At 72.0% G+C, this 230,686-nt stretch carries 184 protein-coding genes, 3 tRNA genes, 1 other RNA gene, 2 pseudogenes and 1 riboswitch (2 of these 191 only partly in view); of the genes and pseudogenes, 120 read left to right on the plus strand and 70 right to left on the minus strand.

All coding sequences use genetic code 11. The features are described 5' to 3' along the window. Positions 1-40 carry the 5' end (the start) of a xanthine dehydrogenase molybdopterin binding subunit gene (gene xdhB / locus ACFVTH_RS12640; protein ID WP_387091277.1) on the minus strand. The gene continues 2,453 nt to the left of window position 1, outside the view, so only the first 40 of its 2,493 coding nucleotides appear in the window; the start codon lies at positions 38-40; its stop codon lies beyond the left edge, outside the window. Then, the gene (locus ACFVTH_RS12645) at positions 37-1,527 is read right to left on the minus strand and encodes a xanthine dehydrogenase small subunit (protein WP_387091280.1); all 1,491 of its coding nucleotides are present in this window, start codon (positions 1,525-1,527) and stop codon (positions 37-39) included. Before ACFVTH_RS12645 ends, xdhB begins: the two co-directional genes overlap by 4 nt. A 214-nt stretch (positions 1,528-1,741) precedes the next feature. On the opposite strand from ACFVTH_RS12645, the gene ACFVTH_RS12650 reads away from it, so the two are divergent. The 8 genes and pseudogenes from ACFVTH_RS12650 to menC all read left to right on the plus strand — a co-directional run bounded on the left by ACFVTH_RS12650 (position 1,742) and on the right by menC (position 9,164). Continuing rightward, positions 1,742-3,010, plus strand: a complete 1,269-nt coding sequence (locus ACFVTH_RS12650) for a DUF6986 family protein (protein WP_387091283.1) — start codon at positions 1,742-1,744, stop codon at positions 3,008-3,010. Positions 3,011-3,050: 40 nt separating this feature from the next. Beyond that, complete coding sequence (locus ACFVTH_RS12655; protein WP_387091286.1) at positions 3,051-3,869, plus strand: bifunctional allantoicase/(S)-ureidoglycine aminohydrolase; 819 nt, start codon at positions 3,051-3,053, stop codon at positions 3,867-3,869. Then, a pseudogene (gene allB / locus ACFVTH_RS12660) lies at positions 3,866-5,242 on the plus strand (allantoinase AllB); the annotation flags it as partial. The gene ACFVTH_RS12655 and the pseudogene allB, both read left to right, overlap by 4 nt. 42 nt (positions 5,243-5,284) lie before the next feature. After that, positions 5,285-5,791: a 2-oxo-4-hydroxy-4-carboxy-5-ureidoimidazoline decarboxylase gene (uraD, locus tag ACFVTH_RS12665; protein ID WP_387091867.1), complete on the plus strand. Its 507-nt coding sequence runs from the start codon at positions 5,285-5,287 to the stop codon at positions 5,789-5,791. Beyond that, positions 5,788-6,135, plus strand: coding sequence for a hydroxyisourate hydrolase (uraH, locus tag ACFVTH_RS12670; protein WP_387091289.1), 348 nt, complete (start codon positions 5,788-5,790; stop codon positions 6,133-6,135). The genes uraD and uraH overlap by 4 nt, the downstream gene beginning before the upstream one ends. Positions 6,136-6,142: 7 nt before the next feature. Next, on the plus strand, positions 6,143-7,093 hold the full coding sequence (pucL, locus tag ACFVTH_RS12675; RefSeq protein WP_387091292.1) for a factor-independent urate hydroxylase: 951 nt from the start codon (positions 6,143-6,145) through the stop codon (positions 7,091-7,093). Positions 7,094-7,143: 50 nt separating this feature from the next. After that, positions 7,144-7,980 (plus strand): GNAT family N-acetyltransferase, encoded by an 837-nt coding sequence (locus tag ACFVTH_RS12680; RefSeq protein ID WP_387091295.1) that lies wholly within the window; start codon positions 7,144-7,146, stop codon positions 7,978-7,980. Then, positions 7,977-9,164 carry an o-succinylbenzoate synthase gene (menC, locus tag ACFVTH_RS12685; RefSeq protein ID WP_387091298.1) on the plus strand — a complete coding sequence of 396 codons (1,188 nt, stop codon included), beginning with the start codon at positions 7,977-7,979 and terminating at the stop codon, positions 9,162-9,164. Before ACFVTH_RS12680 ends, menC begins: the two co-directional genes overlap by 4 nt. A 16-nt stretch (positions 9,165-9,180) precedes the next feature. Here menC and ACFVTH_RS12690 read toward each other — a convergent pair whose 3' ends face one another. Next, the gene (locus ACFVTH_RS12690; protein ID WP_387091301.1) at positions 9,181-10,098 is read right to left on the minus strand and encodes an aminoglycoside phosphotransferase family protein; all 918 of its coding nucleotides are present in this window, start codon (positions 10,096-10,098) and stop codon (positions 9,181-9,183) included. Continuing rightward, complete coding sequence (ligD, locus tag ACFVTH_RS12695) at positions 10,095-11,375, minus strand: non-homologous end-joining DNA ligase (protein WP_387091304.1); 1,281 nt, start codon at positions 11,373-11,375, stop codon at positions 10,095-10,097. The genes ACFVTH_RS12690 and ligD overlap by 4 nt, the downstream gene beginning before the upstream one ends. 289 nt (positions 11,376-11,664) lie before the next feature. Here ligD and ACFVTH_RS12700 point away from each other — a divergent pair, with 289 nt between their 5' ends. From ACFVTH_RS12700 to ACFVTH_RS12710, 3 genes are all read left to right on the plus strand, one after another. Continuing rightward, positions 11,665-12,120 carry a hypothetical protein gene (locus tag ACFVTH_RS12700; RefSeq protein WP_387091307.1) on the plus strand — a complete coding sequence of 152 codons (456 nt, stop codon included), beginning with the start codon at positions 11,665-11,667 and terminating at the stop codon, positions 12,118-12,120. Between the two features lie 37 nt (positions 12,121-12,157). Further along, positions 12,158-14,089, plus strand: a complete 1,932-nt coding sequence (locus ACFVTH_RS12705; RefSeq protein ID WP_387091310.1) for a helicase HerA-like domain-containing protein — start codon at positions 12,158-12,160, stop codon at positions 14,087-14,089. A 67-nt stretch (positions 14,090-14,156) separates the two neighbouring features. Further along, positions 14,157-14,777 carry a GNAT family N-acetyltransferase gene (locus ACFVTH_RS12710; protein WP_387091313.1) on the plus strand — a complete coding sequence of 207 codons (621 nt, stop codon included), beginning with the start codon at positions 14,157-14,159 and terminating at the stop codon, positions 14,775-14,777. A 70-nt stretch (positions 14,778-14,847) separates the two neighbouring features. On the opposite strand, the gene ACFVTH_RS12715 is transcribed toward ACFVTH_RS12710, so the two are convergent. After that, entirely contained in the window at positions 14,848-15,369 is a 522-nt protein-coding gene (locus ACFVTH_RS12715) for a hypothetical protein (protein ID WP_387091316.1), read from the minus strand. Positions 15,370-15,801: 432 nt separating this feature from the next. On the opposite strand from ACFVTH_RS12715, the gene ACFVTH_RS12720 reads away from it, so the two are divergent. Continuing rightward, entirely contained in the window at positions 15,802-16,506 is a 705-nt protein-coding gene (locus ACFVTH_RS12720) for a DUF4190 domain-containing protein (protein ID WP_387091319.1), read from the plus strand. Positions 16,507-16,675: 169 nt separating this feature from the next. On the opposite strand, the gene ACFVTH_RS12725 is transcribed toward ACFVTH_RS12720, so the two are convergent. Beyond that, positions 16,676-16,763 (minus strand) — tRNA-Ser (locus tag ACFVTH_RS12725). After that, positions 16,761-16,857, minus strand: an RNA gene (gene ffs / locus ACFVTH_RS12730) — signal recognition particle sRNA small type. The genes ACFVTH_RS12725 and ffs overlap by 3 nt, the downstream gene beginning before the upstream one ends. A gap of 71 nt (positions 16,858-16,928) precedes the next feature. Between ffs and ACFVTH_RS12735 the strand changes: the two genes are divergently transcribed. After that, positions 16,929-17,510 carry a uridine kinase gene (locus tag ACFVTH_RS12735; RefSeq protein ID WP_387091322.1) on the plus strand — a complete coding sequence of 194 codons (582 nt, stop codon included), beginning with the start codon at positions 16,929-16,931 and terminating at the stop codon, positions 17,508-17,510. A 259-nt stretch (positions 17,511-17,769) separates the two neighbouring features. Here the strand turns inward: ACFVTH_RS12735 and ACFVTH_RS12740 are convergent, their stop codons facing one another. The 3 genes from ACFVTH_RS12740 to ACFVTH_RS12750 are packed head-to-tail and all read right to left on the minus strand — an operon-like array spanning position 17,770 to position 21,106. Further along, positions 17,770-18,720 (minus strand): NAD-dependent epimerase/dehydratase family protein, encoded by a 951-nt coding sequence (locus ACFVTH_RS12740; protein WP_387091325.1) that lies wholly within the window; start codon positions 18,718-18,720, stop codon positions 17,770-17,772. Continuing rightward, the gene (locus ACFVTH_RS12745) at positions 18,717-19,730 is read right to left on the minus strand and encodes a bile acid:sodium symporter family protein (protein ID WP_387091328.1); all 1,014 of its coding nucleotides are present in this window, start codon (positions 19,728-19,730) and stop codon (positions 18,717-18,719) included. The genes ACFVTH_RS12740 and ACFVTH_RS12745 overlap by 4 nt, the downstream gene beginning before the upstream one ends. After that, positions 19,727-21,106 (minus strand): flavin-containing monooxygenase, encoded by a 1,380-nt coding sequence (locus tag ACFVTH_RS12750; RefSeq protein WP_387091331.1) that lies wholly within the window; start codon positions 21,104-21,106, stop codon positions 19,727-19,729. The genes ACFVTH_RS12745 and ACFVTH_RS12750 overlap by 4 nt, the downstream gene beginning before the upstream one ends. A 209-nt stretch (positions 21,107-21,315) precedes the next feature. Here ACFVTH_RS12750 and pta point away from each other — a divergent pair, with 209 nt between their 5' ends. From pta to ACFVTH_RS12780, 6 genes are all read left to right on the plus strand, one after another. Then, positions 21,316-23,481, plus strand: coding sequence for a phosphate acetyltransferase (pta, locus tag ACFVTH_RS12755; protein WP_387091334.1), 2,166 nt, complete (start codon positions 21,316-21,318; stop codon positions 23,479-23,481). Next, on the plus strand, positions 23,478-24,689 hold the full coding sequence (locus ACFVTH_RS12760; protein ID WP_387091337.1) for an acetate/propionate family kinase: 1,212 nt from the start codon (positions 23,478-23,480) through the stop codon (positions 24,687-24,689). The genes pta and ACFVTH_RS12760 overlap by 4 nt, the downstream gene beginning before the upstream one ends. Before the next feature lie 105 nt (positions 24,690-24,794). Then, positions 24,795-25,373 carry an ArsR/SmtB family transcription factor gene (locus ACFVTH_RS12765; RefSeq protein ID WP_387091340.1) on the plus strand — a complete coding sequence of 193 codons (579 nt, stop codon included), beginning with the start codon at positions 24,795-24,797 and terminating at the stop codon, positions 25,371-25,373. After that, positions 25,370-26,701, plus strand: coding sequence for an MFS transporter (locus tag ACFVTH_RS12770; RefSeq protein WP_387091343.1), 1,332 nt, complete (start codon positions 25,370-25,372; stop codon positions 26,699-26,701). The genes ACFVTH_RS12765 and ACFVTH_RS12770 overlap by 4 nt, the downstream gene beginning before the upstream one ends. A 188-nt stretch (positions 26,702-26,889) precedes the next feature. After that, positions 26,890-27,981: a fatty acid desaturase family protein gene (locus tag ACFVTH_RS12775; RefSeq protein WP_387091870.1), complete on the plus strand. Its 1,092-nt coding sequence runs from the start codon at positions 26,890-26,892 to the stop codon at positions 27,979-27,981. A 131-nt stretch (positions 27,982-28,112) separates the two neighbouring features. Then, a complete protein-coding gene (locus ACFVTH_RS12780; protein ID WP_387091346.1) occupies positions 28,113-34,235 on the plus strand; it encodes an IPT/TIG domain-containing protein in 6,123 nt (2,040 codons plus the stop codon). Positions 34,236-34,281: 46 nt separating this feature from the next. On the opposite strand, the gene ACFVTH_RS12785 is transcribed toward ACFVTH_RS12780, so the two are convergent. Continuing rightward, positions 34,282-34,656: a TraR/DksA family transcriptional regulator gene (locus tag ACFVTH_RS12785; RefSeq protein WP_386937877.1), complete on the minus strand. Its 375-nt coding sequence runs from the start codon at positions 34,654-34,656 to the stop codon at positions 34,282-34,284. A gap of 76 nt (positions 34,657-34,732) precedes the next feature. Between ACFVTH_RS12785 and ACFVTH_RS12790 the strand changes: the two genes are divergently transcribed. From ACFVTH_RS12790 to ACFVTH_RS12800, 3 genes are all read left to right on the plus strand, one after another. After that, complete coding sequence (locus ACFVTH_RS12790) at positions 34,733-37,204, plus strand: DNA polymerase III subunit gamma and tau (protein WP_387091349.1); 2,472 nt, start codon at positions 34,733-34,735, stop codon at positions 37,202-37,204. Positions 37,205-37,207: 3 nt separating this feature from the next. Further along, entirely contained in the window at positions 37,208-37,804 is a 597-nt protein-coding gene (gene recR / locus ACFVTH_RS12795) for a recombination mediator RecR (RefSeq protein ID WP_022890710.1), read from the plus strand. Positions 37,805-37,922: 118 nt separating this feature from the next. Further along, positions 37,923-38,294, plus strand: a complete 372-nt coding sequence (locus ACFVTH_RS12800) for a YybH family protein (RefSeq protein ID WP_387091352.1) — start codon at positions 37,923-37,925, stop codon at positions 38,292-38,294. Positions 38,295-38,304: 10 nt separating this feature from the next. Here ACFVTH_RS12800 and ACFVTH_RS12805 read toward each other — a convergent pair whose 3' ends face one another. After that, a complete protein-coding gene (locus ACFVTH_RS12805) occupies positions 38,305-38,808 on the minus strand; it encodes a hypothetical protein (protein ID WP_387091355.1) in 504 nt (167 codons plus the stop codon). Positions 38,809-38,942: 134 nt separating this feature from the next. Here ACFVTH_RS12805 and ACFVTH_RS12810 point away from each other — a divergent pair, with 134 nt between their 5' ends. The 6 genes from ACFVTH_RS12810 to ACFVTH_RS12835 all read left to right on the plus strand — a co-directional run bounded on the left by ACFVTH_RS12810 (position 38,943) and on the right by ACFVTH_RS12835 (position 46,592). Then, positions 38,943-40,217, plus strand: coding sequence for an aspartate kinase (locus ACFVTH_RS12810; protein WP_386937865.1), 1,275 nt, complete (start codon positions 38,943-38,945; stop codon positions 40,215-40,217). 125 nt (positions 40,218-40,342) lie between these two features. Next, a complete protein-coding gene (locus tag ACFVTH_RS12815) occupies positions 40,343-41,398 on the plus strand; it encodes an aspartate-semialdehyde dehydrogenase (RefSeq protein WP_387091358.1) in 1,056 nt (351 codons plus the stop codon). A gap of 269 nt (positions 41,399-41,667) precedes the next feature. Then, the gene (locus ACFVTH_RS12820; RefSeq protein WP_387091362.1) at positions 41,668-42,948 is read left to right on the plus strand and encodes an ABC transporter substrate-binding protein; all 1,281 of its coding nucleotides are present in this window, start codon (positions 41,668-41,670) and stop codon (positions 42,946-42,948) included. Between the two features lies 1 nt (position 42,949). Continuing rightward, positions 42,950-43,921, plus strand: a complete 972-nt coding sequence (locus ACFVTH_RS12825; RefSeq protein ID WP_387091365.1) for a carbohydrate ABC transporter permease — start codon at positions 42,950-42,952, stop codon at positions 43,919-43,921. Then, positions 43,918-44,865 (plus strand): carbohydrate ABC transporter permease, encoded by a 948-nt coding sequence (locus ACFVTH_RS12830; protein WP_387091368.1) that lies wholly within the window; start codon positions 43,918-43,920, stop codon positions 44,863-44,865. The genes ACFVTH_RS12825 and ACFVTH_RS12830 overlap by 4 nt, the downstream gene beginning before the upstream one ends. After that, a complete protein-coding gene (locus ACFVTH_RS12835; RefSeq protein ID WP_387091371.1) occupies positions 44,862-46,592 on the plus strand; it encodes an amylo-alpha-1,6-glucosidase in 1,731 nt (576 codons plus the stop codon). The genes ACFVTH_RS12830 and ACFVTH_RS12835 overlap by 4 nt, the downstream gene beginning before the upstream one ends. Positions 46,593-46,699: 107 nt before the next feature. Here the strand turns inward: ACFVTH_RS12835 and ACFVTH_RS12840 are convergent, their stop codons facing one another. Then, complete coding sequence (locus ACFVTH_RS12840) at positions 46,700-47,356, minus strand: GntR family transcriptional regulator (RefSeq protein WP_387091374.1); 657 nt, start codon at positions 47,354-47,356, stop codon at positions 46,700-46,702. 179 nt (positions 47,357-47,535) lie between these two features. Here ACFVTH_RS12840 and ACFVTH_RS12845 point away from each other — a divergent pair, with 179 nt between their 5' ends. From ACFVTH_RS12845 to ACFVTH_RS12865, 5 genes are read left to right on the plus strand one after another with little or no spacing between them, the layout of a single operon-like run. Then, positions 47,536-49,638, plus strand: a complete 2,103-nt coding sequence (locus tag ACFVTH_RS12845; protein ID WP_387091377.1) for a beta-galactosidase — start codon at positions 47,536-47,538, stop codon at positions 49,636-49,638. Beyond that, positions 49,635-51,047, plus strand: a complete 1,413-nt coding sequence (gcvPA, locus tag ACFVTH_RS12850; RefSeq protein WP_387091380.1) for an aminomethyl-transferring glycine dehydrogenase subunit GcvPA — start codon at positions 49,635-49,637, stop codon at positions 51,045-51,047. Before ACFVTH_RS12845 ends, gcvPA begins: the two co-directional genes overlap by 4 nt. Beyond that, a complete protein-coding gene (gcvPB, locus tag ACFVTH_RS12855) occupies positions 51,044-52,663 on the plus strand; it encodes an aminomethyl-transferring glycine dehydrogenase subunit GcvPB (protein WP_387091383.1) in 1,620 nt (539 codons plus the stop codon). The genes gcvPA and gcvPB overlap by 4 nt, the downstream gene beginning before the upstream one ends. A gap of 2 nt (positions 52,664-52,665) precedes the next feature. Then, entirely contained in the window at positions 52,666-54,012 is a 1,347-nt protein-coding gene (locus ACFVTH_RS12860; protein WP_387091386.1) for an ATP-NAD kinase family protein, read from the plus strand. Beyond that, positions 54,002-54,760: an SDR family NAD(P)-dependent oxidoreductase gene (locus tag ACFVTH_RS12865; RefSeq protein WP_387091389.1), complete on the plus strand. Its 759-nt coding sequence runs from the start codon at positions 54,002-54,004 to the stop codon at positions 54,758-54,760. Before ACFVTH_RS12860 ends, ACFVTH_RS12865 begins: the two co-directional genes overlap by 11 nt. A gap of 99 nt (positions 54,761-54,859) precedes the next feature. Here ACFVTH_RS12865 and ACFVTH_RS12870 read toward each other — a convergent pair whose 3' ends face one another. From ACFVTH_RS12870 to ACFVTH_RS12885, 4 genes are all read right to left on the minus strand, one after another. Continuing rightward, positions 54,860-55,243 (minus strand): RidA family protein, encoded by a 384-nt coding sequence (locus tag ACFVTH_RS12870; protein ID WP_376941234.1) that lies wholly within the window; start codon positions 55,241-55,243, stop codon positions 54,860-54,862. Between the two features lie 107 nt (positions 55,244-55,350). Then, positions 55,351-56,082, minus strand: a complete 732-nt coding sequence (locus ACFVTH_RS12875) for an IclR family transcriptional regulator (protein WP_387091393.1) — start codon at positions 56,080-56,082, stop codon at positions 55,351-55,353. A 1-nt stretch (position 56,083) separates the two neighbouring features. After that, a complete protein-coding gene (locus tag ACFVTH_RS12880; protein ID WP_387091396.1) occupies positions 56,084-57,769 on the minus strand; it encodes an amidohydrolase family protein in 1,686 nt (561 codons plus the stop codon). A gap of 5 nt (positions 57,770-57,774) precedes the next feature. After that, positions 57,775-59,097, minus strand: coding sequence for an alanine racemase (locus tag ACFVTH_RS12885; RefSeq protein WP_387091399.1), 1,323 nt, complete (start codon positions 59,095-59,097; stop codon positions 57,775-57,777). 76 nt (positions 59,098-59,173) lie between these two features. Here ACFVTH_RS12885 and ACFVTH_RS12890 point away from each other — a divergent pair, with 76 nt between their 5' ends. The 18 genes from ACFVTH_RS12890 (at position 59,174) to ACFVTH_RS12975 (ending at position 79,701) form a co-directional block, all read left to right on the plus strand. Beyond that, positions 59,174-60,109: a sugar kinase gene (locus ACFVTH_RS12890; protein WP_387091402.1), complete on the plus strand. Its 936-nt coding sequence runs from the start codon at positions 59,174-59,176 to the stop codon at positions 60,107-60,109. A gap of 78 nt (positions 60,110-60,187) precedes the next feature. Then, on the plus strand, positions 60,188-60,802 hold the full coding sequence (locus ACFVTH_RS12895) for a bifunctional 4-hydroxy-2-oxoglutarate aldolase/2-dehydro-3-deoxy-phosphogluconate aldolase (RefSeq protein ID WP_387091405.1): 615 nt from the start codon (positions 60,188-60,190) through the stop codon (positions 60,800-60,802). A 340-nt stretch (positions 60,803-61,142) separates the two neighbouring features. Then, positions 61,143-62,807 (plus strand): ABC transporter substrate-binding protein, encoded by a 1,665-nt coding sequence (locus ACFVTH_RS12900; protein WP_387091408.1) that lies wholly within the window; start codon positions 61,143-61,145, stop codon positions 62,805-62,807. A gap of 42 nt (positions 62,808-62,849) precedes the next feature. Continuing rightward, complete coding sequence (locus ACFVTH_RS12905) at positions 62,850-63,854, plus strand: ABC transporter permease (RefSeq protein ID WP_387091873.1); 1,005 nt, start codon at positions 62,850-62,852, stop codon at positions 63,852-63,854. Further along, on the plus strand, positions 63,847-64,941 hold the full coding sequence (locus tag ACFVTH_RS12910; protein WP_387091411.1) for an ABC transporter permease: 1,095 nt from the start codon (positions 63,847-63,849) through the stop codon (positions 64,939-64,941). The genes ACFVTH_RS12905 and ACFVTH_RS12910 overlap by 8 nt, the downstream gene beginning before the upstream one ends. Then, positions 64,938-65,846, plus strand: coding sequence for an ABC transporter ATP-binding protein (locus tag ACFVTH_RS12915; RefSeq protein WP_387091414.1), 909 nt, complete (start codon positions 64,938-64,940; stop codon positions 65,844-65,846). Before ACFVTH_RS12910 ends, ACFVTH_RS12915 begins: the two co-directional genes overlap by 4 nt. Further along, positions 65,843-66,691, plus strand: coding sequence for an ABC transporter ATP-binding protein (locus tag ACFVTH_RS12920; protein WP_387091417.1), 849 nt, complete (start codon positions 65,843-65,845; stop codon positions 66,689-66,691). The genes ACFVTH_RS12915 and ACFVTH_RS12920 overlap by 4 nt, the downstream gene beginning before the upstream one ends. A gap of 111 nt (positions 66,692-66,802) precedes the next feature. After that, entirely contained in the window at positions 66,803-67,960 is a 1,158-nt protein-coding gene (locus tag ACFVTH_RS12925) for an ROK family protein (protein WP_387091420.1), read from the plus strand. A gap of 117 nt (positions 67,961-68,077) precedes the next feature. Further along, positions 68,078-69,334: a 6-phospho-beta-glucosidase gene (locus ACFVTH_RS12930; protein ID WP_387091423.1), complete on the plus strand. Its 1,257-nt coding sequence runs from the start codon at positions 68,078-68,080 to the stop codon at positions 69,332-69,334. Continuing rightward, on the plus strand, positions 69,331-70,350 hold the full coding sequence (locus tag ACFVTH_RS12935; RefSeq protein ID WP_387091426.1) for an N-acetylglucosamine kinase: 1,020 nt from the start codon (positions 69,331-69,333) through the stop codon (positions 70,348-70,350). The genes ACFVTH_RS12930 and ACFVTH_RS12935 overlap by 4 nt, the downstream gene beginning before the upstream one ends. Before the next feature lie 69 nt (positions 70,351-70,419). Further along, the gene (locus ACFVTH_RS12940) at positions 70,420-70,860 is read left to right on the plus strand and encodes a VOC family protein (RefSeq protein ID WP_387091429.1); all 441 of its coding nucleotides are present in this window, start codon (positions 70,420-70,422) and stop codon (positions 70,858-70,860) included. Between the two features lie 77 nt (positions 70,861-70,937). Next, entirely contained in the window at positions 70,938-72,416 is a 1,479-nt protein-coding gene (locus tag ACFVTH_RS12945; RefSeq protein WP_387091432.1) for a malate:quinone oxidoreductase, read from the plus strand. Positions 72,417-72,795: 379 nt separating this feature from the next. Further along, a complete protein-coding gene (locus ACFVTH_RS12950) occupies positions 72,796-74,595 on the plus strand; it encodes an ATP-binding cassette domain-containing protein (protein ID WP_387091435.1) in 1,800 nt (599 codons plus the stop codon). A 98-nt stretch (positions 74,596-74,693) separates the two neighbouring features. Further along, a complete protein-coding gene (locus ACFVTH_RS12955; protein WP_387091438.1) occupies positions 74,694-75,836 on the plus strand; it encodes an Rv2578c family radical SAM protein in 1,143 nt (380 codons plus the stop codon). A gap of 127 nt (positions 75,837-75,963) precedes the next feature. Beyond that, on the plus strand, positions 75,964-77,283 hold the full coding sequence (locus ACFVTH_RS12960; RefSeq protein ID WP_387091441.1) for a sensor histidine kinase: 1,320 nt from the start codon (positions 75,964-75,966) through the stop codon (positions 77,281-77,283). Beyond that, entirely contained in the window at positions 77,280-78,413 is a 1,134-nt protein-coding gene (locus ACFVTH_RS12965; protein WP_387091444.1) for a hypothetical protein, read from the plus strand. Before ACFVTH_RS12960 ends, ACFVTH_RS12965 begins: the two co-directional genes overlap by 4 nt. Then, the gene (locus tag ACFVTH_RS12970; protein WP_387091447.1) at positions 78,400-79,086 is read left to right on the plus strand and encodes a response regulator; all 687 of its coding nucleotides are present in this window, start codon (positions 78,400-78,402) and stop codon (positions 79,084-79,086) included. Before ACFVTH_RS12965 ends, ACFVTH_RS12970 begins: the two co-directional genes overlap by 14 nt. After that, the gene (locus tag ACFVTH_RS12975; protein WP_386937805.1) at positions 79,087-79,701 is read left to right on the plus strand and encodes a thymidine kinase; all 615 of its coding nucleotides are present in this window, start codon (positions 79,087-79,089) and stop codon (positions 79,699-79,701) included. Here the strand turns inward: ACFVTH_RS12975 and ACFVTH_RS12980 are convergent. Beyond that, positions 79,685-80,146, minus strand: a complete 462-nt coding sequence (locus ACFVTH_RS12980; RefSeq protein ID WP_387091450.1) for a GtrA family protein — start codon at positions 80,144-80,146, stop codon at positions 79,685-79,687. The two genes, ACFVTH_RS12975 and ACFVTH_RS12980, sit on opposite strands and share 17 nt — an antisense overlap. Before the next feature lie 92 nt (positions 80,147-80,238). Here ACFVTH_RS12980 and ACFVTH_RS12985 point away from each other — a divergent pair, with 92 nt between their 5' ends. The 5 genes from ACFVTH_RS12985 to ACFVTH_RS13005 all read left to right on the plus strand — a co-directional run bounded on the left by ACFVTH_RS12985 (position 80,239) and on the right by ACFVTH_RS13005 (position 86,127). After that, a complete protein-coding gene (locus ACFVTH_RS12985) occupies positions 80,239-80,991 on the plus strand; it encodes a glycosyltransferase family 2 protein (protein WP_387091453.1) in 753 nt (250 codons plus the stop codon). Further along, complete coding sequence (locus tag ACFVTH_RS12990) at positions 80,988-82,589, plus strand: hypothetical protein (RefSeq protein WP_387091456.1); 1,602 nt, start codon at positions 80,988-80,990, stop codon at positions 82,587-82,589. Before ACFVTH_RS12985 ends, ACFVTH_RS12990 begins: the two co-directional genes overlap by 4 nt. A gap of 166 nt (positions 82,590-82,755) precedes the next feature. After that, positions 82,756-83,607 (plus strand): universal stress protein, encoded by an 852-nt coding sequence (locus ACFVTH_RS12995; protein ID WP_387091459.1) that lies wholly within the window; start codon positions 82,756-82,758, stop codon positions 83,605-83,607. A 26-nt stretch (positions 83,608-83,633) separates the two neighbouring features. Further along, a complete protein-coding gene (locus tag ACFVTH_RS13000; protein WP_387091462.1) occupies positions 83,634-84,716 on the plus strand; it encodes a heparan-alpha-glucosaminide N-acetyltransferase domain-containing protein in 1,083 nt (360 codons plus the stop codon). Between the two features lie 109 nt (positions 84,717-84,825). Further along, complete coding sequence (locus tag ACFVTH_RS13005) at positions 84,826-86,127, plus strand: UDP-glucose dehydrogenase family protein (protein WP_387091465.1); 1,302 nt, start codon at positions 84,826-84,828, stop codon at positions 86,125-86,127. A 52-nt stretch (positions 86,128-86,179) separates the two neighbouring features. On the opposite strand, the gene ACFVTH_RS13010 is transcribed toward ACFVTH_RS13005, so the two are convergent. The 3 genes from ACFVTH_RS13010 to ACFVTH_RS13020 form a co-directional block, all read right to left on the minus strand. Then, positions 86,180-86,253 (minus strand) — tRNA-Pro (locus ACFVTH_RS13010). A 113-nt stretch (positions 86,254-86,366) separates the two neighbouring features. Further along, positions 86,367-87,305 carry a metallophosphoesterase gene (locus ACFVTH_RS13015; RefSeq protein WP_387091467.1) on the minus strand — a complete coding sequence of 313 codons (939 nt, stop codon included), beginning with the start codon at positions 87,303-87,305 and terminating at the stop codon, positions 86,367-86,369. Positions 87,306-87,337: 32 nt separating this feature from the next. Further along, positions 87,338-89,938: a transglycosylase domain-containing protein gene (locus tag ACFVTH_RS13020; protein ID WP_387091470.1), complete on the minus strand. Its 2,601-nt coding sequence runs from the start codon at positions 89,936-89,938 to the stop codon at positions 87,338-87,340. A gap of 149 nt (positions 89,939-90,087) precedes the next feature. Between ACFVTH_RS13020 and ACFVTH_RS13025 the strand changes: the two genes are divergently transcribed. Continuing rightward, complete coding sequence (locus ACFVTH_RS13025; protein ID WP_386937790.1) at positions 90,088-90,315, plus strand: hypothetical protein; 228 nt, start codon at positions 90,088-90,090, stop codon at positions 90,313-90,315. Continuing rightward, the gene (locus ACFVTH_RS13030) at positions 90,315-90,785 is read left to right on the plus strand and encodes a RidA family protein (protein ID WP_387091473.1); all 471 of its coding nucleotides are present in this window, start codon (positions 90,315-90,317) and stop codon (positions 90,783-90,785) included. The genes ACFVTH_RS13025 and ACFVTH_RS13030 overlap by 1 nt, the downstream gene beginning before the upstream one ends. Positions 90,786-90,863: 78 nt before the next feature. Here ACFVTH_RS13030 and acs read toward each other — a convergent pair whose 3' ends face one another. Beyond that, on the minus strand, positions 90,864-92,816 hold the full coding sequence (gene acs, locus ACFVTH_RS13035) for an acetate--CoA ligase (protein WP_387091475.1): 1,953 nt from the start codon (positions 92,814-92,816) through the stop codon (positions 90,864-90,866). A 457-nt stretch (positions 92,817-93,273) separates the two neighbouring features. Between acs and ACFVTH_RS13040 the strand changes: the two genes are divergently transcribed. From ACFVTH_RS13040 to ACFVTH_RS13060, 5 genes are read left to right on the plus strand one after another with little or no spacing between them, the layout of a single operon-like run. Next, positions 93,274-94,404, plus strand: a complete 1,131-nt coding sequence (locus tag ACFVTH_RS13040; RefSeq protein WP_387091478.1) for a TadA family conjugal transfer-associated ATPase — start codon at positions 93,274-93,276, stop codon at positions 94,402-94,404. An 11-nt stretch (positions 94,405-94,415) separates the two neighbouring features. Continuing rightward, a complete protein-coding gene (locus ACFVTH_RS13045) occupies positions 94,416-95,462 on the plus strand; it encodes a type II secretion system F family protein (protein ID WP_387091480.1) in 1,047 nt (348 codons plus the stop codon). 58 nt (positions 95,463-95,520) lie between these two features. Then, complete coding sequence (locus ACFVTH_RS13050; protein ID WP_387091483.1) at positions 95,521-95,817, plus strand: DUF4244 domain-containing protein; 297 nt, start codon at positions 95,521-95,523, stop codon at positions 95,815-95,817. 16 nt (positions 95,818-95,833) lie between these two features. Continuing rightward, entirely contained in the window at positions 95,834-96,142 is a 309-nt protein-coding gene (locus tag ACFVTH_RS13055) for a TadE family type IV pilus minor pilin (protein WP_387091485.1), read from the plus strand. Beyond that, positions 96,139-96,579, plus strand: a complete 441-nt coding sequence (locus ACFVTH_RS13060; protein ID WP_387091487.1) for an Rv3654c family TadE-like protein — start codon at positions 96,139-96,141, stop codon at positions 96,577-96,579. Before ACFVTH_RS13055 ends, ACFVTH_RS13060 begins: the two co-directional genes overlap by 4 nt. 81 nt (positions 96,580-96,660) lie before the next feature. On the opposite strand, the gene ACFVTH_RS13065 is transcribed toward ACFVTH_RS13060, so the two are convergent. Then, a complete protein-coding gene (locus ACFVTH_RS13065; RefSeq protein ID WP_386937777.1) occupies positions 96,661-96,897 on the minus strand; it encodes a hypothetical protein in 237 nt (78 codons plus the stop codon). A gap of 208 nt (positions 96,898-97,105) precedes the next feature. Here ACFVTH_RS13065 and topA point away from each other — a divergent pair, with 208 nt between their 5' ends. The 6 genes from topA to ACFVTH_RS13095 all read left to right on the plus strand — a co-directional run bounded on the left by topA (position 97,106) and on the right by ACFVTH_RS13095 (position 103,973). Beyond that, entirely contained in the window at positions 97,106-99,883 is a 2,778-nt protein-coding gene (gene topA, locus ACFVTH_RS13070; protein ID WP_387091490.1) for a type I DNA topoisomerase, read from the plus strand. Beyond that, complete coding sequence (gene tmk / locus ACFVTH_RS13075) at positions 99,880-100,512, plus strand: dTMP kinase (protein ID WP_387091492.1); 633 nt, start codon at positions 99,880-99,882, stop codon at positions 100,510-100,512. The genes topA and tmk overlap by 4 nt, the downstream gene beginning before the upstream one ends. A gap of 34 nt (positions 100,513-100,546) precedes the next feature. After that, on the plus strand, positions 100,547-101,725 hold the full coding sequence (locus ACFVTH_RS13080; RefSeq protein WP_387091494.1) for a DNA polymerase III subunit delta': 1,179 nt from the start codon (positions 100,547-100,549) through the stop codon (positions 101,723-101,725). 8 nt (positions 101,726-101,733) lie between these two features. After that, positions 101,734-103,314 (plus strand): alpha/beta hydrolase, encoded by a 1,581-nt coding sequence (locus ACFVTH_RS13085; protein ID WP_387091497.1) that lies wholly within the window; start codon positions 101,734-101,736, stop codon positions 103,312-103,314. Between the two features lie 132 nt (positions 103,315-103,446). Next, positions 103,447-103,522 (plus strand) — tRNA-Thr (locus ACFVTH_RS13090). A gap of 64 nt (positions 103,523-103,586) precedes the next feature. Further along, entirely contained in the window at positions 103,587-103,973 is a 387-nt protein-coding gene (locus ACFVTH_RS13095; RefSeq protein ID WP_387091499.1) for a PPOX class F420-dependent oxidoreductase, read from the plus strand. A gap of 144 nt (positions 103,974-104,117) precedes the next feature. Here the strand turns inward: ACFVTH_RS13095 and ACFVTH_RS13100 are convergent, their stop codons facing one another. Together ACFVTH_RS13100 and ACFVTH_RS13105 are read right to left on the minus strand one after the other, a co-directional pair. Further along, positions 104,118-104,933: an SGNH/GDSL hydrolase family protein gene (locus ACFVTH_RS13100; protein WP_387091502.1), complete on the minus strand. Its 816-nt coding sequence runs from the start codon at positions 104,931-104,933 to the stop codon at positions 104,118-104,120. Further along, on the minus strand, positions 104,930-105,763 hold the full coding sequence (locus ACFVTH_RS13105; protein WP_387091504.1) for a GDSL-type esterase/lipase family protein: 834 nt from the start codon (positions 105,761-105,763) through the stop codon (positions 104,930-104,932). The genes ACFVTH_RS13100 and ACFVTH_RS13105 overlap by 4 nt, the downstream gene beginning before the upstream one ends. 90 nt (positions 105,764-105,853) lie before the next feature. Between ACFVTH_RS13105 and ACFVTH_RS13110 the strand changes: the two genes are divergently transcribed. The 14 genes from ACFVTH_RS13110 to ACFVTH_RS13175 all read left to right on the plus strand — a co-directional run bounded on the left by ACFVTH_RS13110 (position 105,854) and on the right by ACFVTH_RS13175 (position 120,591). Next, a complete protein-coding gene (locus ACFVTH_RS13110; protein ID WP_387091507.1) occupies positions 105,854-106,840 on the plus strand; it encodes a Gfo/Idh/MocA family protein in 987 nt (328 codons plus the stop codon). Positions 106,841-107,010: 170 nt separating this feature from the next. Then, entirely contained in the window at positions 107,011-107,988 is a 978-nt protein-coding gene (locus tag ACFVTH_RS13115; RefSeq protein ID WP_387091510.1) for a hypothetical protein, read from the plus strand. Then, positions 107,985-109,640, plus strand: a complete 1,656-nt coding sequence (locus ACFVTH_RS13120) for a hypothetical protein (RefSeq protein WP_387091513.1) — start codon at positions 107,985-107,987, stop codon at positions 109,638-109,640. Before ACFVTH_RS13115 ends, ACFVTH_RS13120 begins: the two co-directional genes overlap by 4 nt. Further along, complete coding sequence (locus ACFVTH_RS13125; RefSeq protein WP_387091515.1) at positions 109,637-110,314, plus strand: ABC transporter ATP-binding protein; 678 nt, start codon at positions 109,637-109,639, stop codon at positions 110,312-110,314. Before ACFVTH_RS13120 ends, ACFVTH_RS13125 begins: the two co-directional genes overlap by 4 nt. Positions 110,315-110,424: 110 nt before the next feature. After that, positions 110,425-111,660 (plus strand): ABC transporter permease, encoded by a 1,236-nt coding sequence (locus ACFVTH_RS13130; protein ID WP_387091875.1) that lies wholly within the window; start codon positions 110,425-110,427, stop codon positions 111,658-111,660. A 102-nt stretch (positions 111,661-111,762) separates the two neighbouring features. After that, entirely contained in the window at positions 111,763-113,223 is a 1,461-nt protein-coding gene (locus ACFVTH_RS13135) for a D-alanyl-D-alanine carboxypeptidase/D-alanyl-D-alanine-endopeptidase (RefSeq protein ID WP_387091518.1), read from the plus strand. 76 nt (positions 113,224-113,299) lie between these two features. Further along, positions 113,300-113,911 carry an isochorismatase family protein gene (locus ACFVTH_RS13140; protein ID WP_387091521.1) on the plus strand — a complete coding sequence of 204 codons (612 nt, stop codon included), beginning with the start codon at positions 113,300-113,302 and terminating at the stop codon, positions 113,909-113,911. Beyond that, positions 113,908-114,687, plus strand: a complete 780-nt coding sequence (locus ACFVTH_RS13145; protein ID WP_387091524.1) for an alpha/beta fold hydrolase — start codon at positions 113,908-113,910, stop codon at positions 114,685-114,687. The genes ACFVTH_RS13140 and ACFVTH_RS13145 overlap by 4 nt, the downstream gene beginning before the upstream one ends. Before the next feature lie 193 nt (positions 114,688-114,880). Continuing rightward, complete coding sequence (gene hisC, locus ACFVTH_RS13150; protein WP_387091527.1) at positions 114,881-115,960, plus strand: histidinol-phosphate transaminase; 1,080 nt, start codon at positions 114,881-114,883, stop codon at positions 115,958-115,960. A gap of 137 nt (positions 115,961-116,097) precedes the next feature. Continuing rightward, positions 116,098-117,093 carry an ABC transporter substrate-binding protein gene (locus tag ACFVTH_RS13155; RefSeq protein ID WP_387091530.1) on the plus strand — a complete coding sequence of 332 codons (996 nt, stop codon included), beginning with the start codon at positions 116,098-116,100 and terminating at the stop codon, positions 117,091-117,093. A 30-nt stretch (positions 117,094-117,123) separates the two neighbouring features. Continuing rightward, positions 117,124-118,017, plus strand: a complete 894-nt coding sequence (locus tag ACFVTH_RS13160; protein ID WP_387091533.1) for an ABC transporter permease — start codon at positions 117,124-117,126, stop codon at positions 118,015-118,017. Between the two features lie 14 nt (positions 118,018-118,031). Continuing rightward, entirely contained in the window at positions 118,032-118,823 is a 792-nt protein-coding gene (locus ACFVTH_RS13165; RefSeq protein WP_387091536.1) for an ABC transporter ATP-binding protein, read from the plus strand. Between the two features lie 155 nt (positions 118,824-118,978). Further along, positions 118,979-119,449, plus strand: coding sequence for an Lrp/AsnC family transcriptional regulator (locus tag ACFVTH_RS13170; RefSeq protein ID WP_387091538.1), 471 nt, complete (start codon positions 118,979-118,981; stop codon positions 119,447-119,449). A gap of 224 nt (positions 119,450-119,673) precedes the next feature. Next, positions 119,674-120,591, plus strand: coding sequence for a hypothetical protein (locus ACFVTH_RS13175; RefSeq protein ID WP_387091541.1), 918 nt, complete (start codon positions 119,674-119,676; stop codon positions 120,589-120,591). A 103-nt stretch (positions 120,592-120,694) separates the two neighbouring features. On the opposite strand, the gene hpaD is transcribed toward ACFVTH_RS13175, so the two are convergent. The 6 genes from hpaD to hpaH form a co-directional block, all read right to left on the minus strand. Continuing rightward, complete coding sequence (hpaD, locus tag ACFVTH_RS13180; RefSeq protein ID WP_387091544.1) at positions 120,695-121,837, minus strand: 3,4-dihydroxyphenylacetate 2,3-dioxygenase; 1,143 nt, start codon at positions 121,835-121,837, stop codon at positions 120,695-120,697. Positions 121,838-121,900: 63 nt separating this feature from the next. Further along, positions 121,901-123,394 carry a 5-carboxymethyl-2-hydroxymuconate semialdehyde dehydrogenase gene (gene hpaE / locus ACFVTH_RS13185; RefSeq protein WP_387091547.1) on the minus strand — a complete coding sequence of 498 codons (1,494 nt, stop codon included), beginning with the start codon at positions 123,392-123,394 and terminating at the stop codon, positions 121,901-121,903. 61 nt (positions 123,395-123,455) lie between these two features. After that, complete coding sequence (locus ACFVTH_RS13190; RefSeq protein WP_387091550.1) at positions 123,456-124,127, minus strand: GntR family transcriptional regulator; 672 nt, start codon at positions 124,125-124,127, stop codon at positions 123,456-123,458. Beyond that, a complete protein-coding gene (locus ACFVTH_RS13195) occupies positions 124,124-125,710 on the minus strand; it encodes a fumarylacetoacetate hydrolase family protein (protein ID WP_387091553.1) in 1,587 nt (528 codons plus the stop codon). Before ACFVTH_RS13195 ends, ACFVTH_RS13190 begins: the two co-directional genes overlap by 4 nt. Positions 125,711-125,902: 192 nt before the next feature. Next, entirely contained in the window at positions 125,903-126,781 is an 879-nt protein-coding gene (locus ACFVTH_RS13200) for an HpcH/HpaI aldolase/citrate lyase family protein (RefSeq protein WP_387091556.1), read from the minus strand. Beyond that, positions 126,766-127,551 carry a 2-oxo-hept-4-ene-1,7-dioate hydratase gene (hpaH, locus tag ACFVTH_RS13205; RefSeq protein ID WP_387091559.1) on the minus strand — a complete coding sequence of 262 codons (786 nt, stop codon included), beginning with the start codon at positions 127,549-127,551 and terminating at the stop codon, positions 126,766-126,768. The genes ACFVTH_RS13200 and hpaH overlap by 16 nt, the downstream gene beginning before the upstream one ends. Before the next feature lie 172 nt (positions 127,552-127,723). Here hpaH and ACFVTH_RS13210 point away from each other — a divergent pair, with 172 nt between their 5' ends. Next, the gene (locus tag ACFVTH_RS13210; RefSeq protein WP_387091562.1) at positions 127,724-129,109 is read left to right on the plus strand and encodes an MFS transporter; all 1,386 of its coding nucleotides are present in this window, start codon (positions 127,724-127,726) and stop codon (positions 129,107-129,109) included. 407 nt (positions 129,110-129,516) lie between these two features. Here the strand turns inward: ACFVTH_RS13210 and ACFVTH_RS13215 are convergent, their stop codons facing one another. Both ACFVTH_RS13215 and ACFVTH_RS13220 read right to left on the minus strand, forming a co-directional pair. Continuing rightward, positions 129,517-131,196: a thiamine pyrophosphate-binding protein gene (locus ACFVTH_RS13215; RefSeq protein WP_387091564.1), complete on the minus strand. Its 1,680-nt coding sequence runs from the start codon at positions 131,194-131,196 to the stop codon at positions 129,517-129,519. Positions 131,197-131,386: 190 nt separating this feature from the next. Continuing rightward, positions 131,387-132,592, minus strand: a complete 1,206-nt coding sequence (locus tag ACFVTH_RS13220; protein ID WP_387091567.1) for a metallophosphoesterase family protein — start codon at positions 132,590-132,592, stop codon at positions 131,387-131,389. 117 nt (positions 132,593-132,709) lie between these two features. On the opposite strand from ACFVTH_RS13220, the gene ACFVTH_RS13225 reads away from it, so the two are divergent. Further along, on the plus strand, positions 132,710-133,039 hold the full coding sequence (locus ACFVTH_RS13225; protein WP_387091569.1) for a hypothetical protein: 330 nt from the start codon (positions 132,710-132,712) through the stop codon (positions 133,037-133,039). Positions 133,040-133,059: 20 nt separating this feature from the next. Here the strand turns inward: ACFVTH_RS13225 and ACFVTH_RS13230 are convergent, their stop codons facing one another. Beyond that, positions 133,060-134,025, minus strand: a complete 966-nt coding sequence (locus ACFVTH_RS13230) for a helix-turn-helix domain-containing protein (RefSeq protein ID WP_387091572.1) — start codon at positions 134,023-134,025, stop codon at positions 133,060-133,062. A 211-nt stretch (positions 134,026-134,236) separates the two neighbouring features. Between ACFVTH_RS13230 and ACFVTH_RS13235 the strand changes: the two genes are divergently transcribed. Next, positions 134,237-135,775, plus strand: coding sequence for an APC family permease (locus ACFVTH_RS13235; RefSeq protein ID WP_387091575.1), 1,539 nt, complete (start codon positions 134,237-134,239; stop codon positions 135,773-135,775). A 33-nt stretch (positions 135,776-135,808) separates the two neighbouring features. Here the strand turns inward: ACFVTH_RS13235 and ACFVTH_RS13240 are convergent, their stop codons facing one another. Continuing rightward, positions 135,809-136,330 carry a hypothetical protein gene (locus tag ACFVTH_RS13240; RefSeq protein ID WP_387091577.1) on the minus strand — a complete coding sequence of 174 codons (522 nt, stop codon included), beginning with the start codon at positions 136,328-136,330 and terminating at the stop codon, positions 135,809-135,811. Positions 136,331-136,401: 71 nt separating this feature from the next. Between ACFVTH_RS13240 and ACFVTH_RS13245 the strand changes: the two genes are divergently transcribed. Beyond that, positions 136,402-138,471 (plus strand): primary-amine oxidase, encoded by a 2,070-nt coding sequence (locus tag ACFVTH_RS13245; protein ID WP_387091580.1) that lies wholly within the window; start codon positions 136,402-136,404, stop codon positions 138,469-138,471. A 75-nt stretch (positions 138,472-138,546) separates the two neighbouring features. Here ACFVTH_RS13245 and ACFVTH_RS13250 read toward each other — a convergent pair whose 3' ends face one another. The 3 genes from ACFVTH_RS13250 to ACFVTH_RS13260 form a co-directional block, all read right to left on the minus strand. Then, positions 138,547-139,134 carry a TetR/AcrR family transcriptional regulator gene (locus tag ACFVTH_RS13250; RefSeq protein ID WP_387091582.1) on the minus strand — a complete coding sequence of 196 codons (588 nt, stop codon included), beginning with the start codon at positions 139,132-139,134 and terminating at the stop codon, positions 138,547-138,549. Between the two features lie 116 nt (positions 139,135-139,250). Continuing rightward, the gene (locus ACFVTH_RS13255) at positions 139,251-140,690 is read right to left on the minus strand and encodes an aldehyde dehydrogenase family protein (protein ID WP_387091584.1); all 1,440 of its coding nucleotides are present in this window, start codon (positions 140,688-140,690) and stop codon (positions 139,251-139,253) included. 32 nt (positions 140,691-140,722) lie between these two features. Continuing rightward, positions 140,723-141,814: a VanZ family protein gene (locus ACFVTH_RS13260; protein WP_387091587.1), complete on the minus strand. Its 1,092-nt coding sequence runs from the start codon at positions 141,812-141,814 to the stop codon at positions 140,723-140,725. A gap of 281 nt (positions 141,815-142,095) precedes the next feature. Between ACFVTH_RS13260 and ACFVTH_RS13265 the strand changes: the two genes are divergently transcribed. The 3 genes from ACFVTH_RS13265 (at position 142,096) to ACFVTH_RS13275 (ending at position 145,657) form a co-directional block, all read left to right on the plus strand. Next, complete coding sequence (locus tag ACFVTH_RS13265; RefSeq protein ID WP_387091878.1) at positions 142,096-143,526, plus strand: glyceraldehyde-3-phosphate dehydrogenase; 1,431 nt, start codon at positions 142,096-142,098, stop codon at positions 143,524-143,526. 107 nt (positions 143,527-143,633) lie between these two features. Then, positions 143,634-144,809 carry a thiolase family protein gene (locus ACFVTH_RS13270; protein WP_387091589.1) on the plus strand — a complete coding sequence of 392 codons (1,176 nt, stop codon included), beginning with the start codon at positions 143,634-143,636 and terminating at the stop codon, positions 144,807-144,809. A gap of 59 nt (positions 144,810-144,868) precedes the next feature. Further along, the gene (locus ACFVTH_RS13275; RefSeq protein WP_387091592.1) at positions 144,869-145,657 is read left to right on the plus strand and encodes an SDR family NAD(P)-dependent oxidoreductase; all 789 of its coding nucleotides are present in this window, start codon (positions 144,869-144,871) and stop codon (positions 145,655-145,657) included. 88 nt (positions 145,658-145,745) lie between these two features. On the opposite strand, the gene ACFVTH_RS13280 is transcribed toward ACFVTH_RS13275, so the two are convergent. The 3 genes from ACFVTH_RS13280 to ACFVTH_RS13290 all read right to left on the minus strand — a co-directional run bounded on the left by ACFVTH_RS13280 (position 145,746) and on the right by ACFVTH_RS13290 (position 148,923). Then, a complete protein-coding gene (locus ACFVTH_RS13280) occupies positions 145,746-146,762 on the minus strand; it encodes a permease prefix domain 1-containing protein (protein ID WP_387091595.1) in 1,017 nt (338 codons plus the stop codon). Continuing rightward, the gene (locus ACFVTH_RS13285) at positions 146,762-147,100 is read right to left on the minus strand and encodes a PadR family transcriptional regulator (RefSeq protein ID WP_387091598.1); all 339 of its coding nucleotides are present in this window, start codon (positions 147,098-147,100) and stop codon (positions 146,762-146,764) included. Before ACFVTH_RS13285 ends, ACFVTH_RS13280 begins: the two co-directional genes overlap by 1 nt. 380 nt (positions 147,101-147,480) lie before the next feature. Further along, positions 147,481-148,923: a helix-turn-helix domain-containing protein gene (locus ACFVTH_RS13290; protein WP_386937586.1), complete on the minus strand. Its 1,443-nt coding sequence runs from the start codon at positions 148,921-148,923 to the stop codon at positions 147,481-147,483. Positions 148,924-149,051: 128 nt separating this feature from the next. Here ACFVTH_RS13290 and ACFVTH_RS13295 point away from each other — a divergent pair, with 128 nt between their 5' ends. From ACFVTH_RS13295 to ACFVTH_RS13305, 3 genes are all read left to right on the plus strand, one after another. Then, positions 149,052-150,929 carry a phosphoenolpyruvate carboxykinase (GTP) gene (locus tag ACFVTH_RS13295; RefSeq protein ID WP_387091600.1) on the plus strand — a complete coding sequence of 626 codons (1,878 nt, stop codon included), beginning with the start codon at positions 149,052-149,054 and terminating at the stop codon, positions 150,927-150,929. 166 nt (positions 150,930-151,095) lie between these two features. Further along, positions 151,096-151,497 carry a DUF1622 domain-containing protein gene (locus ACFVTH_RS13300; RefSeq protein WP_387091603.1) on the plus strand — a complete coding sequence of 134 codons (402 nt, stop codon included), beginning with the start codon at positions 151,096-151,098 and terminating at the stop codon, positions 151,495-151,497. Positions 151,498-151,523: 26 nt separating this feature from the next. Further along, a complete protein-coding gene (locus tag ACFVTH_RS13305; protein WP_387091606.1) occupies positions 151,524-152,039 on the plus strand; it encodes a 2'-5' RNA ligase family protein in 516 nt (171 codons plus the stop codon). A gap of 21 nt (positions 152,040-152,060) precedes the next feature. On the opposite strand, the gene ACFVTH_RS13310 is transcribed toward ACFVTH_RS13305, so the two are convergent. The 12 genes from ACFVTH_RS13310 to ACFVTH_RS13365 form a co-directional block, all read right to left on the minus strand. Further along, on the minus strand, positions 152,061-152,888 hold the full coding sequence (locus ACFVTH_RS13310) for a hypothetical protein (protein WP_387091608.1): 828 nt from the start codon (positions 152,886-152,888) through the stop codon (positions 152,061-152,063). Between the two features lie 178 nt (positions 152,889-153,066). Beyond that, the gene (locus ACFVTH_RS13315; RefSeq protein ID WP_387091610.1) at positions 153,067-155,016 is read right to left on the minus strand and encodes an ABC transporter ATP-binding protein; all 1,950 of its coding nucleotides are present in this window, start codon (positions 155,014-155,016) and stop codon (positions 153,067-153,069) included. 82 nt (positions 155,017-155,098) lie between these two features. Then, entirely contained in the window at positions 155,099-155,326 is a 228-nt protein-coding gene (locus ACFVTH_RS13320) for a hypothetical protein (protein ID WP_386937577.1), read from the minus strand. Positions 155,327-155,358: 32 nt separating this feature from the next. Next, positions 155,359-156,279, minus strand: coding sequence for a carbohydrate kinase family protein (locus ACFVTH_RS13325; protein ID WP_387091613.1), 921 nt, complete (start codon positions 156,277-156,279; stop codon positions 155,359-155,361). Then, positions 156,263-157,198 carry a pseudouridine-5'-phosphate glycosidase gene (locus ACFVTH_RS13330; protein WP_387091616.1) on the minus strand — a complete coding sequence of 312 codons (936 nt, stop codon included), beginning with the start codon at positions 157,196-157,198 and terminating at the stop codon, positions 156,263-156,265. The genes ACFVTH_RS13325 and ACFVTH_RS13330 overlap by 17 nt, the downstream gene beginning before the upstream one ends. 102 nt (positions 157,199-157,300) lie before the next feature. Further along, complete coding sequence (locus tag ACFVTH_RS13335) at positions 157,301-158,698, minus strand: MFS transporter (RefSeq protein WP_386937572.1); 1,398 nt, start codon at positions 158,696-158,698, stop codon at positions 157,301-157,303. A 258-nt stretch (positions 158,699-158,956) separates the two neighbouring features. After that, complete coding sequence (locus ACFVTH_RS13340; protein WP_387091619.1) at positions 158,957-159,310, minus strand: Fe-S protein; 354 nt, start codon at positions 159,308-159,310, stop codon at positions 158,957-158,959. Positions 159,311-159,389: 79 nt separating this feature from the next. Next, entirely contained in the window at positions 159,390-159,854 is a 465-nt protein-coding gene (ribH, locus tag ACFVTH_RS13345; RefSeq protein ID WP_387091621.1) for a 6,7-dimethyl-8-ribityllumazine synthase, read from the minus strand. After that, entirely contained in the window at positions 159,851-161,152 is a 1,302-nt protein-coding gene (ribA, locus tag ACFVTH_RS13350; RefSeq protein WP_387091624.1) for a GTP cyclohydrolase II, read from the minus strand. The genes ribH and ribA overlap by 4 nt, the downstream gene beginning before the upstream one ends. Next, on the minus strand, positions 161,149-161,802 hold the full coding sequence (locus tag ACFVTH_RS13355) for a riboflavin synthase (RefSeq protein WP_387091627.1): 654 nt from the start codon (positions 161,800-161,802) through the stop codon (positions 161,149-161,151). The genes ribA and ACFVTH_RS13355 overlap by 4 nt, the downstream gene beginning before the upstream one ends. A gap of 1 nt (position 161,803) precedes the next feature. After that, positions 161,804-162,868, minus strand: coding sequence for a bifunctional diaminohydroxyphosphoribosylaminopyrimidine deaminase/5-amino-6-(5-phosphoribosylamino)uracil reductase RibD (ribD, locus tag ACFVTH_RS13360; RefSeq protein WP_387091629.1), 1,065 nt, complete (start codon positions 162,866-162,868; stop codon positions 161,804-161,806). An 87-nt stretch (positions 162,869-162,955) separates the two neighbouring features. After that, positions 162,956-163,101, minus strand: a riboswitch (FMN riboswitch). Positions 163,102-163,252: 151 nt separating this feature from the next. Next, positions 163,253-164,254 carry a sugar-binding transcriptional regulator gene (locus ACFVTH_RS13365; protein ID WP_387091632.1) on the minus strand — a complete coding sequence of 334 codons (1,002 nt, stop codon included), beginning with the start codon at positions 164,252-164,254 and terminating at the stop codon, positions 163,253-163,255. Positions 164,255-164,371: 117 nt separating this feature from the next. Between ACFVTH_RS13365 and ACFVTH_RS13370 the strand changes: the two genes are divergently transcribed. The 3 genes from ACFVTH_RS13370 to glpK all read left to right on the plus strand — a co-directional run bounded on the left by ACFVTH_RS13370 (position 164,372) and on the right by glpK (position 168,604). Continuing rightward, positions 164,372-166,129 carry an FAD-dependent oxidoreductase gene (locus ACFVTH_RS13370; protein WP_387091635.1) on the plus strand — a complete coding sequence of 586 codons (1,758 nt, stop codon included), beginning with the start codon at positions 164,372-164,374 and terminating at the stop codon, positions 166,127-166,129. Between the two features lie 153 nt (positions 166,130-166,282). Next, a complete protein-coding gene (locus tag ACFVTH_RS13375) occupies positions 166,283-167,032 on the plus strand; it encodes an MIP/aquaporin family protein (protein WP_387091638.1) in 750 nt (249 codons plus the stop codon). Between the two features lie 57 nt (positions 167,033-167,089). After that, positions 167,090-168,604, plus strand: coding sequence for a glycerol kinase GlpK (glpK, locus tag ACFVTH_RS13380; protein WP_387091641.1), 1,515 nt, complete (start codon positions 167,090-167,092; stop codon positions 168,602-168,604). 163 nt (positions 168,605-168,767) lie between these two features. Here the strand turns inward: glpK and ACFVTH_RS13385 are convergent. The 6 genes and pseudogenes from ACFVTH_RS13385 to ACFVTH_RS13410 form a co-directional block, all read right to left on the minus strand. After that, positions 168,768-169,385: pseudogene (locus tag ACFVTH_RS13385) on the minus strand (HAD family hydrolase); the annotation flags it as partial. Positions 169,386-169,439: 54 nt separating this feature from the next. After that, positions 169,440-169,580: a hypothetical protein gene (locus tag ACFVTH_RS13390; protein ID WP_387091644.1), complete on the minus strand. Its 141-nt coding sequence runs from the start codon at positions 169,578-169,580 to the stop codon at positions 169,440-169,442. Next, positions 169,577-170,152 (minus strand): GNAT family N-acetyltransferase, encoded by a 576-nt coding sequence (locus ACFVTH_RS13395; protein ID WP_387091646.1) that lies wholly within the window; start codon positions 170,150-170,152, stop codon positions 169,577-169,579. Before ACFVTH_RS13395 ends, ACFVTH_RS13390 begins: the two co-directional genes overlap by 4 nt. A 2-nt stretch (positions 170,153-170,154) precedes the next feature. Further along, the gene (gene trpS / locus ACFVTH_RS13400; protein ID WP_387091649.1) at positions 170,155-171,168 is read right to left on the minus strand and encodes a tryptophan--tRNA ligase; all 1,014 of its coding nucleotides are present in this window, start codon (positions 171,166-171,168) and stop codon (positions 170,155-170,157) included. A 40-nt stretch (positions 171,169-171,208) separates the two neighbouring features. Then, positions 171,209-172,048 (minus strand): exodeoxyribonuclease III, encoded by an 840-nt coding sequence (locus ACFVTH_RS13405; RefSeq protein WP_387091652.1) that lies wholly within the window; start codon positions 172,046-172,048, stop codon positions 171,209-171,211. A 10-nt stretch (positions 172,049-172,058) separates the two neighbouring features. Beyond that, entirely contained in the window at positions 172,059-173,360 is a 1,302-nt protein-coding gene (locus ACFVTH_RS13410; protein ID WP_387091655.1) for a YihY/virulence factor BrkB family protein, read from the minus strand. 304 nt (positions 173,361-173,664) lie between these two features. Here ACFVTH_RS13410 and ACFVTH_RS13415 point away from each other — a divergent pair, with 304 nt between their 5' ends. The 4 genes from ACFVTH_RS13415 (at position 173,665) to ACFVTH_RS13430 (ending at position 197,455) form a co-directional block, all read left to right on the plus strand. Continuing rightward, positions 173,665-177,075 carry a VWA domain-containing protein gene (locus ACFVTH_RS13415; protein ID WP_387091657.1) on the plus strand — a complete coding sequence of 1,137 codons (3,411 nt, stop codon included), beginning with the start codon at positions 173,665-173,667 and terminating at the stop codon, positions 177,073-177,075. A gap of 230 nt (positions 177,076-177,305) precedes the next feature. After that, on the plus strand, positions 177,306-179,810 hold the full coding sequence (locus ACFVTH_RS13420; protein ID WP_387091659.1) for a hypothetical protein: 2,505 nt from the start codon (positions 177,306-177,308) through the stop codon (positions 179,808-179,810). A gap of 427 nt (positions 179,811-180,237) precedes the next feature. After that, positions 180,238-187,320: a DUF5979 domain-containing protein gene (locus tag ACFVTH_RS13425; RefSeq protein WP_387091661.1), complete on the plus strand. Its 7,083-nt coding sequence runs from the start codon at positions 180,238-180,240 to the stop codon at positions 187,318-187,320. Positions 187,321-187,603: 283 nt separating this feature from the next. Further along, a complete protein-coding gene (locus tag ACFVTH_RS13430; RefSeq protein ID WP_387091664.1) occupies positions 187,604-197,455 on the plus strand; it encodes a hypothetical protein in 9,852 nt (3,283 codons plus the stop codon). A gap of 150 nt (positions 197,456-197,605) precedes the next feature. Here ACFVTH_RS13430 and ACFVTH_RS13435 read toward each other — a convergent pair whose 3' ends face one another. The 4 genes from ACFVTH_RS13435 to sdhC are packed head-to-tail and all read right to left on the minus strand — an operon-like array spanning position 197,606 to position 201,057. Continuing rightward, entirely contained in the window at positions 197,606-198,367 is a 762-nt protein-coding gene (locus ACFVTH_RS13435) for a succinate dehydrogenase iron-sulfur subunit (protein ID WP_387091668.1), read from the minus strand. A gap of 2 nt (positions 198,368-198,369) precedes the next feature. Continuing rightward, the gene (sdhA, locus tag ACFVTH_RS13440; protein WP_387091671.1) at positions 198,370-200,181 is read right to left on the minus strand and encodes a succinate dehydrogenase flavoprotein subunit; all 1,812 of its coding nucleotides are present in this window, start codon (positions 200,179-200,181) and stop codon (positions 198,370-198,372) included. An 8-nt stretch (positions 200,182-200,189) separates the two neighbouring features. Continuing rightward, positions 200,190-200,621 carry a succinate dehydrogenase hydrophobic membrane anchor subunit gene (locus ACFVTH_RS13445; protein WP_157422406.1) on the minus strand — a complete coding sequence of 144 codons (432 nt, stop codon included), beginning with the start codon at positions 200,619-200,621 and terminating at the stop codon, positions 200,190-200,192. 13 nt (positions 200,622-200,634) lie between these two features. Beyond that, complete coding sequence (sdhC, locus tag ACFVTH_RS13450; protein WP_022888266.1) at positions 200,635-201,057, minus strand: succinate dehydrogenase, cytochrome b556 subunit; 423 nt, start codon at positions 201,055-201,057, stop codon at positions 200,635-200,637. 172 nt (positions 201,058-201,229) lie between these two features. Here sdhC and ACFVTH_RS13455 point away from each other — a divergent pair, with 172 nt between their 5' ends. The 11 genes from ACFVTH_RS13455 (at position 201,230) to ACFVTH_RS13505 (ending at position 212,869) form a co-directional block, all read left to right on the plus strand. After that, positions 201,230-202,348 carry a mannose-1-phosphate guanylyltransferase gene (locus ACFVTH_RS13455; RefSeq protein ID WP_387091673.1) on the plus strand — a complete coding sequence of 373 codons (1,119 nt, stop codon included), beginning with the start codon at positions 201,230-201,232 and terminating at the stop codon, positions 202,346-202,348. A 22-nt stretch (positions 202,349-202,370) separates the two neighbouring features. Then, positions 202,371-203,429: a BMP family protein gene (locus tag ACFVTH_RS13460; protein ID WP_387091676.1), complete on the plus strand. Its 1,059-nt coding sequence runs from the start codon at positions 202,371-202,373 to the stop codon at positions 203,427-203,429. A 177-nt stretch (positions 203,430-203,606) separates the two neighbouring features. Beyond that, on the plus strand, positions 203,607-204,707 hold the full coding sequence (locus ACFVTH_RS13465) for a BMP family protein (protein ID WP_387091679.1): 1,101 nt from the start codon (positions 203,607-203,609) through the stop codon (positions 204,705-204,707). Between the two features lie 159 nt (positions 204,708-204,866). Then, the gene (locus tag ACFVTH_RS13470) at positions 204,867-206,384 is read left to right on the plus strand and encodes an ABC transporter ATP-binding protein (protein WP_387091682.1); all 1,518 of its coding nucleotides are present in this window, start codon (positions 204,867-204,869) and stop codon (positions 206,382-206,384) included. After that, on the plus strand, positions 206,381-207,772 hold the full coding sequence (locus tag ACFVTH_RS13475) for an ABC transporter permease (RefSeq protein ID WP_387091685.1): 1,392 nt from the start codon (positions 206,381-206,383) through the stop codon (positions 207,770-207,772). Before ACFVTH_RS13470 ends, ACFVTH_RS13475 begins: the two co-directional genes overlap by 4 nt. Next, positions 207,769-209,067, plus strand: a complete 1,299-nt coding sequence (locus ACFVTH_RS13480) for an ABC transporter permease (protein ID WP_387091687.1) — start codon at positions 207,769-207,771, stop codon at positions 209,065-209,067. The genes ACFVTH_RS13475 and ACFVTH_RS13480 overlap by 4 nt, the downstream gene beginning before the upstream one ends. 59 nt (positions 209,068-209,126) lie before the next feature. Beyond that, positions 209,127-209,543 carry a cytidine deaminase gene (locus tag ACFVTH_RS13485; protein ID WP_386937523.1) on the plus strand — a complete coding sequence of 139 codons (417 nt, stop codon included), beginning with the start codon at positions 209,127-209,129 and terminating at the stop codon, positions 209,541-209,543. Then, a complete protein-coding gene (locus tag ACFVTH_RS13490; protein WP_387091690.1) occupies positions 209,540-210,844 on the plus strand; it encodes a thymidine phosphorylase in 1,305 nt (434 codons plus the stop codon). The genes ACFVTH_RS13485 and ACFVTH_RS13490 overlap by 4 nt, the downstream gene beginning before the upstream one ends. Positions 210,845-210,937: 93 nt before the next feature. Continuing rightward, on the plus strand, positions 210,938-212,059 hold the full coding sequence (locus ACFVTH_RS13495; protein ID WP_387091693.1) for an adenosine deaminase: 1,122 nt from the start codon (positions 210,938-210,940) through the stop codon (positions 212,057-212,059). Positions 212,060-212,126: 67 nt separating this feature from the next. After that, positions 212,127-212,588 carry a PTS sugar transporter subunit IIA gene (locus ACFVTH_RS13500; RefSeq protein ID WP_387091696.1) on the plus strand — a complete coding sequence of 154 codons (462 nt, stop codon included), beginning with the start codon at positions 212,127-212,129 and terminating at the stop codon, positions 212,586-212,588. Continuing rightward, positions 212,585-212,869 (plus strand): PTS sugar transporter subunit IIB, encoded by a 285-nt coding sequence (locus ACFVTH_RS13505; protein WP_386937516.1) that lies wholly within the window; start codon positions 212,585-212,587, stop codon positions 212,867-212,869. Before ACFVTH_RS13500 ends, ACFVTH_RS13505 begins: the two co-directional genes overlap by 4 nt. A gap of 27 nt (positions 212,870-212,896) precedes the next feature. Here ACFVTH_RS13505 and ACFVTH_RS13510 read toward each other — a convergent pair whose 3' ends face one another. Together ACFVTH_RS13510 and ACFVTH_RS13515 are read right to left on the minus strand one after the other, a co-directional pair. Continuing rightward, positions 212,897-214,618 carry a phospho-sugar mutase gene (locus ACFVTH_RS13510; protein WP_387091699.1) on the minus strand — a complete coding sequence of 574 codons (1,722 nt, stop codon included), beginning with the start codon at positions 214,616-214,618 and terminating at the stop codon, positions 212,897-212,899. Between the two features lie 26 nt (positions 214,619-214,644). Continuing rightward, positions 214,645-215,472, minus strand: a complete 828-nt coding sequence (locus tag ACFVTH_RS13515) for a purine-nucleoside phosphorylase (RefSeq protein WP_387091702.1) — start codon at positions 215,470-215,472, stop codon at positions 214,645-214,647. Between the two features lie 84 nt (positions 215,473-215,556). On the opposite strand from ACFVTH_RS13515, the gene ACFVTH_RS13520 reads away from it, so the two are divergent. Beyond that, a complete protein-coding gene (locus ACFVTH_RS13520; RefSeq protein WP_387091705.1) occupies positions 215,557-216,987 on the plus strand; it encodes an NAD(P)H-quinone dehydrogenase in 1,431 nt (476 codons plus the stop codon). A 45-nt stretch (positions 216,988-217,032) separates the two neighbouring features. Next, positions 217,033-218,541, plus strand: a complete 1,509-nt coding sequence (locus ACFVTH_RS13525; RefSeq protein WP_387091708.1) for an APC family permease — start codon at positions 217,033-217,035, stop codon at positions 218,539-218,541. A gap of 171 nt (positions 218,542-218,712) precedes the next feature. Here the strand turns inward: ACFVTH_RS13525 and ACFVTH_RS13530 are convergent, their stop codons facing one another. Together ACFVTH_RS13530 and ACFVTH_RS13535 are read right to left on the minus strand one after the other, a co-directional pair. Next, positions 218,713-220,485, minus strand: coding sequence for an acetyl/propionyl/methylcrotonyl-CoA carboxylase subunit alpha (locus ACFVTH_RS13530; protein ID WP_387091711.1), 1,773 nt, complete (start codon positions 220,483-220,485; stop codon positions 218,713-218,715). A gap of 92 nt (positions 220,486-220,577) precedes the next feature. Beyond that, positions 220,578-221,228 carry a Maf family protein gene (locus tag ACFVTH_RS13535; RefSeq protein WP_387091713.1) on the minus strand — a complete coding sequence of 217 codons (651 nt, stop codon included), beginning with the start codon at positions 221,226-221,228 and terminating at the stop codon, positions 220,578-220,580. 46 nt (positions 221,229-221,274) lie between these two features. Between ACFVTH_RS13535 and ACFVTH_RS13540 the strand changes: the two genes are divergently transcribed. From ACFVTH_RS13540 to ACFVTH_RS13555, 4 genes are read left to right on the plus strand one after another with little or no spacing between them, the layout of a single operon-like run. After that, on the plus strand, positions 221,275-222,633 hold the full coding sequence (locus ACFVTH_RS13540; protein WP_387091716.1) for a class I SAM-dependent RNA methyltransferase: 1,359 nt from the start codon (positions 221,275-221,277) through the stop codon (positions 222,631-222,633). Between the two features lie 47 nt (positions 222,634-222,680). Next, on the plus strand, positions 222,681-223,340 hold the full coding sequence (locus ACFVTH_RS13545) for a response regulator (protein ID WP_386939294.1): 660 nt from the start codon (positions 222,681-222,683) through the stop codon (positions 223,338-223,340). Further along, entirely contained in the window at positions 223,327-224,613 is a 1,287-nt protein-coding gene (locus ACFVTH_RS13550) for a sensor histidine kinase (RefSeq protein ID WP_387091719.1), read from the plus strand. Before ACFVTH_RS13545 ends, ACFVTH_RS13550 begins: the two co-directional genes overlap by 14 nt. Beyond that, a complete protein-coding gene (locus tag ACFVTH_RS13555; protein ID WP_387091722.1) occupies positions 224,610-225,635 on the plus strand; it encodes a hypothetical protein in 1,026 nt (341 codons plus the stop codon). Before ACFVTH_RS13550 ends, ACFVTH_RS13555 begins: the two co-directional genes overlap by 4 nt. A gap of 339 nt (positions 225,636-225,974) precedes the next feature. Here ACFVTH_RS13555 and ACFVTH_RS13560 read toward each other — a convergent pair whose 3' ends face one another. Together ACFVTH_RS13560 and ACFVTH_RS13565 are read right to left on the minus strand one after the other, a co-directional pair. Further along, positions 225,975-226,241: an acyl-CoA carboxylase epsilon subunit gene (locus tag ACFVTH_RS13560; RefSeq protein ID WP_387091725.1), complete on the minus strand. Its 267-nt coding sequence runs from the start codon at positions 226,239-226,241 to the stop codon at positions 225,975-225,977. Positions 226,242-226,251: 10 nt separating this feature from the next. Beyond that, positions 226,252-227,850, minus strand: coding sequence for an acyl-CoA carboxylase subunit beta (locus ACFVTH_RS13565; protein ID WP_386937495.1), 1,599 nt, complete (start codon positions 227,848-227,850; stop codon positions 226,252-226,254). Between the two features lie 111 nt (positions 227,851-227,961). On the opposite strand from ACFVTH_RS13565, the gene ACFVTH_RS13570 reads away from it, so the two are divergent. The 3 genes from ACFVTH_RS13570 to ACFVTH_RS13580 all read left to right on the plus strand — a co-directional run bounded on the left by ACFVTH_RS13570 (position 227,962) and on the right by ACFVTH_RS13580 (position 230,377). Then, on the plus strand, positions 227,962-228,837 hold the full coding sequence (locus tag ACFVTH_RS13570; protein ID WP_387091728.1) for a biotin--[acetyl-CoA-carboxylase] ligase: 876 nt from the start codon (positions 227,962-227,964) through the stop codon (positions 228,835-228,837). Positions 228,838-228,844: 7 nt separating this feature from the next. Further along, the gene (locus ACFVTH_RS13575; RefSeq protein ID WP_387091731.1) at positions 228,845-229,402 is read left to right on the plus strand and encodes a PH domain-containing protein; all 558 of its coding nucleotides are present in this window, start codon (positions 228,845-228,847) and stop codon (positions 229,400-229,402) included. A 195-nt stretch (positions 229,403-229,597) separates the two neighbouring features. Further along, entirely contained in the window at positions 229,598-230,377 is a 780-nt protein-coding gene (locus tag ACFVTH_RS13580) for a DarT ssDNA thymidine ADP-ribosyltransferase family protein (RefSeq protein ID WP_387091734.1), read from the plus strand. A gap of 203 nt (positions 230,378-230,580) precedes the next feature. Here the strand turns inward: ACFVTH_RS13580 and ACFVTH_RS13585 are convergent, their stop codons facing one another. Further along, positions 230,581-230,686: the final stretch of a GtrA family protein gene (locus ACFVTH_RS13585; RefSeq protein ID WP_387091737.1), read on the minus strand. The gene runs 527 nt beyond the window's last position; only the last 106 of its 633 coding nucleotides appear in the window; its start codon lies off the right edge, out of view — the gene reads right to left on this strand; its stop codon occupies positions 230,581-230,583.

The following is a 230,686-nucleotide window of genomic DNA, read 5'->3' on the forward strand; positions in this document are numbered from 1 at the left end:
AGCTCGCGCCGGCGATGTTCGGAGGGGTGGTGGGGATCATGCCGGCACCCCCGCCCGATCGGTCGCCGATTCGGCGTCGCGGTGGAAGAGCTTCACCAGCGCGTTGCCGAGCATGAGGGAGCGGTACTCGCTCGACGCACGGTGATCCGACATCGGCGTGCCCTCGCCCGCGAGCACCGCGGCGGCGCGGCGCACCGTCTCGAGATTCCAGGGCTCGCCGACGAGCGCCACCTCGGTCGCGTGCGCACGCAGGGGGGTGGCGGCGACGCCGCCGAGGCCGATGCAGGCCGCGTTCACGACGCCGCCGTCGACGTCGAGCGCGAATCCGAGGGCGACGCTCGAGATGTCGTCGAACCGACGCTTCGCGATCTTGTGGAAGGCCGTCAGCCTCGCGAGCGGCAGCGGGATGCGGACCGCGCGGATGAGCTCGCCCGGTGCGAGCACCGTCTCGCGGTAGCCGGTGAAGTAGTCGGCCACGTCGACCTCGCGCTCCCCGTCGCTCGAGGCGAGCACGAGCCGAGCGCCGAGGGCGATGAGCGCGGGGGGCGCGTCGCCGATCGGGGATCCGGTGCCGAGGTTGCCGCCGAGGGTCGCGCGGTTGCGGATCAGCCGTGAGGCGAACTGCGGGATGAGCTGGGCGAGCAGCGGCACGCGGCCGTCGAGGCGGCGCTCGATCTCGGACAGGGGCAGGGCCGCGCCGAGCTCGACGGAGTCGTCGTCGAGGCGGACGGTGCGCAGCCCCTCGAGGCGGTCGATCGCGACGAGCAGCGGATGGCGGCGACCGCGGAGGTTCACCTCGACGCCGAGGTCGGTCGATCCCGCGACGACCACGGCCGAGGGCTCGTCGTGCAGCAGCCGCAGCGCCGCGTCGAGCGTCGCGGGACGCACGAACCTGGCGCCCCCGGCACTGAGATCGGTCGCGATCGGCGCCGGGGCCGGGCGCGAGCGGCGCTCGGCCAGCGGGTCGCCCTCGTCGGGCCCGCCCAGTGCGTAGGCGGCGTCGCGGATGGGGCGGTACCCGGTGCAGCGGCAGAGGTTGCCCCCGAGCGCATGCAGGTCGAAGCCGTTCGGTCCGTGCTCGGCGTCGGCCACGTCGGCGCCGTCGGCGCCTCGGGGCGTGTCGGCCGCCGCCGCGCCGGGGGCCCGGTCGGCACGGTAGAACTCGGCCGCCATGCTGCAGACGAAGCCGGGCGTGCAGTAGCCGCACTGCGAACCGCCCGCCTCGGCCAGCCCGCGTTGCACCGGATGCAGCGATTCGGGGTCGCCGAGTCCCTCGGCGGTGACGATCTCCTGGCCGTCGAGCGCCGCGACCGGCACGAGGCACGAGTTCACCGCCGTCCACGCGGTGCCGCCGTCGTCATCTGGGGTCGCGACGAGCACGGCGCAGGCGCCGCACTCGCCCTCCGCGCAGCCCTCCTTCGCGCCCGTGAGCCCCGTCGAGCGCAGCCAGTCGAGCGCGGTCGTGTGCGCGGTGACGCCCGTCAGCGGGCGCCGTCGTGCGTTGACGGTGAGAACGGGTTCTTCCATGGGCCGGGCTCCTCCGGTGCGACGTTGCACCCCTCCTTCGGAGTCTACGCACCTGGGAGCCACCCGGCGCCGTGCGGGAGACGGGAGGTTCGGGCCCCCGCCCGGGCCCCGGGTGTAGCCTCCGAGATACGCCGTCGTCGGTGCCGACGCTCGGCGCGGACGGAGGTGTTCGCATGGCCATCGGGGTCGTCCGCAACGCCTCGCGGAGCTGAACGTGCCCGCCCGCCCGCGCACGGCGCTCACCGCGCCCGACCTGGCCCGTCTCGACGACCGGCTGGGCGACACCGATCGGCTGCTCGAGCGCGCCTACCCCGGCGACGACGGCGCTCGGCAGCCGGTGCACACCGTCTACGTGCCGGGCGATCGCTACACCCCCGAGCTGCCCGTCGAGTGGGGCCGCGCCGCACGCGAGGCCGCGGCCTCGGCCGGCGGCGCCGAGGCGCTCGGCCTCCGGGTCGGCATCGAGGCGGCGATCGCGAAGGCGGTCGCCCCGCTCGTCGAGCGCAAGCTCGCGACCGAGCCGATCGAGGACCTCCGGATCGACTTCGAGGACGGCTACGGCGTGCGCGACGACGCCGCCGAGGACGCCGACGCCGTGCGCGCCGCCAAACGCGTGGCCGCCGCGACGGGGGCGCACTTCGCGCCCCCGTTCATCGGGATCCGATGCAAGTCGTTCGAGGCGGCGACGCGCGCCAGGGGCGTGCGCACCCTCGACCTCTTCATCACGGCGCTCGCCGAGCACGGCGGGCTGCCCGACGGGCTCCTGCTCACGCTCCCGAAGGTGTCGAACGTCGCGCAGGTCGAGGCGATGGCCGAGGTGCTCGCGGCGCTCGAACGCGCCCACGGACTGCCCGACGGACGTCTGCGCTTCGAGGTGCAGGTCGAGACGCCCCAGCTCGTCCTCGGCGCCGACGGGACGGCACCCGTCGCACGGCTCGCGCTCGCCGCACGCGGCCGCATCGTCGGCCTCCACTTCGGCACCTACGACTACACGGCGGCGCTCGGCATCGCGGCGCCGTACCAGTCGCTCGAGCACCCGGCCGCCGACCACGCGAAGCACGTCATGCAGCTCGCCGTCGCGGGGACCGGCATCCGGCTCTCCGACGGCTCCTCGAACCTCCTGCCGGTCGGCGACCGCGCGCTGGAGGCGTGGCGGACGCATGCCCGCCTCGTGCGACGGGCGTTCGAGCGAGGATTCCCCCAGGGGTGGGATCTCCACCCGGCGCAGCTCCCGACCCGTTTCGTCGCGGCGTACGCCTACTACCGCGAGGGGTACCCCGAGGCATCCGCCCGCCTGCGTCACGTGCACGACGGCACCGCGGGCGCCGTGCTCGACGAGCCGGCGACGGTGCGCGCGCTCGCCGGGTTCGTGCGGCGCGGCGTGCAGTGCGGGGCGATCACCGCCGACGAGGCGGCCGCCGACACGGGCCTCGACGAGGTCGCGCTCGCCGGGCTCGCGAGCGCGAGGCGCACGGCGGGATGACCGGAGCCCGGTGCACCGAGGACCATCACGAGGAGGCTCGATGAGCGACTACTTCACCCCCGAGGGCGGACTGCCCGCGCAGCGGGAGCTGCTGAGCGACCGTGCCGTCGTGACGACGGCGTACACCGTCATCCCGAAGGGAGTGCTGCGCGACATCGTGACGAGTCGCCTGCCCGGCTTCACCGACGCCCGCGCCTGGATCCTCGCCCGCCCGATCGCCGGCTTCGCGACGACCTTCTCGCAGCTCGTCGTCGAGCTGGCGCCCGGAGGCGGGGCCGAGCGGCCCGAGGCGGAGCCGGGGGTCGAGGGCGTCGTGTTCGTCACGGCGGGCGCGCTCGCCCTGACTCTCGAGGGCCGGCGGCACCTCCTCGAACCGGGCGGCTACGCCTACCTCGCCGCGGGCGCGAACTGGTCGATCGCGAACGCGGGCGGGGAGCGCGTGAGCTTCCAGTGGATCAGGAAGGCGTACGAGCGGGTCGAGGGCGTCGCGGCGCCCGAGTCGTTCGTCACCCGCGACCAGGACGTCGCGCCGCAGCCGATGCCGGGCACCGACGGCGCGTGGGCGACGACCCGATTCGTCGATCCCGACGACCTCGCGCACGACATGCACGTCAACATCGTGACCTTTCGGCCCGGCGCCTCCATCCCGTTCGCCGAGACGCACGTGATGGAGCACGGGCTGTTCGTGCTCGAGGGCAAGGGCGTCTACCGGCTCAACGACGACTGGGTCGAGGTCGAGGCGGGCGACTTCATGTGGCTGCGCGCCTTCTGCCCGCAGGCCTGCTACGCGGGCGGACCCGGCCCGTTCCGCTACCTGCTCTACAAGGACGTCAACCGGCAGGTGAGGCTGACCGCGTGAGCGCCGATCGCAACGGGCGACCCGCCGGCGACGCGGGGGTCGAGGCATCCGGGCCGTTCGACCGGGTGCTGCGCGCCCGGCGCGCCCTCGTCGGCGGGGCGTTCGACGCCGTCGAGCTCGGCGTGCGCGACGGCGTCGTCGCGGCGATCGCGCCGCTCGGCGCCGGGCTCGAGAGCGCCGTCGTCGAGACGCTCGGCGACGACGAGGTGCTCCTGCCCGGGCTCGTCGACACGCACGTGCACGTCGACGAGCCGGGTCGCACCGAATGGGAGGGCTTCGCCTCGGCGACGCGGGCCGCCGCGGCCGGCGGGGTCACGACGATCGTCGACATGCCGCTCAACAGCATCCCGCCGACGGTGTCGGTCGAGGCGCTCGGGGTGAAGCGCGCGGCGGCCGCGGGGCAGCTCGTCGTCGACGTCGGATTCTGGGGCGGGGTCGTGCCGGGCAACCTCGACGAGATCGAGCCGCTCGTCGCCGCCGGCGTCTTCGGCTTCAAGTGCTTCCTGCTGCCGTCGGGCGTGCCCGAGTTCCCGCCGGTGATCGCCGAGGAGATGACGGCGGCGATGCGACGGATCGCCGAGCTCGACTCGCTGCTCATCGTGCACGCCGAGGATGCCCGGCTGATCGAGGGCGCCCCGCATCCCGGCGGGCCAGACTACGCCGACTTCCTCGCGTCGCGGCCGCGGGCCGCCGAGGACACGGCGATCGCGGAGGTGATCGCGGCCGCCGGGCGCACCGGCGCTCGCGCGCACGTGCTGCACCTGAGCTCCGCCGACTCGCTCGGGCGCATCGCCGACGCCCGGGCCGCCGGGGTCCGGCTGAGCGTCGAGACCTGTCCGCACTACCTCGCGCTCTGCGCCGAGGACGTGCCGGCCGGGGCGACCGCGTTCAAGTGCTGCCCGCCCATCCGCGAGCAGGCGAACCGCGACGCGCTCTGGCAGGGGCTCGTGGACGGCGCCATCGACCTCGTCGTCTCGGACCACTCGCCGGCGACGCCCGAGCTGAAGTTCGCGGGCGACGGCGACTTCGAGCTCGCCTGGGGCGGCATCGCCTCGCTGCAGCTCGGCCTGCCGCTCGTGTGGTCGGAGGCGCGGCGGCGCGGCATCGGGCTCGAGCAGGTCGTCCGGTGGATGTCGGAACGCCCGGCCGAGCTCGTCGGCCTGCGCACGAAGGGGCGCCTCGCGGTCGGCGCCGACGCCGACCTCGTCGTCTTCGCGCCCGACGCCGGGTTCACGGTCGACGCCGGCGCGCTCCTCCACCGGCATCCCGTCTCGCCGTACGACGGCCGCGAGCTCGTCGGCGTCGTGCGGCGGACCCTGCTCGCGGGCGAGCCCGTCGATCGCGAGCGGCCCCGCGGGCGGATGCTCCGTCGCGAGCCGGTTCCGCTCGAGGGCGGGCGCCTGCACAATGAGACGATGACGCAGGCGAGCCCGCTCGAGCGGTTCAACGGCGCCGATCGCGAGGACGCGATCGCGTCGCTCCGGCCGTGCCTCGACGTCGCACGCTGGTGCGAGGAGCTCGTGGACGCCCGGCCCTACGCCTCGGTCGACGCGCTCGTGCGCGCGGCCGTCGAGGCCGCCTCGCCGTTCACGGCGGCCGAGGTCGCGCGGGCCCTCGGCGACCACCCCCGCATCGGCGAGCGTGCGACCGGAACGGGCGAGGCGGCGGCGCTCTCGCGCGGCGAGCAGGCGGGCGTCGACCCCGCCGACGCCGAGCTGGCCCGCGCGCTCGCCGAGGGCAACGCGGCGTACGAGCGGCGCTTCGGGCGGGTGTTCCTCATCCGGGCCGCGGGGCGCTCCGCGCGCGACATCCTCGACGCCCTCACCGACCGCCTCGGCAACGACGACGCGGCGGAGGCGGCGGTCGTCGCCGAGCAGCTGCGCGAGATCGCCGTGCGGCGAGTGGAAGGACGTTTCTCATGAGTCGGTCGCAGATCACGACCCACGTGCTCGACGCCGCTCGCGGCACGCCCGCCGTCGGTTTGGCGGTCGAACTCCGCCGGCGCGACGGCGGTGGCGACGGGTGGACGATGCTCGCACGCGCCGAGACCGACGACGACGGACGGGTGAACTCCCTCGGCCCCGAGCGCGTCGCCCCGGGGGAGTACCGGTTGCGCTTCGACACGGGCGCCTACTTCGCCGCCCGCGGGACGCCGGGCTTCTACCCCGAGGTGCTCATCACCTTCACGGTCGACGAGGAGGGGCGGCATCACCACGTTCCGATCCTGCTCAGCCCGTTCGCGTACTCCACCTACCGAGGGAGCTAGGACGAGCATGAGCGACGAAGCGAACGGCGTGGGCGGCGGCACGGACACCGGCACCGGCAACGGCGGCGGCATCGTGCTCGGCCCGAACCGCTACGGCAAGGCCGAGGTGCGCCTCGTGCGGGTCACCCGCGACGCTGCGCGGCACGAGCTCGACGACCTCAACGTCACCTCGCAGCTGCACGGCGACTTCGCGGCGGCGCACCTCGAGGGCGACAACGCGCACGTCGTCGCCACCGACACCCAGAAGAACACGATCTTCGCCTTCGCGCGCGACGGCGTCGGTGCGCCCGAGGCGTTCCTGCTGCGGCTCGCCGAGCACTTCACGGGCGGGTTCGACTGGGTCACGGGCGGGCGCTGGCTCGCCGAGCGGTACTCGTGGGAGCGCATCACGACCGACGGCGAGCCGCACGACCACGCCTTCGTGCGCGCCGGCCAGGAGGTGCGCACCGCGGCGGTCGTCGTCGACGGCGAGGCGCGCCACGTGCTCGGCGGGCTGAAGGACCTCACCGTCATGAAGACGACGGGGTCGGGCTTCGAGGGATTCCCGCGGGACCGCTACACGACCCTCCAGGAGACGGCCGACCGGATCCTCGCGACGAGCGTCGCCGTGCGCTGGCGGTTCGCCGCCGACGCCCGGCCCGACTACGACGCGCTCTACGCGCGCGTGCGAGCGCGCCTGCTGGCGAGCTTCGCCGAGGGCTACTCGCCGGCGCTCCAGGCGACGCTCTACGAGATGGGCCGGGCGGTGCTCGAGCGCGAGGCCGAGCTCGACGAGATCCGGTTCTCGATGCCGAACCGGCACCACTTCGCGGTCGACCTGGCGCCCTTCGGCCTCGACAACCCGAACGAGGTGTTCTTCGCCGCCGACCGGCCCTACGGACTCATCGAGGCATCGGTCACGCGCGAGGGCGTCGAGCCGGCCCCTGCGGCGTGGGAGGGCGTCGGGGGCTTCTGCTGACCCGTACGGGCACGGGTGCCGCGCCCCGCGGTCGGCTAGCCTCTGGTGGCATGGACCGTGACGTCGTGAAGGCCGCCGAAGCGCTCGCCGAGGCGGCGGAGCTGCGCTCGGGGGTCGTCACCCGCGAGGCGGCCGAGCACGAGATCACGGCGGTGCTCGAGCGGTTCGAGGCGACGTGGGGCGAGGGGCGCGGGCCCGACCACTCGATGATCCGGGCGCTCCTGCACGCCGGCGCGACGGTGCTCGTCGCGGTCGCCGACGACGAGGGCGGGGTGGATGCCTCGGCGACGCCCCCGTTCGCGGAGCCCGGCGCGCTGCTCGGCGCGACGCTCGGGTTCCTCGGCTGGAGCGAGGGACTCCACCTGCACTCGCACATGAACGCCGTCGCGCCCGAGGCGCGAGGGCACGGCATCGGCCTCGCGCTGAAGCTCCGCCAGCGTGCGATCGCGCTCGCGCACGGCGTCGACGAGGTCCGCTGGACGTTCGACCCGCTCATCCGGCGCAACGCGCGCATGAACCTCGTGCGGCTCGGCGCCGAGGTGGCCGCCTACCTGCCCGAGTTCTACGGCGTGATCGGCGACGAGATCACCGGGGCGGACCGCAGCGACCGCTTCGAGGTGCGGTGGCGGCTCGACGCCCCGCGCGTGGAACGGGCGCTCGCCGGCGCCCCCGCGCCCGCATGGTCGGGCGACGAGCGGTTCGGGCTCGTCGCCGACTTCGAGTCGCTCCGCCGGGCGGACCCCGTCGAGGCCGCCCGCCTGCGCGAGGCGTCCGTCGCCGCGTTCACGCGGATGGCCAGGCAGGGGCTCCGCCCCGAGCTGGACGCGCACGGCGACTACGTCTTCACCGACGACCACCCCGACCGCCACGACGAGGAGACGAGATGAGCACGACGGCGAGCCGCATCGAGGCGATCGAGCTGCACCGGATCGAGGTGCCCCTCGTGCGGCCCTTCGAGACGAGCTTCGGGCGCGAGACGGTGCGCGAGGTGCTGCTGCTGCACGTGCGCACGGATGCCGGCGACGGCTGGGGCGAGTGCGTGGCCGGGCGCGACCCGTTCTACTCGGCGGAGTACGTCGACGGCGCGGCATCCGTGATCGAACGCTACCTCGCGCCCGCGCTGCTCGAGGCGCCTCGAGCAGCGCCGCCGGGCGGCGAGGAGGCGCCGGGCCGTCGCGGGGCCTCGCTGCCGCTCGCCCGATCGGTCGCCGGCACACTCGGCTTCGTGGCCGGGCACCGCATGGCGAAGGGCGCACTCGAGGCCGCCGTGCTCGACGCGGAGCTGCGAGCACAGGCCCGCTCGATGGGCGAGGCGTTCGGTGCCGTGCGCGACTGGGTCGACTGCGGCGTCTCGGTCGGCATCGCGCCCACCCTCGAGGAGCTGCTCGACGAGGTCACGGGCTACCTCGAGGCGGGGTACCGGCGCATCAAGCTGAAGATCAAGCCCGGCTGGGACGTCGTGCCGGTCGCGGCCGTGCGCGAGCTGATGGGCCGCGGCGGGCTGCTCCAGGTCGACGCGAACACCGCGTACACGGCCGACGACATCCCGCTGCTCGCCACGCTCGACGCGTTCGAGCTGCTGCTCATCGAGCAGCCGTTCGCCGAGGAGGACCTCGCCACCCATGCCCGGCTGGCCGCCGCGTGCGAGACGCCGGTCTGCCTCGACGAGTCCATCCTCGACGCCGCGACCGCGGTCGACGCGATCGAGCGCGGCGCGACCTCCGTGGTGAACATCAAGCCCGGGCGCATGGGCGGCTACCTCGAGGCACTGCGGGTGCACGACGCCTGCCGCGAGCTCGACGTGCCCGTGTGGTGCGGCGGCATGCTCGAGACCGGGCTCGCCAGGGCGGCGAACGTCGCGCTCGCGGCGCTGCCCGGGTTCCTCCTCCCCGGCGACACCTCCGCCTCCGACCGCTACTACGCCGACGACCTGACCGAGCCGTTCGTGCTCGGCGAGGGCGAGCACCGCGGGCAGCTCAGGGTGCCCGATGCCCCGGGCACGGGCGTGACCGTGCGTCCCGAGCTCGTGCGCGACTGGGCGACCGGTCGCCCGGTCGTGCTCACGAGCTGAGGCGGGCGGGCGGCGCTCAGCCGAGGAGGCCGAGGGCGCGCTCGCCGATGCGGGCGACGCCGTCGGCGTGCACGGGATCATCGTCGATCGAGAACCAGGTCGACGACAGCGCACACCACGCGACGAGCCATCGGGCGAAGCGGTCGGGCTCGAGCGGTGCGCCGGCACGGGCGGTCGCGTCGAGCACGACGCCGAACTGCCGCTCCAGCCGTCCCGGCGCGAGGGCGCGCTCGTGCGAGGGGTTGCAGAGCAGGTTGCAGTAGTCGAACCCGGTCTCGCCGACGAGCCCCTTCGGATCGATCGCGAGCCATCCGCGCTCGCCGAAGTCGAGCACATTGCCGTGATGCAGGTCGCCGTGCAGCACCCGCTCCTCGCGGGGTGCGTCGAGCAGCTCCCGGGCGAGCTCGGCGCCGCGTCGGTGCAGCGGGTCGAGCCCGTCGGCATGGGCGAAGAGCTCGCGGAACCAGGTCGTGAGCGGCACGAGCAACGGCTCGCCCGACTCGGTGCGCGCGGCCGTGCCGGCGTCGACGGCGAGCGCGTCGCGGTCGTCGGGCGGTTCGAGCTCGGCGATCTCGAGATGCAGCCGGGAGGCCGCATCGCAGAGCACGCGGGTCGCCTCGTCGTCGTGCCCGGCGAGCACGAGCCGCACGAGGTCGTTCGGCCCGGTGGCACGCTCGAGCAGCACGGCGGCTCCCTCGCGCAGGAGCACTCGCGCGACGCCGCGCCCTCCCAGGCGCTCGAGCAGCTCGCCGCCGCGCTCCTCCTCGTCGATGCGGGCGATCTTCAGCATCGCGGCGTCGCCCTGCTCGGTGCGCACGGGGATCAACGTGCTCGAGGCCGTGGTCTGCACGTCGCCGTCGGCGCGGAGCCGCCAGTGGTGCAGCCATTCGAGGTCGGCCCCGTGTCCGGGGTCGACGGGTCCGAGGTCGCTCACGAGGCGCGGCCGTTCCGTCCGCCGGCGGGCGGGCCGGAGATCGCTCCGTCCGCGTCGCGGTACTTCGCCCACGGGTCGTAGTCGACCTCGAGCGGCTCCTGCGGCGGACGCTCGCCCTCGGGCACGTGCTGCAGGTTCACCCTGATGCGGTACCAGAGCGAGGAACTGCCGCGCATGCCGTCGACGAGCACGTCGGCCGGCTCGAGGAGCGCGACGGCCTCGGGATGCCGCGCCTTCCATCGCTCGAGGCCCTCGAGGGCCTCGTCCTTGGTCTTCGCACGGGCGATCTCGATGAGCGGCATCGTCGACCGCCGCCGCCCCGATCCGTCGGAGCCGCGCGGCGCCTTCTCGGCCGGCCCGAGCTCCTCCGCGCGCCGGAGGAGCCCATCGAGCCGCCCGACGGCGTCGTCGATGCCGGCCGCGGGGTCGCCGCGCTCGGCGAAGCGCTCGAGCACGGTCGCCACGGTGAAGCGCTCGGGGCGGCTGCCGGAGACCTCCGACCAGTCGAGCGGCGTCGACACTCGTGCGTCGGGCAGCGCCCTGACCGAGTAGGCCGAGGCGACCGTGCGGTCCTTCGCGTTCTGGTTGAAGTCGACGAACACGCTCTCGCCGCGCTCCTCCTTCCACCAGCGCGCCGAGGCGAGCCCCGGTGCCCGCAGCTCGACCTCGCGGGCGAGGGTCTCGGCGGCGAGGCGGACCTCGGCGAAGCTCCATTCGCGTTCGATGCGAACCGAGATGTGGATGCCCCGCGAGCCCGAGGTCTTCGGCCAGCCGACGAGCCCGTGGTCGTCGAGCACCTCGCGTGCGACGAACGCGACGTCGACGATCTGCGACCAGTCGACCCCCGGCATCGGATCGAGGTCGACCCGGAACTCGTCGGGGTGGTCGAGGTCGTCGGCCCTGACGGGGTGCGGGTTCAGGTCGATGCAGCCGAGGTTCACGACCCACGCGAGCGCGGCGGCGTCCGTCACCACCACCTCCTCCGCGGAGTTCCCCGAGGCGTAGTGCAGGGTCGCGGTCTCGATCCAGTCGGGGCGCTTGTCGGGGGCGCGCTTCTGGAAGAACGCCTCCTGGTCGATGCCCTTCACGAAGCGCTTCAGCACCATCGGCCGGCCGGCGACGCCGCGCAGCGCACCGTCGGCGACCGCGAGGTAGTACCGCACGAGATCGAGCTTCGTGAGGCCCGGTTCGGGGAAGACGAGCTTGTCGGGGTGCGAGATCCGCACGTCGCGGCCCCCCACGTCGATGACCTCTGCCGCACGCGCTGCCGGGCTCATCCCCTCACCATAGGACGGCGCGCCCGCCCGGCGGAACCCCGCGGGCCAGCTGGCGATCGACCTCTCCTCCCCGGCTTCTGCCGCCCGCCGACTCGCCGGCTCGTCCCACCCGCAGCCGGACGACATGGCGCCGCAGGGGAGAGTTGCCACGTCGGGGGACCGGTACTTCGGTACTTCGGTACTTCGGTACCGAAGTCGGCGAACAGGAACCGTCTGTGCCGCCGAGGCACCGACACGGCCGAGCCGCCGGCACGTCCGCATCCGACGAGATCATGAGAGGAGCCCGCCGGTGACCGAGAAGCCGGTGAAGGTGGACACCGCGACGAACGAGCTCATCGACGAGTTCGCGTACTTCCTCGGCACGACGAAGAAGGCGATCGTGCGAGAGGCGATGCTCGAGTTCGCCGCGGCGCGCCGGCGGCTCGCAGACGACGGTCCGAGGAACTTCGCGTCGATGCCGCTCGATGACCGACTCGGACTCCGGCGCGGTGAACTGCTGCGCGCGTTCGAACAGCACGGCGCGACGAACGTGCGCATACTCGCCGACGAGTACCGTGAGCATCCCGGTGCGCTCGCGCTCCTCGTCGAGACCGACGTCGCGATGGGCTCTGCGGCCGCGCCGTTGCTCGCCGATCTCGCTCGACGATTGCTCCACGCACCCGTCGAGGTCGTCTCGGCGACCGCGCTGAGCCTGTTCAACCCCGAGGGGCTGCATCGGGCGATCGCCGAATCGCGTCCGCTCTGACCGGATCGCTTCCCGGGTGCGTCAGTAGGATCGGCACATGTCGGACGACGCGGTGAAGCAGGCACAGGAGGCGGCGGCTGCGGCCGCCGCGGCGGCGAAGGCGCTGCAGGCGCAGGCGGAGGCCGCCATCAAGGCGGCGGAGGAGGCCGCTGCGCTCGCGCAGGCCGCGGCCGCCGCGGCGTCGGCGCAGACCACCTCGGCCGAACCCGCTGCCGCCGCGCCCGAGCCCGCGGCCGAACCCGCGGCCGGGTCGGCCGCGGGCGATTCCGGTGCCGCCGCGGCCACGGCCCAGTCGGCGCCCGCCGCACCGGCCGGCGCCGAGGCATCCGGACCGCTCGACCCCGACGCGATCGACGCCGTGCGCGCCGGCTACGCGTTCGAAGGACCGGCGCTCGAGATGGGGGCGCTCGTGAACGGCGAGGCGATGCCGGATGTCCCGGTCCGCATCCCGCTCGCGATGACCAACCGGCACGGCCTCGTCGCGGGCGCCACCGGCACCGGCAAGACCCGCACCCTGCAGGTGCTCGCCGAACAGCTCGCCGCGAGCGGCGTCGCCGTGTTCGCCGCCGACATCAAGGGCGACCTCTCGGGCGTCGCGACCCCGGGCGAGGGCAACGAGAAGCTGCTGAAGCGCACCGAGGGCATCGGGCAGGCGTGGAGCGCCGCGAGCTTCCCGACCGAGTTCTTCTCGCTCGGCGGGGTCGGACGCGGAGTGCCCATCCGTGCCACGATCTCGGGCTTCGGACCGCTGCTGCTCTCGAAGGTGCTCGGCCTCAACGACACGCAGGAGTCGAGCCTCGGGCTCGTGTTCCACTACGCCAACGCGAACGGGCTCGCGCTGCTCGACCTCGACGACCTGCGCGCCGTGCTCGCGTACCTCGTCAGCGACGAGGGCAAGGCCGAGCTCGACGGCCTCGGCGGACTGTCGAAGGCGACGGTCGGGGTCATCCTCCGCGAGCTGATCACCTTCGCCGACCAGGGCGCGGACGTATTCTTCGGCGAGCCCGAGATCGACACCGCCGAGTTCCTGCGCACCGCGGCCGACGGGCGGGGCGTGATCAGCCTGCTCGAGGTGCCCGGCGTCGCCGACAAGCCGGCGCTCTACTCGACGTTCCTCATGTGGCTCCTCGCCGATCTCTACGCGGGCCTGCCCGAGGTCGGCGACCTCGACAAGCCCAAGCTCGTCTTCTTCTTCGACGAGGCGCACCTGCTGTTCAACGGCGCCTCGAAGGACTTCCTCGCCCAGGTCGTGCAGACCGTGCGCCTCATCCGCTCGAAGGGCGTCGGCGTCTTCTTCGTCACGCAGACCCCGAAGGACGTGCCGGGCGACGTGCTCGCCCAGCTCGGCTCGCGCGTGCAGCACCAGCTGCGCGCCTTCACCCCCGACGACGCGAAGGCCCTGCGGGCGACCGTCTCGACCTATCCCAAGTCGGGCTACGACCTCGAGGAGACGCTCACCGTGCTCGGCACGGGCGAGGCCATCGTCACCGTCATGAACGAGAAGGGCGCGCCGTCGCCCGTCGCGTGGACGCGCCTCCGCGCACCCCAGGCCTCGATGTCGCCGAGCGCCGACGCCGCGATCGATGCCGCGGTCGCGGCATCCCCGCTCATGGCGAAGTACGGCACCGCCATCGATCGCGAGTCCGCCCATGAACTGCTCACCAAGCGCATGGCCGACGCCGCGGCGGCCGCCGACGCCGCCGAGGCGGCCGAGGCCAAGGCGAAGGCCGACGCCGAGTACGCGAAGATGCAGGCGAAGATCCAGGCCGACGCGGCGAAGGCCGACAAGAAGGCGCAGGCCGAGTACGACCGGCTGCTGAAGAAGACCTCGGGTTCGTCGCGTTCGAGCGGTTCGGGCTCGCGCTCGTCGCAGCGGTCGACGCTCGACCAGGTGCTCGGCTCGAAGACCACGCAGAAGGTGATCAGCCAGGTGCTCACCGGCCTCTTCGGCATGGCGAAGCGCCGCTGAGGCGTCGGCACCGTCGGCCGGGCCGCGAATCGTCACGAGACCCCGCGGGATCGGGAAGAATCGACTGGTGTTCGAGATCCGCCCGTACCGCCCCGACGACCGCGACGACGTCGCGCTGATCTGCCTGCGCACGGCCGCGGCCGGCGGCGACGCCACGGGGGTCTACTCCGACGACTCGCTCATGCCCGAGGTGTTCGCGCTGCCGTACGTCGAGTACGCGCCCGAGCTGGCGTTCGTCGTGGCCGACACCGAGACCGGCCGCGCCTTCGGCTACGTGATGGCGATCGCCGACACCGCCGACTTCGTCGAGTGGTGGCGGACCGAGTGGGCCCCCGGCTTCGCGGCGAGGCATCCGATCGCCGGGGCACCCACCGTGCACGCGCCCGACTTCACCGAACCCGACCTCATCGACGCCGGTCTCCACCCCGAGCGCATGCTCGTGCCCGAGCTCGCCGACTACCCCGCGCACCTGCACATCGACCTGCTGCCCGAGCTGCAGGGGCAGGGGTTCGGACGCCGTCTCATCGACACCGTCCGCGCCGAGCTCGCCGCCCGCGGAGTGCCCGCGCTGCACCTCGGCCTCGCGGCCGCGAACACCGGGGCGCGGGCGTTCTACGACCGGCTCGGCTTCCACGAGCTGCCGTCGAGCACGCCGCAGTCGCCGCGGCTCGGCATCGCGACGAGCTGACTCGCCGGCACGCGGGTGCGTCCAGCGCCATCGGCGCAGCGCTCAGCGCTCAGCGCTCAGCGCGCTGCGCTCAGCCGAACAGCGAGCGCCGCTCGAACCAGTAGAGCAGGGTCGGATCGCTCTGCCGCAACTCGGCGAGCGTCACCGGTTCGGTCCGCTCGGTCTCGTCGACCTCGAGCACCTCGGCGACGAGGCTCATGGTGTGCTCGTCCCAGAAGCGGCCGCGCATGCGGAAGCGCCCCCGCCCGCCGCGGCAGACGACGAACAGCTCGTCGGTCGTGTCGAGGCTGTTCGGCCGGTACAGCGCCAGGCGCAGCACGCCCGCGACGTCGCGGGCCGCGATGACGGTCGTCGCACCGAAGAAGCCGCGCTCGACGATGCCGTACTTGCTGACCGACACTCTGGCGCGTCGGTAGGCGACCCAGGCGAGCCCGATGAGCACGCCGAGGACCGCCGCAGTCGCCGCGACGATGGGCCAGGCGGTGGGCTGGTCGAGCAGCCACAGCTCGGCGGCGAGCAACGGCACGACGAGCGCCGTGAGGGCGAGTCCGTAGTTCCACCCGAGAGTGCGACGAGGCCTCAGGGTGATCACCCTGAGGCCGTCGCCCCCTGCTGCCGCTGCGCTGGTGAAGGAGTCCCCTGCGTCCCCACTCCTCGTGTCCACCTGTGCTGCTGACATCCCTCATATGATGCGCCCGATCGGGGGACGCCGCTATTCCGCATTAATGAGGACACGGGGGCGGATCGTGGGCGCGAAGCCCGGAAACGCGGGGGACTCACGCGGCTCAGGGCGGCGTATCGGGGGAGCGAGTGGGAGGGCGGCGCCGGCGTCGTGGGGTCAACGAGGCCGCCGTCGTCTTCGTCGACACCTCGGGCCCTCACGACCCGGCTCAGGACAGCATAGGCGCTTCCGGCGACGGTGCAATACGCCCTGGGAATGAGACGCGGATGCCGCTTCGGATCGTCGCTCGGGCGCCGATGCCAACGGGGCCGGGTGGGCAATAGGATGCTCCTGACTCACCGTGTGGCGCAGGGCCGCGGCACGCGGTTCCCGACGCACTTCCACCCGAACGGATCGCACGTGCCGCCTCGTCAGGACCCCGCCGTCGTCGCGCAGCCCGAGACCGGCATCCTCCGTACCCTCGACGACCTCGCGATCATCCTCGAGGGGGCCGATCGCGCCGCCTGGGCGCGGAATCTCCGGTTCGAGGCAGGGCGGATCCGAGACGACCGGAGCGACGAGGCGATCGGTGCGCTCCGCCGGTACTTCACCGAGGAGCCGCGATTGCTCTCGGTGCAGATCGACGACGCCGTGGTGCAGCGAGGGTTCGAGTCGAAGGTGATGCGGCTGCACGCGTTGCTCGACGACGCGCAGGCGCAGCGCGCCTGGGAGGCGGATCCGCGCAGAGAGGTGCCGGGAAAGACGCTCGGCATCGTCGGGTTCGTGCTCGCGCTCGTCGGGGGGCTCAACCTCGTCGGGTTCATCCTCAGCTGGGTCGCACTCGCGCAGTCGAAGAAGGCGGGGGCGAAGAACCCCCTCGCGCTCGCGGGGCTGCTCATCGGCGGAGCGGGCGTGCTGTTCGCCGTCATCGTGCTCGCACTCGCGGCCGGGTCGTTCGCCGACCTGTTCGAGACGTGCGGTCGACTCGGGACCGGAGTGCACGAGGTCGGCGACGCGGTCTACACCTGCACGCCGACGTCGGCGCACGTCAGCACCTCGCCGCGCTGAGCGTGAGGAGGCCGCGATCGAGGTGTGATTGCCTCGAACGGCGCTGGGTCATTCTCGGCGGAGGAGAGGTGCGGGTGCTGTGCGCGCACCCGGCTGGGACTTCTTGGCGGAGGAGTGGGGATTCGAACCCCGTGTGCGGGTGCTGTGCGCGCACCCGGCTGGGACATCTTGGCGGAGGATAGGGGATTCGAACCCCTGAGGGCTTTCACCCAACACGCTTTCCAAGCGTGCGCCATAGGCCACTAGGCGAATCCTCCAGAGACCCCCCACGCACCCGCCAGAGCCCGGTTACCCTTGCTGCGTTTCCGCCCTGGGGGAGTTGGCCTGGATGGCGCCACGTGGGGAGCCTCCGACAGTCTACCCGAGCGGAGGGGCCTCGAAGAACCAGCGTCGCTCGGCTGCCCGAGCAGTACGGTTGGGGGATGCCTCCGACCGATGTCGACGCCGTCCACGCTCGGGTGATGTCGGTGCGGGCAGCGTCGGGGCGGCCGATCGTCGTCGGCGTCTCGGGCTACTGCGGCGCGGGCAAGTCGAGCCTCGCGCGGGCCCTTGTCGAGCGCGGCGGCGGGATCGAGCGCATCCGCGGCGACGACTTCCTCGATCCGGTGCGCTCGCACCTCCGCTCGACCGACTGGAGCGGGGTCGAGCGGGGGCGTCTCGCCGAGGAGGTGCTGCGCCCGTTCCGCGAGGGGCGGCCGGGTGACTATCGGCCCTACGACTGGGGCGCGCGCCGGCTCGGCGAGCCGCGTCCGCTGCCGGACGCCGAGGTGCTCGTGGTCGACCTCATCGGCCTCTTCCACCCCGAGACGGTCGAGTTGCTCGACCTCCGCGTCTGGGTCGACCTCGAGCTCGAGGCCGCCGCCCGGCGGGGCAAGGCGCGCGACGAGGCGCTGGGGCGGCGTCATGACCGCCTGTGGGACGAGATCTGGGTGCCGAACGAGCGCGACTTCGCCGAGCGGTTCCGCCCGCGCGACGTGGCGCACCTCATCGTCGACACGCGTTGAGCCGCGTGGTCGGGTGTGCCGCGTTCAGGATGCGCGGAGCGCCATGCACGAGTTCGGGATGCCGGGTCCGGCGTGTCGCACGAAGCATCCTGAACTACGCACGCACCCTCCGAGAACCTACGCCGAGGTGGTGCTCTCCGTGCCGCTCGTGCACGTCGTGCTGCGCACTTCTCAGGACGAGAGCCTCGATACCGCACCCTGGGGGTGCAGCGACCGTCTCGTCCTGAAATGTGCGCGCCTGCAGCAGACGAGCGCGCCCCTACCCTCGCGCCGCCCGCGCCGCGAGGTACGCGTCGAACGCCTCGCGGCTCGTCTTCGCGGGGACGTAGCCCAGCTCCGACTTGAGCCGGTCGTTCGCGAGCACCGGCCGGTTCCGCAGGAAGCCGACGCGCTCGGGGCCGTGCACGGTGAGCCGCAGCGCGCGTCCGGCGCGCAGCGCGAAGGCGAGCAGGCCCGGCGACAGCGTCAGCGTGCGCTTGTCGAGCGCGGCGGCGATCTCGTGCACGGTCACCCGGCCGTCGCCGGCGACGTTGAACGCCCCGGTGGCCTCGCCCGTCACGGCCGTCGCGATCGCGCCGACGACGTCGTCGACCCAGACGAACACGAACGGGCTGTCGGAGCCGCGGATGGCGAGGATCCGCGGGCCGTCCCAGAGGGCGGTGATCTGGTTCGCGACGGTCGGCCCGAGGATGGTGCCGATGCGCAGCACGACCTGTTCGAGCGCGGGGTGCGCCTCGCGGTAGTCGGCGAGCATCTCCTCGACGAGGCGCTTGTGCCGCGAGTAGCTGAACTCCTCGTTGCCGCGAATGGCGTCGTCCTCGCGCAGCCACTCGGGGTTGTCGGCGTGGTACCCGTACGCGGCGCCCGACGACGACACGACGATGCGGGAGACGCCGTACGCGACGGCCGCGTCGAGCACGTTGCGGGTGCCCTCGACGTCGACCAGGTACTCGATCTCCTCGTCGAGGGCGCCGGGGTTCACGATCGCGGCGAGGTGCACGACGGTGTCGATCCGGTGCTTCCCGACGACGGCGGCGACGGCCTGGGCATCGGTCACGTCGCACGCCTCGACGATCACCCCGTCGGGCGTCGACAGGGGGTCGCGCACGTCGCCCGAGACGACGAGCTCGACGCGCGGGTCGCCGGCGAGGGCGCGCACCGCCGAGGAGCCGAGGAAGCCCGATCCGCCCGTGACGAGCACGCGCCTCATGCGACCGGCTCGCTTCCGGACGAGCCGGCGGCGTCGGCGGCGCCGAGGGGATCGCCGCCATCGGATGCGCCGGCTCCCGCCGCGACCGCAGGCTCCGGCGCCGTGGCATCCGACCGCTTCGCCGAGTGCCGCGCCCACAGGGTCGCGACCGCGAGGCCCGCGATGATGTCCCAGATGCCCCACCAGCCGGCGACGATCGCCATGCCGCCGAGGCCGTCGAAGAAGGCGAACACGAGGCCGAGGCCGAGGCCCGCGTTGCGGATGCCGACCTCGAAGGTGATCGCCTTGCGGTCGCGCACGCCGAGCCCGCCGATGCGCGCGCTGGCGTAGCCGAGTCCGAGCGTGACGGCGTCGTGCAGGAACACCGCGACGAGCACGACGCCGATGTACGCCATGAAGATCGCCCAGTTGCCGACGAGGGCGATGACGATGAAGCCGACGAGGGCGGCGAGGCTGATCCAGCGGGCGTAGGGCTGCACGCGCGCCGCGAAGCGCGGCCACCTCGCACGGATCAGGAGGCCCGCGAAGAACGGCAGGCCGATGATGAGGAAGATCTCGAGCAGCATCTGCCAGCCGTTCAGGCTGACCTCGCGCACGAGCTCCGACGCCGTGGGGTGCAGGCTGCCCCAGAAGACGATGCTGATCGGCAGCACGAAGATGTAGAGCGCGTTCGCGACGGCCGTCATCGAGACCGAGAGCGCCACGTTGCCCCGGGCGCGGTAGGTCAGCACCTGCGAGATGTTGCCCGGCGGGCAGCACGCCACGAGGATCATGCCGAGTGCGATCGACGCCTGCACGTTCAGCAGCAGGGTGAGCCCGAAGGTCACCGCCGGCAGCAGGATGACCTGCGCGAGCATCGCGACGATCATGGCCTTCGGCGCGGTGAGCACGGCCTTGAAGTCGCTCGGCGCGGTGTCGAGCGCGATGCCGAACATGATGAACCCGAGCACGACGTTGAGCGCGAGCATCGAACCCGGCGTGAAGTTCAGGACGACGTCGTCGATGTTCATGCGCGGACTCCGTCGTGGTCGGTCGAACGGCTCGCGGCGGCGGTTCGGGTCGTCGAGCCGGATGCCTCGGGCAGGGTCTTGCGCAGTCGCTTCACCGTGCGCCGGTAGGCGTCCTTGTTGACGTAGTACGACATGCGGTCGAGCCCGAGGTAGTCGTACCCGCCGGTGAGGTCGGGCCACGGGGCATCCGCCCGCGCCCTGAACCGCGCCGCCTGTTCGGGCGCGCTCGAGGCGGCGGCCAGGTAGGCGGCGATGAGCTCTGCCTGCTCGGCGCGGCCCTGCCAGCCGATGCCCGAGGCCTCGATCATGCCGAGCACGAAGAGGCCGTTGAAGCTCGGCGGGAAGATGTTGAGGAAGAGCGAGGGCGAGGCCCCCGTCCAGTCGAGGTGCTCGCGGGCGACGAACGGGTAGTCGAGCGTGTAGCCGGTCGCGAGCACGACGCGGTCGTACTCGGACGAACTGCCGTCGGCGAAGTGCACGGTGCGGCCGTCGAAACGGTCGATGTCGGGCACGATGCGCAGGTCGCCCTGGCCGAGGTGGTTCAGGATCAGGGTGTTCACGATCGGGTGCGACTCGTAGATCTTGTAGTCGGGCTTCGGGAACCCGAAGCGCACCGGGTCGCCCGTGAACGCCTTCAGCACCCTGGCGTCGATGAACTGCTTGATCGGCGCCGGCAGCGGGCGACCCTGGTTGAGCGTGTCGGACGGCTTGCCGAACAGGTACCGGGGCACGAAGTAGTAGCCGCGACGCACCGACAGGTCGACGGATGCCGCGTGGTGCACCGCGTCGACGGCGATGTCGCAGCCCGAGTTGCCCGCGCCGATGATGAGCACGCGCTCGCCGTCGAACACTTTCGCCGACTTGTACCCGCTCGTGTGCATGAGCTCGCCGGTGAACTCGCCGCGGAACGCGGGCACGTTCGGCTCGGCGAGGGTGCCGTTCGCGAGGATCACGCTCGAGTAGTCGCCCGTGACCGTCTCGCCGTCGTCGGTCACCGCGGTGAGGCGCCAGCCGTTCGCGCCGGGGGTCTCGCCGTCGGCCGTGGGTAGCGGCTCGACCGCGGTGACCCGGGTCCCGAAGCGGAAGTGCTCGCGGAGGCCGAACTCGTCGGCGTAGTCGCGGAAGTAGCCGAGGAGCTCGCGGTGACCCGGGTAGTCGGCGCTCGAGCGCATCGGGAACTCGGCGAACTCGGTCGTCGTGCGACTCGAAATGAGGTGCGCCGACTCGTACATCGTCGAGCGCGGGTTGTCGATGTTCCAGAGGCCGCCGACGTCGGCGCCGGCCTCGAAACCGTGGAAGGGGAGTCCGGCGCGGCTGAGGGCGCGCGCGCCGGCCAGGCCCGAGGGGCCCGCTCCGATGAGGGCGATGGGGTTCACAGGTGGTCGATTCGGGTTCGGGTACGCACCGCAGGGGGACGGCACGGCACGTCGATGTGCCCGATCAGCATAGGCGAACGGCGCTCGGATTCCGCTCGCGCCGGTTCGGTGGGAGACCGTCGGCTTCGATCGGCAGCTCCGTGCTGCCGGCGATCGAACGCAGCCGATTGCCAGACAGCCCGCCCAGCCCGCCGAATAGGCTGGGAGACGTGGCGCACAGCATCTACATCTGCTCGGCCGAGGGCAACACCGGCAAGTCCACGGTGGCGCTCGGCACCCTCGACACCCTCACCCACCGGGCGACCCGGGTCGGCGTCTTCCGGCCGATCGCACGCTCGACCGCCGAGCGCGACTACGTGCTCGAGCTCCTGCTCGCGCACGACGGGGTCGTGCCGATCGAGTACGAGGAGGCGATCGGCGTCTCCTACGAGGAGGTGCACGCGAACCCCGACGCCGCGCTCGCGACCATCGTGCGCCGGTTCAAGGCGATCGAGGGCCGCTGCGACGCCGTCGTGATCATCGGCTCCGACTACACCGACGTCGGCAGCCCGACCGAGCTCGCCTACAACGCCCGCATCGCGGCGAACCTCGGCGCGCCCGTGCTGCTCGTGCTCGGCGGCCGCGTCGGCGAGGGTCAGGGTCGCGGACGCAGCGAGCACCTCGGCGACACCGAGGCCCGCACGGCCGACGAGCTCGCCCAGCTCACCGAGCTCGCCGTCGAGGAGCTCGAGCGCGAGCACGCCTCGCTCCTCGGCATCGTCGTCAACCGGGCCGACCCCGAGGGGCTGCTCGAGATCGTCGACGCCGTGCGGCGGGCGTCGGTGTCCGAGCACGGCCGGACGGCGGCCGCGACGTCGGGCGAGGCATCCGCGGCCGTCTGGGCGATCCCCGAAGACCAGTTCCTCGTCGCGCCCTCGATGCGCTCGATCATGCACGCCGTCGACGGCGAGCTCTACGCGGGCGACGCCGACCTGCTCGACCGCGAGGCGCTCGGCGTCGTCATCGCGGCGATGTCGATGGAGAACGTGCTCTCGCACCTCATCGAGGGCTCCGTCGTCATCGTGCCCGGCGATCGCAGCGAGGTGCTGCTCGGGGTGCTCACCGCGCACTCCTCGGCGACGTTCCCGTCGATCTCGGGCATCGTGCTGAACGGCGGGTTCCCGCTCTCCGACCACATCGAGCGACTCGTCGAGGGCCTGAAGGCCGGGCTGCCGATCATCCGCACCCAGCTGACGAGCTACGAGACCGCGCTCGCCATCACGCACACGCGCGGCCGCCTCGCCGCGGAGTCGCAGCGCAAGCGCGACACCGCGCTGTCGCTCTTCGAGCAGCACGTCGACGGGCCAGCCCTGCTCGACCGGCTCGAGATCGCGCGGCCCGAGGTCGTCACCCCGCTGATGTTCGAGTACGGGCTGCTCGAGCGCGCGCGCCGCGAGCGCAAGCACATCGTGCTGCCCGAGGGCTACGACGACCGCATCCTCCGCGCCGCCGCGACGCTCCTGGCGCGCGACGTCGCCGAGCTCACCATCCTCGGCGAGGAGATCGAGGTGCGCTCGCGCGCGATCGGCCTCGGCCTCGACATCTCGCGCGCCACGGTGCTCTCCAACCACGACTTCGTCTACGTCACGCGCTTCGCCGAGGAGTACCAGAAGCGCCGGGCGCACAAGGGCGTCACGCTCGAGCAGGCGCGCGAGCGCGTGCAGGACGTCTCGTACTTCGGCACCATGATGGTCGAACTGGGCCTCGCCGACGGCATGGTCTCGGGGGCGGCGCACACGACGGCGCACACGATCCGCCCGTCGTTCGAGATCATCAAGACGCGGCCCGGGGTCGAGGTCGTCTCGAGCGTGTTCCTGATGGCGCTCGCCGACCGGGTGCTCGTCTACGGCGACTGCGCGATCGTGCCCGACCCGACGGCCGAGCAGCTCGCCGACATCGCGATCTCCTCGGCGCAGACGGCCGCGCAGTTCGGCATCGAGCCGCGCATCGCGATGCTCTCGTACTCGACCGGCGAGTCGGGCCAGGGCGCCGACGTCGACAAGGTCAGGCGGGCGACCGAGCTCGTGCGCGAGCGGGCGCCCGAGCTCGCGGTCGAGGGGCCGATCCAGTACGACGCGGCCGCCGATGCGGCGGTCGCGCGCACGAAGCTCCCCGACTCGGATGTCGCGGGGCGGGCGACGGTGTTCGTCTTCCCCGATCTCAACACCGGCAACAACACCTACAAGGCGGTGCAGCGCTCGGCGGGCGCCGTCGCGATCGGCCCGGTGCTGCAGGGCATGCGCAAGCCCGTCAACGACCTCTCGCGGGGGGCGCTCGTGCAGGACATCGTGAACACCGTGGCGATCACGGCGATCCAGGCGGCGGATGCCTCGTGAGCCTCGTCCTCGTCGTCAACTCGGGTTCGTCGTCGCTGAAGTACCAGCTCGTCGACGCGGTCAGCGGCGAGGCGCTCGCGAGCGGTCTCGTCGAACGCATCGGCCGTGAGGGCGGACACGCCAGGCACCGCCACGAGGGACCCGAGAACGACCGCCTCGGCTCCACCTGGGATGCGAACGTCGACGTGCCGGATCACTTCGCGGCGTTCGACGTGATGCTCGAGGGGTTCGCCGCGCACGGGCCCTCGCTCGAGCAGCACCCGCCGGTCGCGGTCGGGCACCGGGTCGTGCAGGGCGGCGCCCGCTTCTTCGAGCCGACGCTGATCACGCCGCTCGTGAAGATCAACATCGACGAGCTGTCGAGCCTCGCGCCCCTGCACAACCCCGCGAACCTCGAGGGCATCGAGGCGGCGCAGCGCGCGTTCCCCGACGTGCCCCACGTCGCCGTGTTCGACACCGCGTTCCACCAGACCATGCCGCCGGCGGCCTACACCTACGCGATCGACCGCGACGTCGCGGCGAAGCACCGCATCCGGCGCTACGGGTTCCACGGCACGTCGCACCGCTACGTGTCGCGGGCCGCGGCCGAGTTCCTCGGGCGTCCCGTCGAGGAGCTCGACCAGATCGTGCTGCACCTCGGCAACGGCGCCTCGGCGTGCGCGGTCTCCGGCGGCCGCTCGGTCGACACGAGCATGGGCATGACGCCGCTCGAGGGGCTCGTCATGGGCACCCGCTCGGGCGACCTCGACCCGGCGATCGTGCTGCACCTCCAGCGTCGCGCGAGCCTCGACGTCGACGGCGTCGACGAGCTCCTCAACCGGCGCAGCGGCATCCTCGGCCTCGGCGGGCACGCCGACATGCGCGACCTCGTCGACGCGGCCGAGGCGGGGGAGGAGCGCGCGGCGCTCGCCCTCGAGGTGTACGCGCACCGGCTGAAGGCGTACATCGGGGCCTACCTCGCCCAGCTCGGCGGCGTCGACGTGATCTCGTTCACGGCCGGCGTCGGCGAGAACTCGGCCCCGGTGCGCGCCGCCGCGCTCGCCGGGCTCGAACGGCTCGGCATCGAGCTCGACGCCGAGCGCAACGCCGTCCGCTCGGGTGAGACGCGCGTGATCTCGACCGATGCCTCGGCGGTCACGGTGCTCGTCGTGCCGACTGACGAGGAGCTCGAGATCGCCCGCCAGACCCTCGAGGCCGTCTCGGGATGATCGCCCCGGGCCGACGTTCCCCTCGCGGGGAGCGGTGCTCGCGCTACGCCCGCGTAATATGCAAGAACTGTTGCGCAATATTTCTTGCAGAGTTAGCATGGGGCCGTGAGCGAGAACCAGAACTCCATCGACCTGCGCGACGCCGGCGCCATGCGCGCCATGGCGCACCCGCTTCGGCTGCGCATCCTCGGGCTGCTGCGCATGCACGGCCCGCACTCCGTGGGCATGCTCGCCGAGGCGACGGGCGCCGCCTCGGGGTCGATCAGCTATCACCTGTCGACGCTCGCCAAGCACGGCTTCGTCGAGCCCGCGCCCGAGCTCGAGCGCGACGGCCGTGAGCGGTGGTGGCGCTCGGCGCACGAGGTGACGAGCCTGAGCGCCGAGAGCTACCTCGACGACCCCGAGCGGCGCGAGGCCGCCGAGGCGATGCGCCGCACGGTCATCGACGCGTACCACCGAGAGCTGCTCGAGGCGCTCGACGCCGAGCTGGGTCTCGAGCCCGAGTGGATCGCCGCCTCCGACTCGAGCGACGGCGGCGCGCAACTCACCCTCGACGAGTTCCGCGAGCTCACCGCCGACCTGGCCGCCGTGCGCGACAAGTGGTGGGCCGTCGGGCGCGAGCCCCGCGAGGGCACCCGCGCCGTCCGCTGGATCACGCACACCTTCCCGAGGAGCGAGCAATGAGCGAGCTGACCGAGACCGAGGGGGCTCGCGCCGACACCCGGGCGCCTGCTCGATCGACCGAGGCGCCTGCCCGCCGCCGGCTCCCGATCCTCGCGAACCTCGCCGCCGCCCTGTTCTCGCTCGGCGGCAACGCGATCGCGCTCGTCGCGCTGCCGATCATCGCGCTCACCCAGACGGGGTCGCCGCTCGCGGCGGGCGTCGTCGGCGTTTTCGCGACCGTGCCGCTCGTCATCGGCGGCGCGCTCGGCGGCGTGCTCGTCGACCGCTTCGGCTACCGGCTCTCGTCGATCGTCGCCGACCTCGCGAGCGCGGTCACCGTGCTCGCCATCCCGCTCCTGCACGCCACCGTCGGGCTGCCCTTCGGGGCGATGCTCGCCCTCGTCTTCCTCGGCGGGCTCCTCGACCCGCCCGGCGACACCGCGAAGACCTCGATGACGCCCGACCTCGCGAAGCTCGCGAACTGGCCCATCGAGCGGGCCGCCGGGGCCCAGTCGGCGGTGCAGCGCACCGCGATGATGCTCGGTGCCGGCACGGCGGGCGCGCTCGTCGCCTTCCTCGGGCCGATGCCGGCGCTCATCGTCGACGCGGGCGGGTTCGTCGTGTCGGCGCTGCTCGTGCTCTGCTTCGTGCCGCGACGGCTCGGCGCCGACGACGCCCCCGAGCCCGACGGCGACGATGCGCCCGCCCCGCGCGGCGGCTTCATGGAGGGGCTCCGCTTCGTGGCATCCTCGCCGTTGCTTCGCGCGATCGTGCTGCTCGTGACGCTCACGAACGCGATCGACGCGGCGGGCATGACCGTGCTGAAGCCGCTCTACGCGACCGAGGTGCTCGGCGATCCCGCGCAGCTGGGCTTCATGGTCGGATGCTTCGCGGCCGGCGCGCTGACCGGCTCGGTGCTGTTCGGCGCGATCGGCCACCGCTTCTCGGGGCGGCTCATGTTCGCCCTGTGCTTCCTCATCGCGGGCACCGTGCCGTACCTGACGATGGCGCTCGGTGCGCCGGTGCCCGTGCTGCTGCCCGTGCTGGCCCTGTCGGGGCTCGCGGCGGGCGCCATCAACCCGATGATCGCGACGGCGATGTACGGCCTCATCCCCGACGGCATGCGCGCCCGCGTCTTCGGCGTCACGACGGCGGGCGTCGCCGCGACCATGCCGCTCGGCGCCCTCCTCGGCGGCCTCGCGGCCGAGCAGGCCGGTCTCGTGCCGACGCTCGTGGGCTGCGCCGCGCTCTACCTCGTGCTCGCGTCGAGCCCGCTCTACCTGCGCTCGTTCTCGGGCCTGCGCAGCGCCTCGGCGGCGGCCGAGTCATCCGAACCCCTACCGCGGTAGGGGGTGCGAATGGCTCAGCCGTGTGATGCCCCGGGCTGAACCGCCTGCCTACGCTCGCAGCGTGGTCGAACCCGGCCGCGCACCCGCACCCGAATCGTTCGTCTGAGTCTCATTCGCACTTTCGGACGACGAGAAGAGCGCACGTGAGCCTGCAGGTCGTTGAACGCCCCGACGGAGCGTTGGGCACCATGTCGCCCGTCATCCTGACCGCCGGCCGGCGCCGCGGCGACGCCGTCGATCCGGCGCAGAGCGGCTTCGCCCGGTTGTCGCGCCAGATCAAGGCCGAGGGGCTGCTCGACCGCTTCGTCGGCTTCTACGTGCGCAAGGTCGTGTTCTGGGCCGTCGTGCTCGGTGCCGCCGTCGCGGCGTCGGTCATGCTCGGCGACTCGTGGTGGCAGCTCGTCATCGCCGCCGTGCTCGGCGTCGTCTTCACCCAGTTCGCGTTCATGGCGCACGAGGCGTCGCACCGGCAGATCTTCCGCTCGGGTCCGGTGAACGACTGGGCCGGGCTCGTGCTCGCCGACCTCGTGGTCGGCATCAGCTACAGCTGGTGGATGAACAAGCACACCCGCCACCACGGCAACCCGAACGTGATCGGCCGCGACCCCGACATCGCGAAGGACACGATCTCGTTCCTGGAGGAGGACGCGGCGCAGAGCCGCGGACTCGTCAGGCTGATCACGCGCAAGCAGGGGTACCTGTTCTTCCCCCTGCTGCTGCTCGAGGGCCTCAACCTGCACGTGCACGGCATCCGTCACCTGCTCGATCGCCGCAACCGGGTCGAGCGCCGCGGGCTCGAACTCGCCTTCGTCGCCGTGCGGCTCGTCGGCGTGACCGCGCTCGTGTTCTGGGCGTTCCCGCCCCTGCTCGCGGCCGCGTTCCTCCTCGTGCAGCTCGGCGTCTTCGGCGTCTACATGGGGGCCTCGTTCGCGCCGAACCACAAGGGCATGCCGCTCATCCCGCGCGGGGTCCGCGTCGACTTCCTCGAGCGCCAGGTGCTCACGAGCCGCAACATCCGCGGCGGGCGGCTCATGGACTCGCTCATGGGCGGACTCAACTACCAGATCGAGCACCACCTCTTCCCGAGCATGGCGCGGCCGGCGCTCAAGCGCACGCAGGAGATCGTGCGCGAATACTGCCGGGAGAACGACCTCCGCTACACCGAGACGGGGCTCATCGAGTCGTACGGCATCGTCATCGCGTACCTCAACCGGGTCGGCCTCGCCGCGCGCGACCCGTTCGACTGCCCGATGATCCAGGAGTACCGCCGGCGCGACTGAGGGCATCACTCGCCGTACCCCCCTTTTGGGGGTGATTTCGGCTGTACCCCTGTTCTGGGTACACGCAATCGCCCTACGTTGAGCGCATGCGATGCGGGGGCGTCGCGGTGTTGACTCTGGGGGGACGTCACATGGTGCACGAACGCGCGCGCTCGGCCAGGAATCGGAAGCGCCGGGGGGCGCATCGGGCAGCCGATCCACGTGGCCCGCTCGCCCTGCGCTGGCTCGCCGCGGCGGGGGTGATCGCCCTCACCGCGGGCGGCGGCGCGATCTCGGCGCAGGCCGCGCCGGGCGACCAGTCGTATGCCGAGGGGCAGTTCCTCTCGGGATCGCTCATCGACCTCGTCGACCTCAGCACCGTGATCGGGATCGACGGCGAGACCGCCGAGAGCGACGGCGTCACGCCCGAGACGAACTCGACGAACCTCGACCTCTCGGCACTGTCGGTGCTCAACATCGACATCGGCGGCGGCGTGCAGATCCCGCTGAGCTTCACCGACGCCGGTGTCGTCGGCCAGTTTGCGAGCGCCGCGATCGACGGGTCGTCGATCGGGGCGTCGGGGCTCATCTCGGACTCGGGCGCGATCGGCACGGGCGTCACGCCGGCGCCCGGCGTCGCGCCCGGACCGATGAGTCTCGATCTCGCGAACCTCCTCGGCGACGAGTTCGCGACGACGATCTCCGACCTCGACGTGACGCTCGGGGCGATCAGCGCGAACGCCGCCGTGACCCAGGGCGGCGTGCCGGTCGGCGACTACGAGATCGCGAGCGCGACCGTCGTGGTCGACAGCCCGGTCGTCGAGGGAATCACCGGAACGATCGACGGCGCGGTCACCGAGCTCGACACCGCGGTCGACGGGCTCGCGGGCCCCGACGGCTCGCTCGTCGACGGCGTGCTGGGCGCGGTCGACAGCGTGCTCGCCGTCGGCGGGCTCGGGGAAGCCTCCGCGTCCGTCACGGTCGACCTGCAGGCGGCGGTCGACGGCGTGCTCGCCCTGCCGCTCGACTCGGGCGGCGGCGTGGTGATCGACCTCGAGGACGGCACGATCACCCTCGATCTCGACCAGCTCGTGGGCGGGCTCAACTCGCTCGACCCGAGCACCGAACTGCTCTCGGCCGCGGTGCTGACCGAGGTGACGACCCAGGTGGCGGAGCTGATCGACGGACTGGTCGACGACCTCGGCACCGCGATCACGAACGCGCTGAACAACGCGGCGGTCGTGATCGACGTCGACGTCAACGGGCCGGCCCCGCTCAGCCTGCCGCTCGTGAACGTGACCGTCACCGGCACCCTGCTCGAGATCTCGAACGGCAGCGCGGCCGTCGACATCACCGCCCTCGGCGGCCTGCCGATCGGCGGGCTCACCGATGAGATCGTCCTCGACGCCCTCGCCCCGATCGTCGACGCCGTGATCGACCCCGACACCGGTGCGCTCGGCACCCTGCTCACCACGCTGACGACCGACGTCCTGAACCCGGTCATCGACTCGCTGAACCCCGCGCTCCTGCTGATCGACACGATCGTGTCGCTGCTCGCGAACGTGCAGGAGCCGTCGCCGCCGGTGCAGGGAGCGGTGTTCGAGGAGACGGCCCTCCGGCTGAGCCTGCTGCCCACGACGATCGTTCCCGAGCTCCTCGAGCTGAATCTCGCGCGTGCGCTCGTCGGTCCGAACCTGGTGGCCCCGGTGCTCACGACCCTGACGCCCGATGCGGGACCGACCGCGGGCGGCACGATCGTGACGGTCGACGGCACGGCGCTCGCCGGTGCGACCTCGGTCACGATCGACGGGGCGCCGGTGGCCTTCACCCAGGTGAGCGACGCGCAGATCACGTTCTCGACTCCGCCGCACGCGGCCGGAACGGTCGACGTGGTCGTGACGACCGCTGCCGGTCCCTCGGGCCCTCTCCCGTTCACCTACGTTCCCGCGCCCGCGCTGACCTCCCTGGACCCCGACGAGGGCCCCGCGGCGGGCGGCACGCCGGTGACGATCACGGGCACCGAGCTCGCCGGGGCGACCGCTGTCTCGGTCGACGGGGCGTCGGTGCCGTTCACGCAGGTGAGCGACACCGAGATCGAGTTCACCACACCGCCGCACACGGCGGGCCCCGTCGACGTCACCGTCACGACGGCCGGCGGTGAGAGCGAGCCGCTCACCTTCACCTACCTGCCGGCGCCGGTGCTCACGACGCTGACCCCCGACGATGGACCGGTCGCGGGCGGCACGCTCGTGACGATCCTCGGCACCGATCTCGCGGATGCCTCGGAGCTGACCGTCGACGGGGCGACGACGCCGTTCACGCAGGTGAGCCCGACTGAGATCACGTTCCTGAGCCCGCCGCACGCGGCCGGAGCGGTCGACGTGGTGGTGACGACGCCGGGCGGTGAGAGCAACGCGTTGCCGTTCACCTACTTCGACGTTCCCGTCCTGACGGCGCTGACTCCCGATGAGGGGCCGGCAGCCGGTGGCACGATCGTGTCGATCACGGGTACCGCGCTCGGCGGCGCCACCGAGGTGACGGTGGACGGGGCATCCGTCCCGTTCACGCAGGTCAGCGACACCGAGATCTCCTTCACGACCCCGCCGCACGACGCCGAACCGGTCGACGTGGTCGTGACGACGCCCGGCGGTGAGAGCGACCCCCTGACCTTCACCTACCTGCCCGGTCCGCTGCTCACCGGGCTCGACCCCGATGCCGGCCCGGTCGCGGGCGGCACGCCGGTGACGATCAGCGGCACGGATCTCGGCGGGACCACCGAGGTGACGGTCGACGGCGTCCCGGTGACGTTCACGCAGGTGAGCGACACCGAGATCAGCTTCATCACCTCCGCTCACGCTGCGGGCGCGGTCGAGGTGATCGTGACCACGCCGAACGGCGAGAGCAACCCGCTGCCGTTCACCTACTACGACGTTCCGGCGCTGACGGCGCTCACGCCTGATGAAGGACCGACCGCGGGCGGCACGATCGTGTCGATCACCGGCACGGCGCTCGGGGGAGCGACCACGGTGACGGTCGACGGGGTGTCGGTGCCGTTCACGCAGGTGAGCGACACGGAGATCGCGCTCACGACGCCCTCGCACACGGCGGGAACGGTCGACGTGGTCGTGACGACGCCGGGTGGGAGCAGCGACGCCCTGCCCTTCACGTACGTGCCCGCGCCGGCGCTCACGAGCCTGGATCCCGACGAGGGACCGGTCGCGGGCGGCACGCCGGTGACGATCACGGGCACGGATCTCTCCGGCGCGACGTCGGTGACCGTCGACGGGGCCTCGGTGACGTTCACGCAGGTGAGCGACACGGAGATCACGTTCGTGACCCCGGCGCATGCTGCCGGCCCCGTGAACGTCGTGGTGGTCACGGCCGGCGGGCCGAGCAATGCGCTGCCGTTCACCTACTTCGACGTGCCCGTGCTGACGAGCCTCGACCCGGACGAGGGGCCGGTCACGGGCGGCACGGACGTGACGATCACGGGCACCGCGCTCGGTGGCGCGACGGAGGTCACCGTCGACGGCGTGTCGGTGCCGTTCACGCAGGTGGGCGACACCGAGATCACCTTCGTGACCCCGGCGCATGCGGCCGGCCCGGTCGACGTCGTCGTGTCGACGCCGGGCGGTGACAGCGACGCGTTGCCGTTCACCTACGTGCCGGCGCCGGTGCTGGCCGCGCTCGCCCCCGATGAGGGCCCGGCCGCAGGCGGCACGCCGGTGACGATCACGGGCACCGATCTGGCGGATGCCACGGCGGTCACGGTCGACGGGGCGTCGGTGCCGTTCACCCAGGTGAGCGACACGGAGATCACCTTCACGACGCCGCAACACCTCGCGGGCGCGGTCGACGTGGTCGTCACGACGCCGGGCGGTGAGAGCAACGCGTTGCCGTTCACCTACTTCGACGTTCCCGCACTGACGGGCCTCGACCCCGATGAGGGGCCGACGGCCGGTGGCACACCCGTGACGATCACCGGGACCGCCCTGGCCGGGGCGACGGAGGTCACGGTCGACGGCGTGTCCGTGCCGTTCACGCAGGTGAGCGACACGGAGATCGCCTTCACCACCGCGCCGCATGCGGCCGGTGCGGTCGACGTGGTGGTCACGACGCCGGGCGGTGAGAGCGATGCCCTGGCGTTCACGTACGTGCCGGCGCCGGTGCTCACGACGCTCGCACCCGATGAGGGCCCGGTCGCCGGCGGGAGCCTTGTGACCATCCTGGGTGCCGACCTTGCGGGGGCGACCCTCGTGACGGTCGACGGGGCGTCGGTGCCCTTCACCCAGCTGAGCGACACGGAGATCACCTTCGTGACGCCGCCGCACCTCGCGGGCGCGGTCGACGTGGTCGTCACGACGCCGGGCGGTGAGAGCAACGCGTTGCCGTTCACCTACTTCGATGTGCCGGTGCTCACGACGCTGACGCCCGAGGAGGGCCCGGCGGCGGGCGGCACGCTGGTGACGATCGACGGTACGGCGCTCGGCGGCGCGACGCAGGTGACGGTCGATGGCGCGTCGGTGCCGTTCACGCAGGTGAGCGAGACGCAGATCACGTTCACGACGGAGCCGCACGACGCCGGTCCGGTGGACGTCGTGGTGACCACGCCGGGCGGTGCGAGTGAGCCGTTGACGTACACCTACCTGCCAGGGCCGCTGCTGACCGGGCTCGACCCCGACGCGGGCCCGATCGCGGGTGGGACGCCGGTGACGATCACCGGCACCGATCTCGGCGGCGCCACTGATGTGACCGTCGACGGGGTGTCGGTGCCGTTCACGCAGGTGAGCGACACGGAGATCGAGTTCACGTCGCCCGCTCATGCGGCCGGCGAGGTCGATGTGGTCGTCACCACCGGTGGTGGAGAGAGCAACGCGCTGCCGTTCACGTACTTCGACGTTCCCGCGCTGACGCTGCTCGATCCCGACGAAGGGCCGACCGCGGGCGGCACGATCGTCACCATCACGGGGACGGCCCTGGCCGGTGCGACCGAGGTGACGATCGACGGGGTGTCGGTGCCGTTCACGCAGGTGAGCGACACCGAGATCGCGTTCACGACGCCCGCCCACGCCGCCGGCGAGGTGGACGTCGTGGTGGTCACACCCGGCGGGCCGAGCGATGCACTGCCCTTCACGTACGTGCCGGCGCCGGTGCTCACGGCGCTCGACCCGGATGAGGGCCCGGTCGCGGGCGGGACGCCGGTGACGATCACGGGGACGGACCTCGGGGGCGCGACCGACGTCACGGTCGACGGGGCATCCGTGCCGTTCACGCAGGTGAGCGACACCGAGATCACCTTCACGACCGCGCCGCACGCGGCGGGGGAGGTCGACGTGGTCGTGACGACGCCGGGCGGCGACAGCGCTCCGATGCCGTTCACCTACGTCGCGCAGCCGGTGCTCACGGCCCTCGACCCCGACGAGGGGCCGACGGCCGGCGGCACGCTCGTGACGGTGACCGGCACGGACCTGTCCGGGGCCACGGAGCTGACGGTCGACGGGGCATCCGTGCCGTTCACGCAGGTGAGCGACACCGAGATCACCTTCACGACGCCCGCGCACGTCGCCGGGCCGGTCGACGTGACGGTCACGACGGCGGGCGGCGAGAGCGACCCGCTCGAGTACACCTACGTGGCCGCGCCCGTGCTCGAGGCGCTCGCCCCGGGCTCGGGCCCGGCGACGGGCGGCACGACCGTGACGATCTCGGGTGCCGATCTCGGCGGGGCGACCGAGGTCACCGTCGACGGGGTACCGGTGCCCTTCACGCAGGTGAGCGACACCGAGATCACCTTCGTGACGCCCCCGCACGCGGCGGGCGAGGTCGAGGTCGTCGTGACGACGCCCGGCGGTGAGAGCAACGCGCTGCCGTTCACCTACACGCCCGTCGGCGAGATCGACGACGTCGACCCGCCGACCGGCCCCGAGGCCGGCGGCACCGAGGTCACGATCACGGGCCAGTGCTTCACCGGGGCCACCGAGGTGCGCTTCGGCGACACGCCCGCCACCTCCTTCGAGGTGATCGACGACGGCACCATCGTCGCCGTGTCACCGGCGGGCACGGGCGTGGTCGACCTCACCGTCGTCGGCAGCGAGAGCTGCGGCGACGCGACGCTGCCCGACGGGTTCGCCTACGAGCCGAAGCCGGCGGCGCCGCCCGCGGGCGGAATCGCCTCCACTGGCGTCGAGCTGCTCGCGCCCCTGGCGCTCGGCGGCGGGGCGCTGATCCTCGGGCTCGGCGCGGTGCTGCTCGCGCGGCGCCGCACGCACGGGGCCTGAGGCCGGTGACGGGGGTGCCCGACGCGCGGCGTCGGGCACCCCGTCGTCAGCGTTCGAGGCGTGCGCAGTCGATGCAGAGCGTCGCGGTCGGGCGCGCGTCGAGCCGGGCGACCGTGATGCGCTTGCCGCAGCGCGCGCAGAAGCCGTAGCTTCCGTCGGCGATGCGGGCGAGCGCGCGATCGATCTCGGCGAGCTCGTGCTGCACGTCGGCGAGCACGGCGGTGCGCTGCGACCACTCCTGCGTCATCGTCGGGCCCTCGGGGTCGTGCTCGTCGTCGGCGCTGGCGCCGGCCCTGGCGGCTCGGACCTCGCCCATCACGTCGTCGAACTCGGCGGCGCGCTCGGCGGCCTCCGCGCGTTCGGCGAGCAGCCGGGCCTCGAACCGCTCGAGCTGAGCCGGAGTCATCGTCGTCACCGTCATCACGCTCCTTCCGTCCGTGCATCGTACGCCCGAGTCATCCGGATGGGGTGTCGGACGCGGCAACTACGATTGAATCGTGGTCACCGCCCTATATCGCCGCTACCGGCCAGAGACGTTCGCCGAGATGATCGGCCAGTCCCAGGTGACGGAGCCGCTGATGACGGCGCTCCGCACCGATCGGGTCAATCACGCCTACCTGTTCAGCGGCCCGCGCGGCTGCGGCAAGACGACGTCGGCCCGCATCCTCGCGCGCTGCCTGAACTGCGCAGAGGGCCCGACCGACAAGCCGTGCGGGGTGTGCCCCAGCTGCGTCGAGCTGTCGCGGGGCGGCGGCGGTTCGCTCGACGTCGTCGAGATCGACGCCGCGAGCCACGGCGGCGTCGACGACGCGCGCGACCTGCGCGAGCGGGCGATCTTCGCCCCCGCGCGCGATCGCTACAAGATCTTCATCATCGACGAGGCGCACATGGTGACCTCGGGCGGCTTCAACGCGCTGCTGAAGATCGTCGAAGAGCCGCCAGAGCACATCAAGTTCATCTTCGCGACGACCGAGCCCGACAAGGTGCTCGGCACGATCCGCTCGCGCACGCACCACTATCCGTTCCGGCTGGTGCCGCCCGCCCCGATGCTCGAGTACGTGCAGCAGCTCTGCACCGAAGAGGGCATCTCGGTCGAGCCGGGCGTGCTCGCGCTCGTGGTGCGGGCCGGCGGCGGCTCTCCGCGAGACACGCTCTCGCTCCTCGACCAGCTGATCGCCGGCTCCGAGGGGTCGACGATCGACTACGAGCGGGCGGTGGCGCTGCTCGGCTACACGCACGGGGCCCTGCTCGACGAGGTCATCGACGCGATCGGCACCCACGACGCCGCCGGCGCGTTCGCCGCCGCCGACCGCGTCGTGCAGACCGGTCAAGACCCGCGTCGCTTCGTCGAAGACCTGCTCGAGCGCCTGCGCGACCTCATCGTCGTCGCCGCCTCGACGCCCGAGGCCGCCGCGGCCGTGCTGCGGGGCGTGCCCGAAGACGAGCTCGCGCGCATGGCGACCCAGGCGCGGGCGTTCGGCTCGGCCGAGCTGTCGCGCGTGGCCGACCTCGTCAGCCAGACCCTCACCGAGATGACCGGTGCGACCTCGCCCCGCCTGCACCTCGAGCTGATGCTCGCGCGCGTGCTCGTGCCGGCGAGCGACGACTCCGAGCGCGGCGCGCTCGCGCGCGTCGAGCGGCTCGAACGGGCCGTCGAAGGCGGGGCCGTCGCGGCCGCGTCGGGCGGGGCCCCGTCGGGCGGCACTGCGCCCGCCGCTCGTGCGGCCGAGCCGGCGCCGCGCGCGGCGGCAGCGGCTCCGGCGTCCGCCCCGAATGCTCCGAAGCCGCCCGTCGCCGAGCCCCAGCGCTCACCGAGATCGACCGACCCGGCCGCGGAGTCCGCGCCAGCCGCGACGGCGGCACCCGCGACGGCGGCACCCGCGACGGCGGCACCCGCGACGGCGGCACCCGCGACGGCGGCGCCCGCCGAGGCACCCGCGGCCCGCCCTCGCCCGAGCGGCCCCGTCACGGTGCAGCAGGTGCGCGACGCGTGGCCCGAGGTCCTCAACGTGCTCCAGCGCACGAAGCGCACCGCCTGGATGGCGGCGCTCGCCGCGCAGGTGCTCGAGTACCGCACCGACGAGGCCGTGCTCGTGCTCGGCTTCGCGAGCCCCGGCGACCTCGACGGCCTGCGCGCGGGCAACGGCTCGCAGAACGCCGCCGAGCTGCTGCGCACGGCGATCGCCGAGGTGCTCGGCGTGACCGTCAAGTTCGTGCCGCGCGTGATCGGCGGTGGCGGTGGCGGTCAGAACGCCCCCGCCCCCGCCCCCGCCCCCGCCCCTGCGCCGGTGACCGGACCGGGCGGCGGCGCGGCGGCACCCGCACCGAACGCGTCCGAGCCCGATGCGGCTCGTCCGGGTGACGGTGCGGCGGCACCCGCACGCACCGGCGGCGCCGCGGCGAGCGGCGCGGCGACCACAGGGCCGAGCGCGTCGACGCCCGCGCCCGCCGCGCCCGCCGCGCCCGCGCGGGTGACCGAGCCGCCGACCGGCCCGGTCGACTCGTGGGCGACGGTCGCGATCCCGCGCGACCCCGAGCCCGAGTCCGCTCCGGCCGAGGCCGCACGGGTCGAGGCGCCGCGTACCGCGACGGCCGTCGCCGAGCGTCCGGTTCCCGGGGCCGCGCCGAGCGCGGTCGGTGCACCCGCATCCGAGCCCTCCGATTTCGTGCCCGACGACGCCGATGCGCCGCCGGTCGACGCCGAGCCGCCGTTCGACCCGGGCCCCGAACCCGAGCCGTTCGACGCGCCCCCGCCGCCGGCCGATCCCGGCCGCGGCGCGCAGGGCCGCCCGGCGCAGGGCTCCCGTCCGACATCGTCAGGTGCCCGGCGCGCCCCCGCCCGCCCGGTCGCCTCGACGACCGACGGCGGCATCCAGCGGTACGGCGAGGCCGTCGTCCGCGAGGTGCTCGGCGCGACCTTCCTCGAAGAGGTCGAGGCGCCGGCGCGCGGCTTCGGGGAGCGTGGGTAGCCCGTGTACGAAGGCATCGTCCAAGAACTGATCGACGAGCTCGGCCGGCTGCCCGGCATCGGGCCGAAGTCGGCGCAGCGCATCGCGTTCCACATCGTGCAGACCGAGCACTTCGACGTGTCGCGGCTCGCCGAGATCCTGACCACCGTGCGCGACAAGGTTCGATTCTGCGAGATCTGCGGCAACGTCTCCGAGCAGTCGACCTGCTCGATCTGCCGTGACCCGCGCCGCGACCCCTCGCTCATCTGCGTCGTCGAAGAGGCGAAGGACGTCGTCGCGATCGAGCGCACCCGCGAGTTCCGCGGGCTGTACCACGTGCTCGGCGGGGCGATCAGCCCGATCGACGGCATCGGCCCCGATGAGCTGCGCATCCGCCAGCTCATGCAGCGGCTCGCCGACGGCACCGTCGTCGAGGTCATCATCGCGACCGACCCCAACCTCGAGGGCGAGGCGACGGCGACCTACCTCAGTCGCCTCCTCACGACCCTCGAGATCAAGGTCACCCGCCTCGCGTCCGGTCTGCCCGTCGGCGGCGACCTCGAGTACGCCGACGAGGTCACGCTCGGGCGTGCGTTCGAGGGGCGCCGCGTCGTCGGCTGAGACCGAGACGGCTGAGCCCGAGACAGACGAGACCGAGCCGAAACCGCCGCCGACGGCTTTCCCGCCCGAGGCGAACCGACGGGTTGACGCCCGCGACGCGCACGCGTAGACCGGGGTGATGAGCGAATCCGCGAGCGACCGCACCGCGAACTGGATCGACGGCTACCTCCGCGCCTGGCGGAGCAACGATCCCGACGACATCGGCGTCCTCTTCACCGACGACGCCGTCTACCTCACCGCCCCCGACGCCGAACCGCGGCGCGGACGGGCGGAGATCGCGTCGGGCTGGATCGAGGATGCCGACGCCCCGGGCGAGTGGAGCTTCGACTGGCACGTCGTGCACGAGACATCCGGGATCGCCGTCGTGCAGGGCCGCACCGAGTACCCGGCCGAACGCGACTACCTCAACCTGTGGGTGATCCGCTTCGCGGCCGACGGGCGGGCGAGCGAGTTCACCGAGTGGTACATGCCGCGGGCGCACGAGGGGTGACGCTCACGACTCACCTGAGCACCTCGACGAGCACGACCCACGAGTAGAGGATGGCCGTGGCGATCGCGAGGAGCGTGGCGACGCCGAGCGCCCAGAGGCCGAACGCCGGTGCGCCCGCCACGAGTGCGATCGCGCCGAGGAGGTAGGCGAGGATCGGCAGCACCCCGGCGATCGACTTCGCGAGCTGTTCGATGGCACTGCCGCGATGCTCCGTCGCGTCGCGGCGGATCACGCGGATCGCGTGCACCTCGAACGCGCCGGCGACGAGCGCGACGACGAGCACTTCGACGCCGTAGGCCCGGGCGGGCTGCTCGGGGGCGAGCGCGAGCCCGGTGACGACGATCGCGAGCACGAGGGTCGCGACGGAGGCGGCCGCGCGCGCCGGCAGGGTCGGCGACTGCAGGATCGTCCGGATGTTGACCGACATCGCCACGATGAGCAGCCCCGCGAGCGCCGCCGTCGCGCCCACCATCGCGACGTTGAACTCCGACCAGCCATCCAGTGCCTCGGACATGGCCGCATGCTACTCCTCGCACGCTCCGTCACGGCGGCGTCACATGGCGGGGCCCGCATGCGGGCCGCCGTATGATGAAGACTCCGACGACGGGCCCGTCGGCCCGCGCGCGCCCAGAACCCCCGGGAGGCCACGTGAGCTTGATCGTGCAGAAGTTCGGCGGCTCGTCCGTCGCCGATGCCGAGAGCATCAAACGGGTCGCGAAGCGCATCGTCGAGACCCGCAAGGCGGGCAACGACGTCGTCGTCGCCGTCTCGGCGATGGGCGACACGACCGACGAGCTGCTCGACCTCGCCAACGAGGTGTCGCCGATCCCGGCGCCCCGCGAGCTCGACATGCTGCTCTCGGCGGGCGAGCGCATCTCGATGGCGCTGCTCGCGATGGCGATCAAGAGCATGGGGCACGAGGCGCGCAGCTTCACCGGCAGCCAGGCCGGCATGATCACCGACGCGCAGCACGGGGCCGCGCGCATCGTCGACGTGACCCCCGTGCGCCTGCGCGAGGCGCTCGACGACGGCGCGATCGTGATCGTCGCGGGCTTCCAGGGCTTCAACCGCGACACCCGCGACATCACGACCCTCGGCCGCGGCGGCAGCGACACGACGGCCGTGGCCCTGGCGGCGGCGCTCGAGGCCGACGTCTGCGAGATCTACACCGACGTCGACGGCGTCTTCACCTCCGACCCCCGCGTCGTGAAGAAGGCCCGCAAGCTCGACCGCGTGACGAGCGAGGAGATGCTCGAGCTCGCCGCCTCCGGCGCGAAGGTCCTGCATATCCGCGCGGTCGAGTACGCGCGCCGGCACGGCGTCACCCTGCACGTCCGTTCGTCGTTCAACAACAGCGAGGGGACGATCGTCTACGACCCCTCGCGTCTTCCCGAAGGAGCAGCTGTGGAAGAGTCCGTCATCGCCGGTGTCGCGATCGACCTGTCCGAGGCGAAGATCACGGTCGTCGGCGTGCCCGACAAGCCGGGCGTCGCCGCGAAGATCTTCAAGATCGTCGCCGGAACGAACGCGAACGTCGATGTCATCGTGCAGAACGTCTCGGCAGCGGCGACCGGCCGCACCGACATCTCGTTCACGCTGCCGAAGGCCGACGGCGAGCGGGCGCTGACCGCGCTCGCGAGCTCGCAGGAGGCCATCGGCTTCGAGTCGCTGCAGTACGACGACCAGATCGGCAAGCTCTCGCTCGTCGGCAACGCGATGCGCTCGGCGACGGGCGTCTCGGCACGCCTCTTCGAGGCGCTGTACGAGGCGGGCATCAACATCGAGATGATCTCGACGAGCGAGATCCGGATCTCGGTCGTCACGCGCGCCGACAGCGTGCACGCCGCAGCGCAGGCGGTGCACACGGCGTTCGAGCTCGACGGCGACGAGGACGCGGTCGTCCACGCCGGCACCGGCCGCTAGCCCTCGATTCCCTGCCGGTTTCCGGGAGAATCCCGCCGTTTCGCACGGTGGGAACGCTCCCACGTCCGGCCTACCCAGAAATGTCCGGCAGACTGGATGTCGACGTAAGTGAGGAAGACACGAATATGAGCAATGGTGTGAACATCGGCGTCGTCGGCGCGACCGGTCAGGTCGGCGCGGTCGTGCGGAAGCTCCTCGAGGAGCGCGACTTCCCGGTCGCGCAGATCCGCTTCTTCGCCTCGGCGCGCTCGGCCGGCACCACGCTGCCGTTCAAGGGCGAGGACATCGTCGTGGAGGACGCCTCGACGGCCGACCCCACCGGCCTCGACCTCGCGATCTTCTCGGCGGGCGCGACGCTCTCGAAGGCCCAGGCCCCCCGGTTCGCGGCCGCGGGCGTGACCGTCATCGACAACTCGAGCGGATGGCGCATGGACCCCGAGGTCCCGCTCGTCGTGAGCGAGGTCAACCCGCACGCGATCGACGAGGCCGTGAAGGGCATCATCGCGAACCCGAACTGCACGACCATGGCCGCGATGCCCGTGCTGAAGGTGCTGCACGACGAGGCGGGCCTCGAGCGGCTCATGGTCTCGACGTATCAGGCGGTGTCGGGCGCGGGCCTCGCCGGCGGCGAGGAGCTGCTCGAGCAGGCGCGCGCCGCCGTCGAGCAGCACACGATCGACCTCGTGCACGACGGCTCGGCCGTCGAGTTCCCCGAGCCCGTGAAGTTCCCACGGCCGATCGCCTTCGACGTCATCCCGCTCGCGGGCTCGATCGTCGACGACGGCGACAACGAGACCGACGAGGAGAAGAAGCTCCGCAACGAGAGCCGCAAGATCCTCGAGCTGCCGGGCCTGCTCGTCGCGGGCACCTGCGTGCGCGTGCCGGTGTTCACCGGTCACTCGCTGTCGATCCACGCCGAGTTCGCGAACCCGATCACGCCCGAGCGCGCCACCGAGCTGCTCGCGACGGCCCCGGGCGTCGAGCTCAGCGACGTGCCGACGCCGTTGCAGGCGGCGGGCAGCGACCCGAGCTTCGTCGGCCGCATCCGCCAGGACCAGTCGGCCCCCGAGGGCAAGGGCCTCGTGCTCTTCGTCTCGAACGACAACCTGCGCAAGGGCGCGGCGCTGAACGCCGTGCAGATCGCGGAGCTCGTCGCCGCGAAGGTGCCCGCGCGCGTCTAGCGCGCAGCGCCTCCTCGAACCACTCGGATGCCCCGTGGCCGGTCGGCCACGGGGCATCCGTCGTTTCCCGAGGCCGACCGAGCGGTCCGCGCGGTGGCGGATGCGAACGCCTCGCAGCGAGCCCGTTGCGCGTTCGTGATGTCGTCCGCCTTGACGCGATTGAGTTTTGTATACAGAATAATGGCGAAGCATCCCCCACCGCCGACACCCCTGTCGGCACCTCCTGCAATGACGAAAGAGGTAGCGGAATGGCCCGCGCGAACTCGAAGATGAGGCGTCTCCTGGCGATCGGCGCGGCAAGCGCCCTCGCGATCGGCCTGGCGGCCTGCAGCGGCGGGGGAGGTGCGAAGGACGAGAACACCGTCGTATGGTCGACGTGGGGCACCGCCGAAGAGCTCACGCGGTACAAGGAGTTCAACGAGGCGTTCATGGAGCGCCACCCCGACATCACGGTCAAGCTGCAGCCCGTGGCGGGCTACGGCGACTACCACTCGAAGCTCCTCGCCCAGCTCACGAGCAACACCGCGCCCGACGTGTTCTACGTCGGCGACGACATGATGGGGCAGTTCGTCGACTCGGGCCGGCTCATGCCGCTCAAGGAGCTCATGGAGTCGAAGGACAGCCAGACGAAGCCCGACGACTTCTTCCCCGGCCTCTTCGGCGCGGCCGAGAAGGACGGCGAGTACTACGGCGCCCCGAACGACTCGAACCCCGATGTGCTCTGGTACGACAAGCAGGCCCTCGAGGCGGCGGGCATCACCGAGGACCCGGCCACCCTCGCCGAGAACGGCGAGTGGACGACCGAGAAGTACCTCGAGATGAACGACCGGCTGCAGGACGCGGGCCTCACGGGCTCGATGTTCTGGAACTACTGGGCGACCCACTGGAGCTGGCTGTCCTCGCAGGGCCTGCCCGCGCCGTACGACGAGTCGGGCGCGTTCGTCGCGAACACCGACCCGGCCAGCGTCGCCGCGATCGACGAGCTCGGCGAGAAGTTCCAGGACGGCACCTTCGTCGTGGCCGACACGCTGCCCGACGGTGCCGGCGCCGACAGCGTCTTCGTGACGCACAAGGCCGGGTTCTTCGTGCAGGGCCGCTACACGATCGGCACTGTCGAGGCGACCGGCGAGCAGGACAGCTACGACATCGTGCGCTGGCCGACGCCCGACGGGCAGGCGGCGCCGACCGGCGTGGCCGTCTCGTTCCTCGCGATCAACGGCAAGACCGCCGCGAGCGACGCCGCATTCACCTTCTGGACCGAGTTCCTCTCGGCCGAGGGCCAGACCTTCCGCCTCGAGGGCGGCGGCAACGCGGTGCCGTCGATCAAGGGCGCCGACGACGTGGTGCTCGACGGCGACTACCCGGCGCACGCCCAGACCTTCCTCGACATGCGCGACGTGGGCTTCACGAACTACGCCGCCGAGGCGCGGGTCCCCGGGCTCTCGACCGACATCAGCGAGCTGTTCCTGGGGCTCTACGAGGACAAGACCGACGCGCAGGGCACGCTCGACGCCGTCGCCGACCTCGTCGCGGAGAAGTCGGGCGAGTAGCGTGACCGACCTCGCCACCGGCGAGCGGATGCCGCAGGCCCAGCCTGCGGCATCCGCCCCGTCCCCACGCCCGATCCGCAAGGAGTCCGCCTGGCGGCGGCGCGACCGCCGCTGGGGCTACGTCTTCGTGGGCCCGCAGCTGTTCGGCATGCTGCTGTTCGTCGTGCTGCCGTTCGCGGCGAGCCTGGTGCTCGCCTTCGCCAGCTGGGACGGCCTCGGCGAGCTCACCTGGGTGGGCCTCGAGAACTTCAGCGCCCAGCTGCAGGACGAACTGCTGGGCCGCTCGATCATCAACACCCTGCTGATCGCGCTCATCACGGTGCCCGTCGGCCTCGGCCTCGCCGTCGTCATCGCGGTCGCACTCGAGCGGCTGAAGACCCGCACCCTCTACCTGCTGCTCTTCTTCGCGCCGGTGATGACCTCGACGGTCGCGGTCGCGATGATCTGGCAGCAGATGTTCCGCTCCGACGGCGTCATGTCGACGGCGATCGCGAAGGCCTTCGGCGTCGCCCCGCCCGACTGGCTGCAGGATCCGAAGCTCGCGCTGCTCGCGGTCTGCATCGTCGCGATCTGGGCCTCGCTGGGCCTCAACGTCGTGATCTTCCTGGCGGGCCTCCAGAACATCTCGCCCTCGGTCATCGAGGCGGCCCGCATCGACGGCGCCGGCGCCTGGCGGCTCTTCACGCAGATCCGGCTGCCGCTGCTCTCGCCGATCGTGTTCTTCTCGTCGGTCGTGGCGTTCATCTCGTCGCTGCAGACGTTCGACATCGTCTACGTGCTCGTCTCGAACGGCGGGCCCGACAACGCCACCCGCACGATCGTCTACCACATCTACGATCTCGGCTTCGGCCGCTTCGAGTTCGGTCCGTCGAGCGCGGCGAGCGTGATCCTGCTGATCCTGACGCTCGTCATCACGGCGATCCAGTTCGGCGCCCAGAAGAAGTTCGTGCACTACGAGGACGACGCAGCATGAGTCTCACGACCCCCGGCCTCGTCGACGGGGTGCAGCCCGCACCCACCGACTCGACGATCGCGATCTCCGCGCCCGGCTACGACTACCGGCCGAACGGGCAGCGCACCGGCCGCGGCAAGCGGCGCCTCAGCGCGACCGTGCTGCACGCGCTACTCATCGTCGGCGGCCTCGCGATGGTGTTCCCGTTCATCTGGATGCTGCTGACCTCGTTCAAGACGCTGCCGCAACTGCTCCAGGACCCGCTCGCGTTCCTCCCCGACCCGTGGACCTTCGACAACTACGCCGAGGCGTGGAACGCGGTGCCCTTCGGGCAGGCGTACGTCAACAGCATCTACATCGCGGTGCTCGTCGTCGTCGGCACGCTCATCACCGCGTCGATGGCCGGGTACGCGTTCGCGCGCATCCCGTTCAAGGGCAGCAAGGTGCTGTTCATCGTGTTCCTCGCGACGCAGATGATCCCCGCGCAGGTCACGCTCATCCCGTTCTACCTGCTGATGACGCAGCTCGGCTGGGTCGACTCGCACCTCTCGCTCATCGTGCCGGGCCTGCTCGCGAACCCCTTCGCCGTGTTCCTCATGCGCCAGTTCGTGCTGTCGCTGCCGAAGGAGCTCGAGGAGGCGGCGCTCGTCGACGGCGCGGGCCGCTGGCGCATCTTTTGGAGCGTCATCCTGCCCAACCTGAAGCCCGGCCTCGCGGCGCTCAGCATCATCGTGTCGCTCGGCGTGTGGAACGCGTTCCTGTTCCCGCTGGTGCTCCTGAACACGCCCGACCTCTTCACGGTGCCGCTGCTGCTCTCGAGCTTCCAGGGGCAGTTCGGCTCGGTGAACTACGGGCTCGTGATGGCGGCCTCCGCGATCTCGACGGTGCCGATGCTCATCGTGTTCGTCATCGGGCAGCGCCGCATCCTCAACAGCATGGCCGCCTCAGGATTGGGAGGACGATGACCCGGCATTCGACGACCATGGATGCCGCGGCGCTGGCGGGCCTCGCCGGCCGCCACCTCGACCTGGTGCAGGCCCCGTTCACGCTGCCGCGTTCGCGCGTGCTCGTGTTCCGCGAGGACCGTGCCGAGCTCGCCGAGCAGGGCGGCGCCGACGGCGCGCCCCCGGCGACGGCGCTGCGGGTGCACACCTCGGAGTACGAGCGCTGGCTCGACGACTGCCGCGTCATCGACGAACTGGCCGTGCAGGATGCCTCGGGACTGGCGCTGCCCGTCACCGGGGTGCTGCCGCACGCCGTCGAGTTCGGCGACGGCGCGGCGACGCTCACCTTCGCCGGGGCGAGCGCGCTGTCGGTCGGGGGAGCCGCGGGCCTCTCGGTCGTATGGACGACTCCCGACGGCGAGCGGACGTGCGTCGAGCTCACGGCGCGCGCTCCCTCGGTGCGCCTGCACATTGCCGCCGACCGCACCGTGCGGCACGAGGCATTCGGCTCGCAGGACGACGACCTCGCGCAGACCGAGCGCCTCTGGCTCGACTGGTTCGCGAAGTGCCCGATCGTGCGCGACGACCTGCAGCAGATGGCCGCCTTCTGCTGGTGGGTGCTCGGCGCGAACATCGTCGAGCTTCCGGGCCTCGGCGACGCGCGCGGCGTCGTGCCGTCGAAGATCGGCTACGTGGGCGTGTGGCAGTGGGACGCGTACTTCATCGCGATGGGCCTGCGTCACGGCGATCCGGCGCTCGCGCGCGAGCAGCTCGAGATCGCGTTCCGGTTCCCGAGCGAGGACGGGCAGCTGCCCGACGTCGTGCACGAGGCGGGCGTGCTCGCCACGAGCGACGACCTGCCGCAGGCCGACCGCGACCGGCTGCGGCGCGCGGGCTCGCAGATCGCCGACCCGAACGCGCCAGTGCCGCTGACGAAGCCGCCGCTCGCGGCCTGGGCGCTCGCGAAGGTGCTCGAGGCCGAGGACGCGCCCGAGTGGGCGCGCGAGCAGCTCGTGAGGATCCGCCGCTCGCAGGACTGGTGGTTCACGGGCAGCGACCTCGACGGCGACGGCCTGCCCGAGTACGGGCACCCGTACTCGTCAGGGCTCGACGACAGCCCGATCTTCGACGGGCCGCTGCCGACGACCGCGCCCGACCTCGGCGCGTACCTCGTGCTGCAGGACCTCGAGCTCGCCCGGCTCGCCGAGCGCTACGGGACCGATGCCGCGGGCGACCCCGCCGGGCACCGCGCACGCGCCGCCCGCACGCTCGAGCTGCTGCTCGGGCTGTGGAACGAGGCATCCGGCCGCTTCGAGGCGCGAGCCGCCGGTGAGCGCGTCGCGAGCGACGCGGTCGTCGGCTTCATGCCGCTCCTGACCGGAGCGCTGCCCTCGCCCGTGCTCGACTCGCTCATCGCGGCGCTCGGCGATCCCGAGCGCTACGCGCTGCCGTGGGCGGTGCCGACGGTCTCGGCCGCCGACCCCGACTTCTCGGCGACGCGCATGTGGCGCGGGCCGGTGTGGGTGAACACCAACCGGCTCATCGTCGAGGGGCTGCGGGCCTCGGGGCGCGACGACCTCGCGCACGACCTCGCCGAACGCACCGTCGCCCTCGTCGTGCACGGCGGCGGACCGCACGAGTACTTCGACCCGCTCACGGGCGAGAAGGCGCCGACCGCCACGACGGCGTTCGGCTGGTCGGCGGCGCTGTTCATCGACCTCGCGGTGGAACTCTCGGCCGGAGCCTGACCGTCCGCAGCGGCGCCGCACGGTACAGCACGGCTTCTGCAGGAGAATGGGCCCCATCCCTGCCTGACGCGGGTCGTCGGCGCAATTCTCCTGCAGAAGCCGCGGGGCTACGCGGTGAAGTACGGGCTCGAGGCGTTGTCGAGGATGCGGCGCATGCCCTGGATCCAGTTGACCTTGAGTGCGGCCACCGCGCCCGGCACGTCGCCGTCGGCGAGGCACGCGGCGATCGCGGCGTGCTCGGCGGCGACGCGCTCGATCATGACGTCGCTCGGCACGAGCAGCGACTCGTACCGGTGGAACGCCCCGCGCACGCTTTCGATGACGTCGAGCAGGCGCCGGTTCGGGCAGGCCGAGAGCATGATGCCGTGCCACTCGTCGTCCTTCGTGACGACGAGGGCGTGCTCGACGACCTCCTGGTCGAACTCGGCGGCGAGCTCGGCGAGACGCGCACCGATCGTGCGGAGCTCGTCGACGGGGCTGAGCTCGAGCGCCAGGCTCTCGAGTGCGGCCATCACCGGAGCCAGGTCTTCGAACTCGCCCGCACTGAGCGGCACGAAGCGGAAGCCCTTGCCGTTCTCGCTCGTGATCTGGCCCTCGCTCTCGAGGGCGATGAGCGCTTCGCGCAGGGGAGTGCGGCTCACGCCGAGCTCGCCGGCGAGCTGGACCTCGTTGATGCCCTCGCCCGGCTGCACCTCGCCCGCGCGCATGCGGGCGAGCAACTCCTCGCGAACCTGCGAGCGCAGGTTCTTGCGTTCGATCGCCATGAGATCGCCTTTCGGGCCGCGCGCGGCCGTTCGTCCATCGCGGCAAGCCTAGGGCTCAGCCCGGGCTTGACCGCCTCCGGCATCCGGTTTACGGTGTCTGTATACAGAATACATTCTGCATCGCAGGCTGTACATCCCCGCGCACATTCCGACCCGCGCACACTCAGAGAGGAGCAGGCGTGACCGACGAGTCCCCTCGGGCGATCCGGCTCGACGCACTCGCCTACGGCGGCGACTACAACCCCGACCAGTGGCCGGAGGAGGTCTGGCACGAGGACATCCGCCTCATGCGCGAGGCCGGCGTGAACCTCGTGAGCCTCCCGGTGTTCTCGTGGCCGCAGCTCGAAACCGCTCCCGGCGTCTACGAGTGGGGCTGGCTCGACCGCATCATCGACCTGCTCTGGGAGGGTGGCATCAAGGTCGACCTCGCCACCGCGACCGCGACGCCGCCGTCGTGGCTCATCCGATCGCACCCCGAGATGCTGCCGTGGAACGAGGACGGACAGCGCCTCGAGTTCGGCTCGCGCCAGGCCTACTGCCCGAGCTCGCCCGTCTGGCGTGAGCACGTGGCCCGCATGACGCGGGCGATGGCCGAGCGCTACGGCGAGCACCCCGCGCTCGCGCTCTGGCACGTCTCGAACGAGTACGGCGACCACGTCTCCCGCTGCTGGTGCCCCGAGTCGTCCGCCTACTTCCGGCGCTGGCTCGAGGCACGCTACGGCGACCTCGAGGGACTCAACGAGGCCTGGGGCGTCAACGTCTGGGGCCAGCGCTACACCGACTGGGCGCACATCGAGGCGCCGCGCCGCTCGACCGGCCCAGTGAACCCGACGCAGCTGCTCGACTTCGAGCGCTTCTCGTCCGACGCGCTGCTCGAGCTCTTCCAGCTCGAGGTCGACGTCCTCCGCGAGGTCACGCCCGAGATCGGCGTCACCACGAACTTCATGTCGATCCTGCGCGACCTGGACTACTGGGACTTCGCCGCCGCTGAGGACCTCGTCACCGACGACGCCTACCCCGACCCGGCCGACCCGCTCGCGCACGTGCCGGCCGCGCTGAACTACGGGTACATGCGCTCGCTCAAGGGCGGGCAGCCGTGGCTGCTGCTCGAGCAGGCGCCGAGCGGCGTCAGCTGGCGCGACGTCAACGTGCCGAAGGCGCCCGGCCAGTACCGCGTCGGCAGCCTGCAGGCCATCGCGCACGGCTCGGACGGCGCGATGGTGTTCCAGTGGCGCCAGGCCAAGTACGGCCAGGAGAAGTTCCACTCGGCGATGGTCGGGCACCGCGGCGAGGCCTCCCGCACGTTCCAGGAGGCGAAGGCGTTCGGCGCCGAACTGCGGCAGCTCGAGCCCATGCGCGGCAGCCGAGTGCGCTCGCGCATCGCGCTCGTCGTCGACCACGACTCGTGGTGGGGCTCGAGCGCGACCGAGTCGCTGCCGTCGCAGCGCCTGAACTGGCTCGCCCAGGCGCGCGCCTGGCACGCCGCGCTGCACGCGCTCGGCCACGCCGTCGACACGGTGCGCGCGAGCGGCCCGTTCGACGGCTACGACGTCGTCGTGGTGCCGAACCTCTACGTGACGGATGCCTCGGAGGCCGAGGTCTTCTCCGACTACGTCGCTCGCGGCGGCCGACTCGTGGTCGGCCCGTTCTCGGGCGTCGTCGACGACACCGAGAAGGTGCACGACGGCGGAGCGCCCGGACCGCTGCGGGCAGTGCTCGGCGTCGAGGTCGACGAGCAATGGCCGGTCTCCGACGGGCTCGCCGAGCGTGTGGCATTCGCCGGCGGCGGCGAGCACGCGGCCCCGACCTGGGGCGAGTGGCTCGAGCTGCACGACGGCACCGAGGTGCTCGCGCGCTACGCCTCGGGCGAGCTCGACGGCCGCCCGGCGGTCACGCGACGGGCCGGAGGAGCCGAGGCATCCGGCGCGGCCTGGTACGTGAGCTGCGTGCTCGAGCGCGACGGGCTCGTCGCCCTCTTCCGCGACGTGCTCGCCGCGGCCGGCCTGCCGGCGCGCGAGCGCATCGACCTCGACCTCGAGGCCGTGACCCGCAGCGACGAGACGACCGACTACACCTTCGTGCTCAACCACGGCCGCCGCGAGCTCACCGTCGACGTGCCCGCCGGCGCGCGCGACCTGCTGGCGGGCGACGACGGCGGTCTCACCGGCACCACCCTCGTCCTTCCCCGCTTCGGCGCCGCCGTGCTCGCGACGCCGCGCGCGACGGAACCGCCCTTCATCACCCTGTCCGACACGAACCACCGAACGACCGAGGCACCATGACCGACGCATTCGTCCATCCGTACATCCCGAACACCGCGCCCGCGACGAAGCAGGCCATGCTCGACGCCGTCGGGGCGACCTCCACCGAGGAGTTCTACGCCGACGTGCCCGCCGAGCTGCGGCTCGGCCGGCCGCTCGACCTTCCGGCGCCCCTCCTCGCCGAGCAGGATCTCGCCCGCCACGTGCGGGGCCTCCTCGCGAAGAACCGCTCGACCGACGAGCGCCTGAGCTTCCTCGGGCACGGCACGTACCACCACTACGTGCCGGCCGTCGTCGACGAGGTCATCACCCGCAGCGAGTTCCTCACCGCCTATGCGGGCGAGCCCTACGAGGACCACGGCCGCTTCCAGGCACTGTTCCAGTACCAGTCGCTCATGGCCGAGCTGCTCGCCATGGACGTCGTGAACGTGCCCACCTACGACGGCTACCAGGCGACCGCGACGGGCCTCGCCATGGCCGGGCGCATCACCGGCCGCCGCCGGGTGCTCGTCGCGAGCGACGTGCTGCCGGCGAAGTACTCGAAGGTGCTCGACTTCGTGCGCGTGCACCTCGACCTCGAGGTCGTCGCGACCGTGAACGGCACCGCGGATGTCGCGGGGCTCGCCTCGCGGCTCGGCGACGACGTCGCCGCGGTCTGGGTCGAGACGCCGAGCGTCACGGGGGCGGTCGAGGCATCCCTCGCGACGATCGCCGAGGCGGCGCACGCCGCCGGCGCGATCCTCGTCGTCGGCACCGATCCGATCGGCTACGGCGTGCTGACGCCCCCGGCCGAGCAGGGCGCCGACATCGTCTGCGGCGACATCCAGTCGCTCGGCCTCCACCAGTGGTACGGCGGCGCCCACGGCGGCTTCATCGCCGTCGCCGACGACCCGACGTTCGTCATGGAGATGCCCTCGCGCCTCTTCGGCCTCGCGACCACCGACGTTCCGGGCGAGGTCGGCTTCGGCGACGTCGCCTACGAGCGCACCTCCTTCGCCCTGCGCGAAGAGGGCAAGGAGTGGGTCGGCACCGCCGCCGCGCTCTGGGGCATCGCCGCAGGCGTCTACCTCGCGCTCATGGGACCGCAGGGCATGCGCGACCTCGGCGAGCTGCTGCTCGCCCGCACGCGCTACGCTCAGCTGCGGCTCGCCGCGATCCCGGGCGTCGCGCTCGGCGACGACGCGCTGCACCTGCGCGAGTTCACGATCGACGTGTCGGGCGCCGGCCTCACCGCGCGCGGTGTCGTCGAGGCGCTCCGCGGCCAGGGCATCGAGCCCGGCGTCGTGCTCGGCGAGCACACCCTCGTGGTCTGCGTCACCGAGCTGACGAGCCAGGCCGACATCGACCGGCTCGCCACGGCCCTCGCCGGTCTCGCGAGCGGCGCCGGCACCGACGCAACCACCACGACCACCGAGGAGCAGAACGCATGAGTCTCCCGCTCGCACCCAAGCCCGCCGTCCGCCGCTTCCACCAGGCCAGCTGGGACGAACCGGTCGTCTTCGAACTCTCCACGCCGGGCGAGCGGGGCGTCCTCGTCACGCCGATCGAGCCGGGCGTGCGCGAGGCCGTCGGCGACGTGGTCGCCGCACTGCCCGCGGGCCTCCGCCGCGACGCACCGCCCGCCCTCCCCGAGATGGGTCAGCAGCGCGTGCTCAAGCACTACCTGCGCCTCTCGCAGGAGAACCTCGGCGCCGACTTCAACGTCGACATCGGCCAGGGCACCTGCACCATGAAGTACTCGCCGAAGATCAACGACCAGCTGATCGGCGTGCCGCAGCTCACCGCGATGCACCCCCTGCAGGACCCGGCCGACGCGCAGGGCGTGCTCGAGATCACCTGGAACCTCGAGCGCATGCTCGCCGAGATCTCGGGCATGGCGGAGGTGTCGCTGCACACGCAGGGCGGCTCGGCCGCGATCTGGGCGAACATCGCCATGATCCGCGCGTACCACGAGGCGAACGGCGAGGGCGAGCAGCGTCGCGAGGTCATCACGACGATCTTCAGCCACCCCTCGAACGCGGCGGCGGCGAAGGCGGCCGGGTACGAGGTCGTCACGATCTTCCCCGACGCCGACGGCTACCCCGACCTCGCCGCCCTGAAGGCGGCGCTCTCGCCGCGCACCGCGGCGATCATGGTCACCAACCCCGAGGACACCGGCATCTACAACCCCGCCATCAAGCAGTGGGTGGATGCCGCGCACGAGGTCGGCGCCCTCGCGTCGTACGACCAGGCGAACGCGAACGGCATCCTCGGCATCACGCGCGCCCGCGACGCCGGGTTCGACGTCTGCCACTTCAACCTGCACAAGACGTTCTCGACGCCGCACGCCTGCGGCGGACCGGGCGCCGGGGCGAACGCGGTGAGCGAGGCGCTCGCGCCGTTCCTGCCCGGGCCGCGCGTCGTGCGGTCGACCGACGAGTCGGGCGACGTGCGCTTCGACGTGCAGGAGGCCGGCCCGCAGTCGATCGGCTCGGTCGCGCCCTTCCACGGGGTCGTGCCGAACATCGTGCGGGCGTACGCGTGGATCATGGCGCTCGGTGCCGAGGGCCTGCTCGCCGCCGCCGAGATCGCGGTGCTCAACAACAACTACCTGCTGAAGAAGGTCACCGACATCCCCGGCGCCTCGGCGCCGTACGCCGAGGGCCGGCGCCGCATCGAGCAGGTGCGCTACTCGTGGCAGGAGCTGTTCGAGGAGACGGGCATCTCGTCGGAGGAGATCGGCATCCGCCTCTCCGACTTCGGCATGCACTACTGGACGAGCCACCACCCCTACGTCGTGCCGCAGCCGTTCACGCTCGAGCCGACCGAGTCGTACTCGATGGCCGAGATCGACGAGTACGTGGCCGCGCTCGCCGAGGTCGCGCGCGAGGCGCGCGAGACGCCCGAGGTCGTGCGCACCGCGCCGCACAACCAGACGGTGCACCACACCCATCACGACGACCTCGACGACCCCGAGCGCTGGGCCATCACCTGGCGCGCCTACCGCCGGAAGTACTTCGGCGAAGGCGCCCCGGCCGTCGCCGACGTCGCGGAGTCGGCCGCCTGAGCATGCTCGCCCTCGTCGTGAACCCGGTCGCCGGGGTCGGCGGTCCCGCTGGGCTCGCCGGCTCCGACGGCGCCGACGTGCAGGTCGAGGCCGCCGCGCGCGGTGCGAGGCCGCAGGCCGGCGAGCGGGCCCGGGTCGCGCTCGAGGTCGTCGCGACGAGCCTCCGTCCGTCGCGCAGCGCCGACGGAGTCGACGCGACTCGAGACCACGCCCCGGTCATCCTCACGGCCGCCGGCCCGATGGGGGAGGACGCGGTGCGCGCCGCCGGCCTCGAGGCGCGCGTCGTCCACCGCCCGGGCGGCGCCGGCGCCGAGGCATCCGCGCTCGAGACGACGCCGGCCGACACGACCGCCGCCGTGCGGGCGCTCGTCGACGCCGGCGCGACCCTCGTGCTCTTCGCCGGCGGCGACGGCACCGCCCGCGACGTCGCCGCGGGGCTCGGGCCGTCGCCGGTCGTCGGCGTCGCGCCGAGCCGCGCCGACGGGTCGGCCTCGCGCGACGGCGTGTCGACGGCGGATGCCGACGACTCGGCGCACGGCGCCGGCCGTCGTGGCGTCGCCGCCCTCGGCATCCCCGCGGGAGTCAAGATGTACTCGCCGGTCTTCGCCGTCAGTCCGCGGGCGGCGGGCACCCTCGCCGCGGCGTGGGCGGAGGCATCCGCGACGGGCGCCCTGCCGGTGCAGCAGCGCGAGGTGCTCGACCTCGACGAGGCCGCCATGCGACGCGCGCGCGTCGAGCCCCGGCTCTACGGCACGATGCCCGTGCCCTACCGCGCCGGGCGCACGCAGTCGCGCAAGGCCGCGACGCCCGTGAGCGAGCAGGCCGCGGTCGCCGCAGCCGCCCGGGGCGCCGCCCGCGCGCTGCTTCCCGGCGTGCGCTACCTGCTCGGGCCCGGCGGCACGATGGCCGAGCTCGCCCGCGAGCTCGGCGTCGCGAAGACGCCGCTCGGCGTCGACGTCGTGCTCGACGGCCGCGTCGTGCGCGCGGGCGCGAGCGAGCACGAGCTCGTCGACGAGATCTCGCGCGGCCCCGCGAAGGCGGTCGTGAGCGTGATCGGCGGGCAGGGATTCCTGCTCGGCCGCGGCAACCAGCAACTCTCGGCGCGGGTGCTCCGCCTGCTCGGCGACGACCCGCTCCTCGTCGTCGCGCCCGAGCAGAAGCTCGTCGACCTCGGCGGGCGCCCCCTGCTCGTCGACACCGGCGACCCCCGCGTCGACGCCCGCCTCGCGGGCTTCACGCGCGTGATCACCGGCGCGGCGACCACGAGCGTCTACCCTGTGCAGGCACCCGACGCCGAGGCATCCCACCCCACCCCCACTCACACCGAAGGAGAAGGCCATGCGCCTTGAGAACAAGCAGGCCATCGTCACCGGCGGAGCGGGCGGCATCGGCCGCGCGACGTCGATCGCCCTCGCCGCCGAGGGCGCGAAGGTCGCCGTCGTCGACCTGAACCTCGAGGCCGCGCAAGCGGTCGCCGAGGAGATCCGCGCCGCCGGCGGCACGGCCATCGCGCTCGCGGCGGATGTCGCGAGCGAGCCCGACATCGAACGGGTCGTGCAGACCGTGGTCGACGAGTTCGGCGGCGTGAACGTCGTCTTCAACAACGCGGGCATCATCCGCCGTACGACCGCGGTCGAGACGACCGTCGAGGAGTGGGACCGCGTGTTCGGCGTGAACGTGCGCTCGATCTTCCTCATGTGCAAGCACGTCGTGCCGGTCATGGAGGCCGCGGGCGGCGGCTCGATCGTCAACACCGGCTCGGGCTGGGGCCTCAAGGGCGGCGGGCAGGCGATCTCGTACTGCGCCTCGAAGGGGGCCGTCGTCAACATGACCCGTGCGCTCGCGATCGACCACGGTCCGCAGGGCATCCGGGTGAACTCGGTGAACCCGGGCGACGTGAACACGGGCATGCTGCGCGACGAGGCCCGCCAGCTCGGACAGGCCGAGGACGGGTTCCTCGCCGAGGCCGCCGACCGGCCGCTGCGCCGCATGGGCGAGCCGCGCGAGATCGCGTCGGCCGTCGTGTGGCTCGCGAGCGACGAGTCGAGCTACGTCACGGGGTCGGCGCTCGTCGTCGACGGCGGCGGCATCGCGTAGCCCGAGCCCGTGCGCGCGCTGCTTCTGCAGGAGAATTGCACTGAGACGCCCTGACAGGCGACCATGGGGCCCATTCTCCTGCAGCAGCAGCAGCAGGTGTCAGGCCTGCGGGATCGCGGCGACGACGTCGATCTCGACGAGGATGTCGGCCAGGCGCGAGCCGACCGTCGTGCGGACGGGGTAGGGCTCGGTGAAGAACTCGGCGTAGGCCTCGTTGTACTCGGCGAAGTCGGCGAGGTCCTCGAGGTGCGCGGTGACCTTCACGACGTCGTCGTGGGTGAGGCCGTACTCGGCGAGCACGGCGCCGATGTTGCGCAGCACCTGGCGGGTCTGCTCCTTCACGCCGCCCTCGACGACGAGGCCCGTCGCCGGGTCCTGGGGGCCGAAGCCGGCGGTGTACAGGAATCCGTTCGCGACGACGCCGTGGCTGTAGGGCCCGGCGGGCTTCGGCGCGTTCGAGAGCGTGACGGCGGTCTTGGACATGGGTTCCTCCTGGGTGTTTTCGTTTCAGTGGGTCGAGGTGGTCGAGGTGGTCGAAGTGGTCGAGGTGGTCGGGCGGATGCCGCGGGGTGCGCGCCGGGGCATCCGGCTCACCCGAGCTCGCGGGAGATGAGCTCGGCGGTCTCGCGCATGGCGGGCAGTTCGGCCTTCAGCCGATCGAGGTCGGCGACCATGCGGATCGCGGTGACGGAGAGCGCGCCGACGACGCCCATCGAACTGCGGATCGGGACGGCGATGCAGTTGACGAACGCCTCGAACTCGCGGTCGTCGACGGCGTAGCCGCGGGCGGCGGTCACGGCGAGCTCGCGGTCGAGCCGCTCGCGCGAGTCGATCGTCAGCTCGGTGTAGCGCTGCCAGACGACGCCGTCGAGCACGGCGTCGCGACCGGCCCGGTCGAGGTCGGCCAGGATCGCCTTGCCCACGGCGGAGCAGTACGGGATCACCGCGCGGCCGATGCGCGAGTACATGCGCACGCCCGACTCGTCGTCGGCCTTGTCGACGTAGACGATCGAGCGGTCCATGAGGGCGGCGAGGTGCACGGTGTTGCCGGTGCGGCGCTGGAGCCGTCGCACGTGCTCGGCGCCGGCCTCGCGCAGGTCGAGCGAGTCGAGCGCCTGCTTCGAGAGCGCGGCGAGCCGGGTGCCGAGCGTGTACCTGCCCGATCCGCGCCTGCGCACCCAGCCGACGGCCTCGAGCGCCTGGAGCTCGCGGAACATCGTCGATCGGTGCAGCCCGAACTCCTCGGCGAGCTCGGCGACGGTGCGCGGATCGGACGCGATCGCGTCGATGATGTGCGCGGCGCGGGTGACGCTCTGCGACATGTCAGGCCTCGCCTTCCCGGGCCGGGCGGGCGGGCCGTCGGTCGTGGCGGAGCCCCATCCCCGGCGTCGCCCCCGTGAGTGCGCCGCCCGCGAGCACCGGCACGCCCGCCACGAACACGTCGTCGACGCCGGTCGCGAGTTCGAGCGGCGCGTCGTAGGAGGCGCCGGCTCCCACCCGTTCCGCATCGACCAGGACGAGGTCGGCGATCGCGCCCTCGCGGATCACCCCGCGGTCGCCCAGCCCGAATCGGCGTGCCGCGCGCGCCGAGACGAGGGCCGAGGCATCCGGCCATTCGAGTGCGCGCTGCTCGCGCACGAGGAGCGAGAGGTACCTCGCGAACGACCCCCGCGCCCGCGGGTGCGGATGGCGGCCGAGGAAGATGCCGTCGGAGCCCCCGATCGCGGCGGGGTGCGAGAGGATCGCGGCGAGCTCGGCATCGCTGCGCTCGTGCTGCACCGCCATCACGACGTTGACCTCGAGGCGCGAAGCGACGAGCACGTCGAGGGCGAACTCGATCGCGTCGGTCGCGCCGACGGCCTCGTCGGGCCGCGCCGCCGCTGCACCCCGGGCGTTCGCCGCGGCCGCCCCCTCGGCGAGGGTGAGCCCGTGCGCCCAGTCGTACTCGGGCGCCGCGATGTGCGCGAGCGTCAGCATCGCTGGCCAGTCGGGCCCGAGGCTCGCGTAGCCCGTGATCGTCGGGAACCAGTCGGCGCGCAGCCGCGCCCGCTCGGCCGGATCGGCGAGCACCGCGAGCACCTCGGAGGCGGGCCTGACCGTGAGCGACGCCGGCAGGATCGGCATCGCGAGGATCGAGCACCCGCGGGTGTAGGGATACGCGTCGAAGCTCGCGTCGACGCCGGCTGCGGCGAGCCGGGCGAGCTCGCCGCGCACGATCCCGGGCGTCGCATGGAAGTGGGACACGTGCACCCGTGCCCCGCTCGCCGCCGCGATGGCGCCGATCTCGTCGATGCCAGCCGCGGAGTTCGCCTCGTAGCCGCCGCGCATGTGGGTCACGTAGACGCCGCCGGCCGCGGCGACCGGCCGGGTCAGGGCGGCGAGCTCCGCGGCGTCGGCGAAGACGCCGGGCACGTAGTCGAGTCCGGTCGAGAGGCCCACGGCGCCGTCGGCGAGGCCGGATGCCACGAGCTCGCGCATCTCGTCGAGCTCGGCCGGCGTCGGGGCATCGGTGGACCGGCCCATCACCGCGAACCGCACCGTTCCGGCGGGCACGAGGGTCGCGACGTTGATCGGGGTCGCGCCGTCGTAGCCGGCGAGCAGCTCGCCGATGCCGCCGCCCCGGTAGTGCGGGTGCCGCCCGTTGATCGCGGCGAAGTACTCGGTGCCGTAGGCGCCGTCGCCCGGGGCGAAGCCCACCCCGTCCTGCCCGCCGATGACGGTGGTCACGCCCTGGCGGAGGAGTGCGAGCTGCACCTCGGGGTCGAACACCGCGCCGTCGGCGTGCGAGTGCGCGTCGATGAAGCCGGGCAGGAGCAGGCGCCCGTCGGCGTCGACGACGTCGGCTCGTGGAGCGAGCGCCGCCCGGGCGTCGAGGCCGCCGGCCGTCGCGATCGCCGCGATGCGCCCGCCGTCGAGCAGCACGTCGTGCCGCCCGTCGCGCTCACCCGTCTCGTCGACGACGCGCGCGTTCACGACGAGCACGGGGGCGGCGCGCAGGTTCTCGGCCATCGCGCTCAGAACCTGGTGTGCACGAGGTCGACGACGAGGTCGCTCCCGGCGTGCTCGACGACGGGGATCCAGCGCCACTTGTCGAACGCCGTGCACGGGTGCGAGAGGCCGAGCGCGACCACGTCGCCGATCGCGACAGGGAGCGCCGCGCCGGCGTCGGCGCGGAGGTACGCGTGCTGGTCGTTCACGGCGGTGACCGACGCGCCCGCGAGGGGCTCGCCCTCGGCGCCGAGCTCGCCGGCGACCGCGAGCGGCACGGGCAGGCCCTCGTCGTACGGGAGGTCGCGCTTGCCGCCGTCGAGCAGGGCGAGCCCGGGCTCGGGGTGCGAGACGACGCGGGCGTAGCCGCGCATCGCCGCGACGAGCTCGCGGTGGATGGGGGAGATGCCGCGGTAGAAGCCGTCGTCGTGTACGAGGGAGGCGCCCGATCGCAGCACCCAGCGGGTGTCGCCCCGGCCCGCGCCTGCGTCGATCTCGGGGGCGAAGACGTCGGCGACGAGGTCGAGGTAGGCGCTGCCGCCCGCGGTCACGACGAGCGGGCCGTCGGCGGGATCGGCGAGGGCGCGCACGGCGCCGTGCAGCTCGACGAGGTCGGCGAGGTAGTCGCGCACGGCTGCGACGGCCACCGAGGAGCGGTCGTGCCCGAGGCTGCCCTCGTAGCCCGCGACGCCCGCGAGCCGCAACACCGGCGACTCGGCGATGCGCCGCGCGATCGCGGCGGCCTCGTCGAGCCCGCGAGCGCCGGTTCGCCCGCCACCGGCGCCGAGCTCGACGAGCACGGCGAGCGGGCGGGCGAGCGCGGGGGCGTCGGCGTCGCCTGCGTCGCCCGCGTCGGCGATCGCGCCGGCGAGGCCGCGCTCCATCGCCTCGACAGTCTCGATCGAGTCGGCCCACGACCAGAACTCGAAGCCGGGGTCCGCGAGCTCGGCGGCGACCCAGGCGAGCGCGTCGGGGGCGACGAGCGCGTTCGCGAGCATGATCGTGCGCACGCCGAAGTCGCGCGCGGTGCGCACCTGGCCGGGGGTCGCGAGCGTGAGGCCGGTCGCGCCGCCGTCGAGCTGGAGGCGCCAGAGAGCCGGGGCCATGGTCGTCTTGCCGTGCGGCATGAGCTCGAGCCCGCGGTCGTCGCACCAGCGCTGGATCGTCTCGGCGTTGTGCTCGAGGGCCGCGCGGTCGAGCGCGAGGAGCGGGGTCCAGAACTCGCCGAGCCGCGGGGAGGTGTCGAGGAACTCGCGGACGGTGAGCCCGGCGGCACGCGCGGGCAGTCCCTTGTCGCCGGCGGTGAGGCGTGCGTCGGCGGTCTCGGCGAGCGTGGCGAGGCGCGGCATCCGGAGCTCCCTGTCGTTTGTTGCGTATTCTGCAACGCGTTTGCGCAGCAGTTGCACACCCGTCAGCATAGAGGCTGTGACCGCCCTTCCGCTTCCCGAGATCATCGCCATCGGCGAGACGATGGTGCTCGTGGCGCCCGCCCTCGCCGAGCCGCTCGTCGAGGCCCGCGACTTCCACCTCGACGCCGGGGGCGCCGAGTCGAACGTCGCCTCGCACCTGGCTGCGCTCGGCCATGCCGCGGCCTGGGCCGGGCGGGTCGGCGACGACGCCCTCGGGCGGCGCCTCGTCGCGCAGATCGCGGGCCGCGGGGTCGACACCCGCTACGTCGAGCACGACGCCCAGGCGCCGACCGGGCTCTACGTCAAGGATCCGGGCAACGGCGTGCAGTACTACCGGGCCGGCTCAGCCGCCTCGCGGATGACACCCGAGTTCTTCGCCGCGCTTCCGCTCGAGGGCGTGCGCGTCGTGCACCTCAGCGGCATCACCGCGGCGCTGTCCGCCTCGTGCGACGCGATGCTCGACGCGGCGTTCCAACGCGTCAGCTCGAGCGAGGCGCTGCTGAGCTTCGACGTGAACCACCGGGCGGTGCTGTGGCCGGGCGGGCCGGCCGACGCGCTCGCCGCCGCCGCGGCGCGCCTCCGTGAGCTCGCGTCTCGCGCCGACCTCGCCTTCGTCGGGCTCGACGAGGCCCGGTTGCTCTGGGGCACCGTGTCGCCCGCCGAGGTGCGGGCGCTCCTGCCCGGGCCCGAGCGGCTCGTCGTGAAGGACGGCGACGTCGGCGCGACCGAGTTCGCGCGCGGCGCCGACGGCGTCGACGCCGTCGAGCACGTGGCCGCGCACCGGGTCGAGGTCGTCGAGGTCGTGGGCGCCGGCGACGCGTTCGCCGCCGGGTACCTCGGCGCGCTCCTCGAGGGGCGCGGCTCCGTCGAGCGACTGCGGGCCGGCCACGACCGCGCGGTGCTTGTGCTCGGCGAGACCAGCGACTTCCCGCGCGAGCTTCCCGTCTCGTGACCCACCCGCGGCCGCGATCGCGGCCGCACTCGTGACCCGATCCCGCCCCGACCCCGCGCACCAGCGAAAGGCCCCGTGATGACCACGATCGACAACGCCGCATTCGACACCCTTCTCGCCGGCCGGCCGCTGATGGCGATCTTCCGCGGCCTCGGCGTCGACCGCAGCCTCGCGCTCGCCCGGCAGGCCTGGGCGCTCGGCATCGACGTGGTCGAGCTCCCGATCCAGTCGGCCGACGACGTCGAGGCGCTCGCCGCCGTCGCCGAGGCCGGTCGCGCCGAGGGGCGGATCGTCGGCGCGGGCACCGTCGTCTCGCCGCGGCACGTCGAGCAGGCCGTCGCCGCGGGTGCGGCGTTCACCGTCAGCCCCGGCTTCGACGAGGCCGTCGTGCGCGCCTCCTTCGAGGCCGGCTTGCCGCCGCTGCCGGGCGTCGCGACCGCGAGCGAGGTGCAGCGGGCGATGTCGCTGGGGCTCACGTGGCTCAAGGCCTTCCCGGCGTCGCTCCTCGGCCCGGCGTGGTTCGGCGCGATGGCCGGCCCGTTCCCCGGGGCGCGCTTCGTCGCCACGGGCGGCATGGATGCCTCGAACGCGGGCGAGTTCCTCGCCCGCGGCGTGCGCACGGTCGCCGTCGGCTCGGCCCTCGAGGACCCGGCGCAGCTGCCCGCCCTCGCGGAGCTGCTCGCGCGGCGGTAGGGCGCGCACGCGACGCGGGCCCCGCCCGCGAGCGAGGCGACGGGAATCGTCGAGGGGCGAGATCGGCGTGCGAACGCGTCGATCCTGCACCGGGTTCGCCCGCTCGGCGACCCTCCGGGTGCGGAGCCGCGGGCACCCCGGACTGCTCGGAGCGCTCGCCGCTGACGCGTCCGGCACGGCCGCGCGCGAGCCGGCATCCGATTCGCATTAACTGTAAATCTTCTTTCCGGATTGTTTCCTTTCTGTTAGGGTCGTTTCCAGTAACGCCGGGACGACTTCTGCACCATGCGGCGTCACTGCACTTTCCACGCAATGAGGCAACGAAAGGAACGACGGAACGATGATTCGAACCAGACGCTCGCTGACCGCCGTGCTCGCCGCCGCGGCGGCCGCGGTCACGATCGCACTCGCAGGCTGCGCGCCGTCCGACTCGGGCGGGGGCGACACCGCCGTGCTCCGGGTCTGGGCCGGCAGCGCGACGCCCATCAACAACAACTTCAACCCCTTCGCGGTCGACACCGCCGTGCACGCGACCTACGGCGCGATCTACGAGCCCCTGTTCTTCTTCAACCAGCTGTCGGCCGACGCGCCCGTCGGCCTCATCGGCGAGAGCTACGAGTACAGCGCGGACGGCAAGACCCTCACGATCACGATCAAGCCCGACCAGCAGTGGAACGACGGCGAGCCCCTCACCGCCGAGGACGTCGCGTTCACCTTCACCTACGGCTCGAACGTCGACGAGCAGCTCGTCTCGTCGGCGGCGGTCGACGACACGACCGTCGTGCTCACCTACAGCGAGCCGAAGTTCACCGCCGCCTCGCTCATCCTCGGCTCCACCTGGATCGTGCCGAAGCACGTCTGGGAGGGCATCGAGGACTTCATGGGCGAGACGAATCCCCAGCCGGTCGGCTCGGGCCCCTACAAGCTCAAGGCGTTCACCGAGGCCGCGTACACGGTCGAGGCGAACGAGCTGTTCCGCGACGGCGCGCCAGCGGTGGAAGAGGTGCAGTACCTGGGCCTCGACTCGAACCAGTCGGCGCAGGACCTGCTCACGACCGGCAAGATCGACTGGGTCGGCCAGTTCATCGCGAACCCCGACGCGGTCACGTCGTCCGGCGACATCACGACGCTCAACGAGCAGCAGGACCCGACCGTGCTCATCACGTGCTCGAACGCCGAGCTCGGCTGCGCCGGCGCGCAGACCGACCCCGCCGTTCGCCAGGCGATCAACGTCGCCATCGACCGCGCGACGATCCGCGAGAAGGCCTTCGCCGGGCTCGCGGGCGAGTCGACGCCGTCCTTCACCCTGCAGCCCCGCGACGAGCAGTGGCTCTCCGATCCGGCGCTCGCGACGAGCCCCCAGGAGGCCGACGCGGCCGGAGCCGGCGAGATCCTCGAGGCCGCCGGCTACACGAAGGACGCCGACGGGTTCTACGGCAAGGACGGCACGGCGATCGAGATCGACCTCTTCTCGCCCGACGGGTGGACCGACTACAACGACGCCGCCAAGCTCATCTCCGAGCAGGCGGCCGAGGCCGGCATCCGGATCAACGCGCGCACCGTCTCCGACGCCGAGTACTGGACCCCGATCTCGGCCGGCGACTACCAGATGGCCATGTACGGCCTCACCCAGTCGCTCGTCGCCGACCCGTACTCGAACTACAGCGAGTACTTCGACGGCAAGTCGACGGCCCCCGTCGGCGAGGACCCGCTGGCGGGACAGAACTACTCGAGGTACTCGAACCCCGTGGTCGACGACGCGGTGCTCGCGGCGGGTTCGACCGAGGACGTCGCGACCAAGCAGGCCGCGTACGCCGCCATCCAGTCGGAGATCGCGCGCGACCTGCCGTACATCCCGGTGGTGCTGAACGCCTCGCAGGCATTCTTCAACACCGCGAAGTTCAGCGGCTGGCCGAGCGAGTCCGACCTCTACGCGGCGCCCCTGCCGTACCTGTCGGCGGCATCGGCGGTCGTGCTCACCCACCTGACGCCCGTCGAGAAGTAGGCCGACGGTGACCACCCTGCTCCGCGCCGGAGAGGAGGCGAGCTGATGTTCTACGTCCGTCGGATCGCGTTCTACCTCGTCACCTTCTGGGCCGCGATCTCGTTGAACTTCCTGCTGCCCCGGCTGCTGCCGGGCGACCCCGCCGCGATCATGCTCGGCAAGCTCCGCCGGGCGAACGGGGGCCGTCCCCTCTCCGAGGAGACGGTGGAAGCGATCCGGTCGATCCTCGGCGCGGAGCAGGGGATGTCGCTGTGGGACCAGTACCTCGCGTACTGGGGTCGCCTGCTCCAGGGCGACCTGGGCGTCTCCTCGACGCGGTACCCGGCCTCGGTCGCCGACCTCATCGCGAGCGCGCTGCCGTGGACGGTGATCCTCGTCGGCACCGCGACCGTCATCTCGTTCGTGATCGGCATCGTCGCCGGCGCGTGGGTGGGCTGGAAGCGGGGCACCTGGCTCGACCATCTCGTGCCCGTCACGACCGTCTTCCAATCCATCCCGTACTTCTGGCTCGCACTCGTGCTCGTCGCGGTCTTCTCGGTGCAGCTCGGCCTGCTTCCGATCATCGGGGGCTACGACGTGTTCGAGTTCCCGGCGGGCCCCGAGTGGAGCTGGGCGTTCTTCGCGAGCGCCGTGCAGCACGCCATCCTGCCCGCGATCACGATCGTGATCTCGTCGGTCGGCGGCTGGCTGCTCGGCATGCGCAACATGATGGTCTCCACGATGTCGGAGGACTACGTCGTCACCGCGGAGGCGAAGGGGCTGACGCCGCGCCGCATCCGCGGCCGGTACGCCTCGCGCAACGCCATGATCCCGAGCCTCGCCGGCTTCGGCATCGCACTCGGCTTCGTGGTCGCCGGCTCGATCGTGATGGAGCAGGTGTTCAGCTACCCCGGCATCGGCAAGCTCATGATCCAGGCGGTCCAGGGGCTCGACTACGCGCTCATGCAGGGCGTGTTCCTCGTGATCACGCTCACGGTGCTCGTGGCGAACTTCGCGATGGACCTCGTGTACGGCTTCATCGACCCGAGAGCGAGGCACAATGGCTGACCCGCAGACCACCGAACGGCTCACCGACACCCCGACCGAGTCGCCGGCGACGGCCGCCGCCGTCCGGGCCGTTGCGCGCGACCTCGCCGCCCAGGAGGCCTTCGACGCGGCGACCACGACCGCCGCGGTCGCGGCCTCGCGCGGTCGCCGGCGCGGAAGCTGGGCCCACCTGCTGCCGAGGCGCTCGGCCAAGCTCGTCATCGGCCTCGCGATCGTCGGCGCGATCGTGGCGTTCGGCCTCTTCGGCCCGCTCATCGCGCAGCCTCCGCGCGACTCCGACAACCCGGCCCTGCTGCCGCCGAGCCCCGAGCATTGGCTGGGCACGACGAAGCTCGGCTACGACGTGTTCTCGCAGCTCGCGTGGGGCACCCAGGGATCCCTCTTCATCGGCATCGTCGCGGGCGTGGTGTCGCTCGTGCTCGCCATCGTGTTCGGTGTCCTCGCCGGGTACTTCGGCGGCTGGGCCGACGAGATCCTCACCCTGTTCACGAACATCATCCTCGTGATCCCCGGCCTGCCCGTGGCGATGGTGATCGCCGCGTACGTGCAGGGCGCCGAGGGGCTCGGGCCGCTCGCCCGCAGCTCGTTGCTCGTGGCACTCGTGCTCGGCATCACGAGCTGGGCGGGGGCCGCGGTCGTGCTGCGCGCCCAGTCGAAGTCGCTGCGCACCCGCGAGTACGTCGCCGCGGCACGGGTCGCGGGCGAGGGGCCGATGCGGGTCATCTTCGTCGAGATCCTGCCGAACCTCGTGCCGCTGCTCGCCGCGCAGTTCATCTTCGGCATCATCTTCGCCGTGCTCGGCGAGGCCGGGCTCTCCTACCTCGGCCTCGGGCCGACGGGGTCGATCACCCTCGGCACGATGCTCAACGACGCGCAGACCGGCCAGGCCGTCGGCAGCGGCGCGTGGTGGTGGTTCGTGCCGCCGGGCGCCATGATCGCCCTGCTCGGTGCGGGGCTCGCGCTCATCAACTTCGCGATCGACGAGGTCGTGAACCCGAAGCTGCGCCTCGCGCCGCAGGCGGCGCGACGCCAGCGCCGCGCGGCGAAGGCCGGCCGCGGCGTCGCCGACGCGGGAGCATTCGCATGAACCGCGCCGAGCCCGTGCTGACCGCCCGCGGAGTGTCGATCGAGTACGAGGTCGATCCGCCCGTCAAGGCCGTGCGCAACGCCTCGCTGACGCTGCACCGCGGCGAGATCCTCGGCCTCGCGGGAGAGTCGGGGTGCGGCAAGACGACGCTCGCGTACGGACTGAACCGGCTGCTCAAGGCCCCCGCGCTCATGACCTCGGGCGAGGTCGTGCTGCACGACGTCGACGGCGACCTCGACGTGGTCGGGCTCTCGGGCGAGGCGCTCCGCACCTTCCGATGGAGCAAGGTGTCGATGGTCTTCCAGGGGTCGATGAACTCCCTGAACCCCGTGATGACCGTGCGCGCCCAGCTGCACGACGTCTTCACGACGCACCGTCCCGGCCTGCGTCGCGCCGAACGCGACGCGCGCAGCGCGGAGCTGCTCGAGCTCGTCGGGGTCGACCCGTCGCGGCTCTCCGCCTACCCGCACGAGCTCTCGGGCGGCATGCGCCAGCGCGTCATGATCGCGATGGCGCTCGCCCTCGACCCGCAGGTCATGATCATGGACGAGCCCACGACGGCGCTCGACGTCGTCGTGCAGCGCGGCATCATCCGCGAGATCATGCGCCTGCGCGAGCGGCTCGGCTTCGCCGTGATCTTCATCACGCACGACCTGCCGCTGCTCATCGAGATCAGCGATCGCATCGCGGTGATGCTCGAGGGCGAGATCGTCGAGCAGGGCGAGGCGGCCGAGATCTACCGCGACCCGCAGCATCCGTACACGAGGCGACTGCTCGCGAGCTTCCCGAGCCTGCGCGGCGACCGCGGCGACTTCGTGCGCCGGGGCGCGGGGGCGTCGGCCGCGTCCGTCGCGTCCGCCGCGACGGCTTCTTCGACCGACTCGGCCGCCGGAGGTGCCGCATGACCCGCATCGACCACCTGCACGGCCCCGAGCGGCTCGAGGCGCGCAACCTCGTGAAGGACTACCGGCTGCGCCGCGGCATGACCTTCACGACCCTCAACGCCGTGAAGGACGTGTCGTTCACCCTCGAGCCGGGTCGCACGGTCGCGCTCGTCGGCGAGAGCGGCTCGGGCAAGTCGACGATCGCCCGCATGCTCGCGAAGCTCGAGACGCCGAGCTCGGGCTCGGTGCTGCTCGACGGCCGCCCGACGACCGGACGCGGCGCGAGCCTCGCGCGGTACCGGCGCCAGGTGCAGATGGTCTTCCAGGATCCGTTCGCGTCGCTGAACCCGTTCCACACGATCCTCCATCACGTCGAGCGGCCCGTGCGCGTGCACCATCCCGGGCTCACGGCCGCCGGCGCCCGCGAACGGGCGTACGAACTCCTCGAGCGGGTGAGGCTCTCGCCGGCCGAGACGTTCGCCGACCGCCGCCCGCACGAGCTCTCCGGCGGCCAGCGGCAGCGCGTGGCGATCGCGCGGGCACTCGCGCCCGGCGCGCGGTTCATCGTCGCCGACGAGCCGGTCTCGATGCTCGACGTCTCGATCCGCCTCGGGGTGCTGAACCTGCTGGCCGAGCTCCAGCGCGAGTCGCAGCTCGGCGTGCTCTACATCACGCACGACCTCGCGACCGCCCGGCACTTCTCCGACGAGATCCTCGTGATGCACCGGGGAGAGATCGTCGAACGCGGGCCGTCCGACGAGGTCATCCTGCATCCGCAGCACGAGTACACGAAGACGCTGCTCGACGCGGCCGCCGATCCCGAGCGGCTCGGCGTGCTCCGCGACGAGGTCAGGAACGGGGGGTGATCCATCATTTCGGCAAGAAACCTTGAAGATAGAGTGAGTCGAGCCGGGCCGGAGGTCGCGGCCGACACGACCGGCATGGTCGACGGGATCGACGGGGGAGGGGCGGCGCCGATGAACCGGATCGATCCGGGCACGCCCACCTGGCTGCGCGCCCACAACGACCGCACGGCCTTCCGCCTCCTGCTCGAGCACGGACCGCTCACCCGGGCGCAGCTCGGCGAGCTCTCGGGCATGTCGAAGCCGACCGCCGCGCAGATGATCACCAGGCTCGAGCGCGTCGAGCTCATCCACGCGGTCGGCGAGGTCTCGGGCGGTCGCGGACCGAACGCCGTGAGCTACGGCGTGCGCACCGATCGGCTGACGGGGGTCGCGATCAGCGTGCTCGCCGACACGATCGAGGCGGTCGTCGTCGACGCCTCCGACGCGCCGCACCCCGTCGTCGAGACCCCGACGGCCGCATCCGGGCGGACGCCCGAGGGCGACGTGTCGGGGGCGATCGAGGCGGCGTGCCGCGCGGCCGGCGTACCGGTCGAGACCGTCGGCCTGGCGGCGATCGGCGTGCAGGCGGCGTTCGACGCCGACGGCGACGAGCTGTCGTTCACCGACACGCTGCCCGGCTGGCCGCAGCAGGGTTCGCGGGCGCGTCTCGAGGCGGCGCTCGGCCACACCGTGCTCATCGAGAACGACGTGAACCTCGCGGCCATGGCCGAGCGGGCCGGCGGCGTCGCGACCGACGTCGCGAGCTTCGTCCTCTTCTGGATGGGCGACGGCCTGGGCGTGGGCATCGACCTCGGCGGCGCGGTGCATCGTGGTGCGACCGGCGGCGCCGGCGAGATCGGGTACCTCGAGGTCGCGCGCGGGGCCGAGTCCATCGCGCCCGACGCGCACGACCTCACCGACCTGCTCGGCGGCCCGGCAGTCGCACGGATGCTCGGCGCGGCCCCGGGCACCCGGCTCGCCGACGCACTGCCAGGCCTCGCGGCCGATCCGGTCGCACTGGCCCGGCTCGCGGACCGCGCGGTGATCGCGATCGCACCGCTGCTCGCGGTGATCGACCCCGCCATGGTCGTGCTCGGCGGACCGACCGCCCGCGAGGGCGGCACTGCGCTCGAGGAGCTCGTCGCCGCGCGCATCGACTCGGCCGCCCACCCGCGGCTCGTCGTCCGCACGAGCGGCACCGACGACCACCCCGTGCTCCTCGGCGCACGTCAGCTGCTCGTCGACCGCATCCGCGACCGCCTCGAGGACGCCATCACGACCGCGGCCTGACGCCGCGCCGCATCGACGCACCCGCTCGGCTTCCGACGCCGCCCGCCCGGGAGGCCTCCGCCGTCCGGCGTCGCTCCGACCCTTCCCACGCTCTCACTCCCCATGACCGGAGGACCCATGAAACTCGCCATCGTCGGCGGCGGCTCGACCTACACACCCGAACTCATCGACGGATTCGCGCGCCTGCGCGAGGCCCTCCCGCTCGAGGAGGTGCGCCTCGTCGACCCCGACGAGTCGCGCCTCGCGCTCGTCGCGGGGATGTCGCGGCGCATGCTCGCCCACGCCGGCCACCCCGCCCGGGTGATCGGCACGACCGACCTCGTCGCGGGCGTCGCCGACGCCGACGCGGTGCTCGTCCAGCTCCGGGTCGGCGGGCAGCACGCTCGTCACGCCGACGAGACCTGGCCGCACGAGGTCGGCTGCATCGGGCAGGAGACGACCGGCCCCGGCGGGCTCGCGAAGGCGCTGCGCACGGTGCCCGTCGTGCTGCGCATCGCCGAGGCCGTGCGCCGGCACGCCAAGCCCGACGCCTGGATCGTCGACTTCACCAACCCCGTCGGCATCGTGACCCGGGCGCTGCTCGAAGCGGGGCACCGCGCGGTCGGCCTCTGCAACGTCGCGATCGGGTTCCAGCGCCGGTACGCGTCGCTCTTCGGCGTCGAGCACGATCGCGTGCACCTCGGCCACGTCGGCCTCAACCACCTCACGTGGGAGCGCAGCGTCACGATCGACGGGCGCGATCGGCTGCCCGAGCTGATCGCGGACCGGCTCGGCGACCTCGCCGACGAGGTGCACCTCGCACCGGAACTGCTCGCCCAGCTCGGCGTCGTGCCCTCGTACTACCTGCGCTACTACTACGCGCACGACGAGGTGCTGCGCGAGCAGCTGGCCGAGCCGAGCCGTGCCGAGGCGGTGCAGGCGATCGAACGCGAACTGCTGGGGCTCTACGCCGACGACTCCCAGCACGAGAAGCCCGCCGCCCTCGAGGGTCGCGGCGGGGCGTTCTACTCCGAGGCCGCGATCGAGCTGCTCGCCGCGATGCAGGGCGGTGCCGACCGGGCGCGCGTGGTGAACCTCCGCAACGACGGGGTGCTGCCGTTCCTTCCGGACGACCACGTGATCGAGGTGCCGGCCGTGTTCCGCGACGGGGGATTCGTCGCGGAACCGGTCGCGCCGCTCGCCGACGACCTCGCGGGACTCGTCTCGGCGGTCGCGGGCTACGAGCGCCTCGCGCTCGACGCGGCCGTGCACGGCGGGCGCGAGCGGGTGCTGCGCGCGATGCGGGCGCATCCGCTCGTGCTGCAGCACGACCGGGCCGAGCGGTTGACCGACCTCCTCCTGGCCGAGAACGCGCGATTCCTGGAGTGGGCGTGAGCGCCGTGGGCGTGCCCGCCGAGGGCGCCCCGGTCGTCGTCGCGGTCGACGGGGGCGGCTCGAAGACCGACGTCGTCGCGCTCGAGCTCGACGGCCGGGTCGTCGCGCACCGGCGCGGACCGGGCTCGAGCCCGCACTTCGAGGGACTCGACGCCTCGGCGGCCGTCGTCGACGCGCTCGTGCGATCGGTCGCGGGAGCGCGACCGGTGGCCCACGCGGGCCTCTACCTCTCGGGCCTCGACCTGCCGATCGAGATCGAGCGGTACGAGGCCGCCGTCGCCGGGCGCGACTGGGCCGCCGCCTCGCTGACGGTCGACAACGACCTGTACGCGCTGCTCCGTGCGGGAACCGACGAGTCCGACGCCGTCGCGATCGTGTGCGGCACGGGGGTGAACGCGATCGGGCTGCGCGCCGACGGCGCCGAGGTGCGGTTCCCGTCGCTCGGCCCGCTCTCGGGCGACTGGGGCGGCGGGTCGGGACTCGGCGAGGCCGTGCTCTGGCACGCCGCGCGCGCCGTCGACGGACGCGGTCCCGCGACCGCGCTCGTCGGGGAGATCGAGCGGCGCCTCGGCGTGGGCTCGGTCGGCGAGCTCATCGAGGGCCTGCATTTCGGCGACCGGGACGCCTCGGAGCTGATCGCGCTCGCTCCAGCGGTGTTCGAGGCGGCCGGGGCGGGCGACGCCGTCGCGATCGGGCTCGTCGACCGCCAGGCGACGGAGCTCGCGGCCTTCGCCCGGGCGTGCCTCACGCGCCTCGGGCTGCTCGGTCGCGCCGTGCCGGTCGTGCTCGGCGGCGGCATCGCGCGCTCGGGCGACGAGCGCCTGCTCCGAGGCATCCGCTCGGATCTCGCGGCGGCCGCGCCGCTCGCGCGCGTGACGGTCGTCGACGAGGCGCCCATCGTCGGGGCCGCGCTGCTCGCCCTCGCCGCGGCGGGCGCCGACGACGCCGCGCTCGCACGTGCGCGCGCCGGGGTCTCGTCCGCGACCGCCTCCGAGGCGGCCCTCCTCGACGCCTGACGCCGTCGCGGCCGTCGATGACGTCGGATGACGGATGACGGCGGGGGCGCCGGGGCGTACGCTCGCCCCATGGGCATCCCGCAGCGGTTCTCTCTCGTGACCCTCGGTGTCGCCGACGTCGAGGCGGCCACCGCGTTCTACCACCGGCTGGGCTGGCGCGAGGCGCGTTCGTCCGTGGCCGGCGAGATCACCTTCTTCGCCACCCCGGGCGGGGTCGTCGCGCTCTGGGAGACGGCCGAGCTCGCGAAGGACGCGGCGCTGCCGACGTTCCACGCGAACGCGCCCGGCTTCAGGGCGGTGGCGCTCGCGATCAACCTCGGCTCGCGCGAGGAGGTCGACGACGCCGTCGGCGACTGGGTGCTCGCGGGCGGGTCGATCGCGAAGGCGGCTGCGGAGACCGAGTGGGGCGGGTACAGCGGCTACGTCGCCGACCTCGACGGCAACCTCTGGGAGCTCGCCCACAACCCCGGGTGGCCGCTCGACGAGCGCGGGCTGCCGCAGCTGGGCTGACGAACGGGGCCGGCCCGGGGGCATCCGGGAAATGGGCCGGTCAAGGGCACCCTCGAACCCCAACTACACTCGAACGTGTGAATTCAGAGGAAACCGTCGACGTCGTGCTGATCGGCGGGGGCATCATGAGCGCGACGCTCGGCTCCCTCATCTCCCAGTTGCAGCCCGACTGGACGATCCGCGTCTACGAGCGCCTGGGCGAGGTCGCGCAGGAGTCCTCCAACGCCTGGAACAACGCGGGCACCGGCCACGCGGCGCTGTGCGAGCTCAACTACATGCCCGAGAACGCCGACGGCACCGTGAGCGCCGCCAAGGCGGTCTCGATCAACGAGCAGTTCCAGATCAGCCGGCAGTACTGGGCGTACCTCGTCGAGCACGGCGCACTGCCCGAGCCGCACAACTTCATCAACTCGACCCCGCACATGACCTTCGTGCGCGGCAAGGCGAACATCGAGTACCTGCAGAAGCGCGTCGCCGCCCTGAAGGACGAGCCGCTCTTCCCCGACCTCGAGTACACCGAAGACCTCGAGCGCATCGCCGAGTGGACCCCGCTCCTCGCGAAGAAGCGCCACCCGAAGGCGCGCGTCGCCGCGACCCGCATCGAAGCGGGCACCGACGTCGACTTCGGCGCCCTCACCAGGTTCCTCATGACCGACATGGCGAAGCGCGGCGCGTCGATCCAGACGAACCATCACGTCACCGGCCTCAAGCGACTGAAGAACGGCACCTGGCGGCTACGGCTGCGCCACACCGTCGGCAACACCCCGAAGACGGTGCACGCGCGCTTCGTGTTCGTCGGCGCGGGCGGTGGCGCCCTCGCCCTGCTGCAGCACTCGGGCATCCCCGAGATCAAGGGCTTCGGGGGCTTCCCGATCTCGGGCCAGTTCCTGCGCACCACCAACCCGAAGATCGTCGCCCAGCACCAGGCCAAGGTCTACGGCAAGGCCGCCGTCGGGGCGCCCCCGATGTCGGTGCCGCACCTCGACACCCGCGTCGTCGACGGTGAGACCGCCCTGCTCTTCGGGCCCTACGCCGGCTTCACGCCGAAGTTCCTGAAGACGAGTACCTGGTTCGACCTGCCCTTCTCGATCCGCCTGCACAACCTCGGGCCGATGATCCAGGTCGGCCTCAAGAACTTCGACCTCGTGAAGTACCTCGTCGGCGAGCTCATGGCGAACCGCGAGAAGAAGATGAAGGCGCTCCGCGAGTTCATGCCCACGGCCAAGACCGAGGACTGGGAGCTCATCACGGCCGGCCAGCGCGTCCAGGTCATGAAGAAGGACCCGGAGAAGGGCGGCATCCTGCAGTTCGGCACCGAGGTCATCACGGGCGCCGACGGCACGATCGCGGGCCTGCTCGGCGCCTCGCCGGGCGCTTCGACGGCCGCGCCGATCATGCTCGACGTGCTCTCGCGGTGCTTCCCCGACCGCATGGCCGACTGGGAGCCGAAGCTCCGCGAGATGATCCCGAGCTACGGCACCGAGCTCTCCGCCGACCCGGTCGCCGCCGAGGCATCGCTGAAGGCGACCGCGGAGGTGCTCGGCCTCACGGCCTGACACCGCCGCGCTCGAGGAGCAGAGCGCCTCGACGCCGATCCGGCGGGGCGTCCGTTTGCGCAGGCGACGCGCGCCCTGCTATGGTCGTGCACGCTATGAAGTGAGCACACCCCCTCGTCCCGCGCCTGAGGCGCCGTTGACGTCGGGTGTGCACACGGTCCTGATCGACCCGTGCTGATCGCGACAGCGGTCTCGTGCGCCCGCGTCCGGCAATGCCCGGCGGGATCCACTCCGCTCCCGAACGGTCGCCGCATCCGCGGCCGGCGCGCGGGCCGAGGCGCCGTCGAGGCCGCCCCGGCACCGCCGGTGCACCGGACGGACCGCGTCGTCGCCGTGGCATCCGGCGGCCGTTCGGGAGCTCTCGCGAAGGGCGGACCCCTTGGCTGTACATCTCTCCTATTCGAACCACCTCCGGGCCGACGGACTCTCGGTCTCCTATCCCGACCGGCGCGTCTTCGCCGACCTCGGCTTCGCGGTCGCCCCGGGCGACCGACTCGGCCTCATCGGCGAGAACGGCGTCGGCAAGTCGACGCTGCTGCGCCTCCTCGCCGCCGACCACGGCGCGGATGCCTCGGGCGCGGAGCCGCTCGACCGCGCCGAGGTCGCCGGGCGGATCACGCGGCCGCGCCGCACCGGCCTGCTCGCGCAGGAGCTGCCGTTCTCGCCCCACGCTCGCGTCGACGTCGTGCTCGAGGCGGCGCTCGCCGAGGTGCGCGCCATCGAGCGCGAGCTCGACGACGCCGCCGCCGCGCTCGGTGCGGGACCCTCGACGGGCGACCGGCACGAGCCCGCCGAGGCCTGGGCCGATGCCGCCGCGTCGCGCTATGCGGCCGCACTCGACGCGGCCGAACGGGCCGAGGTCTGGACCGCCGAGGCCCGGCGCGACGAGCTGCTCGACGGGCTCGGCGTCGCCGGGCTCGGGCTCGGGCGGCGCATCGACGAGCTGTCGGGGGGCCAGCGCTCGCGGTTCGCGCTCGCGGCGCTCCTCCTCTCGGCGCCCGACGCGCTGCTGCTCGACGAGCCGACCAACCACCTCGACGATGCCGCGGCCGAGTTCCTGGAGGGGCGCCTGCGCGCCTTCGCCGGACCGGTCGTCTTCGCGAGCCACGACCGGGCGTTCCTCGATCGCGCCGCGACGGGGCTGCTCGACCTCGACCCGGGGCGGCAGGGCGCGCTCGCCGCGTCGGCTGCGGCCGGCGGGGCGGGTTCCGCGGATGCGGCGGCGCGGGGCGGCACGCTCGGCGGCACCGTCTTCGGCGGCGGGTTCAGCGAGTTCCTCGACGTGAAGGCCGAGGAGCGATCGCGCTGGCAGCGCCAGTACGACGACGAGCAGGACGAGCTGCGGCGCCTGCGGGCCTCGATCGGCGGGACGGCTCGCAACGTCTCGCACGGGCGTGCGGCGACCGACAACGACAAGTTCCTCAAGTACTTCAAGGGCGAGAACGTCGAGCGTTCGATCGCTCGCCGGGTGCGCAACGCGGAGCAGCGGCTCGCGACGCTCGAGCGCGAGCAGCTGCGCCGGCCGCCGGCGCCGCTCGAGTTCGCCGGCATCCCCTCGGGATCGCAGGCGTTCGACGCGTCGGCCGGGCTCCTCGTCCATGTCGACGACGTTGAGGTCGAGGGCCGGCTCCGGCTCGAGCGCCTCCAGCTCGAGCCGCTCTCGCGCCTGCTCGTGACGGGGGCGAACGGGGCGGGCAAGTCGACCCTCCTCGGGGTGCTCGCCGGCGCCGTCGCCGCCGACCGCGGCACGGTGCAGCGGCGCAAGGGGCTGCGGGTGCAGCTGCTCGAGCAGGATGTCCGCTTCGCCGACCTCGATGCGACGCCGCGCGCGACGTACGAGCGGGTGCTCGGCGAGCGTCGCGCGGAGCAGGTGCCGCTCTCGGGGCTCGGCCTGCTCGCTCCACGCGACCTCGACCGGCCGGTCGGGGCACTCTCGGTCGGGCAGCAGCGCCGGCTCGCGCTCGCCCTGGTGCTCGCGCGGCCGCCGCACGTGTTCCTCCTCGACGAGCCGACGAACCACCTCTCGCTCGCGCTCGCGACCGAGCTCGAGGAGGCGCTCGGCGGCTATCCCGGCGCGGTCGTCATCGCGAGCCACGACCGCTGGCTGCGGCGACGGTGGGCGGGGGAGCGGCTCGAACTGCGGTCGGGCTCCGCGGTGTCGGCCGCGGGCGCCCGCTGAGTCCGCGGATGCCCCGGGGTCGCGCCCGGGGCATCCGTCGTCACCGAGCCGCGCGCGGACCACTTGCGCGAGATTCGAAAGTATGTTCGAATGAATGCGTGCGGTGGAGCGGGCAGGAGCTGGGGGTCGACCAGGTCGACGCGCTCCCCGGCCTCGCCCGACTCAACAACCTCGTGCGCTCGGTGCAGACGCCCGAGTTCGCCGGGGTCACCTTCCACGAGGTGCTCGCGAAGTCGGCGCTGAACCGGGTCCCCGGCCAGTCGATGATGCCCTTCGGGTGGACGATCAACCCCTATCGGGGCTGCAGTCACGCATGCCTGTACTGCTTCGCGCGCCCGACGCACGAGTATCTCGACCTCGACGCGGGCGACGACTTCGATCGGCAGATCATCGTGAAGGTGAACGTCGCCGAGGTGCTCGGCCGCGAACTCGCCCGGCCGTCATGGCGGCACGAGCCGGTCGCGCTCGGCACGAACACCGACCCGTACCAGCGGGCCGAAGGCCGCTACGAGCTCATGCCGGGCATCATCGACGCACTCACGACGAGCGGCACCCCGTTCAGCATCCTCACGAAGGGCACGCTGCTGCGTCGCGACCTGCCGCTCATCGCGTCCGCCGCCGAGCATGTGCCGGTCGACCTCGCGATGTCGATCGCGATCCACGACCACGAGCTGCAGCAGTCGCTCGAACCGGGCACGCCGTCCACGAGAGCGAGGCTCGCGACCGTGACGGCCGTTCGCGAGGCGGGGCTCGACTGCGCGGTGTTCCTCATGCCCGTGCTGCCGTACCTCACCGACACGCGGGCGCATCTCGACGAGGCGCTGCGGCAGGTGAAGGCCGCCGGGGCCACGAGCGTGCTCTACGCCGCGCTGCACCTGCGCGGGTCGGTGAAGCCGTGGTTCATGCAGTGGCTCGAGCGCGAACACCCCGAGCTCGTGCAGAGATACCGTTCGATGTACTACGGCAACAACGCCTACGCGCCGAAGGAGTACCGGCAATGGCTCGGCCGGCGGATCCATCCGCTGATCCGTGCGCACGGTCTCGAGCGCGGCATCGAAGACCCGGTCACGGGCGGTATCCGGTCGACGACCGCACCCGTCGACCGGTGGACCCGTCCGGGGCGGGGAGCGCGACCGGCCGGCGCAGGCGGCGGTCGCACGTCCGGCTCGGTCGGGTCGACGCCGACGCTCGAGCTGCCGCCCGAACTGGGCGCGATCGCCGACCCCGCCGCCCTGTTCTGACCCCCGTTCCGAGCGAGACGACGCGGCCGAGTGCATGAAGATGCGCGAAATCCCGCCGAACTGAGATAATTCGCTGAGTCCGATCGGCTCGCGAAGATCGGGCGCTGCTCGCGAGTGGAGGTTCACGATGAGCCTGGGGTTGCCGGGGCACCTCGCGCGCGACAGCCTGAGTCGAGCACTCGCCTTCGCCGGGCACTGCGCCGCGTTCGCGTGCCTTGCGATCACGATCGTCGTGAGCGTCCTCGTGGCCACCGTCGGCGAGCGACCGAACGCGTGGACGGGCGCCGCGCTCGCGGCCGTGATGGTGCTCGCCCTCGGTGCGGTCGCCCTGTATCCGACCGTCACGCTGACGGTGCTGGCGCTCGTCGTCGGCACCGGGGCGACGATCGCCTTTACGATGCTCGTGATGGAGCCCGGGGGCTTCGAGTCGACCAACAACGCGGTCCTCGCCCTGCCGAGGATCGCGCTCCTGCTCGTCGGAGGCGCCGGCAGCGGCTCGCTCATCGCGATCGTCTGGGCCACGCTCGGCTACGCGCTCGGCGAGGCGGCCGCGTTCCTCGGCGTCGCCCTCGTCGGCGGCAGCTACGAGCCGAGCACGGCGGCCGCGGCGGCGTTCGGCATCCTGCTCGTCGTGCGGATCTTCGACGGCGTCTCCCGTCGCTCCGACCCCCGTCAGGAGACGGGGCTGCACCGTGCGAGCCAGCAGACCCGTGAGCTCGCCATCCGCCACGACTACGAGCTGCGGGCGACGGCGAGGCTGCACGACACGGCGCTCAGCCACCTCGTCGCGATCGCCGCGGCCGGGTCGGGAACCGTCGACGAACGCCTGCGCGCCGGGATCCGCCAGGATCTCGGCCTCATCGTCGGGCGCGACTGGGCCATCGACCACTCGGGACAGGCGACGGGGAGCGATCGCGGCAGCCTCCGGCGTCCCGCTCCTCTCCACGGGCCCGCGCCGAACGGCGCGGCGGGCCGCGGCCGGTTCGCGCGGCGCGGCGGCGTCGGCGCGGCCATCCGCTCGCGGCCCGCGCCCGAGGCCGCCGAGTCGCGCGCCGACGGCACCGCGACGCTCGTGCAGGCCTTCGCCGCGGCCGAGAACGCCGGGCTCGACGTGCGCGTCACCGGCGACCCCGAGATCCTGCACGTGCTCGGTCCGGGGCGCGCCGAGGCACTCGACGCGGCCGTCGCGCAGTGTCTCATCAACGTCGCCCGGCACGCCGGCGTCGACGAGGCCGAGCTCGCGCTCGGGCTCGGCGGCGGCGAGGTCACGATCGCGGTGATGGACAGCGGCGTCGGCTTCGACGAGAGCGAGGTGCCCGATGACCGGATCGGGCTGCGCACCTCGATCCGTGCCCGAATCGAGCAGCAGGAGGGCACCGTGCGGCTCTGGTCGACCAAGGGCATCGGCACCACCATCGTGCTGACGGTGCCCGAGGGCGGAGCATGATGCGCCTGACGCAGCAGGAGGCCGACCCGATCGGCGGCATCACGGCGGCGCCGATCGTGGTCATCGGGTCGGTTCTCGCGCTCGGTACCGCGGTCACGCTCACCTGGGTGCATCGCGCCGAAGTGGGCTCGCCGATCGCGGCCATCCTCGCGATCCTCCTGGTCGCCGCGGCCGGCGCGGTCGCCTCGATCTCGGCGGCGCCGTCGCGCGCGCCGTTCACGGCCGAGCGGCTCTGGGTCGTGGTGACCCTGGCCGTCGGCGCGGCGATCGCCGAGTACACCAGCACGGTCGGCTCGAACCGCTACCTCTACGACGACTTCGGCCCGGTCGTGATCGGCATGCTCATCCTCGCGGTGGCGCCGTACTGCACGTGGGTGTCCCTGGCGCTGGCCGGAGTGCTCGCCTCGATCGTGCTGTCGATCCTGGTCGTGGGCGCGTCGAGCTACATCGCGGCGGACGCGCCGGTCGGCGCCCTCGTCGCGGTGAACGCGTCGCCGGTCATCGCGCTCTCCGCTGCTGCGGCGGGGTACGCCTACGCGATCATCGCCGAGACCCTCGCCTGGCAGCGCGAGGCGAACCGGGCGGCGCTCCAGCGCGACACCGAGCTGCGCGCCGGCATCGCACGCTCCGTGCAGCAGAGCCGGGTCTCGGTGCTCGGTCGCGAGGTGCTGCCGTTCCTCGCCGGCGTCATGACCGCCGAGCGCATCTCGGTCGCCGAGGCCGATCGCGCCCGCGAGCTCGCCGAAGAACTGCGCCGGGCGCTGCGGGCCGGGCTCGAGTCGACCTGGCTCGACGACCTCGCCACCAACCTCCGGCTCGCGCGCGGCATCGAGACGCTCGTGGACGACCCGTCCGGAGCGGCCGACCTGCTCGGCGACGACCAGCGCTCCGCGCTCACCGCACTCATCACCTGGCTCGCCGAACCTGGGCGTTCCGAGCGCATCGCGGTCTCCCTCGTGACCGACCTCGACGGCGGCCGGATCGTGATTTCGGCCGTTCCCGCGGGCCGCCCGCCGGCGAAACGCGAGATCGATCGTTTCATCGCCGTGGCGCGCGCCGTTTCCTTGGGTGCCGAATCGGCCTCGACGCGAGAGAATGTACGTGTGGAGCTGAGTTATGTCATCGATTGACGCGGTCCCGGAGCATCGGCACCGGCTCGCGATCCTCGACGACCACAGTCTGATCGTCGACAGTCTCGCGCGGTGGTTCATCGATCGTGCGGTCGACTTCGACGTGGTCGTGACCGCGACCTCGTGGATGGATCTCGTGCGCAGTCCCGAGTTCCCGGTCGACATCGTCCTCATGGACCTCCAGCTGCCCGACGGCGTGTCGATCGAGTCCCGCATCAGGGCCTGCCGCGCCGCGGGCGCCAGGGTCATCGTGGTGACCGCGCTCGACGACGACGACTCGCGCGAGCGCAGCATGGCCGCGGGCGCGGCCGGGTTCGTCTCGAAGACCCTCCCGGCCGAGGTGCTCGTCGACTACGCCCGCCGCGTCATGCGCGGCGAGCGCCTTCCGCGGCAGGCGTCCCGGCTCGGCGTCCGGCGCGCCGGCGAGCCCGGCGTCGGCGGTGCGGTGCCGACGATGTCCGGCGTGCACCTCAGCCCCGCCGAGGAGAAGGCGCTGCGCTATTACGCGCAGGGGCTGAGCACGCTCGAGGTCGGCCAGCGCATGGACGTCGGCTACGAGACCGCGAAGACCTACCTGCGACGGGTGCGCGAGAAGTACGCGAAGGTCGGCCGCCCGGCGAGCCGCAAGGCGGAGCTCATCCGTCGAGCGGCGGAGGACGGGTTCCTCGAGTAGATGGCGAAACTGTACTTCCGCTACGGCGCGATGAACTCCGGCAAGTCGACGGCATTGCTCCAGGCGGCGTTCAACTACGAGGAGCGCGGGCATCGCGTGCTGCTCGCGAAGCCCGCGATCGACACGAAGGGCGATCGCGACATCGTCTCGCGCCTCGGGGTCGTCCGCGAGGTCGACTTCGTGATCGAGCAGGATGCCCCGGTGCTCGACCGGTTCCAAGGGCATCGTACGAGGGTGATCGAGGAGTCGGGCCGTGACGTGAGCTGCCTGCTGGTCGACGAGGCGCAGTTCCTCTCGTCGGAGCAGGTCGACGACCTGCTCCGCATCGCGCTCATCGACGGCATCCCGGTGCTCGCCTACGGCATCCGCACCGACTTCCAGACGGTCGCATTCCCCGGCAGCCGACGCCTCCTCGAGGTCTCGCACTCGCTCGAGGAGCTGAAGACGATCTGTCGTTGCGGTCGCAAGGCGATCTTCAACGGCCGCAGTGTCGACGGGCGGTACATCTTCGACGGCGACCAGGTCGCCATCGACGGCGTCGAGGTCGAGTACGAGTCGCTCTGCGGCGTCTGCTACCTGCAGGAGTCGGGCGGCGTGCTCAACGGGCGCCACTGACGGGTCGCGCGCGCTCGCCGCGGAACACCACGTGGTGGTAGAGGACGAAGCGCGCGACGACCACGATCGCGATGCTCCCGAGGTTGACGACGTTCACCGCGACCGGCCCCGCCTCCCGCCCGAGCAGCGCGGAGGCCGCCGCGACACCGGCCCAGACGAGTACCGCGCCGAGCACCGTGCAGAGCGCATTGACGATCACGAACAGCGTGATCTCGACCGCTCGGCTGTGCCCGCCGCGGTCGCGGAACGTCCACTCCCGGTTGCCGAAGTACGCGTTGACGAGTGCCACGAGCGAGGCGACGATCTTCGCCCACACCACGTCCCAGCCGAGTCCGAGGTAGAGCGCGTTGAAGACGCCGATCTCGATCAGCGTCGAGACGGCGCCGACGGTGAGGAACCGGGCGCCGAGCCCGGCCACGCGGCGCCAGCGGGCTCGGGTCGACATCTCCACTACGCTACTACCCAACGCCCGTGCGGTGAGCGCACGGCCAGCGAATCCGAGGAGTCGACGTGCGGCTGAGGCATCTCGTCGTAGTGATGCCCGCGTACAACGAGGCGGAGGGCATCGGCGGCTTCCTGCGTGAGATCGGCGCCGACCTCGAGCCGCTGGCCGAGACGCTCGAGCTCGTCGTCGTCGACGACCGGTCGACGGACGACACGGCACTGGCGCTGGCGGCGGTCGCCGAGGAGCTCCCCGCGTTGCGGGTCATCACCGCGGACACGAATCGCGGGCACGGGCCGACTGCGCTGGCGGCCTACCGGGCGGGGCTCGAGGGCGGGGGCGAGCTCGTGGTGCACGTCGACGGAGACGGGCAGTTCGCCGGAGCCGATCTCGCGAAGCTCGTGCGCGCCGCGGTCAGCACCGGCGCGGACGTCGTGCACGGCGTGCGAACCGGGCGAACCGACCCCTGGTTCCGTCGGGTGCTCACCCTCACGGTCGGCGCCGTCGTGGCGATGGCGGCAGGGCGTCGCATCCCCGACGTGAACACGCCCCTCCGGGCGTATCGTCCGGCCGCCCTCGCCGAACTGCTGTCGGCCGTTCCCGCCGACGCGCTGGTGCCGCACGTGCACTTCTCCATCGCCGAGGCCAGGCGGGGCTACCGGGTGCGCTACCTGCGCGTATCGAGCCTGCCGCGGCGCGGCGGAGACGCGCAGGGCACGATGTGGACCGAGGCCGGCGTCGGGCCGGCCCGGACGCCGAGGCTGCCGCCGCCCCGGCTCCGTCGTTTCGCCCGCCAGGCCGCGATCGAACTGTGGCGGGTCTCGTTGAAGCCGAGGCCCACGGCGTGAGCCGGCTCGGCTCGTCCGCCCTCGGCCGCGACGGCCGGATCAGCACGGGAGCACTCCTGTGGTGGGTCGTCGTCATCGCCGTGGTCGCGGCGAACCTCGCGGTCCTCGTCCCCGCGTTCACGACCGTCCGGCTCTGGGAGGACGAGGCGTTCAACCTCACCGTCCCGCTCAACCTGCTGCGCGGGCTCGGCTACGCGAGCGACGGAACGCTCTCCGGGAGCGAGCTCACCCCGTTCGACGTGCGGATCTCGACCGGCCCCGTCATGCTGTTGCCCGTCGCCGCGCTCATCGGCCTGGGCATCGATCCCGTGGTGGCCGGGCGCCTCGTCGGCCTCGCGGGGTACGTGCTCCTCATCGGCGCCCTGTGGGTGATCGGTCGCCGGCTGGGCGGCCGGTGGGCGGGCCTCGCCGCGGCATCCGTCCCGCTCGCCTTCGCGGCCGACCCGTTGCCCTCGCCGATCCAGACGCCCGTCGACGTACTCGGCGAGGTCACCACCGCCGGCCTCCTGGCCGCCGCGCTCGCCGTCGTGCATCGGCGCCCCTGGCTCGCGGGACTGCTCGCCGGCCTCGCGGTGCAGACGAAGTTCATCGCCGTCCTCGCGTTGCCCGCGTTCGCGATCGCCGCGCTGTTCGACGCCCCAGGAGCGACCCTCCTCGCGCGTGCGCGGCGCGCATGGCCGCGAGTGCTCGCCGCCGCGGCCTGCGCCGCCGCGCCGACCATCGCGTTCGAGATCGCCAAACTCGCTGCGCTCGGGCCCGCGGGGTGGTACGCCAACCTGCGGGACTTCAGCTGGTTCCTGCGCGGAGGCGGTCAACGGGGCTACGCCGTGCCTCCGATCGAGAAGCTCCAGGCACTGCTTGCGGCCTGGCATCTGCCCTGGTGGCTCGTCGCGGCCGTCCTCGTGGTCGCGATCGTCCTGGCGGTGCTCGGCCTGCGGGCGGTGCTGCACGACCCCCGGCTGCTCGCGCGGCCCGGCGGCTCGTCGGCCGCACCCCGGGAGTTCGCGGTGGTGACGGGCGCAGCGCTGCTCGGGCTCCTGACCTTCCTGATCTGGTGGCCGCTCTCGATGCACACGCCGAGCTGGCTGCGCCATCCCGCTCCCGCCGTGCTCGCGTTCGGGCCGGTGCTCGTCGCCGCGACCATCGCGCTCGCGCGGATCGCGCTCACCCGGCGACGAGCGGACTCGCCGTCGGGCGCCATCCCCGGCGAGCCCGGTCCGACGCGGTCGACATCGGCGGGTCGATCCGGTCGCATCGTCGCGATCGCCCTCGGCTTCGCCGGCATCGCGCTGCTCGCCGCCTCGCTCGGCGGGCGCATCGCCGCTCCCGCGTACGGCGCGTGGGAGACGCTCGGCGACCAGCGCGCGGCCGCCGAGGACATCGCCCGGTCGAACGACGAGCTCGGCGTGGTGCGGCTCGCGAGTCCGTGGGGCGGGGAGGTCAGCGTCGTCGTCCTCTCCGGTGCGCACGCCGGGCTCGTGGACGCCGGAGAGGCCGTGGTGGGCGACCCGCAGGTCTGGCACGAGTCGCACCGCCCCGAGGCCTGCGACTCGCTGCTGCTCACCGGTCGATACCGCGTGTGCGCGCCTCCGGACTAGCGCGGGCCGATCGTCGGATGCGATCGTCGGACGCGGACGCGGACGCGGCGGGTCATGGACGTGGAGGGGTCACGGGCGGGCATGCGGGTCCGCGGGCGACGATCGACGAGCCGGCGTCTGGCGCCGGCGCCGAATCCGCGTGATGATGGACGTGGGAGGGCGCCGCATGAGCGAGATCGTCGTCGGGGTCGGCACCGCGGAGGGCGCGGGTCTTCGGGCCGTGCGGTGGGCCGCAGAACGTGCGAGCGCCCGGTCCGCCCGCTTGCGGCTCGTGCACGTCGTCGACGAGGCGATCGAGTCGGGCGGCGATGCGCGGCTGCTGCTCGCGGCGCTCGAGGGCGCCCGCGCCACGCTCGACGAGGCACTCGAGGTCGCCCGTCGCGTCGATCCCGACCTCGCCGTCGTCAGCGACCTCGAGCAGGGATCGCCGATCGAGGTCTTCGAGCGGTGCTCGCGAACCGCGGACCTCCTCGTCGTCGGCAGCGACTGGCACGGCGGGCGCCGCGCGAGTCGGCGCGGGGTCCACAGCCTCCGCGTCGCGGCGGCGAGCCGGGTGCCCGTCGTGGTCGTGCCCGACATCGACGTCGCGATGCGCACCGGCATCGCCGTCGGGGTCGACGGCTCGGAGGTCGGTGCGCGCGCCCTCGCATTCGCGGCGGACGAGGCCGAGCGGCGCGGCTGGCCGCTCATCGCGGTGCACGCCTGGGATCTCGTGCCGTTGTCGGGCGGGGAGTACGGCTACGGGGGAGCCATGGTGGCCGTCGACGACCTGACCGAGGCCGCCCACGACGTGCTCGAGGCGGCGCTCGCGCAGACCATCGCCGACCGGCCCTCGCTCGAGATCGACCGGCGCGTCATCGCCGGCGACCCCGTCATCGCCCTCTCGGACGCGGCTGAGGAGGCCGCACTGCTGGTCGTCGGCAGCCACGGCCGGGGCGCGCTCGCCCGCTTCCTGCTCGGATCGGTGAGCCACGGCGTGCTCGCGCACCTCGAAGCCCCCACGGTCGTCGTCCGGTGACGGTGCCGGCCGGGCTGAGCGCGCGAGTGCGCGACCTGCCCGCGCCGAGGGTCGACGGCATCGACGCGGCACGCGGTCTCGCCCTGATCGGCATGTTCATCGCGCACGTGGCGCCCGTCGCAGCCGCTCCCGAGGCCGCGGAGCTCCTCGCGATCGCCGATGAGCGACCGCGACTGCTGTTCGCGCTCACGGCCGGCTTCGGGCTCGGCTTCCTCACCGGGGCAGTCCGCCCCGTCGTCGAGGGACGAGGGGTGCTCCGCCGCCAACTGGCCGTGCGCGCGGTCATCCTGATCGCGCTCGGCCTCCTCATCGCCGCCACGCTTCGCCCGCTCGTCTTCATCATCCTCGACGTCTACGGCGTGGCGTTCCTCGTCATGCTCCCGCTGCTCTTCCTGCCGGCTCGCACGGCCCTCGCGATCGGTGCCGGCCTGCTCGCGGTGACCCCGGGTCTCGCGACGGCGGTCCAGTACAGCGCCGACCTCATGTCGGCGCGCGAGGGCGGGCCGCGCCTGGTGTACGACTGGATGCTGACCGGCGCGTATCCGGTGATCGTCTGGGTACCGGTCATGCTCATCGGGCTCGGGCTCGCACGGCTGGGCGCGGCGGATCCGCGCGTGGTGCCGCGGTACGCGCTCGCCGGGGCCGTCACCGCGGCCGTCATGCTCCCGCTCACGCGGCTGCTGCCCGCCGAGGCCGACGCCACCGCGTCGACGGCCGAGCACGCGGTCTCGGCTTCGGCCCTCGCCCTCGGCAACGTGGGTCTCGGGCTCGTCGTCATCGCGGCGACGGTGACGCTCACGGCGCTCGCGCGTCCTGCGGTGCGGCGGGTCGCCGGTGCCGTGCTGTCGCCGGTGACGGCGATGGGGGCGATGCCGCTCACGATCTACACGCTCCACCTCGTCGTGATCTCCGGGGCGAAGCGGGTCGAGGGCCGATTCCTGACCGACGACTCCTGGGCCCTGACGATCGGGCTCATCGTCGGGAGCATGGCGTTCGCCTGGCTCTGGCAGCGGTTCCTCGGACGCGGACCCCTCGAGCGGCTGCTCCGTGCCGCGAGCGGACGTGGCCGGGTGAGGCCGACCGCGCGGGTCGACGGTCCGACGCGTTGACGGACGGACGGCGGCGAGCCGGTGAACCCCGAGCGACGTCCGGCGGTTCCCGGCGACTGCCGATGCGCGTGCAGGAGAATGGAAGTCACCTGAGCGAAAGGGTCATGCGATGCGCATCTCGGTGATCGGCTGCGGCTACCTCGGTGCCGTGCACGCCTCGGCGATGGCCGAGCTCGGGCACCACGTCATCGGCGTCGACGTCGACCCCTCGAAGATCGCCGCCCTCGCAGCCGGACGTCCGCCGTTCTTCGAGCCCGGGCTCGCCGAGATCCTCGCGTCCGCGACGGCGAGCGGTCGGCTCCGCTTCTCGACCGACGTCGCCGATGCGGCCGATGCCGAGGTGCACTTCCTCGCGGTGGGCACCCCGCAGGCGGCCGACAGCAACGCCGCCGACCTCCGCTACGTGGACGCGGCCTTCGACGCCCTCGTGCCCCACCTGGCCGAGGGGGCGCTCATCGTCGGCAAGAGCACCGTCCCCGTCGGGACGGCCGGGCGCCTCGCCGAGCGTCTCGCCGAGCTCGCACCGCACGCCGCCCTCGCCTGGAATCCCGAATTCCTCCGCGAGGGCTTCGCCGTGCGCGACACGCTCGAGCCCGATCGGCTCGTCTACGGCGTCGGCGACGACCACGCGGCATCCGTGCTCGACCAGGTCTACCGCGCCGCGATCGAGGCGGGCACCCCCCGGATCGTCACCGACTACGCGACCGCCGAACTCGTCAAGGTCGCGGCGAACGCCTTCCTCGCGACGAAGATCAGCTTCATCAACGCGATGAGCGAGATCGCGGATGCCTCGGGCGCCGATGTGACGGCGCTCGCCGACGCGATCGGACACGACGCGCGTATCGGTCGGCGCTTCCTCAACGCGGGGGTCGGGTTCGGCGGCGGCTGCCTGCCGAAGGACATCCGGGCCTTCACGGCCCGCGCCGAGGAGCTCGGACGCGGGGAGGCGCTCGCCTTCCTCCGCGAGGTCGACGCCATCAACCTGCGCCAGCGTCAGCGCGCGGTCGATCTCGCGGTCGCCGCCCTCGGCGGCAGCGTCCATCGGAAGCGCATCGCCGTGCTCGGCGTGACCTTCAAGCCCGAGTCCGACGACGTCCGCGATTCGCCGGCGCTCGATGTCGCCGTGCAGCTCAAGGGCCTCGGCGCCGAGGTCGTCGCCACGGACCCCGAGGGGATCGACAACGCCCGGGCGCGTCATCCGCAGCTCGACTACGTGACCTCGACCCGGGAGGCACTGCGCGGTGCCGACCTCGTCGTCCTCGTCACGGAGTGGCGCGAGTACCGTGCGCTCGACCCGGTGGAGACCGCACGACTCGTCGCCGGCCGGCGCATCATCGACGGGCGCAACGTGCTCGACGCCGCCGCCTGGCGGGCGGCCGGGTGGGAGTACCGCGGCATCGGGCGCCCCTGAGGCACCCGAGAACGACGAAACCCCCTCCGAATCGGAGGGGGTCTCTACCCGGTCGGGGTGACAGGATTTGAACCTGCGACCTCGTCGTCCCGAACGACGCGCGCTACCAAGCTGCGCCACACCCCGGGTGGCCCTTGCGGGCCTCAACAAGAATAGCCGATAAATCGGGCTCCTCCGACCACCGTGCCCCGGCGCGCGCGCTCCGACCGCAAGGCGTCGTCATGCGGCGAGTCAGGACCCTACTCTGCGGGCACGAGGGTGATGAGCGTCGCCTCGGGCGGGCACGCGAAGCGGACCGGAGCGAAGATCGAGGTGCCGAGCCCGGCCGAGACGTTGAGGAACGCCGACCGGAGCCCGTGGCGCCAGACGCTCAGCCCCTTGACCTGCTTGCGGGGGATGTCGCAGTTGGTCACGAGCGCCCCGTAGCCGGGCACGCAGACCTGGCCGCCGTGCGTGTGACCGGCGAGGATCAGCTGGGCGCCGTGGTTCACGAAGGAGTTGAGCACGCGCTGGTACGGGGCGTGCGCGACCCCGATCGTCACGGTCGGGCGGGTCGGGCGCTCGGGGGTCTCGTCGAGCCAGCTCTCCTCGCCGAGCGGGTCATCTGCCCGGAGCTCGTCGATCGCCCCGGTGATGAGGTCGAGCCGGTCGTAGCCCTTGTGCGGATCGTCGACGCCGAAGAACTCGAAGTGCGTGCCCCGGAGGTCGAGGCTGGCGGCGGTGTTGTCGAGGTCCTGCCAGCCGAGCTCGGCGAAGAAGCCGTGCAGCGCGTCGATGTCGAGCCGCTTCGCCGCGCGGGGGTGCCGTGACGGGCCGGCGAAGTACACGAACGGATTCTTCGGGCTGGGGCCGAAGTAGTCGTTCGAGCCGTTGACGAAGACCCCGGGGATGCCGGCGAACGGCTCGAACGCGCGGCGGATCCCCTCGAGTCCGCGCTCGTGGCCGAGGTTGTCACCGGTGTCGACGATGAGATCGGGTTCGAGGCGCGCGAGTTCCCTGACCCACTCCTGCTTGTCGCGCTGCCACGGCGCCATGTGCAGGTCGGAGAGGTGCAGGACCCGGATCGGCTGCGCCCCCGCCGGCAGGACCGGCACCTCGGCGCGCCGGAGCGTCCACCGCGTCCGCTCGACGAGGGAACCCCATGCGAATGCGGCGACGCCCGCCGCGCCGATCGCCATGGCGATCCGCGCGACGGGCGTCAAGCGGGCGGTCAACCGTTGCCCGGAGGGTTGTCGGGGCCGTCGCCGCCGCCGTCGCCGCCGTCACCGCCGCCGGTGAAGCGGCCGATGACGATCGTCACCTTCTGGCCCGGCTTCGCGTTCTCGCCCGGGCCGGGGGACTGCGACAGGACGAGGCCGTTCATGCTCTCGTCGTCCGTGTCCTCCTCCTTGCGGTCGACCCGGAAGCCTGCGGCCCCGAGGGTCGCCTCGGCCTGATCGGCCTGCATGCCGGAGACGTCGGGAACGCCGGTCAGGTTGCCGCGGCTGGTCTTCAGCGAGATGATCGCGCCGCGACCCGCGGTGCCGGACGGGCTCTGCGCGCCGATCGTGCCCTTCGGCTGCGCCGCGTCGACCTCGCCGTCCATGGTCCAGCCGAAGCCGGCCTGCTGGAGGGCCTTCTGGGCCGCCTCGGGTGCGAGCCCGAGCACGTTCGGCACGGCGACCTGCGGCGCGTTCAGGTACGACGACTGCGGGTCGGGGAAGTCGCCGCCGCCGTACTTGGCGGTCGCGACCGACATGATCCGCGGCCAGATGTTGTGGCGCAGCGTCGCCGCCTGGCCGGCGTCGAAGTAGGTCTCGCGGAGGTTGACGTGCCCTGTGACGTTGTACACGCCGACCACGGTCGCGACCTTCGTCGTGGCGCCGCTCATCCACGTCGCCTCGTTGTTGTCGCTCGTTCCCGTCTTGCCGATCATCGGGTACCACGGGTCGACGTAGGGCGACGAGGACGTGCCGGTGCCCTCGCTCATGACCTTCTGCATCGCGTACGCCGTTGCCGCAGCGACCTCGGGGGTGAGCCCCTGGGTGCACTCGGACTTCGGCACCTCGATGTCCTTGCCGCTGCCGTCCGTGATCTTGTCGATCGCGACGGGGGTGCAGGCCTTGCCCTGGTTCGCGATGCCCGCGAACGCGGTCGCCATCGAGATCGGTGCGATCTCGTTGGTGCCGAGGATCGTCGAGGGGAACTGCAGCAGCGGAGTGTGGTCGGCGCGGTGCACGCCGAGCGACTCGGCGGTCTTCGTGATGCCGCAGAGGTCGAGCTGCTTCGCCATCGCGATGAATCCGGTGTTGTACGAGTTCACGGTGTTCTGCACGGCCGTCCAGTAGCCGCCCTGCTCGCCGCCGTCGTTCTTCGGGTTGCCCCATTCGCCGCTGTCGGTCATGGTGCCCTGGCAGCTGTTCTTGAAGTCGCCCCAGGCGTCGCGGCGCCGGGAATCCACGCCCTCGTTGAGCGCGTGGCCCTCCTTCAGCCACTCTGCGAGGGTGAACACCTTGTAGGTCGACCCGGGCTGGAAGCCGCTCGACCCGCCGTAGTCGATGTCGGCGTTGTAGTTGACCGCGTCGTAGCCGTCGCCGGTGACCTCGGGATCGACGTTGTAGGTGGTGTTCTGCACCATCGCGAGGATGCGGCCGGTTCCGACCTGGACCGACACGGCCGAGCCGCCGATGTCGATGCCCTCGGCCGACGCCGGCACGTTCTCGTGCACGGCCGCGTACGCCTCGGACTGCATGTCCATGTCGATCGTCGTGTAGATGTCGAGACCGCCGCGCTCGAGCATGCGAGCGCCCTCGTTCACGTCGGGGGTCTCGGGGTCGTCGAGCTTGTTCTTGATCTCCCACGTCACGTAGTCGCAGAAGTAGGCGAAGGTCTTCGACGCCTGGCAGCCGCTCGACGGCTCGGTGATCTTCGGGGCCACCGGCTCGGCGACCGCCGCGTCGTGCTCCTCCTGCGTGATCTTCTTCTCCTCGAGCATCTTCCCGAGGATGTAGTCGCGGCGCTCCTTGTTGCGCGCGTACGGCACGGTCTCGCCGTCGACGACCGTGGCCGCCCCGTTGAGCTCGTCGTCGGGGTAGTCGAGGCGGAACTCCTCGGGGCTGTTGACGATCGCGATGAGGCTCGCCGCCTGCGCCAGCGAGAGGTCCTTCGCGTTGGTGCCGAAGTAGTACGAGGCGGCGGTCTGCACGCCGTAGATCTGCCCGCCGAAGCCCGCGATGTTCAGGTAGCCGCGGAGGATCTCGTCCTTCGAGTACTGCTTCTCGACCGTGATCGCGTACCGCATCTCCTTGAGCTTGCGGTCGACGGAGGTCTTGGTGTGCTTCTCCCAGGCCTCGAGGCGCTCTTCCTCGGTCGTCGCCTTCGACATGTCGTTCGCGACGAGGACGTTCTTGACGTACTGCTGCGTGATCGACGAGCCGCCCTGCGTGTCGCCGCCGATCACCGTCTTCAGCGCACCTCGCACGGTGCCCGCGATGTCGATGCCGCCGTGGTCGTAGAACCGGGGGTCCTCACCGGCGACCGCGGCGTCCTTCAGGTACTGCGAGATGTACTCGAAGGCGACTTCCTCGCGGTTGTCGTCGTAGAACCAGGCCATCGGCGAGACCTTGCCGTCGGCCTTGACGGCGTAGACGGTCGACTTCTGCGCCAGCTCGCCGATCTCGAGGTACCCGGGGAGGTTCTCGAACATCGTGATGCTGTTGTTGGCAGCCATACCGGTCACGGCGAGGGCCGGGGTCACCGCGGCGGTCACGAGGACGCCGGCGAGAGCGCTCATGCCGACGAACCCGAGGATTCCGGTGCCGACGTCGCTCATCGTACGTTTTTGGGCAGACATATAGTGGAGCTTAACGGAGAAGGCTGGCAAATCCCGATACGTGCGCTGGGCGTCGCATCCGGGTACGACACGCCGCGAACCGAGATCCCGCACGCATCGTGCACGAGACATCCATCGAGGGAGCCCATATGCCCGCCTGGGAGTACATCACCACTCCGCTGCTCATCCACAACACCGCCGCGATCCTCAACAACTGGGGCTCCGAGGGCTGGGAGCTCGTGCAGGTCGTGCAGGGCCCCGAGGGTGGGCTCGTCGCCTACCTGAAGCGCCCCAAGGGCGGCGAGGACTCGGCGGCGGCGTCGGCCGGTGCCGCCGCGGCCGCTCAGGCCGCGAAGCAGTTCGAGGGCGACGCCTGATGGCCGCCGTCGAGGCGCGCCTCGCCGAGCTCGGCATCGAGCTCCCCGAGGTCGCAGCGCCCGTCGCCGCGTACGTCCCCGCGGTCGTCACCGGCTCGTACGTGCACACCTCGGGCCAGCTGCCGTTCACGGCCGGCGCGCTGCCCGCCACCGGCAAGGTCGGCGACGGTCACGGGCTCGTCCCAGCCGACGACGCCAAGACCTACGCGCGCACCTGCGTGCTCAACGCGCTCGCCGCGGTGCGCGCCGAGATCGGCTCGCTCGACCGGATCACCCGCATCGTGAAGCTCGTCGGCTTCGTCGCCTCCGACCCGGCGTTCACCGGCCAGCCGGGCGTCATCAACGGCGCTTCGGAGGTGCTCGGCGAGATCTTCGGCGACGCCGGGCGTCACGCCCGCTCGGCCGTCGGCGTCGCCGTGCTGCCGCTCGACTCGCCCGTCGAGCTCGAGCTCATCGTCGAGTTCGCGTAGCCGCCAGACGACAGGATGCCCCGGCGGGAGTGATTCCCGCCGGGGCATCCGTCGTCGTACTGGGCGACGCAGCGCCCGCTACTTCACCTGCTCGCTGATGATCTGCATGATCGAGGTGTCGGCCAGCGTCGTCGTGTCGCCGATCTGGCGGCCCTCGGCGAGGTCGCGCAGCAGGCGCCGCATGATCTTGCCCGAGCGCGTCTTCGGCAGCTCGTTGACGATGAACACCTGGCGGGGGCGGGCGATCGCGCCGATCTGGGTCGCGACGTGCTTGCGCAGCTCCTCAGACGCGGCGGCGACGTCGTCGCCGTGCGCGGCCTGGCTCGCCTTGAGGATGACGAACGCCACGACCGCCTGGCCCGTGGTCTCGTCGGACGCGCCGACGACGGCGGCCTCGGCCGTCCACGGGTGGGCGACGAGCGACGACTCGATCTCCGCCGTCGAGAGGCGGTGGCCCGAGACGTTCATGACGTCGTCGACCCGGCCGAGCAGCCAGATGTCGCCGTCCTCGTCGCGACGGGCGCCGTCGCCGGCGAAGTACTTGTCGCCGAACTTCTCCCAGTAGGTCTCCTTGAAGCGCTCGGGGTCGCCCCAGATGCCGCGGAGCATCGACGGCCAGGGCTCGGTCACGACGAGGAGCCCGCCCTCCTCGCCCTCGACGGGCACGCCGTCGTCGGTGAGGATGTCGATCGAGACGCCGGGGATCGGCACCTGCGCGGAGCCGGGCTTCAGGTCGGTGACGCCCGGCAGCGCCGAGATCATGATCGCGCCCGTCTCGGTCTGCCACCAGGTGTCGACGACGGGGATCGAGCCGCCGCCGATGACGTGGCGGTACCAGATCCACGCCTCGGGGTTGATCGGCTCGCCCACCGAGCCGAGCAGGCGCAGCGAGCGCAGGTTGAACTGGTGCGGGATCTGCCGGCCGAGCTTCATGAAGGAGCGGATCGCCGTCGGCGCGGTGTAGAGGATCGAGACCTTGTACTTCTCGACGATCTCCCACCAGCGACCCGGGTGCGGGGTGTCGGGGGTGCCCTCGTAGACGACCTGGGTCGCGCCGTTGGCGAGCGGCCCGTACACCACGTACGAGTGGCCGGTGATCCAGCCGACGTCGGCGGTGCACCAGTAGACGTCGGTCTCGGGGTGCAGGTCGAAGACGTTCTTGTGAGTGAACGCCGCCTGCGTGAGGTAGCCGCCGCTCGAGTGCACGACGCCCTTCGGCTTTCCGGTGGTGCCGCTCGTGTAGAGGATGAAGAGCGGGTGCTCGGCGTTGAAGGGCTTCGCAGTGTGGTCGCCGGACGCCTCGGCGACCGTGTCGTGCCACCACACGTCGCGTGCGGCATCGACGTCGACGTCGTTGCCCGTGCGCTTGACGACGAGCACCTTCTGCACCGACCCGGCCGACTTCGCGATCGCCTCGTCGACGGTCGGCTTCAGCGGGAAGACGCGCCCCTTGCGGTAGCCGCCGTCGGCGGTGATCACGAGCTTGGCCTCCGCGTCGTCGATGCGCGAGGCGAGGCTGTCGGAGCTGAATCCGCCGAACACGACGGAGTGGATGGCGCCGATGCGCGCGACCGCGAGCATCGAGACGATCGCCTCGGGGATCATCGGCAGGTAGATGGCGACGCGGTCGCCCTCGCCGACGCCGAGGCCTTCGAGCACGTTCGCGGCGCGCTTGACCTCGTCGGTGAGCTCGGCGTAGGTGATGTCGCGGCTGTCGCCGGGCTCGCCCTCGAAGTGGATGGCGACGCGGTCGCCGAGGCCGGCCGCGACGTGGCGGTCGAGGCAGTTCTCTGCCACGTTGAGCTCGCCGTCGTCGAACCACTTCGCGAAGGGCGGGTTCGACCAGTCGAGCGTGCGGGTGAACGGCTTCTGCCAGGTGAGGAGCTCTCGGGCCTGCTCGGCCCAGAAGCCGAGGCGGTCGGCGCGCGCCGACTCGTAGAGCTCTTCACCGGCGACGGCCTGGGCGGCGAACTCGGGGCTCGGACGGAAGCGCCTGATCTCCTCGAGTGCGTGATCGATCTGAACGGTCATGGTTCTCCGGTCGCTCCTTCGCGATCTGTTTCATCGGTTGGGTCGCCTGCCCCAAGCAGCACCCTACCTCTCGCTCGGGGGTACGTTCGACGAGCGGGAAACACATCGTCCCTTTGCACTTCCGTGCACCGCCTCGGAGGTATTACTGTGCCTTTGCGCAGAGAAATCTGTGTGTCCGCACAAATGAGGACAAAAATACTTGCGCATTCATTCTGAAGCCCTACACTGAATACCGCCCGAACACTCGTTTCGAGGCCTGCAGCGCTCGCGATTCCCCCCAATCCTTGCGCTGCCGAGGCGGCACCTGTTCCCCCCAATGGGTGCCGCCCCCTTTCGTTAACAGCACCCCTCGCGGGTGCGGGTCGAGTCCTCCTCCACAATGACGTGGGGGAGGCTCTTTCCTTTTCCACGGTCGAGCGGATGCCTCGTGGCTCGCCCGGCTCCGTACGCTCGCCGCATGTCCATCCCCTTCGTGGCGACGCCCTCCTGGCAGACCGCCGAGCCCGCCCCGACCCGCGAACCACCGGGCGACCGAGTGCCGGCGGTCGCGGCCGAGTCGCAGCGCGCGACCGACGAGCGGTTCGCCGAGATCCTCACCGGCTTCGAGCCCGGGCGGCCCCGAGCCGAACCGGCGGCGGGCGTGGTGCGGGCGGCGGTGCCCGCATCGATCGACCTCGCCGCGCTCGACGCGCTCGCGCCGTTCGCGGCCGACGGCCCCGTCACCGACCTGTTCGTCAACGGCGGCGCCGGCCTCTGGGTCGACCGGGGCGACGGCGCCCGTCGCGCGCCGGGCTGGTCGGCCGAGGAGCCCGAGGTGCGGGCGCTCGCCGTGAAGCTCATCGCCCGGGGCGGTCGCCACGTCGACGAGGCCACCCCGACCGTCGACGTCCGGCTCGGGCTCGGCATCCGCGTGCACGTGGTGCTTCCGCCCGTCTCGACCGGGGGCACGCTCATCTCCGTGCGCATCCCGAGGGCGGCCGGCCGCTCGCTCGCCGAGCTCGCGGGCACCGGCATGCTCGACGAGCCGCAGCGCCTCCTCCTCGAGCGCGCGGTGCGCGAGCGCAGGAACCTGCTCGTCACGGGGGCGGGCGGCACGGGCAAGACCACCATGCTCGCGGCGATGCTGAGCGGCGCGCCGGCGCACGAGCGCATCGTCGTCATCGAGGACGTCGCCGAGCTCCGGCTCGCGCACCCGCACGTCGTGTCGCTCGAGGCGCGCCAGGCGAACCTCGAGGGCAGCGGGCGCATCGGCCTCGACGCGCTGCTGCGCGAGGCGCTGCGCATGCGCCCCGACCGCCTCGTCGTCGGCGAGTGCCGCGGCGCCGAGCTACGCGAGCTCCTCGCGGCGCTCAACACCGGCCATGACGGCGGGGCCGGCACGCTGCACGCGAACTCGCTCGCCGACGTCCCCGCGCGGCTCGAGGCGCTCGGCGCGACCGCCGGGCTCTCGCCCGACGCCGTTGCGAGGCAGACCGCGAGCGCCTTCGACCTCGTGCTGCACCTCGAACGGGTCGACGGGCGTCGGCGCCTCGCCCAGGTCGGCCGCTTCGCACTGCACGGCGACCGGCTCGGAGTGGAGCCGCTGTGATCACGCCGACGATGCTGTTGCGACGGAAGGCCGATCCGGGAGCGGGCGTCGACGCGATCGCGTCGATCGCCGAACGGCTCGCGGTGCTGCTCGCCGCGGGAGTGCCGGCCTCGAGCGCCTGGCGGCATGTGTCGGACGACGGGGAGCCGCCGGTGGACGGGGAGGCGTCGGCCGACGCGTCAGGTGCGGCGCTCGCGCCGGCTCCGCCGGGTGGCCCGGGCCGCGCTGCCGGTTCGGCCGCCGCGGTCGCCTCGGACGACCGGCTCGTGCTCGCGGCGGCCGCGGAGGCCGCGTCGCAGGGGGAGGCGGTCGCCGCGGCCATCGCCGTCGCGTGCGAGGCCCACCCCGGGGCATCCCCGGCCTGGCCGGTGCTGACCGCGGCGTGGTCGGTCGCCGCCGAGTCGGGCGCCCCGCTCGCGGCGAGCCTGCGCAGCCTCGCCGTGGTGCTCCGCGACGAGGCGCAGCTGCGTCGCGACGTCGGGGCCGCGCTCGCCGGTCCGGCCGCGAGCGCGCGGCTCGTCACCGCGCTTCCGCTGATCGCGCTCGGCTTCGGCGCGACGCTCGGCTTCGACACGGTCGGCGTGCTCGTCGGCAACCCGATCGGCATCGCCTGCCTCGTGCTCGGCGCGCTGCTGCTCTGGGCCGGGGCCAGCTGGAACCGCAGGCTCGCCCGGGCCGCATCGGTGTCGCAGGCCGACGCCGGGCTCGAGCTCGAGCTGCTCGCGATCGCGATGTCGAGCGGAGCCTCGGTCGAACGGGCCAGGCGGCTCACGCGCGAGACGGTGCGCATCCACGTGCCGCACTCGGGCGACGGCCGCGCCGTCGACGCGGTCGTGGCGCTCGCAGCCCGGGCCGGTGCTCCGGTCGCCGAGCTGCTCCGCGCCGAGTCATTCCGGGTGCGCCGTGCCGCGCGCTCGGCCGGCGCCGCGAGGGCGGCCGCGCTCGGCGTGCGGCTCATGCTGCCGCTGGGGCTCTGCGTGCTGCCGGCGTTCGTGCTGCTCGGCGTCGCCCCGCTCATGATCTCCGTCGTCACGGGCACCCTCGGCGGTCCTTCGTGACGACCCACGGCTCGTGCCGCCGAACAGCCGGTCCTCCGGCGCAACAGAAGGGAACCACATGCAGCACTCCGATCACCACGTCCACGAGCGAGCGCGATCGGGCCGCGTCGGCGCGGGCGGCGTCGCCTCGAGCGCCCATCCGGCGACGATCGGCGTCGAGCCCGCCGTGCGGCCGGCCGCTCCGCGCCGCCTCATCCGCCGGCTCGCCGGAGAGCGCGGTGCAGCCACAGCCGAGTACGCCGTCGCGACCATGGCGGCGGTCGGCTTCGCCGGGCTCCTCGTCGTCATCCTCCGCGGCGACGAGGTTCGCGGCATCCTCACCGATCTCGTGCGGAATGCGCTCACGGTGGGCTGACCGCGAGCGAGGCAGCGTGACGGCCGAGTTCGCCGTCGCGCTGCCGGCGATCGCGCTCGTGCTCGCCGGCTGTCTCGCCTCGGTGCAGCTCGCCGCGCAGCAGGTGCGGCTCACCGACGCGGCCGCCGACGCCGCCCGTGCGCTCGGGCGAGGCGAGACGAGCGCGACGGCGCAGACGATCGCCACGCGGGTGGCCGGTGCCGCGGCGCTCGAGGTGTCGGACGAGGGGGAGTTCGTCTGCGCGCGGCTCACCGCCTCGGGCGGAGGTCTCCTCGCGGCGGTGCGGTTGAGCGCGGAATCGTGCGCCGTCGGAGGCGGAAGGTGAATCGGCACCGATGGCGCGACGGGCGCCTCGCAGGGCGATCCGCCGGGCGATTCGCCGCCCGCTCCGTCGGCCCCGCGGGTCCCGAAGGCCACGACGGCCGGGCCGATCGCGGCGCGGCGTCGGTCGTCGCGCTCGGGCTCCTCGGGGCGACGGTCGCGCTCACGGCGCTCACCGTGCCGTTGCTCGGGGCGTTCGTCGGATCGCAGCGGGCGGCGAACGCGGCCGACGCCGCCGCGCTCGCCGCGGCCGACGCCTCGAGCGGGGCCGTCCCTGGGGTGCCGTGCGCGCTCGCCTCGGCGATCGCCGAACGCAACGGCGTCGAGCTGACGGGGTGCGAGCTCGAGGGCCCGGTCTCGACGGTGTCCGTCCGCGTCGGCGCATTCGGCTTCGCCGTCGAGGCCGAGGCGCGCGCCGGACCGCCCGGCTGGGCGGGCTGAACCTCGCGGCGCGCGGCCGGCGACCACGGCGCGGGGCGCCTCGGAACGCGGCCGCGCGGGACACGCGGGGCGCCGCCCCGATCAGTCGAAGACGGTCTCGATGAATCGGTAGTCGACCGCCGAGGGGCGCGAGTCGCCCGGCGTCTCGAACTCGAGGCCGGCCGAGCGGGAGTAGACGTAGTGCTTGCCCGCATCGGTGCTGAGCTCGAGTCGGGGCCTGGGGTCGCCGGATTCGAGGAAGGCCGTCGCGACGGTCTTGCCTTCGAGCGGCCCGTCGATCAGCTTGGCCGTGTACGAGCCGTGAGATGACGTGTCCATGCCGCCATTCTCCTCCCGGCCCGCGGAAGCGCAAGGGGGTCGCGGCGAGTCGCGCCGCGCCGACTGGACGCGGTGGAGTGGGCGCACTTCCGGGGAGGGTGTGTATCGTGTGGCTGTCGGCGGAGCGTTCCGCCGACCACGGCACACCGCTCGGGGGCGCGGCATACATTGTGCGTTCTCGTCTCATTCGAACGGTAGAAGGAGTCTGGTGTCAGGCGCGAAGAAGTTGGTCATCGTGGAGTCGCCGACCAAGATGAAGTCCATCGCCCAGTACTTGGGCGACGGCTACGAGGTGCTGTCCTCGGTCGGTCACATCCGCGATCTCATCGAGCCGAAGAACCTGCCCGCCGAGCTCAAGAAGGGCCCCCTCGGCAAGTTCTCGGTCGACGTCGACAACGGCTTCGAGCCGTACTACGTGGTCTCCGACTCCAAGAAGAAGACGGTCGCCGAGCTCAAGCGCGCACTCAAGAACGCCGATGAGCTCCTGCTCGCCACCGATGAGGACCGCGAGGGCGAGGCCATCGCGTGGCACCTCCTCCAGGAGCTGAAGCCGAAGGTGCCCGTGCGCCGCATGGTCTTCCACGAGATCACGAAGGACGCCATCCAGAAGGCGAAGGACAACACCCGCGAGCTCGACACCGCGCTCGTCGACGCCCAGGAGACCCGGCGCATCCTCGACCGCCTCTACGGCTACGAGGTCTCGCCGGTGCTGTGGCGCAAGGTGGGGCCCGGGCTCTCGGCCGGGCGCGTGCAGTCCGCGGCCACCCGTCTCGTCGTCGACCGCGAGCGCGAGCGTCTCGCCTTCGTCGCGGCCGGCTACTGGGACCTGATCGGCACCTTCGCGACGGATGCCGCAGGCAGCGCGTTCGACGCGAAGCTCGTGCGCGTCGGCGGCGAGCGCATCGCGACCGGCCGCGACTTCGACGACTCCGGAAGGCTCACCTCGAAGGCCGTCGTCATCGACGAGCCGACCGCAGAGGCGCTGGCCGCGGCCCTCCGCGACGAGGCCGTGGCTCGCCGCGTGTCGAAGCTCGAGACGAAGCCGTACTCGCGCCGGCCGGCGGCGCCCTTCACCACGTCGACCCTGCAGCAGGAGGCGGCGCGCAAGCTCCGGCTCTCGGCGAAGGACACGATGCGCGTGGCGCAGTCGCTCTACGAGAACGGCTACATCACCTATATGCGCACCGACTCCAACTCGCTGTCGCAGCAGGCGATCTCGGCGGCTCGCGCCCAGGCGACGTCGCTCTACGGCGCGGACTCCGTGCCCGACAAGCCCCGCGTCTACGCGGGCAAGTCGAAGAACGCGCAGGAGGCGCACGAGGCGATCCGCCCCTCCGGCGAGGTCTTCCGCACGCCCGCCTCGCTGCAGGGCGCACTTCGCGGCCGCGAGTTCGACCTCTACGACCTGATCTGGAAGCGCACGGTCGCCTCCCAGATGGCCGACGCGAAGGGCCAGACGGCGACCGTCACGATCGAGGTGGGTCCGACGGACGCCGCGGCACCGGCGCCGGCCGCGCCGACGACGAAGATCGGCGGCACCATCGCCGAGTTCACCGCGAGCGGCACCGTGATCACCTTCCGGGGCTTCCTCGCCGCCTATGAAGAGGGCCGCGACGAGGAGCGCAACCGCGACGACGCCTCGGGCGACGCCAAGCTCCCGCAGCTGGCCGAGGGGCAGGCGCTCGCGCTCGACCTCCTCGAGGCCAAGGGCCACGAGACGAGCCCGCCGCCGCGCTACACCGAGGCGAGCCTCGTCAAGCGACTCGAGGAGCTCGGCATCGGGCGTCCCTCGACGTTCGCCTCGATCATCTCGACGATCATCGATCGCGGCTACGTCACCCAGCGGGGCCAGGCGCTGGTGCCGAGCTGGATCGCCTTCTCGGTGGTGCGCCTGCTCGAGGAGCACTTCGGCGACCTCGTCGAGTACGACTTCACGGCCGAGATGGAGGACGACCTCGACCACATCGCCGCGGGCGAGGCCGACCGGGTCGACTGGCTCTCGAGCTTCTACTTCGGCTCCGACAAGCACCGCGGCCTCCGGCAGGTCGTCGACAACCTCGGCGAGATCGACGCCCGCGAGATCAACTCGGTCGTGATCGCGCCCGACATCACGCTGCGCATCGGCAAGTACGGCCCCTACCTCGAGACGGTCGATCCCGACGCCGCCCCGTCGGCGACGGGCGAGCCGACGCCGCGACGGGTGAACCTGCCCGAGGGGCTGGCGCCCGACGAGCTCACCGAGGCGAAGGCCCGCGAGCTCATCGAGGCGCCCGTGCAGGGCGACCGGGTGCTCGGAGTGAACCCCGCGAACGGCAAGCAGGTCGTCGCGAAGGACGGCCGCTTCGGGCCGTACGTCACCGAGCTCGAGCCCGAGCCCGAGGCGGCGACGACCGTCGACACCGCGACGGGCGAGGTGGTCGAGGCCCCCAAGGCCAAGCGCGGCACCAAGAAGGCCGCGGCCCCGAAGCCGCGCACCGCCTCGCTGTTCAAGAGCATGCACCCCGAGGAGATCGACCTCGAGACCGCGTTGAAGCTGCTCGACCTGCCCCGTGTCGTCGGCGCCGACCCCGAGTCGGGCGTCGAGATCACCGCGCAGAACGGCCGCTACGGCCCGTACCTCAAGAAGGACGCCGACACCCGCACGCTGCCGAGCGAGGACTCGATCTTCGACATCGACCTCGCCGGAGCCCTCGAGCTCTTCGCGCAGCCGAAGTACGGCGCACGTCGTGCCTCGAGCGCACTGAAGGAGTTCGACAACGACCCGGTGAGCGGCAAGCCGATCAAGGTGAAGGACGGCCGCTTCGGCCCGTACGTCACCGACGGCACCACGAACGCGACGATCCCGCGGGCCGAGTCGGTCGAGGACATCACCTTCGAGCGCGCGGTGGAGCTGCTGCAGATCAAGCGCGACAAGGGCCCTGCCGCGCCGCGCAAGAAGGCGCCCGCCAAGAAGCCGGCCGCGAAGAAGGCGGCGTCGAAGAAGTGAGCGGTGCGGGTCTGTTCATCACCCTCGAGGGGGGCGACGGCTCGGGCAAGACCACGCAGGCCGAGCTGCTCGGCGAGTGGCTGGCCGGGCAGGGGCGCACCGTCGTGCGCACCCGCGAGCCGGGCGGCACCGCGGTCGGCGTCGAGGTGCGCGAGATCGTGCTGCACCACCGCGGTGACATCGCCCCGCGGGCCGAGGCCCTGCTCTACGCGGCAGACCGTGCGCACCACGTCGCGACGGTCGTCCGACCCGCCCTCGAGCGCGGCGAGGTCGTCCTCCAGGACCGCTACATCGACTCGTCCGTGGCCTACCAGGGGGCCGGGCGCGTGCTCGATCCCGCCGCCGTCCGGGGGCTCTCCGACTGGGCGACCGAGGGGCTCGTCCCCGACCTCACCGTGCTGCTCGACCTCGACGCCGAGGCCGCCCGCGGGCGTCTCGACGAGGCCCGCACCCGCTACGACCGCCTCGAGGCCGAGGCGGCCGAGTTCCACGACCGGGTTCGCAGCGCCTATCTCGGGCTCGCCGAGGCCGAGCCCGAGCGGTTCCTCGTCGTCGACGCCGCGCAGCCGGTCGAGGCGATCGCGCTCGCGATCCGCGAGCGCGTCGGCGCGCTCCTGGGCGACCGCTGAATCCGTCGTCGGCGGCGGAAGGTAGCGTGGAGCCGTGAGCGTGTGGAGCGAGCTGACCGGCCAGGACGCGGCGATCGCCGTGTTCCGTGCCGCGGCCGAGGCGGCGCGCGGCGGCGACGCCGGGGCATCCGCCGGAGCCACGCAGCAGATGACCCACTCGTGGCTCGTGACCGGCCCGCCGGGCTCGGGCCGCTCCAACCTGGCGTACGCCTTCGCGACGGCCCTCATCTCGGGCGACCCCGACGGCGACGAGGCGACCCGCATCCAGGTCGACGCGCGCAGCCATCCCGACCTGCACGTGCTCGCGACCGAGGGCGTGATCATCAAGCGCGACGACGTGCGCGACATCGTGAAGCGCTCGCACTACGCACCGTCGATCGGCCGCCACCGCGTGATCATCGTCGAAGACGCCGACCGAATGACCGAGCAGACCTCGAACTTCTTGCTGAAGGAGCTCGAGGAGCCGCCCGAGCGCACCGTCTGGATCCTCTGCGCCCCGAGCGAGGCCGACCTCATCCCGACGATCCGCTCGCGGGTGCGCTCGGTGCGACTGCAGGTGCCGAGCATCGCCGACGTCGCCGAGCTGCTCGTGCGGCGCGACGGCGTCGACGCCGAGCTCGCCGAGCGGGCCGCCCGCGAGGCGCAGAGCCACATCGGCATGGCGCACCGGCTCGCCACCAACGCCGAGGCGCGCGAGCGCCGGGCAGAGACCCTCGAGCTCGCGCTGCGGGTTCGCTCGACGGCGACCGCGGTGACGACCGCCGCGCGCTATCTCGAGATCGCCGGCGACGACGCGAAGGCGATCACGGAGCTCCGCGACGCCGAGGAGCGCGAGCATGCGCTGCACTCCCTCGGCATCGCCCCCGGGCAGGCGGTGCCGCCGGCCCTCCGGCCCCAGATCAAGGCCCTCGAAGACGACCAGAAGCGGCGGGCGACGCGCAGCCTCCGCGACGGCATCGACCGCATCCTCGTCGATCTCGCCTCGCTCTACCGCGACATCCTGCTCGTGCAGCTCGCCGCCGAGGTGCCGCTCGTCAATCGAGAGCTGCTGCCGGGCATCGAGCAGGCCGCCGCGGCGGCCGCGCCGGCGCGCACCCTCGCGACCCTCGACGCCATCCAGACCGCGCGCACGCGCATCGAGGGCAACGTGCAGCCGGCCCTCGCGCTCGAGGCGATGCTCGTCTCCGCGGTCCGAGCCACCGACCACCGATGAGGAGCCGCATGAGCGCACCGAGCACCGTCCGACGACCGCGGGGTCACGAGCCGAGCGGGCGGAGGCCGCGGGGGCGCCGCCTCGCCGCGGTCGGCGCCGCACTCGCCGCCGTGCTCGCGCTGAGCGCGTGCGTGCCCTCGTTCCTCGAGCAGGAGGCGCCCGTGTCGACGCCCACCGGAGAAGAGGTCTCGGCCGAGCTCGAGCCGTTCTACACGCAGGTGCTCGAATGGGAGCGCTGCGGTGACGGCATGGGCTGCGCCACCGCGAAGGCCCCCCTCGACTGGGACGACCCGTCGGCGGGCGGGATCGACCTCGCCGTCGTGCGCCACGTCGCGAGCGGCGACAAGATCGGCTCGCTGCTCGTGAACCCCGGCGGCCCGGGCGGCTCGGGGTACGACTTCGTGCTCGACTCGCTCGACTACGCCGTCGGCGAGCCACTGCAGGAGCGCTTCGACGTCGTCGGCTTCGACCCGCGCGGTGTCGGCCGCTCGTCGGCGGTGGCCTGCTACGACGCCGCCGAGATGGACGACTACCTCTACGGCATCGTGCCCGCCGAGCGCGGCAGCGACGAGTGGATCGAGGCCGTCGGCAGCGCCGCGGCCGACTTCGGGGCGGCCTGCGAGAAGAACACCGGCGAGCTCCTCCCGAACGTCGACACCGTGAGCGCCGCCCGCGACATGGACCTGCTGCGCGCGGTCCTCGGCGACGAGCAGCTGAACTACCTCGGGTTCTCGTACGGCACCTTCCTCGGCGCGACCTACGCCGAGCTCTACCCCGAGAAGGTCGGCCGCCTCGTGCTCGACGGTGCGATCGACCCCTCGGCGAGCGACTTCGAGGTCTCGAAGGCGCAGTCCGTCGGCTTCGAACGCGCGCTCGACGCCTACCTCGAAGACTGCCTCGCCTCCGAGGAGTGCCCCTTCGACGGCACGGTCGACGAGTCGCGCGACGAGATCGGGCGCCTGCTCGCCTCGGTCGACCAGAGCCCGCTGCGCGGCAGCGACGGCCGCATGGTCGGGGCGGACACGCTGCTGACGGCGATCATCTATCCGCTCTACAGCGCCGACTCCTGGCCGTACCTCAGCGACATGCTCGAGGCGACGATGTTCGGCGACGCCGACCCGGCGCTCGCCTTCGCCGACGGCTACAACGGCCGCAACCCCGACGGCACCTACCTCGACAACTCGACCGAGGCGTTCCGGGCGATCAACTGCCTCGACTACACCTACCAGTCCGACGTCGCCGTGATGCGCGAGAAGGCCGAGGCGATCACCGAGGCCGCCCCGACGATCGGCCCGTACATGGGCTACGGCGACCTCAGCTGCGTCAACTGGCCCTACCAGTCCGACCGCGAGCGCGCCGAGATCCATGCCGAGGGCGCCGCGCCGATCATGGTCGTCGGCACGACCGGCGACCCGGCGACCCCGTACGAGTGGGCGGTCGCCCTCGCCGACCAGCTCGAGAGCGGCGTGCTCGTGAGTTACGAGGGCGAGGGGCACACGGCCTACAACAAGTCGAACGCGTGCGTGAACGGCGCGGTGGAGGCGTACCTCATCGACGGAACGGTGCCGGCGAGCGACCCCGAATGCTGATCGGGTGCGGATGCCTCGCGGCGCGCCCCGCGAGGCATCCGCACCCCTGACCGGAGTGGTCATCAGGAGGCTCGCGCATCCGCTACTATTGACTCTCGTGCCAGTCGGTGCGCCTCGCGCGCCGGTCGTCACGCCGCCTTAGCTCAGTCGGCAGAGCGTCTCACTCGTAATGAGAAGGTCGTGGGTTCGATTCCCACAGGCGGCTCCACTCGAAGGCCCGGACTCGTCCGGGCCTTCGGCGTTTGCGATACCCCTTGAGAGCGGAGCGCGCGATGACGGCAGCCGAGGCGATCACGGCGGGCAGGTACGTGTCGCTCACCACCTTCCGCATGGACGGGACCCCGGTCGCGACGCCGGTGTGGTTCGCGCTCGACGACACTCGCCTCGTCGTGCAGACGCCCGCGGGCACGGGCAAGCTGAAGCGGCTGCGGCGCGATCCGAGGGTGCTCGTCGCGCCGTGCGATCTGCGGGGGCGAGTGCCGGCCGGTGCGCCCGAGGCGCACGGAAGGGCCGAGATCGTCGCCGACGGGACCGAGTCGGCGCGACTGCAGGGGCTGCTCCGTCGCCGCTACGGCGTCGTCTACGCCGTGGCGAGCAGGCTCATCCGGCCCAGGGGCGGCGCCCCCGCCGATGTGCTGCTGCGCATCACGCTCGACTGACCTGGCGTGCGCCCGCGCCCAGCCGAGCGCTCGCCGACGCGGTCGGGGAGCCCGCGCAGCCCGACCGGTTCCCCCCGCAGGCGGCCCAGCGAGCAGAAGGCCCCGGAGAGATCCGGGGCCTTCCGTCGTACCGCTCGCGGATCGTCAGCCGAGCGCCGGGCCGACGAGCGTTGCGTAGTTGGCGTAGCCCGTGGAGTTCGGGTGGAACGCCGCACTGGTGTTGAAGATGCTGAAGCCGTTGATCCAGGGCGACGAGCTGCCGATGCCGTGCCCGGTGAATGCGGTCTCGACGTCGACGAAGGCCGCGCCGTTGGCGGCGGCCGCGGCTTCGGCCACGTCGTTGAGCGCGCCGGTGTCGGCGTTCACGCGGGAGGCGTAGGCGTAGTTCGACGGCAGGTGGAAGAGCTTCGGATACCCGACCACGACGATCTTCGCCTGCGCGCCGACCTTCGCCCTGATCGCCTGGAGCACGGACTCGATCCGGTCGTACATCGTGCCGTCGTTCACCATGGCCTCCGCGGTCGCGAGGTTCGCCTCGCAGGTCGTGGCCGAGATGAACACGAAGCAGTTCTGCATGACCGAGGCGAAGCCGACGTCGTTGCCGCCGACCGTCAGGGTCACCCGTTGCGTGCCGGCCGGGATCGAGGGCACCTGCGAGGCGAGCGTCTCGACGGTCGAGGCACCCGAGCACGCCGGGAACGCGGTGAGCTTCAGCGTGCGCAGTGCGTCGAGCCGCTTCGGGTAGCTGTTGCTGCTGCGGTAGCAGCTCGTGTCGAGGTAGCTTCCGCCGCCCTGCCCGGCGGCGAACGAGTCGCCGAGCGCGACGTAGGCGAGCTCCTTGCCGCCCCCGCCGCCGCCGGGCTTGCCCTTCGCGGCGTAGGCCGGTGCGGCGCCGGCGAACGCGAGTGCGGCGATCGCGACGGCCGCCACGACCGCGGCGAGCCCCTTCCGGGCGTTCACGGCGTCACCGCGAGGAGGTAGGCGCTGTGCACGGCCTCGGTGTAGGCCGCGTACCCGGCTGCGTTCGGGTGGAGGAACGTGACCGGATCAGCGGCGTTCTGGCCGAGCCAGGGATCGGCGCTGATCGCGCTGTGCGCGGCGAACACCGTCGTCACGTCGACGAAGCCGACCGGCGCGCCAGCGAGGGTTGCGGCGGCGATGGCCCCGGCGATCTGCGCGTCGAGCTGGGCGACGGCGCCGTCGATCACGCCCAGGAACCCCTGTGTCGCGCCGCCGAACGGCAGCGGGTAGCCGGTCACGAGGATGTCGGCCCGGGGTGCGCGCTCGTGCACCGCGAGGATCAGCTCGCCGAGGCGCTGTGCGATCACGCCGGACTGGAGCGTCTCCTGGGCGGCGACCACGGCGGCGACGCAGGCCGGCACCGTCGGGTCGGGGAAGCAGGCCGCGTAGACCCCGCCGATGTCGAGGTCGCCGGCGCCGGCGGTGATGGTCACGAGGGTGGTGCCCCGATTGACCTGGCCGAGCTGGGAGTCGGCGACGTCGCCGATCGCGGCTCCGCTGCACCCGGCGTTGCGGAGCAGGTTGATGCGGGGGATCGCGTCGAGGCCGTTCGCGTAGCCCTCGCCGGTGCGGAGGCAGGCGTCGAGCGGGGTGCCCGCGCCTTGGCCCGCGGCGATCGAGTCGCCGAGCGCGACGTACTTCGCGACGGCGGTCTGCGGGGGTGCTGCCTGGGCGGGCAGCGCGATGCCGAATGGAATCGCGAGGAGGGCGACTGCGGCCGCCGCGGCGACGATGCCGTTGCGGGCCTTTCGGGCTGAAAGTGCGCTCATGGGCCAACGCTAGGCCGTAATTGAGGAATCCACAGTAACCCAAAGGTGGGGGTGGGGCGGTGAGGGTCGAACTCGCCGTATTCTGGCCGGATGACCGAATCTCTGCGCTGGGGCATCCTCGCGACCGGCGGCATCGCCCGTCTCTTCGTCAACGACCTGAAGCTCAACGGCTTCGACGTGCGGGCGGTCGGCTCGCGCAACGAGGCCTCCGCCGCACGCTTCGCCGAGGAGTTCGACATCCCGCGCGTGCACGGCAGCTACGAGTCGCTCGTCGCCGACCCCGAGGTCGACGTCGTCTACGTCGCGACGCCGCACCCGATGCACGCGGCCAACGCGACGCTCGCGCTCGAGGCGGGCAAGCACGTGCTCGTCGAGAAGGCGTTCACGCTCAACGCCCGCGAGGCCCGTCAGATCGCGGAGGTCGCCGAAGCCCGGGGACTCGTCGCGCTCGAGGCCATGTGGACCAGGTACCTCCCGCACATGGTGCGGATCCGCGAGCTCATCGCAGCGGGGGCGATCGGCGAGCCGCGCACGCTCATCGCCGACCACACGCAGCTGCTGCCCGAGGACCCGGCCCACCGGCTCAACGCGCTCGAGCTCGGCGGCGGTGCCCTCCTCGACCTCGGCATCTACCCGATCTCGTTCGCCTGGGACCTCTTCGGTGCGCCTGCGACGGTCAGCTCCTCGGCGACGTTCAAGCCGACGGGGGCCGACGCGCAGGTCGCGACGATCTTCACCTACGACGACGGGCGCATCGCCTCGACGCTCTCGGCGTCGAACACCCGCGGCCCCAACACCGCAATGGTGCTCGGCACCGAGGCGCGCATCGAGATCGACCCGATCTGGTACGCGCCAACGACCTTCCGCCTCGTGCGTCCCGACGGCGAGGTGGTCGAGGAGTACGTCTCCGAGGTGAACGGCCGCGGCATGCATTACCAGGCGGCCGCGCTCGAGCGGCTCGTCGCCGACGGGCGCACCGACGGCGGCGACATCCTGCCGACCCGGCAGAGCGTCGCGATCATGGAGACGCTCGACCTCATCCGCGAGCAGATCGGGCTGCGCTACCCCGGCGAGTAGGCGCCGATCGGGGATCACCCTGATCCGACCCCGAATCATCCTCTGGGCGGATGGTGCGGCGCTCCGGCGCGCCGATAGGCTCGCCGGAGCGCCGCCCTGCCGACGCGTCCGAGACCCGCTCGAGCGAGCGTCCGACGCGGGGTTCGGCGCCCCGACCCGAAGGAGTCCCCGTGTCTGCACGTCGCCCCGTCCTCGGCCTCACCGCCCTCGCCGCGGTCGCGATCCTCTCGCTCGCCGGCTGCGCCGGCGGTCCCGCCGGCGGGGCGGAGAAGCTCAGCTACGAGGACAGCCCGCTCACGAAGTACCTCGAGCCGGTGAACGGCTCGTGGGACGAGGAGCGGATCATCGCCGAGCAGAAGAAGGCCGAGGAGTTCAAGGCCGAGTGCATGGCGGAGGAGGGCTTCGAGTACACCCCCGTCGACCAGTCGCAGAACATGGGCTTCATGGACGAGGACGAGATGGCCGAGCGCGAGACCGAGGAGTGGGTCGCCGCGAACGGCTGGGGCTTCGTGCAGACCCAGGAGGAGATGGAGGCCCAGCAGGCCGAGGCCGAGGAGTTCGTCGACCCGAACCAGCCGTACGTCGAGTCGCTCTCGGCGAGCGAGCAGGAGGCGTACTACGCCACGCTGTACGGCGCGCCGCCGGCCGAGGAGGAGCTGAACGAGGACGGCTCGTACGAGTACAACTGGGAGACGGCCGGTTGCGAGGGCGCGGCGCAGCACGAGATCCAGGGCGAGAACTACTGGGAGGACGAGGAGTTCTCCGACCTCACCGAGGCGATGGGCACGCTCTGGGAGGGGCTCGCGAAGCAGCCCGAGATGGTCGCGCTCGATGAGGAGTGGTCGGCGTGCATGGCCGACGCCGAGTACCCCGACCTGAAGACCCGCAACGACGCCCAGACCACGATCATGGACGAGCAGAACGCGTTCTGGGAGGGCGAGAACCCCGAGGGGCCGAGCGAGGAGCAGCTCGCCGAGCTCAAGCAGAAGGAGATCGACATCGCCGTCGCCGACTTCCGCTGCGCCGAGAAGCTCGACTATCAGAACACCCAGCTGAAGGCGCAGTTCGCGCTCGAGGAGCAGTTCATCGAAGACCACAAGTCCGAGCTCGAGGCGCTCCTCGCGGCGTACAGCAAGGGCGAGGAGTGATCCGGAGGCGGCGCGCGGCCGAGGCCGGCGGGGCAGGAGGGTCGGCCGAGTCCGCCGAGACCGGCGACTCCGGCGAGCAGGCCGCGTCGGATGCCTCGGGCAGCGACTTCGACGCACTCGTCGCACCCGTGGCATCCGAACCGGCCGAGACCGCGCAGGCGGAGCCCGTCGACCCGGCGGTGCAGGGCTGGCGGCGGGTGCTCCGCGGCAACCGCGTGCTCTGGGTCCTCGCGGCCGTCGCCATCGCCTCGCTCGTGGCGGGCGTCGGCCTGAGCTTCCTGATCGTCTCGCCGGGGCAGGCCGCCGCCGACGCCGCGGCTCCCGACGCCGGCCCCATCACCGTCCCGGTCGAGCTGCGCGCATTGTCGAACGACGTCACGATCCGCGGCGACGCGGCGTTCGCCGACTCGGTCGAGGTGAAGCTCGAGACGGGCGACCTCGGCGGCCCGGCCGTCGTCACCGGGCGGGTGCCCGAGGTCGGCGCTGCGCTCGGGCCCGCGGCGATCGCCCTCGAGGTCACCGGCCGCCCCGTGATCGTGCTGCCGGGCGAGCTCCCGGGCTACCGCACCCTGCGCGCCGGACTCTCGGGTCCCGATGTGACGCAGCTCAAACAGGCGCTGCGCGCCGTCGGCATCGACCCCGGCGACGTCGGCTCCGACACCTTCGACTCGGCGACCGCGGCCGGCGTGGCCGCGCTCTACGACCGGGTGGGCTACCCGCTGCCCGAGGCGCCCGAGGGCACCGCCGACACGGTGCGCTCCGCGCGCGATTCGGTGACCGGCGCGGAAGAGGCGGTCGCCTCCGCCGAGCGCGCGCTCGCCGCCGCCGGGTCGGGGCCCAGCGCGGTCGAGCGGGTGCAGCTCGACAACGCCGTGCGGGCCGCCGAGCGTGCGCTCGCCGCGGCGAAGGCCGGAGGCGACCCCGTCGCGATCGGCGACGCCGAGGACGCGCTGAAGCTCGCACGGGTCGAGCGCGACGCCGGGCTCGCACCCCGCGATGCGAGCGCCGAGCGGGCGGCGCTCGACTCGGCGCGCGCGCAGCTCGCCGACGCGTACGAGCTCCTCGAGGAGGCCGAGACGGGCACTCTCGCCTTCCTCCCGGTGAGCGAGGTGCTCTACCTGCAGGACCTGCCGCGCCGGGTCGACGAGGTCATGGTCGAGCGCGGCAGCATCGTGCAGTCCGCGGCGATGCTCGTGTCGGGGGCGACGCTCGCGATCAACGCCTCGGCCGCCGAGAGCGATGCGAAGCTGCTGAAGGCCGGCGACGTCGCGACGCTCGCGATGCCCGACGGCTCCGAGCTCGGGGCCACGATCACCTCCGTCGAGCCGCGCAAGGCCGAGGGCGGCGAGGCCGCGGAGTCCGGGCCCCGCTACGACGTCGTGCTCGCACCGGTGAAGCCGACCGACGCGCAGGTCCAGGCGCTGCGCGGGCAGAACGTGCGCGTGAAGATCTCGATCGGCGCGACCGAGGGCGAGGTGCTCGCCGTGCCGCTTGCGGCGCTGACGGCTGGGCCCGGCGGCGAATCGCGCGTCGAGGTGCAGGAGGGCTCGGAGACCCGCCTCGTCGAGGTCGAGACCGGCCTCGCGGCCGAGGGCTTCGTCGAGATCACCGGCGACATCGCCGAGGGCGATCTCGTCGTGGTGGGCCGATGAGCGAGGCCCCCGTGGTCGAGCTCATCGATGTCACCCGCTCGTTCCCCGGCCCGCCCGAGGTGCAGGCGCTGAAGGGCGTCAACCTGACGATCGGGCGCGGCGACTACCTCTCGATCGTCGGACCGAGCGGCTCGGGCAAGTCGACCCTGCTCAACGTGCTCGGCCTGCTCGACCGGCCGACGGTCGGCGAGTACCGACTCGGCGGCGTGCTCACCGCAGCGCTCGACGAGGAGGCGCGCGCGGGGCTCCGCGCGCGCACCATCGGGTTCGTGTTCCAGGCCTTCCACCTGCTGCCCCGCCGCACCGTGCTCGACAACGTGCTGCTCGCCACGCTGTACAGCGGGGTGCCGAGACGCGAGCGGATGCCCCGCGCGAAGGCCGCCCTCGACCGGGTCGGACTCGCGCACCGCATGGACTTCCTGCCGACGACCCTCTCGGGCGGTGAGCGCCAGCGCGTCGCCGTCGCCAGAGCGGTGATGGCCTCGCCCGAGCTCATCCTCGCCGACGAGCCGACGGGCAACCTCGACCAGCAGACCTCGGGCGAGGTCATGGACCTCTTCGAGGAGCTCAACGCCGACGGGCTGAGCCTCGTGGTCATCACGCACGACCAGCATGTCGCCGACCGTGCGCGGCGGAGCATCCGCATCGCCGACGGGCGGGTGAGCGAGCTGTGACGCGGTCGATCCTCCGGCGCTTCCGGCGCGCCGCGGCCGACGGTGGCACCGCCGACGTCACCGACGGCGGGGCCGACGCCGGCGCGACGGTGGGCGGGGCCGGCGCGGCCGTGATCCCCCCGATCGCCCGCGCCGACCGCTTCACGAACCAGGACCTGCTCGTCGAGGTGAGCCACGGCATCGGCGGACACACCGGCCGCCTCGTGATGACCACGCTCGGCACCGTGCTCGGCATCGCCTCGCTCGTGGTCACGATCGGCTTCGCCCAGACGGCCGCGGGGCAGATCAGCCGCCAGTTCGACGCCGTCGCGGCGACGCAGGCGGTCGTGAAGCCCGAGACCGCGAACTCCGGCGGCGACGAGGTCGCGACGACGACGCTGCCGTGGGACTCGTCCGAGCGGGTCGAGCGGCTGAACGGCGTCGAGCGCGCCGGGCTCATCGGCGAGGTGCCGATCGGCGAGCTGCAGATCACCGCCGTGCCGATCAACGACCCCTCCGCGCCCGAGGTGCTGAGCCCGGCGCTGCTCGCCACCTCGCCCGGACTGCTCGACGCCGTGCGGGGCGAGGTGAGCGCGGGGCGCTACTTCGACGACGGTCACGACGCCCGTGCCGACCGGGTGGCGGTGATCGGCGCGCGGGCCGCCGAGAAGCTCGGCATCAACCGCGTCGACAGCCAGCCGTCGATCTTCATCGGCGAACGCCCGTACACGGTCATCGGCATCGTCGAGGGCATGGAGCGCCGCGCCGACCTGCTCGACGCCGTGATCCTGCCGCTCGGCACGGCGCGGGCCGACTTCGGGCTGCGCAGCGCGAACGAGCTCCAGCTGCGCATCGACGCCGGTGCCGGCCCGCTCGTCGCGAAACAGGCGCCCATCGCGCTCGATCCGAACGCGCCCGAGAACTTCGACGTGCAGGCGCCGCGCGCGGGCTCGTCCCTGCAGGAGAGCGTGCAGGCCGACATCAACGTGGTCTTCCTCATCCTCGGGGTGATCGCCCTGCTCGCGGGCGGGCTGGGCATCGCGAACGTGACCCTGCTGTCGGTCTCGGAGCGCACCGGCGAGATCGGCCTGCGCCGCGCGCTCGGTGCGACCAGGCGCCAGATCGCCCGGCAGTTCATGGTGGAGTCGGTCGTGATCGGCCTGCTCGGCGGGCTCATCGGCGCGGCGGTCGGCGTGTTCGCGGTCGTCGTCGTCGCGCTCGTGCAGCAGTGGACCCCGATCATCGACCTGCCGATGGTATTCGGCGCCGCGGTCCTCGGAGCGGTCGTCGGGCTCGGCGCCGGCGCGTACCCGGCCCGCAAGGCCTCGCGCATCGAGCCGATCGCCGCGCTGCGGGCCGGCGTCTAGCCACGGCACGCGCGCGGCGCCGTGGGCCGGTCGTCCGATCGGCCCACGGGGTCCGCGCCGTTCCTGAACGGGGCATCGGGGGAGGCCGCGTATGATTCCCGCGTGATCGATGAGACGGATGCCACGGGCGCCGCGCCGCCGGAGCGGGGCGGGGCCGCGGCATCCGTGCTCGCCTTCATCAGGCGGCACAAGCTGCCGCTCGCGATCGGCGGCGGCCTGCTCGCCTTCGCGCTGATCGGCGGTGGCGCGGTCGCGCTCGGCGCTGCGCTCGCCCCGGAGGAGAAGGTCGCCGCGGCGCTCCCGAGCGAGACGCCGACCCCGACGCCCGAGGCGCGTGCCGTTCCCGAGGCGGCTGCGGCGGCGAGCCGCGTGCGCACCTGCTCGGTCGCCGAGGCCGCCGCAGACCCCCGCCTGGCGAACCTGCAGGCGCAGGTGATGAAGGCGTCGACGGGCGAGGTGCTCTACGACCGCGGCGGCACGACGCCCTCGCGCACCGCGAGCGTCATGAAGGTGATCACCTCGGCGGCGGCGCTGTCGGTGCTCGGGCCCGATCACCGGGCTGCGACGACCGTCGTGAAGGGCGCCGAGCCGGGCTCGATCGTGCTCGTCGGCGGCGGCGACGTGACGCTCTCGCGCACCCCCTCCGGTGACGAGACGGCCTACCCGGGCGCCGCGCACCTCGACGAACTCGCCCGCCAGGTCGAAGCGGCGTGGGCCGCCGATCCGGCGAATCCGCCGATCACGAAGCTGATCCTCGACGCGAGCTACTTCGGCGGCGAGGAGTGGCAGCCGAGCTGGGACCTCGTCGAGCGCGAGGACGGCTACATGTCGAACATCACGGCGCTCATGGTCGACGGCGACCGCGACGACCCGTACTCGAACACCTCCTGGCGCAGCGACGATCCCATCGGCCGGGCGGGGCAGGCCTTCGCCGACGAGCTCGGCGGCATCGGCGCCATCGAGCGCGGCACGGCGCCGGCCGGCGCGACGCAGCTCGGGCAGGTGCTCTCGCCCCCGGTCTCGGCGCTCGTCGACAAGGCGCTCGTCGTCTCGGACAACACGGTCGCCGAGATGCTCGCCCGGCTCGTCGCGATCGAGACGGGCTCGGGCAACGACTTCGCCGCGATCAACGCGGGCGTGCTCGAGGGGCTCGCACCCTACGGGGTCGACACCACCGGCATCGTGGTGGTCGACGGCTCGGGCCTCTCCGACGACAACGCCGTGCCGCCCTCGTACCTGACCCGGCTCTTCGTCAAGATCAACGCGCGCGAGGCGAACCTCGGCTACCTGCTCGACTCGCTGCCGGTGTCGGGCGAGCGCGGCTCGCTCGCCTACGACGACCGGTTCTGGGGCGACAACTCGGTGGCCGACGGGCGCGTCATCGCGAAGACGGGCTGGATCAACTCGGGCTACACGCTCTCGGGCGTCGTCCGCGCGGAGGACGGCACCGACCTCACCTTCGCGATCTACGCCCTCGGCGACGTGACCGACGAGGCGAAGACCGCGATCGACACGCTCGCCACCGCCTTCTACCGCTGCGGCGACAACCTCTCGAACCAGTGATCGGGCGCGGAGCCCGCCTCGCACCCTCGGCGGCAGACCGGGTTGCCCCGCGCACGCGCGGGGGGACAATGGAGGCATGACCCGCGCGCTGTTCATCATCGACGTCCAGAACGACTTCACCGAGGGGGGAGCACTCGGAGTCGACGGCGGAGCCGCCGTCGCCGCCGGGGTGAGCGAGCTGCTCGCGCGGCACCGCGACGCCTACGAGCTCGTCGTCGCCTCGCGCGACTGGCACTCGGGGGAGGGCGACAACGGCGGCCATTTCGCGACCGATGCCGAGCCCGACTACGTCGACACCTGGCCGGCGCACTGCGTCGCCGGCACGGTCGGCGCCGAGTACCACCCCGCGCTCGCGGTCGACGAGGTCGACGTGCACATCCGCAAGGGGCAGGGCGTGCCGGCGTACTCGATCTACGAGGGCACCGACGACGCGGGCGACACCATCAGCGAGCTGCTCGGGCGCCACGGCATCACCGACGTCGACGTGGTCGGCATCGCGACCGACTACTGCGTGCGGGCGAGCGGGCTCGACGCGCTCGAGCACGGGCAGCACGTGCGCGTGCTGACCGACCTCGTCGCGGGGGTCGCGGCCGAGTCGTCGGCCGCGGCGCTCGCCGAGCTCGGCCACGCCGGAGCGCTCATCGTGACCTCGAGCGTCGTCGCCGAGGCATCCGGGGCCGCCGAATGATCGCGACGGATGCCTCGCGCCCGCCGCTGCTGCACGCCGAGAGCGCCGACGGGGTGCTCATCGGCTACCGCGTGCATCGCGCCCCGAACCGCGACGCCTCCCAGCCGCCCGTGCTGCTCGTGCACGGCTTCGCCTCGGACGCCCGCATCACCTGGGAGGGCACCGGCTGGGTGAAGGCGCTCACCGACGCCGGTCGCGAGGTCGTGACCCTCGACCTGCGCGGGCACGGCGACAGCGACAAGCCGGTCGAGGCCGCCGACTACGCGCCGGTGCGCCTGGGCGCCGACCTCGCGGCCGTGCTCGACTCGGCGGGCGTGCCGGTGGCCGACGCCGTCGGCTACTCGATGGGATGCCGCGTGGTCGCCGCGCTCGCGGCGATCGCGCCCGAACGGCTGCGCCGGGTCGTGCTCGGCGGGGCCGGGCCGAACGAGCTGTTCGCGACGTGGGCGATCGACGAGGTGCGCGCGCTGCTCCTCGACGACCGGCCGAGCGAGAACCGGGTCATCGAGCAGGTGCTCCGCCCCGCGATCGAGGCGGGGGCCGACCGCGAGGCGCTGCTCGCGGTCGTCGAGGGGGTGTCCGGGGCCCCGCTCGGCATCCCGGGAACGATCCCGACGCTCTTCGTCGCGGGCGAGAACGACCCGGTGCCCGCTGGGGTGCAGCAGCTCGCCCTCGACTGGGGCGTCGACCTCGTGTCGGTGCCCGGCCGAGACCATGTCTCGACGCTCACCTCACGGGTGTTCAAGGACGCGGCGATCGGCTTCCTGGGCGCGTAGGCCGCCGGGCCCCGCACCGGGTGCCAGCGGCGGGCTGTACAACATGTACAGCTCGAATCGGATCGTGTCGCAACGATCGAGCACCTTGTCGGGTGCTCGATCGTCGCTTTGCCGCCCCCTCGACTTCCTCCCTAGGCTGCCGATCGTCAGCGGCGACGGGCGCCGTGGTGACGACCCACGAGGAAGTAGGGACATGATCCACCAGCGCGACGCCATCGGCCGACTCCCCGCCTACAAGCCGGGTCGGCCCGCCGCGCAGGGTGCCGTCAAGCTCTCCTCGAACGAGAACCCCTTCCCGCCGCTGCCCTCCGTCGTCGACGCGGTCGTCGCCGGCCTCGACGGCATCCAGCGCTACCCCGACCTCGGCGCGGCCGAGCTCACCCGGCGCCTCGCCGAGCACTACGACGTCGACCCCGCCGAGATCGCACTCGGCGCGGGCTCGGTCGAGGTCGCGAGCCAGCTCGTCCACGCGAGCGCCGGCGCCGGCGACGAGGTCGTCTTCGCCTGGCGGTCCTTCGAGGCGTACCCGATCCTCGTGCAGGTGGCGGGCGCCACCCCCGTGCCGGTTCCGCTCACGGCCGACGAGCGCCACGACCTCGACGCGATGGCCGCCGCGATCACGCCGCGCACCCGGCTCGTCTTCGTCTGCAACCCGAACAACCCGACCGGGGCGACGGTGACCGCCGACGAGCTCACCGCGTTCCTCGAGAAGGTGCCGGCCGAGGTGCTCGTCGTCGTCGACGAGGCCTACGTGCACTTCGACGACGACCCCCGCTCCGCGAATGGGCTCGAGTTCTTCCGCCGCCACCCGAACGTCGCGGTGCTGCACACCTTCTCCAAGGCGTACGGGCTCGCCGGGCTGCGCGTCGGCTACGCGATCGCCCCGGCCGCGGTCGCCGCGAACCTGCGCCGCGTCGGCGTGCCGTTCGCGGTCAGCGACCTCGCCCAGCGGGCGGCGATCGCCTCGCTGGACGCGGAGTCCGAGCTCGAGGTGCGCATCCGCGAGATCGTCGCCGAGCGCGGTCGCGTCACGGCCGCGCTCCGCGACGGCGGCTGGCGACTCGTCGACTCGTTCGGCAACTTCGTCTGGCTCCGCACCGGCGACGACACCGAACGCGTCGACGGCGTGCTGCAGGAGCACGGGGTCGTGGCGCGCGCCTTCGCCGGCGAGGGCATCCGGGTGACGGTCGGCTCGCCCGAGGCGAACGACCGGTTCCTCGCCGCTGCGGCCGAGGCGCTCGCGACCGCCCAGCTCGCGGTGTCCGCCGGCTGACGTTCGCGCGTCGCACCCACCCACCGCCCGCACGACCCGGGCCGGCCGCACCTCCGCGACCGTGCTCGCCCCCGAGACCTGCGCCCCGCGCCGGAACCCCGCACCACCGCACCACGGACCTGAGGAGGATCCCGACGATGAGAACCCACTCGAAGCTGACCGGACTCGCGCTGCTCGCGGCCGGAGCGCTCGCGCTCACCGGCTGCGCATCGGACGGCGCCAGCGCCGGAGCATCCGACGACAGCATCTCGATCGGCATCAGCCAGATCGTGCAGCACCCCGCGCTCGACGCGACCCGCGAGGGCTTCAAGCAGGCCTTCGCCGACGCCGGCTACGTCGAGGGCGAGGACATCACCTTCGACGAGCAGAACGCGCAGGGCGAGCAGGCGACGGCCACGACGATCGCCGCGAAGTTCCAGACCGACGGCGTCGACCTCGTGCTCGCCATCGCGACGCCCACCGCGCAGGCCGCGGCCCAGTCGATCGCCGACATCCCGGTGCTCTTCACGGCCGTCACCGAGCCCGCCGAGGCCGGCCTCGTCGACAGCTGGGAGAAGCCGGGCGGCAACGTCACCGGCACGAGCGACCTCAACCCGGTCGAGCAGCAGCTCGAGCTCGTCACCCAGGTCGTGCCCGACGCGAAGACCGTCGGCATCGTGTACAGCTCGGGCGAGGTGAACTCCGAGGTGCAGGTCGAGCTCGCGAAGGAGGCCGCCGAGAAGCTCGGCCTCGAGATCAAGGAGGCGACCGTCACGAACTCGAGCGAGGTCGCCCAGGCCACCGAGTCGCTCGGCGCGGTCGACGCGATCTACATCCCGACCGACAACCGCGTGACCGAGGGCCTCGAGGCCGTCGTGCAGATCGCCGAGCAGAAGCAGATCCCGCTGTTCGGCGCCGAGGGCGGCCAGGTCGAGCGCGGTGCCATCGCGACCTACGGCATCGACTACACCGAGCTCGGCTACCAGACCGGCAAGATGGCGATCGAGATCCTCGAGAACGGCGCCGACCCGGCCGAGATGCCCGTCGAGACCCTCGACGAGCTCTCGCTGATCGTGAACCCCGCCGCCGCAGAGCGCCAGGGCGTCACTCTCCCCGAAGACCTGGTCGCCGACGCCGACCAGACCATCGAATAACACGCCCACGGGACATCCGGAAGGCCCTGCATGAACGCCGCACTCGAACTCGGCCTGCTCTACGGGATCATGGCGCTCGGTGTGTACCTCACATTCCGCGTGCTCAACTTCCCCGACCTCACGGTCGACGGCAGCTTCACCACCGGCGCCGCGGTCGCGGCCTCGCTCATCGTGCAGGGCGTGCCCGCCCCCGTCGCCACCCTCGCAGGGGCGGCGTCGGGGGCGGTCGCCGGCATCGTCACCGGGGTGCTCTACACGAAGGGCCGCATCGACGGCCTCCTCGCCGGCATCCTGACCATGATCGCGCTGTGGTCGATCAACCTCAGGATCATGGGCAAATCGAACCTCCCGCTGCTCAGGGAGGACACCGTGATGATGCCGCTGCGCGACAACGGCCTGCTCGGCGGGCCCTGGAGCATCCTCATCTTCGCGATCTTCGCGCTCGTGCTGAAGTTCGCCATCGACTGGTTCCTCTCGACCGACCTCGGCCTCTCGATCCAGGCGACCGGCAACAACGAGCAGATGATCCGCTCCTTCGGCGTGAACACCCACTTCACGACCATCCTGACGCTCGCGATCTCGAACGCGCTCGTCGCGCTCTGCGGTGCGCTCGTCGCGCAGTACCAGGGCTTCGCGGACGTCTCGATGGGCATCGGCCTCATCCTCGTCGGCCTCGCCTCGGTCATCATCGGCCAGGCGATCATCGCGGGCCGCTCGGTGTGGGTGGCGACCTTCGCGGTGCTCGTCGGCGCGATCATCTACCGCCTCGTGATCTTCTTCGCGCTCGCGGCCGGCCTCAACCCGAACGACATGAAGCTCATCTCCGCCGTGCTCGTCGTCGCCGCGCTGCTCCTGCCGCGCTGGGGCTTCCTGAAGCGCGTCCCGAGTTTCAAGCAGCTCAACCGCCGCGCGGTCAGGGCCTGAGAGGAGCGACGAACATGCTCACCATCGACCACGTCACGAAGACCTTCTTCCCCGGCACCGTCAACGAGCGCGTCGCGCTGAACGACGTGTCGCTCCACCTCGACGAGGGCGACTTCGTCACCGTCATCGGCTCGAACGGCGCCGGCAAGTCGACGCTCCTGAACATCATCGCGGGCAAGATCGCCGTCGACTCGGGGGACCTCCTCATCGACGAGCGCTCGGTGAAGCGGATGAAGGACTACCAGCGGGCCGCCTACATCGGCCGGGTCTTCCAGGACCCGATGGCCGGCACGGCGCCAGACCTCACCATCGAGCAGAATCTCGCGCTCGCGTTCCGCCGCGGCCAGCGGCGCGGGTTCCACCTCGGCGTGACCCGGGCCCGTCGCGAACGGTTCCAGAAGGAGCTCGTCGCACTCGAGCTCGGCCTCGAGCAGCGGCTGAAGGCCCGCGTCGGCCTCCTCTCGGGCGGCCAGCGCCAGGCGCTGTCGCTGCTCATGGCGAGCTTCACGCAGCCGCGCATCCTGCTGCTCGACGAGCACACCGCGGCGCTCGACCCGCAGCGGGCCGACCTCGTCACTCGCCTCACCAAGTCGGTCGTCGAGCGCGACCGGCTGACGACGCTCATGGTCACGCACAACATGGAGCAGGCGCTGCGCGTGGGCAACCGGCTCATCATGATGCACGAGGGCCGGACCATCCTCGACCTGGCCGAGGCGGAGAAGCGGAAGATGACGGTCCAGGGCCTCCTCGCGGAGTTCGCCAAGATCAAGGGCGCGGCGCTCGACGACCGCGCGATGCTCGGCTGAGCGGCATCGACGCCCGCGCAGGAGGGCGGTCGGACCGGTCCGTCCGTCCGCCCTCCGCGCCCTCCCGGGCGACCTCGGCGCCCTCCCGGGCGCCCGCCCCACGGCGTCGGGCCGAGCCCGAACGGCCGCGTAGGCTGGATTCCGGGGAGGTGCCGATGCCCATCGATCGACTGGACGCGCGACTCGTCGCGCTCTTCGCCGACGAGCCGCGGATCGGCGTCTACGAGGCGTCGCGCCGGCTCGGGGTCGCCCGCGGCACGGTGCAGGCGCGCCTCGACCGGCTGCAGCGGCTCGGCGTGATCACCGGGTTCGGACCGGACATCGACACCGCCGCGCTCGGCTACCCCGTCACGACCTTCGTCGAGATCGAGATCGCGCAGGGCTCGCGCAGCGAGCTGATGACCGATGAGCTGCGCGCCATCCCCGAGGTCATCGAGGCGCACACGATCACGGGGCGCAGCGACCTGCTCGTTCGGGTCGTCGCCGCCTCGAACCTCGACCTGCAACGCGTCGTCGACCTGCTCGTGCGGGTGCCCGGCATCGAGCGCACCTCGACGCTCGTCGTGCTCGACACACCCATCCCGCACCGGGTCATCCCGCTCGTCGAGGCGACGCCGGCCGACTGAGGGCGCGCGGGCGGCGCCTGCCGGCTTCGGCGGCGGCGGTCGGAATGCAGGATGCCTCGCGCGACACGCCGCGAGTGCGGTTCGCTGTGCGGCGTGGCGGGCCGGGGCATCCTGCGCTTCGTTCAGGCACGAGATCTCCTCCACAGGCGAGGCGACGGGCTGCCGCGCAGGGCCTGGGCCGGCCACGGCGCCGGTGCCCCGCTCCGGTCGAACATGATCGGCGCATGGAACCGATCGAACGGGCGCTGCGCGCGGGCGGGGGAGTCTGCCGCGCCGCGGACCTCGCCGACGTGCCGCGTCGTCGCCTCGCGGCGGCGCTCGCCGCAGGCCGCGTCGAACGGCTGCGGCACGGCGTCTACGGCAGCCCGTGGATCCCGGAGGAGGCGAAGCGCGCCGTGCGGGTCGGCGGACGGCTCGGGTGCGTCTCGGCGGCACGTCTGCACGGGCTGCGGGTGCTGAACGACCCGCGACGCGTGCACGTCGCACTCGACGCGCACGCGTCGCGGCCGCGGCACCCCGACGATCCCGCACGGCGGTTGTCGATCGACGCGCCGGACGGCATCCGGCTGCACTGGAGCCGGCAGCCGCGCCCCCAGCACGGCTTCATCGTGCCGTTGGAGGAGTGCCTCGCCCAGATGCTCGCGTGCCTGCCGGCGCTCGATGCCCTGTGCGCGCTCGACTCCGCGCGCGAGCACGTCGTCTGGCACGGCGGCGGCCCGCCGCAGCTCGACGAGCCGGCGTTCGCGCGCTTCATCGAGGGGCTGCCCGCGCAGAGCCGGGTCATCGCCCGCCGATCGAGCACGCTCAGCCAGGCTGTCGGCGAGACGGTGGCGCGCGAGCGCCTGCGCGCAGCGGGCATCCCTGTGCTCGAGCAGTTCGAACTGCCCGGCGGGTTCGTCGGCGACCTGCTCGTCGGCGAGCGGCTCGTGTTCGACATCGAGGGCGAGCGACCGCATTCGGCACCGGGCGCCTTCGACCGCGACCGCCGCAGGGCGGCATGGCTGAAGGCGTGCGGCTTCGCCCACCTCGCGGTCAGCCACCGGCAGGTGCTGCACGAGTGGGACGAGGTCGAGTCCGTCGTGCGGCTCCTCATGCGCCGAGGCGTGCACTGCTGGGGCGACGGCCTCGATCGGCCGGCGTGAGGTGCCGGGGTGCGCGCAAACGCAGGATGCCTCGCTCGACACGCCGCGGCGTCCGGGACGACGTGCGGCGATGCCGGTGAGGCATCCTGCGTTCTGCTCGGTGCTACAGCGTGTGGCCGAGCTTGAAGCCCTGCTCCTCGTCGCCCTTCCGGGTGTACGAGAACCCGTCGGCGCCGATCGTCACGGCCATCTCCGACGCGTCGGTGCGGGCGACGACGGGCTTGGGGTTGCCGTCGAGGTCGAGCACGAGCGAGGCCTCCGTGTACCAGCTCGGCACGACGGGGTTGCCCCACCAGTCGCGACGCTGGTTGTCGTGCACGTCCCACGTGACGACGGGGTTGTCGGGGTCGCCCGTGTAGTAGTCCTGCGTGTAGATCTCGACGCGGTGGCCGTCGGGGTCGCGCAGGTACAGGTAGAACGCGTTCGAGACGCCGTGGCGGCCCGGGCCGCGCTCGATCGCGTCGGAGCGGCGGATCGCGCCGAGCTTGTCGCAGATCGCGAGGATGTTGTGCTTCTCGTGGGTCGCGAAGGCGACGTGGTGCATCCGGGGGCCGTCGCCACCGGTCATGGCGGTGTCGTGCACGGTGGGCTTCCGGCGCATCCACGCCGCGTACACGACGCCCTCCTCGTCCTGGATGTCCTCCGTCACGCGGAAGCCGAGGTCCTGCATGAACTTCACGGCGCGCGGCACGTCGGGGGTGACCTGGTTGAAGTGGTCGAGGCGCACTAGCTCGCCCGGCGTGTGCAGGTCGTAGCGCCACGAGAGCCGCTCGACGTGCTCGGTCTGGAAGAAGAACTCGTACGGGAAGCCGAGCGGGTCCTCGACGCGGACGGAGTCGCCGATGCCCTTGGTGAAGCCCTCCGCGCGGCGTTCGACGCGGCATCCGAGCTCGGTGTAGAAGGCGACCGCCTTGTCGAGGTCCTCGCTCGAGCGCACGCGGTACGAGAACGCGGCGACGGCCGCGACCTCGCCCCGGCGGAGCACGAGGTTGTGGTGGATGAACTCCTCGGTGGAGCGGAGGTAGATCGCCTCGTCGTCCTCCTCGGTCACGTACAGGCCGAGCACGTCGACGTAGAACTCGCGCGAGGCGGCGAGGTCGGTCACGACGAGCTCCATGTACGCGCAGCGCAGGATGTCGGGGGCGGGCGCCGACGGGGTCGGCACGGGGTTGTCGGTGCGGATCGGGGCTTCCTGCGAAACGTAGAAGCCCGACGAGGTGAGGGTCATGTCGTCGCGGTTGGTCATGTCAGCGTCCTTGCTCTGGGGAGGTCTCGGGGCGAGGTCTCGGGCGGGGCCTGGGCCGGGGCCTCAGGCCTTGCCGAAGGTCGGGTTGTGGGGGGCGCCGAGCGTGATGTGCACGCTCTGCTGGTCGGTGTAGAAGTCGATCGAGCGGTAGCCGCCCTCGTGCCCGAGGCCCGAGGCCTTGACGCCGCCGAACGGGGTGCGGAGGTCGCGCACGTTGTTCGAGTTGAGCCACACCATGCCCGCCTCGACCGACTGGGCGAAGTTGTGGGCGCGCTTGAGGTCGTTCGTCCAGATGTAGGCGGCGAGGCCGTACTTCGTGTCGTTCGCGAGGGCGAGCGCCTCCTCCTCGGTGTCGAACGGCGTGATCGCGACGACCGGGCCGAAGATCTCCTCCTGGAAGATCCGGGCGTCGGGCGCGACATCCGCGAACACCGTCGGGGCGACGTAGTTGCCCGTCGGGAAGCCCTCGGGGCGGCCGCCGCCGGCGACGAGGCGTCCCTCGGTCTTGCCGAGCTCGACGTAGCTCATCACCTTGTCGTAGTGCTCGGGGTGCACGAGCGCGCCGACCTCGGTCTCGGGGTCGTGCGGGTGGCCGACCTTGACGCGCTTCGCCTGCGCGGCGTACCGCTCGACGAACTCGTCGTAGACCTCGCGCTGCACGAGGATGCGGCTGCCGGCCGTGCAGCGCTCGCCGTTCAGCGAGAACACGCCGAAGATGCACGCGTCGATCGCGACGTCGAGGTCGGCGTCGGCGAACACGACGGCGGGGCTCTTGCCGCCGAGCTCCATCGAGAGGCCCTTGAGGTACGGGGCGGCGTTGCCGAAGATCAGCTGGCCGGTGCTCGACTCGCCGGTGAACGAGATGAGCGGCACGTCGGGGTGCTTGACGAGCGCGTCGCCCGCGTCCTCGCCGAGGCCGTTGACGAGGTTGAACACGCCCTTGGGCAGGCCCGCCTCCTCGAAGATGCCGGCCCAGAGCGACGCCGAGAGCGGCGTGAACTCGGCGGGCTTCAGCACGACGGTGTTGCCGGTCGCGAGCGCGGGGCCGAGCTTCCACGACTCGAGCATGAACGGGGTGTTCCACGGGGTGATGAGGCCCGCGACGCCGATCGGCTTGCGGTTCACGTAGTTCATCTGCTTGCCGGGCACCTTGAAGGCGTCGTCGGCCTGGGCGACGATGAGGTCGGCGAAGAAGCGGAAGTTCTCGGCGGCACGGCGGGCCTGGCCGAGCGCCTGCGTGATCGGCAGGCCCGAGTCGAACGACTCGAGCTCGGCGAGGCGCTGGTCGCGCGACTCGACGAGGTCGGCGATCCTGTGCAGCACGCGCGAGCGCTCGCGGGGAAGCATCCGGGGCCAGGGGCCCTCGGTGAAGGCGCGGCGGGCGGCGGCGACGGCGCGCTCGACGTCGGCCTTCTTGCCGGCGGCGGCGTGCACGTACGTCTCGTTCGTGACGGGGTTCAGCACCTCGAAGGTGTCGCCGTCGATCGAGTCGACGAACTCGCCGTCGATGTAGTGCTGGATGCGGTCGGGCAGCCCCTCGGGGGTGTACGCGGTCATCGTGGTTCTTCCGTTCTGCGGTGGTCGGGCGGCGAGGAGACGGTCGGTCTCGGTCGGGCGGTCAGGCGGTCGCCGGATGCTTCTGCTCGGCCTGGTAGGCGAGCACGGCGTCGAGGGTGGCGGTGCGGTGGGCGCGGGCGGCGAGCTCGATGTCGAGCGCGGGGGCGCCGGCCTCGATCAGCTCGAGGATGCGCTCGTGCTCGGCGACGGACTCGTGCGCGCGGCCGGGGACGAAGCTGAACGACGAGTCGCGCAGCACCTTCATGCGGTTCCACCCGCGGTGCACGAGGTCGAGGATGTGCGGGTTCGGGCACTCCTCGAAGAGCACCGCGTGGAACTCGAGGTTGAGTTCGGTGAAACGATGCGGATCGAAGTCGTCGAGGGTGCGTCGCATCCGCTCATTCACCGCGCGGGCGCGCGCGAGCTGCTCGGCGGTGAGCGCCGGCGCCGACAGCGCCGTGGCCGAGCCCTCGACGAGGGCGAGCGTCTGCATCGTGTGCAGGTACTCGGTCTCCTTGATGAGGGCGACCTGCGCGCCGACGTTGCGCTCGAAGGTCACGAGGCCCTCGGCCTCGAGGCGGCGGATCGCCTCGCGCACGGGCACGACGCTGACGCCGAGCTCGCCGGCGATCGCGCCGAGCACCAGGCGGTAGCCGGGCACGTAGCGGCCGTCGTCGATGCGCGCGCGGATGAAGGCGTACGCCCGCTGCGACTTCGACTCGGGCGTGGTCATCGCAACTCCTGGGTGACCGCGGCGTCGGCGGCCGCGTCGGTCGCGGTCGACGTTGTCGCGCGGGCCGCGTCGTACCGGGCGCGCCAGGCGGCGTTCATGGGGAAGAGCCCGTCGACGGACTCGCCGCGGGCGACCTGCTCGGCCACCCAGGCGTCCTCGTCCTCCTGGGCGGCGGCCTCGGCGGCGACCTCGGCGGCGATCGCGGCGGGGATGACGAGCACTCCGTCGCCGTCGCCGACGATGACGTCGCCGGGCTGCACGGCCGCGCCGCCGCAGGCGATGGTCACGTCGGTCTCCCACGGAACGTGACGACGGCCGAGCACGCTCGGGTGGGGCCCCTGGCTGAAGACGGGGATGTCGAACGCGGCGACCGCGTCGAAGTCGCGCACGCCGCCGTCGGTCACGATGCCGGCGGCCCCGCGCACCTGCGCGCGGAGCGCGAGCACATCGCCGACGGTGCCGGTGCCGCGCTCGCCGCGGGCCTCGACGACGAGCACCTCTCCGGGTCCGACGGTGTCGAAGGCGCGCTTCTGCGCGTTGAACCCGCCGCCGAACTCCTTGAAGAGGTCGGGACGGAACGGGATGAACCGCAGCGTCTTCGCCGTGCCCACGATGCGGTCGCCCGCGTGGTTGGCGAACACGCCCTCGATGAAGACGTCGTGGTAGCCGCGCTTGCGCAGCGCCGCCGAGACGGTCGCGACGGCCGAGCGGCCGAGCTGCTCGCGCACCTCGTCGGTCAGCACCGAGCGGGATGCCTCGGGCGCGACGCTCGCCGAGGCATCCGCGTCGTTCGTGGTCGTGGGGGCGTCGAGCGGGCTCGCGAGCCCGGCGGCGACCGCGGCGGCGTGCTCGGCCTCGCTGCCCCAGGCCTCGATGCGCTGCGCGTCGTCGACCGCGGGCTTGGTGCCGAAGTCGCCGAACGGCACCGCGCCCTGCGTCACGGTCGTGACGAGCCGCCCGGTGCTCGGGGCGCCGGGGGCGCCGGGGGCGTCGACCTCGACCTCGACGACGTCGCCGGGCACGACGACGCTCGACCCTGCGGGCGTGCCGGTGAGGATGACGTCGCCCGGTTCGAGCGTCAGGTGCTGCGAAAGATCGGCGACGAGCCGGCCGAACGGGAAGAGCAGGGTGTCGCTGGTGTCCTCCTGCACGAGCTCGCCGTTGACCCAGGTTCGCACGCGCCAGCCGTCTTCGCCGGCGACGCTCGCGGGCAGCGCGACCGGGCCGAGCGGGGTGAACCCGTCGCCGCCCTTGTTGCGCACGTTCGAACCCTTGTCTGCGGCGCGCAGGTCGTAGAGCCCGAAGTCGTTCGCCGCCGTGACCTGCGCGACATGCGACCAGCCCTCGGCGGGCGAGACGTGGCGGGCGCGCTCGCCGATGACGATCGCGATCTCGCCCTCGAAGGCGAGCAGCTCGGTGCCGGCGGGGCGTTCGATCGTGCCGCCGGTGCCGGCGAGCGAGGAGGCGGGCTTGAAGAAGTAGCTCGGCTGGGCGGGCGTGCGCCCGCGCTGCGAGGCCCTCGACGGGTAGTTGAGGTGCACGGCGATGATCTTGCCGGGAGTGGCGATGCCAGCGATGGTCATTGACGTCCTCGTCTCTTGATATCAGAAATCATATACGATCCGCTCGGCGCTGTGAAGAGGCGCTTGCGGGAGAGGGGTGACCGCGCAACGCGGGTTCCAGGAGAAAGTCGCCTCGTCAGGACGATTTCGCCGGAATCGTCCTGAGCAGCGGCCTTCTTCCTGAAACGGTGCAGAGGCGGGATGCCTCGCGGCTCAGTAACTCGTGCGGGCTGGGCCCGTGGCATCCGGCCCCTCGCGCCCGATGAAGCGCTCGGCGAGCGCCTCGGAGGCGCGGGCGAGGATCGCGACGTCGGCACCCACCGCGACGAACGACGCGCCCGCCTCGAGGTACCGGTCGGCGTCGGCCGGCACGAAGGCGTTCACGCCGACGGGCTTGCCGGCGGAGCGGGCGGCGCGGATCGCCGTGAGCGCGGCCTCGACGACGTCGGGGTGCGAGGGCTGCCCGAGCAGCCCCATCGAGCCTGCGAGGTCTGCCGGGCCGACGAAGATCGCGTCGACGCCGTCGACGGCGAGGATCTCCTCGACGTTCGCGACCGCCGTCGCCGACTCGATCTGCACGATCAGGCTCACCGTGGACGATGCGGCGGCGAGGTACCCCTCGACGCGGTTCCACCGCGAGGAGCGGGCGAGCGACGCACCGACGCCGCGCACGCCGACGTCGCTCGGGCCGGGGCGATGGCCCGAGGCGTCGGGGGCCGAGCCGTGCGCGGCGGTGCCCGGGTACCTGACGGCCCGCACGAGCGCACGTGCCTGCTCGGCGGAGTCGACCATCGGGACCAGCAGGTTCTGCACCCCGAGGTCGAGGTACTGCTTGATCACGACGGGGTCGCCGATCGGCGGCCGTACGACCGGCGCGACGGGGTAGGCCGAGACCGCGTAGAGCTGGTGCAGGATCGTCTGCAGGTCGTTGGGGGAGTGCTCGGCGTCGATCAGCACCCAGTCGAGGCCGCTGCCGGCCGCGACCTCGGCGACGAGCGGGCTCGCCGAGCAGACCCACATGCCGACCTGCGGGCGGTCGGCCGCCGCGATGCGCGTGGTGAGCGTCTCGGGAAGGTTCATTCGAATCGGCATGAGATGGTTCCCAGCTGTCCGTAGTCGGCGTGCACGGTGTCGCCGCGCTCGACCCACATGGGGCGGGTGAAGCTGCCCGCGAGGATGATCTCGCCGGCGCCGAGCGACTGCCCGTGGTGGGCGAGCTTGTTGGCGAGCCAGGCGACGCCCATGGCGGGGTGGCCGAGCACCGCCGCGGCGACGCCCGACTCCTCGATCGTCTGGTTGCGCGAGAGCAGCGCCGAGACCCAGCGCAGGTCGACCTCGTCGACCTTCACCGGCCGCCCGCCGAGCACCATGGCGCCCATGGCGGCGTTGTCGCTGATGGTGTCGACGATCGTGCGCCCCTGCATCTCGATGTGGGAGTTCAGGATCTCGAGCGCGGGCACCACGTAGGCGGTCGCGTCGAGCACGTCGAAGATCGTGGTGTTCGGTCCCTGCAGGGGCGTCGCGAGCACGAAGGCGAGTTCGACCTCGATGCGCACGTTCGAGAAGCGGTCGAACTCGACCGACGAGCCCGACTCGATCACCATGTCGTCGAGGATGACCCCGTAGTCGGGCTCGGTGATGCCGGTGGCCACCTGCATCACCTTCGAGGTGAGGCCGATCTTGCGCCCGACGAGGCGGGCGCCGTCGGCGATGCGGCGGTCGGCCCAGACGCGCTGCACGGCGTAGGCGTCGTCGACGCTCATGCCGGGGTGGCGCGCGGTGAGCAGGGGCACGGTCGTGCGGTCGCGGTCGGCGGCGACGAGTTCGTCGGCGATCGCGTCGATCACGGGCTGGTCAAGCACAGGCGCTCCACTTCATCGAGGGTCCACTGGAGATCGTAGTCACCGCGCCCGGTCGGGACGGGGACGCCGCTTGCACGGTATCTGAAATCGTATATGATTCGAGGCGTGTTCGGGGCGGAGCAACCGGCTCGGGCGCATCCCCTGACCGCGGACTCGACAGAGGAGTCGCCGCATGACCGCACAAACCCTGCCCGCCGCATCGCCCGTCGATGCCGCGAAGCGCCGCGAGCTCAAGCGCGTCGCCTTCGCCACCGTGATCGGCACCACCATCGAGTGGTACGACTTCTTCCTGTACGCGAGCGCGGCCGGCCTCGTGTTCGGGGCGCTCTTCTTCGCGCCCGCCGGCGCCGAGTTCGCGACGATCCTCTCGTTCGCCACCGTCGGCGTCAGCTTCCTCTTCCGTCCGCTCGGCGCGTTCCTCGCGGGGCACTTCGGCGACAAGATCGGGCGCAAGGCGATGCTCGTCGTCACGCTGATCCTCATGGGTGCCGCGACGACCCTCATCGGCGTGCTGCCGACCTACGAGCAGATCGGCATGGCGGCCCCGCTCCTGCTCGTGCTCCTCCGCATCATCCAGGGTCTCTCGACCGGCGGCGAGTGGGGCGGCGCCGTGCTCATGGCCGTCGAGCACGCGCCCGACGGGGAGCGCGGCCGCTACGGCGCCTTCCCGCAGATCGGCGTGCCCATCGGCCTGCTGCTCGCGTCGGGCGTCCTCGCGCTCATGACCGGCGTGATCTCGCCCGGCGACGCCTTCCTCGAGTGGGGCTGGCGCGTGCCCTTCCTCCTCAGCTTCGTGCTGATCGTCGTCGGCATCGTCGTGCGCCGCGCCGTCGACGAGAGCCCGGTCTTCCTCGAGATCGCCGCGAAGAAGGAGGAGGCCAAGACCCCGATCCTCACCCTCTTCCGCAAGCACTGGCTGCTCGTGCTGCTCGCCGCGCTCACCTTCGCGGGCAACAACGCCGCGGGCTACATGACCACCGGCGGCTACCTGCAGAACTACGCGACGACGCCGCTCGCCGACGGGGGCCTCGTCGGAATGGAGCGCACGCCCGTGCTGCTCGCCGTCGCCGGCGCCTCGATCGTCTGGCTCGTCTGCACCTTCGCGGCGGGCATCGTCTCCGACCGGATCGGCCGTCGCAACACCTACATCATCGGGTGGATCGCGTTCCTCGCCACCGTCTTCCTGCTGTTCCCGCTCGTGAGCACCGGCAACCCCTGGCTGCTGTTCCTCGGCGTCTCGCTCTTCGCGATCGGCAACGGCTTCACCTACGGGCAGCAGGCGGCGTACTTCGCCGAGCTCTTCCCGGCCTCGATCCGGTACTCCGGCGTCTCGATCACCTACGCGATCGGTGCGATCCTGGGCGGTGCGTTCGCGCCGATGATCGCCACGTGGCTCGTGCAGCAGACGGGCACCGCGACCTCCGTCGCGTTCTACATCGCCGGCGTGATGGTCGTGGCCTTCATCGCGACGCTGCTGCTGCGCGACCGCACCGGCATCCCGCTCGGGCCCGACCACGAGGCCGAGCAGGCGCGCGGGGCGGTGTACGGCCTGCGCTGAGCCGACGACCGCGCCGACGGCGCCCCGCCCGGGAGGGCGGGGCGCCGTCGGCGTGTCGGGGCGAGGGCGGGGCCGCGCCGAGCCCGCGGAACGCCCGGAGTCCGGCTCAGCGGCCGAAGAGGCGCGCCAGCAGGCCGGCCGGCTTCGGCTCGTCCTGGTGGCCGGCGCATCGCGCGGACCGCGGGACCCCGCGCATCACCTGGTCGACGTGCTGGCCGCAGCCGGCCCACGTCGTCTTCCCGCACGTCCGACAGGTCACCGCTCGGCACATGGTTGCTCGCATTCCGGGGTGGTTTGGATACCCCGGGGGTATCTTCTCAGTCGTTCGCTGGGAGAACGGCGAGCGGTCCGGCGCAGATGACGCACCGGGCCGCGTCGCGAGTCGTGCTCGCGGATCGAGGCGTCGCTCAGCGCGAGTTCACCCGGATGATCTCCTCCTGGTACGGCGCGACCACCGTGCCCGAGATGCGGCAGTCGAGGAGGAGGAACCGGCGTTCGGCGACGGGCCGGGCCGCCCACGCCGCGAGTGCGTCGAGGTCGGCGAGCTCCCGCACGACGACGCCCTCGGCGCCGAAGGCGGCTGCGGCCGCGGCGAAGTCGGCCTCGGGGATGAGCATCGGCGCCTCCGCGAGTCCCTTGAGTCCGTAGAGGTTCACCTCGGCGCCGTACGCCGCGTCGTTCCAGATCACGGCGACGCCGCGGCCGCCGGCCGTGCGCACCGCGGTCTCGAGGTCGGCGAGGGCCATGAGGCCGCCGCCGTCGCCGCTCGTCAGCACGATGGTCGCCTCGGGCTTCGCCGCCGCCGCCCCGGCGACGCTCGGGAAGCCCTGGCCGATCGACTGGAACGCCGTGCCGACCATCATCATGCGGTCGGGCGAGGCGACGGGCCAGTACATGTTCGCCCAGCCGATGAAGTGGCCGCCGTCCGAGACGACGACGCGGTCCTCGGGCAGCAGTTCGGCGACGCGCAGCGCGACGGCGCGCGGGTCGAGGCGGCCGTCGTCGGCGAGCCCGTCGGCGCGCTCGGGGGTCGGGTAGGCGCGGAGCGCCGCCACGTCGACGCGCTCGCGCCAGCCCGAGGGGCTCGCCCCGGTCATCCTGAGCTCGTCGACGAGCACGCGCGCGACGACCCCGGCGTCGGCGCGGAGGTAGCCGCCGACGTGCGGGTGCGTCGCCGACGGGGCGACGTCGACCTGGAAGACCCGGGTGCCCGGCGCGAAGAGCTCGCCGAAGCGCATCGTGAACTGGTTGAGCGAGGCGCCGAAGACGACGGCGACGTCAGCCTCGCGCACGAGCTCCATCGCGCCCTCGGCGCCGAAGCCGCCGGTCACGCCGAGGTCGTACCTCGCGTCGGGGAACACCCCGCGGCCGAGCGCCGTCGACGCCGTGATCGCCCCGGTCGCGTCGGCGAGCTCGCCGAGCGCCTCGCCCGCGTCGGCGAGCCACGCACCGCGGCCGGCGAGCAGGAACGGTCGCTCCGCGCCCGCGAGCGCGTCGGCGAGCTCGCCGATCACGCCGGTCGCGAACTCGCCCGCCGGGGTGAGCGGGTCCGGATGCCGCGGGGCGGGCGCCTCGACGAAGGGCCCCGCCTCGGTCGCGGCGACGTCGTACGGCAGCGCGAGCACGACGGGCACGCGGTAGCTCAGCGCGTGCTCGATCGCGATGACCGTCGTGGCCGGGGCATCCGTGCGCCCGACCGTGTAGGTGCGCGCGCCGACGGCCGAGGCGAGCGCGATCTGGTCGACGTCCCACGGGCGGCGGCCCGAGGTCGGCTCGTCGCCGACGACGAGCACGAGCGGCACGCGGGCCTGCGCGGCCTCGGCGAGCGAGGTGAGGGTGTTCGTGAACCCGGCGCCGTAGGTCGAGGTGGCGGCGGCGAGGCGCTTCGACGCGCGATAGTGGGCGTCGGCGGCCACGACGCCGCCGGCCTCGTGCCGCACGGCCGTGAACGCGGCATCCGTCTCGCGCTCGAGCGCGTCGAGGAAGTAGGCGTTGCCGTTGCCCATCACGCCGAAGACGTGGTCGACGTGGGCGGCGAGGGTGCGCGCCACGTGGGCGGCGACGGTGGTGTTCGAGGGTGCGGGCATGGCGAAGCCTTTCGAGACGGGGTGACGGATGAGGGATTCCGTATGTGTCTCGCGGCAGGGGCCCGCTTCGTGCCCATTTTTCGAGCACCGGCGCCGCGCCGATCGATGATCGCCGGACGCCTGGACGAGGTCGAGTATACGACGAGGGCGGGGTCCCTTCGCGTCGGATGACGGAACCCCGCCCTCCGCCTCAGAGCTGCTCGAGCTTCTTCGGCAGCGGCGTCGGCTCCATCGGCTGGTCGTTCGCGGTGAGGTCGATGCCGAGGTCGCGGGCGTAGACCACGCGCGTCGCGATCGTCACGTCGTCGCCCGACTCGGTGAGCTCGAACACGCGGCCGCCGCGCATGCGGTTGCGGGCGGCGCCGGGCAGGCCGTACACGCCGAAGCCCGTGCCGGGCGCGTAGCCGAGCAGCACGCCGTAGTAGTCGCCCACGTAGTCGTTCACGTGGTCGTGGCCGACGAAGACGCCCTTGACGTCGCCGCGCTCGAGGATCGCGTTGTACATGCCCGAGTTGATGGGGCCCGGGCACTCGTCCTCGTTGCGCTCGCCGACGATCGCGTGGCGGGCCTTGCCGCGCGCGGCGTCGGCCGCGGTGCGGGTGTCGACGCCGCCCCACCACATGAAGCGGTGCTCCCAGAGCGCGATGTGGATGAACATGAGTCCGGGGAGCTTGCGGCCGAGGCGCTGCTCGAGGCCCATCGACTCCTCGCGGTACCAGGCGACCTGGTCCATGCGCAGCCAGTCCCAGGTGGGGTAGCCGGCGAAGTTCTGCCCGTTGATCGTGCCGGGCGCGTAGCGGCCCGAGTCGAGCAGCCACAGCGCGAACGCCTCGCGCCCGTTCGGCGCTGAGGCGGCGACGGGGACGATCGTGTTGCCCGTGCCGGTGACGCCCGCGATGTTCGACGCGTTCATGTTGTAGTCGTACGAGCGGTAGAAGTCGAGCATGCCCGCCTCGTCGACCCCCGACTGCGGCAGCGAGTCCTCGTCGTGGTTGCCGTAGGTGACCGCCCACGGGATCTTCCGGCTCTCCATCGGCCAGACGACGTTGTTGATGGCCTGCTTCACGGCGAGCCGGGTCTCGCAGCCGCCCGTGATCACGTCGCCGTTGATGAGCACGAAGTCGGGCTGCTCCTGGTCGAGGGTCTTCTCGATGAGCTCGACGGTGCGCTTGTCGGTGCGCTCGTCGTCCTGGGTGTCGTTGAACTGCACCACCTTGAACGTGCCGTCGCCGTGGAAGCGCAGCTTCGGGCCGTTCGCGCGCGGGCTGCCGGCCGGTGAACGGCGCGGGGTCGCTGGCGCGGCGTTCGCGGCGCCCGCGGGCAGGGCGGCGCCGACGGCGCCGAGCGCCCCGGCGGTGATCACGGCGCGGCGGCTCAGGGGAAGTCGGTCGGGCATGTCTGGTCTCCTCATCGTCGGCGACGGTCGCCGCGTGCGACGGTAGGGCGGCCGGATGACCCGGGTGCGACCAGCGGGTGAACGTTCCCCCCGCCCCGGGCACGGCATGATGGACGCATGAAGACCGTGCAGCTGCGCCGCTACCAGATCGTCCCGGGCGAGTACGAGGCGTTCGTCTCGTGGTTCGAGGAGCGGATGCCCGAGGTGCGGCGTGCGACCGGCTTCGAGGTGGAGTTCGCCTATGGCGTGCCCGCGGCGAACGAGTTCGTGTGGGCGGTCAGCGTGCCGGGCGACCGGGCCGAGTTCGAGCGCGTCGAGGCGGCCTACGTCGTGTCGCCCGAGCGCGCGGCGGCGTTCGACGGCATCCCCGAGCGCATCGCCGCCAAGGAGATCTCGTACGTCGACGACGTCGCCGTCGGCTGCCGCGTGGAGCCGCAGGCCGGCTGACGCGGGCTCGCGGTCGCTGCTCAGGCGGCGATCGCCCGCGCCCGCACCCCCGTCGGCGCCTCGCCGAACTCGGCACGGAACGCCCGGCTGAAGTGCGCGGCGTCGCGGAACCCCCATCGGGCCGCGATCTGCGCGACCGGCCGGTGCGCCGACAGCGGGTCGACCAGCTCGCGACGGCAGCGATCGAGGCGACGCGCGCGGATCCAGCTCGAGACCGTCAGCCCCTCCTCGTGGAAGACCGCGTGCAGGTGCCGCGTGGAGATGAAGTGCGCGGCGGCGATGGTCGTGGGGTTGAGCTCGGGCGAGCCGAGGTGCTCGTCGATGTAGGCCTGGGCGCGGCGCAGCATGGGCCGGTGCGGCTTGTCGGCGTCGCGCGCGACGTCGAGCTGCTGGGCGTACATCGTCGTCACGAGGTCGACGGCGTTGCGCGCGAGCCGGGCGCCGACCGGCCCGTCGAGCTGGTCGAGCTGGCCGGCGAGGCCGCCGAGGAAGCCCGACACCATGTGCGCGAGCCCCTCGTCGCCCGGGAGGGTGGTCGCGGTCATGCCGCGCACCGCCTCGGTGGGGAGCTCGATCAGGCGGTGCGGCACCATCAGCACGGCGGTCGTGAAGCGCTCCTCGAACACGAGCGAGTACGGGGTGTTCGTGTCGTAGATCGCGAGGTCGCCCGGGCGCACCACTGCCTCGCGCCCGTCCTGGATGAGCAGACCGCTGCCCGAGAGCTGCAGTCCGAGCTTGAAGAACCGTGCCTCCTTGCGGGCCACGAGCTCGGGCGTGCGCCGGATCTCGTGCGCGTCGGCGGTCACGACCGAGAGGTGCACCTCGTCGGACGACGCGGTGCGGATGTCGCCGCGGAAGGCGTCGGGCTGCTCGGGCTGCACGCGCAGCGGCACGAACGACCGGGACACGAGGGCGGCGAACTGCGCGTAGTCGAGCGGCGGTGCGGGCGGGCCTGCGGCGGGGGGAGTGCCGAGCGAGTGCTCCACGGCGTCACCTCTGTCTTTCTCCGGACGTCGTCGTCCGGCACGGGGGTGCGGTTATTCTACGCGCGTAGTGGCAACAGCGACAGAGGGGACGTGCAGCGGTCGGCAAGCGCCGTTCACGCAGGGTCAACCCGGTGCGCGGGGGAGCGACGATGATGGCGGGCATCGTGCGAGGCCGCCGGGGTCTCGCGCACCCGGACGAAGGACCTCTGCCATGACCTCAACGTCGACAACGCCGCCGGCGACGACCGGCGCCGAACTCGGCCGGCGCCGCCTCGGCGTGCCCTCCATCACGCTCATGATCATCGCGGCCTCCGCGCCGCTCACCGTCGTCGCCGGCGGCGTCACCAGCACCTTCGCCGTGACGGGGGTCATCGGCGTGCCGCTCGCGTTCATCCTGCTCGCCGTCGCGCTCGCCGTCTTCGCGGTCGGGTACGCGGCCATGAGCCGGTTCGTCACGAACGCCGGGGCGTTCTACGCCTACATCGCGCAGGGCCTCGGCCGGCCGTTCGGCGTCGGCGCCTCGCTCGTCGCGCTCGTCGCCTACAACGCGATGCAGATCGGCATCTACGGACTGTTCGGATTCCAGCTCTCGATGTTCCTCGAGGCCAAGCTCGGCATCGCCACGCCGTGGTGGCTCTGGATCTTCGTCTGCATCGTCGTCGTCGGCGTGCTCGGCGTGAACCGCGTCGACCTGTCGGCGAAGGTGCTCGGCACGCTCGTCGCCCTCGAGTTCGCCGCGGTGCTCGTGTTCGACCTCGTCGCGCTCGCCGTGGCGCCCGAGGGCGTGAGCACCGCCGCGCTCGAGCCGTCGAGCCTCTTCGTGCCCGGCATCGGCGCCGTGCTCTCGTTCTGCATCGCGGCCTTCATGGGCTTCGAGTCGGCCGCCATCTACGGCGAGGAGGCGAAGAACCCGAAGCGGACGGTCGCCCGGGCGACCTACGCCGCCGTCGCGATCATCGGCGTGTTCTACGCGTTCAGCGCGTGGGCGTTCACGGTGGGCGTCGGTCCCTCGCAGATCGTCGAGGCGTCGGCGACCTTCGGGCCCGACCTGATGTTCGTCTTCATGGGCGAGCACGCCCCCGTCATCATCAGCGACATCATGCAGGTGCTCTTCCTGACGAGCCTGTTCGCGGCCCTGCAGTCCTTCCACAACGCCGTCGCCCGCTACCTCTACTCGCTCGGTCGCGAGGGCGTGCTGCACCGCGGGCTCGGCTCGGTCCGTGCGGTCTCCCGTGCGCCGTGGGCGGGGTCGCTCGCGCAGAGCGTCATCGCGGTCGTGGTGACCCTCGGATTCGTCATCGCGGGGGAGAGCCTGGGGTTGAAGAACGACTTCGCGCCCACCGAGTTCCTCTACCCGGTGCTCACGATGTTCACGTGGCTCACGAACACGGGCGCGATGGGACTCGTGCTGCTCATGGGCGTCGTCGCGATCTCGGTCATCGGCTTCTTCCGCCGCGACCGCCGGGGCGTGAGCACCTGGGCCGCCATGGTGGCGCCCGCGATCGCCGCCGTCGTGCTGTTCGCGGTCTTCGTGCTGATCGTCGCGAACTTCGACGTGCTGCTCGGCCAGGCCGAGACCACGCCGGCCACGTTCGTCCTCCCGGCGCTGCTCATCGTCCCCGGCGTCCTCGGCGTCGTGTGGGCGTTCGCGCTGCGCCGCCGCGACCCCGAGCTCTACGGGCGCATCGGGCACGGCGTCGACGAGGCCGAGGCCGCCGTGCACGGCTCGGAGCCGCACCGCGGGATCTGAGGCGGGATGCGGTCGGCCGCGGCGTTCGCCCGCTCAGGCGAGCGTCGCGACCACCCCCGGTGCGGCCATGGCGGCGAGCATGAGCGACGTGCTCGCCGCCTCGGCGGCGTGGCGGAGGCGCCGGCGGCCGTCGGTGCGGAGCTCTCGCACCACGAGCCATCCGCCGAACACGGTCATCGCGAGGGCGGCCGCGACGAAGGCGCCGCCGCCGTGCGCGTGGGGCGCGGCCCCGGTGGCCGCCGGCACGGCGAAGGCCCAGCCCCCGACGATGAAGGCGAGCGCGCGGTGCAGCGGGCGCGGGTGCCCCGATGCCGGGATCCGCGCGCCGTTCGCGCCCCGTCCGGCGCGCAGGCGCGCCCCCAGCACGACCCCGATGCCGACGAGGGCGATCGTCCAGGCGAGCGGCGGCACGAGCCGGGTGAACGCCATGTCGCACATCGCGACGACCATGACGACGGAGGCCGCGAGCTCGGGGGCGGCGCGCCGGACCGACGCGGCGCATCCCGCGCCGGCGAGCGCGCCGACGATCATCGCGCCGTGGGCGAATTCGTTCATCTCGGGACTTCCCTGTCTCGCGGATGCAGGCTAATGTATCTCAACATTCGTAGAGAAAACGAGGTTCCAGCATGACGACGACGTCTGCCCAGCACTCGCACCACGCGAGCCCGTCACCCACCGACACCCTGGCGCCCGAGCGCCGCGACGACCCGCTGCGCGGCCTCGCGGCCGACGAGATCGTCGCGACCCGCGAGATCCTCGCCGCCGCCGGGCTCGCGCGCGAGTCCACCCGCTTCGTGTACGTCGGCGTCGACGAGCCCGCGAAGGCGGCGGTGCTCTCGGGGCTCGAACTGCCCCGGGTCATCCGGGCGCTGCTGCTCGACCAGGCCACCGGCGCCTCGCACGACGCGCGCGTCTCGTTGACCGCCCGCGAGGTCGTGTCCGTGCACGAGATCGACGGGGCGAACGGCCAGGTGCCGATCCTCGACGTCGAGTTCGAGGCGATCTACGACCTGCTCGGACGCGAGGACGACTGGCATGCCGCGCTCGCCAAGCGCGGGATCACGCACGAGCAGGTCGCGCTCGCCCCGCTCTCGGCGGGCCAGTACGGATTCGAGAGCGAACGCGGGCGCCGCGTCATCCGCGTGCTCGCCTTCATGCGGCAGTACGAGGAGGACCACTGCTGGGCGCACCCCGTCGACGGGCTGTGCGCGTACGTCGACATGGTCGAGGGCCGCATGTTCGAGCTCGTCGACCACAAGGTCTACGACATCCCGGCCGAGGGCGGCAACTTCGACGACCCCGAGGTGCAGGGCGCGCCGCTCGACACGCTGAAGCCCATCTCGATCACCCAGCCCGAGGGCCCGAGCTTCACCGTCGACGGCGACGAGGTCTCGTGGGCGAACTGGCGCTTCTCGCTCGCCTTCGACGCCCGCGAGGGGCTCGTGCTGCGTCGCATCCGCTTCGTCGACGCCGACCAGGGCGGCGCCGAGCGCGACATCGTCTACCGCGCCTCGATCGCCGAGATGGTCGTGCCGTACGGCGACCCGTCGCCCGCGCGGTTCTGGCAGAACTACTTCGACACCGGCGAGTACGTGTTCGGCCGCTACGCGAACTCGCTCGTGCTGGGCTGCGACTGCCTGGGCGAGATCCACTACGTCGACGCCACGCTCGCCGACGAGCTCGGCAATCCCCGGGTCATCCCGAACGCGATCTGCATGCACGAGGAGGACTACGGCACCCTCTGGAAGTACACCGACATCTACACCGGCTCGAACGAGGTGCGCCGCCAGCGCCGCCTCGTGATCAGCTTCTTCACGACGGTCGGCAACTACGACTACGGCTTCTACTGGTACCTCTACCTCGACGGCACGATCGAGTGCGAGGCGAAGCTCACGGGCGTGCTCTTCACCTCGGCGTACGACCCCGAGGCGGGCGACCACGCGAGCGAGGTCGCGCCCGGCCTCGGCGCCCCCTACCACCAGCACCTGTTCAGCGCACGACTCGACATGATGGTCGACGGCGTCGCGAACGCGGTCGACGAGGTCGACGCGGTGCGCCTGCCGATGGGCGAGGGCAACGAGTACGGCAACGCCTTCACCAAGCGGACCACGCGACTGCGCACCGAGTCGGAGGGCGTGCGCGACGCCGACCTCGCCGTCGGCCGGGCCTGGCACATCGTCAACACCGAGAAGCAGAACCGGCTCGGCCGGCCGGTCGCGTACGAACTGCTCGCGCAGGGCCTGCCGACCCTCATGGCCGACCCCGAGTCGGTCATCGCCAAGCGCGCCGGCTTCACGCGCAACCACCTCTGGGTCACCCGCTACGCGCAGGACGAGCGGTACCCCGCCGGCGACCTCGTGAACCAGAACCCCGGCGGCGACGGCCTGCCGCGCTACACCGCGGCCGACCGCTCGATCGACGGCGAGGACATCGTGCTCTGGCACACCTTCGGCCCCACGCAATTCCCGCGCGTGGAGGACTGGCCGGTCATGCCCGTCGACTACGCCAAGTTCACCCTGAAGCCGTACGGCTTCTTCGACCGCAACCCCGCGCTGAACGTGCCCTCGTCGGCATCGATGGGCATGGCCTGCCACACGGATGCCGGTGCGCACGCCGCGCACGGCGGCGATGCGCACGGCGGCGACGCCTGCGGCTGCGCCGCAGGGGCATGCAGCTGCTCGGGGCACGCGCACTGAGCGTCGCGTCCGCGCAACGGGCGGTCGGATGTCGCGGGGCGACGTCGGGCCGCCCGTCGCCGTCGCGTGCGGCGGTCAGCGCAGCAGCGCCAGGTAGCCCTCGAGCATGTTCGTGAGCCGCTCGGGCGACGAGGTGTGCGGCGAGACGACGGCGACCACCTGCACGCCGTCGAGCAGGGCCATGAAGAGGTCGGTGACGAGGTCGACCTCGACGTCGGGGCGGATCTCGCCGAGCCGCTTCGCCGTCTCGAGATGGCCCGTGATCTCGTCGCGCCAGCGCTGCATGGTGCGCTCGTGGAGCTCGAGCAGCTCGGGCTCGTTCGCGGCGTACTCCCAGAACGGGATCACGATGCGGGCCTCGAGGAGGCGCTCGTCGTCGATCGGGAAGATCTGCAGCATGAGCGCTCGCAGGGCGGGCAGGCCCGCGAGGTCGGCGCGCACGGCCGCGAAGCGCTCGTTCGTCGCCTCGAAGACGTGCTCGAACGTCGCCCCGAGCAGCTCCTCCTTGTTGCGGAAGTAGGGGAACAGGCCGCCGTTCGCGACGCCCGACTCCTTCGCGATCTCGCGCATGGTCGTCGCTCGGAACCCCTTCGCGGCGATCAGGCGCCAGGTCGCGTGCACGATCGCGAGACGACGTTCGTCGTGGTCGACGATCTTCGGCATGGAGCCCTCCAGGGTGACGGCGGTGCGTTCGCTCCACGATACGGCGCGATCGGAGCCGACACGGCGATGGCCGGGCGGGAATCCTCCCACCCGGCCATCGCCGTCGCGTCCGCGCCTCAGCCGTTGACGACCTGCGGCACGGCGAGCGCCTTGAGGCCCTCGACGCCGAACTCGAGTCCGTAGCCCGACTGCTTGGCACCGCCGAACGGCACCATCGGGTGCACCACGCCGTGGGCGTTGATCCAGACGGTGCCCGACTGGATGCGTGCGGCGACCGCGCGGGCGGCGTCGCGGTCGGACGACCAGACGGAGGCGCCGAGGCCGACGTCGACCCCGTTCGCCATCTCGATCGCGTCGTCGAGGTCGCGGTACCGGATGATCGGGAGCGCCGGGCCGAACTGCTCCTCCGCCACGAGCGGGTGGTCGTTGTCGATGTCGGCGATCAGCGTCGTCGGGTAGAAGTACCCGGGCTGCTCGCGGTCGGGCTCGCCGCCGAGCACGACGCGCGCCCCCGACGCCTTCGCCGACTCGACGAGCCGGTCGACGATGTCGAACTGCTGCCGGTTCTGCAGCGGCCCGAGCACGTTCCGCTCGTCGACGCCGACGCCCATCGGCATGCCGCCGGCGACCTCGGCGAGGGCGGCGACGACCTCGTCGTAGACGTCGTCGTGCACGTAGAGGCGCTTCAGCGCGGCGCACGTCTGCCCGGTGTTGATGAACGCGCCCCAGAACAGCCCCTCCGCGATCGCCTTCGGGTCGACGTCGGGCAGGACGATGCCCGCATCGTTGCCGCCGAGCTCGAGGGTGAGGCGCTTGACCGTGTCGGCCGAGCTGCGGATGATCGCCTTGCCGGTCGCGGTCGAGCCGGTGAACATGACCTTCCCGATCTCGGGGTGCGCCGAGAGCGCGGCACCGACCTCGCGGCCGCCGCTGACGAGGTGCAGCACGCCCTCGGGCAGGACGCTGTTGATCACGTGCACGAGCGCGAGCACGCTGAGGGGGGTGTACTCCGAGGGCTTCACCACCACGGTGTTGCCCATGCGCAGCGCCGGCGCGATCTGCCACACGGTGATCATCTGCGGCCAGTTCCACGGGCCGATCGCCCCCACGACGCCGATGGGGCGGTAGTGGAGCTCGGCGTGGGTCTCGCCGTCGTCGAAGACGACCTCGGCCTCGAGCGGCGTCGCGGCGGCGGCCCGCATCCAGCCCGACGCCCCGCCGACCTCGAAGCGCGCGTTCGGGCCGTTCAGCGGCTTGCCCTGCTCGCGCGAGAGCAGGTGGGCGAGGGCCTCGGCGTTCGCGTCGATCGCGTCGGCCGCGAGCATCAGCAGCTCGCTGCGGCGCTCGTGGCCGAGTGCGGCCCACGCCGGCTGCGCGGCCTTCGCCGCGGCGACCGCGCGGTCGAGGTCGTCGACCGTGTGCACGGGCGCGTGGCCGACCACGGCTCCGGTCGCGGGGTCGAGGATCTCGCGGCGCTCGCCGCCCTCGGTGGTGATCTCCGCGAGGAGCGCGGCGTGCGCCTCCTCGAGGACGGGGGTCTGGGTGTCGATGGTCATGGCTCCTCCACGTCGAGTCGTGACCATCCACGCTAGGAGCGGGCGGGCGCCCGGCGTTGTCCAGGCGTGCGGGCCCCTTGACCGGGAGCGCACGCGATCGCGTCCATGCCCGCCGCGGCCTGTCCGAGGCCGCGGTTGCCGCGGCTCGTGAACGCGACGACGAGGCTCGCCACCGCGAGTGCGCTCGCGAGCAGGTTCCACGGCTCGGGCACGAGCTGCAGCAGCCCGTAGCCGCCGATGCCGACGGCGAACCGCACGAGCCGCCAGAGCAGGCGGGGCCTGCGGCGCTCGACGGCGCCGATCAGCACGGCGCGCTCGCCGAGGGTGACCCCGCCGGCCAGGACGGAGACCGCCTGCGCGGCGATCACGAGCAGCGTCGCGGCGAGCGACACGGGGTCCGCGACCTCGAGCACGGCCTCCCGCCCGGCGAGCAGCAGGACGGCGGCGTTCGCGAGCACCGAGAGCACCACCGAGCCCACGCCGAGCACGACGAGGTCGGCGGTCATCGCCAGCAGCCGGCGCCCGGCCGAGACCGCGTCGCTCGCGGCATCCTGCCGGCCGTCGGAGACCCGGCCGCGGCGGACGAGCGCGAGCGCCGCGAGCGAGCCGAGCACCGCGCCGATCGTGTTCGCCACGAGATCGCCCGTGTCGAACAGGCGGTAGGCGCACGGGAACACGCCCCAGACGCCGGTGAGCTGCGTGAACTCGATCGCGAGCGAGACGAGGGCGCCCGCGGCCGTCGCGACGAGGATGCCGCGATCGAACAGCGCGCGCACGAAGAAGCCGAGCGGCACGAACAGCACGATGTTCAGGACCAGCTGCTGGAAGGCGGCGTTGCGCAGCAGCGACCCGCCCTCCTCGGCCTGGAGCCGCGCGATGTCGGTCACGACCGCGAAGGGGTCGAGCTCGACGCCGACGCAGTCGTACGCACCGTCGGGCAGGGGGAGCAGCGTGTACGCCCAGAGCCCCATCACGTAGAAGAGGAGGGCGATCCAGCCGAGCATCCGCGCGACCGAGAAGCCGCCGCGCCGGCGATAGCTGAGCGCGACGAGCGGCACGAACACGACGGTGAGGGCGACGGCGCCGACGAGGACGGCGATCACGCCGGGCATGAGGCGATCCACGTTCGACGAGTCTACGGAGGCCGCAGGTCGCCGCCGCCGTCGCCGCGCCGTCGCGCCGCGGGGCGTGTGTTCGACGTCACGTACAACACTCGCTCACGAATGTCTAGGTATGATCGAGACATCCCCGGAAAGAATGCGGCCAGCGCTGCCCACCGGCAGACGCGGTCGCACGACCCTGGTCGACGACGCCCACGTCCGCTCGACCGAGAAGGAAGAACGTGAGCCACGAGTTCGACGCCCGCCGTGCCGAATGGATCGCCAAGGAAGAGCTCGCCGAGCGGATGATTCCGCTGATCGGCGGCCTGTACCGAGACCACGGGGTGGTGACGTCGATCCACGGGCGGCGGCTCATCAACCGCTCGGCGGTCGAGCTGCTGAAGGCGCACCGCTTCGCCCGCCAGGCCGGCGACGTCGAGCTCGACCTCGTCGACACCATGCGCGTGCTCGAGGTGCTGCGCGAGATCGCCCCGGGCCCCGCCTCGGTCGACGTCGCGCGCCTCGTCTCGCGCTACAACGAAGCCGTCGGCGAGGGCGAGGCCCGCGAGCTCGTCGACTTCGTTCGCGACGAGCTCGCCCCCGTCATCGCCGAGGCCGGCGCACCCGAGGCCGAGGGCACCGATGTGGTCCTCTACGGCTTCGGCCGCATCGGGCGCCTGCTCGCCCGCATCCTCATCGCCCACACGGGCGGCGGCCAGGGCCTGCGCCTGCGCGCCGTCGTCGTGCGCAAGGGCGCCGAGAACGACCTCGTCAAGCGCGCGAGCCTGCTGCGCCGCGACTCGGTGCACGGTCCCTTCGCCGGCACCATCGAGGTCGACGAGGAGGCGAACACGATCCTCGCGAACGGCACGCTGATCCAGGTGATCTACTCCGACGACCCGGCTGCGATCGACTACACGGCCTACGGCATCGACAATGCGATCGTCGTCGACAACACGGGCCGTTGGCGCGACGAGGCCGGGCTCAGCCAGCACCTGCAGTCGAAGGGCGTCGCGCGGGTGCTGCTCACCGCGCCCGGCAAGGGCGCGATCAAGAACATCGTGCACGGCATCAACACCGACGACATCACCGACGCCGACCGCATCCTCTCGGCCGCGTCCTGCACGACCAACGCCATCACCCCGGTGCTGAAGGCCGTCGACGACGCCTACGGCGTCGTGCGCGGGCACGTCGAGACGGTGCACTCGTTCACGAACGACCAGAACCTCATCGACAACTTCCACAAGGGCGACCGCCGTGGCCGCTCGGCCGTGCTCAACATGGTCATCGCCGAGACGGGCGCCGCGAAGGCCGTGTCGAAGGCGCTGCCCGCGCTCGAGGGCAAGCTCACCGGTTCGGCGATCCGCGTGCCCACCCCCGACGTGTCGCTCGCGATCCTGAACCTGCAGTTCGAGCGCCCGGCGACGAAGGCCGAGCTGAACAAGTTCCTCCGCCAGACCTCGCTCACCTCGCCGCTGCGCCAGCAGATCGACTACATCGAGTCGCCCGAGGTGGTCTCGACCGACTTCGTCGGCTCGAACCGCGCCGGCATCGTCGACGGCCTCGCGACCATCGCCGACGGCACCGACGCCGTGCTCTACGTCTGGTACGACAACGAGTACGGCTACTCGTGCCAGGTCGTGCGCGTCATCGAGGCGATGGCGGGCAGCCACCCCGTCGTGCTCCCCGAGCGCCAGCCCGTCGTGCTCGCCCGCGAGCCCGAGCCGGTCGGCTGAGGTCCTCGAGCAGCAGAGCCCGACGGATGCCCCGTGCGCACGCCTGCGCACGGGGCATCCGTCGTTCGCGTACCAAGCGAGCGCTTGGCTGGCCGTAGGCTGGAGCCATGAGCACTGAAGCCGTCATCGTCGACGTCATCCGCACGCCCGTGGGGCGCGGCAAGCCCGGCGGGCTCCTCTCCGCCGTCCACCCCGTCGACCTCCTCGCGGGCGTGCTCGACGCGCTCGTCAACCGCAACGACCTCGACCCCGCCCTGATCGACGACGTGATCGGCGGCTGCGTCAGCCAGATCGGCGAGCAGAGCTACAACATCACCCGCAACGCCGTGCTGGCGGCGGGTTTCCCCGAGCACGTGCCGGGCACGACGATCGACCGGCAGTGCGGCTCGAGCCAGCAGGCCGCGACCTTCGCGGCGCAGGCGGTGCTCGCGGGCCAGGCCGACATCGTGATCGCCTGCGGCGTCGAGTCGATGAGCCGGGTGCCGCTCGGCTCGAGCGCGGCGGGCGCCGACCCGTACGGCTCGCGCATCCGCACCCGCTACCCCGAGGGGCTCGTGAACCAGGGCGTCTCGGCCGAGCTGATCGCGGCGAAGTGGGGCTTCGCGCGCGAGGAGCTCGACGCCTTCGCCGCCCGTTCGCACGAGCTCGCGGCCGTCGCGCACGAGTCGGGCGCCTTCGCGAGCGAGCTCGTGCCGGTTCCGGGCGTCGACGCGCTCGCCGACGAGACGGTGCGCCCCGGCACCTCGGTCGCCTCGCTCGCGGGGCTCAACCCGGCGTTCCGCACCGACGCGCTCGCGGCCCGATTCCCCGAGCTCGACTGGCGCATCACGCCCGGCAACTCCTCGCCGCTCACCGACGGGGCGTCCGCCGCGCTCATCATGAGCGCCGAGCGCGCGGCGCAGCTGGGGCTCACCCCGCGGGCGCGCTTCCGCGCGTTCTCCGTCGTCGGCAGCGACCCGCTCTACATGCTGACGGGCGTCATCCCGGCGACCGCGAAGGTGCTCGATCGCGCCGGCCTCACGCACGACGACATCGACGCGTACGAGGTCAACGAGGCGTTCGCGTCGGTTCCGCTCGCGTGGCTGCGCGAAACCGGTGCGGATGCCGCGAAGCTCAACCCGCGCGGCGGGGCGATCGCGCTCGGGCATGCGCTGGGCTCGAGCGGCACGCGCCTCCTCACGACGCTCGTGAACCAGCTCGAGGCGACCGGCGGCCGCTACGGACTGCAGACGATGTGCGAGGGCGGCGGCATGGCCAACGCCACGGTCATCGAGCGCATCTGACCGACCCGACCCCGGCGCACCAGCCGGTCGAGCACGTCCACCTCAACGAAGGAGTACACATGGAACTCAACGGAGCATCGGCGCTCGTCACGGGCGGCGCCTCGGGGCTCGGCCGCGCCACCGCGCGCGCACTCATCGAGGGCGGCGCCTCCGTCGTGCTCGTCGACCTCCCGGGCCCCCGCGGCGACGAGGCCGCGGCGGAGCTCGGCGATCGTGCTCGCTTCGTCGCCGCCGACGTCGCGAACGAGGCCGAGGTGCAGGCGGCAGTCGAGGCCGCCTCGGCGCTCGGGCCGCTCCGCGTCGCCGTGAACTGCGCGGGCATCGCGACCGGCAACCGCACCGTCGGGCGCGAGGGCCCCGCGCCGCTCGACGTGTTCGAGCGCACGATCCGCGTGAACCTCATCGGCACCTTCAACGTCTCCCGCCTCGCCGCCGCCGCGATGGCCGCGACGGAGCCCGCGACGGGGCAGGTGCCGGGCGGCCCCGAGACGCCCGAGCGGGGCGTCATCGTCAACACGGCCTCGGTCGCCGCCTTCGACGGGCAGATCGGGCAGGCCGCCTACTCGGCGTCGAAGGGCGGGGTCGCGGCCATGACCCTGCCGCTCGCACGCGACCTGTCGAAGCTGCTCATCCGCGTCGTCACGATCGCCCCCGGCATCTTCGAGACGCCGATGATGGCGTCGATGGCGCAGGAGGTGCAGGACTCGCTCGCAGCCCAGATCCCGCACCCGTCGCGCTTCGGTTCGCCCGCCGAGTACGCGGCGCTCGTGCGCGCGATCGTCGCCAACCCGATGCTCAACGGCGAGACGATCCGCCTCGACGGCGCGATCCGCATGGGGCCGAAGTAGGGAGGTCGCGCAGCGACCACGACCGGATGCCCCGGGGCCGGCGATCGGAGGATCGCCGGCCCCGGGGCATCCGCGCGTCGCCCGGTCTCTAGCCCTGCGTCACGCGGGGGCTGCGGTTGCCCGGGAAGTCGAGCGTGCCGCGCCCGCCGCCCCGCGCCGCCTTGACGATGCCGTCGATCGCGTCCCAGGTGCAGATCGCGGCGACGCCGCCGATGAAGAGCACCGACAGCACCCGCTCGGCGTCGGCGTCGAGGTGCGGGTCGACCAGCGCGAGGAACTCGGGGCTGAGGAGCATGCCCTCGACGAAGAGCCAGATGACCGGGATCGCGAACGCCGCGTTCAGGACGACGTTGACGATCGCATTGGCCCAGTTCCAGTCGGCGCGGTAGATCCACGCGGCGAAGGCCGCCTCGAGCGCGATGAGCACGAGGAGGTAGGGAAGCCAGAACGACCACAGCTCGGGCGCGAGCAGCGGCACCGCGGAGCGCTCGCCGCCGATCCAGACGATGCCGAACTGCTGCCACACGAGGAACACGGCGGCGATCGCGAGCCACACGAGGCTGGCGACGAGGTCGCTGCGCCGGTGCGGGCGGCGCACCTCGGGCAGTTGCGGCAGCTGGTCGGGCGTCCACCCGAGCACGTCGTCGGCAGCCCCCGCGGCGGCGGGCTCGTAGCGTTCGATCAGGGCGAAGACAAGGGTCAGCCAGAACGCGAGGTGCACGGCCACGCTGAGGCCGATGCCGATCGCCGCGCCGATCACCTCCCAGCCGCCGCCCGAGATCACGAGGCCGAGCGCGGCCGCGGCGGCGACCGTCGCGGGCACGAAGGACTCGAGGAAGACCAGGAGGCGCCGCCAGACGAGGAAGTAGCGCGGCCCGATCAGCACGAGCGGGCGGTCGCTGTAGCTCGCCGCGAGGACCGAGGGGTTGCCGAGCTCGACGAGGGCATCGTGCTCGGCGGTCTCGGGCGTCGACGCTCCCGACGCGATGCGTGCGTCGATCGTGTCGGCGACGCGCTCGGCGAGGTCGCGCGAGAGCTCCTCGCGCTGCGCGGCGGGCAGGGTGCGCGTGGCCGCGAACAGGTAGCGGTCGGTGAGCTCGGTCATCATTCGTCTCCGTCGGTGAGGCCGGCGAGGGCATCGTCGATGCGTCGCCAGTCGGTCATGAGGGCGTCGGCGAGCTGCTCGCCGGTGGGGCTGGTGCGGTAGAACTTGCGCGGCCGGGCCTCGTCGGTGTTCCACTCGCTCGTGAGGAGGCCCTGCTTCTCGAGCCGGCGCAGCAACGGGTAGAGGGTGTTGGCGTCGACGAGGATGCCGAGGCCGTTCAGCGACTCGAGCAGCGCGTAGCCGTAGTCGGGCGTGCGCAGCCGGATCAGGCACGCGAGCACGACGGTGCCGCGGCGCAGCTCTTGCAGGTGCCCGGCGGTCGTCTCATCGGTGTTCATGTTCCACACGATACTGTGTGTTACACACTAATGCAAGAGAGACTTCATTGGGTTGGATGCCGCGGGCTGCGGGTGCAGCGTTCGCCGGCCCCGTGGCATCCGCCGCCCGTCGCCCGGGCGTCGCCGGCGACGGGTCGCAGGACCAGCCGCCGATCGGGCGCGTCGCCTCCGGCGTGTTGCCGGGATGATCCTGCGACCCGCCGCGCAGGCTCCGTCGACGTTGACGAGTCGTCGGAGCGACGCCCCACCGAGCGCGCAGTCTCCGGCGTGGCGTCGGGATCGTCCTGCGACTCGCGGAGCGGAGTGGCGGCGGGCGTCAAGGTGGAACGGCGGACGGCCGGCGGGCCGGAGGCGAGCGGCGCCTACTGCTCGGCGTGCGCCTACTGCTCGGCGTGCGCCTCGAGGAACTCGTACACCGAGGCGTCGTCGACCCCGGGGAACGTGCCCGACGGCAGGGGCGAGAGCACGTGCGCGTGCAGGCGGGCGCTCGGCCAGGCCCGGCCCGCCCAGCGCTCGGCGAGCTCGGAGGGCGCGCTGCGGCAGCACGACTCGTCGGGACAGGTCGACACCGCCCGGAGGGTGGTCTCGCGACCGCGGAACCACTTCGCCTGGGCGAAGGGCACGCCGACGGTGATCGAGAACTCCGCGGCATCCGTGCGCCCGGTCTGCGTGGCGCACCAGAAGGTGCCCGCGGGGGTGTCGGTGTACTGGTAGTTCTCGGTCGTGCGGTTGGTGTGCGCGAAGGCCGTGCGGGCGCTCCACTTCTTGCACACCCACTGGCCCTCGATCGAGCCCGTGACGTCGGTCGGCAGCGGAAGGCCGTCGTTCTCGTAGCCCTTGAGCAGCGCTCCGTCGCCCGCGACCCGCAGGAAGTGCAGCGTCATGTCGAGGTGCGAGGTCGCGAGGTTCGTGAACCGCAGCGCCGCGGCCTCGTGGGTGACCCCGAACGCGTCGCGGAAGTCCTCGATCGCGAGCCGCTTCTCCTTCTTGGCCTCCTGGAGGAACGCGACCGAGGCGTCCTGCGGCATGAGGCAGGCCGCGGCGAAGTAGTTGATCTCGAGCCGCTGCCAGAGGAACTCGGTGTAACTGGCCGGGGGCGTGTGCCCGAGCAGGCGGTGCGCCATCGCCTGGAGCGCCATCGAGCGCAGGCCGTGCCCGCCGGGGATCGACGCCGGCGGCAGGTAGATGCGGCCGTTGGCGAGGTCGCTGATCGAGCGCGTCGAGTCGGGGAGGTCGTCGACGTAGATGAGCTGGAAGCCGAGCCGCTCGGCCATGACGCTCACCTCGCGGTGCGTCAGCGCGCCCGAGCGGTGACCGGAGGCGCGCACCTGCTCCTCGGCGAGCGCCTCGATCTCGGGGAGGAAGTTCGCGCGCTCGCGCATGCGCTCGCGCAGCTCGGTGTTCGCGCGCCGCGCCTCCTCCGGCGTGGCGATCGCCTCGGTCGCCCGGCGCTGCAGCTCGCGGTGCAGGCCCACGATCGCCTCGAGCGTCTCGTCGGTGACGCCGCGCGAGGCCTTGATCGGCGGCAGGCCGAGGCTCGCGTAGAGGTGCCCGGACTGGGCCCTGCCGAGCTCGAGCTCGAGCGCGGCGCGCCGGCTCGGCGCCTCGCGCGAGAGCAGCGCGGCCAGCTCCACGTCGAGCGCTGCGGCGAGGGCGTCGAGGGTCGAGAGCTTCGGCTCGCGCTTGCCGTTCTCGATCAGCGAGAGCTGGCTGCCGGCCATGCCGACGGCCTCGCCGAGCTGGTCGAGGGTGAGGCCGCGCTCGCCGCGGAAGTGGCGGATGCGGTGGCCGAGGGTCGCGAGGTCGGGGGAGCCTGCCTTCATGCGTTAAGAATATCGAAAGATCGGCAATTCTTAACCGGTGATTTGGTCACGCGGATGCCACGAATCGGCGCATTCTGGAAACACGAACCACTCCGGCGCACGCCGGGAACCCACTGGAAGGGACGACGATGACCATCTCCGAGTTCTCGATCGGCACCGAGGCATCCGACTCCGCATCGCACGCGCGACGCGGCACGACCGACGCGGCCCTGCGCGCGTGGGTCGACGAGATCGCCGGTCTCACGAAGCCCGACGAGATCGTCTGGTGCGATGGCTCGCAGCACGAGGCCGACCTGCTCGAGAAGCAGCTCGTCGCCGAGGGCAAGCTCATCAAGCTGAACCCCGAGTGGCGTCCCAACAGCTACCTCGCGCGCACCGACCCCTCCGACGTCGCGCGCGTCGAGGACCGCACCTTCATCTGCTCGACCTACGAGGAGGACGCGGGTCCCACGAACAACTGGCGCGACCCGCGCGAGATGCGCGCCGAGCTCACCGAGGTGTTCGACGGCTCGATGAAGGGCCGCACGATGTACGTCGTGCCGTTCTCGATGGGCCCGCTCGGCGGCCCGATCTCGCAGCTCGGCGTCGAGATCACCGACTCGCCCTACGTCGTGCTCTCGATGGGCATCATGACGCGCATGGGCGAGCAGGTCTACCGCCTCATCGAGGCGGGCGAGCCGTGGGTGCGCACCGTGCACTCGGTCGGCTACCCCCTCGTCGACGGCGTCGGCCACCGCCGCGCCGAGATCGAGTGGCCCTGTAACGACGAGAAGTACATCGTGCAGTTCCCCGACTCGCGCGAGATCTGGTCGTTCGGCTCGGGCTACGGCGGCAATGCGCTGCTCGCGAAGAAGTGCTTCGCGCTGCGCATCGCGAGCGTCATGGCTCGCGACGAGGGCTGGCTCGCCGAGCACATGCTGCTCATCAAGATCACCTCGCCCGAGGGCAAGTCGTACCACGTGGCCGCGGCGTTCCCGTCGGCGTGCGGCAAGACGAACCTCGCGATGCTCCGCCCGACCATCCCCGGCTGGACGGTCGAGACGATCGGCGACGACATCGCCTGGATGCGACCCGGCGAGGACGGCCGTCTCTACGCGATCAACCCCGAAGCCGGCTTCTTCGGCGTCGCACCCGGCACCGGCGAGACCACGAACCCGACGGCAGTGCAGACCCTCTGGGGCAACACGATCTTCACGAACGTCGCGCTCCGCCCCGACGGCGACGTCTGGTGGGAGGGCCTGACCGACGAGGTCCCCGAGGAGCTCACCGACTGGCAGGGCAACCCGTGGACGCCCGCGTCGGGCCGCCCCGCCGCGCACCCGAACTCGCGCTTCACGGTCGCCGCAGCGCAGTGCCCGCAGATCTCCGACGACTGGGACGCCCACGACGGCGTGCCGATCGACGCGATCCTCTTCGGCGGTCGCCGCGCGACCAACGTGCCGCTCGTCGCCGAGGCCCGCTCGTGGAAGCACGGCGTCTTCATGGGCGCGACCATCTCGTCCGAGAAGACCGCTGCGGCCGAGGGCACCGTCGGCGAGCTCCGCCGCGACCCCTTCGCGATGCTGCCCTTCTGCGGCTACAACATGGCCGACTACTGGGGCCACTGGGTGAAGATGGGCCGCATCCTCGGCACCAACGCGCCGAAGATCTTCCAGGTCAACTGGTTCCGCAAGGGCGCCGACGGCTCGTTCCTCTGGCCCGGGTTCGGCGAGAACTCGCGCGTGCTCGAGTGGATCGTGGGCCGGGTCGAGGGCACCGCCGACACGGTGGAGACGCCGATCGGCCTGCTCCCGGCCGCCGACTCGCTCGACCTCGACGGGCTCGACATCACCGACGAAGCGCTCGAGCAGCTCTTCGACGTCGACCGCGACTCGTGGCTCGCCGAGTGCGCGCTCACCGACGAGTACTTCGCCCAGTTCGGCGACCGCGTGCCGGCCGCCCTGAAGGCCGAGCTGGCGAGCCTGCGCTACCACCTCGAGCACGCCACGGCGCCCGTCGCCGAGTAGCGCTCGGAAGACGCGTCCGCGAAGGGGCGGATGCCGCGAGGCATCCGCCCCTTCGTCGTCTGCGCTTCCAGGCGCTCACCCCTCCGCCTCCACCTCCGCGCCACGCGGGCCGCATCCGCCCTGCGCCGCCGGGTCGGGGCTAGCGTGTGCGGCAGGAGGGCCCCACATGGAGTTCGGCCAGGTCATCACGCGGGCGGGCGAGATCATCGACGTCATCGGCGTCGTCGCCATCGTCGTCGGCGTGCTCTACGCGATGGTCGACGCCGCGATCCGGCGCATCCGCAGGACCGGGCCGATCTACGAGCGCTTCCGGCGGGTGCTCGGGCGCGGCATCCTGATCGGGCTCGAGCTGCTCGTCGCCGCCGACATCATCCGCACGGTCGCCGTGACGCCGACGCTCGAGTCGGTCGGCGTCCTCGGCCTGATCGTGCTGATCCGGACGTTCCTCAGCTGGTCGCTCGCGGTCGAGATCACGGGGCGCTGGCCGTGGCAGCGCCCGGCGGCCGCGGTCGGCGACGGCGAGGCCGATGCGGGCGGCGCCGAGCGGGCCGCCGCGCCGGCGGGGTAGCCGCACTGCCCGGATAGACTCGCCGGATGGCGCGCTTCGTCGTCGTGCTCCCGCTCTCGCCGCTCACCGTCGGCGACGAGTTCACGGTCGCGCAGTGGCCGCTCCACGTGACCCTGGTCGAGCCGTTCGACACCCGGCTCGACGCCGAGGCCCTCGGCGCGGCGCTCGGCGACGTCGCGACGGCCGCGGGCGTCCGACCGATCTCGGCCGGCGTCGGCGAGGACGCGATGTTCGGCCCGCGCCGTGACATCCTCGTGTCGCTCGTGCGCGACGGCGGCGAGATCGCCGCCCTCCGCACGCGCGCCCTCGCCGCGCTCGCGGAGCTGGGCGTCGAGCCGGTGCGCACCCGCTTCGAGTTCCGGCCGCACGTGACCGCCAAGCGGCACGGGCGGGTGCACCGGGGCGAGCGCCTCGAGCTCGGCGAGTTCGTGCTCGTGCGACTCCGCCCGCCCGAGACCTCGCACCACGGCCGGATCCAGGGGTCCTGGCCGCTCGGCGAGGGGTCGCGGCGGGCGGAGGTCGAACGAGGCTCGACGGGCTGAACCTGCCCGAACGGCTCGACCTCAGTCGAAGGTGTGCGGGTCGTCGAGGTGGCCGAGCAGCCGCAGCATCGCCGCGGGGGCGTAGCGGAACTCGATCGTGCCGCTCGCACCCGCCTCGCTCGGGCCGATCCACGTGCTCGAGCCCTCGTGCATGCGCACCCAGCCGTTCTCGAACAGCAGGTCGGTGCCGATGACGAACGCCATCGCCGGGGTGTCGCCCTGGCGCACGGCGATCGAGCCCTCGAACACCTGCGAGGCGCTGGCGTCGACGTCGGCGCGGCACTGCACGCCCACGAGCGGGCGCACGAGCGGGGTGGCGAAGCCCGCGGTCTGGAAGGGGCTCTGCTTCGCCGCGTCGGCGACGACGCCGAAGTTGACGCTCGTCGAGACGAGGCTGAGCTCGGCCTGGCCGTCGAGCACGAGGCGGCTCGCCGCGCTGAAGCGGTAGTAGAGCCGGCCGGCCTCGCGGGCCGGCGGCAGCACGGCGAGGCTCGCCCAGTTGCGCGACCAGGCGAGCGGCCCGCCCGAGCGGTTCGGCCGGTCGTAGACGCTCGCGGTGAGGCGCACCGCGCCGTCGGGTCGGGTGGGTGCGGCGTGCAGCGAGCTGCGGCCGCGGTCGTCCTCGGGCATGACGTCGCGCACGGCGGTGAAGGCCGGGAGCTGCAGCGGCTCCCAGTGGCGCAGCCACCCCTGGATGCCGGACTGCACCCGGTCGAAGGAGTTGCCGAGTCCCGAGCGACGGGTCGGCGCGGCGTCGCTCGCGGCGTCGGGCAGTTCGTCGATGAGCTCGACGGGCAGTTCGTCGAAGCGGCTGAGGTCGCGCGCGTCGGACACGGTCGCGATGGTCATGATGGATCCTCCGTGGGGCATGGGCGGGGGGCATCCAGTGCCGGATGCGGGTTCCCACGCTACGAAGGACGCGTCGCGGATCCATCCGAGCGAGCACTGAGGTTCGCTCGGGTCAGCCCTGAGGCTGATGCCCCGTGGCGCCGGCCACGGGGCATCCCGGCTCTGAGGGCGACGGCGCTCAGACGAGCAGCTGGTGCTCGGCGAGCTCGCGGTAGAGCGGCACCGCGTCGACGAGCTCGGCGTGCGTGCCCTCGCCGACGACCCGACCGCCGTCGAGCACGACGATGCGGTCGGAGTCGATCACCGTCGACAGCCGGTGCGCGATCACGATGAGCGTGCGCCCGGCGGCGACGGCGTCGATCGCCTCGCGCATCATGCGCTCGTTGACGCCGTCGAGCGAGGACGTCGACTCGTCGAGCAGCAGGATCGGGGGAGCGGCGAGCAGGGCGCGGGCGATCGCGAGTCGCTGGCGCTCGCCGCCTGACAGCATGATGCCGTCGTCGCCGACCGCGGCGCCGAGCCCGGCCGGGTCGCGGTCGAGCACGCCGCCGAGGTTGACGGCCCGCAGCACGTGCTCGCACTCGGCGTCGGTCGCGTCGGGCGAGCCGAGCAGCAGGTTGTCGCGCAGGGTGCCGGCGAGCACCGGCGCATCCTGCTCGACGTAGCCGATCTGGGCGCGCAGCTCGCTGCGGTCGAGCGCGCGCAGGTCGAGACCGCCCATGCGCACGGCGCCGACCGAGGGGTCGTAGAACCGCTCGATGAGCGCGAGGATCGTCGACTTGCCGGCGCCCGAGGGCCCGACGAGCGCGATGCGCCGGCCGCGCGGCACCTCGAACGAGACGCCGCGGAGCACGGGCTGGCGCTCGGTGACGTTCGGTTCGGGAAGGTGCTCGTCGGGCGAGTCGTTCGCAGGGTCGGCCGGGTCCTGCGGCGTCGACGCGTAGGCGAAGTGCACGTCGTCGAAGGCGATGGCCGCCGCGTCGGGGAGGAGGCCCTCGTTCGCGTCGCCGACGATGAGCGCGCGGGGCGCGAGCTCGCGGTCGTGCGCGTCCTCGTCGGGGAGGTCGAGGATCTCCTGGATGCGGCCGAGCGCGCCGAGGGCCTGGTTCACCGAGGTGATCGCGCCGAACGCCTGGCCGAGCGGCAGGATCATCATGAAGAGGAACAGGATGAACGCGACGAGGTTCGCCACCGTGATCGCGCCGGAGGCCACTCGGTAACCGCCGACGCCGAGCACCACGAGGAACGAGACCTGCATCGCGATGCCCGCGATCGGCACGATCAGCGCCGAGATCTTGGCGACCTGCACGCCCATGCGCCAGGCGCCCTCGGCCTCGGCCTCGACGGCGGTGACCTCGCGCTCGGTGGCGCCCGCGGCGCGGATCGTGCGGACGGCCCCGATGGCGCGTTCGACGCTGGCCGCGACGTCCCCGACCTTCGCCTGGGCCGCGTGCGAGGCCTCGCGCACGCGCTGCGACAGCAGGGTGACGGTCGTGATCGCGATCGCGACGACGAGCACCGTGAGGCCGAGCAGCACGGGGTCGAGGATGAGCATGGCGACGAGTGCGCCGACGAAGGTCACGGTGCCGCCGACGGCCTCGACGAGGCCCTGTGTGAGCACGGCGCGCAGCATCGTCGTGTCGCTGCCGACGCGCGAGACGAGGTCGCCCGTGCGTCGGGTGTCGAACTCGGCGATCGGCAGGTGAAGCAGCTTGTGGATGAGCCGCCTGCGGCTCGAGAGCACGACGCCCTCGCCCGTGCGCTGCAGCAGGTAGTGCTGGTAGCCCGAGATCACGCCGCTGACGACGACGAGCGCGATGAGCGCCCAGACGATGCCGCCGAGGGGATCGCCGGCCTCGACGACGTTGATGACCTGGCTGACGAGCAGCGGCTGGGCGAGGCTCGCGAAGGCGCCGATGACGGAGAGCACCGCGACCCAGATGAGCACCGGGCGGTGCTCGAAGATGAACGGCAGCAGCTGCCGGAACGTCGCGCGGGGGCCCGCCGGCTGCTCGCCGCCGCGACGGGCGAACGGGGAGGTGCGGCGGCTGGACGGGGTGCGACGCGGGGTGCGCGCGGTGCGCGCGTTGCGTTCGTCGCGGCGGGTTCGGGGCTCGCTGGTGCTCATGCTCACTTTCCTGACGAGAAGGGCGGTCGGATGCCTCGCGCCCCCGCCGCTCGCATCATCGCCGCATTGCAGCCTACGCGCCTCAGCTGCGCCCGTACTTCTTGTGCACCGCCTGCTTCGACACCCCGAGGGCGAGCGCGATGAGCTGCCAGCTCGATCCGCCCGCCCGGGCGCGGCGGACGGCGAGCGACTCGGCGCGGTCGAGCTCGCGGTTGAGCTCGACCCGCGCGCGGTGCAGCTCGCGGAGCGCCCGGTACGGGTCGTCGCCGTCGGCTGCCGCGATGGCGGTGCGGATGCTGCGGTCGTCCATGTCGTCAACCGTAGTTGACCCTCGGAGAATCGTCAATCCCGGTTGACGTTCGTGCCGGCGGCACCCGGCGCCGTGATGACGCGGGCGGCCTCGGCGTGGCCGCGCCGCGCGGCGTCGACGGCGCCGCTGCCCGCGAGGCGAGCCGCGAGGAACCCCGCCGCGAACGCGTCGCCGGCGCCGGTGAGGTCGCGTGCTCCGGGCACCGGGTCGACCGGCACGCTCGCGACGAGCCGCCCGCCCTCGAATACCTGCGTCGGCAGCGGCCCGTGCTTCACGACGACCGTCGCCGCGGCCGAGGCGGTGCGCCGCTCGTCGGTGCCGAGGCCGAGCAGCGCGGCCTCGGTCTCGTTGGCGAAGAGCAGGTCGGGTGCGAGCGAGGCGTAGAGCGCGATCACGTGCTCGACGCCGAGGCCCTGCAGCAGCCCCGTCGAGGAGGCGTCGATCGAGACGCCGACGCCGCGGAGCCGGGCGTCGGCGACGAGGGCGAGCACGGCCGATCGCGCCGGTTCGCGCTCGAAGCCGTAGCTCGGCACGTGCAGCCACGCGACGTCGCCGAGCCAGGCCGGGTCGACGGCCTCGAGCAGGGCGCTCGCGCCGCGATCGGGGAACATCGTGCGTTCGCCCTCGGGGTCGACGATGAGCACCACCGCGCCCGTGGTGCCGCGCCGCTGCACCCGCACCTCGACGCCGCGCCCCTCGAGCGCCGTCACGAGCGCGTCGCCCGCGGCATCGGGGCCCACGCAGCCGATGAATCGCGTGGCGACGAGGGGGGCGGCGAGCGCCGCGACGTTCGCCGCACTGCCGCCGCGCGTGCGGAACACCCCGGCCGCCGTGTCGGTGCCGTGCCGCACCGGCTCGGACGCCCACACGACGATGTCCTCGACGAGGTCGCCGACGACCGCGAGGAGCGGGGCGGCCGGGGCCTCCGCCGCGCGGTCAGCCGGCGACTGCACGTGCGATCTCCGCTCCGAGGGCCACATTGCCGCGGTAGACCTCGAGGTTCACCTCGAGGCTCGCGCCGCCGGTCTCGCGCTGGAACCGCTCGAGCAAGAACGGCGTGGTGTCGTGGCCGGTCACCCCGGCAGCCGCCGCCGCCGCGAGCGATTCGGCGAGCACCCGGTCGTGCAGCGCGGGGTCGAGCTGCCGATCGGGTGCGACGGGGTTCGCGACGAGCACCGCGGCGCGCTGGCCGAGCTCGTCGCGCGCGAGCGCCAGCGCCGCCGCCTCGGCGGGGGAGTCGACCCGGTAGTCGAGCGCGAAGCCCGAGTCGGTGATCGTGAAGCCGGGGAACCGGTTCGTGCGGTAGCCCACGACGGGGATCGAGAGCGTCTCCAGTCGCTCGAGCGTCGCGGCGATGTCGAGGATCGACTTGACGCCCGCGCTCACGAGGGTGATCGGCGTCTCGGCGAGCAGCGGCAGGTCGGCCGACTCGTCGAAGCTCTCGCCGGCGCCGCGGTGCACCCCGCCGAGGCCGCCCGTCGACATCACCCGGATGCCGGCCCGGTGCGCGAGCCACGCGGTCGCCGCGACCGTCGTGCCGGCGTCGAGGCGCTTCGCCCGGGCGATCGGCAGGTCGCGCACGCTCGCCTTCACGACGTCGTCGCCGGTGCACAGCCGCTCGAGCTCCGCGCCCGCCAGGCCGACGACCGGCTCGCCCGCGACGACGCCGATCGTGGCGGGCACGACGCCGAGCGCCCGCACCTCGGCCTCGCTGCGGAGCGCGACCTCGAGGTTGCGCGGCCGCGGCAGCCCGTGGGTCAGGATCGTCGACTCGAGCGCGAGCACCGCTCGACCCTCGTCGAGGGCGGCGCGCACCTCCTCGGAGACGCGGATCGCGGGGTGGGCGGGGCCGGGCAGCACGTCGACGGGCATGTCGCCATGTTAGGGGCGAGCGCCGGCGACGGCAGTCGCGCACGACGAAAGGGCGGATGCCCGTGGGGAGGCATCCGCCCTTCGGATCGGACGAACCGCGGGCTACAGCACCGCCGAGGACTCGAGGCCCGCCTCGTCGAAGTCGACGTCGCGGGTCTCCTTCGAGACGAGCAGCGCGATGAGCGTCAGGACGCCCATCACCGAGAGGTAGATGCCGACCCAGAACGGGCTTCCGCCGCCGGCCTGCCACAGCGCGACCGCGATGAACGGTGCGACCGCCGCGCCGAGGATCGACGACACGTTGTACGAGATGCCCGAGCCCGTGTAGCGGACGTTCGTCGGGAACAGCTCGGGCAGGAGAGCACCCATCGGGCCGAAGGTCATGCCCATGAGCGAGAAGCCGACGACGAGCCAGGCCATGACGCCGACGAAGCCCGCGCCGAGCAGGGGCACCCACGCGAGGCCGAACAGGATGATCGCGACCGTGACCCAGATGAGCGTCTTGCGGCGGCCCCATCGGTCGGCCCAGGGGCCCGACAGCAGCGTGAAGATGCCGAAGAACACGACGCCGCCGATGAGCATCAGCACGAAGGTGTTGTACGAGTAGCCGAGTCCGGGCAGGGCGCCGTCGGCCGGCTCGACCGCCGCGCGGCCGTAGCTCAGCGAGAACGTCGTCATCAGGTAGAAGAGCACGTAGGTCGCCAGCATGAAGAAGGTGCCGAGGATGAGCTGCTTCCAGTAGTGCTTGAACACGCTCGCGAGCGGCAGGCGCGTGAGCTTGCCGCGCTTGGACGCGGTCTGGAACGCCGTCGACTCGACGAGGCGCAGGCGCACCCAGAGGCCGACGGCGACCATCACGATCGAGAAGAGGAACGGGATGCGCCAGCCCCAGTCGAGGAACGCCTGCGACGGCATCGTCGGGTCGTCCGAGGGCAGCAGCGCCGCGATGATCAGGAACAGGCCGTTGGCGATGATGAAGCCGATCGGCGCGCCGAGCTGCGGGAAGGTGCCGTACCAGGCGCGCTTGCCGGCCGGCGCGTTCTCGGTCGCGACGAGCGCCGCCCCCGACCACTCGCCGCCGAGGGCGAAGCCCTGTGCGATGCGCAGCACGACGAGGAGGAGCGGGGCGAGCCAGCCGACCGCCTCGTAGGTCGGCAGCGCGCCGATGAGGAAGGTCGCGATGCCCATCGTGAGCAATGCGCCGACGAGGGTCGCCTTGCGGCCGTGCTTGTCGCCGAGGTGGCCGAACACGATCGCGCCGAGCGGGCGGGCGACCATCGCGGCGCCGAACACGGCGAAGGAGGAGAGGAGCGCGGTCGTCGGGTCGCCCGTGGGGAAGAACAGGTGCGGGAAGACGAGCACGGCGGCGGTCGCGTAGACGTAGAAGTCGTAGAACTCGATCGTCGTGCCGATGAGGCTCGCGAGGATCACGCGGCTGCGGGGATTGGCCGGGGCGGCCGTGGTGCTGGGTGCGGACGGGGCCGCGGGTGATGCTGACATCGCTGGCGAAGACTCCAGGGTTGCGGGAAGGCGCTGCGCTCGGGGCACGTCGGTCTGGCGTCTTGCCCGTGAGGCAGTGGGGGTGGAATCGTCGCTTGTGGCAACCCGCCTACACTACGCCTGGTTCTCACCGCGACCCCGCGAGCGGGGGTCGGGCGTGCGACGAACGGTGCGGATGCTGCGACGAACGGCGGTGCCGAAACGGCGGATGCCCCGAGCCGCTCGCGGCTCGGGGCATCCTGACACATTCGGGGCGGACTACCGCCAGATGACCGCGATGGCGGCGTTGAGCGCGGTGAGGATGCCGATCGACCAGAAGATCGCGGGCGGCACGGAGCCGTTCTTGCGCTGGCGCGCCGAGCCGATGCCGAGCAGCGCGCCGATCGCGATGAGCACGACGAGCTTGATGCCGATCTTCATGTAGTTCAGGTCGTACTCGATGCCCCACGGCGCCGCGAGCGCGAGACCGGCGACGCCCGCGATGAGGAGCCCGTAGTTCATGAGGCGGGTCACCTGGTAGCGCCGGTTCACCGCCTCGACGACCCAGGCGCCGAACAGCACGGCGAAGCCGATCAGGTGAACGAACACGACGATGTGGCGCAGGGTCTCCATGGTGCCGAGTGTAGTCGGTTCTACGCTGCGTCGAAGTCGAATCCCGAACGACGGACGGCGCGCCGCCCGCCCTGCCGCCTCAGAGCGCGCGCAGCGCCCGGACCGTCGCGATGGCGGCCTCGGCGGCCTCGCGACCCTTGTCCTCCTTCGAGCCCGGAAGGCCCGCACGGTCGAGGCCCTGCTGCTCGTCGTCGAGGGTGAGCACGCCGAAGCCGACCGGCTTGCCCGTGTCGAGCGCGACACGGGTGAGCCCGTCGGTCGCCGCGGCCGAGACGTACTCGAAGTGCGGCGTGCCGCCGCGGATGATGACGCCGAGCGCGACGACCGCGTCGGCCCCGGCCTCGAGTGCGCCCTTGGCGACGACCGGCAGCTCGAAGCTGCCGGGCACCCGCACGAGCTCGAACTCGGCGCCGGCCGCCTCGAGGGTGCGCGTCGCTCCGGCGATGAGGCCGTTCGAGATCTCCTCGTGCCAGCTGCCGGCGACGATGACGACCCTGAGGCCCGTGCCGTCGATGTCGAGGGTGGGCGAGCCGTGTCCGCTCATGATGCGTGTCCTTCCAGGAGGGTCTCAGCCGCGGCGTCCGCGAGCTGCTGGTCTTCGATGGCGTGGCCCATGCGGCGACGCTTGGTGTCGAGGTAGCCGGTGTTCACGCTGCCGACGCCGACGACGAGCGGCAGGCGCTCGGCGACCTCGATGCCGTGCGCCTCGAGCTGGCGCACCTTGTCGGGGTTGTTCGTGAGCAGGCGCACCCGCTCGACGCCGAGGTCGGCGAGGATCGCCGACGCCGCCGTGTAATCGCGCGCGTCGATCGGCAGGCCGAGCGCGAGGTTCGCGTCGAGGGTGTCGAGGCCGTCCTCCTGCAGGCGGTAGGCCCGCAGCTTGTTGATGAGGCCGATGCCCCGGCCCTCGTGCCCGCGCAAGTAGATCACGACGCCGCCGCGGCGCTGGATCTCCTCGAGCGCGGCGTCGAGCTGCGGTCCGCACTCGCACTTCAGCGAGCCGAACGCCTCGCCGGTCAGGCACTCGGAGTGCACCCGCACGACGGCGCCCTGCTCATCGGACCCGGGGTCGCCGACGATGATCGCGACGTGGTCGGCGCCGGTGCCGCGGTCGCGGTAGGCCCGCACGCGGAAGTCGCCGTGCTCCGTCGGCAGCATGGTCTCGACCTCGAAGGCGACCGGCGACGACTCGGGCACCGCCGCGGCGGCCCCGGCGTCGAGGTCGTCGCCCTCGTGCCACTCGCGCAGCCACTCGATGAGGGCGGCGACCGTCGTGACGGGCAGCCCCTCGCGCTCGCCGAGCGCGATGAGCCCCGGCAGGCGCATCATCTCGCCGTCGTCCTCGACGAGTTCGCCGATGACGCCGACGGGCGAGAGGCCGGCGAGGCGCATGAGGTCGACCGCGGCCTCGGTGTGACCGGCTCGCTCGCGCACGCCGCCGTCGACCGCGCGCAGCGGGATCACGTGTCCGGGCCGGATGAGCCGCTCGGGCGTCGAACCGGGGTCGGCGAGCACCCGCAGGGTGTGCGCGCGCTCGGTGGCCGAGATGCCGGTGGAGTTGCGGTCGGCGGCGTCGACCGAGATCGTGTACGCCGTCGAGCGCGCGTCCTGGTTGCGCTCGACCATGAGCGGCAGCTCGAGGCGGTCGGCGACCGAGTTCGGCATGGGCGCGCAGAGGTAGCCGCTCGTGTTGCGCACCATCCACGCGATCCACTCCTGGGTGGCGAACTCGGCGGCCATGATCGCGTCGCCCTCGTTCTCGCGGGCCTCGTCGTCGGCGACGATGACCGGCTTGCCGGCGCGGAGCGCGTCGAGCACCTCGGGGATCGTGGCGAGGCTCATGCGAGACCCCCGCTCGTCGCGGGCACGGACGACGGCAGCGTGCGGTGCTCTTCGAAGCGCAGCATCCGCGCCACCTGCCGCGCGAGGATGTCGGTCTCGATGTTCACCCGGTCGCCGACCGCGCGCTCGCCGAGGGTCGTCGCCGCGAGCGTCTCGGGGATGAGCGAGACCTCGAACCAGTCGCCGGCGTCGTCGGCGCCGACCGCGCTCACCGTGAGCGAGACGCCGTCGACGGCGATGGAGCCCTTGTCGACGACGAGCGGCGCGTGCTCGGGGTCGAGCGAGAAGCGGATGACCCGCCAGGCCTCGCCCGGCCGGATCTCGAGCACCCGCCCGGTGCCGTCGATGTGACCCTGCACGATGTGCCCGCCGATGCGGTCGCCCACCTTCGCAGCGCGCTCGAGGTTGACCGCGAGGCCCTCGCGCGCCCCGTCGAGCGTCGACATCGCGAGCGTCTGCGCCATCACGTCGGCGGTGAAGCCCTGCGCGTCGAACTCGACCACCGTGAGGCAGACGCCCGACACCGAGATCGAGTCGCCGTGCTTCACGCCCTCGACGGCGAGCGGGCCGTGCACCGTCAGCCGCGCGGCGTCGGCGTTGCGCTCGACGCCCGCGATGCGGCCGAGCTCCTCGATGATTCCGGTGAACATGTCAGTTCCCTTCCTGTGGGCCGGCCGGGGCCGGGTGGGCGACGAGCAGCAGATCGTCGCCGAGCCGCTCGACGGCGGCGAAGTCGTAGCGGCGGGCATCGGCGATCGTCGCGATGCCGAGGTCGCCGAGGGCGAGCATCGGCCCGCCGATGAGCGCGGGGGCGAGGTAGACGAGCAGCTCGTCCACGAGCCCCGCGGCGACGAAGGCGCTCGCGAGGGTCGGGCCGCCCTCGACGAAGAGCGTGCGGATGCCCCGGCGCTGCAGCTCTTCGAGGTCGGCGGCGAGGTCGGCACCGGTGAGGAGCACCGCCTCGTGCGGGTGGGCGTGCAGCACGGCATCGGCCGGCACGGGGCGACGTCCGAAGACGACGGGCACGGGCTGGTGCTCGAGCAGCCGGCCCGCATCGTCGCGCGCGGTGAGCGCGGGGTCGTCGGCGAGCACGGTGCCCGTGCCGACGGCGATGGCGTCGGCCGCGGCTCGACGGCGGTGCACGTCGCGGCGCGCGGCGGCCCCCGTGATCCACCGGCTCGTGCCGTCGGCCGCGGCAGCCCGGCCGTCGAGGCTCGAGGCCCACTTCACGATGACGCGGGGCCGCCGGTGGCGGGCGGCGAACAGCCAGTCGTCGAGCAGGGCCTCGACCTCGTCGGCGAGCACCCCCGACGTCACCTCGACGCCGGCCGCGCGGAGGCGCGCGGCGCCGCCCGAGGAGCGGTCGCCCGGGTCGCCGACGGCGTAGACGACGCGTGCGACGCCGGCGTCGACGAGTGCGACCGCGCAGGGACCGGTGCGCCCGGTGTGGTTGCACGGTTCGAGCGTGACGACGGCCGTCGCGCCGGCGGCGGCGCCCGGCGCGAGCTTCGACAGCGCGTCGACCTCGGCGTGCGCCGTGCCGGCGCCGCGGTGCCAGCCCTCGGCGAGCACCTCGCCCTCGGGCGAGAGGATCACGCAGCCGACGCGGGGGTTCACTCCGGCGGCCGGGCCGCGCTCGGCGAGCTCGAGCGCGCGGCGCATCGCCGCGGCATCCGCTGCGGGCCGCGCAGCCGCCTGATGGTCAGCGCTCGCCATTCCTCGTCCTCGTGTCCAAGGCTCCGGGAATGCTCGGCTGGTTCCGCGGTGTCGCCACCGCGTCGTCGGCGGCGCGCAGCGCAGCCGACACGTGCCGCCTCCCATCCGGACTTTCACCGTCGGTACTGGAGTTCCACCAGTTCAACCGTGCACATTCGACCTCGCGATCGAACGCGCCCGGCTCGCGGACTGTCACCGCCGGCTCGGAATTACACCGACCCCGGAGCACGTTTCTCGTGTCGATTGTAGGTCAACGCACGGGACGCCGTCCTATTCCCGCGTCGCCAGGCGACCCGCCGCGCCGTCTCCACCCCATCGAGTGGGCGGAAATGAACCTCCCGAGCCCTGGGGAGGCCCATATCCGCCCACTCGATGGATCGACGGTCAGGCGGCGGGCTGCTCGATGAGCGCGCGCGCCGTGCCCTCGTCGACGATGAGATCGGTGATGAGGCCCGCCGCGAGCGCGCCGCGGAGGCCCGCGAGCTTCGCCCGCCCCGACACCACGCAGATGCGCCGCGGCGCCCGCCGCAGCGTCTGGAAGTCGGGCCCGGTCGCACGGGCGTTCAGCGCGATGCCCTCGGTCGAGCCGTCGGCGCGGTAGAACACCGTCGCGACGTCGCCGACCGCGCCGTCGCGGCTGAGCGCTTCGTAGTCGGCCCGCTCGAGGTAGCCGCCCTGGTAGACGTGGCTCGGCACCTCGGCGAACGGCGAGCCGATGCCGAACAGCGCGAGGTCGAGCCGGCCCTGCAGGTCGAGCAGGCGCTGCGTCGAGCGTTCGCGCCAGAACGCCTGCTTCGTGGCCGGGTCGTCGAAGAACGCGGGCACGGGGAACTGCTGCACGCGGGCGCCGAACGCGTCGCCGAAGCGGCGCAGCAGCTCGCTCGCGTAGACGATGCCGGTCGTGCGCAGGTTGCCCGCCCCGTTCAGCTGCACGATCTCCGAGTTGTGCGTCGCCTTCGGCACGAGGTGCCGGCTCATCGCGCCCATGGTCGACCCCCAGGCGAGGCCGACGGTGAGGTTCGAGTCGATGAAGCGGCCGAGAATCCGTGCAGCCGAGAGCGCGACGCGGTCGAGCCGGTCGACGTCGCTCGCATGGTCGGGCACCGGGATGACGTGCGCCTGCACCTCGAAGCGCTCGAGGATCTCGTGCTCGATGCGGCTCGGCAGGTCGAGCGGGGAGTGGATGGAGATCTCGACGAGCCCGCTCGCGCGGGCGTGACTGAGCAGCCGCGACACCGAGGAACGCGAGGTGTGCAGCTCGTGCGCGATGGCGTCCATCGTGAGGTCCTGCATGTAGTACAGGTGCGCTGCGCGCAGCGCGTCACGGGTCTTGCCCGGCACCGCCTCGTCGACGTCGATCGTCGCGAGGATCTCCTTGTCGATCATGGCCCCTACCTTGCACATATGTTCACGCGCCTTGCAAGTTCGTGCTGGCGTGTTCACGATGTATTCATCCACACCCGGCAGGCTCATGCAAGCCGCGCCAGATCCGAGAGGACAGCGATGTCAACGCAATCGACGAACCAGCACCGCCCCACGCACCACGGCGAGGCACCGTCGACCCGGGAGGAGATCGCAGCCCTCCGCGCCCGCCCCGAGGCATCCGTGCTCGTGATCGGCGCGGGCATCAACGGCATCGCGACCTTCCGCGACCTCGCCCTGCAGGGCGTCGACGTCGTGCTCATTGAGCGCGGCGACTTCGTCTCGGGCGCCTCCGCCGCGTCGTCGCACATGATCCACGGCGGCATCCGGTACCTCGAGAACGGCGAGTTCCGCCTCGTCAAGGAGTCGGTCGAGGAGCGCAACGGCCTCATCCGCATCGCGCCGCACTACGTGAAGCCGCTCGAGACGACCGTGCCGATCTTCTCCACGTTCTCGGGCATCCTCTCGGCGCCGCTGCGATTCCTCACCCACAAGTCGGGCAAGCCCACCGAGCGCGGCGCCGCGCTCATCAAGGCCGGCCTCACGATCTACGACGCGTTCTCGCGCGACGGCGGCTCGGTGCCCCGCCACCGGTTCCACGGCGCGAAGCGCTCGCTCGAGGAGCTCCCCGCCCTGAACCCCGGCGTGAAGTACACCGCCACCTACTACGACGCGAGCATGCACGATCCCGAGCGCCTCGCCCTCGACGTGCTCTTCGACGGGCTCGCCGCCGGCCCCCACGCCCGCGCCGCGAACTACCTCGAGGCGGTCGGCCACGACGCCACGGGCGTGCGCCTGCGCGACACCACCACCGGCGAGGAGTTCTCGATCGCGGCCGACGTCGTCGTCAACACCTCGGGGCCCTGGACCGACCTCACGAACTCCGAGCTCGGCAACGAGACCCGGTTCATGGGCGGCACCAAGGGCTCGCACATCGTGCTCGACCACCCCGAGTTGCATGCCGCGACCGCCGGACGCGAGATCTTCTTCGAGCACGAGGACGGGCGCATCGTGCTCATCTATCCGCTCAAGGGCAGGGTCATGGTCGGCACGACCGACCTCGAGCACGACATTCGCGAGCCCGCGATCTGCACCGAGGAGGAGGTCGACTACTTCTTCGACCTCATCGCGCACGTTTTCCCAAGCATCGCCGTCGACCGCTCGCAGATCGTCTACCGCTTCTCGGGCGTGCGCCCGCTGCCGCGCCACGACGACACGCAGCCGGGCTTCGTCTCGCGCGACTACCGCATCGAGCGGGCGGATGCCCCGGGCCGCCCCGGCACCACGGTGCTGAGCCTCGTCGGCGGCAAGTGGACCACCTTCCGCGCGCTCGCCGAGCACCTCTCGGACGAGGTCCTCGCGCTCATCGGGGCGCCGCGCACCGTGTCGACGAAGGGCCTGGCCATCGGCGGCGGCGCCGGCTACCCGGCGAACGACGATGCCCGTCGCGTGTGGCTCGTGTCGCACGGCGACGAGGTCGGCCGCGCCCGCGCCGACGAGCTGCTCGAGCGGTACGGCACCCGGGCCACCGCATTCCTCGCCGAGATCGAGGGGGAGCAGGACGAGCCGCTCGCGCACCACGCGGGCTACAGCCGCCAGGAGATCGCCTGGCTCGTCCGCGACGAGCGCGTCGTGCACCTGCAGGACGTCGTGCTGCGACGCACGAGCATCGCGTTCACCGGTGCGGTGACGGCCGAGCTCCTCGTCGAGCTCGCCGAGCTCGCGGGCGGCGTGCTCGGGTGGAGCGCCGACCGCCGAGCCGAGGAGATCGCGGCCACGCGCGCCCTCCTGGCCGAGCGCCACGGGGTCGCGCTCGCCGAGCCCGCGCCGCTCGTCTGACGAGCCCCACCTCGAGGCGCAGGCGCGGCCCGCTGCCGGCCGAGCCCCGATGAATCTGCACGGATGTGCACGCCGAAACGCCCGGTACCGGCCATTTCGGCGGATACGTTTCATCGGGGCCGATCGGCTCGCTCTCTCAGAAAGAAGGTCAACGTGGACAATCTCGGTCTCGTGTTCCTGTCGGAAGTCGTCGGCACGGCGATGCTCGTCCTCCTCGGCTGCGGCGTCGTCGCGAACGTCGCCCTCGCGAAGAACAAGGGCTTCGGCGGCGGGTTCCTCATGGTCAACATCGGCTGGGGCCTCGCGGTCTTCGCCGGCGTCATCGTGTCGTACGCCTCGGGCGCGCACCTCAACCCGGCAGTCACCCTCGGCCTCGTCGCGAACGGCGCCACCGAGTTCGGCTCGGGCGTGCCGGTGAATGCGCTCTCGGTGCTCACCTACATCGGCGCCCAGATGATCGGCGCCTTCCTCGGCGCGATCTTCTGCTGGCTGGCGTACAAGCAGCACTTCGACGCCGAGCCCGAGGCCGCCAACAAGCTGGGCGTGTTCTCGACCGGCCCCGCGATCCGCTCGTACGGGTGGAACCTCGTCACCGAGATCATCGGCACCTTCGTGCTCGTCTTCGTCATCATCGGCTTCACCAACGGCGGCACCCCGGCCGAGCTCGGCGCGATCCCCGTCGCGTTCCTCGTGATCGCGATCGGCGCCTCGCTCGGCGGCCCGACCGGCTACGCGATCAACCCCGCCCGCGACCTCGGCCCCCGCATCGCGCACGCCATCCTGCCGATCAAGGGCAAGGGCGGCAGCGACTGGTCGTACTCCTGGGTGCCGGTCGTCGGCCCGATCATCGGCGGCGTGCTCGCCGGTCTCGCCGCGGTTCCGCTGCTCCCGATCCTCGGCTGAGCCCGAGGCATCCACCCCTCACCCCTCACCATTCACTGACAGCAACGGAGTTCTCAGATGGCTGACTACGTACTCGCGATCGACCAGGGCACGACCTCGTCGCGCGCGATCATCTTCGACAAGGCCGGATCGATCGTCTCGACCGGGCAGCTCGAGCACGAGCAGATCTTCCCCAAGGCGGGCTGGGTCGAGCACGACGCCGCCGAGATCTGGCGCAACACGGGCGAGGTGATCGGCCAGGCCCTGGGCAAGGCGAACCTCACGCGCCACGACATCGCCGCGGTGGGCATCACCAACCAGCGCGAGACCACGGTCGTGTGGGACAGGACGACCGGCGAGCCGGTCTACAACGCGATCGTCTGGCAGGACACCCGCACGCAGCCGATCGTCGACCGCCTCGCCGCCGACGGCGGCGTCGAGCGCTTCAAGGCGAAGGTCGGCCTGCCGCTCGCGACCTACTTCTCGGGCACGAAGGTCGTCTGGATCCTCGAGAACGTGCCCGGCGCGCGCGAGAAGGCGGAGGCCGGCGACCTGCTCTTCGGCACCACCGACAGCTGGGTGCTGTGGAACCTCACGGGTGGCGTCGACGGCGGTGTGCATGCGACGGATGTCACGAACGCGAGCCGCACGATGTTCATGGACCTCGAGACCCTCCAGTGGGACGACGAGATCCTCGGCGTCTTCGGGGTTCCCCGCTCGATGCTTCCCGAGATCAAGTCGTCGTCGGAGGTCTACGGCACCGCGAACGAGCACTCGCTGCTGCGGGAGACCCCCATCTCCGGCATCCTCGGCGACCAGCAGGCCGCGACCTTCGGGCAGGCGGCGTTCGCGACCGGCGAGGCGAAGAACACCTACGGCACGGGCAACTTCCTCATCTTCAACACGGGCGAGGAGATCGTCCACTCGAGGAACGGACTGCTGACCACCGTCGGTTACAAGCTCGGCGACCAGCCGGTGCACTACGCGCTCGAGGGCTCGATCGCCGTCACGGGTTCGCTGATCCAGTGGCTCCGGGACAACCTCGGACTCATCTCCTCGGCCGCCGAGGTCGAGGAGCTGGCGAAGTCGGTCGAGGACAACGGCGGCGCGTACTTCGTGCCGGCGTTCTCGGGCCTGTTCGCGCCGTACTGGCGGCCCGACGCCCGCGGTGCGCTCGTCGGCCTCACGCGCTTCGTGAACAAGGGCCACATCGCCCGCGCCGCGCTCGAGGCGATCGCCTTCCAGACGCGCGACGTGATCGAGGCCGTGAACGCGGACGCCGGCGTCGACCTGACCGAGCTCCGCGTCGACGGCGGCGCCACCGCCAACGACACCCTGCTGCAGTTCCAGGCCGACATCCTCGGCGTGCCGGTCGTGCGGCCGGTCGTGGCAGAGACGACCGCGCTCGGCGCGGCCTACGCCGCGGGCCTCGCGGTCGGGTTCTGGTCGAGCCTCGACGAGCTCGCCCAGAACTGGCAGGAGGACACGCGCTGGACCCCGTCGATGGACGAGGCCGAGCGTGCGCGACTCGACCGCAACTGGAAGAAGGCCGTCTCGAAGACCCTCGACTGGGTCGACGGCGACGTCGTCTGACGTCGAGCACCCCCACCGCGGGTTACGGTGGATTCACGGGCCGGGCGCATGGGGGTGCGCTCGGCCCGTCCTCGTCGTCGGTGTCGGTACTGGGCACCCGCTCCCCGCGGGCGTCGGCCGCGCGGCGCGGTCGTGGATCCGAACGGTCGCCCGCCTCGGCGCTTCAGCCTCGCAGGTGCGGCCGGAGGGCCGCCGAGAGCTCGTCGAGCGAGGCGATCTCGATGACGCCGACGGTCTCGGCGTCGGCAGCCTCCTCGGCGCTCGGCTCGACGCCGAAGCGGTTCAGCCACACGCCGATGAGTCCGGCCCGTGCCGCGCCGATCGCGTCGGTCGCCAGGCGATCGCCGACGTAGGCGACCCACGACACCGGATGCTCGGCCGCGAAGAGGCCGACCGCGAGCTCGAAGATCGCCGGGTCGGGCTTCGTGACGCCGACCGCACCGGAGGCGACCACGTGCGCGAAGCGCTCGCGGATGCCGAGGCGGTCGAGCTTGGCGAGCTGGAAGTCGAGCTCGCCGTTCGTGATGACGCCGACGCGCACCCCGGGGATGTCGTCGCCGAGTCGATCGACGGCCGGCAGCGCGTCGGCGTGCAGGGCCCACGACTCGCGGTACCGCTCGAAGTACCGGTCGAACCACGCTCCGGCCGCGAGCTCGTCGAGCTCATCGCCGTGCGCGAGGGCGAAGTCTCGGGCGCGGGCCCGACGCTGCCCCTCGAAGGTCAGCCGCCCGGCGAGGTACTCGTGGTAGTGCTGTTCTTCGAGCTCGTGCCAGAGCCGCTGCGCGGCCGCGACCGGGTCGCCGGAGGGCTCGTCGCGGGCGCCGGTCGATGCGTCTTATGCGCGTTCGCGCATGTGCAGCACGATTCCGGCGGCCACCGCTTCGCGGTGCGCCATGAGCGTGTCGTCGAGGTCGAAGAGCACGACCGGCGTCGGGGCCGTCGCCTCGTCGCCCGGGCGACGGTTCGTGATCGTCACGCGGCACCGCCGAGGAGCGGCGCCCAACTCTCGTACGCGTCGGCGTCGGGGGTCGCCCCGCGCTCGCCCGACCACCCGACGAGATCGGCGCCGTCGCGCCCGGGGACCGTCGTCTCGGGCGTCGTCGTGCTGCGGAACCCGGCCGCACGCGCCACCATCGCCGAGCCGACGTTGCCCGCGTTGGCCCGCCAGGTCACCGTCTCGGTGCCGGGCAGTTCGGCGAACGCCCACTCGCAGACGGCGAGCAGCGCCTCGGTCATGTAGGCCGAACCGCGGTGCTCGGACCCGAGCCAGTAGCCGACCTCGCGGGCATCGGTGCGCAGGCTGATCACCCCGAGCAGCGGACCGCCCTGCTCGGCGCGGAGCGCCCACGTGAGCTCGCCGCCCGACGACCACGCCGACGGCACATACTCCGTGAGGAATCCACGTGCGTGCGCCTCGGTGTACGGCCACGGCGTGGTGAGGTACTCTTCGAAGAGCGGGTCGGTGCAGTACTCGGCGACGCGCGCGACATCGCCCTCGACCGGGAGGTCGAGCACGAGTCGCGCGGTGCGCAGGGCGACCGGCTGCATGGTCAGCGTGCGCGCCTGAGGAAGCCGATGCGGTCGTAGACCGTCGCGAGCGTGGCCTCGGCGACCTCGCTCGCGCGGTCGGCGTTGACGCCGAGCAGGCGGTCGAGCTCGGCGGGGTCGTCGAGCAGTTCGAGCGCCCGTGCCCGGATGGGCTCGAACTCGTCGACGACGACCTCGGCGAGCGCCTTCTTGAAGTCGCCGTAGCCGCGGCCCGCGAACTCCTGCTCGAGCTCGGGGACGCTGCGGCCCGAGAGCACGGAGAAGATCGTGAGCAGGTTCGAGACGCCGGGCTTGTGCTCGCGGTCGAAGCGGACCTCGCCGTCGGTGTCGGTGACGGCGCGCATGATCTTCTTCGCGGTGACCGAGGGCTCGTCGAGCAGCCACAGGATGCCCGCCGGCGTGTCGCCCGACTTCGACATCTTCGACGTCGGGTTCTGCAGGTCGTAGATGCGTGCGGTCTCGCGCTGGATCGCCGGCTCGGGCAGCACGAAGGTGCCGGCGCCGAAGCGGGCGTTGAACCGGGTCGCGAGGTCGCGGGTGAGTTCGACGTGCTGCTTCTGGTCGTCGCCGACGGGGACGATCTCGGTCTGGTAGAGCAGGATGTCGGCGGCCATCAGGACGGGGTAGGCGAAGAGGCCGACGCTCGTCGCGTCGGCGCCCTGCTTCTGCGACTTGTCCTTGAACTGGGTCATTCGCCCGGCCTCGCCGAAGCCCGTGATGGTGTTGAGCACCCATGCCAGCTCGGCGTGCGCGGGCACGTGCGACTGCACGTACAGCGTCGAGCTCGACGGGTCGATGCCCGCGGCGATGTACTGCGCTGCGGTGCGGCGAGTCTTCTCACGGAGTTCGGCGGGGTCTTGCGCCACGGTGATGGCGTGCATGTCGACGACCGAGAAGAAGGCGTCGTGCGTGGTCTGCAACTCCTTCCACTGGAGGAGGGCACCGATGTAGTTGCCGGCGTGAAGCGAGTCGGCGGAGGGCTGCATTCCCGAGTAGAGGCGGGGCTTCGGCGTCATGGGGTGGTCCTTCGAAGTGTGCGGCCGCGGTGCGGCAGGGTCAGATGGCGTAGTCGACGACGACCGGGGCGTGGTCGGACCATCGCTGGTCGTAGGCGGCCGCCCGGTCGATCGTGTACCGCTGCATCGTCTCGGCGAGGGCGGGCGTCGCCAGCTGGTAGTCGATGCGCCAGCCGGTGTCGGTGTCGAACGCCTTGCCGCGCTGCGACCACCACGTGTAGGGCCCGGGGACCTCGCCGGCGTCGCGCCGGCCGAGGTCGACCCAGCCGAGCCCGGCGCCCGCGTTGTACGCCTCGTCGCCCTCGGCGCCCACGAACCGGTCGAAGTACGCGCGCTCCTCGGGCAGGAAGCCGGCGCGCTTGACGTTGCCCTTCCAGTTCTTGATGTCGAGGGTGCGGTGGCCGACGTTGAGGTCGCCGACGACGACCGCGAGCTCGGAGTGCTCGGCGAGCTTCGGCAGGCGCTCGACCATGGCGTCGAGGAACTTGAACTTCTCGACCTGCTTGGGGGTGTCGACCTCGCCCGAGTGGACGTAGGCCGAGACGACGGTGATGACGCGGTCGCCGACCTCGTAGTCGGCCTCGAGCCAGCGCCCGGCGGTGTCGAAGTCGGCCGCGCCGAGCTCGACCCGGTGGATGTGGGCGCGGCGGCGGCTCGCGATGGCGACGCCCGCGCGGCCCTTCGCCGTCGCCGGGTCGTGCAGGATGTCCCACTCGTCGCCGAGCAGCCCCTGCAGGTCTTCGGTCGAGGCACGCACCTCTTGCAGGGCGAGGATGTCGACGTCGCGGCCGGCGAGCCACTCGCCCATGCCCTTGCGGAATGCGGCTCGCACTCCGTTGACGTTGACGCTGGCGAGACGGAGGGGCTTCGCGGAGGGCATGCCCTCGATCCTACGGGAGCCATCCGACGTGCTTCGCCGTGGGGGCCTCGTCGCGCTGGCGCGCCTCGAGGTCGGCGAGATCCTGCTCGGCGCGGGCGAGTCGCCGCTTCGCGGGGAGTCGGTCGTACCAGCTCGCCGCGGCGAGGGCGTCGCGCGCGTCGCGCACGCGCACCCTGGCCGCCGTCAGGAGGGCGTCGCGTTCGCGCTGGCGCGCCTCGGCCGCGAGCTGCTCGGGCGTCACGTCCCGCAGCGTCTCGTTCGCGTCGGACGCCTCGACCGCGATCCAGCTCGCCGCGGTGAGGATCACGATGCTCGTGAGGTGGAACCAGAGCAGGAGTGCGATGAACACCGTGAAGGTCGCAAGGAGCGGATTGCGGGTCGCGCTCTGCACGAGCAGCCCGCTGAGCATCTGCATGACCGAGATCGCGCCCGAGCCGAGGAGCGAGCCGACCCACATGCGTCGCCACGGCATGGCCGCGCCGGAGAGGAACCGGAACATCACCGCGAGGGCGAGGGTGTCGATGACGAAGACGACGAGGATCGAGCCGAACTGGATGAGGAACGACTCCCAGCCGCTCGCGTTCGGGGCGTCGACGAGGTCGAACAGCCAGGAGATGAACGAGGTCGACGCCACCGAGAGCACGGAGGCGAGGATCAGCACGGCGCCGAAGGCGACGCCCGCGAGGAAGTCGCGGGCCTTGAGCAAGGCGTACGCGCGCGTGTCCTTCGGGAGGCCGAAGATGCTCCGCACCGACATCCGCGCATAGGTGATCCAGCCGATCGCGGTCCAGATGAGGCCGATGAGGGCGATGGCACCCGTCCACCCGAAGACGCCGGTGCTCGACTGGGCGATCGTCGTGAGGTCCTCGTTCGAGATGATGCCGGTCGGCCCGATGAGCCCCGGTGCGTACGAGTTGAGCAGGTTGATGAATGCCTGCAGGGTGTCGTCGTCGCTCGTCAGCCAGATGCCGGCCACGGCGAACACGACGTACACGGCCGCGAAGATCGCGAAGAGGGCCTGGTAGCTGAGCCCCGCGGCGAGGATGAACCCGTTGCGGGCGAGGAAGTGCCGCCAGACCCGCACCGGGAACAGCGCGAGCGTCTTCTTCGTGATGGTGTTCACCCGGCTGATCGGCTCCTCGAAGCGGTCGAGGATCGGCTGGCTCACCGCGTCGAACCTGGCCCGCGCCGAGCGAGGGTCGGCGTCGGGGCCCTCGACGGCCGTCGGCGCGGGCGCCGCGCCCGCATGCTGCCGGCCGTCGGCCCCGGAGCGCACCCGGCCGCTGGGCTCAGGCGTCGTTCGCTCGCTCACGCCCCCAACATTAGCGACGCGCGGTGGGATGCCTCGGAGGCGCCCGGCCGAGCGGCCCACGCCGCGCTCAGTGGCATCACTGAGCCGGACTCAGCGTGTACCCCGAACGCGACGCTCGGCGTACCCCGAATTCGGGGGGTTCGAACTGAGGATTCCTTGAAAACGGGGGACAGGGCGGCGCAGACTGGCGGCGCTGACCCGAATGCCGAGCCGGCGGATTCACACGGAAGTGAGAAGAGCCATGCAACTGCGCACCCGCACACGCCCCGGGCCCGGAGGGCGATCCCGGGGGACGCGACGCCCCGTGAACGGCGTCCTCGCCGCGCTCGTCGCGGGAGCCCTCGTGCTCGTCGGGGCTCCGACGATCGCGGCCGCCGAGGCCGTCGACCCCGCCGCCCCGATCGCCGCCGAGGCCGAGCCGAGCACCGAGCCGGCAACCCCCGCCGAGACGCCGCCCGAGCCGGCCCCCGACCCCGCACCCGCAGAGCCGGCGCCCGCGCCGGATCCGGCAGAGCCAGTGCCCGAGCCCGAGCCCGAGCCCGCCGAGCCGGCGCCCGATCCCGGTCCGGCGACCGAGCCCGAGCCCGGGCCGGAACCGGCGCCCGCGCCGATGGCCCCCGCTCCGGAGGCCGCGACCGCGGCGCCGGCACCCGTCGACTGCGAGCTCATCCCGATCGCGAACGACGATCGCAGCGCACGCGACGCCTGCCTCGCGACGCAGCAGGCCGGACTGCGCAGCCTCGCCGCCGCCCAGGTCGGCACGGTGACGAACCCCGACCTGCAGCCGAGCTGCGGGATCGACTTCGCGCTGGTGCTCGACAAGTCCGGTTCCATCGGCGAAGCCGGCATCGCCGACCTGAAGGCGGCCGCCGACGCGTTCACCGCAGCGCTGGTCGACACCGGCTCCCAGGTCTCGGTGACCGCCTTCGACCAGGACGCCGCGGTGCTGCTCGGCGCCACCGACCTCACGAGCGCCAACCTCGCCGCGGTCCAGGGCTCCTACGCCGGCCTGACGAGCGACGGATGGACGAACTGGAAGCGGGGGCTCGAGCTCGCGCACGGCACGTTCGGCGGGTTCGACGACGCGGTCGAGCTGACCATCATGATCACCGACGGCAACCCGAACACGGTCGACCCGGGCAACGGGGGCGAGTTCCCCGACGGGTCGCCCGGCGCGCTCGACCCGGCCGTCACCGAGGCGAACGCGATCAAGCTCTCGCCCTCGCACCTGTTCGGCATCGCCGTGGGCGGCGACCTCGACCTCGCGCCGATCCAGGCGATCTCGGGCGACGACGCCTACGCGGGCGACCTCTCGAGCGCCGACTACGCCGTCACCGACGACTACGACACGCTCGGCGTCCAGCTGAAGGAGATCGCGCTCGAGCTCTGCGGCGGCTCGGTGTTCGTGCACAAGGAGATCGCCGGCGAGCCGATCGAGGGCTGGGAGTTCTCGACCGAGGACGCCGAGGTCGCGCCGGCATCCCGGCTCACGGACGACACCGGCGTCACCGGGGCCTTCGAGGTGACCGGATTCTCGAGCGACTCCCGCGAGGTGGTCTTCTCCGAGGAGGACCGTCAGTTCCACTCGATGGACTCGGTGAGCTGCGAGGACGGCGACGGGCCGGTGCCGACGAGCATCGTCGACGAGCTGAGCTGGCGGGTCGAGGTCGGCATCGAGGCCATCGTGCACTGCACCGTGGTGAACGACGTCGAGGCGCCCGTGTGGCGGGTCTCGAAGAGCGCCGATCCGCCGAGCGGCACCGCGGTCGAGCCCGGCGACGAGATCGAGTACACGCTCTCGATCGAACACGTGAGCGGGCCCGCGGCGACCGACCTCGAGCTGTTCGACGACATCTCGCAGCTGGCGCCGTACGTCGACTTCGAGGGGTTCGTCGGAGCGCCGCCGGTGGTCGAGTCGAGCTGGAACGTCCTCCAGCCGGGCCGGCTCTTCCTGAAGCTCGCGACGCTCGATCCCGGTGCGACGCTCGAGATCTCGTACCTCGTGTCCGTCTCTGCCGACACTCCGCCGGGCACGGTCCTCCGCAACCACGTGCTCACCAACTGCCCGGGCGGCCCGCTGCTCGTCGAGCCCGGCGAGCTCGAACCGCTGCCGGAGGAGTGCGTCACGGAGCATCCCACCCCGGGGTTCGTGATGTGGAAGACGAGTGACCCGGCCGACGGCCTCGTCGAGCCCGGCGACACGATCGAGTACACCTTGCACGCCTGGAACTTCTCCCAGGCCGAGGTGACGGGCGCGACCGCGGTCGACGACCTCGTCGACGTGCTCGACGACGCCGAGCTCGTCGAACCGCTCGACCCGTCGCTCGAGCTCGACGGTACCTCGCTCGAATGGGCGATCCCGACCCTTCCGGTCGGATCGGCCGAGGCGACGGTGTCGTTCGAGGTCGTGGTCGACGACGACGCGTGGGCTGCGGAGCTCGTGAACGTCGTGACACCCGAGCCGCCGGGCATCTGCCCCTCCGCCGAGACCGAGGAGCTGCCCGTGCTCGAGCGGCTCGACGCGGAGGCGGTGCCGGCGGCCGAGCCGCCGGAAGTGACCGACTGCACGACCGAGCACCGCACGCCCGACGTCGACCTCGCCGTCACGAAGACCGCGACGACCGCGGACGACGCGCCCGTCGACTCGGGGGCGACCCCGCCCGACGTGATCGCGTACGAGGTGCTCGTCGAGAACCTCGGCGAGGATCCCGCCTACGGCGTCGAGGTCACCGACGTGCTGCCCGACGGGGTGACCTTCGTGCCGGGCTCGGAGCTGGTCGTCACCGTGCCCGCGGGGGAGGAGGCGGACTGGACGATCGACGACTCGGTCGACGGCGAGCTGACGTTCCGCTACCCGGGGCCGTTCTCCCCGGGCGACACGGCGACGATCACCTTCGACGTCGAGGTCGGCGAGCTGGCGCAACCCGATCCGACGGTGCCCATCCCCGACCTCGTGAACACCGTCTGCGTCTTCAGCGGACCGGTGCCCGAACCCGAGGCGCCGTCGCTCGTGGCCGCGCTCGACGTGGTCGGGCCGGGGGCCGACGAGCCGAGCCGCGACGGGAACCCCGAGAACGACTGCGACGAGGCGGAGACGCCGGTGAAGTCCATCGCGCTCGACGGCGCCGCGCAGTGCATCAACGACACCCCGTGGTTCGAGTACTCGATCACGCCGGTGAACGTCGATCCGCTGCCCGAGGTCGCGCTGATCTGGTGGACGGCCGACGCCTTCGCGGCGCACGACCCGTCGATCGATGCGGCCGACGAGGCGGCGATCCTCGCCGACGGCGCGTCGCAGGTCGACTACATCGAGGCGCCCGACGGCTGGACGCCGGGCGACCCGATCGACGGGCGGCAGCTCTGGCCCGGTGCCGCGATCGACGAGGACGGCAACCCGACCGACTGGCCGGGGTGGACCCTCCTGCCGGACGGCACCTGGATCCTCGACCCGGACGCGCCGTTCTACGACCTCCGGGACGAGGCCGTGGTGGAGATCCGGATCAACCCCTCGACCGACGTGATCACGGTGTACCCGCCGCCCACGCCCAACTGCAACGCGGCGCCGCCCGAGAATCCCGGCGCGCCGTCGACGCCGTCGGGCATGGCGCGCACCGGCTTCGAGGCGGGATGGCTCGTGCCGCTCGCGGTGGCGCTGCTGGCGCTGGGGGCGACCGGGGTGGCGGTGCGATCGCGACGTCGGCTCGACGGCCGGTGATCGCCGGCTGATCCCGGACGAGCGGGAACGAGGGGGGTGCCGCGGCGCACGATGCGCCGTGGCATCCCCCGATTCGGGTCGGGGCGCCCGGACGGGGCTCGACGAGGGGACCCCGAATTCAGGGGACAAAAGCTGAGGAATCGTTGTTTCCGACCCCGGCGGCGGCGCACACTGGCAGTGCTGACCCGGTTTACCCGAGCCGGCTCCCACCTCGAGGTCTGGAGCTCGTCATGCACCGTCATCCACCTGCCCATCGCGCCCCGCATCCGACCCACGGCATCCGCGCCGCGCTGGCCGGACTGACGGTCGGCGCACTCGTGCTCTTCGGGGCGCCCGCGCTCGCCGCAGCGGAGGAGCTCCCCGCGAGCCCCGACGTCACGGCGAGCGAGCCGGCGCCCGAGCCGGTCGCCGAGCCGGCGCCGGCGCCGGAGCCGGAGCCGGCGCCTGCGCCCGAGCCGGCCGCCGAGCCCGCTCCGGAGCCCGAGCCGGCCGCCGAGCCCGCTCCGGAGCCGGTCGCCGAGCCCGCACCCGAGCCTGCGCCCGAAGCGGCGTCCGGCCCGCCCGCCGAGCAGGCGGCGCCCGCACCGGCTGCACGAACGGTCGCGCCGACGGGCGACGGCGACAACGACGGCCCGCCGGTGGTCACCGTTCCCGAGTGGAACGACCACGTGGCGATCTGTCACGCGACGAGCAGCGAGTCGAACCCGTACGTGTTCATCTCGCCGAGCGTGCGGTCGATCATCGACCCGAACGGCGACCCCGACGACCCGACCGACCCGACGCATGCGCACTCCGTGCACCAGGACGGCCGCGACATCATCCCGGTGTTCGACTACTTCGACAAGGAAGGCGTCCAGCACCACTTCCCGGGCCTCAACACCACGAAGACCGAGATCACCGAGGAGGACTGCAACCCGGCTCCTCCCTCGATCGAGCTGTTCGCCGCCGTGTGCACCGAGGTCGGCGGCACCCCGCCGCCGCTGAAGGTGACGCTGCTCGGCCTGCTGCTGAACTTCGACTACACGATCACCGTGTTCGTCGCGGGAACGGACGACGTCGTCGCCGAATTCGACTTCAGCGATCCCGACGGCACGCTCGATCACGACTTCCAGTTGCCACCGGGCACGTACGACGTGGTGCTGCATCGCGACGGCGAGGACCCCGAGAACGACCTGCAGAAGACCGTGACGGTGAACCCGTGCCCGACGGCGCCGGTGCCGCACTGGCTGCTCCAGAAGTGGTCGGACCCGACCGACGGCGCGATCGTCGAGCCCGGTGACGTCATCACCTACACGCTGCAGGCCGTCAACGACTCGGATGCCACGGTGACCGGGGCGCAGGCGTTCGACGACGTGAGCGACGTGCTCGACAACGGCACCCTCGGCGTCCTTCCCGCCGGGCTCACCGGGCCGGTCGGCGGTGTGCTGACCTGGGACATCCCCGACCTCGAGCCAGGCGCCAGCGCGACGGTCTCGTACACGGTGATGGTCGGCGACGATGTGTTCGGCGAACTGCTGCACAACGTCGTCGAGCCTGGCCCCGGCGGCGAGTGCCCGACCGACGAGGAGCCCGTGCCCCTCGACGAGCTGAACGCGCTCGCGGACGACGACCTGTGCGTCGTCGACCACCCCGTCATCGACATCGACCTCGTGCTCGTGAAGGACGAGGCGACCGAGGGCGACGAGCCGGTCGACTCGGGTGAGGACGACGTCATCACCTACACGCTGACGATCACGAACGAGGGGGAGGACCCGGCGTACCGCAGCTTCGTCGCCGACTTCCTGCCCGACGGCGTGACCTACGTCGACGGCTCGGCGGTGATCTCGCCGAACCCGGACGAGTGGGACCCGGTCGAGGTGTCGGACGGAATGCTCACCGTCCAGCACAACGGCTGGATCTTCCCGGGTGACGTCATCACCATCACCTTCGAGGTCACGGTCGGCGAGCTCTCGCAGCCCGCGCCCGACCAGCCGATCCCCGATCTCGTGAACGGCGCCTGCGTCGACAGCGAGGCGTACCCCGAGCGCGAGGCCCCGTCGATCGCGGCGGACGGTCTCGAGGCGGGGGAGCCCGGGTTCGACTCGGACTTCGACAACAACTGCGACGACGCGGAGACCCCGGTGAAGGCGATCGGGCTCGTGGGGCTCGCCCAGTGCGTGAACGACACCCCGTGGTTCACCTACGAGATCACGCCGTTCAACATCACCGATCCGGCCGCCAACCCGATCTCCCTGATCTGGTGGACGCCCGAGGCGTTCGCGAACCGCGATCCCTCGATCCCGGCGGACGACATCGCGGCGCTCCTCGCGGACGGCGCCTCGCAGGTCGATCCGATCGCCTACCCGGCCGGGTGGGTGAGCGGTGACACCATCTCCGGACAGCAGCTCTGGCCGGGGGCCGAGATCGACGAGAACGGCGACCCGATCGCCTGGCCGGGATGGACCCAGCTGGCGGACGGCACCTGGATCCTCGATCCGAGCGCACCGTTCTACGACCTGCGTTCGCAGGCGGTCGCCGAGATCCGGATCAACCCGTCGAACGACGCCGACGTGGTGTACCCGCCGCCGACGCCGAACTGCAACGCGGCGCCGGATCAGCCGTCGAAGCCGTCGAAGCCGGCCGGGCTCGCTGAGACCGGCGTCGAGACCTCGGCGATGCTGCCGATCGGCGCGATGCTCGTGCTGCTCGGGGCCGCAGTCATCGCGCGCGGACTGCGCCGCCGTCGCGAAGGCTGAGCCGATGATCGGATGCCCCGCCGGGAGCGATCCCGGCGGGGCATCCGTCTGCGCGCCGACCGGGGGACACGCGCCCCGTCCGGGGCTGTTCGGCGCCGAAGCATCCGAACGCATCGAACATGTCCCCCGTTTCGGACCGAAAGCGGGCGAGATCTGTACCCCGAAAGTGAGGATCCCCCCGTTTTGGTGCCACAAGCCCCCTGTTCGCTGCGAAATCCCGGTGCGAGGATGAGCGCGAACCCGTACCCGCGGGTTCACGCGTCCGCCTCGGCGGGCGAAACGGGGGTCGTGCCCGCGACTCCCGAGGCTCGGTCGCCCGGGCCGGAACACAGCCGGAAGCAGCGCTTCCGAAACCCGAAGGCTGATGATGAACGTCACGCGATCTCTCCGCACCCGTTCCACCGACCCGGCGACCGGACTCAGGTCCGTGCGGCTCCGCGCAAGGCGGGCGAGACAGCGTCTCATCAGCGCGCTCGCGATCACCGGTCTGCTCGCGACGGGCGGTGCCGTCTTCATGGCGGTCGCGCCGGCGTCGTCGGCTGCGGCGGCGGATCTCGGGCCGATCAAGACGAGCTTCGAGATCGACGGCAACAAGCCCGCCGGCAGCGGGGTCGACTGGGACACGGTGCTCGACGGGACGCCGACGACCGCGCCGTACATCACCGCATCGGGGCATCAGTCGTCGGGCATCGTCGACGCGTCATTCGCCTACGACTCCGGCGCGACCGCGGCGAACTGTACCGGCGGCGTCGACGACACCGTCTTCGCGGGCGGCGACAAGATCGACGACAACCCGTGGACTCCCAACACCAGCCCCGAGCCGAATGCGAAGGGCGACGGCTGCACCGCAGCCAGCGCGTACGAGATCGTGGATGTCGGCGGAGTTCCCCACTACATCCTCTATCAGTACTGGACGCGGCTGCAGGGCCTCGGCGACATGACCACCTACCAGGTGCTCGCCGGCCCGAACGCAGACAGCTTCGACGACGACTACCTCGTCGAGTTCAACTACGAGTCGAGCGGGCCGACCACCCAGGTGCGCATCCTCGACTGGGACGGGAACAGCTGGGAGCCGATCGGCGCCTCGTTCCCGTATCAGGCCGCGATCGGCACGAACACGGACACGCCGTCGACGGGCAACGACGCGACGTTCGGCGAACTCGCCGTCGACCTGACCGCTGCGGGCGTGCTCGGCACCGGCACCTGCCGCACCTTCACCGCCGACGGCTTCATCACCCGTACCGGCAACAGCCAGCAGGCATCGACGGAGGACATCGTCCGCGACCCGACGCCGCTCACGGTCTCGAACTGCGGCGGCCTCGTCGTGAAGAAGGTCGGCACCGATGGCGCACCCGACGCCGACTTCAACTACTCGGTCGTGCGCACGGGCGGCGGGCAGGTCCACGACGGAACGCTGACCGGCCCGACCGACACCGTCGCGGGCAACAACGGGCTCGGCGCGACGATCGGCATCGGCGACACCCACAACTGGGGCAACGTCTTCGCCGGCAACGACTACAAGCTCACCGAGGCGGCACCGCCCTCGCCGTGGGCGTTCAAGCAGACCACGTGTTCGGTGACGAACCCCACGAGCGGCCAGCTCGAGACCGCCACCGACGGCAGCTTCAAGATGTACGTCGGCGCGACCACCACCTGCACGATCGAGAACGTGACCTCGGGCGTGAAGATCACCAAGGCCGCCGCGGGCGACGCCGCGACCTTCGACTTCACCGTCACCGGCCAGCAGGGCAACGTGCAGGTGGCCGGCGGGCAGAGCTCGCAGGTCTTCTACTACACGCCGGGCAGCAGCGTCGACATCACGGAGATCGCCGAGCCGGGCACCCCGCAGTGGAACCTCACGTCGATCGTCTGCGACGCCGACGGCGACGGCGACGCCGACGTGTTCCTCGAGACCGCGACGGCCAAGCTGAAGACCATCGCGGGCCAGGTGCTCAACTGCACGTTCACCAACCAGCAGGACGGCCAGATCAGGATCGTCAAGAACGTGGCGGGCGACAACGGCACGTTCAGCTTCACGACGACCGGCGCCGACCTCTCGGGCTTCGACCTCACCACCGTCGGCGGCACCGCGTCCAAGCTCTTCGACAGCGTCGCCCCGGGTGCCTACACGGTCACCGAGACCACGCCGGCCCCGCTCTACGACCTCACCAACCTCAGCTGCGTCGAGGACGGCACGAACGACTCGACCGTCTCGCTGGGCCAGGGCAAGGCGACCATCAACGTGCAGCCCGGCGAACTGGTCACCTGCACCTACACGAACACGCAGCGCGGCAACATCATCGTCACGAAGCAGACGAACCCCGACGGCTCGCCGCAGCTGTTCGACTTCACCCTCACCGGCCAGAGCGGCTTCTCGCTGAGCGACGGCCAGTCGAAGGCGTTCAACAACATCGTGCCGGGCGCCTACACGCTCGCCGAGCTCGCCGAGGCGGGCTGGGACGTCACGAGCATGACCTGCTCGGGCGAGACCCCCACCACCGACTCGCCGATCGGCATCACCCTCTCGCCGGGTGAGACCGTCGAGTGCACCGTGCTCAACACGGCGACGAAGGGCAGCGTGACCGTCGAGAAGAAGGTCGACGGCGTGCCCGAGGGCTACGACTGGTCCTTCCCGATCTCGATCAGTCCGGTGCCCGGCGGCCAGCAGGGCACCATCGACGCGACGGACGACGACCCCATCGTCGAGTGGACCGACCTCGACGTCGGCACGCAGTACACCCTCACCGAGGGCGAGCTCGCCGGCTGGGACGAGGGCGCGATCAGCTGCGAGGGCATCGACGACGAGTCGGATGCCCCGGGCTTCCAGTTCACCGTCACCCCGGGTCTCTCGCTCGAGTGCGAGGTCACGAACGTCGCCGAACCCGGCGAGGTCAGCGTGACCAAGTCCGTCGACGGCGTCGCCGACGACACCGAGTGGGAGTTCGACCTCACGATCGACCCGGCCGACGGCGTGAAGCCCAGCGCGACCCAGACCGTCTCGGGGACGGGCAACACGAGCGACACCGTGACCTGGACCGACCTCGTCATCGGCGAGGAGTACACGATCACCGAGCACCTGCCCGCGGGCTGGACCGGCGGCGTCGTCGAGTGCGGACCCGATTCGAACCCCGACCTGCCGGGCGACCAGTTCGTGGTCACCCCGGGCTTCTCGCTCGAGTGCACCGTGAAGAACGAGGCGGAGCCCGCCTCGGCGAAGGTCACCAAGACCTCGGTCGGCGCAGCCGGCAGCTTCACCTTCGTGCTGACGCCGATCGACCCGGCCGGCGCCCCCGTCGAGCAGATCGTGACCACCCCCGCCGGCGGCGGGGTGGGCGACACCACGTTCACCGACCTCGTGCCCGGCACCACCTACTCGCTCGCCGAGAAGGACCCGGGGGCGGGCTGGGTCGCGGGCGAACTCGTCTGCGAGGTCACCCACGCCGGCGAGCAGACCGCTGAGGCCGTCGACGAGTCGGGCTTCACCGTCGAGCCGGGCGACGTGTTCGAGTGCGACATCACGAACACCGCCAAGGGCAAGATCATCATCGTCAAGAACATCGACGGCGCCGACGGCACCTTCCAGTTCACGGGCACGTGGCCCTGGGCCGGCAACCCGTCGATCGGCTCGTTCGGCGTGACGACGACCGGCGGCACCGGCGCCAACAGCTACGACAACGTCGTGGTCGGCAGCTACAGCGTCACCGAGCTGCTGACGAACTCGCACGTGGGCGAGCTCGTCGGCTGCGTCGAGTCCCGCGTCGGCGGCGCCGACGACGGCTCGTCGATCGACCAGGTGAACCCGCTCAAGGGGCTCATCGACCTCGACCCGGGCGAGACCGTCGTCTGCACCTACTCGAACACCGAGCTGTCGACGATCATCGTCGACAAGGTGGTGCCCGGCGTCGGCGAGATCCCCGGTGGCGCGAACCAGGAGTTCCCCTTCACCTTCGCGGGTGACGGCGAGCAGGTGTTCGCGCTCACCGACGGCGAGCAGCCGCAGACCTTCGGCTCGCTCCTCCCCGGTGACTACAGCGTCACCGAGGGCGACACCCCGAACTGGGATCTCACCGGGCTCGAGTGCACGCCGTCGGACGGCGTGGACACCGAGGGCGCGACCGCGAACATCGACCTCGAGGCCGGGCAGACCGTGGTCTGCACGTTCACGAACGCCCCCGAGACCGGCGACGTGACCGTGCGCAAGATCGTCGAGGGCGTGCCGCAGGGCTACCCCTTCGACTTCGAGATCACGATCTCGCCGGCGGTGGGCGCCCAGCCCGCCACGCAGCACGTGACCGAGGCCGACGCCAGCGTCAGCTGGAGCGACCTCGTGGTCGGCGAGACCTACACCCTCACCGAGGGCGACGAGGGAGGCTGGAACGAGGGCGGGTTCGTCTGCAACGGCGGCGACCTCGAGGACGCCGACGACTCGCTCGCCGGATTCCAGTTCGAGGTGACGCCCGGCCTGTCGATCAGCTGCACGATCACGAACGTGGCCGTGCCCGGCGAGGTCACCGTGACCAAGCACGTGACCGGCGTCCCCGACGGCTTCGAGTGGTCGTTCCCGCTCACGATCTCGCCCGCCGACGGCGTGCTGCCGCAGGCCGAGCAGACCGTGACCGGGGTGGGCAACGTGACCGACAGCGTCACGTGGACGAACCTGGAGATCGGCACGGTGTACACCGTGACGGAAGGCGAGCTGCCTCCGGGCTGGTCGGGCGGCACGGTGACGTGCACCGACTCCGACCCGCAGACGTCGGGCAACCAGTTCGTCGCGACGCCGGGCGCCACGCTCAGCTGCGACGTGACGAACGACGTGGTGCCGCCGACCGGGCTCATCACGAAGGAGCTCGTCTCCATCGGTCAGAACACCGAAGGCACGTGGGATCTCGTCTACGAGGTGAAGGTCGCGAACCAGAGCCCCGTTGCCCCGCTCGTCTACGACCTGCAGGACCAGCCGTTCTTCGGGGTCGGCATCGTGATCAACGAGGCCGAGGCCGAGGGGCCGAGCGACGAAGCGGCCGATTGGGATCCGACGGCGTCGAACTACGTGCTCGCCGATGACGAGTCGGTGCCGGCCTCCGGGACGGACACCTACACGATCACGATCAACGCCACCGCCGGCGAGGAGGTGTACGAGACCTCGCAGGACCAGTGCCAGGAGGGCGAGACGACCCTGGGCGGCTTCCGCAACACGGCGTTCCTGATCGTCGGCGAGGGCGAGCCGCAGCCGGCCACCGACTGCGACGAGCCGGGCCGCACGACCGTCACGAAGGAGCTCGTCGGCACCCCGGAGCGCGGTGACGACGGCAACTGGACGGTCACCTACGAGGTCGTCGTGACCAACGAGAGCGACACGCAGGACCAGTACTACGACCTCGAGGACGACCTCGGGTTCCCGGCCGGCGTGGAGATCCTGACCGCGGTCGCGACGAACGACGCGGGCGTCGACACCACGGGGTGGAACGGCGACTCCGAGACGACCCTCGCCGACGACGTGCCGATCCTCGCATCGGCGGTGCACACCTACACCATCGTGGTGGTGGCCGACGTCGACGAGATCACCGTGATCGACCACGTCACCTGCGAGGCATCGACCAGCGGTCGCGGCTTCTTCAACGAGGCCGTGCTCGACAACGGCACGATCGTGACCGAGGTCGACGACTGCGACACGATCCCCGTGGGCCGGCTCACGCTCCAGAAGCACGTCGACCTGTCGGCGTTCGAGGGCATCGACCTCGCCGACCTCGGGCTCGGCGACCTCGAGCAGCTCGCGCCGAAGGACTGGCTGCTCACGGGTACCGGCGCCGTCGAGAGCATCGCGGTGCTCGGCCACGTCGGCACCGTGTTCACCCTTCCCACCGGCGACTACGGTCTCTCCGAGGAGCCGACGGCGGAGGCGGCCGCCCACCCGCTGTTGAAGTACTTCTTCAGCCAGGGCTGGATCTGCGACCGCGACGGCGAGGGCGTCGACACGGCACTCGTCGAGGTCGGCGAACTCACGAGCTGCGACCTGACCAACAAGGCCGAACTCGTGGATGTCGGCATCGAGAAGGCCTACGACCTGAGCGGGCTGCCCGATGACGCCATCGAGGGCGGTGACGAGTTCAGCTACGTGCTCACGGTGACGAACCACTCGAGCATCGACGTGGCGGACCTCGACGTCACCGACCTGGTGGACCCGCAGCTCGAGGTCACGGGCGCGGCGACCTTCGAGGGAGTCGGCACCTGGACCGAGCAGCCGACGGTCGGCGACAACGAGTTCGCCGCCCATGGCGTCGGGCCGTTCGAGCCGGGCGACGTGACCACCATCACCATCCCGGTGCGGCTGCCGCAGCCCGACCCGGTCGAGACCGACATCGTCGGCCCCGACGACCCCGCCCCGCCGACCCCCGAGATCCAGCTCGGAGACATCCCGAACGAAGCCTGCGTGGCGATCACGGACGGCGAGGGCGTGCTGCCCGACCTGATCGCGGCCAACAACTGCGACGAGGTCGAGGTGCCGCGCAAGGCGATCGACCCGGCCGCCTACGTGCGCTGCGTCGCGGATGTCCCGTGGCTGTACTTCGACGTCGCGGTCAGCGAGCACGTCGAGCCGGGTGACATCACCGTGACGTGGACGAGCGCCGACGGCACCCTCACCGAGGTGCGCACGATCGCCTGGGAGGACCGGAACGAGCCCATGCTGTGGCCGGGTGCCGCGGTCGACGAGAACGGCATCCCGTACGAGTTCCCGGGCTGGCGTCCGATCACCGAGGAGGACCTCACGAACCCGCCGGTCCCGGGCACGCGGTTCGGCGACCTGATCCTCGATGAGAACGTGCCGACGTACCCGTGGCGCGACATGGTGAACCCGGCGACGATCACGTTCTCGGTGAACCCGTCGCAGTCGGTCCTCGCGGTGTACCCGCAGGCGCTGCCCGCCTGCGAGCTCGATCGGGAGCCCGAGGTCGACATCCTGAAGACCGCGAGCGTCGAGGAGGCGAAGCCCGGCACGAACTTCGAGTACACGCTCGAGGTCACCGCGACGGGGGTCGGCTCGGCCGATCCGGTCGAGGTCTTCGACGAGATCCCGTCGCACCTCCGGGTGGATGACATCACGACCGCCCCCGCCCCCGCGTTCCCGCGCTGGGAGAACTGCGAGGTCACCGGCCAGGATGCCGACGGCTACGGCGGATTGCTGCACTGCGACCTGCTCGGGGTGCTCGGACCGAACTACCCCGTGGCGCCGCCCATCGTGCTCGACGTCCACGTCGACCCCGACACGACGGCGACGAGCGTCGAGAACACCGGAGAGGTGTGCTGGCAGAACGCCGACGACACCTCCGAGGACCCCGAGGTGATCTGCGACGACTCGACCGTGACGGTGCGGATCCCGCAGCCGATGGCCGCCACCGGCTTCGCCGGTGAGCCCTTCATCTGGGGGGCCGCGGGCCTCGTGCTCCTCGGCGGACTGCTCGTCGCGGCCGGCATCGTGATCCGCCGGCGCAAGCAGGGCGAGCACACCGTGTGATCGAGATGATCGCGCACTGACGCAGCGCGTACGGGGGTCGGACCGTGAGGTCCGACCCCCGTTCGCATGTCCCCCGAACGGGGGAAGTCGAGTGATCGTCGAGTACCCCGCTTTCGGGTGACACGTCTGCAAAGTCCCAGATCACAGCGATATCTGTTCAATCGTTGTCCCCCGTTTTGGTGCCAGCGTCCCCCTGTTCTGTCCCCCGAAACCTCTGATTGACTCGGCGCAACTGCGCGATCCGTGCACCCGTGCGCCACCCGATCACGAAGGTTCGACGACCATGGACAGCTTGTTCGACCCGTTCCGTTCCGGCCAGAAGGCAGAGGGCCGTCGTGATCGACGTCGCCGCGAGGCGCGACGAAGCCGATCGCTCAGGGCGACGATCGCGGCGATCACCGCGGGCGCGATGCTGGCCATCGGCCTGCCGACGATGGCGTTCGCCGCCGGCGAGGCGTCGGATCCTGCGACGCCCGACACGGCGAAGGTCGCGAGCGAGCCGGCTGCGGAGCCGGAGGCGGGCGAGGGCGTCGCCGCTCCGCCGGCGGAGGAGACGCCGGCGGAGGAGCCGCCCGCGGAGGAGCCGCCCGCCGAGGAGGCCCCCGAGGGGGAGCCGCCCGCGCAGGAGGCGCCGCCGGCGAAGCAGGCGCCCGCGAAGGAAGCGGCACCCCCGGCCGCCGAGGAGCCGGTCACGCCGATGGCGGTGTTCCCGGCCGACACGGCGGACTGTACGACGAACTGCGGCAACCTCACCATCACGAACGTCGTCTCCGGCGGGCCGGCGACGGCGAGCCAGTGGACGCTGCACGCCGTCCGCTCGAGCAACAGCGACAACTACAACTTCACCTCGGGCCAGACCCGGCCGGTGCCGCGCAACAACACCTACACGCTCTTCGCCGACAACGGGCCGGCCGACTACACGACGTCGTTCGAGTGCAGCACCGGTGGGTCGGGCGGGCAGGACCCCGACTGGGACGAGGACGACCGCACGGTCACCTTCAGCAACACGAACGGCAGCCCGACCCAGAAGTTCGCGAACTGCGTGTTCACCCAGACCTACTCGGGCCCCGCGACCATCAACGTCCAGGTCGGCGGCAGCCGGACGGGCCTCTCGAGCGTCGGCGGCCTCGGCGGCGTCACCCTCCAGCTCTACACCGACAACGGCGGGTCCTTCGGGTCGATCATCAACCAGCCGTGGGCGACCTGCGTGTCGACGGCCGCAGGGGTCTGCACCTTCTCCGTCCCGAACGCCAACAACTCGAACTTCTGGGTGGCGCAGGCGACTCCCGGCGTTCCCGCCGGGTGGTCGAAGAACGCGACGCTCGCGACCGGCGAGAACCCGACGTCGGCGAACTACCGATTCCGCATCGCGGACGTCGACGCCGGCGAGACCCTCAGTTCGCTGAGCGACTTCATGATCGCCACGGGCAACACCGCGAACAACGCCTCAGGCGGCATCTGGCAGAACTCGCTCGCCAACCCGCCCGCGATCCAGATGTGCGGCGTGCGCGTCGCGCTCGTGATCGACCTCTCGGGCTCGGTCGCACCGAACTTCACCGAACTGAAGAACGCCGCGAAGGGCTTCGTCACGGCGTTGCAGGGCACGCCCTCGCAGGTCGGCATCTTCACCTTCAACAACGTCGCACCGGCATCGGCGGGTGCGAACCTCGGCATCACGCCGGTCTCGACCGTCGCCGGCGCGAACACCGTGCGCAACCACATCGACGGCTTCTCGACGCCGACGGAGGCGACGAACTGGGACCGCGGCCTCTACCAGGTGGCGACGAGCGGGACGCAGTACGACCTCGCGGTCGTGCTCACCGACGGCAACCCGACGGTCTACGCCGGCGATGAGGGGCCCGGTAACCGCACACGCTTCCGCGAGGTCGAGAACGGCGTGTTCTCGGCGAACGCGGTGAAGGCGCTCGGCACCCGCGTCGTGGCGTTCGGCGTCGGCGCCGGCGTCGGCGGTGCACCCGACAACCTGATCGCGATCTCCGGCGGCACGCCGAACTCCGACTACTTCCAGTCGGCCGACTACGAGGAGGCCGGCACGATCCTCCGCAACCTCGCCCTCGGGTCCTGCGAGGGGTCGATCTCGGTCGTCAAGCAGGTCGTCTCGAACACGAGCACGGGCGAGCAGAAGACGGGCCAGACTCCGGCGGGCGGATGGACCTTCACCGCGCAGCCCACGACCGGCGGCATCACTCCCGCATCGCAGTCGGGCGTGACGGCGGCCGGCACCGGCGCCGTGAACCTCCCGCTCACGTTCGCAGGCGGCACGACCTCGGGCACCGTCAAGGTCACCGAGGATCCGCAGGGCCACAGCATCGTCACGTCGAGCGGAAAGAACGCCGTCTGCACGGATGTCGCCACCGGTGGCGCGATCACCGTGACGAACGAGACGAACGGCTTCTCGATCCCCGTCAGCTCCACGCAAGCCGTCACCTGCACGGTCTGGAACCGGCCACCGCTTCCGCAGTCGACCTACAGCGTCGACAAGGTCTGGGTCGTGAACGGCGAGACCTATCCGAACGGCCAGCAGCCGATCGGCCTCACGGCCCAGCTCACCGTCGGCGGCGCGAACGCGCCGTGGGTGACGCCGCAAGGACCGGTCCCGGCGAACACCGTCGTGTCGCTCAACGAGACGACGAGCGTCGGCTCGCGGGATCTCTGCCGCATCACCGACAGCAGGGTGACGCTTGCGAACGGCGGCCCACCGGCCAACGGCGCGCTGCCGTACAGCGCCACGCTGCAACCGGGTGACAACACGTACACGATCACCAACACCGTCACCTGCGACTCGCAGCTGACGCTGAAGAAGACCGTCTCGAACGGCCCGACCGCACCGTCGGCGTGGAACCTCGACGCCGTGGCCCCCGGTGGAGCGCTCCCCGGACCGAACGGCGCCACCGGCACCCCGAGCGCGACGGCACTCGTGACCCCGAACGTCACCTACCCGCTCGTGGAGACGGGCGACCCGCGGTACGTGCAGACGCTCGGCCTGAACGCCGTGCCGATCCCGCCCGCGACCGGCAGTTGGGACTGCGTGCAGGTGAACGCGGGCGGCACCGTCGTCCCCGGCTTCGCCGACGGCCTGAACGGCGGGGTCACGGTGCCGCTGGGCTTCCGGGTCCAGTGCACCGCGGTGAACCAGACCGCGTCGCTCACGCTCATCAAGAACGTCGACAACGACCTCGGCATCGACGCCGACCCGAGCGACTGGACGCTGACCGCGACGCCGAACGCACCCGCGATCCCGGGTCTCGGCACGGCGGAGGCGACGACCGGCGAGACCGTCTCCATCCGCCCGGGCAAGGCGTACACGGTCGCGGAGACCGGCGGCCCCGACGGCTGGACCAAGACCACGGTGATGTGCCGCACCTCGCCGAACGGCCAGTACGTCGAGACCGACCAGATCACGCTCCCCGCGCTCGGGCAGGGCACCTGCGTCGTCTACAACGACCCGATCGCCCCGAAGCTCAAGCTGACGAAGCTCGTGACCGACGACGTGGCCCCCGCCGAGGCGTGGACGCTCAGCGCCACCCGTGACGACGACGACACGGTGGTCGCGAGCGGCGACGGCGGCACCGGCGGCTTCGTCGACGTGCCCGCGGGAGTCGAGCTCACGCTCTCGGAGTCGACCGACCTGCCGAACGCGGACCAGTTCGCGGCCGGCAGCTGGCTCTGCTCGCTCAACGACGGGCCCGACGTGCCCGGGCCGAACGTGCCCGCGCTCGGCGCCGGCGATGAGGTCGAGTGCGTCGTCACCAACACGCTGAAGCCGATCACGCCGTCGATCACGAAGACCGCGGCGGTGCCGACGCCGAACGCCGACGGCTCCTGGACGGTCGCCTACGACATCGTGGTGACGAACCCGAGCGCCTTCCAGCCGATCGACTACATCCTCTCCGACCGGCTCGACTTCGGCTCGGAGACGACGGTGAACAGCGCGAGCTACCAGCGCGTGCAGCCGCTGCCCGCGGGCGCCGTCGAGAACTGGACCGTCGGCTTCGACGCCGTGCAGCCCTTCGACGACGAGCCGCAGCTCGCCGCCGGCACCTCGCACACCTGGCGGGTCACCGTGAACGCGACGGTCGACGCCGACGCCGACTTCACCGGAAGCACCCAGGGGGCGTGCGACGACCTCGAGCCCGGCACCGTCGGCTTCCTCAACACGGCCACGATGTACGTCGGACAGGTGCCCTACGAGGCATCCGACTGCGAGCTGCCCGTGAAGCCGACCATCGCCAAGCAGGGCGGCACCGCCGTCGACAACGGCGACGGCACCTGGACGCTGCCGTACACGATCACCGTGACGAACCCGTCGGAGACGACGAGCGTCGTCTACGACCTCGTCGACGAGCTCGACCTTCCCGCCGGCGTGACGCCGACCGGGCCGGCGACGGTGGTCGCGCAGCCGGTGCCGACCGAGGCCTCGTGGACCGGCTTCGCGCCGAACACGCTGCTCGCCGACGACGTGACCCTCGCGGGCACGCCGGGCGTCGACCAGCACGTCTACCAGGTGCAGGTCATCGTCGAGATCGGCGCCGACCAGGGCGGCTTCCGCTGCCCGAGCGACGGCGGCCTGAACAACGTCGCGACCCTCGAGTCGGGCAACCAGACGGACGACGCCACCGGCTGCGTCACGGTCGATCCGCCGGTCATCGTGCACGACAAGACGGTCGTGCCGGGTTCGGTGAGCCAGGACGTCGACGGGCTCTGGACGATCCAGTACCGGATCGAGGTCGACAACACGGGCGCCGTCGGCGGCACGTACTCGCTGGACGACGAACTGCACTTCGGCGCAGGCGTCGACCTCTCGGGTGCGAGCTACACGGTCACTCGCGACGGCTCGCCGGCCGCGGCCGGCTGGGCGGGCACGGGCGGGCTCGTGGCCGACGCCTATCTCGCGGGCGGGGCATCCGACGTCTGGATCGTCACCGTCGCGGGCATCGCGCTCGACGGGCCGAGCCTCACGCCGGCGCAGACGGCCTGCCCGCAGGACGAGAGCGACGGCGCCTTCAACAACGCCGCCGTGCTGACCGTCGGCGGTGTCGCCGACACCGACACGGCGTGCGACAGCCCCAGCGCCCCCGACGTGCTGAAGAGCGGCGCCACCGCCGCGCAGCAGCCGGACGCCACCTGGGACGTCAGCTACCTGCTGACGGTCTCGAACACCGCACCGGGCGCGAAGGCGGGCTTCTACTCACTCGACGACGTCCCCGGCTTCCCGGGATCGGTGACGCTGAACTCGTACTCCGTCGAGGAGGTCTCGCCGGTGGCGGGTCCGATCACGACCGATGCGTCGCCGGTGCCGTCGAGCATCCCGGTCGTCGCCGACGAGCCGATCGCGGCCGCTGCGACGCACGTCTACCGCATCACCCTCAACGCGACCGTTCCCTCGGGGCTGCCCGAGAACCAGCGGCTCTGCGTCGAGGGGCAGTCGGGCGTCGGCTTCTTCAACGCCGTGCAGCTCACGAGCGGCGAGATCGTCGACGCCTCCGACGACTGCACGCCGGTGGAGGAGGGCGGCCGTCCGACGGTCGAGAAGTCGGACCCGACCGTCGAGCAGGACGGCGAGGGCGTCTGGACCGTCGAGTACGACGTGACGGTGACGGGCAACGCGGACTTCGTCTCCACCTACACCCTCGAGGACACGCTGCACTTCGGGCCCTCGGTCGACATCCTCTCGGCCGCGTGGGCCGGGCAGGGCGACGACGACGTGTGGGAGGACCCCGAAGCCAACCCGACCGAGACGATCGTCGGCACTCCGAAGGTGATCGGCATCGACGAGGTGCACACGTACACGATCACCGTGACCGCGACGGTCGACGAGCTCGCGTTCGCCGACCCGACGACGAACACGTGCGACCCGAGCGACGAGGAGCCGGACGTCGGATTCCTCAACACCGCGACGCTCACGAGCGACGGCGTGCCCCAGTCGGACGACGGCTGCGGCCTGCCGGCCGAGCCGGAGGTGACGAAGACCGCCGTCGGCACCGAGGCCGTGAAGGTGGGCGACCACTGGGAGGCCTCGTACGAGCTCACCGTCGAGAACCTCAGCGCCGCGCAGGCGCTGGTGTACGACCTGAGCGACACCCCCGACTTCGCCGACGGCGTCACGATCACCGATCGCGAGGTCACGAGCGCGGATGTCACGGTGAACCCCGCGTGGAACGGCGCGAGCCCGTCGACCGACGTGATCGTCGAGGACCAGGGGCTCGACGGCGGGGCGACGCACACCTTCCTGGTGACCGTGTCGTTCACCGTCGACGACGTCGCCGGCTCGCCGGCGCTCCTCTGCGAGGGCGAGGACGGACAGGGCCTCCTGAACGGCGCGGTCGTCACCTCAGGCGGCACCTGGACCGACGACGGCTGCCTCGACGTGCCCGTCATCGTGATCGTCGACAAGGCGTGGGTGATCGACGGCGGCGAGCCGATCGCCTGGGACAGCGACGAGCTGCCCGAGGGCTTCACCGCACAGGGCCTGCTCGACGGCAGCGAGGTCGACTGGGATGCGGAGAGCGGCCCGTACGCGCTCGGCGACGAGGTCGCCGTGGGTGAGACCGACGTGGTCGTGCCCGAGGGCTGCGAGATCGTCGACGCCGTCTCGAACGGCACCGGCGAGTACGCGCTCGACGCCACGGTCAACACCTACCTCGTGACGAACGAGGTCGAGTGCGAGCAGACGGTCAACCTCGAGAAGGTCGTCGACAGCGAGCACGGCGGCGACGCCGCGGCGACCGACTGGACGGTGTCGGCGAACGGTCCTGACGACGGCTTCGGGGGAGCGGGCACCGCTTCGGGACCCGCCGACCTGGAGGTCGGCTACACCCTCAACGAGGTCTCGGTGATCTGGGAGAACGGCGTCGAGTACGAGGTCGCCGCGACCTGGAGCTGCACCTCCCCGCAGGGCGAGGACGCCTTCACGCTCATCGCCGCCGACGGCGCGACGAGCGCGACGCTCACCGTCCACGAGCTCGGTGCCACCGTCGACTGCGAAATCCGCAACGTGGACGTCGCCCCGACGCTGACCCTCGTCAAGGACGTCGCCCCCGACTCGGTCGAGGCGGAGTTCCCGCCGACGCTGTGGACGGTCTCGGCGACCGAGGACGGCGAGGCACCCGTCGTCACCGGCGCGGGCACCGCGACCGGCGCGGTCGAGTCCAACGTCGACTACGTGCTCGGCGAGCTCGCGAGCGACTTCGAGGGCGCCGACGAGTTCGAGGCCGGTGCCTGGAGCTGCGACGTGCCCGGAGTGCTCGACGGCGACACGGCGAACCTCGAGCCCGGCGACGACGTGACGTGCACCATCGTCAACACGGCGCAGCCGGCGAGCTACGTGTTCGACAAGGAGGTCTCGGGAGCCGTGCAGAACGACGACGGCACCTGGACGATCGACTACACGCTCACCGTGACGAACGAGAGCGCGGTGTCGCCCGTCACCTACGACCTCGTCGACTCGCTCGCCGGCTTCGGCGAGGGCATCGAGGTCGACGCGGCCTCGTGGACCGGCCCCGACGGCTCGGGCGACGTCTGGGAGGACCCCGCGACCGAGCCGGTCGAGGAGCTCGCGAACGACGTCGTGCTCACGGCCGCCACCGGCGTGCACGAGTACTTCGTGACGGTGCAGGCCACCGTCACCGGTGAGGCGGTCTGGGACGAGGGCGACGGCGAGGGCGACGGCTCGACGGGCTGCGTGCCCGGCGAGCAGGGCGGGTTCGCGAACTCCGCGACGCTCACCGTCGACGGGCTGCCGAGCGATGACGAGGCGTGCACCGAGCCCGGCCGCACCACCGCGGTGAAGGTCGCGCACCCCGCGACGAACCTCGGCCTCGGCGACTGGGAGGTGACCTACGACATCACCGTCGACACGGTCGGCGAGCACGACCTGGTCTACGACCTGAGCGACGCGCTCGCGTTCCCCGACGGGGTGACGATCGAGGAGGCCTCGGCCGTGGACCCCGACGGCGACCCGGTCGCCGGCTGGAACGGCGTGGATGCCACGACGCTCGCCACGGCGCATCCGATCACCGCGGGCGACACCCACGTCTGGACGATCACCGTCCGCGCGAACGTCGCCTCGATCGAGTCGATCGACCTCGTGAAGTGCGAGGCGACCGAGGACGGCGGCGGATTCCTCAACACGGCCGAGATGGTGAACGGAACGGTCACGACGCCGCTCGAAGGCTGCACCGACATCCCCGTGGGCAAGCTGCGGCTCACGAAGACCGTCGACAACACGGCGCTGCTCGACCTCGGCTTCACGCTCGAGGAACTGCTCGCCGCGACCGACTGGGATCTCACCGGAGACTCGGGCACGCAGCTCGTGCAGTACCTGAGCGGCGGCGGGATCGAGCTCGTCGTGCCGATCGGCTCGTACCTGCTCGGCGAGAAGCTGCAGACCGAGCAGGAGGAGCACGAGTTCGCCGACTACTACACGGCGGAGGCCTGGCTCTGCGGCGAGGCGGCGGTGACGCACGCGCAGGTCGTGACCGGCGGCATCGCGGACTGCACGCTGAAGAACGTGGCCGATTCGATCGACGTGGGCATCGAGAAGACGTACCTGCTGCCCGACGGCGTGACCGCCGTCGAGGCGGGCGACGCCTTCGAGTACGAGCTCACCGTGACGAACAACGGCACGCTCGACGTGCCGGGCCTCGAGGTGACCGACCTGCTCCCCGACGACCTGGTCGTCACCGGGGCCGCGACCTTCACCCCCGCGGCCGACCCGGCGCAGCCCGGAACCTGGACGCAGACCTCGGGCGACACCGACAACGCGTTCTCGGCGACGTACTCGGGTTCGTACCCGTCGGGCGCGGTGACCACCATCACCATCCCCGTGCAGGTGGCGGTGCCCGCGCCGCTGCCGCCCGTGCCGCCCGTCGGGCCGAACGACCCGCCGCCCGTGCTGCCCGTGATCGACCTCGACGACATCCACAACGAGGCGTGCGTCGCGATCCAGGCGCCCGAGGTCGACGACCTCGCCGCCGCCGCGATCGTGCCGGACATGGTGCCCGCGAACGACTGCGACGACGTCGACGTGCCCACCAAGGCGATCGATCCCTCGGCCTACACGCGCTGCGTGGCGGACGTGCCCTACCTCTACCACAACGTCGCGGTCTCGGAGAACGTCGAGCCCGGGCCGATCACGGTGACGTGGACGCCCGACCCGACGGTCTACCCCGACGCGGTGCCGGTGGTGATGGAGATCCCGTGGGACGAGCGCGACGGCCGGCTGCTCTGGCCGTACGGCGTGGTCAACGAGGAGGGCATCTCCATCGGCTGGCCCGGATGGCGTCTCATCCAGGAGGGCGACGTCCTCGGCGAGAACGGGATCGTCGACATCTGGGAGAACATGGTCAAGGACTCGAAGCTCGAGAGCTACGCGTTCGCCGACCAGGTGAACCCGATGACGGTGACCTTCTCGGTCAACCCGAGCCAGTCGATCCTCGCGGTGTACCCGCAGGCGACCCCCGCGTGCGAGGTCGTGCGCGACCCGTCGGTCGACATCGTGAAGACCGCGAGCGTCGAGGAGGTGAAGCCCGGCGGCGCGTTCGACTACACGCTGTCGGTCACCAACTCGGGTCTCGGCGCGATCGAGAACATGGAGCTCTTCGACGAGATCCCGGCCGACCTCAAGGTCACGGACATCACGACCGACGAGGCGCCCGCGTTCCCGCGCTGGGACGACTGCGAGGTCACCGGCGCCGACGCCGACGGCTACGGCGGACTGCTCCACTGCGTCCTCAACGGCATGATCGGCGGCACGCAGCCCGACGCGCCCGACGTGGTGCTCTCGGTGATGCTCGACCCCGCGTCGAAGGCGGATCGGGTCGACAACACCGGGGAGGTCTGCTGGAACGATCCCGACGACGCGCCGGTCGAGCCCCAATCCGAGCCGGGAACGGTGGCACCGGCAGCGGTGCTCGATCCCGAGCTCCCCGTCCTCTGCGACGACTCGACCGTCACGGTCCGGGTCCCGCAGCCGCCGGCTCCGGGGATCGCCTCGACCGGCTTCGCGGGCGCGCCCTTCCTCTGGGGTGCTGCCGGGCTCCTGTTGATCGGTGCGCTGCTGGTGTCGGTGACGATCGTCCGTCGCCGCCGCCCGGGTGAACGGCACGCCGAGTAGGAGCCGCGTCGAGCGGGGGGCCGGTGCCATCGGAAGCACCGGCCCTTCGTGCGCGCCTCGCCGCGGCGGGTGCGGGCCTCGTTGCGCCCTGCCGGAACGCCGACGGGGCCGGTGCCTTCCGGCACCGGCCCCGTCGGGGTGGTTCGTCGCCTACGGCTTGCCGCGCATGATCGCCTGCTTGACCTCGGCGATCGCCTTGGTGACCTCGATGCCGCGGGGGCACGCCTCGGTGCAGTTGAAGGTCGTGCGGCAGCGCCACACGCCCTCCTTGTCGTTGAGGATGTCGAGACGCGTCTGGGCGTTCTCGTCGCGCGAGTCGAAGATGAAGCGGTGCGCGTTCACGATCGCGGCCGGGCCGAAGTACTGCCCGTCGGTCCAGAACACGGGGCACGACGAGGTGCACGCGGCGCAGAGGATGCACTTCGTGGTGTCGTCGAAGATCGCGCGGTTCGCGACCGACTGCACGCGCTCCTTGCCGGGCTCGGGGGTCGAGTTGGCGACCAGGAACGGCTGCACCTCGCGGTAGCTCGCGAAGAACGGCTCCATGTCGACGATGAGGTCCTTCTCGAGGGGGAGACCCTTGATCGCCTCGACGTAGATCGGCTTCGAGATGTCGAGATCCTTGATGAGGGTCTTGCACGCGAGCCGGTTGCGGCCGTTGATACGCATCGCGTCGGAGCCGCAGATGCCGTGGGCGCACGAGCGGCGGAACGTCAGCGAGCCGTCCTGCTCCCACTTGATCTTGTGCAGCGCGTCGAGCACGCGATCGGTCGCGTACATCTCGACGTCGAAGTCCTGCCAGCGCGGCTCGGTGTCGACGTCGGGGTCGAAGCGACGGATCAGGAACGTGACCGTGAACGACTGGACGGGCGCCTCAGCGGCGGGCGGCTGTTCGAGCGTGGCGGTGCTCACGGTCAGTACTTCCTTTCCATCGGCTGGTAGCGCGTGACGGTGACCGGCTTCCAGTCGAGCCGGATGTGATCGGCCGCGTCGGCGGAGTGCGCGTCGCCCGACAGGTACGCCATGGTGTGCTGCATGAAGTTCTCGTCGTCGCGGTTCGGGAAGTCGTCGCGCATGTGCCCGCCGCGGCTCTCCTTGCGGTTGCGGGCCGAGAAGACGACGACCTCGGCGAGGTCGAGCAGGAACCCGAGCTCGACGGCTTCGAGGAGGTCGGTGTTGAACCGCTTCCCCTTGTCTTGCACGGCGATGTTCTTGTACCGCTCGCGGAGGCCCGCGATGACGCTCGTGACGTGGGCGAGCGACTCGTCGGTGCGGAACACCTGCGCGCCCTTGTCCATCTCGTCCTGGAGCTCCTTGCGGATCGCGGCGATGCGCTCGGTGCCGTTCGAGTCGCGCAGCTGCGCGAGCAGCTCGCGGATGCCGCGGGCCGGGTCGTCGGGCAGCGGCGTGAAGTCGACGCCCGAGTTCACGTACTCGACCGCGTTGCGGCCGGCGCGCTTGCCGAACACGTTGATGTCGAGCAGCGAGTTGGTGCCGAGGCGGTTCGAGCCGTGCACCGAGACGCAGGCGCACTCGCCGGCGGCGTAGAGGCCGGGGACGACGGTCGTGTTGTCGCGCAGCACCTCGGCGGCGACGTTCGTCGGGATGCCGCCCATCGCGTAGTGCGCGGTCGGCATGACGGGCACCGGCTCGTACACCGGGTCGACGCCGAGGTAGGTGCGCGCGAACTCGGTGATGTCGGGGAGCTTGGTCTCGAGCACCTCGGCGCCCAGGTGGGTGCAGTCGAGCAGCACGTAGTCCTTGTGGGGGCCGGCGCCGCGTCCCTCGGCCACCTCCTGCACCATGCAGCGCGCGACGATGTCGCGCGGCGCCAGGTCCTTGATGGTGGGCGCGTAGCGCTCCATGAACCGCTCGCCCGAGGCGTTGCGGAGGATCGCGCCCTCACCGCGTGCGCCCTCGGTGAGGAGGATGCCGAGCCCGGCGAGGCCGGTCGGGTGGAACTGGAAGAACTCCATGTCCTCCAGGGGGAGGCCCTTGCGCCAGATGATGCCGACGCCGTCGCCCGTGAGGGTGTGCGCGTTCGACGTGGTCTTGTAGATCTTGCCGAAGCCGCCCGTCGCGAAGATCACGGCCTTCGACTGGAAGACGTGCAGCTCGCCGGTCGCGAGGTCGTACGCGACGACGCCCGAGGGCTGCTCGACGCCGTCGACCTCGGTCATGACGAGGTCGAGCACGTAGTACTCGTTGAAGAAGTTGATGCCGAGCTTGACGCAGTTCTGGAACAGCGTCTGGAGGATCATGTGACCCGTGCGGTCGGCGGCGTAGCAGGCGCGGCGCACGGGCGCCTTGCCGTGGTCGCGCGTGTGCCCGCCGAAGCGGCGCTGGTCGATCTTGCCCTCGGGCGTGCGGTTGAACGGCAGGCCCATGTTCTCGAGGTCGATGACCGCGTCGATGGCCTCCTTCGCGAGGATCTCGGCCGCGTCCTGGTCGACGAGGTAGTCGCCGCCCTTGACGGTGTCGAAGGTGTGCCACTCCCACGAGTCCTCCTCGACGTTCGCGAGCGCCGCGGCCATGCCGCCCTGCGCCGCGCCCGTGTGCGAGCGGGTGGGGTAGAGCTTCGAGATGACCGCGGTCTTCGCGCCGGGGCCGGCCTCGATCGCCGCGCGCATGCCGGCGCCGCCGGCGCCCACGATGACGATGTCGAACTGGTGGTAGTGGACGCCGTCGATGACCGTGGTCTCGGCGTCGGAGGTCTGGGTGTTCAACGAATCTCCTATGCGGCGCAGAACGAGGGGAGCAGGTCGGCCGGTGCGCCGGCGGGGCACGGCTCGAAGGTGAAGACGACGAGGGTGCCGAGGATGATCAGCACGGCCGCGGCCGCGAAGAGGGCGCCCTTGAGGACCTTCTGCACGGTGCCGGGGTTCGTGTAGTCGTTCACGAGGGTGCGCATGCCGTTGGCGCCGTGGATGAGGGCGAGCCAGAGCATCAGGACGTCCCACCACTGCCAGAACGGGTCGGCCCACTTGCCGCCCACGAATCCGAAGTCGATGGCCTGGATGCCGTCGCCGACCATGAGGTTCATGAAGAGGTGGCCGAAGATCAGCACGAGGAGCACGACGCCGGAGGCGCGCATGTAGATCCAGCCCCACTTCTCGAGGTTGGAGCCGCGCCGGCGGGGTTCGCCGGGGAATTCGATCGCAGTCATTGTCGGAGGGCCCCTAGTGGCTGAAGACGTTGATGAGGTGACGCGGGGTGAACGCGAGCATCGTGACGACCCACAGCGCGATGACGACCCAGAAGAGCACCTTCTGGTGACGCGTGGCCCAGGCCCAGAAGTCCACGAGGATGATGCGCAGCCCGTTGAAGGCGTGGAACACGATCGCGCCCACGAGGGCGACCTCGCCGAGGCCCATGATCGGCGTCTGGTACGCGCCGATGACCGCGTTGTAGGCCTCGGGGCTCACCCGCACGAGTGCCGTGTCGAGGATGTGCACGAGGAGGAAGAAGAAAATCGCGACACCCGTGATGCGGTGCAGCACCCATGACCACATACCCTCGTGGCCGCGATAGAGCGTGCCGCCCGGCTTCTGCTTCGCCGGCTTCTCGGGTGTGGTCAGGGTTCCTGCCGAGGTCTCTGGCATGAACAACCCTCCCTGGCTGTGTGTTTCCGGCCCGGACATGCGGGCGCACGGGCGCGACGGCCCGCTCCGAGTCTAGACCCGGCCCGCTCGACGTGCAGGTGAGGTCTGCCTTATCCGCTCGCCGCGACGGCGAATCCGGGCGGGCCACGGGGCGCGCCGCTATCCTGAGCGGATGACCTCCGCAGCCCTCGATGGCTTCTACAGCATCATTCCCGCCGGTGGCGTGGGTTCGCGTCTCTGGCCGCTCTCGCGCGCCGACGCGCCGAAGTTCCTGCACGACCTCACCGGCTCGGGCCAGACCCTCCTCAAGGACACCTGGGACCGGCTCGCGCCGCTCTCGGGCGAGCAGCGCATCATGGTGGTCACCGGCCGCGCCCACCGCTCCGCCGTCGAGCTCCAGCTGCCGGGGCTCGCCGACGCGAACATCGTGCTCGAGTCCGAGCCGCGCGACTCGACCGCCGCGATCGGCCTCGCCGCCGCCATCCTCGAGCGCCGGGAGCCGGGCGTCGTGATCGGCTCCTTCGCGGCCGACCACGTCATCTCGGGCGACGCGCTGTTCCAGGGCGCCGTCGCCGAGGCGGTCGCGGCGGCGCGGGCCGGCTATATCGCCACGATCGGCATCACCCCGACCGAGCCCGCCGTCGGGTTCGGGTACATCGAGTGCGGCGAGCCCCTCGACGTGCCGGGCGCCGCGCACAGCGAGCTCGTCTCGAGCTTCGTCGAGAAGCCCGACCTCGCCACCGCGAAGCGCTACCTCGCCGGCGGCCGCCATCTCTGGAACGCGGGCATGTTCATCGCCCGCGCCGACCAGCTGCTCGCCGAGATCGCGCGCAACAAGCCCGAGCTGCACGCCGGACTGCTCGAGCTCGCCGAGGCGTGGGACGATCCGGCCACCCGCGGCCCGGCCGTCGACCGGGTGTGGCCGCGACTCGAGAAGATCGCGATCGACTACTCGGTGGCCGAGCCCGCGGCGGCCGCTGGCCGGCTCGCCGTGATCCGCGGCCACTTCCAGTGGGACGACGTCGGCGACTTCGCCTCGCTCGCGAAGCTCAACACCGCGGGGCGCTCAGGCGAGCTCGCCATCCTGGGCGAGCACGCGCGCGTGCTGGCCGACGCGTCGAGCGGCATCGTCGTGAGCCGTTCGAAGCGGGTCATCAGCCTGATCGGCGTCCACGATATCGTCGTGGTCGACACTCCCGACGCGCTGCTCGTCACGACGAGCGAGCACGCGCAGCGGGTGAAGGCGGTCGTCGACGCGCTCCGCCTCGGCGGTTCGAGCGACGTGCTCTAGGCACGAGAAGGCAGGTACACGGATGTCCCGGGCAACGCGCAGTCTCCTCGTCGCCGCGGTGGCCGCGGCGTCCCTCGCACTCGCCTCGTGCGCCTCCGCCCCCGAGAGCGGCGATCCCGAGGCCTCCGGCGAGGGCTGCGTGCGCATGGTGACGAACTCGGGCGGCCTCGAGGACCGCTCGTTCAACCAGTCGACGTGGGAGGGCCTGCAGCAGGCCGAGGAGGAGTACGGCATCGAGGCCGAGGCGCTGGTCTCGACCGGCGAGACCGACCTCGCGCCGAACGTGGCGCAGGCGGTCGGCTCGGGCTGCGGACTCGTCGTGACCGTCGGCTGGGAGCTCGCGGAGTCGACGCTCGAGGAGGCCGGGGCGAACCCCGACGTCGCGTTCGCGATCGTCGACGAGACCGTCGAGGCCGACAACGTGAAGCCCGTCGTGTTCGACACGGCCCAGGCGTCGTTCCTCGCCGGATACCTCGCGGCCGGCGTCTCGAAGACGGGGGTCGTCGCGACCTTCGGCGGCGGCAACCAGCCGCCCGTCACCCTGTTCATGGACGGGTTCGTCGACGGCGTCGCGAAGTACAACGAGGTGCACGGCACCCAGGTGCGCGCGCTCGGCTGGGACAAGGCCAAGCAGGACGGCTCGTTCACCGGCGACTTCGAGGACGTCAACAAGGGCAAGGTCATGACCGAGGGCTTCATCGACCAGGGCGCCGACGTGATCCTGCCCGTCGCCGGCCAGGTCGGGGAGGGCGCCGCGGCGGCCGCCCTCGACCGGGGGGTCTCCGTGATCTGGGTCGACAGCGACGGCTACGAGACGCTGCCGAGCGAGTTCCGCCCGGTCGTGCTCACGAGCGTGCTGAAGCGCACGCAGGACGCGATGGTCGACATCGTCGGCGACGTCGAGTCCGGCGAGTTCACGAACGAGCCGTTCGTCGGCACGCTCGAGAACGGCGGCGTCGAGATCGCGCCGTACCACGAGCTCGAGGCGCTCGTCTCGCCCGAGCTCGATGCCGAGATCGAGGAGCTGCGGCAGGCGATCATCGCGGGCGAGCTGGTCGTCGAGTCGCCGAGCGCGCCGTAATCGCACGCCACGACCCCCGTGTGCGGGGCAACCGCACTGCTCATATGAGCAGAATGTCGCGTATTCATAACCATTGCCCCACGCGGGCCCGGCGGACGATCCCGCGCGACGCAACATTGGGTAACGTGACTGCACGTGCCCCGCGAAGGTCGGGGTCTTGCGTCTTTGGAGGACACAGTGAAGGTCACGACCAAGAAGGCCGCGCTCGGCGGTTTCGCGCTGCTCGGCAGTGTCGCACTGCTCGCCGGCTGCGCATCGGCGCCTGAAGAGAGCGGCGGCGACGGCGGGGACGAAGCCCTCGACTTCATCCCCTGCATGGTCTCCGACGCGGGCGGATTCGACGACAAGTCCTTCAACCAGCTCGGCGCCCAGGGCCTCGAGGCGGCAGCCGAGGAGCTCGGCGTCGACCCGATCATGGTCGAATCGGCGGCTGAGACCGACTACGCCTCGAACCTCACGAGCCTCGTCGACCAGGGCTGCAACGCGATCGTCACGGTCGGCTTCCTGCTCGCCCCTGCAGCGCTCGAGTCGGCCACTGCGAACCCCGACATCGACTACATCTCGATCGACGACACCGTCGACACCGACTTCGACGGCACCACCGACGCCGACAACATCAAGCCGATCATCTTCGACACCGCCCAGGCCGCGTTCCTCGCGGGCTACCTGTCGGCCGGCATCTCGCAGACCGGTGCCGTCGGCACCTTCGGCGGCATGAACATCCCGACGGTCTCGATCTTCATGGACGGCTTCGCCCAGGGCGTCGAGTACTACAACGAGGAGAACAGCGCCTCGGTCAAGGTCATCGGCTGGGACCGCGCCGCACAGGACGGTTCGTTCACCGGTGGCTTCGAGGCCAACGACGGCGCCCGCCAGCTCGCTCAGGGCATCATCGACCAGAACGTCGACGTGCTGCTGCCCGTCGGCGGGCCGATCTACCAGTCGGCCGCGGTCGCGATCGAAGACTCGGGTCGTGAGATCGCACTGATCGGCGTCGACGCAGACGTGTACGAGACCGACCCCTCGGTCGCCCCGCTCCTGCTCACCTCGATCCGCAAGGGCATCGACGTGGGTGTCCAGGAGGCCGTCACCGAGTCCGGCAACGGCGAGTTCGACACCACGCCGTTCATCGGCACGCTCGAGAACGAGGGTGTCGGCCTCGCCGACTACCACGACTGGGCCGACAAGGTTCCGGCCGAGCTCGACGCCAAGATCCAGGAGCTGCGCGACGCGATCATCGCCGGCGACATCACGGTCGAGTCCTACCTCGCCAAGTAGGCGGGAGATCGTGCGGCGGGGAGGGCGGCTGCGGCCGGCCTCCCCGCCGTCGTTCGACCCCTGCGCAATGTCTGCAACATCTGAGCAAGTCGGTTCGAGCCCTGCCGACATCTGCGCAGAACCTGCTGCATCTGCAGCCTGATCACTAGGATCGGTGACATGAAACTCGAGCTCCGAGGCATCACGAAGACGTTCGGAACGCTCGTGGCCAACGACCACATCGACCTCACCGTCGAGGCGGGCGAGATCCACTGCCTGCTCGGTGAGAACGGCGCGGGCAAGTCCACGCTGATGAACGTGCTCTACGGCCTGTACCAGGCCGACGGCGGCGAGATCCTGCTCGATGACGAGGTCCAGCATTTCGCGGGTCCTGGAGACGCGATGCGCGCCGGCATCGGCATGGTCCACCAGCACTTCATGCTCATCCCGGTGTTCACGGTCGCCGAGAACGTCATGCTCGGCCATGAGTCGACGAAGGCCGGTGGCCTCCTCGACCTCCAGACCGCCCGCGAGAAGGTCCGCGAGATCTCCGACCGCTTCGGGTTCGACGTCGACCCCGACGCGCTCGTCGACGACCTGCCCGTCGGCGTGCAGCAGCGGGTCGAGATCATCAAGGCGCTCTCCCGCGACGCGCGGGTGCTCGTCTTCGACGAGCCGACCGCCGTGCTCACGCCGCAGGAGACCGACGAACTCATGGCGATCATGCGTCAGCTGAAAGAGAGCGGCACCTCGATCGTCTTCATCACCCACAAGCTCCGCGAAGTCCGCGAGGTCGCCGACCGCATCACGGTCATCCGGCTCGGCAAGGTGGTCGGCGAGGCCTCGCCCACGGCGACCAACGCCGAGCTCGCCTCGCTCATGGTCGGCCGCGCCGTCGAACTCACGGTGCACAAGAACCCGCCGACGCTCGGCGACGCCGCGCTCGTCGTGAACGGGCTCACCGTGATCGACCCGATCGGCCAGCTCGTCGTCAACGATGTGTCGTTCGAGGTGCGCCGGGGCGAGGTGCTCGCCGTCGCGGGCGTGCAGGGCAACGGGCAGACCGAGCTCACGGAGGCACTGGTCGGCCTGCAGCCGCGCGTGCGCGGGTCGATCATGCTCGACGGCGACGAGCTGAACGGCGACAGCGTGCGATCCATCCTGAAGGCGGGAGTCGGCTTCGTACCCGAAGACCGGAAGGAAGACGGCCTGGTCGCCGAGTTCACGATCGCTGAGAACCTCATGCTCGACCGCGCCGACGGCGCGCCCTTCGTCAAGGCGGGCAACCTGCAGCTGTCGACGCTCGCCGAGTTCGCCAGGCAGAAGGTCACCGAGTTCGACGTGCGCACGCCGTCGATCGAGACGAAGGTCGGGCGCCTGTCGGGCGGCAACCAGCAGAAGGTCGTGCTCGCTCGCGAGCTCAGCCGCGAGCTGCGGCTGTTCGTCGCCGCGCAGCCCACGCGCGGCGTCGACGTCGGGTCGATCGAGTTCATCCACAAGCGCATCATCGAGACCCGCGACTCGGGTGTTCCCGTCGTCGTCGTCTCGACGGAACTCGACGAGGTGACGGCGCTCGCCGATCGAATCATGGTCATGTACCGGGGCCGCATCGTCGGCATCGTCCCGGGCGACACCCCCCGCGACGTCCTCGGTCTCATGATGGCCGGCGAGGTCCCTGCAGAAGGAGCCGCCGCATGAGCGACCCCCAAGACCCGCAGGCCGAGCCGACGGTGACGCCGTCGGGCGACTCAGGGCCCATCGACCCGGCGGCTGCGGCCGACCAGGCCGCCGACGCGTCGCCGTCGCCGGCGGGCTCCACCGCGAAGGCGACCGCCACCGCCGGCGGCACGGCAGCAGCGCCCGACGAGGTCGAACCGCCGTCGCGCTGGCAGACCGCATTGCGCGAGATCGCCACCGGCAACGCGATCATCTCCGTGCTCGCCGTGCTGCTCGCCCTGGTCGTCGGCGCGATCATGATCGCCTTCACCGACGAAGACGTGCAGGCGGCCGCCGGCTACTTCTTCGCCCGCCCCGGCGACACGTTCGTCGCGATCTGGGATTCGGTCTCGGGTGCGTACTCGGCGTTCTTCCAGGGGTCGATCTACAACTTCCGCCGTCCGGGCTTCGCCACCGGCATCAAGCCGCTCACCGAGACGCTGAACTTCGCCACCCCGCTGATCGCCGCCGGCCTCGGTGTCGCGCTCGCGTTCCGCGTCGGCATGTTCAACATCGGTGGCCGCGGACAGATGCTGATGGCCGCATCGGCCGCAGGTTGGGTCGCCTTCTCGTTCGACCTGCCGCTCGGCCTGCACATGTTCGTCGCACTGCTCGCCGGGCTCCTCGCGGGCGCGCTGTGGGCGGGCATCGCGGGCCTGCTGAAGGCGCGCACCGGTGCGCACGAGGTGATCGTCACGATCATGCTGAACTACATCGCGCTCTACCTCGTGACGTGGATGCTGCGCACGCCGGGCCTGCTCCAGGCGCCCGGCTCGAACAACCCGAAGACTCCACCGATGAAGGACACCGCGGTGTTCTTCCCGCTGCTCGGCGAGCAGTACAACCTCCACTTCGGGTTCGTCCTCGCTCTCGCCGCGGTGGTGCTCGTCTGGTGGATCCTCGACCGGTCCGCGCTCGGCTTCCAGTTCCGCGCCGTCGGCGAGAACCCGAACGCCGCCCGAGTGGCGGGCATCAACGTCAAGTCGATGTACGTCTACGCGATGCTCATCTCCGGCGCCCTGGTCGGGCTCGCCGGGGTGAGTCAGGTGCTCGGCACCGTCACGACCGGCTTCTCGAGCGGCATCGACGCCGGGATCGGCTTCGACGCGATCACGGTCGCGCTGCTCGGGCGCTCGACCCCATGGGGCGTGCTCGCTGCCGGCATCCTCTTCGGTGCGTTCAAGGCCGGTGGCTTCTCGATGCAGGCGGCCGAGGGCGTGCCGATCGACATCGTGCTCGTCGTGCAGTCGCTCATCGTGCTGTTCATCGCTGCGCCGCCCCTGGTGCGCGCGATCTTCCGGCTGCCGGCTCCCGGCAGCGCCCCGCGACGACCTCGCCCGACCGTGACGAAGGAGGTGGCGGCGAAATGACCACTGCGACGCAGCATCACGCGACCGCTCCGCAGGAGCCTGCCCTCGCGAAAACCACCGTCGTCACGTGGAAGGCGCCGATCGCCTTCGGTGTCATCACGGCGCTCGCGGCGGTCCTCTTCTTCGTGGCGAGCAATGACGGCCAGGCCGTCTTCCGCATCTCGGGGGCGAGCGACTTCCTGCAGCTGCCCGAGGTCGTGCTCGACTCGACGGTCACGAGCGTCGTCGGCGTCATCCTCCTCGCCGCGATCACCGTGGTGAGCGCCCTGATGGTGCGCGCGAAGCGACGGGTGCCGGTCTGGCTCATGGTGGTGTTCGCGGTCGTGTTCCTGATCGCATTCCTCACCTGGGCCGCGGCGGGGGCCTCGACCCACGTCATCCCGCTCGCCGGCCTCTTCGCGGGTGCGCTGAGCCTCTCCGTTCCGCTCATCTTCGGGTCGCTCTGCGGCGTCATCTCCGAGCGCGTCGGGGTCGTGAACATCGCCATCGAGGGTCAGCTGCTCGGCGGCGCCTTCACCTCCGCGGTCGTCGCGAGCGCGACGGGCAACCCCTACATCGGACTGCTCGCCGCGGCCGTCGCCGGGGTCCTCGTCTCGTTCGTGCTCGCCGCGTTCTCGATCAAGTACTTCGTCGACCAGGTGATCGTCGGCGTCGTGCTCAACGTGCTGGTGCTCGGCCTCACGAGCTTCCTGTTCTCGCAGGTGCTCGCACCGAATGCGGCGACGCTCAACACGCCGCCGCGCTTCGACCGCATCAACATCCCGATCCTGTCCGAGATCCCGATCATCGGGCCGACGTTCTTCCGACAGACGATCATCGTCTACATCATGTACGTCGCGGTCGCGGCGGTCTACATCGGGCTCTTCCACACCAAGTGGGGTCTCCGGCTGCGGGCGGTCGGCGAGCACCCGCAGGCCGCCGACACCGTCGGCATCAACGTGGGACGCACCCGCTTCTGGAACGTCTCGCTCGGCGGCGCGATCGCGGGTCTCGGCGGCGCGTTCTTCACCCTGAGCCAGGTCGGCGCGTTCAACAAGGACATGACCGCCGGCGCCGGATTCATCGCGCTCGCGGCGGTGATCTTCGGCCAGTGGGATCCGATCAAGGCGACCCTCGCGGCCCTGCTCTTCGGCTTCGCGTCGAACCTGCAGAACGTGCTCGGCGTCATCGGCTCGTCGGTGCCGAGCGAGTTCATGCTGATGCTGCCCTACGTCGTCACGATCATCGCCGTGGCCGGGTTCGTCGGCAAGGTGCGCGGCCCGGCCGCGGCGGGCAAGCCCTACATCAAATCCTGACCGGATGCCACGGGGCCGCCCCGTGGCATCCATCACCTCATCTGCAACGGGGGAGCAACATGACCGAGACGGATGCGATCGACTGGCAGGGACTGCGGGAGCGCGCCCGCGAGGCGATGGCGAAGGCCTACGTGCCGTACTCCGAGTTCCCCGTGGGCGCGGCGGCGATCGTCGACGACGGCCGCGTCGTGAGCGGCTGCAACGTCGAGAACGCCTCCTACGGCGTCACGCTCTGCGCCGAGTGCTCGCTCGTGTCGGCGCTCGTCATGTCGGGGGGCGGCAAGCTCGTCGCGTTCACCTGCGTCGACGGCCACGGCGCGACGCTCATGCCGTGCGGCCGCTGCCGCCAGCTGCTGTACGAGCACTCGGCCGAGGGAATGGTGCTCGACACCGTGTCGGGCCTGAAGACCATCGACGAGGTGCTGCCCGACGCGTTCGGCCCGCGCCAGCTCGCAGAATTCCGAGGAGAAGCATGACCACCGCCATCGAGCCCTTCGACGCCGTCGACCTCATCCGCGCGAAGCGCGACCGGCGCGAGCTGACGAGCGACGAGATCGCCTGGCTCGTCGACGCCTACACGCGCGGCTACGTCGCGGACGAGCAGATGTCGGCGATGACCATGGCGATCTTCCTCAACGGCATGACGCGCCGCGAGATCCGCGACCTGACGATGGCCATGATCGCGTCGGGCGAGCGCATGGACTTCTCGGGCCTCGGCAAGCCGACGAGCGACAAGCACTCGACCGGCGGCGTCGGCGACAAGATCACGCTGCCCCTCATGCCGCTCGTCGCGACCTTCGGCGTCGCCGTGCCGCAGCTCTCCGGCCGCGGGCTCGGGCACACGGGCGGCACGCTCGACAAGCTCGAGTCGATCCCGGGCTGGCGCGCCGACCTCACGAACGACGAGATGTTCGCGCAGCTGCGCGACGTCGGCGGCGTGATCTGCGCGGCCGGCGCGGGCCTCGCCCCGGCCGACAAGAAGCTCTACGCCCTGCGCGACATCACCGGCACGGTCGAGGCGATCCCGCTCATCGCCTCGTCGATCATGTCGAAGAAGATCGCCGAGGGCACGGGCGCGCTCGTGCTCGACGTGAAGTTCGGCTCGGGTGCGTTCCTCCAGGACATCGAGCGCTCGCGCGAACTCGCCCGCACCATGGTGGAGCTCGGCGAGGACGCCGGGGTCGCGACGAGCGCCCTCATCACGAACATGAACGTGCCGCTCGGCCTCACGATCGGCAACGCCAACGAGGTGCGCGAGTCGGTCGAGGTGCTCGCCGGCGGCGGGCCCGCCGACGTGCGCGAGCTCACGGTCGAGCTCGCCCGCGAGATGCTCGCCCTGGCAGGGCGGCCCGACGTCGACGTCGAGGCCGCCCTCGACGACGGCCGCGCGATGGACACCTGGCGCCGCTCGATCGTCGCCCAGGGCGGCGACCCCGACGCGCCGCTGCCGGTCGCGAAGGAGCAGCACGTCGTCACCGCCGACCGCGACGGCGTGCTCGTCGCGCAGGAGGCGCTGCCGTTCGGCATCGCCGCCTGGCGACTCGGCGCGGGCCGTGCGCGCAAGGAGGACCCGGTGCACCACGCGGCGGGCATCGAGCTGCACGCGAAGCCCGGCGACGCCGTGCGTGCGGGCCAGCCCCTGTTCACGCTGCACGCCGACGAGCCCGCCCGCTTCGAGCGCGCGCTCGGGGCGGTCGCCGGGGCCTGGCGCATCGGCGACGAGGGCGACGCGATCGAGGACGGCGGGCCGCTCATCGCCGACCGCATCGGACGCTGACGACCTCGGCGGTCGCGTGATCGAGGGGTGCAGGACGCGCCCGGCTTCGAGAATGCCGAGACTTCGCAGCAGTCGCGCCGCTATCGTGGTCACGTGAACACGAATCCGACGGAGTACCGGCTCGAGGGCGACGGCGCGAGCATCCAGGCCCTGCCCAAGATCTCGCTGCACGACCACCTCGACGGCGGCCTGCGGCCGCAGACCCTCATCGAGCTCGCCGAAGAGCAGGGGCTCGAGGTCCCGGCGGCCGACGCCGACGGCCTCGCCGCCTGGTTCACCGAGCAGTCGAACTCGGGTTCGCTCGTCGAGTACCTGAAGACGTTCGACCTCACGACGGCGGTCATGCAGACCCGTGCCGGCCTCTCGCGCGTCGCGCGCGAGTTCGTGCACGACCTCGCCGACGACGGCGTGATCTACGGTGAGATCCGCTGGGCACCCGAGCAGCACCTGACGCGCGGGCTCACGCTCGACGAGGCGGTCGAGGCCGTGCAGGAGGGCCTCGAGCAGGGCGCCGACGACGTGCGGCACCAGGGCGGCGGCATCCGCACCGGGCAGCTGATCACCGCGATGCGGCACGCCGACCGGGGGCTCGAGATCGCCGAGCTCGCCGTCCGCCACCGCGACCGCGGCGTCGTCGGCTTCGACATCGCCGGCGCCGAGGCCGGCTTCCCCGCGAGCCGTCACCGCACCGCCTTCGACTACCTCGCCAGCCGCTTCATGCCCGTCACGGTGCACGCGGGCGAGGCCGACGGCCTCGAGTCCATCCGCAGCGCGCTCTTCGACGGGCGTGCGCTCCGCCTCGGGCACGGCGTCCGCATCGCCGAAGACCTGCTCATCGAGCGCCAGGACGACGAGAACACCTACGTGTCGCTCGGCCCGGTCGCCCAGTGGGTGCGCGACCGCGAGATCGCCCTCGAGACGAGCCCGTCGTCCAACCTGCAGACCGGTGCGATCACCGCGTGGGGCGACGAGCTCGTCGACCACCCCTTCGACCTGCTCTATCAGCTCGGCTTCCGGGTGACGGTGAACACCGACAACCGCCTGCAATCGGGTACGAGCCTGACCCGCGAGCTCGCGCTCCTCAGCGACGCCTTCGGCTACGACCTCGACGACCTCGAGACGTTCCAGCTGAACGCGGCGGCGGCGGCGTTCCTGCCCCTCGACGACCGCGACGAGCTCGCCGAGCTCATTCAAGACGGCTTCGACGAAGCCTGACGACGCTGCCGACGGCGGATGCCACGTGCCTCCGCCCTCCGCGCCGCCGCCCCCGAACGGACCCGCAATGAACCTCCCACCCCTTCCCGACGAGGCCGTCGTCATCGGTGCGCACGCCGCCGACTGGCGCAGCGCCGTGCGCGAGGCCGGGCGGGCGCTGACCCGCTCGGGGGCGACCAGCTCCGACTACGCCGACCGCATGATCGCGGTCATCGAGGAGTTCGGCGCGTACGTCGTCATCGCTCCGGGTCTCGCACTCGCCCACGCACGACCCGGCCGTGACGTGCGTCGCGAGGGGCTCGCCGTCGTGACCCTCGCCGAGCCGGTCGCGTTCGGGCACCCGCACAACGACCCGGTGCGCGTCGTCGTCGGCCTCGCGGTCGCGAACGCGGAGGAGCACGTCGCCTCGGTCGCCAACCTCGCGAACGTCTTCAACGACCCCGGCGCGGTCGGCCGCGTCGCCCGGGCGGGCGACCCGGCCGAGGTCCGCACGCTCCTCGGCATCGAGCGCGACGGGGCAGGGGCATGAAGATCGTCGCCGTCTGCGGCGCCGGCATCGGCACCTCCGCCATCCTCAAGGTCAATGCCGAGCGCGCCCTCGAGCGCCTCGACCTCGCCGCCGACGTCGACGCGAGCGACCTCGCGGGCATCGCCGTCGCCGCCGCCGACGCGCAGGTGATCCTCACCTCGAGCGAGCTCGCCGCCGCGGTGCGCCAGGCGCTCGGGCAGAGCTTCGCCGAGGTCGTCGAAGTGACGAACTACTTCGACGTCGACGAGATCTCGCGGCTGCTCGAGCGCTCGCTCGGCTGAGCCCGGTCGCTCCTCGCCCGCGAACGCTCAGGCGACCAGTTCGCGCATGGCCGCCTCGAGCGCGGCGATCGTGGCGGTCGCCGCCGCACGGCGCTCGGCGACCGAGCCCTGCTCCGAGACGGCGTCGAGGTAGACCTTGAGCTTCGGCTCGGTGCCGCTCGGGCGCACCATGACCCGGGAGCCGCCCTCGAGCACGATGCGCAGCACGTCGGACGGGGGGAGCGCGCCGAATCCGTCGGCGAGGTCCTCGATGCGCTCGACGCGGATGCCGCCGACCGACGCCGGCGGTTCGGCGCGCAGGCGCGTCATGACGGCGCCGATGCGCGAGAGGTCGGTGACGCGGATCGAGACCTGGCCGGAGGCGTGGCATCCGAACCGCTCGACGAACTCGTCGAGGTGGTCGGCGACCGTGCGGCCCTCGGCCTTCAGCTCTGCCGCGAGCGAGAGGAACGCCACGGCGGCCGAGATGCCGTCCTTGTCGCGGACGACCTCGGGGTTCACGAGGTAGCCGAGCGCCTCCTCGAAGCCGAAGACGAGGCCGGGGGCGCGCGAGATCCACTTGAAGCCGGTGAGGGTCGCCTCGAAGTCGAGCCCGTAGGCGCGGGCGACCGCCTCGAGGCCGGGGGAGGAGACGATCGAGCAGGCGAGCGAGCCGGACGGGCCGGCGTCGCCCGAGACCTCGGCGGCGCGGCGGGCGGCGAGCCAGCCGAGCGTGAGGCCGACCTCGTTGCCGGTCAGCCGTCGGTAGCCCGCGCCGTCGGGCGCGTCGGGGTCGGGGATCGCGACCGCGAGCCGGTCGGCGTCGGGGTCGTTCGCGACGACGAGCTCGGCGTCGACGGCGCGGGCGCGCTCGAACGACAGGTCCATCGCCCCGGGCTCCTCGGGGTTCGGGAACGAGACGGTCGGGAACCCCGCGTCGGGCGCGATCTGCGCGTCGACGAGCGCGGGGGCGTCGAACCCGGCGGCCTCGAGCACTCGTGCCGCGGTCTCCCAGCCGACGCCGTGCATCGCCGTGTAGACCACGCGCGGCTGCGCCGCGGGCGTGCCCGGGGCGGCGCTCGCGGCGGTCAGGCGCACGTACTCGTCGACGACCTCCTCGCCGGCGGTCTCGACGTCGCCGCGCGGGAGCGCGGGCACGGCGGTGGTCGACGCGACGTTCAGGATGTGCGCCGCGATCTCGGCGTCGGCCGGTGCGACGATCTGCGAGCCGTGGTGCTCGCCGCCGAGGTAGACCTTGTAGCCGTTGTCGTTCGGCGGGTTGTGCGAGGCGGTCACCATGACGCCGGCCGAGGTGCCGAAGTGGCGCACCGCGAAGGCGAGCACCGGGGTCGGCAGCAGTCGGGGGAGCAGGATGGCGCGGACGCCCGCCCCGGCCATGAGCTCGGCCGAGTCGCGGGCGAAGACCGCGGAGTTCTTGCGGCCGTCGTAGCCGATCACGACCGAGGGGGTCGTGCCCGGTGCGGCGTGCTCGAGGAGGTACGCCGCGAGCCCCGCGGCCGCCTGCGAGACGAGCGCGCGATTCATGCGGTTGGGACCGGCCGCGATCTCGCCGCGGAGCCCGGCGGTGCCGAAGGCGAGGCGCGAATCGAAGCGGTCGGCGAGGTCGGCTGCGGCCGCAGCGTCGCCGGCCCGGACCGACTCGACGATCGCGGCGAGTTCGGCGCGGGTCTCGGGGTCGGGATCCTGCGCGATCCAGGCCTCGGCGAGTGCGATGCGCTCGGCGTCGCGGGCATCGGGTTCGTGCGACATCCGTCGTCCTTCCTGCGGGTCCGCGCTCAGAGCGCGGCGACGATCTTCGCGAGCAGTGCGCTGATCACGGGTTCGGCGGCCTGGCCGGCCTCGATGACCTCGGCGTGGCTCAGCGGGGTCTGCTGGATGCCGGCCGCGAGGTTCGTGATCAGCGACATGCCGAGCACCTCCATGCCGGCCTGACGTGCGGCGATCGCCTCGAGCGCGGTCGACATGCCGACGATGTGCCCGCCGATGGCCTTCGCCATCTGCACCTCGGCCGGGGTCTCGTAGTGCGGGCCGCGGAACTGGCAGTACACGCCCTCGTCGAGCTCGGGGTCGATCGAGTGCGCGAGGCCGCGCAGCCGCTGCGAGTAGAGGTCGGTGAGGTCGATGAAGGTCGCGCCCTCGAGCGGCGAGTCTGCGGTGAGGTTGATGTGGTCGCTGATCAGCACGGGGGTGCCGGGCTTCCAGTGCTCCTTGATGCCGCCCGCGCCGTTCGTGAGGATCATCGTCGTCGCGCCCGCGGCGGCGGCGGTGCGCACCGAGTGCACCACCCGGCGCACGCCGTGGCCCTCGTAGTAATGGGTGCGGGCGCCGATCACGAGCGCGCGCCTGCCCGAGGGCAGCAGCACCGAGCGCAGAGTGCCGACGTGCCCCTCGAGCGCGGGCTTCGAGAACCCCGGCACCTCGGTCGCGGCGAGGGTGTGGGTCGTCTCGCCGATGAGCTCGGCGGCACGGCCCCAGCCGCTGCCGAGCGTCAGTGCGACGTCGTGGCGGGGAACGCCGGTGAGCTCGGCGATCTTCGCGGCGGCGGCGGCGGCCACCTCGAACGGGTCGGCGGTGGGGTCGTCCAGCGGGTTCGCATCGTGCATCCCACCACTCTAGAACGCGACGGATGCTTCGGCGCGAAGCTGCTCATGTGCTGGCCGTGCCCGCGAAACTGGCAGAATATGAGCATGTCCTACGAGTTCGAGCGCACGCAACGGATCGCCGTCCTCGGAGGAGGTCCCGGCGGGTACGAGGCCGCACTCGCCGCCGCCCAGCTCGGCGCCGAGGTCACCCTGATCGAGCGCGCGGGCGTCGGCGGCTCGGCGGTGCTCACCGACGTGGTCCCGTCGAAGTCGCTCATCGCGACGGCCGAGGCCTCGAACGCCGTGAAGGAGGCCGCCGACCTCGGCGTGCAGTTCTACGCCAAGGGCGACTCCGAGAAGGCCGTGAAGCCGAGCGTCGCGATCAACCTCGCGGCCGTGAACAAGCGCCTCCTCGGCCTCGCGGCGCAGCAGTCGGAGGACATGCGCTCGAACCTCATCGACGCGGGCGTCCACCTCGTGCACGGCGAGGGCCGGCTCGACGGGCCGAACGCCGTCATCGTGGCGACCGCCAAGGGCGGCACCGACTTCGACCGCATCGAGGCCGACACGCTCGTGCTCTCGGTCGGCGCGACGCCCCGCGTTCTGCCGACCGCCGTCCCCGACGGCGAGCGCATCCTCACGTGGACCCAGCTCTACTCGCTCCAGCAGGTGCCCGAGCACCTCATCGTCGTGGGCTCGGGTGTCACCGGCGCCGAGTTCGCCTCGGCGTACCGGGCGCTCGGCGCCAAGGTCACCCTGATCTCGAGCCGCGACCAGGTCCTCCCGGGCGAAGACGCGGACGCGGCATCCGTGATCGAGAAGGTGTTCAAGCGCAACGGCATGAAGGTGCTCAACAAGTCGCGCGCCGAATCCGTCGTGCGCGACGGCGACTCCGTCGTGGCGACCCTCAGCGACGGGCGCGAGGTGCGCGGCTCGCACTGCCTGATGGCGGTCGGCTCGGTGCCGAACACCCGCGACATCGGCCTCGAGCAGGCCGGGGTGCAGCTGGCCGACTCGGGGCACATCCGGGTGAACCGGGTGGCGCGCACCTCGATCCCGAACATCTACGCGGCGGGCGACTGCACGACCTTCATGCCCCTCGCCTCGGTGGCCTCGATGCAGGGCCGCACGGCGGTGTTCCACGCGATGGGCGACATCGTGAACCCGCCCGAGAACCGCAACATCACCTCCAACATCTTCACGCAGCCCGAGATCGCGACGGTCGGGTGGACGCAGAAGGAGATCGAGGAGGGCGTCGTGCCGGGCGTCGTCTACAAGCTGCCGCTCTCGTCGAACCCGCGCGCGAAGATGATGGGCATCCGCGAGGGCTTCGTGAAGCTGTTCGCCTCGAGCGGCTCGGGGTCGATCATCGGCGGCGTCATCGTCGCGCCGAAGGCCTCCGAGCTGATCTTCCCGCTGGCGCTCGCGGTCGAGCACCGGCTCACCGTCGACCAGTTCGCCGAGGCGTTCCCGGTGTACCCCTCGCTCAGCGGTTCGCTGACCGATGCCGCGAGGGCCATGCACGTCGTACGCTGAGGTGATCGAGCGCCGCGGGGGCGGCGCCGAGTTCAGGGGGTAGCGATGAAGCTGCGAGTGAAGTCCGTCGAGGCGTCGATCGCCGACTCCCATGACGAGGAGCGCAGTCTCAAGCGGTCGCTCGGCACGTGGGATCTCGCGCTCATGGGCATCGCGGTCGCCGTGGGCGCCGGCATCTTCTCCGTCGGGGCGCAGGCCGCGGCGAACTTCGCCGGGCCGAGCGTGATCATCTCGTTCGTGCTCGCGGCCGTCACGTGCGGGCTCGCGATCATGTGCTACGCCGAGTTCGCGTCGACCGTGCCGGTCGCCGGCAGCGCGTACACCTTCACCTACGCCACGATGGGCGAGCTCCTCGCGTGGATCATCGGCTGGGACCTCATCCTCGAGCTCTTCACCGCCGCCGCGGTGCTCGCGAAGTACTGGGGCGTCTACCTCGGCGAGGCGCTGCTCGCCTTCGGGCTGCCGTTCCCGTCGACCTTCCAGATCGGCGGACTCGAGGTGAGCTGGCCCGCGTTCCTCATCGTCGCGGTGTTCACGGCGCTCCTCGTCGCCGGCACGAAGCTCACCGCCCGCGTCGGCGCGGTCTTCACGATCATCAAGGTGGCCATCGTGCTGTTCGTCATCGTGGTCGGCTTCTTCTTCGTGAAGGCGGCGAACTTCACGCCCTTCATCCCCGAGGCGGTGCCGACCGAAGGCGGGGCGACCGACGCGTGGACGCAGTCGCTGTTCTCCTGGGCGACGGGTGCGGCGCCCGCCCAGTACGGCGTCTTCGGCATGCTCGCGGCGGCGGCCCTCGTGTTCTTCGCCTTCATCGGCTTCGACGTGGTCGCGACGAGCGCCGAGGAGGTGCGGGAGCCGCAGCGCACCCTGCCGCGCGGCATCTTCATCGGCCTCGGCATCGTGACGCTGCTCTACGTGCTCGTCTCGATCGTGATGACCGGCATGGTGTCGTACCAGGAGCTCGCCGAGGAGGAGACACCGTCGCTCGCGACCGCCTTCAGGCTCGTCGGGCAGGACTGGGCGTCGGCCGTGATCTCCCTCGGCGCGCTGGCCGGCCTCACGACGGTGATCATGATCATCCTGCTCGGGCTCTCGCGGATCGTGTTCGCGCTGAGCCGGGACGGCCTGCTGCCGCGGTGGCTGTCGAAGACGACCGAGCACACGAAGACCCCGGCGCGCGTCCAGATCATCGCGGGCACCCTCGTCGCGTTCGTCGCGGCGTTCACCGATGTGGGGCTCCTGGAGGAGATGATCAACATCGGCACGCTCTCGGCGTTCGTGCTCGTGTCGATCGGCATCGTGGTGCTGCGGCGCACCCGTCCCGACCTGCCGCGCGGGTTCAAGGTGCCGTTCTCGCCGGTGCTGCCGATCGTCTCGGCCGCGCTCTGCCTCTGGCTGATGTTCAACCTGACGACGCTCACCTGGGTGCGGTTCCTCGTGTGGCTCGCGATCGGCATCCTCATCTACCTGCTCTACGGCCGCCGCCACTCGCGCATGGCCGGCAGCGTGAGCGAGGTCGAGGTGCCCACGGCGCAGGGGAGCACCGGCCCCTGACTCGCCCCGCTCCTCGAGCCTCTCAGGAGGAATGGGCTCGGTCCGACCGCTTCTCAGGACGAGGGCTCGGCGTTGCAGCCGAGATCGCTCCGGAACGCCTGAGAAACGAACGGTCGGCCCCGAGCAGGGCCCGAGCAGGGCCTGATGGAGGAGGAGGAAGAGGAGGAGGGATCAGGCGTCGGCGATCGACAGCAGCAGGTGCCCGCTCGAGACGGTCGCGCCGGCCTCGGCGTTCACCGCGCCGATCACGCCGTCCTTGTGGGCGACGATGGGCTGCTCCATCTTCATGGCCTCGAGCACGAGCACGAGGTCGCCCTTGACGACCTTGTCGCCCTCGGCGACCGCGACCTTCACGACGGTCGCCTGCATCGGGGCCTTCACGGCGTCGCCGGTGCCGGTGTCGACCGAGTGCGACCCGGTGCGGCGGCGCGGTGCGGCGCCCGCGGTGCGCGAGGCGGTGGAGGCGCCGCCCGCGAGCCGCTTCGGCAGGCTGACCTCGATGCGCCGGCCGGCGACCTCGACGACGACGTTCGTGCGGGCCGCGGGTCCGCTCGTCTCCTCGAGCTCGCCCGACCACGGCTCGAGCCGGTTGTCGTACTCGGTCTCGATCCAGCGGGTGTAGATCGAGAACGGCTCGTCGCCCTCTGGGGCGAACGCGGGGTTGTCGACGATGTCGCGGTGGAAGGGCAGCACGGTCGGGAGGCCGGCGACCTCGAACTCGTCGAGGGCGCGGCGGGCGCGCGAGAGCGCCTCCTCGCGGTCCTTGCCGGTGACGATGAGCTTCGCGAGCAGCGAGTCGAAGGCGCCCGAGATCTCGTCGCCGCTCGTCACGCCGGAGTCGACGCGGATGCCGGGACCGCCGGGGAAGCGGAGCTGGTGGATCGGGCCCGGCGCGGGCAGGAACCCGCGGCCCGGGTCCTCGCCGTTGATGCGGAACTCGATCGAGTGGCCGACGGTCTCGGGGTCGGGGTAGTCGAGCACGCCGCCCTCGGCGAGACGGAACTGCTCGCGGACGAGGTCGAGGCCGGTGACCTCCTCCGAGACGGGGTGCTCGACCTGGAGGCGCGTGTTGACCTCGAGGAACGAGACGGTGCCGTCCTGGCCGATGAGGAACTCGCAGGTGCCGGCGCCGACGTAGCCGACCTCCTTGAGGATCGCCTTCGACGACTCGTACAGGGCCGCGCGCTGCGCCTCGCTGAGGAACGGCGCCGGTGCCTCCTCGACGAGCTTCTGGTGCCGGCGCTGCAGCGAGCAGTCGCGGGTCGAGACGACGACGACGTTGCCGTGCTGGTCGGCGAGGCACTGGGTCTCGACGTGGCGGGGCTTGTCGAGGTACTTCTCGACGAAGCACTCGCCGCGGCCGAAGGCGGCGACCGCCTCGCGGGTGGCCGAGTCGAAGAGCTCGGGCACCTCCTCGCGGGTGCGGGCGACCTTGAGGCCGCGGCCGCCGCCGCCGAAGGCGGCCTTGATCGCCACGGGCAGGCCGTGGACGTCGACGAAGTCGAGCACCTCCGAGGCATCCGCGACGGGGTTGAGGGTGCCGGGCGCGAGCGGTGCGCCGACCTTCTCGGCCACGTGGCGCGCGGAGACCTTGTCGCCGAGCCGCTCGATCGCCTCGGGCGAGGGGCCGATCCAGACGAGGCCGGCGTCGATGACGGCGCGGGCGAAGTCGGGGTTCTCGGCGAGGAAGCCGTAGCCGGGGTGCACGGCGTCGGCACCCGAGCGGCGGGCCACCGAGAGGATCTTGTCGATGACGAGGTAGGTCTCGGCGCTCGTGGTGCCGTCGAGGGCGTACGCCTCGTCGGCGAGCCTCGTGTGGCGGGCATCGCGGTCCTGGTCGGCGTAGACGGCCACCGAGCCGATGCCGGCGTCGCGGGCGGCGCGGATCACGCGGACGGCGATCTCTCCACGGTTGGCGATGAGGACCTTGGTGATACGCGGCATAGTTCCCAAGCCTATTGCGCGAGGCCGTCCTGACTTTGGGTGATCTCCACAAAATGAATGGATGTCTCTTGCGGCAGACGACAATCGCCGGGTCACCCCGCGGCGGCGCCGCGGTTCCAGAGCGAGGTCCACTCGACGCCGAGCTCGCGGACGAGGTCGCGCAGCGTCGAGAGCGACAGCCCGACGACCGTCGACGGGTCGCCCTCGACGCGGCGGATGAACGGCCCGCCGAGGCTGTCGACGGTGAACGCGCCGGCGACGAGCAGCGGTTCGCCGGTCGCGATGTAGGCGTCGATCTCGGCCTCGTCGAGCGCGGCGAAGCGCACCGTCGCCATGTCGGCGCGGCCGACCGCGGCGCGGACCTCGCCGCCGCGGTGGTCGATCAGCCAGTGCCCCGACCAGAGGTCTCCGTGGCCGCCGTTCTGCGCGAGCCACCGCGTCTTCGCGACGTCGGGGGTGTGCGGCTTGCCGTGGATCGCGCCGCCCGTGAGGAACGCCGAGTCGCCGCCGAGGATGAGCCCGTCGATCGGCTCCCCGCCCGGGTGCGCGCCGACGAGCGCCTCGGCCTTCGCCCTGGCGAGGAGCTGGACCATCTCACGGGCCCCGAGCGGGCCCGACACGGCCTCGTGCGCCGCGACGGCGGCCGCCTCGTCGACGCCGGGAGGGACGGCGATCGGTTCGATGCCGGCCGCTCGCAGGGTCTGGAGCCGTGCCGGGGAGGTCGAGGCGAGGTAGAGGCGCATCCCCCCATCCTGCCCGCACCCGGCGGGGCTGTGGAATGCTCGAGGCATGGTGAATCCCGATCGTCGACGCCGCAGCAGCGCGCGCCGTTCCTCGCGCGCGCAGGGCGCCGCACCCCGCCCGGCGCGTCCGGCTCCCGCCGAGCCGCGGCTCGACGGCCCAGTGCTCGAGCTCGAGGTCGAACGGATCGCCCACGGCGGCGTCGCCGTCGCGCGCCACGAGGGGCGGGTCGTCTTCGTCGCGGACGCCATCCCGGGCGAGCGCGTGCGCGCCCGCGTCACCGACACCGGCAAGGCGAAGTTCTGGCGCGCCGAGACGCTCGAGGTGCTCGACGCCTCGCCCGACCGCCGCGAGCACCCCTGGGCCGAGGCACGGGTCGACCGTGCCCCCGAGCATCGTGCCGGCGGCGCCGAGTTCGGCCACATCGCCATGTCGCGCCAGCGCGCACTCAAGTCCGAGGTGCTCGTCGACGCGCTCGCCCGCTTCGGCGGCGTCGAGCGGGCCGTCGAGGTCGAGGCCGTCGACCCCGCGCTCGCGCCGGGGGCCGACGTCGAGCTCGGCACGGGGTGGCGCACGCGGCTGCGCCTGCAGGTCGACGCCGAGGGGCGCGTCGGTCCGTACGCGGCGCGCAGCCACCGGGTCGTGCCCGTGGCATCCGTGCCGCTCGCCGTGCCCGAGCTCGCCGCGCTCGCGCCGCTCGACGAGCGCTTCGCCGGAGCGCGGTCGGTCGACCTCGTGGCCCCGTCGCTCGGGAACCCCTGGGTCGTCGTCGACACCGGCGAGGCGACGCGCGGCGGCCGGCAGCGCATCGAGGAGCAGGTCGGCGACCGGGTCTTCCGGCTCGACCGCGGCGGCTTCTGGCAGGTGCACCGCGGCGCGGCCGCGACCCTGACCGCCGCCGTGCAGGATCTCGTCGACGACGGGCTCTTCGACCCGCGGGCCGCGAACCACGACCTCTACGGCGGCGTGGGCCTGCTCGCCGCCGCGATCGGCGATCGCTTCGGCGACACGGTGCGCATCACGTCCGTCGAGTCCGACGCGCGGGCGACCGAGCACGCCGGCACGAACCTCGCCGACTGGGTCGGCGCACGGGCCGTCACGGCCAGGGTCGATCGCTACCTCGACGAGCTCGCCGCCGCGGCGAGCCCGTCCGAGCGCGACCGCCTCCGCGCCGCGACCGTCGTGCTCGACCCTCCGCGCTCGGGCGCGGGCCGGCAGGTGGTCGAACGGCTCGCGGCCCTCGCCCCGCGACAGCTGGTGTACGTCGCATGCGACCCCGTCGCGCTCGCCCGCGACGTCGGGATCTTCGCGGAGCACGGTTATCGGCTCGACGCGATCCGCGCCTTCGACCTCTTCCCCAACACCCATCACGTCGAGGCGGTCGCGCGTCTGACCGCTATCGTGTGAATCGACGGGAAGGGGGGCCTGTGGCGGAGGACGCGCAGACGAAGCACGTGGCGACGGTCGCGATCGTCGACGACCACGAGGCGGTGCGCATCGGCCTGCGCGCCGCGTGCGAGGCGGCGGGCTACGAGGTGATGGCCGACACGGCCGACGTGGCCGAGCTGCTGCCCGTCATCGAAGCGCGGCACTGCGACGTCGTCGTGCTCGACCTCTCGCTCGGCGACGGCACCACGGTGACCGAGAACGTGCGGGCGGTGCTCGCGACCGGCAGCGCCGTCCTCGTGCACAGCATCGCCGACCGCGTCGCCGCGGTGCGCGAGTCGCTCGCGGCCGGTGCGGCGGGGGTCATCCCCAAGGCCTCGCCCATGTCGGCGGTGATCGGTGCGATCGCGACCGTCGCCGGGGGCGGGGTGCTCACGAACGTCGAATGGGCGAGCGCGATCGAGGCCGACCGCGAGTTCGCGAAGGCGCAGCTCGGGCGGCGCGAGCGCGACGTCCTCCACCTCTACGCCTCGGGGCTGCCGCTGAAGGCCGTCGCCATGCAGCTCGGCATCGCCCACTCCACGGCGCGCGAGTACCTCGACCGCATCCGGGCGAAGTACGTCGAGATCGGCCGCCCTGCGCCGACGAAGGTCGACCTGCTGCGACGCGCCGTCGAAGACGGCATCCTCCCGGGCCTCGACGCCGAGAGCGGAGATGGCCGCCGCTGAATGGCGGGTGCCCCGCCTCCCGCAGCGCAAGCCCGCGGTCACGCGCGCGCAGATCGAGACGATCATCGCGCGCGCCCTCGGGGTCGTCGGCCTCGTGTTCGGCGCGCAGTCGCTGCCGCTCGCGCTCGACCAGGCCGACGCCCTCGGAGTCGGTGCGGGCGCAGCGCTCATGGCGGGGCTGTTCGGCGGCATCGCCGCGCTCGCGGTCGCCACGGTCGCGAAGGTGGCGGTGCGGGCCGCCTGCCTCGTCTTCGCCGGGTTCTACGTCGCCGCGCTCGCCGCCTGGCCGCTGCTGGTCAGCGACCCGGCCGCGCTCGACGGCGCGGTGCCCTGGCTCTACTACCTGTGCACGGTCGCGACGACCTGCGCCGCCGTGGCGCTGCCGCCCGTCTGGGCCGCCGCCTACACCTTCATCGTCCCCGCCATGTACGGCGTCATCCGCTTCACTCCCGCCGGCGGCGAGGCGCCGCCGCTGCTCGCGGTGCTCGATGCGCTCTACGCCGTCGTGCTCGGCGTCGTCGTGCTCGCGATCATCACGATGCTGCGCGAGGCCGCGTCGGCGGTCGACGCCGCGCAGGAGGCCGCGCTCGAACGCTACGACCTCGTCGCCCGGCAGCACGCCACCGAGACCGAACGCGTCAAGGTCGACGCCCTTGTGCACGACAGCGTGCTGACGACCCTGCTCTCGGCGGCCTCTGCCACGAGCGAGGGCGAGCAGCAGCTCGCCGCCCGGATGGCGAGGGACGCGCTGCACCGGCTCGACGAGGCCGGGGCGAGCGGCCCGCGCGCCTTCGAGCGGGTCGGCCTCTCGGTGCTGGTGCGCCGGCTCCGCGCCGCGCTGACGACGTTCAACACGAACTTCGCGGTGCGGGTCGTGAACGCCGGCGGGGTCGAGCTGCCGGTCGAGGTCGTCGACGCGCTCTACACCGCGTCGGTGCAGGCGATGGTCAACAGCGTGCAGCACGCCGAGGAGCCGGGGCGTCGTGCACGCCGCGAGATCCGCATCAGGGGAGTGCGCGCCGGCGGCTGCGTCATCGAGGTCGCGGACAACGGGATCGGCTTCGAGCCCGACCGGGTCCCCAGCGAGCGGCTGGGCCTCCGCGTGTCGATCGAGGAGCGGATCGCCAACGTCGGCGGCAACTCCGAGATCGCCTCGCGGCCGGGACACGGCACGACCGTGACCCTGGCGTGGCCGGCAGGCGCGCTCGGCGGCGACGCGGTCGCGCCCGGCGGCGCGAGCGGCGCCGCGCCCGCGGCAGGAGGCGACGCATGATCACGATCCCACGGTGGCTGCTGCTCGTGCTCGGCGCCCTGTTCTCGGCGTACCACGTCGTCCTCGGCGTCTACTCGCTCGACGTTCCGGCGTCGCCGTGGCCCACCGTCGTCGCCCTCGTGCTGTACACCGCGGCGACGGTCGCGAGCCTCTGGCCCGCCCGCCGGGTGCGGATGCCCGACTGGCTCGCCGCATTCGACCTGGCCGTGAGCCTCGTCCTGCCCCTCCTCGTGACGAGCCAGCTCGACCCCGCGGCCGACAACGGCTATGCGACCTGGTACGTCGCCGCCGTCGGAACGCTCATGACGATCGCCGCGGCGCGCCGCCGGCTGATCACCGCGTGGGTCGGCGTGATCGCGCTCGCCGTGCAGACGGTGCTCTGGGCCGGACCGCTCGCGCTCGGGTCGCTCGGCGTCATCGGCAGCCTCGTCTGGGTCGCGATCGCGCACATGCTCACGAGCGCCCTCACGAACGCCGGTCGCGAGACGCGACGCTACGCCCAGGCCGAGCGCGAGGCCGCGGCATGGCAGGCGGCGCAGGACGCGCACCTCTTCGAGGGCCGGATGCGGCTCGCGCACACGAATCGCGTCGCCGCGCCGATGCTGCGCCGCATCGCCGACCGCGACGGCCGGCTCGACGAGCGGCAGCGCGCCGAGTGCCGGCTGCTCGAGGCGACGATCCGCGACGAGATCAGGGGCCGGATGCTCCTCACCGACGTCGTGCGCGCGGAGGTGCAGCGGGCCCGCCAGCGCGGCGTGATCGTCACGCTGCTCGACGAGGGCGGCATCGACGACCTCGACGAGGCCGCCCGCGACCGGGTGCTGTCGCAGCTCGCCGAGGCCATCGCGGCCTCGACCGCCGACCGGTTGATCGCGCGCACCGCGGCGGAGGGCTCGCCGACCGCCGTGACGGTGGTCGGGCTCGTCGCCGGGGCGAGCGACGACGACGGCGTCGCATCCGGCGACACCGAGGACCTCGAGGTCGAGCTGTGGCTGGAGATCCCGCGCGAACGCGGAGCCTGAGGCGCCGATCGGCATGCACGACTCGGTCTGGGGAACGCGCCCCGGCATGAGGAAGGGGGACCGATCCCCGATCGGTCCCCCTTCAAGCCCGAGTCATGACGACAACCCGAATATCGCCGTGACTCGCCCCCAACAGCCACCGGTTACCCGACCGATGACAGTGGCGACTCCTGTGGAGCCTGCAAGACCAATACTGCTCGTTTGAGCACGGTCCGCATAGTCAGCATTTCGGGGGACATCCGTGTCCCCCTCCGGTCCCCTCCCCACCGCACGCGGGCGCGACGGGGTACCCCGAAGCTGTTCGTTCTCAGCGAAACGGGGGACAGGTCGGGGCGGGGCTCAGCGGAGCGAGCCGACCCAGCGGCCGGGACCGACCTCGACGGGCGTGCGGATCGCGCCGCCGCTCCGCACCCAGGCGTTGCGGCCGGGCACGACCTCGTCGGCCTCGGGCACCTCGGCGTCGGCGGCGGCGAGGAGCACCGCGGTGACCGCGGCCGTCTCCTCGTCGCTCACGGAACGCGAGAGGATGCGCAGTTCGGCCGCGCGCGGGTCGCCCGCGGCCTCGGAGGCCGCGACGGCGGCTCGGGAATCGTCGTGTGCAGACATGGTCGCCGCCCTACAGCGGGATGTTCCCGTGCTTCTTCGCGGGCAGGCTCGCCCGCTTGGTGCGGAGCGCCCGCAGCGCCTTCACCACGGCCACGCGTGTGGCGGCGGGCTCGATGACGCCGTCGAGCTCGCCGCGCTCGGCGGCGAGGAACGGCGAGGCGACGTTGTACGTGTACTCGTTCGCGAGCTTCGTGCGCACGGCCGCGACGTCCTCGCCGGCCTCCTCGGCGCGCTTGATCTCGCCGCGGTAGAGGATGTTGACGGCGCCCTGGCCGCCCATGACCGCGATCTCGGCCGTCGGCCACGCGAGGTTGATGTCGGCGCCGAGCTGCTTCGAGCCCATGACGATGTAGGCGCCGCCGTACGCCTTGCGGGTGATGACGGTGACGAGCGGCACCGTGGCCTCGGCGTAGGCGTAGAGGAGCTTCGCACCGCGACGGATGACGCCGGTCCACTCCTGGTCGGTGCCGGGCAGGTAGCCGGGCACGTCGACGAGCGTGAGGATCGGGATGGAGAACGCGTCGCAGAAGCGCACGAACCGCGACGCCTTCTCGCCGGCGGCGATGTTCAGCGTGCCCGCCATCTGCGAGGGCTGGTTCGCGATGATGCCGACCGTGCGGCCCTCGACGCGGGCGAAGCCGACGACGATGTTCGGCGCGTAGAGCGGCTGCACCTCGAGGAAGTCGCCGTGGTCGACGATGCCCTCGATGACCGTGTGCATGTCGTACGGCTGGTTCGGGGAGTCGGGGATGACCGTGTTCAGGCGCTTGTCGTCGTCGGTGATCTCGAGCTCGACGTCGGCGTCGTAGACGGGGGCATCCGTCATGTTGTTGTCGGGGAGGAACGAGACGAGGGTGCGCGCGTAGTCGAGCGCATCCGACTCGTCGCTCGCGAGGTAGTGCGCGACGCCCGAGACGGTGTTGTGCGTGAGGGCGCCGCCGAGCTCCTCCATGCCGACGTCCTCGCCGGTGACCGTCTTGATGACGTCGGGACCGGTCACGAACATCTGGCTCGTCTTGTCGACCATGATCACGAAGTCGGTGAGGGCGGGGGAGTAGACCGCGCCACCCGCCGCGGGGCCGCAGATGATCGAGATCTGGGGGATGACACCCGAGGCCTGCGTGTTGCGGCGGAAGATCTCGCCGTACTTGCCGAGCGCGACGACGCCCTCCTGGATGCGGGCGCCGCCCGAGTCGAGGATGCCGATGATCGGCACGCCCGTCTTCAGCGCGAGCTCCATGACCTTGATGATCTTCTCGCCGGCGACCTCGCCGAGCGAGCCGCCGAAGATCGTGAAGTCCTGCGAGTACACGGCGACCTGCCGTCCGTGGATCGTGCCGGTGCCCGTGACGACGGCGTCGCCGTACGGACGCTTCGCATCCATGCCGAAGGCGTGCGTGCGGTGGCGCACGAACTCGTCGAGCTCGACGAACGAGCCCGGGTCGAGCAGTTCGGCGATGCGCTCGCGCGCGGTCATCTTGCCCTTGGCATGCTGCTTCTCGATCGCCGCCTCGCCCGATGCGGTCACCGCTTCGTGGTAGCGCAGCTTGAGGTCGGCCAGCTTGCCGGCGGTGGTGGAGAGGTCGGGGCCGTCAGTCGCTTCGGTCACGCCGTTCACTCTACCGGCGAGCCTCCGGCCGACTTCGTTGACGGTCTCCTACAAATCCGGCCATGAGTTGGACGACATCGTACAAAGCCGGGCGTGGCTAGTGTGGTCGGCATGGAATGGGAGCGATCGCGCGCGGCGGTGCCGCGCTTCGAGTTCCTCGCCGAGGCGGGGTCGACGAACGACGAGCTGCGCGAGGCGGCCACCGGCGCGGATGCCTCGGGCTGGCCGCACGGCGCGGTGATCGTGACGGACAACCAGACCAAGGGCCGGGGCCGGCTCGGCCGCACCTGGCTCGCACCCACCGGCAAGACCCTCGCGATCTCGATGCTGCTCCGGCCCGAGCTTCCGGGCGGGCGGGCGTTCCCGGTGTCGGGCTACGGGTGGATCCCGCTGATCGCGGGTGCGGCGATGACCGAGGCCGTGCGCGGCGCGGTCGACGCGGCCGCCGCCGTCCGCGCCGCGGCCGACCCCGAGCACGACGACGACGATCGCAGCGGCGTCGTCGACGTCGAGCTGAAGTGGCCGAACGACGTGCTCGTCTCGGGGTACAAGATCTGCGGCATCCTCTCGGAGCTGCTGCAGGCGCCGTCCGACGACGCCCCCGGCGCGGTCGTCGTGGGCGCCGGACTCAACCTCACCCTCGACGAGCACGACCTGCCGACGCTGACGTCGACGTCGCTGCTGCTCGCGACCGGGGTGCGCCCCGACGGCGACGCGGTGCTCGCGGACTACCTCACCCGGTTCCTGACCCTCTTCGGCGACTTCTGCGCCGCAGGCGCCGACCCCGTGGCATCCGGAGTCGACCGCCGTGTCGCCGCGCTCTGCGGCACCCTCGGCAGCGAGGTCAGGGTCGAGCTGCCGGGCGACCGCGAACTCCTCGGGCGCGCCGAGCGGCTCGACGCCGACGGCCGCCTGGTCGTGATCGATCGGGAGAACGGCGAACCCTGGTCTGTCGCCGCGGGGGACGTGACGCACCTGAGGTATTAATGGGCGTATGACGAGAGCCGACGGGTCTGCCGCCGCGCCCACCGCCCCGCCGGCCGAGCGCGTGGTCGCGCGGCTGCGACGGCACGCACGCATCCTGATCCTCCCCGTCGTCCTGCTCGTCGCGGTCGCCGGGGGCACCGGCTACGCCGTGGGTCTCGTGAGCGAGTCGTGGCAACTGCTCGCGCTCCTCGGGGGCGCGGTCCTCGTCATCCTCCTCGGCTGCCTCCTGCCCTACCTGTCGTGGCTCACCGGGCGCACGACGATCACCACGCGGCGCATCATCATGCGCAGCGGCGTGTTCGTGCGCGTGCGCAACGAGGTCGCGCACGCGCGGGTGCGCGAGGTGAGCATCCGGAAGACCCCGGGCCAGAGCCTCTTCGGCTCCGGCGACGTGCGCATCGACGTGGGGCAGGAACGCCCGGTCGTCCTCCGCGACCTGCCCAAGCCCCACCTCGTGCAGGCGGCGCTCCACGAACTCATGGAGGCCGGACGAGGCCCCGCGATGCGGGGCCCGGTCGCAGCGACGATGCCCGACGGCGACACGGTCGCGTGGGGCGGGCGCTGACCGAAGCGGACGTCGTGCCCGGCCCGGCCGCGGAACGCCGCCGGAGCGCGTAAAGTTGTCCGTCGGTTCTCGCACGCCCCCGAGTGCGAGCCGCGCGACGAGAGGGACCCTTTGGGCGACGAATGCATCCACGGTTTCGATGACGGGCTCTGCGCCACGTGCTTCCCCCCGAAGGAGCCCGAGCAGAAGCCCTCGGTGACCGCACCGGTCCGCGGCTCCACCCGCGGCAGCGCCCGCACGGCGACCGCGTCCGCCCGCACCGCCTCTTCGGGTGCCGGCCGCGCAGCGCCGACGCTCTCCGGGCGCCCGCTGACCGCCCCTCCCGTCGAGGTCGGCAGCATCCGCATCTACCACGTCACCCACCTCGACAACCTCGGCCGCATCCTCGGCGCAGGGGCGATCGTCTCCGACGCGGGCGGCGCGAACCCCGTCGTCGACGTCGCGGCGCCCGCGGTGCGCGAGTTCCGCCGGCAGCAGACCGTGCCCGGCATCGACGCGACGCTCGCCGACTACGTGCCCTTCCTGCTCACGCCCGACGCGCTCGTCTGGGACGCCGTCCGCACCGCGAGCCCCGACCCGCGCCTCCGCGACGAGGCCGTACTCCGCCCCGCGGCCGACCACGTGATCCTCGTCGGCTCGGTGGCCGCGGCGCGCGGCGCCCTCACCGAGCCGGGCTCCGTCATCGTGAGCGACACCGACGCCGCCCTGCCGGGCGCGGAGCTCGCGGTGGAATGGGCCGACGTCGAGCGGCTCCTGCGCCGGCTCGTGCACGCCGACGAGACGACGCGCCTGCGCACGGCCGAGTTCCTCGCCCGCGGCGAGGTCCCCCTCGAGCGCATCGCGCTCATCGCCGTCGGCAACGACAAGGTGCGCGACCGGGTGCGCGCCGCGCTCGCCGCGGTCGGCGTGCGGGCCAAGGTCGCGGTCTACCCGCCGTGGTTCCAGCCGGCCGAGATCGAGATCGACGAGGGCTGACCCGCAGCCGGGTCTGCGTCGGTGGTTCCAGGCGGTGCGGTCCGGGATCGAGATCGACGAGGGCTGACCCGCAGCCGGGTCTGCGTCGGTGGTTCCAGGCGGTGCGGTCCGGGATCGAGATCGACGAGGGCTGACCCGCAGCCGGGTCTGCGTCGGTGGTTCCAGGCGGTGCGGTCCGGGATCGAGATCGACGAGGAGACCCGCTACTCGCCCGCTCGGGGCGAGGCGGGTCCGCTCGAGCGGGCGAGCGCGTCCGCCGCGTCTGCGGATGCCTCGGCGCCGGCCTCGACCGGGCCCGGCTGCGCCGGG

Origin of the sequence: Agromyces sp. NPDC058104 (assembly GCF_042884835.1) — a bacterium.
Lineage (GTDB): Bacteria > Actinomycetota > Actinomycetes > Actinomycetales > Microbacteriaceae > Agromyces.

What these genes read in the sequence shown, in the direction of transcription:
- ACFVTH_RS12645 (WP_387091280.1), bottom strand. Translation starts at nt 1,527, where the DNA reads ATGGAAGAACCCGTTCTCACCGTCAACGCACGACGGCGCCCGCTGACG.
- ACFVTH_RS12655 (WP_387091286.1), top strand. Translation starts at nt 3,051, where the DNA reads ATGAGCGACTACTTCACCCCCGAGGGCGGACTGCCCGCGCAGCGGGAG.
- uraD (WP_387091867.1), top strand. Translation starts at nt 5,285, where the DNA reads ATGACGCAGGCGAGCCCGCTCGAGCGGTTCAACGGCGCCGATCGCGAG.
- uraH (WP_387091289.1), top strand. Translation starts at nt 5,788, where the DNA reads ATGAGTCGGTCGCAGATCACGACCCACGTGCTCGACGCCGCTCGCGGC.
- pucL (WP_387091292.1), top strand. Translation starts at nt 6,143, where the DNA reads ATGAGCGACGAAGCGAACGGCGTGGGCGGCGGCACGGACACCGGCACC.
- ACFVTH_RS12680 (WP_387091295.1), top strand. Translation starts at nt 7,144, where the DNA reads ATGGACCGTGACGTCGTGAAGGCCGCCGAAGCGCTCGCCGAGGCGGCG.
- menC (WP_387091298.1), top strand. Translation starts at nt 7,977, where the DNA reads ATGAGCACGACGGCGAGCCGCATCGAGGCGATCGAGCTGCACCGGATC.
- ligD (WP_387091304.1), bottom strand. Translation starts at nt 11,375, where the DNA reads ATGAGCCCGGCAGCGCGTGCGGCAGAGGTCATCGACGTGGGGGGCCGC.
- ACFVTH_RS12705 (WP_387091310.1), top strand. Translation starts at nt 12,158, where the DNA reads ATGTCGGACGACGCGGTGAAGCAGGCACAGGAGGCGGCGGCTGCGGCC.
- ACFVTH_RS12735 (WP_387091322.1), top strand. Translation starts at nt 16,929, where the DNA reads ATGCCTCCGACCGATGTCGACGCCGTCCACGCTCGGGTGATGTCGGTG.
- ACFVTH_RS12740 (WP_387091325.1), bottom strand. Translation starts at nt 18,720, where the DNA reads ATGAGGCGCGTGCTCGTCACGGGCGGATCGGGCTTCCTCGGCTCCTCG.
- ACFVTH_RS12745 (WP_387091328.1), bottom strand. Translation starts at nt 19,730, where the DNA reads ATGAACATCGACGACGTCGTCCTGAACTTCACGCCGGGTTCGATGCTC.
- ACFVTH_RS12770 (WP_387091343.1), top strand. Translation starts at nt 25,370, where the DNA reads ATGAGCGAGCTGACCGAGACCGAGGGGGCTCGCGCCGACACCCGGGCG.
- ACFVTH_RS12775 (WP_387091870.1), top strand. Translation starts at nt 26,890, where the DNA reads ATGTCGCCCGTCATCCTGACCGCCGGCCGGCGCCGCGGCGACGCCGTC.
- ACFVTH_RS12780 (WP_387091346.1), top strand. Translation starts at nt 28,113, where the DNA reads ATGGTGCACGAACGCGCGCGCTCGGCCAGGAATCGGAAGCGCCGGGGG.
- ACFVTH_RS12785 (WP_386937877.1), bottom strand. Translation starts at nt 34,656, where the DNA reads ATGACGGTGACGACGATGACTCCGGCTCAGCTCGAGCGGTTCGAGGCC.
- ACFVTH_RS12800 (WP_387091352.1), top strand. Translation starts at nt 37,923, where the DNA reads ATGAGCGAATCCGCGAGCGACCGCACCGCGAACTGGATCGACGGCTAC.
- ACFVTH_RS12805 (WP_387091355.1), bottom strand. Translation starts at nt 38,808, where the DNA reads ATGTCCGAGGCACTGGATGGCTGGTCGGAGTTCAACGTCGCGATGGTG.
- ACFVTH_RS12815 (WP_387091358.1), top strand. Translation starts at nt 40,343, where the DNA reads ATGAGCAATGGTGTGAACATCGGCGTCGTCGGCGCGACCGGTCAGGTC.
- ACFVTH_RS12820 (WP_387091362.1), top strand. Translation starts at nt 41,668, where the DNA reads ATGAGGCGTCTCCTGGCGATCGGCGCGGCAAGCGCCCTCGCGATCGGC.
- ACFVTH_RS12830 (WP_387091368.1), top strand. Translation starts at nt 43,918, where the DNA reads ATGAGTCTCACGACCCCCGGCCTCGTCGACGGGGTGCAGCCCGCACCC.
- ACFVTH_RS12835 (WP_387091371.1), top strand. Translation starts at nt 44,862, where the DNA reads ATGACCCGGCATTCGACGACCATGGATGCCGCGGCGCTGGCGGGCCTC.
- ACFVTH_RS12840 (WP_387091374.1), bottom strand. Translation starts at nt 47,356, where the DNA reads ATGGCGATCGAACGCAAGAACCTGCGCTCGCAGGTTCGCGAGGAGTTG.
- gcvPA (WP_387091380.1), top strand. Translation starts at nt 49,635, where the DNA reads ATGACCGACGCATTCGTCCATCCGTACATCCCGAACACCGCGCCCGCG.
- gcvPB (WP_387091383.1), top strand. Translation starts at nt 51,044, where the DNA reads ATGAGTCTCCCGCTCGCACCCAAGCCCGCCGTCCGCCGCTTCCACCAG.
- ACFVTH_RS12860 (WP_387091386.1), top strand. Translation starts at nt 52,666, where the DNA reads ATGCTCGCCCTCGTCGTGAACCCGGTCGCCGGGGTCGGCGGTCCCGCT.
- ACFVTH_RS12865 (WP_387091389.1), top strand. Translation starts at nt 54,002, where the DNA reads ATGCGCCTTGAGAACAAGCAGGCCATCGTCACCGGCGGAGCGGGCGGC.
- ACFVTH_RS12870 (WP_376941234.1), bottom strand. Translation starts at nt 55,243, where the DNA reads ATGTCCAAGACCGCCGTCACGCTCTCGAACGCGCCGAAGCCCGCCGGG.
- ACFVTH_RS12875 (WP_387091393.1), bottom strand. Translation starts at nt 56,082, where the DNA reads ATGTCGCAGAGCGTCACCCGCGCCGCGCACATCATCGACGCGATCGCG.
- ACFVTH_RS12880 (WP_387091396.1), bottom strand. Translation starts at nt 57,769, where the DNA reads ATGGCCGAGAACCTGCGCGCCGCCCCCGTGCTCGTCGTGAACGCGCGC.
- ACFVTH_RS12885 (WP_387091399.1), bottom strand. Translation starts at nt 59,097, where the DNA reads ATGCCGCGCCTCGCCACGCTCGCCGAGACCGCCGACGCACGCCTCACC.
- ACFVTH_RS12895 (WP_387091405.1), top strand. Translation starts at nt 60,188, where the DNA reads ATGACCACGATCGACAACGCCGCATTCGACACCCTTCTCGCCGGCCGG.
- ACFVTH_RS12900 (WP_387091408.1), top strand. Translation starts at nt 61,143, where the DNA reads ATGATTCGAACCAGACGCTCGCTGACCGCCGTGCTCGCCGCCGCGGCG.
- ACFVTH_RS12910 (WP_387091411.1), top strand. Translation starts at nt 63,847, where the DNA reads ATGGCTGACCCGCAGACCACCGAACGGCTCACCGACACCCCGACCGAG.
- ACFVTH_RS12915 (WP_387091414.1), top strand. Translation starts at nt 64,938, where the DNA reads ATGAACCGCGCCGAGCCCGTGCTGACCGCCCGCGGAGTGTCGATCGAG.
- ACFVTH_RS12920 (WP_387091417.1), top strand. Translation starts at nt 65,843, where the DNA reads ATGACCCGCATCGACCACCTGCACGGCCCCGAGCGGCTCGAGGCGCGC.
- ACFVTH_RS12925 (WP_387091420.1), top strand. Translation starts at nt 66,803, where the DNA reads ATGAACCGGATCGATCCGGGCACGCCCACCTGGCTGCGCGCCCACAAC.
- ACFVTH_RS12930 (WP_387091423.1), top strand. Translation starts at nt 68,078, where the DNA reads ATGAAACTCGCCATCGTCGGCGGCGGCTCGACCTACACACCCGAACTC.
- ACFVTH_RS12940 (WP_387091429.1), top strand. Translation starts at nt 70,420, where the DNA reads ATGGGCATCCCGCAGCGGTTCTCTCTCGTGACCCTCGGTGTCGCCGAC.
- ACFVTH_RS12960 (WP_387091441.1), top strand. Translation starts at nt 75,964, where the DNA reads ATGAGCCTGGGGTTGCCGGGGCACCTCGCGCGCGACAGCCTGAGTCGA.
- ACFVTH_RS12965 (WP_387091444.1), top strand. Translation starts at nt 77,280, where the DNA reads ATGATGCGCCTGACGCAGCAGGAGGCCGACCCGATCGGCGGCATCACG.
- ACFVTH_RS12970 (WP_387091447.1), top strand. Translation starts at nt 78,400, where the DNA reads ATGTCATCGATTGACGCGGTCCCGGAGCATCGGCACCGGCTCGCGATC.
- ACFVTH_RS12975 (WP_386937805.1), top strand. Translation starts at nt 79,087, where the DNA reads ATGGCGAAACTGTACTTCCGCTACGGCGCGATGAACTCCGGCAAGTCG.
- ACFVTH_RS12980 (WP_387091450.1), bottom strand. Translation starts at nt 80,146, where the DNA reads ATGTCGACCCGAGCCCGCTGGCGCCGCGTGGCCGGGCTCGGCGCCCGG.
- ACFVTH_RS12985 (WP_387091453.1), top strand. Translation starts at nt 80,239, where the DNA reads ATGCCCGCGTACAACGAGGCGGAGGGCATCGGCGGCTTCCTGCGTGAG.
- ACFVTH_RS12995 (WP_387091459.1), top strand. Translation starts at nt 82,756, where the DNA reads ATGAGCGAGATCGTCGTCGGGGTCGGCACCGCGGAGGGCGCGGGTCTT.
- ACFVTH_RS13005 (WP_387091465.1), top strand. Translation starts at nt 84,826, where the DNA reads ATGCGCATCTCGGTGATCGGCTGCGGCTACCTCGGTGCCGTGCACGCC.
- ACFVTH_RS13015 (WP_387091467.1), bottom strand. Translation starts at nt 87,305, where the DNA reads ATGGCGATCGGCGCGGCGGGCGTCGCCGCATTCGCATGGGGTTCCCTC.
- ACFVTH_RS13020 (WP_387091470.1), bottom strand. Translation starts at nt 89,938, where the DNA reads ATGAGCGACGTCGGCACCGGAATCCTCGGGTTCGTCGGCATGAGCGCT.
- ACFVTH_RS13025 (WP_386937790.1), top strand. Translation starts at nt 90,088, where the DNA reads ATGCCCGCCTGGGAGTACATCACCACTCCGCTGCTCATCCACAACACC.
- ACFVTH_RS13030 (WP_387091473.1), top strand. Translation starts at nt 90,315, where the DNA reads ATGGCCGCCGTCGAGGCGCGCCTCGCCGAGCTCGGCATCGAGCTCCCC.
- acs (WP_387091475.1), bottom strand. Translation starts at nt 92,816, where the DNA reads ATGACCGTTCAGATCGATCACGCACTCGAGGAGATCAGGCGCTTCCGT.
- ACFVTH_RS13040 (WP_387091478.1), top strand. Translation starts at nt 93,274, where the DNA reads ATGTCCATCCCCTTCGTGGCGACGCCCTCCTGGCAGACCGCCGAGCCC.
- ACFVTH_RS13045 (WP_387091480.1), top strand. Translation starts at nt 94,416, where the DNA reads ATGCTGTTGCGACGGAAGGCCGATCCGGGAGCGGGCGTCGACGCGATC.
- ACFVTH_RS13050 (WP_387091483.1), top strand. Translation starts at nt 95,521, where the DNA reads ATGCAGCACTCCGATCACCACGTCCACGAGCGAGCGCGATCGGGCCGC.
- ACFVTH_RS13065 (WP_386937777.1), bottom strand. Translation starts at nt 96,897, where the DNA reads ATGGACACGTCATCTCACGGCTCGTACACGGCCAAGCTGATCGACGGG.
- ACFVTH_RS13085 (WP_387091497.1), top strand. Translation starts at nt 101,734, where the DNA reads ATGAGCGCACCGAGCACCGTCCGACGACCGCGGGGTCACGAGCCGAGC.
- ACFVTH_RS13095 (WP_387091499.1), top strand. Translation starts at nt 103,587, where the DNA reads ATGACGGCAGCCGAGGCGATCACGGCGGGCAGGTACGTGTCGCTCACC.
- ACFVTH_RS13105 (WP_387091504.1), bottom strand. Translation starts at nt 105,763, where the DNA reads ATGAGCGCACTTTCAGCCCGAAAGGCCCGCAACGGCATCGTCGCCGCG.
- ACFVTH_RS13110 (WP_387091507.1), top strand. Translation starts at nt 105,854, where the DNA reads ATGACCGAATCTCTGCGCTGGGGCATCCTCGCGACCGGCGGCATCGCC.
- ACFVTH_RS13125 (WP_387091515.1), top strand. Translation starts at nt 109,637, where the DNA reads ATGAGCGAGGCCCCCGTGGTCGAGCTCATCGATGTCACCCGCTCGTTC.
- ACFVTH_RS13140 (WP_387091521.1), top strand. Translation starts at nt 113,300, where the DNA reads ATGACCCGCGCGCTGTTCATCATCGACGTCCAGAACGACTTCACCGAG.
- ACFVTH_RS13145 (WP_387091524.1), top strand. Translation starts at nt 113,908, where the DNA reads ATGATCGCGACGGATGCCTCGCGCCCGCCGCTGCTGCACGCCGAGAGC.
- hisC (WP_387091527.1), top strand. Translation starts at nt 114,881, where the DNA reads ATGATCCACCAGCGCGACGCCATCGGCCGACTCCCCGCCTACAAGCCG.
- ACFVTH_RS13155 (WP_387091530.1), top strand. Translation starts at nt 116,098, where the DNA reads ATGAGAACCCACTCGAAGCTGACCGGACTCGCGCTGCTCGCGGCCGGA.
- ACFVTH_RS13160 (WP_387091533.1), top strand. Translation starts at nt 117,124, where the DNA reads ATGAACGCCGCACTCGAACTCGGCCTGCTCTACGGGATCATGGCGCTC.
- ACFVTH_RS13165 (WP_387091536.1), top strand. Translation starts at nt 118,032, where the DNA reads ATGCTCACCATCGACCACGTCACGAAGACCTTCTTCCCCGGCACCGTC.
- ACFVTH_RS13170 (WP_387091538.1), top strand. Translation starts at nt 118,979, where the DNA reads ATGCCCATCGATCGACTGGACGCGCGACTCGTCGCGCTCTTCGCCGAC.
- ACFVTH_RS13175 (WP_387091541.1), top strand. Translation starts at nt 119,674, where the DNA reads ATGGAACCGATCGAACGGGCGCTGCGCGCGGGCGGGGGAGTCTGCCGC.
- hpaD (WP_387091544.1), bottom strand. Translation starts at nt 121,837, where the DNA reads ATGACCAACCGCGACGACATGACCCTCACCTCGTCGGGCTTCTACGTT.
- hpaE (WP_387091547.1), bottom strand. Translation starts at nt 123,394, where the DNA reads ATGACCGCGTACACCCCCGAGGGGCTGCCCGACCGCATCCAGCACTAC.
- ACFVTH_RS13190 (WP_387091550.1), bottom strand. Translation starts at nt 124,127, where the DNA reads ATGACCACGCCCGAGTCGAAGTCGCAGCGGGCGTACGCCTTCATCCGC.
- ACFVTH_RS13195 (WP_387091553.1), bottom strand. Translation starts at nt 125,710, where the DNA reads ATGACCATCGCTGGCATCGCCACTCCCGGCAAGATCATCGCCGTGCAC.
- ACFVTH_RS13200 (WP_387091556.1), bottom strand. Translation starts at nt 126,781, where the DNA reads ATGCCGATTCGAATGAACCTTCCCGAGACGCTCACCACGCGCATCGCG.
- ACFVTH_RS13210 (WP_387091562.1), top strand. Translation starts at nt 127,724, where the DNA reads ATGACCGCACAAACCCTGCCCGCCGCATCGCCCGTCGATGCCGCGAAG.
- ACFVTH_RS13215 (WP_387091564.1), bottom strand. Translation starts at nt 131,196, where the DNA reads ATGCCCGCACCCTCGAACACCACCGTCGCCGCCCACGTGGCGCGCACC.
- ACFVTH_RS13220 (WP_387091567.1), bottom strand. Translation starts at nt 132,592, where the DNA reads ATGCCCGACCGACTTCCCCTGAGCCGCCGCGCCGTGATCACCGCCGGG.
- ACFVTH_RS13225 (WP_387091569.1), top strand. Translation starts at nt 132,710, where the DNA reads ATGAAGACCGTGCAGCTGCGCCGCTACCAGATCGTCCCGGGCGAGTAC.
- ACFVTH_RS13235 (WP_387091575.1), top strand. Translation starts at nt 134,237, where the DNA reads ATGACCTCAACGTCGACAACGCCGCCGGCGACGACCGGCGCCGAACTC.
- ACFVTH_RS13240 (WP_387091577.1), bottom strand. Translation starts at nt 136,330, where the DNA reads ATGAACGAATTCGCCCACGGCGCGATGATCGTCGGCGCGCTCGCCGGC.
- ACFVTH_RS13245 (WP_387091580.1), top strand. Translation starts at nt 136,402, where the DNA reads ATGACGACGACGTCTGCCCAGCACTCGCACCACGCGAGCCCGTCACCC.
- ACFVTH_RS13250 (WP_387091582.1), bottom strand. Translation starts at nt 139,134, where the DNA reads ATGCCGAAGATCGTCGACCACGACGAACGTCGTCTCGCGATCGTGCAC.
- ACFVTH_RS13255 (WP_387091584.1), bottom strand. Translation starts at nt 140,690, where the DNA reads ATGACCATCGACACCCAGACCCCCGTCCTCGAGGAGGCGCACGCCGCG.
- ACFVTH_RS13265 (WP_387091878.1), top strand. Translation starts at nt 142,096, where the DNA reads ATGATTCCGCTGATCGGCGGCCTGTACCGAGACCACGGGGTGGTGACG.
- ACFVTH_RS13270 (WP_387091589.1), top strand. Translation starts at nt 143,634, where the DNA reads ATGAGCACTGAAGCCGTCATCGTCGACGTCATCCGCACGCCCGTGGGG.
- ACFVTH_RS13275 (WP_387091592.1), top strand. Translation starts at nt 144,869, where the DNA reads ATGGAACTCAACGGAGCATCGGCGCTCGTCACGGGCGGCGCCTCGGGG.
- ACFVTH_RS13280 (WP_387091595.1), bottom strand. Translation starts at nt 146,762, where the DNA reads ATGACCGAGCTCACCGACCGCTACCTGTTCGCGGCCACGCGCACCCTG.
- ACFVTH_RS13285 (WP_387091598.1), bottom strand. Translation starts at nt 147,100, where the DNA reads ATGAACACCGATGAGACGACCGCCGGGCACCTGCAAGAGCTGCGCCGC.
- ACFVTH_RS13290 (WP_386937586.1), bottom strand. Translation starts at nt 148,923, where the DNA reads ATGAAGGCAGGCTCCCCCGACCTCGCGACCCTCGGCCACCGCATCCGC.
- ACFVTH_RS13295 (WP_387091600.1), top strand. Translation starts at nt 149,052, where the DNA reads ATGACCATCTCCGAGTTCTCGATCGGCACCGAGGCATCCGACTCCGCA.
- ACFVTH_RS13300 (WP_387091603.1), top strand. Translation starts at nt 151,096, where the DNA reads ATGGAGTTCGGCCAGGTCATCACGCGGGCGGGCGAGATCATCGACGTC.
- ACFVTH_RS13305 (WP_387091606.1), top strand. Translation starts at nt 151,524, where the DNA reads ATGGCGCGCTTCGTCGTCGTGCTCCCGCTCTCGCCGCTCACCGTCGGC.
- ACFVTH_RS13310 (WP_387091608.1), bottom strand. Translation starts at nt 152,888, where the DNA reads ATGACCATCGCGACCGTGTCCGACGCGCGCGACCTCAGCCGCTTCGAC.
- ACFVTH_RS13315 (WP_387091610.1), bottom strand. Translation starts at nt 155,016, where the DNA reads ATGAGCACCAGCGAGCCCCGAACCCGCCGCGACGAACGCAACGCGCGC.
- ACFVTH_RS13320 (WP_386937577.1), bottom strand. Translation starts at nt 155,326, where the DNA reads ATGGACGACCGCAGCATCCGCACCGCCATCGCGGCAGCCGACGGCGAC.
- ACFVTH_RS13330 (WP_387091616.1), bottom strand. Translation starts at nt 157,198, where the DNA reads ATGCCCGTCGACGTGCTGCCCGGCCCCGCCCACCCCGCGATCCGCGTC.
- ACFVTH_RS13335 (WP_386937572.1), bottom strand. Translation starts at nt 158,698, where the DNA reads ATGTCAGCATCACCCGCGGCCCCGTCCGCACCCAGCACCACGGCCGCC.
- ACFVTH_RS13340 (WP_387091619.1), bottom strand. Translation starts at nt 159,310, where the DNA reads ATGGAGACCCTGCGCCACATCGTCGTGTTCGTTCACCTGATCGGCTTC.
- ribH (WP_387091621.1), bottom strand. Translation starts at nt 159,854, where the DNA reads ATGAGCGGACACGGCTCGCCCACCCTCGACATCGACGGCACGGGCCTC.
- ribA (WP_387091624.1), bottom strand. Translation starts at nt 161,152, where the DNA reads ATGAGCCTCGCCACGATCCCCGAGGTGCTCGACGCGCTCCGCGCCGGC.
- ACFVTH_RS13355 (WP_387091627.1), bottom strand. Translation starts at nt 161,802, where the DNA reads ATGTTCACCGGAATCATCGAGGAGCTCGGCCGCATCGCGGGCGTCGAG.
- ribD (WP_387091629.1), bottom strand. Translation starts at nt 162,868, where the DNA reads ATGGCGAGCGCTGACCATCAGGCGGCTGCGCGGCCCGCAGCGGATGCC.
- ACFVTH_RS13365 (WP_387091632.1), bottom strand. Translation starts at nt 164,254, where the DNA reads ATGATCGACAAGGAGATCCTCGCGACGATCGACGTCGACGAGGCGGTG.
- ACFVTH_RS13370 (WP_387091635.1), top strand. Translation starts at nt 164,372, where the DNA reads ATGTCAACGCAATCGACGAACCAGCACCGCCCCACGCACCACGGCGAG.
- glpK (WP_387091641.1), top strand. Translation starts at nt 167,090, where the DNA reads ATGGCTGACTACGTACTCGCGATCGACCAGGGCACGACCTCGTCGCGC.
- ACFVTH_RS13395 (WP_387091646.1), bottom strand. Translation starts at nt 170,152, where the DNA reads ATGCAGCCGGTCGCCCTGCGCACCGCGCGACTCGTGCTCGACCTCCCG.
- trpS (WP_387091649.1), bottom strand. Translation starts at nt 171,168, where the DNA reads ATGACGCCGAAGCCCCGCCTCTACTCGGGAATGCAGCCCTCCGCCGAC.
- ACFVTH_RS13405 (WP_387091652.1), bottom strand. Translation starts at nt 172,048, where the DNA reads ATGCCCTCCGCGAAGCCCCTCCGTCTCGCCAGCGTCAACGTCAACGGA.
- ACFVTH_RS13420 (WP_387091659.1), top strand. Translation starts at nt 177,306, where the DNA reads ATGCACCGTCATCCACCTGCCCATCGCGCCCCGCATCCGACCCACGGC.
- ACFVTH_RS13430 (WP_387091664.1), top strand. Translation starts at nt 187,604, where the DNA reads ATGGACAGCTTGTTCGACCCGTTCCGTTCCGGCCAGAAGGCAGAGGGC.
- ACFVTH_RS13445 (WP_157422406.1), bottom strand. Translation starts at nt 200,621, where the DNA reads ATGACTGCGATCGAATTCCCCGGCGAACCCCGCCGGCGCGGCTCCAAC.
- sdhC (WP_022888266.1), bottom strand. Translation starts at nt 201,057, where the DNA reads ATGCCAGAGACCTCGGCAGGAACCCTGACCACACCCGAGAAGCCGGCG.
- ACFVTH_RS13455 (WP_387091673.1), top strand. Translation starts at nt 201,230, where the DNA reads ATGACCTCCGCAGCCCTCGATGGCTTCTACAGCATCATTCCCGCCGGT.
- ACFVTH_RS13460 (WP_387091676.1), top strand. Translation starts at nt 202,371, where the DNA reads ATGTCCCGGGCAACGCGCAGTCTCCTCGTCGCCGCGGTGGCCGCGGCG.
- ACFVTH_RS13470 (WP_387091682.1), top strand. Translation starts at nt 204,867, where the DNA reads ATGAAACTCGAGCTCCGAGGCATCACGAAGACGTTCGGAACGCTCGTG.
- ACFVTH_RS13475 (WP_387091685.1), top strand. Translation starts at nt 206,381, where the DNA reads ATGAGCGACCCCCAAGACCCGCAGGCCGAGCCGACGGTGACGCCGTCG.
- ACFVTH_RS13480 (WP_387091687.1), top strand. Translation starts at nt 207,769, where the DNA reads ATGACCACTGCGACGCAGCATCACGCGACCGCTCCGCAGGAGCCTGCC.
- ACFVTH_RS13485 (WP_386937523.1), top strand. Translation starts at nt 209,127, where the DNA reads ATGACCGAGACGGATGCGATCGACTGGCAGGGACTGCGGGAGCGCGCC.
- ACFVTH_RS13490 (WP_387091690.1), top strand. Translation starts at nt 209,540, where the DNA reads ATGACCACCGCCATCGAGCCCTTCGACGCCGTCGACCTCATCCGCGCG.
- ACFVTH_RS13500 (WP_387091696.1), top strand. Translation starts at nt 212,127, where the DNA reads ATGAACCTCCCACCCCTTCCCGACGAGGCCGTCGTCATCGGTGCGCAC.
- ACFVTH_RS13505 (WP_386937516.1), top strand. Translation starts at nt 212,585, where the DNA reads ATGAAGATCGTCGCCGTCTGCGGCGCCGGCATCGGCACCTCCGCCATC.
- ACFVTH_RS13510 (WP_387091699.1), bottom strand. Translation starts at nt 214,618, where the DNA reads ATGTCGCACGAACCCGATGCCCGCGACGCCGAGCGCATCGCACTCGCC.
- ACFVTH_RS13515 (WP_387091702.1), bottom strand. Translation starts at nt 215,472, where the DNA reads ATGCACGATGCGAACCCGCTGGACGACCCCACCGCCGACCCGTTCGAG.
- ACFVTH_RS13520 (WP_387091705.1), top strand. Translation starts at nt 215,557, where the DNA reads ATGTCCTACGAGTTCGAGCGCACGCAACGGATCGCCGTCCTCGGAGGA.
- ACFVTH_RS13525 (WP_387091708.1), top strand. Translation starts at nt 217,033, where the DNA reads ATGAAGCTGCGAGTGAAGTCCGTCGAGGCGTCGATCGCCGACTCCCAT.
- ACFVTH_RS13530 (WP_387091711.1), bottom strand. Translation starts at nt 220,485, where the DNA reads ATGCCGCGTATCACCAAGGTCCTCATCGCCAACCGTGGAGAGATCGCC.
- ACFVTH_RS13535 (WP_387091713.1), bottom strand. Translation starts at nt 221,228, where the DNA reads ATGCGCCTCTACCTCGCCTCGACCTCCCCGGCACGGCTCCAGACCCTG.
- ACFVTH_RS13540 (WP_387091716.1), top strand. Translation starts at nt 221,275, where the DNA reads ATGGTGAATCCCGATCGTCGACGCCGCAGCAGCGCGCGCCGTTCCTCG.
- ACFVTH_RS13550 (WP_387091719.1), top strand. Translation starts at nt 223,327, where the DNA reads ATGGCCGCCGCTGAATGGCGGGTGCCCCGCCTCCCGCAGCGCAAGCCC.
- ACFVTH_RS13555 (WP_387091722.1), top strand. Translation starts at nt 224,610, where the DNA reads ATGATCACGATCCCACGGTGGCTGCTGCTCGTGCTCGGCGCCCTGTTC.
- ACFVTH_RS13560 (WP_387091725.1), bottom strand. Translation starts at nt 226,241, where the DNA reads ATGTCTGCACACGACGATTCCCGAGCCGCCGTCGCGGCCTCCGAGGCC.
- ACFVTH_RS13570 (WP_387091728.1), top strand. Translation starts at nt 227,962, where the DNA reads ATGGAATGGGAGCGATCGCGCGCGGCGGTGCCGCGCTTCGAGTTCCTC.
- ACFVTH_RS13575 (WP_387091731.1), top strand. Translation starts at nt 228,845, where the DNA reads ATGACGAGAGCCGACGGGTCTGCCGCCGCGCCCACCGCCCCGCCGGCC.